Source organism: Microbacterium sp. SYP-A9085 (assembly GCF_009649635.1).
Lineage (GTDB): Bacteria > Actinomycetota > Actinomycetes > Actinomycetales > Microbacteriaceae > Microbacterium.
The window spans coordinates 1-219,902 of sequence record NZ_WJII01000006.1; the positions used below are offsets into that span (position 1 = coordinate 1).

At 70.9% G+C, this 219,902-nt stretch carries 194 protein-coding genes, 1 tRNA gene and 6 pseudogenes; 108 read left to right on the top strand and 93 right to left on the bottom strand.

The features are described 5' to 3' along the window. Positions 1–462: 462 nt before the first annotated feature. The 14 genes from tuf to GH740_RS11695 form a co-directional block, all read right to left on the bottom strand. Positions 463–1,653 carry an elongation factor Tu gene (tuf, locus tag GH740_RS11630; protein ID WP_367641521.1) on the bottom strand — a complete coding sequence of 397 codons (1,191 nt, stop codon included), beginning with the start codon at positions 1,651–1,653 and terminating at the stop codon, positions 463–465. A gap of 165 nt (positions 1,654–1,818) precedes the next feature. Next, positions 1,819–3,933: an elongation factor G gene (gene fusA / locus GH740_RS11635; protein ID WP_367641522.1), complete on the bottom strand. Its 2,115-nt coding sequence runs from the start codon at positions 3,931–3,933 to the stop codon at positions 1,819–1,821. Between the two features lie 115 nt (positions 3,934–4,048). Then, entirely contained in the window at positions 4,049–4,519 is a 471-nt protein-coding gene (gene rpsG / locus GH740_RS11640; RefSeq protein ID WP_153746285.1) for a 30S ribosomal protein S7, read from the bottom strand. Between the two features lie 5 nt (positions 4,520–4,524). Then, on the bottom strand, positions 4,525–4,893 hold the full coding sequence (gene rpsL, locus GH740_RS11645; RefSeq protein ID WP_013584051.1) for a 30S ribosomal protein S12: 369 nt from the start codon (positions 4,891–4,893) through the stop codon (positions 4,525–4,527). Between the two features lie 292 nt (positions 4,894–5,185). After that, on the bottom strand, positions 5,186–6,001 hold the full coding sequence (locus tag GH740_RS11650) for a hypothetical protein (protein ID WP_153746287.1): 816 nt from the start codon (positions 5,999–6,001) through the stop codon (positions 5,186–5,188). Further along, complete coding sequence (locus GH740_RS11655) at positions 6,001–7,446, bottom strand: DUF5684 domain-containing protein (RefSeq protein ID WP_153746288.1); 1,446 nt, start codon at positions 7,444–7,446, stop codon at positions 6,001–6,003. The genes GH740_RS11650 and GH740_RS11655 overlap by 1 nt, the downstream gene beginning before the upstream one ends. Beyond that, on the bottom strand, positions 7,443–9,953 hold the full coding sequence (locus GH740_RS11660) for a transglutaminase domain-containing protein (protein WP_153746289.1): 2,511 nt from the start codon (positions 9,951–9,953) through the stop codon (positions 7,443–7,445). The genes GH740_RS11655 and GH740_RS11660 overlap by 4 nt, the downstream gene beginning before the upstream one ends. Continuing rightward, on the bottom strand, positions 9,950–11,374 hold the full coding sequence (locus GH740_RS11665) for a DUF58 domain-containing protein (protein WP_253941395.1): 1,425 nt from the start codon (positions 11,372–11,374) through the stop codon (positions 9,950–9,952). Before GH740_RS11665 ends, GH740_RS11660 begins: the two co-directional genes overlap by 4 nt. Next, positions 11,371–12,336, bottom strand: a complete 966-nt coding sequence (locus tag GH740_RS11670) for a MoxR family ATPase (RefSeq protein ID WP_153746290.1) — start codon at positions 12,334–12,336, stop codon at positions 11,371–11,373. The genes GH740_RS11665 and GH740_RS11670 overlap by 4 nt, the downstream gene beginning before the upstream one ends. Before the next feature lie 25 nt (positions 12,337–12,361). After that, on the bottom strand, positions 12,362–18,325 hold the full coding sequence (locus GH740_RS11675; protein WP_153746291.1) for an Ig-like domain-containing protein: 5,964 nt from the start codon (positions 18,323–18,325) through the stop codon (positions 12,362–12,364). A 1-nt stretch (position 18,326) separates the two neighbouring features. Further along, positions 18,327–19,460: a serine/threonine-protein kinase gene (locus GH740_RS11680; protein ID WP_153746292.1), complete on the bottom strand. Its 1,134-nt coding sequence runs from the start codon at positions 19,458–19,460 to the stop codon at positions 18,327–18,329. 182 nt (positions 19,461–19,642) lie between these two features. Continuing rightward, positions 19,643–20,287 (bottom strand): spermidine/putrescine ABC transporter substrate-binding protein, encoded by a 645-nt coding sequence (locus GH740_RS11685; RefSeq protein WP_367641523.1) that lies wholly within the window; start codon positions 20,285–20,287, stop codon positions 19,643–19,645. 54 nt (positions 20,288–20,341) lie between these two features. After that, positions 20,342–20,845: a hypothetical protein gene (locus tag GH740_RS11690; RefSeq protein ID WP_153746293.1), complete on the bottom strand. Its 504-nt coding sequence runs from the start codon at positions 20,843–20,845 to the stop codon at positions 20,342–20,344. Further along, positions 20,842–21,963 (bottom strand): ABC transporter, encoded by a 1,122-nt coding sequence (locus GH740_RS11695; RefSeq protein ID WP_153746294.1) that lies wholly within the window; start codon positions 21,961–21,963, stop codon positions 20,842–20,844. Before GH740_RS11695 ends, GH740_RS11690 begins: the two co-directional genes overlap by 4 nt. Positions 21,964–22,107: 144 nt before the next feature. Here GH740_RS11695 and GH740_RS11700 point away from each other — a divergent pair, with 144 nt between their 5' ends. Then, the gene (locus GH740_RS11700; protein ID WP_153746295.1) at positions 22,108–22,713 is read left to right on the top strand and encodes a hypothetical protein; all 606 of its coding nucleotides are present in this window, start codon (positions 22,108–22,110) and stop codon (positions 22,711–22,713) included. Positions 22,714–22,861: 148 nt separating this feature from the next. Here GH740_RS11700 and GH740_RS11705 read toward each other — a convergent pair whose 3' ends face one another. Next, positions 22,862–24,115 carry an amidohydrolase gene (locus tag GH740_RS11705; RefSeq protein WP_153746296.1) on the bottom strand — a complete coding sequence of 418 codons (1,254 nt, stop codon included), beginning with the start codon at positions 24,113–24,115 and terminating at the stop codon, positions 22,862–22,864. Positions 24,116–24,283: 168 nt separating this feature from the next. Here GH740_RS11705 and GH740_RS11710 point away from each other — a divergent pair, with 168 nt between their 5' ends. Then, positions 24,284–25,759 (top strand): glutamate-cysteine ligase family protein, encoded by a 1,476-nt coding sequence (locus GH740_RS11710; RefSeq protein WP_153746297.1) that lies wholly within the window; start codon positions 24,284–24,286, stop codon positions 25,757–25,759. 4 nt (positions 25,760–25,763) lie between these two features. Here GH740_RS11710 and GH740_RS11715 read toward each other — a convergent pair whose 3' ends face one another. The 3 genes from GH740_RS11715 to GH740_RS11725 form a co-directional block, all read right to left on the bottom strand. Continuing rightward, the gene (locus GH740_RS11715; protein WP_153746298.1) at positions 25,764–26,381 is read right to left on the bottom strand and encodes a hypothetical protein; all 618 of its coding nucleotides are present in this window, start codon (positions 26,379–26,381) and stop codon (positions 25,764–25,766) included. A 107-nt stretch (positions 26,382–26,488) separates the two neighbouring features. Continuing rightward, on the bottom strand, positions 26,489–30,364 hold the full coding sequence (rpoC, locus tag GH740_RS11720) for a DNA-directed RNA polymerase subunit beta' (RefSeq protein WP_367641524.1): 3,876 nt from the start codon (positions 30,362–30,364) through the stop codon (positions 26,489–26,491). A gap of 41 nt (positions 30,365–30,405) precedes the next feature. After that, complete coding sequence (locus GH740_RS11725; protein ID WP_153746300.1) at positions 30,406–33,900, bottom strand: DNA-directed RNA polymerase subunit beta; 3,495 nt, start codon at positions 33,898–33,900, stop codon at positions 30,406–30,408. Positions 33,901–34,234: 334 nt separating this feature from the next. Here GH740_RS11725 and GH740_RS11730 point away from each other — a divergent pair, with 334 nt between their 5' ends. Then, positions 34,235–36,853, top strand: a complete 2,619-nt coding sequence (locus GH740_RS11730) for a DUF4062 domain-containing protein (RefSeq protein ID WP_153746301.1) — start codon at positions 34,235–34,237, stop codon at positions 36,851–36,853. 21 nt (positions 36,854–36,874) lie between these two features. Here the strand turns inward: GH740_RS11730 and GH740_RS11735 are convergent, their stop codons facing one another. Together GH740_RS11735 and pxpA are read right to left on the bottom strand one after the other, a co-directional pair. Next, positions 36,875–38,485 (bottom strand): 5-oxoprolinase/urea amidolyase family protein, encoded by a 1,611-nt coding sequence (locus GH740_RS11735; RefSeq protein WP_367641525.1) that lies wholly within the window; start codon positions 38,483–38,485, stop codon positions 36,875–36,877. A gap of 9 nt (positions 38,486–38,494) precedes the next feature. Further along, positions 38,495–39,250 carry a 5-oxoprolinase subunit PxpA gene (pxpA, locus tag GH740_RS11740; RefSeq protein ID WP_153746302.1) on the bottom strand — a complete coding sequence of 252 codons (756 nt, stop codon included), beginning with the start codon at positions 39,248–39,250 and terminating at the stop codon, positions 38,495–38,497. Between the two features lie 71 nt (positions 39,251–39,321). Here pxpA and GH740_RS11745 point away from each other — a divergent pair, with 71 nt between their 5' ends. The 3 genes from GH740_RS11745 (at position 39,322) to GH740_RS11755 (ending at position 41,363) form a co-directional block, all read left to right on the top strand. Next, the gene (locus GH740_RS11745; RefSeq protein WP_367641526.1) at positions 39,322–40,188 is read left to right on the top strand and encodes a spermidine synthase; all 867 of its coding nucleotides are present in this window, start codon (positions 39,322–39,324) and stop codon (positions 40,186–40,188) included. A 125-nt stretch (positions 40,189–40,313) separates the two neighbouring features. Beyond that, a complete protein-coding gene (locus tag GH740_RS11750; RefSeq protein WP_367641527.1) occupies positions 40,314–40,841 on the top strand; it encodes a hypothetical protein in 528 nt (175 codons plus the stop codon). A 33-nt stretch (positions 40,842–40,874) separates the two neighbouring features. Beyond that, on the top strand, positions 40,875–41,363 hold the full coding sequence (locus GH740_RS11755) for a SprT-like domain-containing protein (protein ID WP_153746303.1): 489 nt from the start codon (positions 40,875–40,877) through the stop codon (positions 41,361–41,363). Between the two features lie 9 nt (positions 41,364–41,372). On the opposite strand, the gene GH740_RS11760 is transcribed toward GH740_RS11755, so the two are convergent. Then, complete coding sequence (locus GH740_RS11760) at positions 41,373–41,987, bottom strand: 2-phosphosulfolactate phosphatase (protein WP_367641528.1); 615 nt, start codon at positions 41,985–41,987, stop codon at positions 41,373–41,375. Positions 41,988–42,016: 29 nt separating this feature from the next. On the opposite strand from GH740_RS11760, the gene GH740_RS11765 reads away from it, so the two are divergent. Beyond that, positions 42,017–42,517, top strand: a complete 501-nt coding sequence (locus tag GH740_RS11765; protein ID WP_153746304.1) for a hypothetical protein — start codon at positions 42,017–42,019, stop codon at positions 42,515–42,517. Between the two features lie 44 nt (positions 42,518–42,561). Here GH740_RS11765 and GH740_RS11770 read toward each other — a convergent pair whose 3' ends face one another. The 3 genes from GH740_RS11770 to GH740_RS11780 form a co-directional block, all read right to left on the bottom strand. Further along, positions 42,562–43,155 (bottom strand): NADPH-dependent FMN reductase, encoded by a 594-nt coding sequence (locus GH740_RS11770; RefSeq protein ID WP_153746305.1) that lies wholly within the window; start codon positions 43,153–43,155, stop codon positions 42,562–42,564. A gap of 91 nt (positions 43,156–43,246) precedes the next feature. Continuing rightward, entirely contained in the window at positions 43,247–44,722 is a 1,476-nt protein-coding gene (locus tag GH740_RS11775; protein ID WP_367641529.1) for an FtsX-like permease family protein, read from the bottom strand. Then, entirely contained in the window at positions 44,719–45,486 is a 768-nt protein-coding gene (locus tag GH740_RS11780; RefSeq protein ID WP_153746306.1) for an ABC transporter ATP-binding protein, read from the bottom strand. Before GH740_RS11780 ends, GH740_RS11775 begins: the two co-directional genes overlap by 4 nt. 198 nt (positions 45,487–45,684) lie before the next feature. On the opposite strand from GH740_RS11780, the gene GH740_RS11785 reads away from it, so the two are divergent. Genes GH740_RS11785 through GH740_RS11805 form a run of 5 tightly spaced genes read left to right on the top strand, consistent with a single transcriptional unit; the run spans position 45,685 to position 50,337 of the window. After that, positions 45,685–46,131 carry a CBS domain-containing protein gene (locus GH740_RS11785; RefSeq protein WP_216644939.1) on the top strand — a complete coding sequence of 149 codons (447 nt, stop codon included), beginning with the start codon at positions 45,685–45,687 and terminating at the stop codon, positions 46,129–46,131. 48 nt (positions 46,132–46,179) lie between these two features. Further along, entirely contained in the window at positions 46,180–47,472 is a 1,293-nt protein-coding gene (locus GH740_RS11790) for a thiamine pyrophosphate-dependent enzyme (RefSeq protein WP_153746308.1), read from the top strand. Next, positions 47,469–48,485, top strand: coding sequence for an alpha-ketoacid dehydrogenase subunit beta (locus tag GH740_RS11795; protein WP_253941396.1), 1,017 nt, complete (start codon positions 47,469–47,471; stop codon positions 48,483–48,485). Before GH740_RS11790 ends, GH740_RS11795 begins: the two co-directional genes overlap by 4 nt. An 11-nt stretch (positions 48,486–48,496) precedes the next feature. Then, positions 48,497–49,864 carry a dihydrolipoamide acetyltransferase family protein gene (locus GH740_RS11800; protein ID WP_172978364.1) on the top strand — a complete coding sequence of 456 codons (1,368 nt, stop codon included), beginning with the start codon at positions 48,497–48,499 and terminating at the stop codon, positions 49,862–49,864. Further along, positions 49,861–50,337, top strand: a complete 477-nt coding sequence (locus GH740_RS11805; RefSeq protein WP_153746309.1) for a hypothetical protein — start codon at positions 49,861–49,863, stop codon at positions 50,335–50,337. Before GH740_RS11800 ends, GH740_RS11805 begins: the two co-directional genes overlap by 4 nt. Before the next feature lie 6 nt (positions 50,338–50,343). On the opposite strand, the gene GH740_RS11810 is transcribed toward GH740_RS11805, so the two are convergent. From GH740_RS11810 to GH740_RS11825, 4 genes are all read right to left on the bottom strand, one after another. After that, entirely contained in the window at positions 50,344–51,003 is a 660-nt protein-coding gene (locus GH740_RS11810; protein WP_153746310.1) for a response regulator transcription factor, read from the bottom strand. Beyond that, positions 51,000–52,214, bottom strand: a complete 1,215-nt coding sequence (locus GH740_RS11815) for a sensor histidine kinase (RefSeq protein WP_367641530.1) — start codon at positions 52,212–52,214, stop codon at positions 51,000–51,002. Before GH740_RS11815 ends, GH740_RS11810 begins: the two co-directional genes overlap by 4 nt. 65 nt (positions 52,215–52,279) lie before the next feature. Further along, entirely contained in the window at positions 52,280–55,090 is a 2,811-nt protein-coding gene (locus tag GH740_RS11820) for an aconitate hydratase (RefSeq protein ID WP_153746312.1), read from the bottom strand. A gap of 153 nt (positions 55,091–55,243) precedes the next feature. Further along, on the bottom strand, positions 55,244–55,723 hold the full coding sequence (locus tag GH740_RS11825) for an Lrp/AsnC family transcriptional regulator (RefSeq protein ID WP_153746313.1): 480 nt from the start codon (positions 55,721–55,723) through the stop codon (positions 55,244–55,246). A gap of 72 nt (positions 55,724–55,795) precedes the next feature. Between GH740_RS11825 and GH740_RS11830 the strand changes: the two genes are divergently transcribed. The 3 genes from GH740_RS11830 to GH740_RS11840 all read left to right on the top strand — a co-directional run bounded on the left by GH740_RS11830 (position 55,796) and on the right by GH740_RS11840 (position 59,081). Next, the gene (locus GH740_RS11830) at positions 55,796–57,199 is read left to right on the top strand and encodes a DUF6421 family protein (protein ID WP_153746314.1); all 1,404 of its coding nucleotides are present in this window, start codon (positions 55,796–55,798) and stop codon (positions 57,197–57,199) included. A gap of 86 nt (positions 57,200–57,285) precedes the next feature. Next, positions 57,286–57,981 (top strand): SDR family NAD(P)-dependent oxidoreductase, encoded by a 696-nt coding sequence (locus tag GH740_RS11835; RefSeq protein ID WP_367641531.1) that lies wholly within the window; start codon positions 57,286–57,288, stop codon positions 57,979–57,981. 26 nt (positions 57,982–58,007) lie between these two features. Beyond that, the gene (locus GH740_RS11840; protein WP_153746315.1) at positions 58,008–59,081 is read left to right on the top strand and encodes a low specificity L-threonine aldolase; all 1,074 of its coding nucleotides are present in this window, start codon (positions 58,008–58,010) and stop codon (positions 59,079–59,081) included. Positions 59,082–59,458: 377 nt separating this feature from the next. Here GH740_RS11840 and GH740_RS11845 read toward each other — a convergent pair whose 3' ends face one another. Both GH740_RS11845 and GH740_RS11850 read right to left on the bottom strand, forming a co-directional pair. After that, a complete protein-coding gene (locus tag GH740_RS11845; protein WP_153746316.1) occupies positions 59,459–60,838 on the bottom strand; it encodes a hypothetical protein in 1,380 nt (459 codons plus the stop codon). 238 nt (positions 60,839–61,076) lie between these two features. Further along, entirely contained in the window at positions 61,077–61,709 is a 633-nt protein-coding gene (locus GH740_RS11850) for an NUDIX hydrolase family protein (protein ID WP_153746317.1), read from the bottom strand. Positions 61,710–61,826: 117 nt separating this feature from the next. Here GH740_RS11850 and GH740_RS11855 point away from each other — a divergent pair, with 117 nt between their 5' ends. Further along, the gene (locus tag GH740_RS11855) at positions 61,827–62,504 is read left to right on the top strand and encodes an alpha/beta hydrolase (RefSeq protein ID WP_153746318.1); all 678 of its coding nucleotides are present in this window, start codon (positions 61,827–61,829) and stop codon (positions 62,502–62,504) included. A gap of 187 nt (positions 62,505–62,691) precedes the next feature. On the opposite strand, the gene GH740_RS14230 is transcribed toward GH740_RS11855, so the two are convergent. Next, on the bottom strand, positions 62,692–63,096 hold the full coding sequence (locus GH740_RS14230) for a GreA/GreB family elongation factor (RefSeq protein ID WP_216644940.1): 405 nt from the start codon (positions 63,094–63,096) through the stop codon (positions 62,692–62,694). Positions 63,097–63,190: 94 nt separating this feature from the next. On the opposite strand from GH740_RS14230, the gene GH740_RS11865 reads away from it, so the two are divergent. The 9 genes from GH740_RS11865 to GH740_RS11905 all read left to right on the top strand — a co-directional run bounded on the left by GH740_RS11865 (position 63,191) and on the right by GH740_RS11905 (position 76,563). After that, positions 63,191–67,909, top strand: coding sequence for a DEAD/DEAH box helicase (locus GH740_RS11865; RefSeq protein WP_153746452.1), 4,719 nt, complete (start codon positions 63,191–63,193; stop codon positions 67,907–67,909). Beyond that, positions 67,902–68,675, top strand: a complete 774-nt coding sequence (locus GH740_RS11870; RefSeq protein WP_367641532.1) for a DNA-formamidopyrimidine glycosylase family protein — start codon at positions 67,902–67,904, stop codon at positions 68,673–68,675. Before GH740_RS11865 ends, GH740_RS11870 begins: the two co-directional genes overlap by 8 nt. Before the next feature lie 181 nt (positions 68,676–68,856). Further along, a complete protein-coding gene (locus tag GH740_RS11875) occupies positions 68,857–70,038 on the top strand; it encodes an ABC transporter ATP-binding protein (RefSeq protein ID WP_367641533.1) in 1,182 nt (393 codons plus the stop codon). A gap of 26 nt (positions 70,039–70,064) precedes the next feature. After that, the gene (locus tag GH740_RS11880) at positions 70,065–71,252 is read left to right on the top strand and encodes a spermidine/putrescine ABC transporter substrate-binding protein (RefSeq protein WP_153746319.1); all 1,188 of its coding nucleotides are present in this window, start codon (positions 70,065–70,067) and stop codon (positions 71,250–71,252) included. Beyond that, positions 71,245–72,135 (top strand): ABC transporter permease, encoded by an 891-nt coding sequence (locus GH740_RS11885; protein WP_367641534.1) that lies wholly within the window; start codon positions 71,245–71,247, stop codon positions 72,133–72,135. The genes GH740_RS11880 and GH740_RS11885 overlap by 8 nt, the downstream gene beginning before the upstream one ends. Continuing rightward, positions 72,132–73,085, top strand: a complete 954-nt coding sequence (locus tag GH740_RS11890) for an ABC transporter permease (protein ID WP_367641535.1) — start codon at positions 72,132–72,134, stop codon at positions 73,083–73,085. The genes GH740_RS11885 and GH740_RS11890 overlap by 4 nt, the downstream gene beginning before the upstream one ends. A 39-nt stretch (positions 73,086–73,124) precedes the next feature. Then, positions 73,125–74,777: an amidohydrolase gene (locus tag GH740_RS11895; RefSeq protein ID WP_153746320.1), complete on the top strand. Its 1,653-nt coding sequence runs from the start codon at positions 73,125–73,127 to the stop codon at positions 74,775–74,777. 5 nt (positions 74,778–74,782) lie between these two features. After that, a complete protein-coding gene (locus tag GH740_RS11900; RefSeq protein WP_367641536.1) occupies positions 74,783–76,216 on the top strand; it encodes an NAD(P)/FAD-dependent oxidoreductase in 1,434 nt (477 codons plus the stop codon). Further along, positions 76,213–76,563 (top strand): cupin domain-containing protein, encoded by a 351-nt coding sequence (locus tag GH740_RS11905; protein WP_367641537.1) that lies wholly within the window; start codon positions 76,213–76,215, stop codon positions 76,561–76,563. Before GH740_RS11900 ends, GH740_RS11905 begins: the two co-directional genes overlap by 4 nt. A gap of 12 nt (positions 76,564–76,575) precedes the next feature. Here GH740_RS11905 and GH740_RS11910 read toward each other — a convergent pair whose 3' ends face one another. Further along, on the bottom strand, positions 76,576–78,252 hold the full coding sequence (locus GH740_RS11910; protein WP_253941397.1) for a PucR family transcriptional regulator: 1,677 nt from the start codon (positions 78,250–78,252) through the stop codon (positions 76,576–76,578). A 150-nt stretch (positions 78,253–78,402) separates the two neighbouring features. On the opposite strand from GH740_RS11910, the gene GH740_RS11915 reads away from it, so the two are divergent. Further along, positions 78,403–79,770, top strand: coding sequence for an aspartate aminotransferase family protein (locus GH740_RS11915; RefSeq protein WP_216644941.1), 1,368 nt, complete (start codon positions 78,403–78,405; stop codon positions 79,768–79,770). Next, positions 79,739–81,199: a gamma-aminobutyraldehyde dehydrogenase gene (locus tag GH740_RS11920; RefSeq protein WP_153746322.1), complete on the top strand. Its 1,461-nt coding sequence runs from the start codon at positions 79,739–79,741 to the stop codon at positions 81,197–81,199. Before GH740_RS11915 ends, GH740_RS11920 begins: the two co-directional genes overlap by 32 nt. A 34-nt stretch (positions 81,200–81,233) precedes the next feature. Here GH740_RS11920 and GH740_RS11925 read toward each other — a convergent pair whose 3' ends face one another. After that, positions 81,234–82,589 carry an NAD(P)/FAD-dependent oxidoreductase gene (locus tag GH740_RS11925; RefSeq protein ID WP_367641538.1) on the bottom strand — a complete coding sequence of 452 codons (1,356 nt, stop codon included), beginning with the start codon at positions 82,587–82,589 and terminating at the stop codon, positions 81,234–81,236. 270 nt (positions 82,590–82,859) lie between these two features. On the opposite strand from GH740_RS11925, the gene GH740_RS11930 reads away from it, so the two are divergent. The 4 genes from GH740_RS11930 to GH740_RS11945 all read left to right on the top strand — a co-directional run bounded on the left by GH740_RS11930 (position 82,860) and on the right by GH740_RS11945 (position 85,412). Then, on the top strand, positions 82,860–83,210 hold the full coding sequence (locus GH740_RS11930; RefSeq protein ID WP_153746323.1) for an SPW repeat protein: 351 nt from the start codon (positions 82,860–82,862) through the stop codon (positions 83,208–83,210). 56 nt (positions 83,211–83,266) lie between these two features. Next, positions 83,267–83,854: a TetR/AcrR family transcriptional regulator gene (locus GH740_RS11935; protein ID WP_153746324.1), complete on the top strand. Its 588-nt coding sequence runs from the start codon at positions 83,267–83,269 to the stop codon at positions 83,852–83,854. Positions 83,855–84,007: 153 nt separating this feature from the next. Continuing rightward, positions 84,008–84,415, top strand: coding sequence for a transferase (locus GH740_RS11940; protein WP_367641539.1), 408 nt, complete (start codon positions 84,008–84,010; stop codon positions 84,413–84,415). Positions 84,416–84,872: 457 nt separating this feature from the next. Further along, complete coding sequence (locus GH740_RS11945) at positions 84,873–85,412, top strand: LysR substrate-binding domain-containing protein (protein ID WP_367641554.1); 540 nt, start codon at positions 84,873–84,875, stop codon at positions 85,410–85,412. A gap of 92 nt (positions 85,413–85,504) precedes the next feature. Here the strand turns inward: GH740_RS11945 and GH740_RS11950 are convergent, their stop codons facing one another. From GH740_RS11950 to GH740_RS11980, 7 genes are all read right to left on the bottom strand, one after another. Further along, positions 85,505–87,079, bottom strand: coding sequence for a S8/S53 family peptidase (locus tag GH740_RS11950; RefSeq protein WP_153746326.1), 1,575 nt, complete (start codon positions 87,077–87,079; stop codon positions 85,505–85,507). 244 nt (positions 87,080–87,323) lie between these two features. Continuing rightward, complete coding sequence (locus GH740_RS11955) at positions 87,324–89,792, bottom strand: CHAT domain-containing protein (protein ID WP_367641540.1); 2,469 nt, start codon at positions 89,790–89,792, stop codon at positions 87,324–87,326. Positions 89,793–90,083: 291 nt separating this feature from the next. Further along, positions 90,084–90,551: a hypothetical protein gene (locus GH740_RS11960; protein WP_153746327.1), complete on the bottom strand. Its 468-nt coding sequence runs from the start codon at positions 90,549–90,551 to the stop codon at positions 90,084–90,086. Further along, positions 90,541–91,155 (bottom strand): RNA polymerase sigma factor, encoded by a 615-nt coding sequence (locus tag GH740_RS11965; protein WP_153746328.1) that lies wholly within the window; start codon positions 91,153–91,155, stop codon positions 90,541–90,543. Before GH740_RS11965 ends, GH740_RS11960 begins: the two co-directional genes overlap by 11 nt. A gap of 82 nt (positions 91,156–91,237) precedes the next feature. Further along, positions 91,238–93,406, bottom strand: a complete 2,169-nt coding sequence (gene glgX / locus GH740_RS11970; RefSeq protein ID WP_367641555.1) for a glycogen debranching protein GlgX — start codon at positions 93,404–93,406, stop codon at positions 91,238–91,240. An 88-nt stretch (positions 93,407–93,494) separates the two neighbouring features. After that, positions 93,495–93,983, bottom strand: a complete 489-nt coding sequence (locus tag GH740_RS11975) for a glutaminase (RefSeq protein ID WP_367641541.1) — start codon at positions 93,981–93,983, stop codon at positions 93,495–93,497. 93 nt (positions 93,984–94,076) lie between these two features. Beyond that, positions 94,077–94,775 carry a GTP pyrophosphokinase family protein gene (locus GH740_RS11980; RefSeq protein ID WP_153746331.1) on the bottom strand — a complete coding sequence of 233 codons (699 nt, stop codon included), beginning with the start codon at positions 94,773–94,775 and terminating at the stop codon, positions 94,077–94,079. Between the two features lie 116 nt (positions 94,776–94,891). Between GH740_RS11980 and GH740_RS11985 the strand changes: the two genes are divergently transcribed. Continuing rightward, positions 94,892–95,506 (top strand): FMN-binding negative transcriptional regulator, encoded by a 615-nt coding sequence (locus tag GH740_RS11985; RefSeq protein ID WP_153746332.1) that lies wholly within the window; start codon positions 94,892–94,894, stop codon positions 95,504–95,506. A gap of 181 nt (positions 95,507–95,687) precedes the next feature. Here GH740_RS11985 and GH740_RS11990 read toward each other — a convergent pair whose 3' ends face one another. Continuing rightward, positions 95,688–96,416 carry an NRDE family protein gene (locus tag GH740_RS11990; RefSeq protein ID WP_153746333.1) on the bottom strand — a complete coding sequence of 243 codons (729 nt, stop codon included), beginning with the start codon at positions 96,414–96,416 and terminating at the stop codon, positions 95,688–95,690. 14 nt (positions 96,417–96,430) lie between these two features. On the opposite strand from GH740_RS11990, the gene coaBC reads away from it, so the two are divergent. Both coaBC and GH740_RS12000 read left to right on the top strand, forming a co-directional pair. After that, complete coding sequence (gene coaBC, locus GH740_RS11995; protein WP_153746334.1) at positions 96,431–97,627, top strand: bifunctional phosphopantothenoylcysteine decarboxylase/phosphopantothenate--cysteine ligase CoaBC; 1,197 nt, start codon at positions 96,431–96,433, stop codon at positions 97,625–97,627. Positions 97,628–97,796: 169 nt separating this feature from the next. Beyond that, a complete protein-coding gene (locus GH740_RS12000; protein WP_153746335.1) occupies positions 97,797–99,047 on the top strand; it encodes a DUF2235 domain-containing protein in 1,251 nt (416 codons plus the stop codon). On the opposite strand, the gene GH740_RS12005 is transcribed toward GH740_RS12000, so the two are convergent. After that, positions 98,992–100,215 (bottom strand): FAD-dependent oxidoreductase, encoded by a 1,224-nt coding sequence (locus GH740_RS12005; protein ID WP_367641542.1) that lies wholly within the window; start codon positions 100,213–100,215, stop codon positions 98,992–98,994. The two genes, GH740_RS12000 and GH740_RS12005, sit on opposite strands and share 56 nt — an antisense overlap. 124 nt (positions 100,216–100,339) lie before the next feature. Continuing rightward, positions 100,340–101,488, bottom strand: a complete 1,149-nt coding sequence (gene manA / locus GH740_RS12010; RefSeq protein WP_153746336.1) for a mannose-6-phosphate isomerase, class I — start codon at positions 101,486–101,488, stop codon at positions 100,340–100,342. A 145-nt stretch (positions 101,489–101,633) separates the two neighbouring features. On the opposite strand from manA, the gene GH740_RS12015 reads away from it, so the two are divergent. Next, positions 101,634–101,834, top strand: a complete 201-nt coding sequence (locus tag GH740_RS12015; RefSeq protein WP_153746337.1) for a hypothetical protein — start codon at positions 101,634–101,636, stop codon at positions 101,832–101,834. A gap of 380 nt (positions 101,835–102,214) precedes the next feature. Here GH740_RS12015 and GH740_RS12020 read toward each other — a convergent pair whose 3' ends face one another. The 3 genes from GH740_RS12020 to GH740_RS12030 are packed head-to-tail and all read right to left on the bottom strand — an operon-like array spanning position 102,215 to position 104,866. Further along, positions 102,215–102,949, bottom strand: coding sequence for a DUF72 domain-containing protein (locus GH740_RS12020; protein WP_367641543.1), 735 nt, complete (start codon positions 102,947–102,949; stop codon positions 102,215–102,217). After that, on the bottom strand, positions 102,946–104,199 hold the full coding sequence (locus GH740_RS12025) for an amidohydrolase (protein WP_153746338.1): 1,254 nt from the start codon (positions 104,197–104,199) through the stop codon (positions 102,946–102,948). The genes GH740_RS12020 and GH740_RS12025 overlap by 4 nt, the downstream gene beginning before the upstream one ends. A 40-nt stretch (positions 104,200–104,239) precedes the next feature. Beyond that, complete coding sequence (locus tag GH740_RS12030; RefSeq protein WP_367641544.1) at positions 104,240–104,866, bottom strand: trimeric intracellular cation channel family protein; 627 nt, start codon at positions 104,864–104,866, stop codon at positions 104,240–104,242. 167 nt (positions 104,867–105,033) lie between these two features. Here GH740_RS12030 and GH740_RS12035 point away from each other — a divergent pair, with 167 nt between their 5' ends. Both GH740_RS12035 and GH740_RS12040 read left to right on the top strand, forming a co-directional pair. Beyond that, positions 105,034–105,567 carry a DUF2231 domain-containing protein gene (locus tag GH740_RS12035; protein ID WP_153746340.1) on the top strand — a complete coding sequence of 178 codons (534 nt, stop codon included), beginning with the start codon at positions 105,034–105,036 and terminating at the stop codon, positions 105,565–105,567. 195 nt (positions 105,568–105,762) lie between these two features. Continuing rightward, positions 105,763–106,110 carry a hypothetical protein gene (locus GH740_RS12040; protein ID WP_367641545.1) on the top strand — a complete coding sequence of 116 codons (348 nt, stop codon included), beginning with the start codon at positions 105,763–105,765 and terminating at the stop codon, positions 106,108–106,110. Between the two features lie 50 nt (positions 106,111–106,160). Here GH740_RS12040 and GH740_RS12045 read toward each other — a convergent pair whose 3' ends face one another. Beyond that, entirely contained in the window at positions 106,161–106,562 is a 402-nt protein-coding gene (locus tag GH740_RS12045) for a hypothetical protein (RefSeq protein WP_153746341.1), read from the bottom strand. A gap of 243 nt (positions 106,563–106,805) precedes the next feature. Here GH740_RS12045 and GH740_RS12050 point away from each other — a divergent pair, with 243 nt between their 5' ends. Next, a complete protein-coding gene (locus tag GH740_RS12050) occupies positions 106,806–107,249 on the top strand; it encodes an SRPBCC family protein (protein ID WP_153746342.1) in 444 nt (147 codons plus the stop codon). A 262-nt stretch (positions 107,250–107,511) separates the two neighbouring features. Here the strand turns inward: GH740_RS12050 and fliW are convergent, their stop codons facing one another. The 4 genes from fliW to flgN are packed head-to-tail and all read right to left on the bottom strand — an operon-like array spanning position 107,512 to position 110,677. Further along, on the bottom strand, positions 107,512–107,883 hold the full coding sequence (gene fliW / locus GH740_RS12055; RefSeq protein ID WP_367641546.1) for a flagellar assembly protein FliW: 372 nt from the start codon (positions 107,881–107,883) through the stop codon (positions 107,512–107,514). After that, positions 107,880–108,764, bottom strand: a complete 885-nt coding sequence (flgL, locus tag GH740_RS12060; protein ID WP_153746343.1) for a flagellar hook-associated protein FlgL — start codon at positions 108,762–108,764, stop codon at positions 107,880–107,882. The genes fliW and flgL overlap by 4 nt, the downstream gene beginning before the upstream one ends. A gap of 13 nt (positions 108,765–108,777) precedes the next feature. Then, positions 108,778–110,184 (bottom strand): flagellar hook-associated protein FlgK, encoded by a 1,407-nt coding sequence (gene flgK, locus GH740_RS12065; RefSeq protein WP_153746344.1) that lies wholly within the window; start codon positions 110,182–110,184, stop codon positions 108,778–108,780. A gap of 10 nt (positions 110,185–110,194) precedes the next feature. Continuing rightward, complete coding sequence (gene flgN / locus GH740_RS12070; RefSeq protein ID WP_153746345.1) at positions 110,195–110,677, bottom strand: flagellar export chaperone FlgN; 483 nt, start codon at positions 110,675–110,677, stop codon at positions 110,195–110,197. 248 nt (positions 110,678–110,925) lie between these two features. Between flgN and GH740_RS12075 the strand changes: the two genes are divergently transcribed. The 16 genes from GH740_RS12075 (at position 110,926) to GH740_RS12150 (ending at position 124,472) form a co-directional block, all read left to right on the top strand. Then, complete coding sequence (locus tag GH740_RS12075) at positions 110,926–111,732, top strand: sigma-70 family RNA polymerase sigma factor (RefSeq protein WP_153746346.1); 807 nt, start codon at positions 110,926–110,928, stop codon at positions 111,730–111,732. A gap of 102 nt (positions 111,733–111,834) precedes the next feature. Beyond that, positions 111,835–112,989 carry a flagellin gene (locus GH740_RS12080; RefSeq protein WP_153746347.1) on the top strand — a complete coding sequence of 385 codons (1,155 nt, stop codon included), beginning with the start codon at positions 111,835–111,837 and terminating at the stop codon, positions 112,987–112,989. 63 nt (positions 112,990–113,052) lie between these two features. After that, the gene (gene fliD / locus GH740_RS12085) at positions 113,053–114,441 is read left to right on the top strand and encodes a flagellar filament capping protein FliD (RefSeq protein ID WP_153746348.1); all 1,389 of its coding nucleotides are present in this window, start codon (positions 113,053–113,055) and stop codon (positions 114,439–114,441) included. Continuing rightward, positions 114,438–114,824 (top strand): flagellar export chaperone FliS, encoded by a 387-nt coding sequence (gene fliS, locus GH740_RS12090; RefSeq protein ID WP_367641547.1) that lies wholly within the window; start codon positions 114,438–114,440, stop codon positions 114,822–114,824. The genes fliD and fliS overlap by 4 nt, the downstream gene beginning before the upstream one ends. Continuing rightward, positions 114,821–115,084, top strand: a complete 264-nt coding sequence (locus tag GH740_RS12095) for a hypothetical protein (RefSeq protein WP_153746349.1) — start codon at positions 114,821–114,823, stop codon at positions 115,082–115,084. Before fliS ends, GH740_RS12095 begins: the two co-directional genes overlap by 4 nt. A gap of 196 nt (positions 115,085–115,280) precedes the next feature. Continuing rightward, positions 115,281–115,625 (top strand): flagellar basal body protein, encoded by a 345-nt coding sequence (locus GH740_RS12100; RefSeq protein WP_153746350.1) that lies wholly within the window; start codon positions 115,281–115,283, stop codon positions 115,623–115,625. After that, entirely contained in the window at positions 115,622–116,017 is a 396-nt protein-coding gene (locus tag GH740_RS12105; protein ID WP_153746351.1) for a flagellar basal body rod protein FlgC, read from the top strand. Before GH740_RS12100 ends, GH740_RS12105 begins: the two co-directional genes overlap by 4 nt. Continuing rightward, positions 116,014–116,313 carry a flagellar hook-basal body complex protein FliE gene (gene fliE, locus GH740_RS12110; protein ID WP_153746352.1) on the top strand — a complete coding sequence of 100 codons (300 nt, stop codon included), beginning with the start codon at positions 116,014–116,016 and terminating at the stop codon, positions 116,311–116,313. Before GH740_RS12105 ends, fliE begins: the two co-directional genes overlap by 4 nt. Next, positions 116,313–117,929, top strand: a complete 1,617-nt coding sequence (fliF, locus tag GH740_RS12115) for a flagellar basal-body MS-ring/collar protein FliF (RefSeq protein ID WP_153746353.1) — start codon at positions 116,313–116,315, stop codon at positions 117,927–117,929. Before fliE ends, fliF begins: the two co-directional genes overlap by 1 nt. Beyond that, positions 117,926–118,930, top strand: coding sequence for a flagellar motor switch protein FliG (fliG, locus tag GH740_RS12120; protein ID WP_153746354.1), 1,005 nt, complete (start codon positions 117,926–117,928; stop codon positions 118,928–118,930). The genes fliF and fliG overlap by 4 nt, the downstream gene beginning before the upstream one ends. Then, positions 118,920–119,525 carry a FliH/SctL family protein gene (locus tag GH740_RS12125; RefSeq protein ID WP_153746355.1) on the top strand — a complete coding sequence of 202 codons (606 nt, stop codon included), beginning with the start codon at positions 118,920–118,922 and terminating at the stop codon, positions 119,523–119,525. Before fliG ends, GH740_RS12125 begins: the two co-directional genes overlap by 11 nt. Next, on the top strand, positions 119,522–120,817 hold the full coding sequence (locus GH740_RS12130) for a FliI/YscN family ATPase (protein ID WP_367641548.1): 1,296 nt from the start codon (positions 119,522–119,524) through the stop codon (positions 120,815–120,817). The genes GH740_RS12125 and GH740_RS12130 overlap by 4 nt, the downstream gene beginning before the upstream one ends. Beyond that, complete coding sequence (locus GH740_RS12135) at positions 120,814–121,236, top strand: hypothetical protein (RefSeq protein WP_153746356.1); 423 nt, start codon at positions 120,814–120,816, stop codon at positions 121,234–121,236. Before GH740_RS12130 ends, GH740_RS12135 begins: the two co-directional genes overlap by 4 nt. A 298-nt stretch (positions 121,237–121,534) precedes the next feature. Then, the gene (locus tag GH740_RS12140; RefSeq protein ID WP_153746357.1) at positions 121,535–122,857 is read left to right on the top strand and encodes a flagellar hook-length control protein FliK; all 1,323 of its coding nucleotides are present in this window, start codon (positions 121,535–121,537) and stop codon (positions 122,855–122,857) included. Positions 122,858–122,871: 14 nt separating this feature from the next. Continuing rightward, positions 122,872–123,291, top strand: coding sequence for a flagellar hook capping FlgD N-terminal domain-containing protein (locus GH740_RS12145; protein ID WP_153746358.1), 420 nt, complete (start codon positions 122,872–122,874; stop codon positions 123,289–123,291). Between the two features lie 20 nt (positions 123,292–123,311). After that, the gene (locus GH740_RS12150) at positions 123,312–124,472 is read left to right on the top strand and encodes a flagellar hook protein FlgE (protein WP_153746359.1); all 1,161 of its coding nucleotides are present in this window, start codon (positions 123,312–123,314) and stop codon (positions 124,470–124,472) included. 99 nt (positions 124,473–124,571) lie between these two features. Here GH740_RS12150 and GH740_RS12155 read toward each other — a convergent pair whose 3' ends face one another. Beyond that, complete coding sequence (locus GH740_RS12155; protein WP_153746360.1) at positions 124,572–125,540, bottom strand: hypothetical protein; 969 nt, start codon at positions 125,538–125,540, stop codon at positions 124,572–124,574. Between the two features lie 123 nt (positions 125,541–125,663). Between GH740_RS12155 and GH740_RS12160 the strand changes: the two genes are divergently transcribed. The 17 genes and pseudogenes from GH740_RS12160 to GH740_RS12235 all read left to right on the top strand — a co-directional run bounded on the left by GH740_RS12160 (position 125,664) and on the right by GH740_RS12235 (position 139,047). Continuing rightward, positions 125,664–125,891: a flagellar FlbD family protein gene (locus GH740_RS12160; protein WP_153746361.1), complete on the top strand. Its 228-nt coding sequence runs from the start codon at positions 125,664–125,666 to the stop codon at positions 125,889–125,891. Further along, entirely contained in the window at positions 125,891–126,718 is an 828-nt protein-coding gene (locus GH740_RS12165; protein WP_153746362.1) for a motility protein A, read from the top strand. Before GH740_RS12160 ends, GH740_RS12165 begins: the two co-directional genes overlap by 1 nt. After that, entirely contained in the window at positions 126,715–127,524 is an 810-nt protein-coding gene (locus tag GH740_RS12170) for a flagellar motor protein MotB (RefSeq protein WP_153746363.1), read from the top strand. The genes GH740_RS12165 and GH740_RS12170 overlap by 4 nt, the downstream gene beginning before the upstream one ends. Positions 127,525–127,584: 60 nt before the next feature. Further along, positions 127,585–128,499 carry a flagellar motor switch protein FliM gene (locus GH740_RS12175; RefSeq protein WP_153746364.1) on the top strand — a complete coding sequence of 305 codons (915 nt, stop codon included), beginning with the start codon at positions 127,585–127,587 and terminating at the stop codon, positions 128,497–128,499. Further along, on the top strand, positions 128,496–129,164 hold the full coding sequence (fliN, locus tag GH740_RS12180; RefSeq protein ID WP_367641549.1) for a flagellar motor switch protein FliN: 669 nt from the start codon (positions 128,496–128,498) through the stop codon (positions 129,162–129,164). The genes GH740_RS12175 and fliN overlap by 4 nt, the downstream gene beginning before the upstream one ends. Beyond that, a pseudogene (gene fliO / locus GH740_RS13895) lies at positions 129,073–129,453 on the top strand (flagellar biosynthetic protein FliO); the annotation flags it as partial. The gene fliN and the pseudogene fliO, both read left to right, overlap by 92 nt. Before the next feature lie 255 nt (positions 129,454–129,708). Beyond that, a complete protein-coding gene (fliP, locus tag GH740_RS13900) occupies positions 129,709–130,494 on the top strand; it encodes a flagellar type III secretion system pore protein FliP (protein ID WP_172978373.1) in 786 nt (261 codons plus the stop codon). After that, positions 130,491–130,766: a flagellar biosynthesis protein FliQ gene (gene fliQ / locus GH740_RS12190; protein ID WP_153746366.1), complete on the top strand. Its 276-nt coding sequence runs from the start codon at positions 130,491–130,493 to the stop codon at positions 130,764–130,766. The genes fliP and fliQ overlap by 4 nt, the downstream gene beginning before the upstream one ends. A gap of 1 nt (position 130,767) precedes the next feature. Then, positions 130,768–131,529 carry a flagellar biosynthetic protein FliR gene (locus tag GH740_RS12195; RefSeq protein ID WP_153746367.1) on the top strand — a complete coding sequence of 254 codons (762 nt, stop codon included), beginning with the start codon at positions 130,768–130,770 and terminating at the stop codon, positions 131,527–131,529. Beyond that, positions 131,526–132,617, top strand: a complete 1,092-nt coding sequence (locus GH740_RS12200) for a flagellar biosynthesis protein FlhB (RefSeq protein ID WP_153746368.1) — start codon at positions 131,526–131,528, stop codon at positions 132,615–132,617. The genes GH740_RS12195 and GH740_RS12200 overlap by 4 nt, the downstream gene beginning before the upstream one ends. Next, the gene (locus GH740_RS12205; protein WP_153746369.1) at positions 132,614–134,665 is read left to right on the top strand and encodes a flagellar biosynthesis protein FlhA; all 2,052 of its coding nucleotides are present in this window, start codon (positions 132,614–132,616) and stop codon (positions 134,663–134,665) included. Before GH740_RS12200 ends, GH740_RS12205 begins: the two co-directional genes overlap by 4 nt. Positions 134,666–134,716: 51 nt before the next feature. After that, entirely contained in the window at positions 134,717–134,962 is a 246-nt protein-coding gene (gene csrA, locus GH740_RS12210; protein ID WP_153746370.1) for a carbon storage regulator CsrA, read from the top strand. A 386-nt stretch (positions 134,963–135,348) separates the two neighbouring features. Next, on the top strand, positions 135,349–136,110 hold the full coding sequence (locus GH740_RS12215) for a DUF2520 domain-containing protein (RefSeq protein ID WP_153746371.1): 762 nt from the start codon (positions 135,349–135,351) through the stop codon (positions 136,108–136,110). Next, positions 136,111–136,956 (top strand): pantoate--beta-alanine ligase, encoded by an 846-nt coding sequence (panC, locus tag GH740_RS12220; protein ID WP_153746372.1) that lies wholly within the window; start codon positions 136,111–136,113, stop codon positions 136,954–136,956. After that, positions 136,956–137,348 carry an aspartate 1-decarboxylase gene (gene panD / locus GH740_RS12225; protein ID WP_153746373.1) on the top strand — a complete coding sequence of 131 codons (393 nt, stop codon included), beginning with the start codon at positions 136,956–136,958 and terminating at the stop codon, positions 137,346–137,348. Before panC ends, panD begins: the two co-directional genes overlap by 1 nt. Then, positions 137,345–138,214 (top strand): 3-methyl-2-oxobutanoate hydroxymethyltransferase, encoded by an 870-nt coding sequence (gene panB, locus GH740_RS12230; protein ID WP_153746374.1) that lies wholly within the window; start codon positions 137,345–137,347, stop codon positions 138,212–138,214. Before panD ends, panB begins: the two co-directional genes overlap by 4 nt. Positions 138,215–138,270: 56 nt before the next feature. After that, positions 138,271–139,047 carry a thioesterase family protein gene (locus GH740_RS12235; RefSeq protein ID WP_367641550.1) on the top strand — a complete coding sequence of 259 codons (777 nt, stop codon included), beginning with the start codon at positions 138,271–138,273 and terminating at the stop codon, positions 139,045–139,047. Positions 139,048–139,064: 17 nt separating this feature from the next. Here the strand turns inward: GH740_RS12235 and GH740_RS14340 are convergent, their stop codons facing one another. From GH740_RS14340 to GH740_RS12290, 11 genes are all read right to left on the bottom strand, one after another. Then, the gene (locus GH740_RS14340; RefSeq protein WP_153746375.1) at positions 139,065–140,792 is read right to left on the bottom strand and encodes a LamG-like jellyroll fold domain-containing protein; all 1,728 of its coding nucleotides are present in this window, start codon (positions 140,790–140,792) and stop codon (positions 139,065–139,067) included. Positions 140,793–140,799: 7 nt separating this feature from the next. Next, the gene (locus GH740_RS12245) at positions 140,800–141,456 is read right to left on the bottom strand and encodes a hypothetical protein (protein WP_153746376.1); all 657 of its coding nucleotides are present in this window, start codon (positions 141,454–141,456) and stop codon (positions 140,800–140,802) included. Between the two features lie 421 nt (positions 141,457–141,877). Next, positions 141,878–142,732, bottom strand: coding sequence for an aldo/keto reductase (locus GH740_RS12250; RefSeq protein WP_216644948.1), 855 nt, complete (start codon positions 142,730–142,732; stop codon positions 141,878–141,880). 63 nt (positions 142,733–142,795) lie between these two features. Next, complete coding sequence (locus tag GH740_RS12255; RefSeq protein ID WP_153746377.1) at positions 142,796–143,179, bottom strand: DUF2255 family protein; 384 nt, start codon at positions 143,177–143,179, stop codon at positions 142,796–142,798. Positions 143,180–143,231: 52 nt separating this feature from the next. After that, entirely contained in the window at positions 143,232–144,857 is a 1,626-nt protein-coding gene (locus GH740_RS12260) for a hypothetical protein (RefSeq protein ID WP_153746378.1), read from the bottom strand. Further along, positions 144,854–145,588: a dihydrofolate reductase family protein gene (locus GH740_RS12265; RefSeq protein WP_153746379.1), complete on the bottom strand. Its 735-nt coding sequence runs from the start codon at positions 145,586–145,588 to the stop codon at positions 144,854–144,856. The genes GH740_RS12260 and GH740_RS12265 overlap by 4 nt, the downstream gene beginning before the upstream one ends. Next, complete coding sequence (locus GH740_RS12270) at positions 145,585–146,529, bottom strand: lysylphosphatidylglycerol synthase transmembrane domain-containing protein (protein ID WP_153746380.1); 945 nt, start codon at positions 146,527–146,529, stop codon at positions 145,585–145,587. The genes GH740_RS12265 and GH740_RS12270 overlap by 4 nt, the downstream gene beginning before the upstream one ends. Then, a complete protein-coding gene (locus tag GH740_RS12275) occupies positions 146,517–147,329 on the bottom strand; it encodes an SAM-dependent methyltransferase (protein ID WP_153746381.1) in 813 nt (270 codons plus the stop codon). The genes GH740_RS12270 and GH740_RS12275 overlap by 13 nt, the downstream gene beginning before the upstream one ends. Beyond that, positions 147,326–148,339, bottom strand: a complete 1,014-nt coding sequence (locus tag GH740_RS12280) for a glycosyltransferase family 4 protein (protein ID WP_216644942.1) — start codon at positions 148,337–148,339, stop codon at positions 147,326–147,328. Before GH740_RS12280 ends, GH740_RS12275 begins: the two co-directional genes overlap by 4 nt. Further along, positions 148,336–148,731, bottom strand: coding sequence for a 6-carboxytetrahydropterin synthase (locus tag GH740_RS12285; RefSeq protein ID WP_153746383.1), 396 nt, complete (start codon positions 148,729–148,731; stop codon positions 148,336–148,338). The genes GH740_RS12280 and GH740_RS12285 overlap by 4 nt, the downstream gene beginning before the upstream one ends. Beyond that, on the bottom strand, positions 148,728–149,693 hold the full coding sequence (locus tag GH740_RS12290) for a zinc-binding alcohol dehydrogenase (RefSeq protein WP_153746384.1): 966 nt from the start codon (positions 149,691–149,693) through the stop codon (positions 148,728–148,730). The genes GH740_RS12285 and GH740_RS12290 overlap by 4 nt, the downstream gene beginning before the upstream one ends. Before the next feature lie 86 nt (positions 149,694–149,779). On the opposite strand from GH740_RS12290, the gene GH740_RS12295 reads away from it, so the two are divergent. Continuing rightward, on the top strand, positions 149,780–150,538 hold the full coding sequence (locus GH740_RS12295; protein ID WP_153746385.1) for a CDP-alcohol phosphatidyltransferase family protein: 759 nt from the start codon (positions 149,780–149,782) through the stop codon (positions 150,536–150,538). Further along, on the top strand, positions 150,535–150,960 hold the full coding sequence (locus GH740_RS12300) for a hypothetical protein (RefSeq protein WP_153746386.1): 426 nt from the start codon (positions 150,535–150,537) through the stop codon (positions 150,958–150,960). Before GH740_RS12295 ends, GH740_RS12300 begins: the two co-directional genes overlap by 4 nt. Positions 150,961–150,966: 6 nt before the next feature. Here GH740_RS12300 and GH740_RS12305 read toward each other — a convergent pair whose 3' ends face one another. Both GH740_RS12305 and GH740_RS12310 read right to left on the bottom strand, forming a co-directional pair. Next, positions 150,967–151,383 (bottom strand): nuclear transport factor 2 family protein, encoded by a 417-nt coding sequence (locus GH740_RS12305; protein WP_153746387.1) that lies wholly within the window; start codon positions 151,381–151,383, stop codon positions 150,967–150,969. 44 nt (positions 151,384–151,427) lie between these two features. Beyond that, the gene (locus GH740_RS12310) at positions 151,428–152,405 is read right to left on the bottom strand and encodes a DMT family transporter (protein WP_153746388.1); all 978 of its coding nucleotides are present in this window, start codon (positions 152,403–152,405) and stop codon (positions 151,428–151,430) included. Positions 152,406–152,444: 39 nt separating this feature from the next. On the opposite strand from GH740_RS12310, the gene GH740_RS12315 reads away from it, so the two are divergent. Next, positions 152,445–152,981 (top strand): CGNR zinc finger domain-containing protein, encoded by a 537-nt coding sequence (locus GH740_RS12315; protein ID WP_153746389.1) that lies wholly within the window; start codon positions 152,445–152,447, stop codon positions 152,979–152,981. A 7-nt stretch (positions 152,982–152,988) separates the two neighbouring features. Here the strand turns inward: GH740_RS12315 and GH740_RS12320 are convergent, their stop codons facing one another. From GH740_RS12320 to GH740_RS12350, 7 genes are read right to left on the bottom strand one after another with little or no spacing between them, the layout of a single operon-like run. Further along, the gene (locus tag GH740_RS12320; RefSeq protein WP_153746390.1) at positions 152,989–153,936 is read right to left on the bottom strand and encodes a sugar kinase; all 948 of its coding nucleotides are present in this window, start codon (positions 153,934–153,936) and stop codon (positions 152,989–152,991) included. Beyond that, on the bottom strand, positions 153,933–154,571 hold the full coding sequence (locus GH740_RS12325; RefSeq protein ID WP_216644943.1) for a bifunctional 4-hydroxy-2-oxoglutarate aldolase/2-dehydro-3-deoxy-phosphogluconate aldolase: 639 nt from the start codon (positions 154,569–154,571) through the stop codon (positions 153,933–153,935). Before GH740_RS12325 ends, GH740_RS12320 begins: the two co-directional genes overlap by 4 nt. Positions 154,572–154,573: 2 nt before the next feature. Then, positions 154,574–155,824 (bottom strand): CaiB/BaiF CoA-transferase family protein, encoded by a 1,251-nt coding sequence (locus GH740_RS12330; protein ID WP_216644944.1) that lies wholly within the window; start codon positions 155,822–155,824, stop codon positions 154,574–154,576. Further along, positions 155,821–156,633, bottom strand: a complete 813-nt coding sequence (locus tag GH740_RS12335; RefSeq protein WP_153746391.1) for an enoyl-CoA hydratase/isomerase family protein — start codon at positions 156,631–156,633, stop codon at positions 155,821–155,823. Before GH740_RS12335 ends, GH740_RS12330 begins: the two co-directional genes overlap by 4 nt. A 26-nt stretch (positions 156,634–156,659) precedes the next feature. Next, positions 156,660–158,153 carry an aldehyde dehydrogenase family protein gene (locus GH740_RS12340; RefSeq protein WP_153746392.1) on the bottom strand — a complete coding sequence of 498 codons (1,494 nt, stop codon included), beginning with the start codon at positions 158,151–158,153 and terminating at the stop codon, positions 156,660–156,662. A gap of 38 nt (positions 158,154–158,191) precedes the next feature. Next, positions 158,192–159,328: an iron-containing alcohol dehydrogenase gene (locus GH740_RS12345; protein ID WP_153746393.1), complete on the bottom strand. Its 1,137-nt coding sequence runs from the start codon at positions 159,326–159,328 to the stop codon at positions 158,192–158,194. Further along, positions 159,325–160,491: a glycoside hydrolase family 88 protein gene (locus GH740_RS12350; protein ID WP_153746394.1), complete on the bottom strand. Its 1,167-nt coding sequence runs from the start codon at positions 160,489–160,491 to the stop codon at positions 159,325–159,327. Before GH740_RS12350 ends, GH740_RS12345 begins: the two co-directional genes overlap by 4 nt. Before the next feature lie 134 nt (positions 160,492–160,625). Here GH740_RS12350 and GH740_RS12355 point away from each other — a divergent pair, with 134 nt between their 5' ends. From GH740_RS12355 to GH740_RS12380, 6 genes are all read left to right on the top strand, one after another. Further along, a complete protein-coding gene (locus GH740_RS12355) occupies positions 160,626–161,447 on the top strand; it encodes an IclR family transcriptional regulator (RefSeq protein WP_153746395.1) in 822 nt (273 codons plus the stop codon). Between the two features lie 115 nt (positions 161,448–161,562). Continuing rightward, entirely contained in the window at positions 161,563–162,669 is a 1,107-nt protein-coding gene (locus tag GH740_RS12360; protein WP_153746396.1) for a substrate-binding domain-containing protein, read from the top strand. 75 nt (positions 162,670–162,744) lie between these two features. Beyond that, on the top strand, positions 162,745–163,569 hold the full coding sequence (locus GH740_RS12365) for an ATP-binding cassette domain-containing protein (RefSeq protein ID WP_367641556.1): 825 nt from the start codon (positions 162,745–162,747) through the stop codon (positions 163,567–163,569). Next, on the top strand, positions 163,566–164,825 hold the full coding sequence (locus GH740_RS12370; RefSeq protein WP_153746397.1) for a sugar ABC transporter permease: 1,260 nt from the start codon (positions 163,566–163,568) through the stop codon (positions 164,823–164,825). Before GH740_RS12365 ends, GH740_RS12370 begins: the two co-directional genes overlap by 4 nt. Positions 164,826–164,876: 51 nt before the next feature. Then, on the top strand, positions 164,877–165,686 hold the full coding sequence (locus GH740_RS12375) for an IclR family transcriptional regulator (RefSeq protein WP_153746398.1): 810 nt from the start codon (positions 164,877–164,879) through the stop codon (positions 165,684–165,686). A gap of 46 nt (positions 165,687–165,732) precedes the next feature. Then, positions 165,733–166,110 carry a VOC family protein gene (locus GH740_RS12380; RefSeq protein ID WP_153746399.1) on the top strand — a complete coding sequence of 126 codons (378 nt, stop codon included), beginning with the start codon at positions 165,733–165,735 and terminating at the stop codon, positions 166,108–166,110. 21 nt (positions 166,111–166,131) lie between these two features. Here GH740_RS12380 and GH740_RS12385 read toward each other — a convergent pair whose 3' ends face one another. The 4 genes from GH740_RS12385 to GH740_RS12400 form a co-directional block, all read right to left on the bottom strand. Further along, entirely contained in the window at positions 166,132–167,067 is a 936-nt protein-coding gene (locus GH740_RS12385) for a S1C family serine protease (RefSeq protein WP_367641551.1), read from the bottom strand. A 78-nt stretch (positions 167,068–167,145) separates the two neighbouring features. Next, complete coding sequence (locus tag GH740_RS12390; protein WP_253941398.1) at positions 167,146–168,018, bottom strand: NADP-dependent oxidoreductase; 873 nt, start codon at positions 168,016–168,018, stop codon at positions 167,146–167,148. A gap of 114 nt (positions 168,019–168,132) precedes the next feature. After that, the gene (locus GH740_RS12395) at positions 168,133–169,359 is read right to left on the bottom strand and encodes an MFS transporter (RefSeq protein ID WP_153746401.1); all 1,227 of its coding nucleotides are present in this window, start codon (positions 169,357–169,359) and stop codon (positions 168,133–168,135) included. A gap of 49 nt (positions 169,360–169,408) precedes the next feature. Beyond that, on the bottom strand, positions 169,409–173,587 hold the full coding sequence (locus GH740_RS12400; RefSeq protein WP_172978365.1) for a BTAD domain-containing putative transcriptional regulator: 4,179 nt from the start codon (positions 173,585–173,587) through the stop codon (positions 169,409–169,411). A 104-nt stretch (positions 173,588–173,691) separates the two neighbouring features. On the opposite strand from GH740_RS12400, the gene GH740_RS12405 reads away from it, so the two are divergent. Beyond that, positions 173,692–173,979: a hypothetical protein gene (locus GH740_RS12405; RefSeq protein ID WP_153746403.1), complete on the top strand. Its 288-nt coding sequence runs from the start codon at positions 173,692–173,694 to the stop codon at positions 173,977–173,979. Positions 173,980–174,117: 138 nt separating this feature from the next. Here the strand turns inward: GH740_RS12405 and GH740_RS12410 are convergent, their stop codons facing one another. Next, a complete protein-coding gene (locus GH740_RS12410) occupies positions 174,118–175,047 on the bottom strand; it encodes a LysR family transcriptional regulator (protein WP_153746473.1) in 930 nt (309 codons plus the stop codon). Positions 175,048–175,135: 88 nt separating this feature from the next. Here GH740_RS12410 and GH740_RS12415 point away from each other — a divergent pair, with 88 nt between their 5' ends. From GH740_RS12415 to GH740_RS12430, 4 genes are all read left to right on the top strand, one after another. After that, positions 175,136–176,029, top strand: a complete 894-nt coding sequence (locus GH740_RS12415; RefSeq protein ID WP_153746404.1) for a DMT family transporter — start codon at positions 175,136–175,138, stop codon at positions 176,027–176,029. Between the two features lie 148 nt (positions 176,030–176,177). After that, positions 176,178–176,612, top strand: coding sequence for a hypothetical protein (locus tag GH740_RS12420; RefSeq protein ID WP_153746405.1), 435 nt, complete (start codon positions 176,178–176,180; stop codon positions 176,610–176,612). After that, complete coding sequence (locus GH740_RS12425; RefSeq protein WP_153746406.1) at positions 176,612–176,827, top strand: helix-turn-helix transcriptional regulator; 216 nt, start codon at positions 176,612–176,614, stop codon at positions 176,825–176,827. Before GH740_RS12420 ends, GH740_RS12425 begins: the two co-directional genes overlap by 1 nt. A gap of 10 nt (positions 176,828–176,837) precedes the next feature. Next, positions 176,838–177,869: an NAD(P)-dependent alcohol dehydrogenase gene (locus GH740_RS12430; RefSeq protein ID WP_153746407.1), complete on the top strand. Its 1,032-nt coding sequence runs from the start codon at positions 176,838–176,840 to the stop codon at positions 177,867–177,869. Here the strand turns inward: GH740_RS12430 and GH740_RS12435 are convergent. From GH740_RS12435 to GH740_RS12455, 5 genes are all read right to left on the bottom strand, one after another. Further along, entirely contained in the window at positions 177,844–179,208 is a 1,365-nt protein-coding gene (locus GH740_RS12435) for an MmgE/PrpD family protein (RefSeq protein WP_172978366.1), read from the bottom strand. The genes GH740_RS12430 and GH740_RS12435 overlap by 26 nt on opposite strands. 14 nt (positions 179,209–179,222) lie before the next feature. After that, entirely contained in the window at positions 179,223–180,347 is a 1,125-nt protein-coding gene (locus GH740_RS12440; protein WP_153746409.1) for an ABC transporter ATP-binding protein, read from the bottom strand. Further along, positions 180,334–181,254: an ABC transporter ATP-binding protein gene (locus GH740_RS12445; RefSeq protein WP_153746410.1), complete on the bottom strand. Its 921-nt coding sequence runs from the start codon at positions 181,252–181,254 to the stop codon at positions 180,334–180,336. The genes GH740_RS12440 and GH740_RS12445 overlap by 14 nt, the downstream gene beginning before the upstream one ends. After that, the gene (locus GH740_RS14155) at positions 181,254–182,039 is read right to left on the bottom strand and encodes an ABC transporter permease (protein ID WP_153746411.1); all 786 of its coding nucleotides are present in this window, start codon (positions 182,037–182,039) and stop codon (positions 181,254–181,256) included. The genes GH740_RS12445 and GH740_RS14155 overlap by 1 nt, the downstream gene beginning before the upstream one ends. 137 nt (positions 182,040–182,176) lie before the next feature. Further along, entirely contained in the window at positions 182,177–183,136 is a 960-nt protein-coding gene (locus GH740_RS12455) for an ABC transporter permease (protein WP_153746412.1), read from the bottom strand. Positions 183,137–183,520: 384 nt separating this feature from the next. Here GH740_RS12455 and GH740_RS12460 point away from each other — a divergent pair, with 384 nt between their 5' ends. From GH740_RS12460 to GH740_RS12480, 5 genes are all read left to right on the top strand, one after another. After that, on the top strand, positions 183,521–185,095 hold the full coding sequence (locus tag GH740_RS12460; RefSeq protein WP_153746413.1) for an ABC transporter substrate-binding protein: 1,575 nt from the start codon (positions 183,521–183,523) through the stop codon (positions 185,093–185,095). A gap of 125 nt (positions 185,096–185,220) precedes the next feature. Beyond that, positions 185,221–186,348: a thiolase family protein gene (locus GH740_RS12465; protein ID WP_153746414.1), complete on the top strand. Its 1,128-nt coding sequence runs from the start codon at positions 185,221–185,223 to the stop codon at positions 186,346–186,348. Beyond that, entirely contained in the window at positions 186,348–186,773 is a 426-nt protein-coding gene (locus GH740_RS12470) for a Zn-ribbon domain-containing OB-fold protein (protein WP_153746415.1), read from the top strand. The genes GH740_RS12465 and GH740_RS12470 overlap by 1 nt, the downstream gene beginning before the upstream one ends. Positions 186,774–186,839: 66 nt before the next feature. Further along, a complete protein-coding gene (locus GH740_RS12475) occupies positions 186,840–187,643 on the top strand; it encodes an SDR family NAD(P)-dependent oxidoreductase (protein ID WP_153746416.1) in 804 nt (267 codons plus the stop codon). 32 nt (positions 187,644–187,675) lie between these two features. Further along, the gene (locus tag GH740_RS12480; protein ID WP_172978368.1) at positions 187,676–189,076 is read left to right on the top strand and encodes a CapA family protein; all 1,401 of its coding nucleotides are present in this window, start codon (positions 187,676–187,678) and stop codon (positions 189,074–189,076) included. A gap of 31 nt (positions 189,077–189,107) precedes the next feature. On the opposite strand, the gene GH740_RS12485 is transcribed toward GH740_RS12480, so the two are convergent. The 3 genes from GH740_RS12485 to GH740_RS12495 are packed head-to-tail and all read right to left on the bottom strand — an operon-like array spanning position 189,108 to position 192,895. Next, positions 189,108–189,491, bottom strand: a complete 384-nt coding sequence (locus GH740_RS12485; protein WP_172978369.1) for a co-chaperone YbbN — start codon at positions 189,489–189,491, stop codon at positions 189,108–189,110. Further along, positions 189,484–190,242 (bottom strand): hypothetical protein, encoded by a 759-nt coding sequence (locus tag GH740_RS12490; protein WP_153746419.1) that lies wholly within the window; start codon positions 190,240–190,242, stop codon positions 189,484–189,486. The genes GH740_RS12485 and GH740_RS12490 overlap by 8 nt, the downstream gene beginning before the upstream one ends. 25 nt (positions 190,243–190,267) lie before the next feature. Next, entirely contained in the window at positions 190,268–192,895 is a 2,628-nt protein-coding gene (locus GH740_RS12495) for a CoA transferase (protein ID WP_216644945.1), read from the bottom strand. 278 nt (positions 192,896–193,173) lie between these two features. On the opposite strand from GH740_RS12495, the gene GH740_RS12500 reads away from it, so the two are divergent. The 4 genes and pseudogenes from GH740_RS12500 to GH740_RS12515 all read left to right on the top strand — a co-directional run. Next, positions 193,174–194,187, top strand: a complete 1,014-nt coding sequence (locus GH740_RS12500) for an aldo/keto reductase family protein (protein ID WP_367641557.1) — start codon at positions 193,174–193,176, stop codon at positions 194,185–194,187. A gap of 111 nt (positions 194,188–194,298) precedes the next feature. Beyond that, a complete protein-coding gene (locus GH740_RS12505; protein WP_153746421.1) occupies positions 194,299–194,943 on the top strand; it encodes a MarR family winged helix-turn-helix transcriptional regulator in 645 nt (214 codons plus the stop codon). Between the two features lie 284 nt (positions 194,944–195,227). Further along, a pseudogene (locus GH740_RS14345) lies at positions 195,228–195,745 on the top strand (2-keto-4-pentenoate hydratase); the annotation flags it as partial. Between the two features lie 12 nt (positions 195,746–195,757). Further along, a pseudogene (locus tag GH740_RS12515) lies at positions 195,758–196,384 on the top strand (aldolase/citrate lyase family protein); the annotation flags it as partial. Positions 196,385–196,406: 22 nt separating this feature from the next. On the opposite strand, the gene GH740_RS12520 reads toward GH740_RS12515, so the two are convergent. After that, positions 196,407–197,327, bottom strand: a complete 921-nt coding sequence (locus tag GH740_RS12520; protein WP_153746422.1) for a LysR family transcriptional regulator — start codon at positions 197,325–197,327, stop codon at positions 196,407–196,409. Positions 197,328–197,427: 100 nt separating this feature from the next. On the opposite strand from GH740_RS12520, the gene GH740_RS12525 reads away from it, so the two are divergent. The 3 genes and pseudogenes from GH740_RS12525 (at position 197,428) to GH740_RS13905 (ending at position 199,813) form a co-directional block, all read left to right on the top strand. Beyond that, positions 197,428–198,813, top strand: a complete 1,386-nt coding sequence (locus tag GH740_RS12525) for an aminomethyltransferase family protein (RefSeq protein WP_153746423.1) — start codon at positions 197,428–197,430, stop codon at positions 198,811–198,813. Between the two features lie 570 nt (positions 198,814–199,383). After that, positions 199,384–199,722 (top strand): annotated as a pseudogene (locus GH740_RS12530) (helix-turn-helix domain-containing protein); the annotation flags it as partial. Further along, positions 199,652–199,813 carry a hypothetical protein gene (locus tag GH740_RS13905; RefSeq protein WP_172978363.1) on the top strand — a complete coding sequence of 54 codons (162 nt, stop codon included), beginning with the start codon at positions 199,652–199,654 and terminating at the stop codon, positions 199,811–199,813. The pseudogene GH740_RS12530 and the gene GH740_RS13905, both read left to right, overlap by 71 nt. 93 nt (positions 199,814–199,906) lie before the next feature. On the opposite strand, the pseudogene GH740_RS14350 reads toward GH740_RS13905, so the two are convergent. Continuing rightward, positions 199,907–200,092: pseudogene (locus GH740_RS14350) on the bottom strand (histone-like nucleoid-structuring protein Lsr2); the annotation flags it as partial. A 366-nt stretch (positions 200,093–200,458) separates the two neighbouring features. Between GH740_RS14350 and GH740_RS12540 the strand changes: the two are divergent. The 4 genes from GH740_RS12540 (at position 200,459) to nhaA (ending at position 206,989) form a co-directional block, all read left to right on the top strand. Further along, complete coding sequence (locus tag GH740_RS12540; RefSeq protein ID WP_153746425.1) at positions 200,459–200,806, top strand: hypothetical protein; 348 nt, start codon at positions 200,459–200,461, stop codon at positions 200,804–200,806. Positions 200,807–201,505: 699 nt separating this feature from the next. After that, a complete protein-coding gene (locus tag GH740_RS12550) occupies positions 201,506–202,765 on the top strand; it encodes an amidohydrolase (protein WP_153746427.1) in 1,260 nt (419 codons plus the stop codon). A 15-nt stretch (positions 202,766–202,780) separates the two neighbouring features. Then, a complete protein-coding gene (locus GH740_RS12555) occupies positions 202,781–204,313 on the top strand; it encodes an MFS transporter (RefSeq protein WP_153746428.1) in 1,533 nt (510 codons plus the stop codon). A 795-nt stretch (positions 204,314–205,108) separates the two neighbouring features. Continuing rightward, complete coding sequence (gene nhaA / locus GH740_RS12560; protein ID WP_367641552.1) at positions 205,109–206,989, top strand: Na+/H+ antiporter NhaA; 1,881 nt, start codon at positions 205,109–205,111, stop codon at positions 206,987–206,989. A 117-nt stretch (positions 206,990–207,106) separates the two neighbouring features. Here nhaA and GH740_RS14355 read toward each other — a convergent pair. Continuing rightward, a pseudogene (locus GH740_RS14355) lies at positions 207,107–207,301 on the bottom strand (hypothetical protein); the annotation flags it as partial. A 17-nt stretch (positions 207,302–207,318) separates the two neighbouring features. Here GH740_RS14355 and GH740_RS12570 point away from each other — a divergent pair. From GH740_RS12570 to GH740_RS12595, 6 genes are all read left to right on the top strand, one after another. After that, positions 207,319–207,483: a zinc transporter permease gene (locus GH740_RS12570; protein WP_153746430.1), complete on the top strand. Its 165-nt coding sequence runs from the start codon at positions 207,319–207,321 to the stop codon at positions 207,481–207,483. Between the two features lie 129 nt (positions 207,484–207,612). Continuing rightward, a complete protein-coding gene (locus GH740_RS12575; protein ID WP_153746431.1) occupies positions 207,613–208,197 on the top strand; it encodes a YceI family protein in 585 nt (194 codons plus the stop codon). Between the two features lie 54 nt (positions 208,198–208,251). Continuing rightward, positions 208,252–208,599, top strand: a complete 348-nt coding sequence (locus GH740_RS12580) for a hypothetical protein (RefSeq protein ID WP_153746432.1) — start codon at positions 208,252–208,254, stop codon at positions 208,597–208,599. A 33-nt stretch (positions 208,600–208,632) separates the two neighbouring features. Next, positions 208,633–209,850, top strand: a complete 1,218-nt coding sequence (locus GH740_RS12585) for an amidohydrolase family protein (RefSeq protein WP_216644946.1) — start codon at positions 208,633–208,635, stop codon at positions 209,848–209,850. 675 nt (positions 209,851–210,525) lie between these two features. Further along, the gene (locus tag GH740_RS12590) at positions 210,526–211,740 is read left to right on the top strand and encodes a Fic family protein (RefSeq protein ID WP_153746433.1); all 1,215 of its coding nucleotides are present in this window, start codon (positions 210,526–210,528) and stop codon (positions 211,738–211,740) included. After that, complete coding sequence (locus tag GH740_RS12595) at positions 211,740–212,255, top strand: DUF1643 domain-containing protein (RefSeq protein ID WP_153746434.1); 516 nt, start codon at positions 211,740–211,742, stop codon at positions 212,253–212,255. The genes GH740_RS12590 and GH740_RS12595 overlap by 1 nt, the downstream gene beginning before the upstream one ends. A 1,230-nt stretch (positions 212,256–213,485) precedes the next feature. Here GH740_RS12595 and GH740_RS12600 read toward each other — a convergent pair. Then, positions 213,486–213,576: transfer RNA gene (locus GH740_RS12600), tRNA-Ser, on the bottom strand. A gap of 195 nt (positions 213,577–213,771) precedes the next feature. On the opposite strand from GH740_RS12600, the gene radA reads away from it, so the two are divergent. Further along, positions 213,772–215,142, top strand: a complete 1,371-nt coding sequence (gene radA, locus GH740_RS12605) for a DNA repair protein RadA (protein WP_153746435.1) — start codon at positions 213,772–213,774, stop codon at positions 215,140–215,142. Positions 215,143–215,144: 2 nt separating this feature from the next. Here the strand turns inward: radA and GH740_RS12610 are convergent, their stop codons facing one another. The 4 genes from GH740_RS12610 to GH740_RS12625 form a co-directional block, all read right to left on the bottom strand. Continuing rightward, on the bottom strand, positions 215,145–215,549 hold the full coding sequence (locus GH740_RS12610) for a dehydrogenase (protein ID WP_153746436.1): 405 nt from the start codon (positions 215,547–215,549) through the stop codon (positions 215,145–215,147). Positions 215,550–215,792: 243 nt separating this feature from the next. Beyond that, positions 215,793–216,425: a hypothetical protein gene (locus GH740_RS12615; RefSeq protein WP_253941399.1), complete on the bottom strand. Its 633-nt coding sequence runs from the start codon at positions 216,423–216,425 to the stop codon at positions 215,793–215,795. Positions 216,426–216,545: 120 nt separating this feature from the next. Continuing rightward, complete coding sequence (locus GH740_RS12620) at positions 216,546–217,046, bottom strand: amino-acid N-acetyltransferase (RefSeq protein ID WP_367641553.1); 501 nt, start codon at positions 217,044–217,046, stop codon at positions 216,546–216,548. A gap of 63 nt (positions 217,047–217,109) precedes the next feature. Beyond that, entirely contained in the window at positions 217,110–219,629 is a 2,520-nt protein-coding gene (locus GH740_RS12625; RefSeq protein ID WP_153746438.1) for an ATP-dependent Clp protease ATP-binding subunit, read from the bottom strand. Positions 219,630–219,902: the final 273 nt, after the last annotated feature.

Below are 219,902 nucleotides of genomic sequence, written 5' to 3' on the forward strand. Positions count from 1 at the left end.
AACAGTCAGGACGAGGATAATTTGGCATTTGACAAGTGCACGCTGTTGAGTTCTCAAGGATCGGACGCACCCACGACCAGGCCAAAACCATCACGCAGGGCAACTTCACAATCATACCCGACCCGCATCCAGAGTCAAACCCGACGGCGGCAGCCGAGGCCGCTCCCGTCGATCCTCTGAAAGGATAGGGATCCCCCGGAACGTCGCGCCGAAGCGCTGATTCTCGGGGTGGTCCGCTGCTTGAGGGGGCGGGGCCTTCCGGCCTCTCCGCACGACCCTTTGGGGCGAACAAGAGATACTTTACGCGATCCGCGGGCGCGCGCCAAATCGCCTGTGACGCCCGGGCGCGTCGCGCTCACGCACCCCCGGGACGCGCCTACGCGCCGCCGAAACGCACGCCGCCCGCGGACGACACAGGGGCCGGATCCCGAAGGATCCGGCCCCTGTGGAGGTCCGAAAGGACTACTTGATGATCTTCGTCACCGTGCCGGCGCCGACAGTGCGGCCACCCTCACGGATAGCGAAGCCCAGGCCCTCCTCCATGGCGATCGGCTGGATCAGCTCGACCGCCATGTCGGTGGTGTCGCCGGGCATGACCATCTCGGTGCCCTCGGGCAGCGAGATGACGCCGGTGACGTCGGTGGTGCGGAAGTAGAACTGCGGGCGGTAGTTCGTGTAGAAGGGGTTGTGACGGCCACCCTCCTCCTTGGACAGGATGTACGCCGTGCCCTCGAAGTTGGTGTGCGGGGTCACCGAGCCGGGCTTGACGACGACCTGGCCGCGCTCCACCTCGTCGCGCTTGGTGCCACGCAGGAGCAGACCACAGTTCTCGCCGGCCCACGCCTCGTCGAGCTGCTTGTGGAACATCTCGATACCGGTGACGGTCGTCTTCTGCGTCGCGCGCAGACCGACGATCTCGACCTCGGAGTTGATCGCGAGCGTGCCGCGCTCGGCGCGACCGGTCACGACCGTGCCACGGCCGGTGATCGTGAAGACATCCTCGATCGGCATCAGGAATGGCTTGTCGCGGTCGCGCACCGGGTCCGGCACGTTGTCGTCGACGGCCTGCATCAGGTCGAGGATCGACTGCGTCCACTTCTCGTCGCCCTCGAGCGCCTTCAGCGCCGACACGCGCACGACCGGGGCGTCCTCGGCGAAGCCCTGGCTGGCCAGAAGCTCGCGGACCTCGAGCTCGACGAGCTCCAGGATCTCCTCGTCGTCGACCGCGTCGGACTTGTTCAGCGCGACCAGCAGGTACGGCACGCCGACCTGCTTGGCCAGCAGCACGTGCTCGCGCGTCTGCGCCATCGGGCCGTCGGTGGCGGCGACCACGAGGATCGCACCGTCCATCTGCGCGGCACCGGTGATCATGTTCTTGACGTAGTCGGCGTGACCCGGGGCGTCCACGTGGGCGTAGTGACGCTTGGGGGTCTCGTACTCGATGTGCGAGATGTTGATGGTGATGCCGCGCTGACGCTCCTCGGGAGCCGAGTCGATCGACGAGAAGTCGCGCACGACGTTGACAGCCGACGGGTACTTGTCGGCAAGCACCTTGGAGATCGCGGCAGACAGCGTGGTCTTGCCGTGGTCAACGTGACCGATCGTTCCGATGTTCACGTGCGGCTTGGTCCGCTCGAACTTGGCCTTAGCCACTGGGTCCTCCTCAGGACGGTCGTGTAGGGATCCCGGGCACTGGATTGCGACCGGCTCGCTACGGGGATGTCTCTCAGTGTAATAGAGAGGGTGTGGTGGATTTGTGTGAAGTTGTGAGAGGGGCGGATGCCACGGCCGTGTCGTACCGCCGTGGCATCCGGGCGATCACTCGCCCTTGGTCTTCTGGATGATCTCCTCGGCCACGGCCTTGGGAACCTCGGCGTAGCTGTCGAACTCCATCGAGTAGACGGCGCGACCGGAGGTCTTCGACCGGAGGTCGCCGATGTAGCCGAACATCTCCGACAGCGGGACGAGCGCGCGGACGACCTTCACGCCCTGCGCGTCCTCCATCGCCTGGATCTGCCCGCGGCGGCTGTTCAGGTCGCCGATCACGTCGCCCATGTACTCCTCGGGCGTACGCACCTCGACGGCCATGATCGGCTCGAGGATGACCGGGTTCGCCTTGCGGACGGCCTCCTTGAAGCCCATCGAGCCGGCGATCTTGAACGCCATCTCGGACGAGTCGACGTCGTGCGACGCGCCGTCCAGGAGGATCGCCTTCACGCCGACCATCGGGTAGCCGGCCAGCACGCCGACCTGCATGGCGTCCTGGAAGCCCTGGTTGGTGGGCTCGATGTACTCGCGCGGGATGCGGCCACCGGTGACCTTGTTCTCGAACTCGTACGTCTTCTCGGCCGTGATCTCCAGCGGCTCCAGCGCGAACTGCACCTTCGCGAACTGACCCGATCCACCGGTCTGCTTCTTGTGCGTGTAGTCGTGCCGCTCGACGGTCTTGCGGATCGTCTCGCGGTACGCGACCTGCGGCTTGCCGACGTTGGCCTCGACCTTGAACTCGCGCTTCATGCGGTCCACGATGATGTCCAGGTGCAGCTCGCCCATGCCCTTGATGACGGTCTGGCCGGTCTCCGAGTTCTGCTCGACGCGGAACGTCGGGTCCTCTTCGGCGAGCTTCTGGATGGCGACACCCAGCTTCTCCTGGTCGGCCTTGGTCTTGGGCTCGATGGCAACCTCGAGGACGGGCTCCGGGAATGTCATCGACTCCAGCACCACGGGGGCGGCCATGTCGGCGAGGGTGTCACCGGTGGTGGTGTCCTTCAGGCCGATGACGGCGTAGATGTGACCGGCGGTGACGGCGTCGACCGGGTTCTCCTTGTTGGCGTGCATCTGGAAGATCTTCCCGATGCGCTCCTTCTTGCCCTTGGTCGCGTTCATCACCTGCGCGCCCGAGTCGATGTGACCCGAGTACACGCGGATGTACGTGAGCCGGCCGAAGAACGGGTGCACCGCGATCTTGAACGCGAGCGCCGCGAACGGCTCGTCGCGCCGCGGGTGCCGCTCGATGATCTTCTCCTCGTCCTTCGGGTCGCGCGCCTCGATGGCGGGCACGTCCTCGGGCGAGGGCAGGTAGTCCACGACCGCGTCCAGCATCGGCTGCACGCCGCGGTTCTTGAACGCGGATCCGCACAGCACCGGGTACAGCTCGCCGCTGACGGTGAGCTTGCGGATGGCGCCCTTGATCTCGGCGACCGTGAGCTCCTCGCCGCCGAAGTACTTCTCGAGCAGGTGGTCGTCGGACTCGGCCACAGTCTCGAGCAGCTTCTCGCGGTACTCGGCGACCTTGTCGGCGAGGTTCGCGGGGATCTCCTCGACCTCGTAGTGGGCGCCCATCGTCACGTCGCCCTTGGCGTCGCCGGGCCAGACCAGGGCGCGCATCTCGACCAGGTCGACGATGCCGACGAAGTCGTTCTCGGCGCCGATCGGCAGCTGCAGCACGAGCGGCTTGGCCTTGAGCCGGTTCACGATCGTGGAGACCGTGAAGTAGAAGTCGGCGCCGAGCTTGTCCATCTTGTTGACGAAGCAGATGCGGGGCACGTCGTACTTGTCGGCCTGGCGCCACACGGTCTCGGACTGGGGCTCCACGCCCTCCTTGCCGTCGAACACCGCGACGGCACCGTCCAGGACTCGCAGCGACCGCTCGACCTCGACCGTGAAGTCGACGTGGCCGGGCGTGTCGATGATGTTGATCTGGGTGCCGTTCCAGAAGCAGGTCACCGCGGCGGAGGTGATGGTGATGCCGCGCTCCTGCTCCTGCTCCATCCAGTCCGTGGTGGCCGCGCCGTCGTGCGTCTCACCGATCTTGTGGTTGACGCCCGTGTAGAAGAGGATGCGCTCGGTCGTCGTCGTCTTGCCGGCATCGATGTGCGCCATGATGCCGATGTTGCGGACCTTCTTGAGGTCGGTGAGCACGTCTTGTGCCACGGGATGTCTTCCTTACGTGTTGAAAGTTGTCCGGACCGGTGACCGGCCCTTCGTCCCGCCGCGCGCGCCCAGGGGGCCTGGGATCAGGCCCCCGAGCGAGCGGACGAGGATGCTGCTACCAGCGGTAGTGCGCGAACGCGCGGTTGGACTCGGCCATCTTGTGCGTGTCCTCGCGGCGCTTGACCGCGGCGCCCAGGCCGTTGGAGGCATCCAGGATCTCGTTCTGGAGGCGCTCGGTCATCGTCTTCTCACGACGACCCTTGGCGTAGCTGACCAGCCAGCGCAGCGCGAGCGTGTTCGCGCGGTGCGGCTTGACCTCGACCGGCACCTGGTAGGTCGACCCGCCGACGCGGCGGCTCTTGACCTCGAGGGTGGGGCGGACGTTGTCCAGCGCCTTCTTCAGGGTGGCGACGGCGTCCTGGCCGTTCTTCGCCTCGACGCCCTTCAGGGCGCCGTAGACGATCGACTCGGCCAGCGACTTCTTGCCGTCGACGAGGATCTTGTTGACCAGCTGCGACACGACGGGCGCGCCGTAGACGGGGTCGTTGACAACGGGGCGCTTCGGGGCGGGACCCTTACGAGGCATCTGTCTCAACCCTTCTTCGCGCCGTAGCGGCTGCGAGCCTGCTTACGGTTCTTCACGGCCTGGGTGTCCAGGGCGCCACGGACGATCTTGTACCGCACACCCGGGAGGTCCTTGACACGACCGCCGCGGACGAGCACCAGCGAGTGCTCCTGCAGGTTGTGGCCCTCGCCGGGGATGTACGCGGTGACCTCGGTGCCGTTGCGGAGCTTGACACGGGCGACCTTGCGCATCGCCGAGTTCGGCTTCTTGGGCGTGGTCGTGTACACGCGGGTGCAGACACCCGCCTGCTGCGGGTTCGACTTCAGGGCGGGAGCCTTGGTCTTGGAGACCTTCGGCGAGCGCCCCTTGCGAACCAACTGCTGAATGGTTGGCACGTTCTTCCTTCTCTGTTGTGCTGCACGGTGACAGCATTCGTGTCTCCCCCGTGACATCCCGGGCCTGTCGGTCCGGAAGCCCACGGGCTCACATGGATCCACCGGCACGATGCGAGAGCGCCGGGCGTTGTCTGGTGGATATGCCGTGGGGGTGGCCTGTTCGCAGGCCGTTCCCTGAGAGGTGCGGTCCAGCGTTCCCCTCGCCGCACCCGCATGCGGGCACAACTCGAGGGCGCATGAGCGCACACTGACCCAATGATACGCGCCCGGACAGGACCCGGTCAAACGCGGGTCAGGGGGCGGGGATGCCGAGCAGTGCCGCCAGCGCGACGGCGGCCGCCGCCACCGCCGCCAGCAGAACGCCTCCCGCCACGAGCGCCGCGCGGCTGCGGCGCCGGGCCGGCCGGGCCGGCGTCCCCGACTGCCGTGCCGGGGTCCGCGGCGGCGCGGGCGCGCGATCGATGCGCACCGGCTCGGCGGGACGCGGTCGGTAGATGGCGCGCTCGGGCTGGCCGGCCGACGCCGTCCGGACGGTCGGCGGCGACGCCTCCGCGGGGCGCGGCGCCGCGTGCGCAATCGCCCGCGGCGGTTCGACGGGCGCGTCGGCGTCGACGGGCGGGGCCGGGCTGCGGCGCACGCCGCCGGTGCGCTGCCGGGTGACGATCGTCTCCTCGGATGCCGCGCCCAGGCGCAGCGCCTGGTCGATGTCGTCGAAGCCGGAGACATCCGGCACGGGCGCGATCCGGCCCGGCACACGGCCGGAGACCACGGTGCGGTCGAGGTCGTCGGGGAGCACCGTGGACCGGAGCGCCCGCGACCGGTCGCCGGCATCCGCGTCGGCCGGCGCACGGTGTGCGGCCGCCTCGGCCTCGAGGGCCGTGCGGCGCCGGCGGGACACCACGGTGTCCTCGATGTCGTCGTCCGGCAGCCGGGCGGGCGACGACCGGCCCGAGACGACGGTCTCATCCAGGTGCTCCGGGGGGACGTACGTGCCGCGCCGGGGGCCGGTCACCCCGCCCGGCGGGTCGTCGGGCGCCATCCGCCGCGGTCGGGGCCGCACCCGGATGGTGTCCTCCGGGATGTCGTACAGGGGCCGCGGGTCGGTCATCACGTGTTGTCGCGGGCGAGGGCGAGCTCGGCGTCGCCGAGCAGGAACCGCTCCACTATCGGCATCGGCCGGCCCGGCGCCACCTCGATCTCGGTGCCGTCCAGGTCGATCAGCACGACGCCGTTGGTCGAGTCCAGATCGGTGATGACCCACGTGCCGTCCCGCAGCTCGAGGCGCGCGTGCGTCTTGGACATCGTGCGGGTCTCGTCGGCGATCGGGACGAGCTGCGCGGCGGGAAACGCGGGGTCGAAACTCGGCCGGCGGCCGAGGATGAGCACGTCCTGCGTTATGGCGATGGGCGCGCCCAGCGGCGGCACCAGCATCCACGCCGTCCGTCTGCGGGCGGCGAGGATCGTCTCGTCGAACGCCGACTCCGCGTCGGGCAGCTCGGGCTGTCCGCGCAGGGCCGACACCGAGGAGCGTGCGGCCATCGGCGCGCCGAGCACGGGGGCGCCGGCGACCGCCGAGACCTCCCCGGACGTGTCGGAGAAGCCGTACGGCTCGGAGCCGAACGGCGCGCGCGTCGCCGGGGGCGGCGCCCAGGGATCGGTCGCCGGTGCCGGCGGAGCGGCCGCGGCACTCACGGGGTCCGCGGGGACGTCGTCGCCAGCCGGGGACGCACGTCGATCGACGGCCGGCGCGGGCTCTTCGGTGGCGACGGCGGGGCGCGGCGCGGCGGGCACGTCGTCCGCCGGCGTCACGACGGGGGTGGTGCCGGTGAACGGCGCGTGATGACGGGCGCGCAGGTCGTCGAAGCCGTCCGACTCCTCGGGGACGTCGCCGTACGCGGGTGTGTCCAGCAGCGGCTCGCGATCGGCGAGGGAGGTCATCGGCGCGGCGCCCGACGGCGCGGATCCGGCCGGGACATACGAGAGTGGGCCGGATGCCGCCGGCACCGGGCCCGTGGCGGGGGACATCCGGTCCCCTGCGGTCGTGGTGCGCGCGGCCGCGGCGGATGCGGCGGGCGCGCCGGTGTGCCACGCGAGCGCCTGCGGCCGTGGCGCGTCCATCGCTTGCGCGGGAGCGGGCGCCCCGGTGCGCACCGGCCCGACGCGGTGGCCGGAGCCGGGGGATGCACCCACCCAGCGGTTGCTGGACCAGCCCACGACGCTCGCCCACACGGGGAACAGCAGCGCCGCCAGGACCGTCATCCCGGCGCCGTAGCCGAATCCGACGTTCAGCCGGTGGCACGCGACGATCATCAGCACGTACAGCACGACGGCCGCGGGCGGGATGATCAGCAGCAGCATCCACCATCCGCTGAAGCCGCCCAGCTGCAGCAGCGTGACGCCGTTGAGGATCGGCACCCACGCCTTCCATCCCTGCTCGCCGGTCTTGCGGAACACGGCCTGCAGGGCCAGCGCCGTCCACACGTAGGCGACCAGGCCCAGAAGCACGGACACGAGGACGGATGCCGTGCCTGCGGCGATGACGCTGTCGTTCATGATTCGGCGGGCGTCGCGTGCTGAGCGCGCCCCCTCCCCTCCGTGCTGGTCCCCGGTGCCGTGGAACGTGTGGCCGGGCGGCGTCGGTCGCGGTGCGGTGCGGTGCGGGGCAGGCCCCGCAGGAACGATCTCAACGATACGGCCGCCAGCACCCGGCGCCATAGCGGCACGGCCGCCGTCATCCGTCTGCGCTCGTCGTCGACGATCGACCAGAACCGTGCGGCGTCGTCGTCGCGGGGGTCCTGATCCGAGAACACGGCCCGGTCCGCCGTCACCGCCAGCGTCGCGGCGTGCGGCGTCGCGTACGCCGTCGCGAGCTCGGTCCGGGTCTGCGCGTGCGGGGCGGGCAGGCCGTGGTCGACGGCGGCGTCCACGTACTCCTCCCAGCCTCCTTCGATCCGGGCGCGGGGGGCCGGCGCGCCGCGGCGGCCGCGGCGGCGGACGAGCTTCGCCGTCAGCACCGCGCCGAACGGGCCGATGACCACGAGCAGACCCAGCAGCGAGATGCCGGCGATCCGCAGCCCCGCCCACAGGCCGTCGAGGTTCGCGGCCTCGTCGGGGGTCCGGCCGGTGTCGGCGGACTCCTGCCGGGTGGGGTCGGGCGGGTCGACCACCTGCGCGGACTGGGGCCGCACGTCGGTGGGGTTCTCCGGGTCGCGCTGACGCGTCACGGTGTTCTGCGCGCTCTCGGTGTGCTGCGGGGTCACCTCGACGGGTACCCAGTCTCCCGCGGAGGAGCGCACCTCGGTCCACACCGCCAGGTCGCCGCCCGTGCACACCCCGCCTTGGCAGGCGGCGATGCCGGGGGCGGCGCGCAGGTGGGCGCCCACGACGACGCGGGACGGGAATCCCAGCTGCTGGGCGATCAGGGCCACCGCGACCGCGAACTGCTCGTCGTCGCCGGGAGCCGCGACGAGGGACCCGCCATCGGCGCTGGCCTCACGGTCCAGCAACCGCCGGAACATCGCGTCGATGCGGGCGAGGGAGTGGCCGGAGGTGCTGGGCTGGAACGCGTAGCCGGGGCCGAGGGCGCGCACCCAGTCGGCGCCGGCGGTGGCCGTCAGCGCGTGGCTGAGGTATCCGCGCTCCCGTAGCAGCTGCACAAGACGTGCAAGTCCCGCGCCGTCGGTCCCGGCATCCTGCGTCTGGATCCACGTCTTGACGCTCTCGGGGACGACGACCTGCGGCTCGTCGCCCGGCGCTCGCAGCGATCCGAGCGCGGGGACGGCGGGACGGGATGCCGTGATCTCATACGTCTCGCCGGCGTGCAGGCCGTCGGCCTGCACGCCCGCGCCGGAGCCGGCGTCGTAGTAGAAGGCGTCGGCGTGGGACGGCGCGTCCGCCCCGGCGAAGCGCAGGCTCTGCAGCGACCCGAACGTCGGCAGCCAGATGCCGCGCAGCCCCTCCACGCCGATGCGGACCGTGGACACCGGTCCCGCTGCGGCGCTGCGCACGGCGGGGACGCGCAGGAACCGGGCGTCCACCTCGTCCTGGGGTGCCACCGCGTAGGCGGCGCCGTCGTACCAGGACAGGGTCGCGAGCCGGATGCTGTCGGGCAGCGGGCCGTCGACGGCGGTCACGGTGAAAAGGGGCGCGGTGAACGTGGCCTGCGTGAAGTTCGTGCGGTACGCGGTCAGCGGGGTCACCGCGCGGCTGATGGCCTGCGCGGGGCCGGTGCCGCTGCGCAGCACCTCGCGCGTGCGTCCCTCGGCCACGGCGGGCGCTATCAGCGCCCCCACGGCGACGGCGACCACGACCATGCCGGCGGCGAGGGCCGCGCGGCGCGCGTCGGACCCGGTCCGGCGCCGCGCCAGGCGCACGCCGCTGGCGTCGGCGGCGCGGCGCAGCGCGTCGCGGCGCCACGCGGCCGACCGCCACGACAGCCAGAACACCGACAGCACGAGCGCGAGCGCCCCGCACGCGAGCTCGCGGAACGCCGGGATCGTGACCGGACCAATCGCAAGGGGGCCGCTGACGACGGTGCGGCCGAACAGCAGCCCGAACGCGGTCATCGCCATCGCGACGGCGGAGGCGGCCGTGCCGTACCGCTGCGGGCGCCAGGCGAGCCGGAGCACTGCGAGCGTGCCGCACAGGAACACGACCAGGGCGGGCATCATCAGGTTGCGGTACGTGCCCACCGGCACCTGCACCGTGACCAGGTCCTTCCAGCCGGTGACCACGCCGGTGGCCACCTGTCGCACGGACGCGCCGATCCCCCCGGTGTCGGCGGGCGGCGCGGCGATCCCGAAGCCGAGCAGGCCCAGGCCGATCACGGCGACGAGCGTCGTCTGCCAGCCGGGCCAGGACCATACCGTGGCGGCGCACGAGATCACGACCCCGGCCAGCACCGCGGTGGCCGCCAGCAGCAGGAACCGCGGGTCGGCGTACACGGGCCAGGCGGCCCACGCCGCGACGGCGGCCATCGCGAGCGCGTACGCGGTCCCGGCGAGCACGAACCGGGTGCGCAGCGCCGCGATATCCGGCCGCCCCACCACCCGGCGGCTCATGCCGTCGCCTCCGTGCCCATGGTGGACTGCGCGCCGCGCAGCAGCAGGCCCGGCAGGTCGCTGAGCAGCCCCACCGTCATCACCGTGAGATCGCCGAGGGCCCGCGTGCGGGGCGCGGCCTTCTCGTCGGCCACGACGGCGACGACCGCTGTCGACGCCGCGAACGCCAGCGCCGCCTGCCGCAGCCGCAGCGGCGTCGTCCGCGAGCCGCACACGACGAAAGCGAGCGACAGCACCTCGGATGCCTCCACGGCCAGACGGCACACCTCCGGCAGCGGCATGGTGTCGTCATGCGCGTCGAGCCGGGAGAACCCGTCCAGGAGCCCCCGCGGCGTGCCCGCCTGCAGCACCTCGATCGACTGCATCCTCCCCCGCACGACACGGGGGATCTCGGCGCCGGTCACCACGTCGAGGTCGCGTCCGTCGCGCACCGCCTGGACGGCGAGGGATGCCGCGACGCCGACGCCGAGCTCGAACTCGTCGTCGGTCTCGTACTCGCCGCGGGCGAGGCTGAGGATCACGGCCAGCCGGGACCGGCGGGTCTCCTCGAACTGACGGACCATGAGCCGGCCGGTCTTCGCGGTGGACTTCCAGTGGATCTGCCGCCGCGCGTCCCCGGGCACGTACTCGCGGATGGCGTGGAACGACATGTCCGCGTCCACGAGCCGGCGGCTCGACCGGCCCTCCAGGTCGCGGATGAGGCCGCCGCTCGTGGCCGGCACCGCAACGGTACGCGGGTGCACGTAGATCTCGTGCCGCTCGTCCCACTCGTGCTCACGGCGGACAAGGCCCACCGGGTCGCTGCGCACCGCGGTGGGCGGACCGACCGTGATCACGCCGCGCCGGAGCGCCGGGATCGTCACCGGCTGGGACACCTCGTGGCCACGGCGCAGCAGCGGCACCCCGAGCTCCACGAGCCCATCGCCGACGGGCAGGTCCAGTCGCCCGGGCAGGGCGGTGCGGCCGCCGACGTTGCGGATGGTGATGGTGCCGTCGAGCTGGTCGCCGGCCACGACCCGCTCATGGTTCAGGTGCACGGACACGTCGTAGCCGCGCGCGCCGAACAGGAACGGCAGGCTCATCGCGAGCAGGGCCAGCGACGCGAATCCCGCCACGAGCGCCTCGATCCAGCCGAACGCCCAGCCGAGGGCGAGGATCACGGTGCCGAGTGTCAGGACGAGCCATCCGGCCGGGTTGACGGTCTCCCGCAGCCAGCGCCCGGCCACGCCCGCGGCGTCCCGTATCCGCCGCCCGTCGCGCAGCACCGTCATCACGGCGTCGACGAGCCATCCGCGGCGCAGACCGGCCAGGCGGGTGCGCACGGTGGTCGACCCATCGGGCGCGGTCAACGTGCTCGAGAGGGTGGCCCCCTCGGGCAGGCTGCCGCCGGTGCGGACGCGCGGACGGGTCGATCCGGTCATACTGTCTCGCGGTGACTGGGCGGGGCGACATCCAGCAGCACCCGGCCTATCACGGCCTCGGCGGTGACGCCGTCGAACTCGGCTTCGGGGTGCAGGATGAGCCGGTGCGAGAGCACCGGGACGGCGAGCGCCTTCACGTCGTCGGGCGTCGCGTACGTGCGCCCCTGCGACGCCGCCCGGGTCCGGGTGGCACGGGTCAGGGCGAGGGCGCCGCGGATGCTGACGCCGAGCCGGACCTGTTCCGCGGCACGGGTCGCGTCCACGAGGCGGGCTATGTAGTCCAGGACGAGTGCGTTCGTGTACACGCCGCGCGCGAGGTCGGCCATCGCCACGAGCGTCTGCGGCGTCACCATCGGCTCGAGTTGCGCGGTGGGGACGGCGGCGCCGTCGAGGATCCGCACCGTGGCGGCGTGGTCCGGGTAGCCGAGCGAGGTCTTCATCAGGAACCGGTCCAGCTGCGCCTCCGGCAGCCGGTACGTGCCCGCCTGCTCGACGGGGTTCTGCGTGGCGATGACCAGGAACGGGACGCCCACGGGGCGGGTGACGGCGTCGATCGTGACACGCCCCTCCTCCATCACCTCCAGGAGCGCGGACTGCGTCTTGGGACTGGCCCGGTTGATCTCGTCGGCGAGCACAATGTTCGCGAACACCGGGCCGGCGTGGAACTCGAACGCCCCCGTCTTCTGGTCGTACACGGTAATCCCGGTGATGTCGCCGGGCAGCAGGTCAGGCGTGAACTGGATGCGGGTGTTCGTGCCCCGCACGGACTGCGCCAGGGCGCGGGCCAGCGACGTCTTCCCGGTCCCGGGGACGTCCTCCAGCAGGACATGGCCGTCGCTGAGCATCGCCGTCAGCACCAGGTCGATCACGTGGCGCTTGCCGAGCACGGCCTGTTCCACGTTGTCGGCGAGGGCGCGGAACGTGTCGGCGAACCACGTGGCCTGTTCCTGGGGGATCGTCATGCAGGGCTCCTGGTGATGCGGGATGTCACTTGCCGCTGTCGGCAGGCGAGGAGGTCGGGGACGGGGTCGACGGGTCGTTCGGGGTGCAGCTCGCGCCGAAGGACGAGGTGGCGTCGTTCAGCCCCCACTTCCCCCAGCTGACGGTGACGCCGATGCCGGACACCGACGCGGCCCCCACCGGCACGGTGCCGTCGGCGGGCGTCGGCAGCGTCGTGCCGTCGGCGTCACGGTACACCGCGCCGGCGGCGGCGAACGCGAACGCCGCCCCTGCGGAGGACCGGGTCGTAAAGCTGAGCGGGTCGCCGCCGTTGCAGACTGCAACGCCCCACTGCGCCTGCACCTGGGTGGGCGCGGTGCCCGCGGCGGGGACCACCGCCACCGGGTCGCCCTGGTAGGGCCCCCACTGGTACCAGACCCGGATGCCGGGGTCGGCGTCGAACACCGAGGACGGCCAGCCGCTCATCTGCACGTCCGCCCAGCCGGGCGCCGTGTCCGTGCTGCTGGAGGGCTTCGTCTTGATCGTCCATTCCGCGCGGTTGCCCGACACGTCGGGCTGTGCGGCGACCGTGAATGTGTAGCCCCGCGGCGTGGGCGACCCGGCGGTGGGCTTGACGATCACCTGCTGGGTGGTCTCCACGCGCCCGAACGAGTCGCCGCCGTACCAGGAGGCCGCGCACAGCCGGTACGTGGGCGCCTGCCCGATCCGGGCGGTGAACGTCGCCTGGACCGCGGTGTCGGCGCCGATGTCGGCGGGCCGGCACAGCTGCCCGTCCTCGACGATGGCCAGGCGCACCGTGGATCCGTCCCCGTTGCGGAGCACGGACCCGCGCATCGTGATCGTGGCGGTGCCGTCGCCGTTCACGGTCTGGCTCGCCACCGCCAGCGCGGGGCTCTTCGGCGCGCCGACGCCGTTGGCGAAGATCGAGCGGGACTGTCCGGTCGTCGAGCCGTCGAAGCCGGGAGGCAGCGAGAACCGCGAGTACGGGGTGACCGTGAGCCGGGATGCGGTGTTCGTGCCGATCCGGTAGCTCGGCACGAACACGGAGCTCGCGCCATCGCCCACCGGCACGTCGACGGTGTCGCCGGCGTCGCTGGTCAGCCGCACACCGGCCGTCTGCGACGGGTCGATGCCGTCCACCGTCACCGACACCATGCCGCCGTCGCCGGAGGTCACGATCGGCTGGGCGGTGACCTTGGACGGGGTGGCGGGTGCGTCGTACGCCCACGCCGTCGTGGCGACCGGGTCGGACTCGCCGACCGCGTTCACGGCGGTCGCCGTGTACCGGCGCTGCTCGCCGTTCGGCGCGGTGATCACGGGACACGTGCCGTCGGCGGCGCACGTGGCGACGACGTTCCCCTGGTAGCGAAGGAGGAACCCGCTCAGCGCCGGGTAGGCGAGGCGGCTGGGCCCGGCATCCACCCGCAGCGTCACCTGCCCGCTGGCGTACCCGGACTGGACGAGTGCGGCGGGCGCCTTCGGGTAGCCCTGCAGGTCGAACAGGATGCGGCCGTCGCGGTCGCCGGCGGTCTCGCGGCCCTGCGCGTCACGCACCGAGAATGAGGCCGTGCACGTCTGCCCGGGGGTGTCCTTCGTCCACGACGCGCGCACGTGCGCGGCGTCGGTGACAGTGAACGCGACGCCCGTGCACTCCCCCGCCGGGCGCACGGCGACCACCGTCAGCGGCGTGCGCGGCAGCGGGTTCACCTCGCCGGTGCCGCCGATGACCCCGACGGTGCAGGAGGACCCGCTCGCCTGCGAGCAGTGCTGCGCCACGGTGCCGGCCTGCGGCAGCGTCGAGGGCACCGCGCCCACGCGCAGGATGATCCGGGCCGGGGCGACGCCGGGGTGGCTGGTGACCTCGACGACGGCGACCTCTTCCGCGCCCGGGCGTGCGTCGTCGGCGCCGGTGACGGTGAGGGTCGCGCCCTTCTGCGCCACGGTGAAGCCGTCGCCGCGGTGCGAGACACGGTAGGCGATCCGGTCCCAGTCGGTGCGGCCCTGCCAGGTGGTCAGCGTGCGCAGGTCGTACGTCACGGTCGAGCCCGGGCTGACCGTGAGGGATGCCGGGGCCAGCACCGGCACGGGGGCCAGTGCCGCCACCGCGACGGGCACCGACAGCAGGGTCCACTCCGCCTGGCCGACCAGGCGCACCGGGACCACGCACGCGTCGGCCCAGGGGGCGCCGGTGCCGGCGTCGTAGCGCACCCGGGTTCCCGACGCGCGGACGCAGGCGGCGGCGTCACGCGCATGGGACACCGTCACATCGGATCCCACCTCCAGTGCCGCGCCGGTGGGGATGCTGACGAGCCGGGCCATGTCCCACGTGACGGATTCGCCCTCGGTGACCTTCTGCGGCTTCAGGTCCGGGCGCAGCGCCAGGGTGAGGTCGTCCTCCCCCGGGATGCGCAGGAACGCGTACGAGGTGACCTCGACGCCGGCGGCCGTCCGCCCGGTCAGCGAGAACGGGACGATGCGGGAGTGCTGGGGGAGGGGGCCTGCGATCCGGTGGCCCTGCACGCGGAGCCCGGCCGGGTCGCCCCACAGCCGCAGCGTCAGGCTGGACACGTCGCCGCCGGTCCAGGCGACCTTGCCGGAGACGACGTCGATCCCGCCGGGCAGCCGCTCGCGAGTGGCGGCGGTGAGGGCGGTGTCTGCGATCACCGGGTAGTCCGGGACGGCGTCGCGCACGACGCGGACCACGATCAGGCCCCGCCCGGTGTTGCCGGCGCTGCTGGTCACGTCGTACAGGAACGACATGGTGCCGGCGTCCAGGCCCGCGCGGATCTCGACCTCGTCGTCGCGCACGCCGGCCAGCAGGGCCTCCAGCCGCGCGTACTCGGGGTTCGGGCTGCCGTCCAGCAGCGTCGGGACGGCGTCGGGACGGACGTCGGTGAGGGTCAGGGTGCCGCCGGTGGGGTCCACGTCGTTGGCGAGCGGGCTCACCCGCACCGTGTTGTCGGCGCCCAGCTGCAGCTGGACGTAGTCGGTGAACGTCACCGGGCTGGGGTTGGCCTGCTCGTCGAGCACGCCGACCTGGGCGGTCGCGGTCCCGGTGGCGCCGAAAGCGTCGGCGACGCGGTATGTGAACGACACCTGGCCGTGGAATCCGGGGACGCTCGTGTAGACGATGGACTCGCCGTCCGGGGAGATCGTCGCCGATCCGCTCGCGGGCTGGGTGAGGATCCGGTCCAGCGACACGCCGTCGCCGTCGGGGTCGACCCCGAACGGGCGGAACGGGATCGTCGTGCTCTGCCCGGTCAGCACGCGCCCCACGAGGGTGCGCGGGCGGGGCGGGCGGTTCGCGTCGTCGGAGATGACCTTCACGTGTACCGCGGCGGTGTCCGACAGCGTCGGCGACCCCGCCGTGTACACGGTGTACTCGATGCGGTCCTCGCCGGGCCGCGACGGCGCCAGGTAGCGCAGCATCCGCCCGGATGCGAACGCCAGTGCCCCCGCGGCCGCGGAGCGCACGGAGCTGGGGTCGAGGATCATGGTGCCGCCCGAGGCGGCGACGTCGTTGTCGAGCACGGGGATGTCCACCTGCGCGCCGGCGCGCACCACTATCGCGTCGTCGACGGCGATCGGGGCGAGTTCGTCGCTGGTCGGGAGCAGGTACACGGTGGCCTCGCCGGTGATCCGCGAGCCCGCGTCGTCGGTGCCGTCGGAGACCGTGTAGTGGACGGTGCCGAGCTGCCCGGGCCTGCCGTCGGCCGTGGTGCCGGAGATCCGCAGATAGTTCTGGCCGACGACGTCCACGGACATCGTGGCGCCGTCGGCGACGACGGGCCGGACGTCGCTGAGCAGCAGCACGCGGCGGGTGGGGTTGCTCACGGCGCCGAACACGTCGAGCGTGACATCCTGCTGCGGCCGCACGAAAGCGACCACGGGCGCCGTCGACAACTGCGCGGGGGCGTTCTTCGCCAGCAACGTGATCCGCGCGGTCGCGGACGCCTCGCTCTGCCCGTCCGTGACGGTGTACGACACGCGGTACACGCCGGGTGTGTCCGCGGTGAAGTCGAACGCCGTGCCGCCCGAGGGCGCGACCGCCTCGGCCCCGGCCTCGTCGAGCACCCGGACCGCGGACAGCGACAGGCGGCCCTGCGTGCCCGACACGTGGTCGCCGACGTCGACGGTCAGGCCGTTGCCCTGCGCCTCGACCACCGTGAACGACTCGGCGGACAGCTTCGGCTTCGGCGTGATCCGCACGGTCAGCGTGCGGGTGGCGGTCGCGCCGCGCACGTCGCCGACGGTGACCCGCAGCTGCGCTATCTGCGGTTCGCCGACCGAGGCGTCGGTGTGCTGGTAGACGATGTCGCCGGCGGGGGTGGATGCCACCGAGCCGACGCCGTCGTCGTCGGTGACCGACAGCAGCATGAGCGGGTCGCCGTCGGGGTCGACCCAGCCGTTCAGCACCGGGATGGTGACGGTGCCGCCGGGGGCCACCTGCGGGGACGGCCAGCGTGCCAGGCACCCGTCGACGCCGCACCACCGGGGCGCCCGGTTCGCGGCGGCCGCGACCGCCGTGAGCGTCACGGTCGTGGGAGCGGAGTACAGGCCGTCGGCATCCGTCCCGTCCGTCACCCGGTAGCGGAACGTCGCCGTGCCCGTCGCGTCGGGGGCGACCTGGACCGCGAGCCGCTGCCCGTTGTCGGTGATCGACACGGTCCCGAAGCCGGGGTCCAGCCCCGTCACGCTGCGGGGGTCGATGCTCAGCACGTCCTCGTTCGGATCGTGGTCGTTCAGCAGCACCGGCACCGCGGCGAGCGCGCCGGGCCGCACGCCGAACGCGTCCGGCTCGGCCACCGGGGGCTTCGGGTCGATCACGACGGGCGCCTGCGCGTCGCTCGTGGAGGTCTGCGGGGCGGTGCGCTCGTCGAGCGTCCAGTCCTGGCTGGAGGGCAGCAGGGCGCCCGTGCGCGCGTTCCAGACCCAGCCGCTGCGGGTCTCGTTGAGGATGAGGCCGGCCCCCGCGCCGGCGAACACGGGTCGCCGATCGTCGTCCAGCGCCCGCCCGGCATAGCCGAGATCGTGCCGGCCGCCGGTCGAGCTCCAGATCGTCCCGCCGCCGGTGCCGAGCCACGCCGCGTACACGGTGTCGCCGTCGACGACCGGCCGGGCCGGCGCGCCGAGGTCGGCGGAGGTGCCGCCGACCACCCGCTGCGGCGCCGAGCCGTCCACCGGAAGGCGTACGAGTCCGGTGTCGTCGGCGACCCACGCCGCGTCGCCGGCGGCGCGGGCCTTGCCGTACGCGACATCGCCGACCAGGCGCAGTGTGCGGGCGGCCCCGCCGCCCCGGCGCCACACGCGACCGTTGTCGGCGTCGATGAGGAACCACGTCCCGCCGGCGGCGGTGAGGCCCACGGTCGCGCCGTCGGGCGGCCCGGTGACGGCATCCTCCCCCAGCAGCCTGCCGTCGGTGATGCGGTAGCGCACCACGGCGCCGGCGTCCTTCGCGAACCCGTAGACGACGCCGGCGTCGTCGACGGCGATGGCGCCGATCCCGAGCGGGGCGGTGCTCCCGGTGGGGCCGGGGACCGTGATCTGGGTGGCGTCGCCCGACGACAGCCGGCCTGCGTACACGGCGCCGCCGTCGGTGCGGTAGGCGACGAAGTCGCCGGAGACCGCCACTTCGACGGTGCCGGCGGGGGTGGACGGCGACTCGCGCAGCGTCGCGTCGTCCAGATCCGTGGGCTCGGCCTCGTCGATGCGGGTGAGCTTTCCGTACGACTCGGAGAAGAGGAACGCGCCGTCCCCGGTCTGCGCCACGGCGGACGGGTTCGCGACGCTGCGCACCGTGTCCAGCTCCCCGATCGCGGTGTTCACGCGGGCGTAGCGGCGTCCCTGCGCGGTCTGCAGCGCCCACACCGCGGTCTCCTCGGACGGCGTGGAGCGCGCGTCCAGGCCCGGCCAGACCACGCTCACGGTGATGACCATGGTGGCGGCGGCGACGCCGGAGACGACGGCCGCGATCAGCGAACGGCGCCGCACGTCAGCCCCCGCCCGCCAGCAGCGCCCAGATCACGAGGACCACGGCGGCCCCCGCGACGGCGGCCGCGACGATCCACGGCCACATCCGCGCGCGGGCCGCGGCGGTCGGGCCGGAAATGTCGGCGTCCTCGTCGCGGGCGCGGGTGGCGAGGGGGGCGGGCTGTGTCGTGCGTCGCGGCGAGTCGTGCGGCACGGAGCTGATCGCGGGGCCGCGCAGCGCGGCATCCCGCACATCCACTGTCTCGTCGCCGGGGACCCACTCGTCCACGGCGACCTCGAGCGGCGTGGGCGGGAAGCCCATGTCGCGCTGCGCGTCGCGCAGCGCCTGCGCGAACGCCAGCGCGCTCGGATAGCGTTCCTGCGGATCCCGCGCCATAGCGACGGCCAGCACATCCTCCACCCCGGCGGGCACGTCCGCGCGGGACATCGGCGGGAAGACCGCGCGCAGGATCCGGCGGCGCATCCGCTCACGGGTGTTCTGGCCGGGCTCGGGCCGTTCGAACGGGCTGTGCCCGGCCAGCAGCGAGTACACGGTGGCGCCCAGGCCCCACACTTCGCTGGCGACGGTTCCGGAGGTCTGCTCGGCGATCACCTCGGGGGCGCTCCAGGGCACGCTCATAGCGAGCACTTCGTCACCGCCGCGGGAGGCGAGCGTGGAGGAGATCCCGAAGTCCGCGAGCACGGGGGTCCCGAACGTCGTGATCAGGATGTTGCTGGGCTTGACATCCCGGTGCACGAGACCCGCGCGGTGCGCGGACTCCAGGGCGCTGGCCATCTTCACGCCGATCGTCAGCGCCTCGTCGACGGGCAGCCGCTCGTGGCGGTAGCGCTGCGCGAGCGAGCCCGGGCAGTACTCCATGACGATGTAGGGGCGCCCGTCGGCGGAGATCCCGGCCTGGTACACCGTGACGATCGAGGGATGCGCGGACAGGTGCGCGAGCACGTCGGCCTCGGCGTTGAACATCCGCAGCATCTCGGGGTCGCGCACGCCGGCGGGCAGCACCTTCACCGCCACATGGCGGCGGGGCATGTCCTGCGCGTACAGGAACACGTCGGCGAAGCCGCCCGATCCGAGAGGGCGGACGAACGCGAGTCCGGGCAGGACGGGGGGCGTCGAAGGCAGACGCGTCGGCATCGCGGACCCCCATCCGGAGCGCGCCCCTCATCTGCCGTCCCGCGACGCGCGCAGACAGCGGGCAGGCCCGGCAATCGTAGCAAACCGGGATGCCGCGACCCCGTGCGGCTGGCGGGCGGGGCGGGATGCCGGAACCGGCGGGTGCGGGCGGGGCGGGATGCGTGTCCGGTGCGGCGCGAGGGTCAGTCGGTGGGGTCGAACGGGGAGTCGAGCGAGCGGGTGAGCTCCTCGAGGAGGGCGGCCACCTGCGGCTCGACGTACCGGGTGACGGCGGCCTGGATGCGCAGCCGGTGGCTGAGCAGGACCGAGCACACCTCCCGCCCGATCATGTTCGCGTATTCGTCGGCCAGGCCGACCTCCTGGCGGAGGGCGGCCTTCGCGTCGTCGCTGAGCGGCGGCAGCGCGGGAACGTCGGCGTCGGCTTCGGCGGCCATCCCGGACAGGGTGAAGAGGAACGGCGCGCCCGGCTGCGGGTCGGGGTCCAGCGGCATCCCTTCGAACTCGGGGTCCAGCCCCTCGCCGGGCCGGTAGCTGCGCGCGCGGTTGCGGTCGGCCTGCTGGTCGAGCTCGTCCTGCAGCATCGGGAGGTTCCGCGCCGTGTACTCGGCGACGGCGCGGTCGACGATCGCCTTGACGCGGGTGGACAGGCCGTGCTGCACCGCGTGCGGCACGTCCGAGCCGAGCCCGGCGGCGGAGAGCACTGGCGAGCCCAGGCAGCGCCGGCATACGGCCACCCGTCCGCGGTGCGTCGCCGGCTCCCACCGGGGAAGCCAGCGCAGCCAGGCGTCGACGGCCTGGCTCACCTGCGTCTCGAGCGAACGCTCCACGTCTCCCACCGTAACCGGACAGGCCCGTCCGGGCGCGTCATTTCGCGCCGTTCATCAGGGCGATTCGTCGTCTTCCCAGGGCCAGCGGGGGCGCCGGCTCCGGGTCCGGACGAGAGCCACCCCCGCCCAGCCGGCGACGAGGCCGGCGGCGAGGACGACGAACGCGAAGCCGGATGTCACGAGCCGGCCGGCCGCGGCCGCGGCCAGGACGATGTCGGCGGTGGCCAGCGCGCCGACGATCCAGACGGCGGCGAGGTAGGCGAGGAACGCCGCTATCGCCGCCCACACGGCGCCCCAGAACGAGGGGTGCGGGCGCCGCACCGCGGCCCACAGGGCGCCGGCGAACACGGCCACCGCCGCGGCGGTGCCGATGGCGCCGGGGGCCTGCCCGAACCCGGGCGCGGAGATGACATCCTCCTCGAGAAGGAGGCTGGCGACGCCGAGTCCGCCGATCGTGAGCGCGGCGAAGCCGATCGTCGCGAAGGCGAGAGCGACCACCGGGCGGACCGAGCCGGGCGCCGGAGCGCCCGGGCGCGGTCCGCCCGGTGCGTCGTTCATCGGTCGGCCAGCTGCGGCCCCGCCTCGAGAGTGCGCTGGTACTCGCGACGGGCCTCGAGGTTCAACTCCGTCATCCGGCGGCCGCGGGCGGCCACCCAGGCGCTGAACCACACCGTGAGCTCACGGCCGATGACGAACGCGGCGACGGCCAGGGGCGCGAACAGCTGGTCGGCCGCGACCTTCGCGCCCTCGTCGACGGAGATCATCCAGAACGGCGCCTCGAACAGCTGGCCGAGGATGTGCCCGCCGTAGGCGGCGAGGCCGACGAGCACCCCGAGGACCACCCAGAGGCCCCAGCGTCCGCGGTCGAGGATGGCGCCGAGGAGCCAGAACGCGAGGAAGAAGACGACGGTCGGCACCCACAGTCCCCATGTCGTCACTTCGCCGGCGAGCCACGTGCCGATCGAGGAGACGGTGACGCTGCCGGTGACCAGGCCGATCACCGCGCCGGCGGCCAGGTACAGCACCGCGAAGCAGACGGCGGCGACCAGGCCGATGGCGCCGGCGGCGCCGCGGTTGCCGCGGGGGCGCGGCTCCTCGGGCGCCTGCACGAAGATCGGCTGCGGCGCGGCGGCGGCGGGCGCCGCATAGGCGGGCTGATCCCAGGCGGGAGCGGCCGGCTCGGCGCGCTCCCTGTCGGCGACGCGCGCGTCGTCGTACGCGTCGGCCCCGTGATAGGGGGCGTACGTGTCGGCGGCGCGGCCATCGGCGGCCGCGGCGGCGTCCGCTCGGCCGCGGTCGTCGGCGGGGGCGCGGTCGTCGCGCGACGCGGCGGCATCTGCGTCGCGCGCGCGGACGTCGGCGGGTGCGGCGTACGCGGCATTGGCACGGTCGTCGGCGAGTGCGGCATCGGCTCGGTCATCTGACGAAGCGGCGGCGGCGCGGTCGTCGGGCGAAGCGGCTGCGGCGCGGTCATCGCGCGAAGCGGCAGCTGCGCGGTCTTCGGCAGCGGCATCCGTGTCGCTGGCGTGGGCCGTCGGTGCGGCGGCGGACTCGTCGACGCGGTCACGCCGAGCGGCCTCGGCCTCGGCCAGCCCTTCGTGGGCCCGACCGACCACGTCGTCGACGGGCGTCGGCTCGTCGACGGGCTCGCCCACGGGTTCCCGGGGATCACTCATCGCAGGACTCCTCACATGGGGACGGTCCCCTACCCCGTGAGGCTACCCGCGCGACACGCCGCCCGACAGGAGGCATGCCGACGTGTCGGCGACCCGGGCGCGTCGAGGCGCGCCGGCCGACGCGAACTCCCCTACAGTGTGGCCATGCACCGGCCCCCGCTCGCCGCCCTCGCCGTCGGCATCCTGCTCGCAGGCGCCCTCGCCGCCTGCGCCCCGACCCCGGCGCCCACCGGCGCGGCCCCATCGCCGTCGACGTCGACGGTGACGGATCCGCCGACCGGGACGACATCCCCTTCTCCCACGGCGATGCCGAGCCCCAGCTCCACGGAGGAGACGGTGGCGGCGCTGCCGACGGACTGCCGGGCGATCCTGTCGGCGGACGTGCTCTCCCAGCTGAAGGATGTTCCGCTGAACGACCCGGCCTTCGCCCCCACGGGCGTGCGGGCCGACGGCTCGCTCATGTGCGTGTGGCGCCACCCCGGGGCCGACACGACGGGGATCACGACGACGATCGCGCGCGTCGCGCGCGGCCCCGCGTTGGCGCAGCTCAACGAGCTGCGCGACGCCGGCGCCACGTGCTACACACCGTCCCGGGGTACGCGCTGTGAGCGCACGTGGCCGGATGAGCAGTACCCGGTCATGGACGGGCGCACGATGTTCTGGCGCGCGGGGGTCATGATCGACACGGTGTGGTCGAACCTCGCCCCGGTCGGCTACACCGCCAGCATCATCGCCCACGTCTTCCCCTGAGCCGGGCCCCGCGTGGCCGAGTCCCCTGCCGGAATCGCCGTCCCGAGCTGGCGCTTCGCGCTCCTGATGCGGCACCAAGGGACGGCAACTCGCGGCGGACGGCGAGGGGTCCCGCGACACGTCCCGCGACGTGTCCTCCAACGCGGTGTCAGAGGCCGCGCGGCGCGGCGGTGGCCGCCAGCACCGTGTGCACGAGCGTGCGCACGCCCACCGGGATCGCGCGCTCGTCGACGCGGAACTCCGGCGAATGCAGGTCGACCCGCGGCTCGAGCCCGTCCCAGACGCCGAGCCGCGCCAGCGCCCCGGGGGCGTGCTCGAGGAGCACCGCGAAATCCTCCGCGCCGGTGGACTGCTCGGCCGCCGCGACGGCATCCCGGCCCAGTCCCTCCTCGACACCGCGCCGGAGGAGATCCACCGAGACGGCGTCGTTGACCACCGGCGGGACGCCGCGGATGTAGTCCAGCCGATACCCGGCCCCCGTCGGCGCCAGCAGCTGCTCCACCAGCTCGGTGACCACCGGCTCGGCCAGCTCCCAGGCGGTGCGGTCACGGACGCGCAGCGTCCCGCGCAGCGATCCCTGCCGCGGGATCACGTTCGCGGCCTCCCCCGCGTGCACCGCGCCCCACACCAGCAGCGCCCCGGACCGCGGGTCCAGCCGCTCGTCGACGAGCGCGGGCAGCCGCGCCGCGACGGCGGCGAGCGCGCCCACGACATCCACCGTCAGCTGCGGGCGCGACGTGTGGCCGCCGGGGCCGTGCACGTCGAGCTCGATCATGTCGCACGCCGACGTGATCGGGCCCACCCGCAGCCCCACCTGACCGGACGGCAGCCGTGGGTCGCAGTGCAGCGCGTACACCCGGTCGACGCCCTGCAGCGCGCCGGCCGCGACGAGCTGGTGGGATCCGCCGGGCATGACCTCCTCGGCGGGCTGGAACAGCAGCCGCACCCGCCCCGCGAGTGCCGGCGCCGCCCGCAGCGCGAGCGCGGCGCCGGTGAGCACGGCCGTGTGCACGTCGTGTCCGCACGCGTGCGCGGCGCCGGGCACCGTCGAGGCGAACGGCAGCCCGCTGGCCTCCGTCAGCGGCAGCGCGTCGATGTCGGCGCGCAGCCCGATCACGGGCCCGTCCGCGCTCCCGGCGATCTCGGCCACCAGGCCGGTGCCGCCCGGGAGCACCTGGGACGGGATGCCGGCGGCGTTCAGCGCATCCTGGATCGTCGCGGTGGTCTCGGTCTCGCGCCGCGACAGCTCCGGGTGCGCGTGGATGCGTCGGCGCAGCGCGACGATCCCCGGCAGGTGCTCGGCGAGGACGGCGTCCAGCCACTCCGGTCCCCGCCCGGCGCCGGGGTCGACGGGGCCCGCAGCCGCCGACGTCCTCGTCCCGACCGGGTCGTGCACCGTCATCCGCTCACCTCCGTGGGGTCCGTGCGCCCGCCACCAGGGTAGACGGGATGCCCCGCCCGGCAGAACACCGGCCAGAACACGCTGTCCGCGCGCGGGCGGGATGTGCTTGACTCGGGGACCACACCGCCGTGCACAGCACCGCGTCCGGTCGCCCGGGAGGAGGTCTCGATGGGGGATGAGATCGGCACCACCGTGTTCAGCCGCGAGCAGCGCAAGCGCTACCGCGCGAAGGTGCAGCGCTGCCTCGACGTGTTCGAGCGGATGCTGCAGGGGCACGCGTTCGAGTTCGAGCGGCCGCTGACGGGCCTGGAGATCGAACTGAACCTCGTCGACGACGCGTGGCAGCCGGCGATGGCCAACGCCGAGGTGCTGGCGGCGATCGCCGACCCCGCGTTCCAGACCGAGCTCGGCCGCTACAACATCGAGCTGAACGTCCCGCCGCGTCCGCTGCCGGGCGCGTCCGCCCTCGAACTGGAGGGACTGCTGCGCTCGTCCATGAACCACGCCGAGGAGCGTGCCCGCGCCGCCGGCGCCGGCATCGTGATGATCGGCATCCTCCCCACGCTGCGCCCGGAGCACCTCAACGGCGAGTGGATGAGTGCGAACGCGCGCTATCGGGCCCTGGACGAGGCCGTGTTCTCGGCGCGCCGCGAGGACCTGGAGCTGAACATCGCGGGCGTGGAGAAGCTGCGCATGTACTCCCCCACGATCGCCCCCGAGTCGGCGTGCACCTCCGTGCAGCTGCATCTGCAGGTCGCCCCGAACGAGTTCGCAGCGAACTGGAACGCCGCCCAGGTGCTCGCCGGTCCGCAGCTCGCACTCGGGGCGAACTCGCCGTTCCTGTTCGGCAAGCAGTTGTGGGCGGAGACCCGCACGGAGCTGTTCCTGCAGGCCACCGACACCCGCTCGCCCGAGCTGCGCAACCAGGGAGTGCGCCCGCCGGTGTTCTTCGGCGACCGCTGGGTGACCTCGATCTTCGACCTTTTCGAGGAGAACGTGCGGTATTTCCCGGCGCTGCTGCCGGAGACCACCGACGAGGACCCGGAGGCGGAGCTCGCGGCCGGGCGTGCCCCGCGGCTGCAGGAGCTGCGGCTGCACAACGGCACGGTGTACCGGTGGAACCGCCCGGTGTACGACGTCGTGGACGGGCGGCCGCACCTGCGCGTGGAGAACCGGGTGCTGCCGGCGGGGCCGACGGTCGTGGATGTCCTGGCCAACGCCGCGTTCTACTACGGCGTCGTCCGGATGCTCGCCGCCGAAGACCGGCCTATCTGGACGAAGATGAGCTTCGACGCGGCCCGCGCGAACTTCACCGAGGGTGCCCGCCGCGGCGCGGATGCCGTGTTCTACTGGCCGGGCCTGGGCAGCGTGCCGTGGGACGAGCTGATCCTGAGGCGCCTGCTGCCGCTGGCCGAGGAGGGGCTGACGCTGTGGGGGGTGTCGCAGGCGGTGCGCGCCCGCTACCTGTCGATCGTCGAGGAGCGCTGCAAGCGCCGCGTGAACGGGGCGTCGTGGCAGGTCGCGGCGGTGCGCAGGTTCGAGGAGCGCGGCATGGACCGCTGGCAGGCGCTGGCGGCGATGCTGAAGCTGTACGCGCAGGGGATGCATGCGAACGAGCCGGTGCACACGTGGGAGCTGCCGTAGCCGCCTACGGCCACAGCCGCCCGACCAGCGCGTCGACGTAGCCGGACGGATGCCACCCGGTCTCGGTCGTGGACAGCCACATCCCGTCGCGAACGATGTTCGTCTCCACGACGGTCCCGGTTGTCCTCGTGCACCGGATGCCGCTGCCGGCGCCGGTGCAGGCGAACCCCTGGCTGGACAGGCCGGCCGCGGCGATGGCGCCGTCGGCGGCATCGACCTTCGCGAGCGTGGTCACCACGTGCCCGCCGCCGGCGTCGCGCCACGCGCATGTCATCAGCACGGCCGGCCGCAGCGCGTCGCGCACGGCCGTCGCGGTGGTCGCCGGCGGGTCCTGCGACTGGTCGAGCACGCTGTGCGCCCGCCACGTCAGCTGCGCCCACAGCCCGTCCGGGTACAGCGAGCGGCAGTCGTCGGTCAGCGCCGTGCCGATGCTCTGGATCGGCCGCGGCGTCGCCTGCCCGGCGGTGCTGGAGGCACCCGAGCGCAGCAGGTCGCCGAGCATCTGCACGGCACCGGGGACCCCGGGCGCGGCCAGCCACGCCAGGCCCGCGACGACCCCGGCGCACACGATGCCGACCGGCCACGCTATCCAGCCGCTGCGTCCCCCGATCATGCCGTGCACCTCCCCTGCCTCAACGGTAAGCGCGGACGGTGGGAAAACGAGGAAGGCCCCCGGCGCGTGCCGAGGGCCTTCCGCAGCGGGATGCCGGGGGCCGGCATCCCTGTCTGTCAGTTGTACTGACCGGGCGTGAAGTCGTCCGTCGAGAAGCTGTCGAAGTCGACGTAACCGAGGTCGGCGTCGCTGTACGCGCCGTCCGAGGCGAAGATGCGGTTGGGGTACCGCTCGCTCTTGGCCTCCTCGGTCGCCTCGACCACCACGTTGCGGTACTTGGCAAGGCCGGTACCGGCGGGGATCAGCTTTCCGATGATCACGTTCTCCTTCAGGCCCACCAGCGGGTCGCTCTTGCCCTCCATCGCGGCCTGCGTCAGCACGCGCGTCGTCTCCTGGAACGACGCGGCCGACAGCCACGACTCGGTCGCCAGCGACGCCTTCGTGATGCCCATCAGCTCCGGGCGACCCGACGCCGGGCGCTTGCCCTCGGCGACGGACGCACGGTTGATGTCGATGAAGCGGCGCGAGTCCACGAGCTCACCGGGCAGCAGCGTCGTGTCGCCGTGGTCGACCACGGTGACCTTGCGCAGCATCTGGCGCACGATGACCTCGATGTGCTTGTCGTGGATCGGCACGCCCTGCGAGCGGTAGACCCCCTGGACGCCGTCCACGAGGTACTTCTGCACCGTGCGGGCGCCCTGCACGCGCATGATCTCCTTCGGATCCAGCGTGCCGACCTGCAGCGGCTGGCCGACCTCGACGTGCTGGCCGTCCTCGACCAGCAGCGTCGCGCGCTTGAGCACCGGGTAGACGTGCGGCTCGTCGCCGTTGTCGGGCGTGAGGATGACCTTGCGGCTCTTCTCGGTCTCGTCGATCGTGATTCGGCCGTCGGACTCGGCGATCGGCGAGGCCCCCTTCGGGGTGCGCGCCTCGAACAGCTCCTGCACGCGGGGCAGACCCTGCGTGATGTCGTCCGCGGACGCCGAACCACCGGTGTGGAACGTGCGCATCGTCAGCTGGGTGCCGGGCTCGCCGATCGACTGGGCGGCGATGATGCCGACCGCCTCGCCGATGTCGACGACCTTGCCGGTCGCGAGGGACCGTCCGTAGCACTTCGCGCAGACGCCGACCGCCGAGTCGCAGGTGAGGACCGAGCGCACCTTGATGGTCTCCACCCCCGCCTCCACGAGCCGGTTGATCAGCACGTCGCCGACGTCCTGACCGGCCTCGGCGAGCACCTCGCCCGCGTCGGTGACCACGTCGGTGGCCAGGGTCCGCGCGAACACCGAGTTCTCCACGTTCGTGTCCCGCACCAGGGCGCCGTCGGCACCCGGGGCCGCGATCGTGAACTCGAGGCCCTTGCTGGTGCCGCAGTCGTCCTCACGGATGATGACATCCTGCGAGACGTCCACCAGACGCCGGGTCAGGTAGCCCGAGTCGGCGGTGCGCAGAGCGGTGTCGGCGAGACCCTTGCGGGCACCGTGCGACGCGATGAAGTACTCCGCCACGGAAAGCCCCTCGCGGTACGAGGAGATGATCGGGCGCGGGATGATCTCGCCCTTCGGGTTGTTCACCAGGCCTCGCATGCCCGCGATGTTGCGGATCTGCAGCCAGTTGCCACGAGCACCCGAGGACACCATCCGGTTGATGGTGTTGTCCTCCGGGAAGTTCTCGCGCATAGCCTTCTGGATCTCGTCGGTCGCCTCGGTCCAGATCTTGATGAGCTCCTGACGACGCTCCGCGTCGGTGGTGAGGCCCTTCTCGTACTGGCCCTGCACCTTCGCGGCCTGCTTCTCGTACTTCGCGACGATCTCGCCCTTGTTCGGCGGTGTGATGACGTCGCTGAGCGCGACGGTCACACCGGACCGGGTCGCCCAGTAGAAGCCGGCGTCCTTGATCGCGTCCAGCGCCGTGGCGACGGTGACCTTCGGGTACTCCTCCGCCAGCTTGTTCACTATCTGGCTGAGCTTGCCCTTGTCAGCCTGGCCGCGCACGAACGGGAAGCCCTTGGGCAGGGTGTCGTTGAAGATCACCTGGCCGAGCGAGGCATCCACGAGCCCGTGACGCTCGTAGTCCTCCGGCGCCTCGCCCTCCAGGAACGTGAGCTCCGGGATGCGGATGCGGACCTTGGCCTGCAGGTCCAGCGTGCCCTCGTCGCGGGCCATGATCGCCTCGGAGACCGAGCCGAACACGCGGCCCTCGCCGCTGGCGCCCGCCTTGACCGTGGTCAGGTGGTGCAGACCGATGATCATGTCCTGCGAAGGCAGGGTCACCGGGCGGCCGTCGGACGGCTTGAGGATGTTGTTCGACGCCAGCATCAGGATGCGGGCCTCGGCCTGCGCCTCCACCGACAGCGGCAGGTGCACGGCCATCTGGTCGCCGTCGAAGTCCGCGTTGAACGCCGCGCACACGAGCGGGTGCAGCTGGATGGCCTTGCCCTCCACGAGCTGCGGCTCGAATGCCTGGATGCCCAGGCGGTGCAGGGTGGGGGCGCGGTTCAGCAGCACCGGCCGCTCGCGGATGATCTCCTCGAGCACGTCCCACACCTCGGGGCGGGTGCGCTCGACGGCGCGCTTGGCGGCCTTGATGTTCTGGGAGTGGCCCAGGTCGATGAGGCGCTTGATCACGAACGGCTTGAACAGCTCCAGGGCCATCTGCTTGGGCAGACCGCACTGGTGCAGCTTCAGGGTCGGGCCGACGATGATGACCGACCGTCCCGAGTAGTCCACGCGCTTGCCGAGCAGGTTCTGGCGGAACCGGCCCTGCTTGCCCTTGAGCATGTCGGACAGCGACTTCAGCGCCCGGTTGCCGGTGCCGGTGACCGGACGCCCGCGGCGGCCGTTGTCGAACAGCGCGTCGACGGCCTCCTGCAGCATCCGCTTCTCGTTGTTCACGATGATCTCCGGCGCGCCCAGGTCGATGAGGCGGCGCAGGCGGTTGTTCCGGTTGATCACGCGACGGTACAGGTCGTTGAGGTCGGATGTCGCGAAGCGGCCGCCGTCCAGCTGCACCATCGGGCGCAGCTCCGGCGGAATCACCGGGACGACGTCCAGCACCATCGACGCCGGGCTCATGCCCGTGGTCAGGAACGAGTTGACGACCTTGAGGCGCTTGATCGCGCGGATCTTGCGCTGGCCCTTGCCCTCGGCGATCTGAAGGTGCAGGTTCTCCGACTCGGCGGCCAGGTCGAACGCCTGCAGCCGGCGCTGGATCGACTCGGCGCCCATGTAGGCCTGGAAGTACTGTCCGAACCGGTCCTGCAGCTCGTGGAACACGTCGTCCTCGGGCTTGAGGGCTCCGACCTCCAGCGTGCGGAAGTCGTCCCAGACCCGCTCCAGACGCGCGATCTGCTCGTCCGCGGTCTTGCGGATCGAGGACATCTCCTTCTCGGCGGCGTCCTTCGTCTTCTTCTTCTGGTCGGCCTTGGCCCCCTCCGCCTCCAGGGCGGCGAGGTCCTCCTCGAGCTTCTGCAGGCGCTCGGCGACGCGGGCGTCGCGGCGGTCCGCGATCGTCTTCATCTCCAGGCGCAGGTTGTTCTCGTGGGTGGGCAGGTCGCGGTGACGCGCGTCCTCGTCGACCGAGATGACCATGTACGCGGCGAAGTAGATGACCTTCTCGAGGTCCTTCGGCGCCATGTCCAGCAGGTAGCCCAGGCGCGACGGGACGCCCTTGAAGTACCAGATGTGGGTGACCGGGGCGGCCAGCTCGATGTGGCCCATCCGCTCGCGGCGGACGGAGGACTTGGTGACCTCCACGCCGCAGCGCTCGCAGACGATGCCCTTGAAGCGGACGCGCTTGTACTTGCCGCACGCGCACTCCCAGTCGCGGGAGGGCCCGAAGATCTGCTCACCGAACAGACCGTCCTTCTCCGGCTTGAGCGTGCGGTAGTTGATCGTCTCGGGCTTCTTGACCTCGCCGTAGGACCAGCGACGGATGTCGTCGGCAGTGGCCAGGCCGATGCGAAGCTCATCGAAAGTTGTTGCGTCGAGCACTAGTTCTCCTGTGTCGGAATCTTGCGTTTGCCTGGCCGGGTTCAGATCTCGTCGATGGACGAGGACTCGAACCGGCTGGAGATGTTGATGCCGAGCTCTTCCGCCGCGCGGAACGCCTCGTCATCGGTGTCGCGGAGGTTCACGGCGGTGCCGTCGGCCGAGAGGACCTCGACGTTCAGGCACAGCGACTGCATCTCCTTCATGAGCACCTTGAACGACTCCGGGGTGCCCGGCTCGGGGATGTTCTCCCCCTTCACGATGGCCTCGTACACCTTCACGCGGCCCAGGATGTCGTCCGACTTGACGGTCAGCAGCTCCTGCAGCGCGTACGCGGCGCCGTACGCCTCGAGCGCCCACACCTCCATCTCGCCGAAGCGCTGGCCGCCGAACTGCGCCTTCCCACCCAGCGGCTGCTGCGTGATCATCGAGTACGGGCCGGTGGAGCGGGCGTGAATCTTGTCGTCCACGAGGTGGTGCAGCTTCAGGATGTACATGTAGCCCACCGAGATCGGCGCGGGGAACGGCTCGCCGGAGCGGCCGTCGTACAGCGTCGTCTTGCCGGTGCCGTCGATAAGGCGCTGGCCGTCGCGGGTCGGGAGCGTCGAGTCCAGCAGACCCGCTATCTCGTCCTCGTGCGCGCCGTCGAACACGGGCGTGGCGACCTTCGTGCCCGGGGCCGCCTCGCGCGCCGCCTCCGGCAGCTCCTTCGACCACTCCGGGTTGCCCTCGACCTTCCAGCCGGTCTGTGCGATCCACCCGAGGTGGGTCTCCAGCACCTGGCCGAAGTTCATCCGGCCCGGGATGCCGAGCGGGTTCAGGATGACGTCCACCGGCGTCCCGTCGGCGAGGAACGGCATGTCCTCGACGGGCAGGATGCGGCTGATGACGCCCTTGTTGCCGTGGCGGCCGGCGAGCTTGTCACCGGCGGTGATCTTGCGCTTCTGGGCGATGTAGACCACGACCCGGCGGTTCACGCCGTTGCCGAGCTCGTCGTCGCCCTCCTCGGCGTTGAACTCCTTGACCGCGATGATCGTGCCCTCTTCACCGTGGGGCACCTTCAGCGACGTGTCGCGGACCTCGCGGCTCTTCTCGTTGAAGATCGCGCGCAGCAGGCGCTCCTCGGCCGACAGCTCGGTCTCGCCCTTCGGGGTGACCTTGCCGACGAGGATGTCGCCGGGGCGCACCTCGGCGCCGATGCGCACGATGCCGCGCTCGTCCAGATCCTTCAGCAGGTCCGGGCTCACGTTCGGCAGGTCGCGGGTGATCTCCTCCTTGCCCAGCTTCGTGTCGCGGGCGTCGACCTCGTACTCCTCGATATGAATCGAGGAGAGCGTGTCGTCCTTCACCAGGTTCTGGCTGAGGATGATCGCGTCCTCGTAGTTGTAGCCCTCCCACGTCATGAACGCCACGAGCAGGTTCTTGCCGAGGGCAAGCTCCCCGTTCTCGGTGGCCGGGCCGTCGGCGATGACCTCGCCGACCTCGATGCGCTCCCCGGCCGAGACCACGACGCGCTGGTTGTAGCAGGTGCCCTGGTTCGAGCGGTCGAACTTGCGCAGGTAGTACTCCTGGGTGCCGCCGGCATCCAGCTGCACCGTCACCTTGTCGGCGGAGACCTCGGCGACCACGCCTGCGCCGGACGCGGTGATCACGTCACCGGCGTCGATGGCGGTGTAGCCCTCCATGCCGGTGCCGACCACGGGCGACTCGCTGCGCAGCAGCGGCACCGCCTGACGCTGCATGTTGGCGCCCATCAGCGCGCGGTTCGCGTCGTCGTGCTCGAGGAACGGGATGAGGGATGTCGCCACCGACACCATCTGGCGGGGCGAGACATCCATGTACCCGATGTCCGCGACGGGGAACAGGTCGACCTCGCCGCCCTGGCCGCGGCGGGCCAGCACGCGCTCGTCGACGAACGCGCCGTCGGCCTTCAGCGTGGCGCCGGCCTGCGCGACGATGTAGTCGTTCTCCTCGCTCGCGGTGAGGTAGTCGATCTGGTCGGTGACCCGGGCGTCCACGACACGGCGGTACGGCGTCTCGATGAAGCCGAACGCGTTGATCCGGGCGAACGACGCGAGCGAGCCGATCAGGCCGATGTTCGGGCCTTCCGGCGTCTCGATCGGGCACATCCGGCCGTAGTGCGACGGGTGCACGTCGCGGACCTCGACGCCGGCGCGCTCGCGGGACAGGCCGCCGGGGCCCAGCGCCGACAGGCGGCGCTTGTGGGTCAGGCCCGCGAGCGGGTTGTTCTGGTCCATGAACTGCGACAGCTGCGACGTGCCGAAGAACTCCTTGATCGCGGCCACGACCGGGCGCACGTTGATCAGGGTCTGCGGGGTGATCGCCTCGATGTCCTGCGTGGTCATCCGCTCGCGGACCACGCGCTCCATGCGGGACAGGCCCGTGCGCACCTGGTTCTGGATCAGCTCGCCCACCGCGCGGATGCGGCGGTTGCCGAAGTTGTCGATGTCGTCGATATCCAGGCGGATCTCGACGTCCTTGCCGCCGCGGCGTCCCTCGAACGTGACATCGCCGCGGTGCAGGCGGACCAGGTACTTGATCGTCGCGACGATGTCCGCGACGGTCAGCACCGACTCGGACAGCGGCGACTCCAGGCCCAGCTTCTGGTTGATCTTGAACCGGCCGACCTTCGCGAGGTCGTAGCGCTTCGGGTTGAAGTAGAAGTTGTCCAGCAGCGCGCGGGCCGCCTCGGCGGCCACCTGCTCGCCCGGGCGGAGCTTGCGGTAGATGTCGCGGAGGGCATCCTCCTTGGTGAGGATCGTGTCCTTGGACAGCGTGTCCTCGATCGACTCGAAGCCGGCGAACTCGTTCAGGATGTCTTCGCTGGTAAGGCCCAGCGCCTTCAGGAACACGGTCACCGACTGCTTGCGCTTGCGGTCGATGCGCACGCCCACCTGGTCGCGCTTATCGACCTCGAACTCGAGCCAGGCGCCGCGGCTGGGGATCACGCGCGCCGAGACGATGTCCTTGTCACTGGTCTTGTCCGGGGTCTTGTCGAAGTACACGCCGGGGCTGCGCACCAGCTGCGAGACGACCACGCGCTCGGTGCCGTTGATGATGAACGTGCCCTTGCCGGTCTGCAGCGGGAAGTCGCCCATGAAGACCGTCTGGGTCTTGATCTCACCGGTGGAGTGGTTCATGAACTCGGCCTCGACGTACAGCGGGGCGGCGTACGTCTTGCCGCGCTCCTTGCACTCCTCGATCGAGTACTTCTCCGGCTCCAGGTACGGGTTCGTGAAGCTCAGCTGCATCGTCTCGCTGAGATCCTCGATCGGGGAGATCTCCTCGAAGATCTCCTCCAGGCCGCTGAACTCGGGCACGTCGTGACGACCCGCGGCGGCGGCCTCGGCGACGCGCGCCTTCCACGCATCATTGCCGATGAGCCAGTCGAACGACTCGGTCTGCAGGGCGAGCAGGTCCGGGACCGTCAGCGTGTCGGAGATCTTGGCGAACGAGAGGCGGGAAGCTCCGCGGCCGTTCTTGGGGGTGGTGGTGGATGCGTTGGGCGCAGCAGCCAAGGGGATAACCTCCATGGGCCCGGTCGGGCCTCGGTTCCTTGTCGACAGATGGCGTGCTCGGATCCCCGAAAACCTGTGCGCCTCGCGTCGCCGCCCATCGGACTGGGTCCCTCGGACTGGCGGGGGCGCGCAGGCACAGCCGACCACCATATGAAGGCAGGGGGAACCAGAGCGCAACTACCAACTATAGGACGCGGAGCCCGCCGTGTCCAGCCGGAATCTTGACGAGTCCTGGTTCCTGCGGTATAACCTGCCCGGCGGGCACCGGCCGGGCCCGGAATCGCCCGGCGCGCGGGCGTAGCGGGCGTGCGGGCCGGCACGTCATAATATCCGGATGACCGGGGCATCACCCGTGATCCGCACGCCCGATCGGCGGATCCGCGTGTTCGTCAGTTCGACCCTGCGGGAACTCGCCGACGAGCGCCGGGCGGCCCGTGCGGCCATCGAGCGGATGCGGCTGGCGCCGGTGATGTTCGAACTGGGCGCGCGCCCGCATCCGCCGCGGTCCCTGTACCGGGCGTACCTGGATCAGAGCGACGTGTTCGTGGGGATCTACGCCGACAGCTACGGCTGGGTGGCCCCCGGCGAGGAGATCTCCGGCCTGGAGGACGAGTACGACCTCGTGCCGGACGGGATGCCCAAGCTCATCTATGTGCGCCGCAGCGAGCGGCGCGAGGACCGGCTGGTCCGCCTTATAGCGCGCATCCAGAGCGACGACACCGCCGCGTACCTGCCGTTCGACGACGCGTCGCAGCTGGAGGAGCAGATCGCCGCGGACCTCGCGGCGCTGCTGGCCGAACGGTTCGAGCAGTCGATGCAGGCTGCCGACGCGGAGCCGGCCGCGACGAGCCCGCTGCTGTCGCGCGTGCCGGTCCCCTACACGACGACGATCGGCCGGGACGAGGACATCGCCGCGGTGCGCGCGCACCTCGCGGCCACCGGCAACCGCACCGTGAGCCTGATCGGGCCCGGCGGGGTGGGCAAGAGCCGCCTCGCCATCGAGGTGGCGCGCAGCGCGCACGACCTCTTCACGGACGGCGTCTACTTCGTCCCGCTGGAGGGTGTGCTCGAGGCCGAGCTGCTGCTGCCCACGATCGCGTACGCCCTCGGCGTGCGCGACAACGGCGAGGCGTCGCTGGAGGAGCGGATCTCCCGCGCGCTCGCCGACCGGCACGTGCTGATCGTCCTGGACAACTTCGAGCAGATAGTGGATGCCGCACCGGTCCTCGTGCGCCTGTACACGGTCGCGCCCACCGCCGTGTTCCTGGTCACGAGCCGGATAGTGCTGCGCATCCGCGGGGAGCAGGTGTACGAGGTGCGGGCGCTGCCGGTGCCCTCCGAGGAGAGCGGGACGCTGGAGCGCGCCCGCCGCTCGCCGGCGTGCGCGCTGTTCGTGGACCGTGCCCGCGCCGCCGACCCCGATTTCGCGCTCACCGAGGACAACGCCGCCGACGTGGCGAGGATCTGCCGGACGCTGGAGGGACTGCCGCTGGCGATCGAGCTGGCGGCCGCGAAGGCGCGCATGCTCACGCCGCAGGGGATAGCGCAGCGGCTCGGGCAGAGCCTGCCGCTGCTGACGGCGGCCGTGCGCGACCTTCCCGAGCGGCACCGCACCATGCGCGCGACGATCGAGTGGAGCGTGAGCCTGCTCTCGGATGCGGACCGCGACCTGCTGGAGACGCTGGGCGTGTTCGCCCGGCGGTTCACGCTCGACGCCGTGGAGGCCCTCGGTGCGGGGCGGCCCTGGGAGGGTCGCGCCATCGAGGGGATCGCCGCGCTCGTGGACGGGTCGCTCGTCGCGCAGACGGACGTGGCGGGGCGGTCCGTGTATTCGCTGCTGGCGATAGTGCGCGAGTACGCGGTGGGCCGTCTCAGGGAGCGCGGCGTCGTCGACGCGATGCGGATGGCGTACGCCGACCACTACACGGCGCTCGTGCATCGCGTCGCGCCGGGGCTGCGCGGATCGGCGCAGGCGGAGGCGGTCGCCGAGCTCGGCCTGGAGCTGCCGAACCTGCGCGGCGCCATCCGGCACCTCGTGTACACCGACCGCCTGGACGACGCGGCGGATTTCGCGTGGAGCCTTCTCATCTATTGGTGGATCGTGGGCTTCCTCGCCGAGGTGCGGGTGTGGATGCTGGAGCTGCTGGAGAAGCAGAAGCCGATCACGCCGCACACGCGGGCCGTCGCCTGGTTCTTCGCGCTGTGGGGGCAGATGTGGCAGAACCCGTCGCAGGAGGCGGTCGCCGGGCTCGCCGAGTGCGTGCGGCTGTTCACCGAGAGCGGCGACGAGGAGGCCGCCGCGATGGCGGAGGCCGCGCGGGCGACCGCGCGGGTGCAGCTGCCCGATCCCGACCTCGAGGCCGCCGAGAGCGAGCTGCGCAGCGCCTACGAGCGGTTGCACGGCCTCGGCAACGGCTGGGCCCAGGCCATCACGCAGGTCTCGCTGGGTCGCCTCGCGTGGCTGCGCGGCGCGCTCGACGACGCACGCGCGCACTTCGACCGCGCCATCGAGCTTGCCGCGGCCGGCGGCGACCTTTTCACGCTGTCCGTCGCCGGCAATCAGACCGGGCGGCTGCTGCTGCTGGGCGGGGACGCGGATGCCGCGCACGCGGTGTTCTGCAGGACGCTCCTGGACTCGGTGCGGCTGCACTTCGACGAGGGCATCGCCTACGGCCTGGAGGGGCTGAGCGGGGTCGCGGCGCTGCGCGACGACCCCGCGCAGGCCGGCGCGCTCGCGGCGGCGGCGGCGACCATCCGCCACCGCATCGGCATGTTCGACGCCGACGCCTTCACGGTGCACTTCGCACTCCTGGACCGGATGCGGGCGCAGCATCCGGACGAGCTCGCCGCCGCCGAACAGCGCGGCGCCGAGCTGACCCTGGCCGAGGCTGTCGCGCTGGCTCTGCCGGAGGCCGACCACGAGGTCGCCGCCGCCGCGCTCGGCCGCTGGTAGGGCGGCGCCGCGGGCGGCGTGTCACGCCGGTCGCGCGTGCCGGAACCGGATGCGGGTGCCGGGGCGGGCCTGCGCGAGCAGGTCGAGCGCGGCATCCGTCACGACCGCGGCGACGGGGTAGCCACCGGTGACCGGCCCGTCGGCCATCAGGATCACGGGGCGGCCCTCCGGCGGCACCTGCACGGCGCCGGGGGTCATCGGCTCGCTGGGCAACTCGTCGTCGCGGGCGCGGTCGAGGACCGGGCCGTCGAGCCGGATGCCGACGCGGTCGGCGTGATCGGTCACGGTCCACACCGCGTCGAACAGAGCGGCGCGCGCGGTTGCCGTGAACCAGTCGCCGCGGGGACCGGCGGCGAGCGGGATCTCCAGGTCCTCCGGCGGCGGGATCGCCATCACCGGCTCCGCCGGCGGAATCGGCGCGACCGCGGCATCCCCCACCGCGACGACGTCGCCGGCTCGCAGCGGCGCGGGTCCGAGCCCGGCCAACGTATCGGTGGCGCGGGAGCCCGCGACAGCCCGCGCGTCGACCCCGCCGCGGACGGCGAGGTAGGCCCGGGCGCCGCGGTCGAGCCAGTCGACCTCGAGCAGCGCGCCGGCGGGCCAGGGCATCGCCTGCCAGGGGCCGACGTCGCGCCCGGCGATCCGCACCGGGCCCCATCCCCCGGTCACCGCTATCCACAGGCCGCGGCGGGCGACCGCGCGCAGGCCGCCCATCGTGATCTCCAGGCCCGCGGCATCCTCGGCATTGCCGACCAGCCGGTTCCCGGCGCGCAGCGCTGCCCGATCCAGCGCCCCGGACACGGCGATGCCCTCGGCCGCCCGGCCCGGGCGCCCGAGGTCCTGCACTGTCGTCCGCAGCCCCGGCTCGAGCACCTCGAACCCACCGCCTTCTCCGCGAGGGTGCAGCGGGTCGCCGAGGGGACGGGTCCTACCCCCGTCCACCCGCTGTACCCTCGCGGGTTCGACGGGGACGGGGCGGGCGGGCGCCTCGAGGAAGCGGACCGTCGCGCCGGGGGCGAGCAGGGCCGGGTCCGCGGCATCCGGATCGAACAGCACGGCGTCGGTCGTGCCGATCAGCCGCCACCCGCCGGGTGTGGCGCGCGGGTATACGCCGGTGAACCCGCCGGCCAGGGCCACCGCGCCGGCGGGGACCGACGTGCGCGGGGCCGCCAGGCGGGGCACGTCGAACGGCCAGTCGTCCCCCACGAGGTAGCCGAAACCCGGCGCGAATCCGGTGAACGCGACGGTCCAGGATGTCGCGGTGTGCCGACGCACGAGCGCGGCCGCGTCGACGCCCAGCAGCGCCGCGGTCGCGGCGAGGTCGGGGCCGTCGTACACGACCGGCAGCTGCACCTCGCGGGGAGCACGGGATGCCGCCCCCGGCCCGGTCGCGGATGCCTGCGCCGCCACCCACGCGCGGGCCGCCGACAGGGGCAGCACGGCGGGGTCGACGCGGACGAGGACCGTGCGCGCGGCCGGCACCAGGTCCACGACGCCGTCGGGGCGGGATGCCGCGAGCCGACGGCGCAGCGCGAGGACCGCGTCCAGAGCGGCGGCCCCGCCACCACGTGGGCCAGGGGCGGCATCCACCTCCACGAGCAGGGCCCGGTCGCCGAACGGCAGGATCCGCACGCCGTCACCTCACCAGGGCGCCGTCACGGCGATGCCGGCGGCCTCCAGCGCCGCGCGCACCGCCCGTGCCAGCTGCACCGCCGCGGGCGTGTCGCCGTGCAGACACAGCGACGCCGCCACCACCGGCACCACGGTGCCGTCCACCGCCTCGACGCCTTCGCCGCGGGCGAGGCGCACGGCCCGCGCGGCGACGACATCCGGCGCGTCCACGAGGGCGCCGGGCTCGCCGCGGGGCACCAGCGTGCCGTCCGGCAGGTAGGCGCGGTCCAGGAACGCCTCACGGAAGAACGGCAGGCCCGCGGTCGCCGCGGCCTCGGCGAGCGCGTCGCCCTGCGCGAGCAGCGCTATCGGGCGGCCTTCGCGGTCGCTCAGCTCGGCCACGGCCTGCACCACCGCTTCGGCCTGCAGCGGGTCGACGCCGGCGGCGTGGTACAGCGCCCCGTGCGGCTTGACGTAGCGGATCACGGCGCCGGCGCCGGAGAGCGCATCGAGCTGGTCGGCGAGGGTGGCGTGCAGCTGCGCGGGCGTGATGTCCACCGCGCGGCGGCCGAAGCCGGCCCGGTCGGGGTAGGAGGGGTGCGCGCCCACCGCGACGCCGGTGCGGGCGGCGCGCTCGGCGGCGGCGCGCATAGCGGCGGCATCCCCGGCGTGACCGCCGCAGGCGATGCTGGCGCTGGAGATCACCGCGAACATCGCCTCGTCGTCGGCGGTGGGGGCGCCGTCCACGGTCTCGCCGAGGTCGGCGTTCAGGTCGATCGCGTGCATGCGTCCACGGTAGCCACCCGTGCGCGCGGGGCACAGACCGATCCGGGCCGCGTGACCGGTACCGTGGGCGCGTGGGCAGGAACCGGTCGCGGGACGACGAGGCGCCGCGGGTGCGGCTGTCCGACGGGACCGCCGCCGCTGTCGTGCGCAGCCCGTTCACGTCGGGCTACGAGCTGATGGTCGGTGACACGCCGCAGTCGCACGTCGACCTGGAGGATCCCACACACCTGCACTTCGAGTACGTGGCGCGGATGGGGGCCGTCATCGATCAGCTGCGGCTGCCCGGCCAGCCGATCACCGCCGTGCACCTGGGTGCCGGCGCCCTCACCATCCCCCGCTACATCGCGCACACGAGGCCCGGGTCGCGCCAGCAGGTGATCGAGCTCGAGCCGGCGCTGTGGGACCTCGTGCGCGAGCGGCTGCCGCTGCCGCGGGGCGCGGCGATCCGGGTGCGCATCGGCGACGCCCGCGCGGGGCTCACCCGCCTTCCCCCGGCGCTGACCGGCCAGGTCGACCTGCTGGTGTCGGATGTCTACGCCGGTGCGCAGACGCCCGCGCACCTGACGACGGTGGAGTTCTACCGCGAGGCCGCGGCGCTGCTCGCGCCGGACGGGGTGCTGCTGGCGAACATCGCCGACGGCGCGGGGCTCGCGTATGCGCGCCGGCAGGTCGCGACGGTGCGGACGGTGCTCGCCCACGTCGTCGTGCTGGCCGAGGTGCAGACGCTGAAGGGCCGCCGGTTCGGAAACCTCGTGATAGCGGCATCCGCGGCGCCGCTGCCGACAGGCTGGCTGCCGCGGCTGATGGCGGCGGGGCCGCACCCGGCGAAGGTCATGCAGGGCCGCGAGATCGACGAGTTCGCGGGCACGCTGGTGCCGGTGACGGATGCCACGGCCCGTCCGTCGCCGAAGCCGAGCGCGTCACTGTTCGAGCACTGAGGGCGGGGTTCCCGGGGCGTTGGCGGCCTGGATGTCGGCCTTCGCGCGGCATCCTCGGCGCGTCCCCGGGCGGGGCGTCGAGGCGTCAGGCACACTGGATCCACCGCGAAGGAAGGGAGTCGACGGTGAGCTTCATCAAGGGCCACGATCCCGAAACTCTGCGCGAGATCGTCGACCCGCGACAGTGCGAGAAGCGGCTCGACGAGATCGCCGGTCAACGCAGCCTGCCGGACCTGCTCGAGCGGGTCTGGCTGCTGAAGGTGCTCGGTCGGCTCGACGAGGCGCTGGATGTCGCCGAGCACGCCGTGCGACAGGCGCGGATGGCCGGCACGCGACGCGATCTGCTGCGGGCGCGGATCCTCCACGCGACAGTCCTGCAGTTCCGCGGGGCCCACGCGGCCGCCATCGCCGAGATGACGACCTGCGGTGAGGAGGCCGAAGGGCAGGGCTGGGTCGGCATCGCCGCGTTCGCCTACCAGCACCGCGGCAAGACGCACTATGACGCCGGTGACTACGTGTCCGCCCGGGGGGACTTCAAGCGCACGCTGTTCCTGCGGCAGGAGGCCGGCGCCGACGACGACCAGCTGCAGTCGACGCTGCTGGCGATCGACGCCGCCGAGCGGCGCCGCGCCGAGGCATCCGTCGCCGTCTGAGGCAGTGTCGTAGAGATGTTCTAGTCTTCGCGTATGTCGGATCTGCAGCGGGTGCGCCACTGGGCTGAGGCGCTGATAGCCCTCCACCTGGACTCGTCCTGGTCGTTCGCGTTCGACAACGCGAAACGGAGGGCGGGCGCGTGCAGCTTCACGGCCAAGCGCGTGAGCGTCTCGCGCTACCTGGCCGCCCGGTACGACGACGACACGAACCACCAGACGCTGCTGCACGAGGTCGCGCACGCCCTGGCCGGCCCCGCCGCCGGCCACGGGCCGGCATGGAAGCGTGTCGCGCGCGAGCTCGGCTATGTGGGCGGGACGACTCACGACGGGGAGACGGCGACCGAGCTCGCCCCGTGGGTGGGGACGTGCCCGGCGGGGCATGTCGCGTATCGGCACCGTCGCCCGACACGGCCGACGTCGTGCGTGAAGTGCGCGCCGCGGTTCGACGAGCGGCATCTGTTCGAGTGGACGCGACGGGACATCACGCCGGCCACGCGCCTGGCCGCGATGACACCGCGGTAGGCGGATGCCCTACGCCGCCACGAACGCGCCGTCGCGCAGGATCGGCACGACGTCGGCGACATCCAGTTCCGCGGCGTGGAGGACGTCGTCGCGCAGGCCGCGCTCGACGAGTTCGCATCCCGATCCGCCGGCGAGCAGCAGGTGCCGCACGGCGCCGCGGAGGCCGCGGAACGATTCGCACGCGACGGCGGCCTCGGGCGAGGAGTGATCCAGTCCGAGCACGGCGAGCGCGTCGATGATGGCGCCGGCGCCGAGCTGGTCCTCGATGGCGAACCGGACGGACTCTCCGTCGCGGCCCATCTCGCCCGCCGGCAGCACCGCGATGCTCAGCCGGCCGCCGCGACGATGCTGCTCGGCGAGGACGGCCTTGGCGATCGCGGTCGCGTTGCGCAGGCTTCCCGCCAGGACGAGGGCGCCGGATGCCGCGGCCGCGACGGGTGCGCCGTTGACCGAGCCGCTGCCGTCCAGCGTGAACGGCTCGCCGCGATCGGCCGCATCGGTCGCCGCCGTCGTGAATCGGAGGATGTCGACGACCACGACGACGTCGGCGGGCGCCAGGCGGGCGAGGCCCTCACGGCCCCAGTCGAGACGCACCTGGTAGAAGGACTGATCACATGCGGGCACGCGGCAAGCCTACGGTGCGACACTGGGGCATGCGGATCATGCTGAAGCTGGTGATCGACTGCGACGCGGACGCGGCGTGGCGCGCGCTGCACTCTCCGCGGGCGGTCGCCGAGTTGTACGGACCGTTGCTGCGGCTGGAGCCGCTCGCCCCGCTGCCGACCTCGTGGAGCGCGGGCGAGGATGCCGCGGTCGCCCTGTCGCTCGGCGGTGTGGTGCCGCTGGGGTCGCAGCTCATCGACGTGAGCGATTTCGAGCGGGTCGTGGGCGGCCAGCGCGTGCGGATCCTGCGCGACAGCGGCATCCCGCTGTCCGGACCGCTGGCCGCGCTGGACGTATGGGACCACCAGATGGCGGTCAGCCCCGCACCGGGCCGGCCAGGACGGACGCTGTGGCGGGACCGGCTCGTGATCGGCGGCGCCGCAGCTCCGCTGCTGTGGCCGGTGCTGTGGGCGACCTGGCAGTGGCGGGCGGCGCGCATCCGCGCCCTCGCCCCGTCGTGGGCGCACGACCCGGAGCCGGCGCACGCCTGATCCGCTGCAGCGGCGACACCGCCGTGCCGTGCCGACGTGTCCGGTCAGGGTCGCGGGATCACCGTCAGCACGCGCCCGGTGAACTCGAGGAACTCGGTGAGGAATGCCCGCAGGAACTCCTCGGTGCTCGGCACCGTCACGTGGCCCGCGTCGTCCACGAGTCCGTCGGTGAAGTGGATGTACGCCTCGGGTGCCGTCATCTGCCGCGCGTTCAGGAAGCTCAGCGACGCGCGCAGGCTCTGCTGCGCGACGGCGGTGCCGATCTGACCGACCGAGGCGCCGATCACGGCGACCGGCTTCTGCGCCCAGACGTTCTGGCCCCATGGCCGGCTGCCCCAATCGATGGCGTTCTTCAGCGCGCCGGGGATCGAGCGGTTGTACTCCGGGGTGACGAACAGAAGCGCGTCGACCGCGGCGACGGTGGCCTTGAAATCCAGCGCCGACTGCGGGTAGTCCGCATCGAAATCGCGGTTGTAGACGGGCAGTTGATCGTACGAGATCTCCTCGACGTGGAATTCGGACGGTGCGAGCCGGGTCAGCGCGAGGGCGAGCCGCCGGTTGATGGACTCGCGCGAAAGGCTTCCCACGATGACGCCGAGCCGGTAGGGCGGCTCGTGTTCGATGATGTCGATCTGCATGGCTCCTCCTCGGATCCGATCCGTGCGGAATGCCGCTCTGAATCCAGGGTGCACCCTCGTCGGGCGCCGCGAAAGGGGACTCCGCGCGCGGCTATCCGGCCAGTGCTGCCACCGGTGGCACTCGGGTTGCGAGCCGCGTGGGCGCCCCCGCCGCCACGAGCGTGAGCAGCGCCGTAACGCCCACGATCCCGACCACGATCGGCACGGGGATCGCCGGCCACACCAGGCCCGCCTTGCCGTGGTTCGGATCGGCGGCGACCGCGCCGAGCACCGACTGCGCCCCCGCCCACCCGTATCCGATGCCGAGGACGACGCCGACGGCGACCGCCGTCACGGTGATGTGCGCGGCCTCCAGGAGCACGAGGCCGCGGACCTGTCGCGTCGCCAGTCCGAGTGCGCGCAGCAGCCCCAGTTCACAGCGGCGCTGGACGACGCCGAGCGTGAGCAGGTTCACCAGCCCCACCGCGGCGATCACCGCCGAGACCCCCATCAGGCCCATCATGACACCGGCGACCGTGTCCAGCACGGCCGTCAGCTCGTCCGGCAGACGACCGCCCGCGGCGGCCGTCATCACCGCCTTCGTCGACTCCATCGCGACCGCGAGCATCGTCACCAGCGTCACGCCGATCACGACGCCGATCGCCATCCGGCTGGACCGCTCCGGATAGCGCAGCGCGTTCTCGGCGGCCAGCCGTGCCACCGTACCGCGACCGAACGCCCGGCCCACCAGGCGCAGCGCCGGCGGCATCACGAGCGTCGCGCCGAGCACGACCCCGGTGAACGACAGGATGCCGCCGAAGAACGCCACGGCGACGCCCATCGGCGAGATGAGCCCGATCACGATCCCCCCGGCCAGCAGCACGGCGCCGGCGACGCCCAGCGCCACGGCGGTGGCGGTGCGGCCGCTCCGCCGCGGCGACCGCTCGCCGCCCGCCTCCACCGAGGCGCCCAGCGCCTGCAGCGGCGTGACACCGAGCACCCGCCGCGACCCCGCCCACGCCGCCGCCCACGTCGTCAGCGTGACGACGACCGCCGGCACGAGCAGCACCGGCCGGACCACCGCGACATCGACGTCCGGGACACCGAGCGCACGCCCCGCCACCTGGATGCCGAGCGCGGCCAGAGCGGTCCCCGTCACAAGGCCCGCGGTCGCCCCGACACCGCCGGCGACCAGGCCCTGCCGCGCGACGCGCGCGCGCTGCGCGCCCGCCGACGCCCCGATCAGCCGCATCAGCGCGATGTGTCGGGTACGCCCGGCCACAACGGTCGCGAACGTGTTCGCCGTCACTATCGCCGCGACGTAGACCGCCACGCCGACGAGCACGACCGTGAGCACCCCGAGGACCACAGCGAGCGTCCTGCTGTCGCCGAGATAGCGGTCCGCCCGCAGGATCGCGGCGATGTACCCGGTCGCCGTCAGCAGGATCACGCCGAACGCGGTCGAGATCCCGGCGACGAGGATGCTGGCACCGATCCCCCGCTCGCCGCTGGTCCCCTCCCCCCTTCTGGACCATCCGTGCTCGCGGAGCGCACGACGCTGTCCCCGGCTCGTCCGCGCCGCGCTCACGCGGACACCCCGAGCTCCGCGGCGAGCATGAAGGACGAGATCTCCTGGGCGCTCTGCCGCGGCGTGTCGGCGACGATCCTGCCGTCGCCGAGGAACAGGACGCGATCGGCGTGCGCGGCGGCGACCGGGTCGTGCGTCACCATCGCTATCGACTGCCCGTGCTCCGCGCTGGCCGCGCGCAGCAGTGCGAGGACCTCGCGGCCCGAGCGCGAGTCGAGGTTGCCGGTCGGCTCATCGGCGAACACGAGATCCGGGGCGGTGGCCAGCGCCCGCGCGATCGCCACGCGCTGCTGCTGTCCGCCGGAGAGCTCGTGCGGACGGTGCCGCAGCCGGGCGGTGAGGCCCAGGCCTTCGACGAGCCGCTCGATCCGGGCCCGCTCCAGCGCCGACGGCCGCCGCCCGTCGAGGTCGAACGGCAGCAGGATGTTGCCGATGGCATCCAGCGTGGGCACCAGGTTGAACGACTGGAAGACGAAGCCGACCCGGCGTCGCCGCAGGATCGTGAGCTCGCGGTCGGCCGCCCCGGTGATCTCGGTGTCGCCGATCCACACGCGTCCCGCGGTGGGGACGTCCAGGCCCGCCATGATGTGCATGAGCGTGGACTTGCCGGAACCGGACGGCCCCATGATCGCGGTGAACTCCCCGCGCCGGATGCCGACGGTGACGTCGTCCAGGGCCCGCACCTGCCCCACCCCGGCGCCGTACGTCTTGTGCAGCCGGTCCACGCGCGCGGCCAGCCCTGATTCGGTCGATGTGATCTGCATGCCAATGACGCTACGGAGGGCGCGTCCACGTCCACATCGGCCTGGAGTCGGCATCCGCCTACATCGCAGGGATGATCGTCGGCCGTTTCACCGCGGTCTCCGCGTGCCGCGCAGCCTGATAATCTGCGATGCAGGGACAGAGGTGATGTCATGGCTTCACGATCGGAGTCGGCTGCGGGTATCACAGCCGGTCAGGTGATGACCGTACCCGTGATCACGGTCGGCCCGGACGCCACGGTGGCTCACGTCGCCGAGACGCTGACATCCGCGCGCATCAGCGCGGTGCCGGTGGTGGATGCCTCCGGCACCGTGCTCGGTCTGGTCAGTGAGCTCGATCTGCTTGCGCGCACCGGCCGCACGGCGCGGGACGTGATGACCACGGCGGTGATCAGCGTCACGACCGACACCGACATCGAGCAGGTGCGACGGATCCTCGTGGGTTCGCAGATCCGCCGTGTCCCGGTGATCTCTTCCGGCCGGCTGGTCGGGATCCTCAGCCGGCACGACCTGGTCGGCCGGATGGTGGAATGGGCGTGCGGCGTCTGCGGCGAAACCGTCCGCGGCGCGCACCCGCCGCTGGTGTGCCCGAAATGCGGGGGAAGCGAGGACCGGTTCGCGCTGCAGGAGCAGCCACCCGGACCGTGACGAAGCACGCGGTCACAAGCCGCGTTGTTCGGTGAGAGGGATTCATACATGGCCGGACGAACGCAGGATCCGCAGGGCAACAAGGTCGCCACCGGCGGCAGCGTGCCCGCGGACGACGCGAAGACGTCGACACGAACGAAGAAGGCACCCGCACGATCTGCGGGTGCTCGGGCGAAGAAGGGCGACACGACGGCGACCGCACCCGCGGAGCGCCGATCGCGCGGCAGCGGGGCGAAGACCGCGCCCGCCGCGGCGAAGGGCGCGTCCTCGCAGCCGGACGCGCAGACCCGCATCGGGTACTACCGCGAGATGGTGCTGATCCGCGAGTTCGAGCAGCGCGCCGGGGAGATGTACACCCGTGCGAAGATCGGCGGGTACTGCCACCTCAACCTCGGCGAGGAGCCGACGGTCGTGGGACTGATGGCGGCGCTGCGCGAGAAGGACTACCTCTTCACGAACTACCGCGACCACGGGTACGCCCTGGCGCGGGGCCTGGGCACCGACCGGGTGATGGCGGAGCTGTTCGGTCGCGAAGGCGGCGTCTCGAAGGGCCTGGGCGGCTCGATGCACATGTTCGACGCCGAGAAGCGGATGCTGGGCGGCTACGGGATCGTCGGTGGCCAGCTGCCCCCCGCCACCGGCGCCGCGCTCGCCCTCACGTACCGCGGCAAGCCCGGACCCGATGCCGAAGCCGTGATGTGCCAGATGGGCGACGGGACGACGAACATCGGCGCGTTCCACGAGTCGCTGAACATCGCAGCGATCTGGAATCTGCCGATCGTGTACGTGATCATCAACAACGGTCTCGGCATGGCCACCACGGTGGAGAGTGCGTCCGGCGAGCCGGAGCTGTACAAGCGCGGATGTGCGTACCGGATCGAAGGCCGCCGCGTCGACGGCGACGACCCCGCGGTCGTCCGTCGGGCCGCCGAGGAGATGCTGGCCACCGCGCGCGAGCAGCGCCGCCCCGGCATCCTCGAGGTGATGTCGCACCGGCTGCGCGGCCACTCGGTCGTGGACCCGGCCCGCTACCGCAGCAAGGACGAGGTCGCCGAACTGAAGAGGCTCGATCCGCTGCCCGCCTACCGCGAGCAGCTGATCGCCGACGGCATCCTGGACCAGAAGCAGGCCGAGCAGATCGAGGCCGACGCGGTCACCGAGGTCGCGAACGCGATAGCGTTCGCCGACGCGAGCCCGGAGCCCGGCCCCGAGAAGCTGTTCGACTACACGTACGCGACCGACGTGCCCAACGCGCCGCGGCTGATGCCCGGCGATCCGGTGCTGCCGGCCGGCTGGGACAGCGCCGACGCAGACAATGCCTATGCAGGAAGTGAGGCATGACGGCGATGGCCGACAACGCCCAGAACGAGATCACGTATCGTCAGGCGCTGCACGACGCCCTCCGCGAGGAGATGACGCGCGATGAGAGCGTGATCCTCCTCGGTGAGGAGATCGGCATCTTCGAGGGGTCCTACAAGATCACCGCCGGCCTGCTCAAGGAGTTCGGACCCGAGCGCGTCCGCGACACGCCCATCGCGGAGGAGGGGTTCGTCGGCGCTGCGATCGGCGCCGCGATGCTCGGGATGCGTCCGGTGGTCGAGATCATGACGATCAACTTCTCCCTCATCGCGATCGACCAGATCGTCAATCACGCCGCGAAGATCTACGGCATGTTCGGCGGGCAGACGGCGGTGCCGATGGTGATCCGCACGCCCGGGGGCGGCGGCCAGCAGCTCGCGGCCACGCACTCGCAGAACCTCGAAGTCTGGTACGCGCACATCCCCGGTCTGAAGGTGCTCGCCCCGTCGACCCCCGCGGACGCGAAGGCGATGCTCACCGCCGCCATCCGCGACAACGACCCGGTGCTGCTGCTGGAGAACCTGTCGCTGTACAACACGAAGGGCCCGGTGCCCGCCGGCGAGCAGGTCGCGGAGTTCGGCCGTGCGAAGGTCACCGTCCCCGGCACCGATGTCACGGTGATCGGCTACTCGCGCTCGGCGGTGATAGCGAAGGACGTCGCCCAGCGGATGGCCGAGCAGGGCGTGTCGGTCGAGGTCGTGGACCTGTGCAGCCTGCGGCCGCTGGACCGCGAGACCATCTGCCGCTCGGCGCGCAAGACCGGCCGCGCGGTGGTGCTCGAGGACGACTGGCTCACCTACGGGGTCGGCGCGGAGATCGCCGCGACCATCCAGGAGGGCGCGTTCGACTACCTCGACGCTCCGGTGCGGCGGGTCGCCGCCGCCGAGGTGCCGCTGCCGTATGCGAAGTCGCTGGAGAAGATCGCCCTGCCCGATGCGGACGCACTCATCCGTGTCATCAACGAACAGCTGGATGCGACGCGCTTCGCGCGCTAGGAGGGAACGCGATGCCTGAAGTGTTCATGCCGCGACTGTCCGACACGATGACCGAGGGCGCCATCGCCCAGTGGCTCAAGGCCGAGGGGGACACGGTCGCGCGCGGCGACGTGCTCGCCGAGATCGAGACCGACAAGGCGGTGATGGACCTCGAGGCGTACGAGAGCGGTGTGCTCGAGAAGATCCTCGTGCAGCCGGGCGAGAACGTCGCGATCGGGGCGGCCATCGCCGTGATCGGCGCCGGGTCCGGGTCGTCGGGCGGGTCGGATGCCGGGGATGCCGCGGCCGCGCCGGAGACCGCCGGCGGCGCATCGCAGGCCGACACCGGCCAGGAGCCGCCGGCCGCGCGTGCCGACGCGTCGGCGGAGGACGCCGAACCGGCCGCCGCGCCGAAGGGCGAGGATGCGCCGAAGGCCGAGGCGGAGACACCGGCCGACGCGTCCCAGGCGCCCGCGTCGTCCGGGTCGAAGGTCAAGGCGACCCCGCTCGTGCGCTCGCTCGCGCGCAGCCACGGCATCGATCTCGGCACCGTGCATGGCACGGGCCCGGGCGGCCGGATCATCCGCGCCGACCTCGAGCAGCTCCTCACCGCGGGAAAGCCGGCCGCGCAGCCGGCGGCCGCGGCATCCGTCCCCACCGCACCGGAGCCGCAGTCGGCCCCGGGCGCGGCGGCGCCGGTCGGCGCGCCGCAGGAGGACGACGAGCGCGTGCCGCTGTCGCAGATCCGCAAGGTCACCGCACGTCGGCTCACCGAGGCGGCACTCGTGCCGGTGTTCCAGCTCACGACCGTGCTGGATGCCTCGCGGCTGACCGAGGTGCGCCGGAACATCAACACGAGCCTCGCCGACTCCGGCGTGAAGGTCAGCGTGAACGACCTCGTCGTGCGCGCGGTGGCCGTCGCCCTGGCCGCCCACCCGGAGGTGAACGCCTCGTTCGGCGGCGACGCCATCCTGCGCCACAAGCACGTGAACGTGGGAGTCGCGGTCGCGCTGGAAGACGGCCTCGTGGTCCCGGTGATCAAGGACGCCGACCGCAAGTCGATCACGGCGATCGGCGCCGAGGTGAAGGACCTGGCCGCCCGCGCCCGTGCCGGGCGGCTCAAGCTCGACGAGATGACCGGCGGCACGTTCTCGGTGTCGAACCTGGGCATGTTCGGCATCGACGCTTTCACCGCGGTGATAAACCCGCCCGAGGCCGCGATCCTCGCGGTGGGGGCGACCGTGGACGAGCCGGTGGTCGTGGACGGGCAGGTGCAGGTGCGTCCCCGCACGCGGCTGACGCTGACGGTGGACCACCGCGTGCTGGACGGCGCTGCCGCGGCCGCGTTCCTGCGCGATCTCACGAACCTGCTGACCGAGCCGCTGCGGATCCTGGTGTGATCACCGTGAGTGCGGGAGCGTCCGGCGTCGTCCGCCGGGCGCTCCCGTTCTTCGTCGCCGCGCTCGTGTGCGTGGTCGCCGGCGGGCTGCTGGCCGCCGCGACCGCCTACGTCACGACGCAGAAGACAGCGTGGGCGACCGCGTACCTCGTGCTCGTGGGCGGCATCGCGCAGGCCGGACTCGGCGCCGCGCTGAGCGGGCTCGCCCAGCGCCCGAGCGTCCGGCTCGCGTGGGTGGTGTTCGTGCTGTTCAACGCCGGCAACGTCGGCGTGCTCACCGGACAGCTGACCGGGCTCGTCGCGATGACCCTCGTCGGCGGGGCGGTGCTGGTGGCCGCGCTCGTCGTGGTCATCGTCGCGACGCGGCGCGGTGTGCCCGCGCACCCGGTGCTGGTGTGGGGATTCCGGGTGCTCGTGGTGGTGCTGGCCGTCAGCATCCCGACCGGGCTCCTGCTGGCGCTGTTCGGCCGCTGACGCCGGCTACCGCCGCCGGCCGGACCCGGACTCCAGCCCGTGCTCGAACGCGAACACCACCAGCTGCACGCGGTCCCGCAGCGCGAGCTTGGCAAGGATCCGGCTGATGTGTGTCTTCACGGTTGCCTCGGACAGGAATTCGCGCGCGGCTATCTCCGCGTTCGACAGTCCGCGGGCCGCGAGGGCGAAGATCTCCCGTTCCCGGTCGGTGAGCCGGCGGTAGGCGTCCGGGACCGCAGCGGGGGCGGCATCCGTCGCCTGCGTGAAGAGGTCACGCGTCGCGGATGCCGCGATCACCGCCGACCCGGCGTGCACCGTGCGGATAGCGGCGAGCAGGAACTCCGGGTCCGCGTCCTTCAGCAGGAATCCACTCGCGCCCTGCCGGATGGCGCGCGCGGCCGCCTCGTCCAGGTCGAACGTCGTCAGCATCACTATCCGCGGCGCGTCGGGGACCTGCAGCAGCTGGGCGGTGGCGGCGAGCCCGTCCATCACCGGCATCCGGATGTCCATCAGCACGACGTCCGGCGCGCTGCGCTGCACCACCTCGACGGCCTCGCGCCCGTCGGCGGCCTCCCCCACGACCTGCATGTCCGCCTGCGAGTCGATCACCATGCGGATGCCCGCACGGAACAGCGCCTGATCGTCGGCCAGCACGACCCGGATCATGCCGGCCCCGAGATGGGAATGCGCGCGCGCACGATGAACGACGCGCCTTGGGCGCCGGCATCCAGGGTCCCCCCGGTCAGGAGCGCGCGCTCGCGCATCCCGATCAGGCCGTGACCGCGCGGCGCACCCCCGGGTTCGGTCGTCACGAAATGCGGGTTTTCCGGCTCGGAAGTCGCATTTTGCGACGACCGAACGGTGGCGCGGGCGGGCAGCGCGTTGCGCACGGAGAGCTCGACGCGGTCCGGATGCCACGCCAGCCGCAGATCGACCGGCGCGCCGGCGCCATGGCGCAGCGCGTTCGTGAGCGCCTCCTGCAGGATCCGGTACACCGCCAGCTGCACCGATGTCGGCGCGGCGACGCGGGGCGCGGGGGCGATGTCCACGCGCAGCGCGAGCCCGGCCGCGCGCACCTGCGCGAACAGGGTCTCCAGATCGGCCGCGGTCGGCTGGGGGCCGTCCTCCTGCCGGTGGCGCAGCTGCGCCAGCAGCACGCGGACGTCCGCGAGGGCGGCGCGGGCGGTGGAGGCGATGGTGCCCAGCGCGGCATCCCGGGCCCGCGGATCGGCGCCGGCATAACGGGCACCGTCGGCCTGGGCGATCACGACGGCGAGCGAGTGCGCGACGACGTCGTGCATGTCGCGGGCGATGCGCGTGCGCTCCTGCTCTGCGGCGGCGTCCGTCCGGGCGCGCTCCCGGGCGAGACGGTCGGCCCGGGCCCGCGCCGCGGTGCGGACCAGCGCCCCGGCCGTCCACGCCAGCAGCAGCGCGAACGTCGCGGCGATCAGCGCGGCCAGCGCCGCCGGGAGGGTCTCGACGGTGAGGGGGCCGGTGCTGAGGACCAGGTACACGTAGACCGTGGCGACCGCCGCCCCCACGAGCGCGGAGGAGAACCCCAGCCAGAACACCCGCCGCGACCCGTACGCGGCGGCGGTGTACAGGACGGCGAACACGGCGAGGTCCACGGCGCCGGGCGGACGGCCGAACGCCATCTGCAGCGCGGCGCCCGCCCATGCCAGCGCGAGCGCGAGCGGGGGCGACAGCCGCCGCACCGCGAACGCGCCGCCGAACACTATCGACAGCAGGGCCGCGACGGGGACGTTGCCCGCGATGGCGACCCCGAGGGCGTGCTCGAGCGGCAGGGCGAGCAGGGCGAACGCGGCGGCGACGATCACATCGATGACGATCTGATACGTCGACAGGGGCCGGAACACGCCCTCCACGCTACGGGAGCCCGGCGCGCGCGGCATCCGCCGTCAGATGTACTCCGGACCCGTCCTCAGCGCTGCGCCGTGGACAGGCGCTGACGCAGCACGTACGGGAGGATGCCGCCGTGGCGGTAGTACTCCCGCTCGGTCGGGGTGTCGATGCGCACGGTCGCGGTGAACGTGCGCTCCTGCCCGTCGTCGGCCCGGACGTGCACGGTCACCTCGCGGGGAACGGCGTCGGCACCGGCGATGCCGGTGATCGCGTACGTCTCGGTGCCGTCCAGCCCGAGGGATGCCGCCGACTCCCCGTCGCGGAACTGCAGCGGCAGGACGCCCATCCCGATCAGGTTCGACCGGTGGATCCGCTCGAACGACTCGGCCAGCACCGCCTTCGCGCCCAGCAGCAGCGTGCCCTTGGCGGCCCAGTCGCGCGACGACCCGGATCCGTATTCCTTGCCGGCCAGCACTATCAGCGGTGTTCCGGAGGCGGCATACGCTTCGGATGCCGCGAAGATCGTGGTGGGTTCACCGCCGGGCAGCACCCGGGTGAACCCGCCTTCCACGCCCGGCACCAGCTCGTTGCGCAGCCGGATGTTTGCGAACGTGCCGCGGATCATCACCTCGTGGTTGCCGCGTCGCGACCCGTACGAGTTGAACTGGCGCGGCTCCACGTCGTGCGCGGTGAGGTACTCCCCCGCGGGCGAATCGCGTTTGATCGAGCCCGCCGGCGAGATGTGGTCGGTCGTCACCGAGTCGCCCAGCTTGGCCAGCACGCGGGCGCCGGTGATGTCCTGCAGCGGCTCGAGCTCGACCCCCATGCCGTCGAAGTACGGCGGGCGCCGCACGTACGTGGAGTCTTCCTGCCAGTCGAACCGGTCGCCCTCCGGCACCGGCAGCGCGTTCCAGTTCTCGTCGCCGGCGTAGACATCCGAGTACCCCTCGGTGAACATGCGGGCTTCCACGCACGCGTCGACGACCTCCTTGATGTCCTTCGCGCTGGGCCAGATGTCCTTCAGGAACACCGGAGCGCCGTCGCCGCCGGTGCCCAGCGGATCGCGGTTCAGATCCACGTGCATCGATCCGGCGAGCGCGTACGCGACAACCAGCGGCGGCGACGCGAGGAAGTTCATGCGCGTCTGGGAATGGATCCGGCCCTCGAAGTTGCGGTTGCCGCTGAGCACCGATGCGACCGTGAGATCGCCGGCGTCCACGGCGGCGCCGACCTCCTCGATGAGCGGGCCCGAGTTGCCGATGCACGTCGTGCATCCGTACCCGACGAGGTGGAAGCCGAGCTCGTCGAGGTACGGCGTGAGGCCCGCCCGCTCGAAGTAGTCGGTCACCACGCGAGACCCGGGGGCGAGGGATGTCTTCACCCACGGCTTGGACTTCAGACCCTTCTGCACGGCGTTGCGCGCCAGCAGCGCCGCCCCGATCATGACGGACGGGTTCGACGTGTTCGTGCACGAGGTGATCGCCGCTATCACGACGTCCCCATTGTCGAGGCTGAGCTGCTCGCCGCCCAGGGCGAGCGGCTGCGGGTGGGACGGCCAGTCGTCGGAGGCGTCGTCGTCGACGGGCGCAGCCACCGCGGCGTGCGGCTCGAACATCTCCGGCTCACCGAGGAACGGGTCGGATGCCGGGAACGTGTCGTCGATAGCGTCGTCCAGGGCCGTGAGCGTCTTCACGTCCGCCGCCGGGTCGGCCAGCAGCCGCTGGACGGTGCGCTGGGCGACCGCAAGCGGGATGCGGTCCTGCGGCCGCTTGGGGCCGGCGATCGACGGCTCGATCGAGGCGAGGTCGAGTTCGACCACGTGCGAGTACTCCGGCTCGCGGTCGGGGTCGTGCCACAGCCCCTGCGCCTTCGCGTACGCCTCGACCAGAGCCACCCGCTCCGGGCTGCGGCCGGTGAAGCGCAGGTAGTCCAGCGTCTCGTCGTCGATCGGGAAGATCGTCACAGTCGACCCGTACTCGGGGCTCATGTTCCCGATCGTGGCGCGGTTGGCCAGCGGGACGTTGGCGACGCCCGGCCCGAACAGCTCCACGAACTTTCCGACGACGCCGGTCTGACGCAGCAGCTCGGCGACGGTGAGCACCATGTCGGTGGCGGTCACGCCCTCGCGCAGCTCGCCGCGCAGCTTCAGTCCGATCACCTCGGGCAGCAGCATCGACACCGGCTGGCCGAGCATCGCGGCCTCGGCCTCGATGCCGCCCACGCCCCATCCCAGCACGCCGAGCCCGTTCACCATCGGGGTGTGCGAGTCCGTCCCCACGAGCGTGTCGGGGTACGCCTGCGGCATCGGGTCGCCCGCGGCATCCGCCCCGAACACCACGCGGGCCAGATACTCCAGGTTCACCTGGTGGCAGATGCCGGTGTCCGGCGGCACGACCACGAAGTCGTCGAACGCGTGCTGCGCCCAGCGCAGCAGCTGGTAGCGCTCGCGGTTGCGCTCGAACTCGAGGTCGGCGTTGATCTTCGCCGACTGGGGGCGCCCGAAGCTGTCGGCGATGACGGAGTGGTCGATCACGAGCTCGACCGGGATCAGCGGGTTCACCTGCTGCGGGTCGCCGCCGAGCTCGTCCATCGCGTCGCGCATCGCGACGAGGTCGACAACGCACGGCACGCCGGTGAAGTCCTGCAGCAGCACCCGCGCCGGAGTGAACTGGATCTCGGAATGACCGACGTCGGCCCCGTTCCAGGCCGCCAGCGCGCGCACCTGATCGGCGGTGACCGAGGCGCCGTCCTCGTTGCGCAGCAGGTTCTCCAGCAGGATCTTCATGCTGTACGGCAGCCTGTCCGAGTCCGGGATGCTGTCGATCCGGTAGATCTCGTACTGCTTGTCGCCGACGGTGAGCGTGTCCTTCGCCCCGAAGCTGTTCGTCATCGTTGATCGCCTCCCGGCAGGTCGCTGGCGGCGGGCTGGCGGCTCCCGCGACGCCTCTGCGGACATCCTGCCCCAGATCGCGCCGCGCGGGCAGGGGGCTTCGTGACCGGGGCGCGTCTCGGAGGCGGGACCCGGGATCGGGATGCCGCCGACTCAGCGAGCGGGAACGGGGACGAGCGTCCGGTTCTCGTAGAACGTCTGCAGCACGACCGTGGTGCGCGTGCGCACCGCCGCCGCCCGGCGGATCTCGCCGATCAGCCGCTCCAGGTCCCGGGGGGAGGCGACGCGCACGAACAGCATGTAGCTGGCGTCGCCGGCGATCGAGTGGCAGGCCTCGATCTCCGGCAGCGGCTCGAGCAGCTCGGGCGCGTTGTCGGGCTGGGCGGGATCCAGGGGTGAGATCTCGATGAACGCGGCCAGCGGCTTGCCGACGGCCTCGGCGTCCAGGATCGGCCGGTACCCGGTGATCACGCCGCGGGACTCGAGCCGGCGCAGCCGCGCCTGCACGGCCGAGACCGACAGGCCCACCGCCGCGGCGAGCGTCGCGAGCGTCGCGCGGGCGTCACGGGAGATCTCCGCGAGGATGCCGGTGTCGGCCGCATCCAACGGCGCCTCTGATGGCGATTCACTCATGCCCGTAATATTATCGGTGTATCGGCGATCAGACCGGAAGATTTACGCATCATATGCAGATCGGGGGTTCCCATGTCCACGAGTCAGATCCACACCGCACCCGCGCAGGAGGGCGCCGCGGCGGACGTCGAGACCTCCGCCGCCTGGCTCACGCTGAAGGATGCCGCAACCGCCCTGCAGGGTCTGCAGACGCAGGATGGATCCGTCCCGGACGAGACGGACACACCCCGCGCGGCAGAGCTGGTGGCGCGGATCACGGCGTCGATTGACGAGCTCGCCCCGCTGTTCCCCTACGACGAGGCCTACCTGACGGCATCCGTCCGCGACTTCGACCGCTGGGCCGCCGAGGGCTTCGGCGTGCCCGACTTCTACGACTCGCTCGTCGCGTTCCATCCCGAGCAGCACCGCGTCGACGGGCTGCGGCACCTTGTCGTGTTCCCGATGTACACGCAGAACGGGTCGAGCAACCGGTACGTCGAGGCGCTGATCGTCGAGGTCATCTGGCCGGAGTTCGTGGCGGCACTGGAGGCCGGCGACTACGGCAACAAGTTGTTCGTGTCGCTGCGCCTGGTCGACTTCACCGCCGGCTACGACACGAATTCGGCGGTGCTGTTCCCGGAGACCGTCGCGATGCGGGAGATCCCCACGTTCACGTGGGGGGCCATCTTCCAGGACCGCGAGGCGGCGCGCTACCGTCGGGTGGTGCGGGCGGCATCCGAGATCACGAAGCTCGACCTGCCGGCCGAGGCGGCGCGGATGCTCGACGACCAGAAGCTCGCCGAGGAGACGTTCGTGATGTGGGATATCATCCACGACCGCACCCACATGCGCGGCGATCTGCCGTTCGACCCGTTCATGATCAAGCAGCGGATGCCGTACTTCCTCTACTCTCTGGAGGAGATGCGCTGCGACATGACCGCGTTCCGGGAGTCCGTGGCGATCCAGCGGCGGCTCGAGGCGCAGGATCAGCGCAGCGAGGTCGAGGAGCAGATCCTCGCGCACGCGAAGCTCGTGCAGTACGCCGTGATCTTCGACCGCATCTTCCGGTTCGCGATCACCGGGACCCGGGTGCGCAACTACGACGCGGTCGGCGGTCAGCTGCTGTTCGCGTGGCTGCACCAGCGGGACGTGCTGCACTGGACCGACACCGCGCTCGCGTTCGACTGGGCCGATGTCCCGGCCGCCGTGGTGGCGTTGGGCGACGCCATCGACGACCTGTACTGGCGCTCGATCGACCGGCCGAAGACCGCGCACTGGCTCGCCGCGTACGAGCTCGTGCGCTCGGTGCTGACCCCGAACCCGGCGTCGGCGTGGGCACGCGGCCTGCCGGACGAAGTGCTCGGCGGTGCGCCGCGCGGATACACGGATGCCGTGAACGACGACGAGTTCCCGCTGTCGATGTTCTACGAGGCGCTGGAGAAGAAGATGCGCGACGTCATAGCGTCGACCTCCGGCATCCGCGCCGCCGACCGCTGATCCAACGCCGTGTCGGCGACGTCGTACTATTTCGTCGGCGGTAACGGCGCGCGGCATGGTGGCCGCACGACAGAGGGGAAGCGGCAGTGACGGATCTGACAGGGCGCACGGTGCTCGTCGCGGGTGCGACCAGCGACAGCGGCGCGGTGGCGGTGCAGGCGCTGCGGGATGCCGGGGCCTTCGTGGTCGCGGTGGGGCACGATCCCGCGAAGCTCGAGGCGCTTGCCGCGCGCGTGGACCCGGCCGGTGCCGGGACGGCGTGGGAGACCGCGTCGTGCGACCTCACCGACGAACAGGCGGTGTTCGGGCTCGCACAGCGCCTGCACGGTGACGGCATCCGCGTCGACGGGGTGCTGCACCTCGTCGGCGGATGGCGCGGCGGTGGGGGCCTGGCCGGACAGTCCGACGCCGACTTCCGCTTCCTGGAGCGGTCGCTCACGGCGCTGCGGCACGTGAGCCGCGCGTTCGACGACGACCTGAACGCATCGGATGGGGCGCGCCTGGCGATGATCTCGTCGACCACGGTCGCGCGACCGCTGGCCGGCGGCGCGAACTACGCGGCGATCAAGGCGGCCAGCGAGGCCTGGATGCACGCCGTCGCGCAGGGCTTCGCGAAGACTGCGCGGGACGCCGGCCGGCCGCTGGCGGCGGCATCCGTCGTCTTCCGGGTCAAGGCGCTCGCGGGCCTCGAGCAGGAGGTCGCCGACCGCTTCATCGCGCTGTGGGACGCCGACCCCGCGGAGGTCAACGGCGCCGTGGTCGACCTGACCGCCGCCTCCTGAGCCGCTTTCCCGCAGGACTAGATTGGATGTCTGTGACCCCTCTGCATGACCCGAACCTGCGCGGCTTCGCGTCCGACAACTACTCCGGCATCCACCCCGACGTCCTCGCCGCCATCGCGGCGGCCAATGAGGGGCACCAGATCTCGTACGGGGAGGACGTCTACACGACGCGCCTGCAGGAGGTCATGGTCGACCACTTCGGCGAGGGCGTCGAGGCGTTCCCGGTGTTCAACGGGACCGGAGCGAACGTGACCGCGCTGCAGTCGATGCTGCCGCGGTGGGGCGCGGTGATCACGGCCGCGACAGCGCACATCAACGTCGACGAGCAGGGTGCACCGGAGCGCGTGGGCAGCATGAAGCTCCTCACGGTGCCGACCGAGGACGGCAAGCTGACGCCCGCGCTCGTGGACCTGCAGGCGTGGGGGTGGGGGGACGAGCACCGCGCGCAGCCGCTCGTGGTGTCGGTCACGCAGTCCACCGAGCTCGGCACGCTGTACACGCCGGACGAGCTGAAGGCCCTGTGCGACCACGCGCACGGCCACGGCATGCGTGTGCACCTCGACGGAGCGCGCCTGGCCAACGCCGCAGCCGCCCTCGACGTGCCGCTGCGGGCGTTCGCCCGCGACGTCGGCGTCGACGTGCTGAGCTTCGGCGGGACGAAGAACGGGGCGATGGGCGCCGAGGCCATCGTGGTGCTCGACCCCGCGGCATCCACCGGCCTGACCTACCTGCGCAAGCTCAACATGCAGCTCGCGTCGAAGATGCGGTTCGTTTCGGCGCAGCTGGTCGCCCTACTAGAGGGCGACCTGTGGCTGCGCAACGCGCGGCACGCGAACGCCATGGCACAGCGGCTGCGCACGGGCGTCGAGAAGGGCCTGGCCAACGGGTCGATCCGCGGCGTCGCATTCGCCCAGCCGACGCAGTCCAACGGCGTGTTCGCGACCCTGCCGGACGGTGTGGCCGACCGGCTGCGCGAAGCGTTCCGGTTCTACGACTGGGATGCCTCGCGCAACGAGGTGCGCTGGATGTGCTCGTTCGACACCACCGAGGCGGACATCGACGCGTTCCTTGCCGCGATAGCGCGGGAGACCGCCGCCTGATCCGACGCGTGATCCGGTGTGCAGGCGGCGCGCAGGCGGCGCTCGATCCGGCGTGCGTCGTGGCGCCCGTGCGGGGTCGACATCCTCGGCCATGTCACACAACATGCGGGTGTTCGACCCCCGAAGCCGCCGTTTCTGAGACACGCTCGACTTCGCGTCCCAGTTCACACCGGCTGAGGGCTCGCGAACCCGCAGGTTCTGCGACGCGCGCGGCGCGGGTCGCAGAAGACGCGACATGCCGACGCGCGTGGCGCGAGTCTCAGAAGACGCGACGTGCGGGGCCGTGAGCCCGCACGTTGTGCGACTCGCACTCACGGCTCGGGAGGACCCGGATGCCGCGGCGCGGCGGGTCCGCGACGACCGGCGCCGGGCCCGGCTCAGCTCGCTGTTTCGAGTTCTTCCGACGCCGCTACGGCGTCATCGGCAGAGGAGCCGAGATCCGCGGCATCTGCCGGCGCCTGCGCCGCGGCATCCGCCACCGGCAGCGTGGAGGCGGGACGGATGAGCTCCTTCACCTCGGCGAGGAAGCTCGTGAGCTGGTGCTGCTGCCATCGCAGCTGGCGCGCGCGGTCTTCGGCGTCCGTGAGCACGTCCTGGGCATTGGCGGTGACGAGATCCATGATCTTCTGCGCCTTCACGCGGGCCTGCTCGAGGTGGGCGCCGGCACGCACCTGAGCGTCGGCCTCGATCTGCCGCGCCTGCGCACGCGCGAGCTTCTCGTAGTCGTCGGCCTTCTCGGTGACCCGCTTGGCGTGATCGGCCGCCGCAGTGACCTGGTCGTTCGCGTCCTTCGTGATCCGCTCGGCGTGCGCGACGGCCTGGTTGTGCAGTGCGAGGAACTCCTGGTGCGCGTCATCCTGCCGGCGGGTGAGCGACTCCTCGAACTCGAGCGTGCGCACACGCAGCTCGCGCACCGCCTCCTCGGCCTCGCTGCGGTCGCGTGAGGTCTCGCGCGCCACCATCGCGCGCAGGGCGGCCGCGCCCTTCTCCGCCTCCGATCGGATCGCCGCAGCCTCCCGCTGTGCCTGCTCGACCTTCTCGGCGGAGTGCGCGGCTTCCCGCTCCAGCTGCGCCTGGTGGGCGGTCACCTCGGTCTCGATCCGCAGCCGGGCCTGCTGTGCCTCGTGCTGGGCCTCGGCGATGATGGCCTCGGCATCGGCCTGCGCCTGTGCGCGCCGGTTGTCGACCTCTTCGCGCGCGGCCTCCAGCAGCCGGTCGCCCTGCACGCTCGCGTTGCGGATCAGGGTGGATGCCTGCTCCTCGGCGACGCGCAGGATCTCCTCGAAGTGCTTCTTGTTCGGCGACGACTCCGACGTGCCGCTGAGCTCCTCGGTGAGGGCCTGCACCTGCTTCTGCGCCTGCGCCGTCTGGGCGTGCGCCGCGGCCAGATCGGCCTTCGCCTGGGCGAGCGACTCGGTGAGGCGGCCCCGCTCGGCGGCGTCCTCCGCGCGGACCCGCTCGACCTCGTCGCTGCGGCCGGCCGCCGCATCCTGCGCCGCGTCCTCGAGCTCGGCGATCCGCTCGCGCACGCTCTCCAGGTCGGCGTTCGCACGATGCCGCTCGTCCTTGAGCGCGGCGATCTCGTCGCCGGCGGCGCGGATGCGCGACTTCAGGTCGCCGATCGCGGTGTCCACCTCGTCCTTGTCATAGCCGCGGAACGCCGTCGTGAAGCCGGTGTCGACCGCCGCCTGGGCCAGGATGCTGTCGAACGATGCGTCGTCCGGGGCGATGTCGGAAGGGCTGGTCTGGTCGTGCATGGGGGCGACTCCGGTCTCGGATGGCGGCCGTCGCCAGCAGAAGCGGACCCGGCGGCCGCGTGCAACGGACCGGGATCCGCGAACTCTGCCACGACACACCGGGGGTTGTGTCGCAGATGACCTGCGGACGGCCCTTGCACGATAGCCGGTCTGGCTGAGAGTTCGGGGTGCCCGCGGCGCGCCGCCGAGGGATTCCGTCGAAGGGGACGATGGGTGTCAGCGCGCGCGTCGACGGCGTTCAGCGCAGGGCGCCGACGCTGGCCAGCGCCATCCGCAGCAGCGTCCCCCGACCGCCCTCCATGTCGGCGGCGACGGCGTCGGATGCCGCTTCCTGCGGCGTGAGCCAGGTGAGCTCGAGCGCGTCCTGGCGAGGGTCGCACGTTCCGGTGACCGGCACCACGAACGCGAGCGAGACGGCGTGCTGCCGGTCGTCGTGGAACGCGGTCAGTCCCGGCAGCGGGAAGTACTCCGCCACAGTGAACGGCGCCGGCTGGGCCGGGAGCAGGGGGAACGCCATCGGTCCCAGATCGTTCTCGACGTGGCGGAACAGCGCGTCGCGGATCGTCTCCCCGTACCGCACCCGGCCGGAGACGATAGTGCGGGTCATCTCGCCGAGCGGCGTGGCCCGCAGCAGCAGGCCCACCTCGGTGACCACACCCATCCCGTCCACGCGCACCGGCACGGCCTCGACGTACAGCATCGGCAGCCGGCGCCGCGCCTCGGCCAGCTCGAGGTCGCTGAGCCATCCCGGGTTCACGCTGCCCGCTCCGCCGGCGCTGAAGCCGCCGAGGGATCCGGAGACGAACGGCTCGCCGCCGGCCGGCCGCGACTCCTCCGGCTCCGGGTCGGGGTCGGGCGTGCGTACGGGCATGCCTCTTGTATACCTCACGGCGCTCGGCGGCGCCGGTGCGTCTGCGCGCGCCGCGCGAGGCCCGGCGCCCGCCACGGAACGGGCCGCGTGTCGCCGCCGTGCGGCAGGATGGTGGCCATGGAACCCGCCTCCACCGTGCGCATCGATGCCGACGCCGCCCTGTGGTCGACCGGGCACGAGGAGCGCCAGGACCGGCCGCTGCTCGTGCTGCTGCACGGCTACGGCGCCGACGAGAACGACCTGTTCGGGCTCGTCCCGTTCCTGCCGGACGCGTTCACTATCGCGGCGCCGCGTGCGCCGCTCGCTCCGCCGTGGCCGGCGCCGGGCTTCTCGTGGTATCCGATCGAAGATGTCGTGGACGTCGACCTCGCCGGCCGCGACCCCGCGCGCGTGACGTCGGCGGCCGCGGCGGTGCTGGAGTGGCTGGATGCCGCGGCACCCGACGTGACGCGGGTGGGCCTGGTCGGATTCTCACAGGGGGCGTCGGTCGCGCTGCAGGCCCTGCGGCTGGCGCCGACGAGATTCGCTTTCGCGGTCAACCTGTCGGGGTACGCGGCGCCCGGCGCGCTCGCGGGCGACGAGGAGCTGGCCGCGCGCAGCATCCCGGTGTTCTGGGGACGCGGGGACCGCGACGACGTCATCCCGCCGGCGCTCGTCGCGCACACGACGCAGTGGCTGCCGGCGCACAGCGCCCTGTCCGGGCGCGTGTACCCCGGTCTCACGCACAGTGTGTCCGACGAGGAGCTCGCCGACGTGCGGGTGTTCCTCGACAAGCAGCTCGTCGCCGCGGACTGACCCGGCGCACGCCGTCGCACCCGGCTGGTCGCGTGGTCCGTTCAAAACTCATCCGATGTCGCCGCGCCGGGTGCGAATCGGCGCGAATTCCGGCCGCCGACGCCGGATGTGCGGAGTTCTGCGCACGTGTCCGTGCGCAGGCCACGGATGCCGCGCCCCGCAGGGGCGTCTCAGCCGGCCGCGAGGGCTACGCGAACGGCGTCGCCGCGACGATGGTGACGGTCAGCTGTGCGCCGTTGGGCGCGGTGAAGCTCACCTCGTCGCCGACGCGGTGGCCGTTGATCGCGGCACCCAGGGGCGAGGTCGGCGAGTACACCTCGACATCGCCGTCGGTCTGCACGAGGTCGCGGCTTCCGAGCAGGAACGTCTCCGTGGAGCCGTCGCCCTGGAAGGTCACGGTGATGCGCATGCCGGGTTCCACGACGCCATCGTCGGGCTTGGTGCCGACCTCGGCGCGGCGAATCAGCTCGCGCAGCTCGAGCACGCGCGCCTTGCCGCTCTCGTCGCCGGGCGCGGCCGTGAGCGCATCGAGCTCGGCCTGCAGGGCCGCCAGGGCGGCCGGGGTCATCCAGACGGTGTCCGTTCCGGTCACGTTCGACACGATCGGCTCCCTTCCGCGGAGATCGTGGGTGGCAAAGAACCTCTACCTTATCCCGGATGTCTGCGGCAGCGGCGAAGATAAGAGGATGGGCGACGTGCTGGACCGCTTCGGCGACGCGACGCGGGCGTGGTTCCGCAGCGCTTTCGCCGCTCCCACCGACGCCCAGCGCGGCGCGTGGGAGGCGATAGCGGCCGGAAAGCACGCGCTCGTGGTCGCCCCGACCGGCTCCGGCAAGACGTTGTCGGCATTCCTCTGGGCGATCGACAGCGTCTTCCATGCCCGGCAGGCGGAGCCTCCCGCGGCCGACCGGTCGACATCCCGGGGCGACCGACGCGCACAGGCGGCGCACCGCACGCGCGTCCTGTACGTCTCGCCGCTGAAGGCGCTGGGCGTGGATGTCGAGCGCAACCTGCGCTCCCCGCTGGTCGGCATCGCGCAGCAGGCGCGGCGGCTCGGGGTGAGCGTGCCCGAGGTCACCGTGGGCGTCCGCTCCGGAGACACGCCCGCCGCCGACCGCCGCCGGCTCGTCACCGCACCGCCCGACATCCTCATCACCACCCCGGAATCCCTCTACCTGATGCTCACGAGCCAGGCGTCGGAGACGCTGCGGGGCGTCGACACCGTGATCGTCGACGAGATCCACGCGGTGGCGGCCACCAAGCGGGGCGCGCACCTGGCCGTCAGCCTCGAACGGCTCGACGACCTCCTCGAGCGTCCCGCCCAGCGCATCGGCCTGTCCGCGACCGTGCGTCCCATCGACGAGGTGGCGCGGTTCCTCGGCGGCGCGGCGCCCGTCGAGATCGTCGCGCCGCGCGCCTCGAAGACGTTCGAGCTGCAGGTGGTCGTGCCCGTCGACGACATGCTCAATCCCCCGCCGCCGCCGGCGGCATCCGCCGAGCCCACCCATGAATCGCGAACCCACCAGCGTTCGCCGATGGGTTCGGCAGCAGAGGGTGGGGTCGGCGCGGTTGACGGCGACGGCGACGGGGGGAGCCCGTGGTACGGGAGCGAGAGCACGGAGATGACCGGCTCGATCTGGCCGCACGTCGAGGAGGCGATCGTCGACCGGGTCCTCACGCAGCGCTCGACGATAGTGTTCGCGAACTCGCGACGGCTCGCCGAACGCCTCACCGGCCGGCTGAACGAGATCTACGCGGAGCGCCTCGGCCTGGACATCCCCGACCAGACGGTGCCGGCCGCGATGATGGCGCAGGCGGGAGCGACGGCGGGGGTCGCCCCGGTGCTCGCGAAGGCGCACCACGGCTCCGTGTCGAAGGAGCAGCGGGCGCAGGTCGAGGACGAGCTCAAGAGCGGCGTGCTGCGCTGCGTCGTGGCGACCTCGAGCCTCGAACTCGGCATCGACATGGGCGCCGTGGACCTGGTGATCCAGGTGGAGGCGCCGCCGTCGGCGGCATCCGGGCTGCAGCGGATCGGACGCGCCGGGCACCAGGTGGGCGAGACGAGCCGCGCCGCGCTGTTCCCCAAACACCGCAGCGACGTGCTGCACACCGCGGTGGTCACCGAGCGGATGCTCGCGGGGCAGATCGAGTCGATAGCGGTGCCGCAGAACCCGCTCGACATCCTCGCCCAGCAGACCGTCGCCGCGTGCGCGGTCGGACCGGTCGACGTCGAAGGATGGTACGAGACGGTGCGGCGCAGCGCGCCGTTCCGGGCGCTGCCGCGCTCGGCGTACGAGGCGACGCTCGACCTGCTGGCGGGCCGGTTCCCGTCCGACGAGTTCGCGGAGCTGCGCCCGCGGGTGGTGTGGGACCGGGACCACGGCACCCTCACCGGACGTCCCGGTGCGCAGCGCATCGCCGTCACGAGCGGCGGCACGATCCCCGACCGTGGCCTGTTCGGTGTGTTCGTCGCCGGTGAGAAGGTGGGCGCCCGGGTCGGCGAGCTGGACGAGGAGATGGTGTACGAGTCGCGCGTGAACGACGTGTTCACGCTCGGCACCACGAGCTGGCGGATCGTCGAGATCACCCACGATCGCGTCAACGTCGTTCCCGCGTTCGGGCAGCCGGGCAAGGTCCCGTTCTGGCACGGGGACGGGATCGGCCGGCCCGCCGAGCTCGGCGAGGCGCTCGGCCGGTTCTCGCGCGAGGTGTCCGCCGCCGCCCCCGACAAGGCACGCACCCGGCTCGTGGAGTCGGGCATGGACGAGAACGCGATAACGAATCTGCTCGGGTACCTCGCCGAGCAGCGCGCGGCCACCGGAACGCTCCCGACCGACACGACGCTCACGGTCGAACGCGGCCGCGACGAGGTCGGCGACTGGCGGGTCATCCTGCATTCCCCGTACGGCATGCAGCTGCACGCACCGTGGGCGCTGGCCGTGAACGCCCGCATCCGGGAGCGCCTCGGCGTCGACGGATCGGCGGTCGCCGGCGACGACGGCATCATCGCGCGGATCCCGGATGCCACGGCCACCCCGCCCGGCGCGGACCTCTTCGTGTTCGAGCCCGACGAGATCGACCAGCTCGTCACCGACGAGGTGGGGGGCTCGTCGCTGTTCGCGTCGCGCTTCCGCGAGTGCGCCGCGCGGGCCCTGCTGATGCCGCGCCGCAACCCCGGCCGCCGCAGCCCGCTGTGGCAGCAGCGCCAGCGCGCCGCGCAGCTGCTCGAGGTCGCCCGGCGGCATCCGACGTTCCCGATCATCCTGGAGACGCTGCGCGAGGTGCTGCAGGACGTGTACGACCTGCCCGCCCTGCTGCGCCTCATGCGCGGGATCGGCGAGCGCCGCATCCGCCTGATCGAGGTCGAGACGCCGCAGCCGTCGCCGTACGCGCGCGACCTGCTGTTCGGATATGTCGGCGCGTTCATGTACGAGGGTGATTCGCCGCTCGCCGAGCGCCGCGCCGCCGCGCTGTCGGTCGACCCGGCACTGCTGTCCGAGCTGCTCGGCAAGGTCGAGATGCGCGAGCTGCTCGACCCGGAGATCATCGCGCAGTACGAGCGCGAGGTGCAGCGGCTCGACCCCGAGCGCCGCGTGCGGGGCGTGGAGGGCGTCGCGGACCTGCTCCGGATGCTGGGCCCGCTGGATGCCACGGAGGTCGCGGCCCGCCTCGAGGACTCCCCGCTCGCCGAGCCGGGCGGCGCGGAGCCCGACCCGGGCGCGTACCTGGACGCGCTGATCGCCGCCCGGCGCGCGATCCCGGTCACCGTCGGCGGCGCCTCCCGGGTCGCCGGCATCGAGGACGCGGGCCGGCTGCGGGACGCCCTGGGCACGGCGCTGCCGGTCGGCATCCCGACCGCGTTCCTGGAGCCGGTGCCCGATCCGCTGGGCGATCTCGTCGCCCGATACGCCCGCACGCACGGGCCGTTCCGCGCCGACGCCGTCGCCGACCGCCTCGGCGTGGGGGTGGCCGTTGCCCGGCTGACCCTGCAGCGGCTGGAGGCCGCGGGGCGCGTCACCAGCGGGTTCTTCCTGCCGGAGGCATCCGGGTCCGACGACACCGAGTGGTGCGACACCGAGGGACTGCGCCGTCTGCGGATGCGCAGCCTCGCCGCGATCCGCGGGAGTGTCGAGCCCGTCCCTCCGCAGGCGTTCGCCCGGTTCCTGCCGGCGTGGCAGCACCTCGCCCGGCCGCTGGAGGGCATCGACGGGGTGGCCGCCGTGGTCGAGCAGCTCGCGGGGGTGCCGATCCCCGCCAGCGCATGGGAGTCGCTGGTGCTTCCCGCTCGGGTCCGCGACTATGCCCCGGGGATGCTCGACGAACTCACGGCGACCGGCGAGGTCGTCTGGTCGGGGCACGGCGCGCTGCCCGGTCGCGACGGCTGGGTCGCCCTGCACCCCGCCGACGCCGCACCGGTGACGCTCGCTGACCCGGTCGGCGAGATCGTGCCGGGGTCGCTCGAGGAGCGCCTGCTCAACATCCTGGGCGCGGGCGGCGCGTACTTCGCGGGGCAGCTGCGGACGCTCGCGGATGCCGAAAACGAGCAGTCCGTGATCGAGACGCTGTGGGCGCTGACCTGGGCCGGACGGGTCACGAACGACACTTTCGCGCCGCTGCGGACGCTGTTGTCCGGCGGCACGCAGGCGCACAAGATCTCCCGGCGCACCCCGCGCGGCCGCCTCTACCGCGGAGCGTCCGCGACCCGGGTCTCGGCGCCGCCGCGCCCGCCCGCGATCGGCGGCCGCTGGTCGCTGCTGCCCGACCCCGAGGCCGACCCGGCCCTGAGGGCGACCGCCGCGGCGAGTCTGATGCTCGACCGCTACGGCGTCGTCACGCGAGGGTCCGTCCAGGCCGAGCAGATCCCCGGCGGATTCGCGCAGATGTACCGGATCCTCGCCGGGTTCGAGCAGGCCGGGCACTGCCGCCGTGGCTATGTGATCGAGAAGCTGGGAGCCGCGCAGTTCGCCACCTCCGCCACCATCGACAGGCTGCGCGAGTTCTCCGGCCTGGCCGATCCGCCGCCGCGCGCCGCCATCACGCTCGCCGCGGCCGACCCCGCCAATCCGTACGGCGCCGCGCTCGCCTGGCCGGCGCTGGAGGGCAGCGCGCACCGGCCCGGGCGCAAGGCCGGCGCGCTCGTGGTGCTCGTGGACGGCGCGCTGGTGCTGTATCTGGAGCGCGGCGGCAAGACCGCTCTCGCTTTCACCGACGACGACGAGGCGCTGGCGGCGGGATGCCGCAGCCTCGCCGACACCGCACGGGCGCGGCGCCTGGAAACCCTGACGGTCCAGCAGGTGAACGCGGAGGTCGTCTTCGGCAGCCCGGTCGGACGCGCCCTCCGCGCGGCGGGATTCGTCGAGTCGACGCGCGGGCTCACGCTGCGGAAGGCGCCCGGGCGTGCCTGAGGGCGACACCGTCTGGCAGACCGCCCGCCGCCTGCACGCGGCGCTGGCCGGGCACGAGCTGACGCGCTTCGACCTGCGGGTGCCGCAAACGGCCACCGTCGACCTCACCGGACAGGTGGTGCGCGAGGTCGTGCCGCGGGGCAAGCACATCCTGCATCGCATCGGCGAGTGGACGCTTCACTCCCACCTGAAGATGGAGGGCATCTGGGTCGTCCTCGCCCCCGGCGGCCACTGGCCCCGGCCGACCCACCAGGCCCGCGCGATCCTGTCCACCGCCTCGTGCGACACCGTCGGGTTCGACATCGCCGAGATCGCCGTTGTGCACACCCGCGACGAGCCCACGCTGATCGGCCACCTCGGCCCCGATCCGCTGGCACCGGACTGGGATGCCGCCGAGGCGGCACGACGCCTCGGCGTCGACCCGCGACCCGTGCACGTCGCCCTGCAGGACCAGCGCAACCTCGCCGGGCTCGGCAACGAGTACGTCAACGAGGCACTGTTCGTCCGCGGCATCCTGCCCACGACCCCGGCGACACAGGTCGACGCCGCCGCCCTTGTCGAGACGGCGGCCCGGATGCTGCAGGCCAACCGGGACCGCCCGGTCCGCACTTTCACCGGCGACAGCCGGCGCGGGCACAGCCGGTGGGTGTACGGACGCGAGGCGCGGCCGTGCCTGCGCTGCGGCACGCCGATCAGCGGCGGCCGCCTCGGCGCCGACCCGACGCGCCAGCGGGTGGTCTACTGGTGCCCGTCCTGCCAGCGCTGAGCGGCTCGCGCGGCGCGGAATCGACCCTTTCCCGGACAGACTGTATGAGCGCCTCCCGCGGACAGGCGAATCCGTCCGTTTCGCGCCCGCCCCTGCTTGCATCCGGGGGCCGGCCGGGATTGAATCTCGGGACAGGGCGACGCAGCCCGCCGGAGGGCGACGACGCCCGGAGGAGGTTCAGGTGGCCACGACCAGCCCGGCCCGCCCCGCCACGGACATCGACGTGGACGAGATGCCCGGCGCTGTGCGCCTGGACCGCCTGACGAAACGCTATGGCGACCAGACCGCCGTGGACGACCTGTCCCTGGACATCCGTCCCGGCGAGTTCCTGTCCCTGCTGGGCCCGTCGGGATGCGGCAAGACGACGACCCTGCGCATGATCGCCGGATTCGAGGAGCCGGACGCCGGCGACATCCTGATCTCCGGACGATCCGTCCTGGGGCACCCGCCGTACCGGCGGAACGTGAACACCGTATTCCAGGCGTACGCGCTGTTCCCGCACATGACGGTGGCCGAGAACGTGGCCTACGGCCTGCAGCAGAAGCGTGTGCCGAAGGCCGAGATCCGCGAACGGGTGACCTCCGCGCTCGGAATGGTGCAGATGCGCTCGTTCGCCGACCGACGGCCTGCGCAGCTCTCCGGCGGCCAGCAGCAGCGGGTCGCGCTGGCCCGCGCGCTTGTGAACCGCCCCGCCGTGCTGCTGCTGGACGAGCCGCTGGGGGCCCTGGACCGGCAGCTGCGCGAGGAGATGCAGCTCGAGCTCAAGCTCATCCAGGCGCAGCTGGGCATCACTTTCGTGTTCGTCACCCACGACCAGGGCGAGGCCCTGTCGATGAGCGACCGGGTCGCGGTGATGCGGTCCGGCCGCATCGAGCAGCTGGCCGATTCCGACACGATCTACAGCGCACCCGCGTCCGCATACGTCGCGGCGTTCGTCGGGCAGCAGAACTTCTTCGACGGGACCGTCACCGCCGACGGCGCGGCCGTCGAGTCCGCGCACGCCGTGCTGCGCCCCGCGCAGCGGATCACGGGCATCTCTCCCGGCCTGCAGGCGCGCGCCGCCGTGCGCCCCGAGTTCGTCGAGATAGTGACCTCCAGGCCGGCCTCCGCCGCCAACGTCGCCGAGGGACGCGTGATCGGTGTCTCGCATCTGGGCGAGACGATGCAGTACCTCGTGCAGTTCGGGCGGGAGATGTCGATCATCTCCCGCCGGCCCACCCCGGACGCCCCGCGCGTCGCGGTGGGCGCCACGGTGTGGTGCACATGGCGCCCCGAATCCGTGCAGGTCTTCCCCGTGGACGACTCCGCCGCCCACGGCGGCTTCGTCGAACCGCCCACCACCCGCAGCATCCGTACCCGCTGACACTCGACCCGGCGAGAGGAAATGCCATGACCGAACACAACCCCGTCCGCATCCTGGCCGACCACGGCACGGCGAACCGCATCGTGTCTGACATGAGCCGCCGCGGATTCTTCTCCCTCGTCGGTGTCGTCGGCGGCACGGCCCTGCTCGCGGCGTGCACGCCCGGCGGCGGCCCCGGCGGCAAGACGACGCCGCGGGCCAGCGGCGGGAAACTCGAGGGCTCGCTGTCGATGTACTCGTGGGGCGACTACGACGCCCCCGAGGTGCTCAGCGCGTTCACGAAGGAGCTCGGGCCGAAGCTGACAGTGGACTCGTTCGGCTCGAACGAGGAGCTGATCGCCAAGCTGGTGGCCGCCAAGGGCACCGGCGGCTACGACATCATCGTCCCCACCGGGGCCTTCATCCCGCAGATGGTCCAGAACAACCTGCTGATGAAGCTGAACAAGGACCTCATCCCGAACCTGTCTCACATGGACCCCGCGTTCCTCGGCCGCAGCTGGGACAAGGGCAACGACTACTCCATCTGCAAGGCGTGGGGCACCACCGGGTTCGTCTACGACACGACGAAGATCAGCCGCGAACTGAAGACGTGGGCGGACTTCCTGGACTGCGCGCAGAAGGAGGCCAGCGGCAAGACCAGCGTGCTGGACGACCCCGCCGAGATCACCGGCATGTACTACTGGTCGCACGGCATCGACTGGAACACGACCGACACCGCCGACATCGACAAGTGCGAGGACTTCATCGTGACCAAGCTCGCCCCGCACATCGCCGCGTTCGACTCGTACCCGGGCAGCGGCGCCATCCCGCAGAGCGCACACGCGCTCATCCAGGTGTGGAACGGCGACGCCCGGCAGGGCATCCTCGCGTCCGACAAGCCGGACAAGTGGCAGTGGGTGCTGGGTGCCCCCACCACGGAACTGTGGATGGACAACTGGGCCATCTCTTCGACGGCCCCGCACCCCGAGGCCGCGCACGCGTTCATCAACTTCGTGCTCACGCCCGAGAACCAGATAAAGAACGTCGACTACATCGGGTACCACACCGGCGCGAAGGACATCGAGGCCACCGCTAAGAGCGAAGGCCTGGAGATGCTCGACCTGGTGTTCTTCACCCAGGCTCAGCTGGCCACCATGAAGGACGGCGAGGTCAACTCGGCGCAGGAGCGCACCGTCGACATCTACAACAAGGCCAAGGCCGCCGCCGGTGCGTAGAGCGCGCCTCCCCGGCTTCATCCTCGCCGTCCCGGCGTGGCTGTGGCTGCTGGCGTTCTTCGTCGCCCCCGTGCTCGTGGTGTTCTGGTACAGCTTCGGGTACAAGCCGGGACTGTTCGGCACCCACGCCAACGACAAGCTGTCGCTGGACCGGTACGCCGAAGTGCTCACCCCGACGTTCTTCGACACGTTCTGGAACACGCTGTGGATCGGCATCGCCGGGACGCTGCTGTGCTTCCTGATCGGGGCGCCGGTGGCCTACTGGATGGCTCTGAAGGCCCCCGCGCACCGGAAGGGCCTGCTGCTGGCGCTGGTCCTGGTCCCGTTCTGGACGAACTTCCTCGTGCGCACGATCGGGTGGATGGTGGTGCTGTCGCCGGAGGGATGGATCTCGCACGCCATGCAGGCGATCGGGCTCGCACCGCTGGACATCCTGTACACGCGACCGGCGGTGCTGTTCGGGGTGGTCTACAACTATCTGCCGCTGATGATCCTGCCGCTGTTCGTCGCGTTCGACCGGGTCGAGCTCTCGGTGCGCGAGGCATCCAAGGACCTCGGCGCGAGCAAGTGGCGCACATTCACGCGCATCACGTTCCCGCTGGCCCGGCCCGGCATCGTCGTCGGGGCGCTGCTCGTGTACATCCCGCTGATGGGCGACTACATCACCGCGACCGTGCTCGGCGGCGCGAAGGGGAACATGGTCGGCCAGCTCGTGGCATCCCAGTTCCAGACCGCGCAGAACTGGGCGCTCGGCTCGGCCATGGCGGTCATGCTGATCCTCATCATCCTCGCCTCGGTGGCCCTGATCGCGGGCCTGCTGTGGCTGGCCGCACTCCCGTTCCGCCTGCACAACCGGATCATCGTCGAGGAGCTCGCGTCATGACATCCGTCGAACCCGGGATGGGGACCCTACCGGCGGCGGCGGTCGACCTCGAGCGCGGCGTCGACCTCGCGCACGCCGGGGCTGACCGTGCAGCGCCGAACCCGCACGGGCGGCGCCGGGCGATGACCGACCGGCTGCTGACGGCGTGGAGCGTGCTCGTGTACGTGTTCCTGTTCACGCCGATCCTCGTGATCGTCATCTACTCGTTCAACAACGGCCGGCTCCTGGTCGCGTTCGACAGCTTCGGCGTCGACGGATACCTCGCCCTGTTCCGCAAGCCCGTGATCGCCGACGCCGTCATGGTGTCGCTGCGCACCGGCGCGATCGCCGCGGTGCTCGCGTCGCTGCTGGGCACGCTCGCGGGCATCGCGCTGGCCCGGCGCCCCGGGAAGTGGACGTTCTGGTTCATCGGGATGCTGCTGCTGGTGGCGGTCACCCCGGAGATCGTCGACGCCGTGTCGCTGCTGCCGTGGCTCGTGTTCCTCGGTCAGGACGTCGGGATGTCGTTCTTCAACGACGGCACGTTCCGCCTCGTGATCGGCCACTCGCTGTTCTCGGTCGCCGTCGTCACCTACATCGTGCGGGCACGGCTCGTCGGTCTGCCGGCGAACCTGGAGGAGGCCTCGGCGGACCTGTACGCGCCGCCGCTGCGCACGTTCCTGCGCGTGACGCTGCCCCTGGCGATGCCCGCGGTGCTGGCCGGACTCCTGCTCTCGTTCACGTTCAGCCTCGACAACACCGTCGTCTCCGCGTTCGTGCAGGTCTCCGGCTCGACACCGTGGCCCGTGTACGTCCTCAGCTCGCTGCGCAGCGGCCTGCGGCCCGAGATCGCCGGCGTCTCCACGATCATGCTCGTGGTCACCCTGCTCGCGCTGTCCGTCGTCGCCGTCGTCCTGCGCCGCGCCGGAGATTCCGCCGCCGACATCGCCCGCACGATGGCCGGCGGGTGATCCCCCCGCTGTGCAGATCCACCCCGTGAAGGAGTCATGATGCCGTACGCCGATCTCGTGTTCACCGGCGGGCCCGTCTTCACCGCGAATACCGTGCGCTCCCGCGCCGGCGCGGTCGCCGTCTCCCGCGGGCGCATCGTCGCCGTCGGGCACGACCTCGACGAGCTCGTCGGCCCGAGCACCGAGGTCGTCGACCTGGCCGGGCGGATGCTGGTGCCCGGCTTCCAGGACGCGCACGTGCACGCGGTCTGGGGCGGGCTGGACCGGCTGCGGTGCGACCTGTCCCCGTACGCGTCGCAGCCCGAGTACCTCCAGGCGCTGGCGGCGTTCGCGGCCGCCCGCCCCGACGACCCGTGGATCCTCGGCGGCGGCTGGTCGATGTCGGCGTTCCCGGGCGGCACGCCCACAGCATCCGCCCTGGACACCGTCATCCCGGACCGGCCCGCGTTCCTGCCCAACCGCGACGGTCACGGCGCGTGGGTGAACAGCGCCGCGCTGCGGCGGGCCGGCATCGACCGCGACACCCCGGACCCCGCCGACGGGCGCATCGAGCGCGACGCCGACGGGAACCCCACCGGCACGCTGCACGAGGGCGCCATGAGCCTCGTCAACCGTCTGCTGCCGGCCGAGCCGCCCGAGCGCATGGTCGAGGCGCTGCTGGAGGGTCAGCGGTACCTGCACTCGTTCGGGATCACCGCGTGGCAGGACGCGATCATCGGCTCCTATGGGGACGCCGGCGATCCGGGTCCCGCGTACGTCACCGCCGGCGCCGACGGGCGACTCACCGGCAGGGTCGTGGGCGCGCTGTGGTGGGACCGCACCGCGGGGCTGGAGCAGATCCCGTCGCTCGTCGAGCGTCGCGAGCGCTATCGTGCGGGTCGGTTCGCCGCCACCAGCGTCAAGGTGATGCAGGACGGCGTCGCGGAGAACTTCACGGCGTCGATGCTGGAGCCGTACGGCGACGGGCACGGACATCCCACCGACAACTCGGGCATCTCGTTCGTCGCGCCGGAGGTGCTGAACGAGGCGGTGCCGGAGCTGGACGCGCTCGGGTTCCAGGTGCATTTCCATGCGATCGGGGATCGTGCGGTGCGCCAGTGCCTGGATGCCGTCGCCCACGCGCTGGACCGCAACGGCCCGGGCGACAACCGGCACCACATAGCGCATCTGCAGATCGTGCACCCCGACGACGTGCGGCGGTTCCGCGACCTCGGGGTCGCCGCGAACATGCAGTCGCTGTGGGCGACGCTCGAACCGCAGATGGTGGAGCTGACCCTGCCGTTCCTCGGCGAGCCGCGCAGCGGCTGGCAGTATCCGTTCGGGGATCTGCAGCGCTCGGGCGCGGTCCTGGCGGCCGGCAGCGACTGGTCCGTGTCCAGCCCCAATCCGCTCGCGGCGATCCACACGGCCGTGAACCGCAAGGCCGCGCCGGGCTTCGAGGAGGGCGAGTACGACGCGTTCCTGCCCGAGCAGTCCATCGACCTCGCGACGTCGCTGACCGCCTACACGGCCGGCTCGGCGTGGGTGAACCACCTGGACGAGGCCACCGGGACGATCGAGGTCGGCAAGTACGCGGATCTCGCGCTGCTGGACCGGGACCCGTTCGCCGGCCCCGCCGACGAGATCGGCGCGACCCGCGTGCTGCAGACGTTCGTGGAGGGCGAGCGGGTGTTCGCCGCCGATCGGAGCTGATATCCGTGGGAACCACCGTCTTCGAACGGAACCGTCCGGCGGCATCCGTCATCGCCCACTCCCTCTCCGGCACCGCGCCCTCCGTGTTCTGGCGCGACGACCTCCCGGCCGCGCTGACCCCGGACCGCCCGCCGCTGGCGGGCACCATCGACGCGGACCTCGCGGTGGTCGGCGGCGGCTACACCGGACTGTGGACGGCGCTGCTGGCGGCGGAGCGGATGCCGGGCGCGCGGATCGTCGTGCTCGAGGCGCAGCGGGTGGGCTGGGCGGCGTCGGGGCGCAACGGCGGGTTCTGCGAGACGAGCCTCACGCACGGCCGGGAGAACGGGATGTCGCGCTGGCCGGCCGAGATGCCGACGCTGGAACGGCTCGGCATGGAGAACCTCGACGAGATCGAGGGCGCCGAGGCCCGGTACGGCATGGATTTCCACTTCGAGCGCACCGGGGAGTTGTCCCCCGCCGTCGAGCCGCACCAGGTGCAGTGGCTGCGCGAATGGGCGGACGACGCCGGCGACGACGTCGTCTACCTCGACCAGGATGCCGCGCGCGCCGAGGTCGCCTCGCCCACGTACCTCGCCGCCGTGTGGGAGAAGCGCACGTGCGGGATGCTGCATCCCGCCCGCCTGGCCGCCGAGCTCGCCCGCGTCGCCGAGGAGCGCGGGGTCGAGATCTTCGAGCGCACGCGCGTCCGCCGGCTGCAGACATCCCGCACCGGCGGCGTCACCCTCGCCTGCGTGGACGGAGGGGTGCGTGCGACGCAGGCGGTGCTCGCCACGAACGTGTTCCCGTCGCTGCTGGCCCGCAATCGGCTGATGACGGTGCCGGTCTACGACTACGTCCTGATGACCGAGCCGCTGACCGCGCAGCAGCGCGCGTCGATCGGCTGGCAGCACCGGCAGGGCATCGGCGACCTGGCGAACCAGTTCCACTACTACCGGCTCACTCGCGACGACCGCATCCTGTTCGGCGGATACGACGCCGTGTACCACTTCGGTCGCAAGGTGCGCGCCCACCACGAGGACCGGCCGCAGTCGTTCGAGACGCTCGCGAGTCACTTCTTCACGACGTTCCCGCAGCTGGAGGGCCTGCGCTTCAGCCACCGCTGGGCCGGCGCGATCGACACCAGCACGCAGTTCACCGCGTTCTTCGGCACTGCCCGCAGCCGCCGCGTCGCCTATGCGGCGGGGTTCACCGGGCTCGGCGTCGGCTCGACCCGGTTCGCCGCGGAGGTGATGCTCGACCTGCTGGCGGGCGTGGAGAACGAGCGGACGGCGCTGCGGATGGTGCGCACGAGGCCGCTGCCGTTCCCGCCGGAGCCCGCCGCGGCCATCGGCATCAACGCCACCCGCTGGGCGCTCGATCGCGCCGACCACCGCGAGGGGCGACGCAACCTGCTGCTGAAGACGCTGGACGCCGTCGGACTGGGGTTCGACTCGTGACGAGGCTGGACGCGGGATCCCCCCGGGTCGCGGCATCCCTGTCCCTCACCGACGATCCGGTCCCCGCCGACAAGGTGCGCGCGGGCGCGCCGCGCACCGGCTGGCTCGCGCTCGACGAGACCGAGGCCCGCACGATCGGCGTGTGGGAGCACACGCCCGGGGTGTCGACGGATGTCGAGGACGACGAGGTGTTCGTCGTGGTGGCGGGCGCCGGCACCCTCGAGTTCACCGACCCGCCGCTGCCGGCGGTCGAGCTGCTGCCGGGCACCATCGTGCGACTGACGGCGGGGATGCGGACGGTGTGGACGGTCCGCGAGACGCTGCGCAAGGTGTCCATAGCGCCCTGACCTCGCACCTGCTCAGCGGCGCGGGGGGGCGCTGCGCCGCACGAGCAGGGCCAGGTGCAGCGCGGTCTGGGTCTCCCCGTCGTCGAGGTCCATGTCCAGCAGCTGCTCGATGAGCGCTATCCGCTGGTAGAACACGGACCGGGACAGATGGGATGCCGCGGCGGCGGCGGTCCGGTTCGCGGGATGTGCGAGCACAGCCGCCAGGACGTCCAGCAGGTCTCCGCCGCGGCTGAGGTCGTGGTCGATCAGCGGCGCCAGCATCCGCTCGCCGTGCTCGAGCAGCCGCCGGTCGTCGCGAAGATTCGTGACCAGGCGCACGAGCGGACGCGTGTCCGCACGGAGCACGTGCAGCCCGCCGTGCTCGCCACGGGGACCGCCCTGCGCGAGGTCGATAGCCTCCTGCAGCGACACGAGCGCTTCGTCCAGGCCCTGCGCCGGGGAGCCCACCGACACCACGGCGCGGTCCGCCGCGCCGCCGGCCACCTCGGTCACGAACGACCGCACGGCGGCGTCGTCGAACGCGGTATCGGCGGGCAGCGAGACGAGCACCGTGGCCGCGGGGGTGCCGGCACCGGCCGGGCCCGGCCCGAGAAGGGCGCGGCCGCCGAGCGTGCGGGCGACGGCGTCCGCGCGCCCGGGCACCGGTGCGACGCGGGCGATCACGAGGCCGTACAGGCGGCGGCCCTGCACCGGCAGCCCGGAGGCGCCCAGACGCGCGGAGGCCCCGCCGGTCGTGGAGAACCGGCCCGTCAGCAGCCGGTCCAGGAGCCGGCGCCGCGCCTGCCGCTCCCACTCGTCGACGGGGCCGTCGGCCAGCCGGCCCAGGGCGAGCGCTATGGCACCTTGCTGCAGAACGCCCAGCCGCCCCGCCGGATGCTCCGGGCCGGGCAGCGCCACAAGGAACCCCCAGCGCGCGCCCCGCGCCTCCACGGGAACCACGAGCCAGTCGGCTGCCGCGTCGCTGCGCGCGGCCGGCGGCCGGTGCGCCTCGCGCGACCGGCGCTCCCACTGCGCGAACAGCTCCTCCTCGCGCGCGGGCGGCACCTCGGCGGCCACCACCTCGTGCGCGAGGTTCTCCAGGACCACGGGCGCCCCCAGCGTGACCGCGAGCTGCTGCACGACGTAGTCGGCCGGTGAGCCGCGCAGCGTGAGCGCGGTGAAGCGGTCGCGCACCTCGTCCCGCGCCCGCAGCGCCGCGGTCTGCCGTTCGATGATCAGGCGGTGCACGACCTCGGTGACAGTGACGTATTTGACCTCGCGGTGCAGCACCACCAGGACCAGGTCGTGCGCGCGGGCCGCGTCGACGATGACCGCCGGCGTCCACCGGTAGTGCGAGCCGAGCTCGAGCACGAGCCCGGCGATGCCGACCTCGACGAGGCCGGCGATGAAAGCGCGCAGCGCGGCCGGATCCTGCGGCCAGCCGGACCCGGTGGACAGCAGCAGCTCGCCGCCGTTCAGGAGCCGGGCGACGCCGGCGCTGTCGGACGCGTGCACCCACCGCACACGCCCGTCCAGCGCGGCGGCGCCGCTGACCACCTCGGGCATCCCGTCCGCGAGCGCATCCAAGCGCAGCACTTCGCGCACCGTGGGCAGCGCGCGGTGCATCTCGGACCGCGGGAGATCCGCGTCACCGGCGGCAGCGCTGCGCATCGGCATCCCCTCTCCCCCGTCGGAGCGATGCTCCAGCATAGCCCGGACAGTGCGTCCGGAACGCCGAGAAGTTCACGACGGATAGGCCCTCTGCTACCCGCGATGCCCCTGCGACACTGGGAACCAGCGAACCGGGCGCGGCCGGTCGATCTGTCCGACCAGGCTTCCCGCAGAACGAATGAGATGCAGATGACCGACATCCTCGCCCCCACCGCCGTGGACCTCGCCGCCGACGCCGCCGTGCGCGCGGACGATCGCGGGCACGTGTTCCACTCGTGGAGCGCCCAGGCGCTCATCGACCCGCTGCCGGTGGCCGGCGGCGCCGGATCGACGTTCTGGGACTACGCCGGCAACAGCTACCTGGACTTCGCCAGTCAGCTCGTGAACCTCAATCTCGGGCACCGGCATCCCGATCTCGTCGAGGCGATCCGACGGCAGGCCGGACGGCTCGCGACGATCCAGCCGTCGCTGGCCAATGACGTGCGCGGCGAGCTGGCGCGCCGGATCAGCGAGGTGGCGCCGGACGGATTCGAGAAGGTGTTCTTCACGAACGGCGGCGCGGACGCGAACGAGAACGCGGTGCGGATGGCGCGCGCGTACACGGGGCGCCGCAAGGTGCTGGCGATGTACCGCAGCTACCACGGCAACACGTCAACGGCGATAGCGCTCACCGGCGACCCGCGGCGCTGGGCGAACGAGCCCGCCGACGGATCGGTCGCGCACTTCTTCGGGCCGTATCCGTACCGCTCTCCGTTCCACGCCACCACGCCCGAGGAGGAGACAGCACGGGCACTGGAGCACCTCGAGCAGACGATCATCCTGGAGGGCGCGTCCACGATCGCCGCGATGATCATCGAGACGATCGTCGGCACGAACGGCGTGCTCGTGCCGCCGCCCGGGTACCTGGCCGGCGTCCGCGCGCTGTGCGACCGGTACGGGATCGTGTACATCGCGGACGAGGTCATGGTGGGGTTCGGCCGTGTCGGGGAGTGGTTCGCGGTCGACGCGTTCGACGTGGTGCCGGACCTGATCACGTTCGCGAAGGGCGTCAATTCCGGCTACGTGCCGTTGGGCGGTGTGGTCCTCTCGGACCGGATCGCCGCGCACTTCGACACGGTGCCGTTCCCCGGCGGGCTTACCTACTCGGGGCATCCGCTGGCCTGCGCCGCGGGCGTCGCGACGTTCGAGGTGTTCGAGCGCGACGGGATCCTGCCGCGCGTGCGCGACCTGGGCGCCCGCGTCGTGGGGCCGCGGCTGCGCGAGATGGCGCGGCGACACCCGAGCGTCGGAGACGTGCGCGGGATGGGGCTGTTCTGGGCGATCGAACTGGTCCGCGACCGGAAGACGCGCGAGCCGCTGGTCCCGTTCAATGCCTCCGGGGCGGATGCCGCGCCCGTCGCCGCGGTCGCCGCGGCGTGCAAGAAGGCCGGCGTGTGGCCGTTCACGCATTTCAACCGCGTGCACATAGCGCCGCCCCTCGTGATCGCTGAGGACGAGCTGGTGCGGGGCCTGGACGCCGTCGACAATGCGCTGCACGCAGCGGACGAATACGTGTGATGCCGTGGCCGACATCCTCCCCAACATCATCGACGGGGTCGCCGTGCCCTCGACCGGCGCTCTGATCGACCTCGTCGATCCGGCCACGGAGCAGGTGTACGGGCGGGCACCGATCTCGACCGGCGCCGACGTGGACGCGGCGTTCGCCGCGGCATCCCGTGCCTTCCCGGGGTGGCGCGACACCACCCCGGCCGCCCGGCAGCTGGCCCTGTTCCGCCTCGCCGATGCGCTGGCCGCGCACGCCGACGAGTTCGCCGACCTGGAATCGCGCGACACCGGCAAGCCGAGGGCGAGCCTGGTCGCCGACGAGATCGACCAGTCGATCGACCAGCTGCGGTTCTTCGCCGGCGCGGCGCGCGAACTGAACGGCCGCGCGGCCGCGGAGTACGCGGAGGGGTTCACGTCGTACGTGCGGCGCGAGGCGATCGGCGTGGTCGCGCAGGTGACGCCGTGGAACTACCCGCTGAACATGGCGATCTGGAAGATCGCACCCGCCCTCGCGGCCGGGAACACGGTCGTGCTGAAGCCGAGCGAGACCACGCCGTCCACGACCGTGCGCCTCGCGGAGCTCGCCGCCGAGATCCTGCCGCCCGGCGTGCTGAACGTCGTGCTCGGCGACCGGACGACGGGTGCGCTGCTGACCGAGCATCCCGTCCCGCAGCTCGTGGCGATCACCGGTTCGGTACGCGCGGGGATGGCGGTGGCGCGGTCGGCGTCGACGCAGCTCAAGCGCGTGCACCTTGAGCTCGGCGGCAAGGCGCCCGCGGTCGTGTTCGCGGACGCCGACCTGGTCCGCGCGGCCGAGGGGATCGCGCAGGCCGCGTTCTTCAACGCGGGGCAGGACTGCACGGCGGCGACCCGGGTGATCGTGCACTCCTCGGTGCACGACGAGTTCGTGCGCGCCCTGGTGTCGTATGTGAAGGCCGACATCCGCACCGGCGCTCCCGACTCCGGCGCGTTCTTCGGCCCCGTCAACAACCCGGCGCAGCTCGAGCGGGTCACCGGCTTCATCGCGCGACTGCCCGCGCACGCGCGCATCGAGACCGGCGGGCGCCGGCAGGGCGGGGCCGGATACTACGTCGAGCCCACGGTGGTCACCGGCGTGCAGCAGGACGACGAGATAGTGCAGTCCGAGGTGTTCGGCCCGGTCCTGACGGTGCAGCCGTTCGAGACGGAGCGGGATGCCGTCGCCCTGGCCAACGGCGTCCCCTACGCCCTCGCCGCCTCGACGTGGACCCGCGACCACGCCACCGCGATGCGGATGAGCCGGGCGCTGGACTTCGGCTGCGTGTGGATCAACGCGCACATCCCGTTCGTGTCGGATATGCCGCACGGCGGGTTCAAGCAGTCCGGCTACGGCAAGGATCTCTCCATCTACGGCTTCGAGGACTACACCCGGCTCAAGCACGTGATGTCGAGCCTGGAGTAGCCCGGCGCGTTGCGCCGGATCGTGACGTCCCGGCTCAGTGGCCCGAGATCAGATCGGCGAGCTTCGCGATCGGGGATGTCGCGGGCCGGCCGCGCGCTTCGTGCCGGTCGGCGGCGTGATACGCCGCGTAGATGGCGTTCACGGCGAGCCAGCGCAGCGGCTCGGGCTCCCACCGCTTCGCCCGGTGGCCGACCCACGGCAGGTGCACGAGGTCGGTGTCGCGGCCGAGCACCAGATCGGCGAGCGTCCGCCCCGCGAGATTCGTGGTCGTCACCCCCGTGCCGACGTATCCGCCAGCCCAGCCGAGGCCGGTTGCGGTGTCGTGGCCGACCGACGCGGCCCAGTCCCGCGGCACGCCCAGCACGCCCGACCACGCATGCGCTATCGGCACGTCCGCGGCATCCGGGAACGCGCGGTGCAGCAGCGCCGTCAGGCCCGCGACGGCCCGCTCCTGCGTGCGCCCGTCCGTGTCGACCCGGGATCCGTACCGGTACGGCACGCCTCGCCCGCCGAACGCTATCCGCCTGTCCGCCGTGCGCTGCGCGTATGTGTACACGTGCGCGAGGTCGCCGAGCGTGTCGGCGTGCGCCCAGCCGATCCGGTCCCACGCCTCCGCCGGCAGCGGATCGGTGACGATCAGCGACGAGTTCATCGGCAGCCATGTGCGGTGCTCGCCGCGCAGGTTCGCGGTGAAACCCTCCGTGGCCCGCAGGACGTGCGCGGCGCGCACGGTGCCGCGCGGCGTCTCGACCCGCCCGGGCGATATGGCAGGCGCCGGCGTGTCCTCGTAGATCACGGCACCAGCGCGCTCCACCGCCTCGGCGAGCCCCCGCACGAGCTTCGCGGGGTGCACCCGCGCGCAGTGCGGGTGCCACACCGCGCCCAGCGGCCGGGCGACCCCGACCCGGTCGCGGGTCTCCGCGGGTGAGAGCTCGACCACATCCGCTCCCGGCCATTTCGCCTCGGCGGCAGCGAAAGCGCGCAGGCGCGCCAGCTGCGCCGGCGTGTACGCGACGTTCAGCTCGCCGCCGGCGAGGATGTCGGCGTCGATGCCCTCGCCATCCGCGACCCGGATCACCTCGTCGACTGCCGCGTTCAGCGCGGCCTGCTGACGGATGCCGTCGTCGCGGCCGTAGCGCTCGCGTCCCCCGGTGACGGAGTTCGTGAGCCAGCCGCCGTTGCGCCCCGAGGCTCCGAATCCGGCGAACCGCGCCTCGATCACCACCACCCGCACGGACGGGTCCAGCCGGCGCAGGTAGTACGCCGTCCAGAGCCCCGTGAACCCCGCGCCGACGACGCACACGTCCACGTCGAGGTCGCCGGGCAGCGCCGGGCGCGGCGCGGGCAGGCCGATCTGCCGCCACCAGAACGACACGTCACCATTGCGCACGTCGACCGCCTTTGCTCGGGGTGCGAACGCTTACCGCGATCCTAGGATGCCGGCGTCCGACATCCCGGGCACCGGATGCCGCGACCGGCGAGCCCCGCGTCGGAGAACGTCGCGACATGCCGGGCGCGACATCCCGGATCGCGGCGTGGCGGCGGCGATCTCCTACGGAGCGCACGCCTCCAGAATTCTTGACCGGTCGGTCAATCAGGAGCGTATGATGGCGTCGACCCCCGATTCGGGAGCCATCTGACCAAGAGGAGGATGAGTTCGATGAAGAGGTGGACACGCTGGCAGGACTGGGCGGCCGTCGCCGCCGGACTGTACGCGGCCCTGGCGAGCATCTGGACGACCCCGCGCACCGGCGCGTCGATGTGGCTGATGATCGTTCTGGGCATCCTGTTGATCGCCGCCGGGGTATGGAGCCTGGCAGCGCCGGAACTCGTGTCGATGGAATGGATCGTCGCGGCGATCGGCGCGCTGCTGTTCATCTCCCCGTGGGTCGGCGCCTACGCCGGCAACGCCGGCCCCGCCTGGTCCTCGTGGATCTGCGGAGCCGTCGGGGTGATCGCGGGGCTGTGGGGGCTCGCCCCCGCCGAGAAGATGCACCACGCGCACGCGTGATGCCCGCACCCGGGGCGACGGTACGCCGCCGTCCCGGCATTCTGTGAAGGGGCACGATGCGGGATGGCGCCGGTGTGCACGCGCGCGCACGGATCCTGGATGCCGCGGCCACGCTGTTCGCCGCGCACGGCTTCGACGGGACATCCACCGCCCGTATCGCGCGCGCCGCCGAGGTCCCGAAGGGGCTCCTCTTCTACTATTTCCCGGCCAAGCCGGAGATCCTCTCGGCGCTGCTCGAGGAGCGCCTGGGCGCGGACGCCTGGGACCCGGCGGCGATGACGGTGCCCGGCGACCCCACCCAGACGCTCGTGAACGTGGGCGACCGGGTGCTGCGCGACCATGCGGCATCGGATGTGCTGCGCGAGATCATCTGGCACGAGTCGCACACGCGGCCCGAAGTGCGGGCGGCGCTGACGCGCTACCGCCATGCCCTCCACAACACGATCACCCGCGCGCTGGCGGCCAGCCTGCCCGCGCCCGTCGACGCTGACGCGGTGCGGGCAGCCGCGGCCGCCTGGGCCGCCACGATCACCGCGCGGCCCCTCGAGGCATCCGACGACGCCGGCCGGCTGCACGACGAGACGGGTCTGCGCGCCATAGCGCGGCTGCTGGTGGCCGGGCTGCAGGCCGCGCTGCCCGCGTGAGGCGGACGGCGTGAGACGCCGCGGGCGCCGGCCGGTAGCGCGCGCGAATCCACTCAATGACATCCCGGTTTCCCTTCCCGGCGAGGGAATGAGATGATTTCTTCCAGAGTTATTCCTATAAGCGGCACCCCTGTGATGCCGCAGGAGGACATCGTGGGTAAGAACTACGTCGACATCGAGACCGACCAGGGCGACACGCTGCGCTACCGCAAGCACGCGAACGGGCGCGGCCTGATCGCCCATGGAGCGAAGGTGCACCCCAGCGCCATCGTCGAAGCGGGTGCGTATGTCGAACCCGGGGCTCAGATTGCCGCGGGCGTGCACATCGGCCGCGGCGCGTGGGTGGAGGCGGATGCCGTGATCGGCCAGGGTGCCGAGATAGCCCCGCAGGCGCACATCGGCCCGCACGCCTCGATCGGCGCGCGCGCGAAGATCGGCATCCGCGCCCACGTCGGCGATCGCGCATCGGTCGCCATCGGCTCGCTCATCGGCGACGACGAGACCGTCGCGGACGGTGAGCGCATCGCCACCGACCGGCGGGGGCTCCGGCTGGCCGCCTGACGCGAGCCTCGGCGCCCCGGCGCGAATTTGCCGGCCGCTGTTGCCGCCCCAGCGCCGCGATGCGGCACGACGGGACGGTGAGTTCCGTTGTGTCGCGAATCGCCGTCCCCAGGTGTCGCCCGCGCCGCGATGCGGCACGACGGGACGGTGAGTTCCGTTGTGTCGCGAATCTCCGTCCCCAGGTGCCGCCCCGGGCGCCGCGATGCGGCACGACGGGACGGTGATCCGACACCGCGCACCGGATAGGTTGGACGCCATGGCGAAAGGCACGCCCGGGGCACGGCCGGGCCGAGGGAGTGCAGGCGCGCGCGGGCGACGACCGCCGCGTCCGACGGCGCCGGGCCGGGCTCCCCGCACCCCGCGCCCGACGCCGTCGCCATCCCCGCAACCGGCTCCGACACCGCCGGCCGGGCCGTTCCGGCTCGGCGCGGTCGAGGGCGCGACGCCGGGCCGGTGGATCCGCACCTGGGAGGAGCGGATGCCGCGCACGGCACTCGAGCTCATCCCGCTCACCGTCGCGACCCAGCGCGACGCTATCGTGGCCGGCGCCGTCGACATCGCGCTCGTGCGCCAGCCCATCGACCGCGAGGGCCTGCAGCTCATCCCGCTGTACGACGAGGTGCCGGTCGTCGTGATGGCGGCGGACTCGACGCTGTCCGCGGCGGACGAGCTCGACGCCGCCGACCTCGCCGGCGAGGTACTGATCGCCTCGCGCGACGACGTGCTGGGCTACACCGCGCCCGGAACGACGACCCCCGCGTTCGAAGCGCTCGAGACGACCGCGGATGCCGTCGCCACGGTGGCCGCGGGCGTCGGCATCGCGGTGATGCCGATGTCGCTCGCGCGCCTGCATCACCGCAAGGACGTCACCTACCGCGTGCTGCGCGACGGTCCGGTCTCGTCGATCGCGCTGGCATGGGATGCCGACCGCGCCACGCCGCTCGTCGACGCGTTCGTGGGCATCGTGCGCGGGCGCACCGCGAACTCGTCGCGCTGATCCGGCATCCACCCGCCGTCTGCGTCGCTCGATGAGGGACCGCATCGGCGACACCGTTCGCCTCGGCCGCCCCCTGGCCCACGGACGCGCGGCTACAGCTCCTCCGCGCGGAGGCCCTCGACGACGCTGAGCGCCCGCGCGATGCGGGCCGCGGCATCCCCCTCCCCGCCGCCGAGGTCGTCGAGCCGCGCGGCTATCGTGCCGGCGACGAGCGGGGCGGCGAACGAGGTGCCGCTCCACACCGCGAATCCGCCGGTGAAGTCGTCCGGATCCAACGACTCGCGGCGCTGCCCGTGCGCGTCGTGGCGGGTGACCGCCTGCGCCCCGCCGTCGAAGGCCGGGAACGTCGAGAGCACCGACACGCCGCGCGCATACAGGTCGACCCACGGCGCCGTGTTGCTGAACAGCGCGACCGTCTTGCGGTTCGGGTTCTTCGCGCCGACGGCGATCAGCGGCGCGCAGCCGCCCTCGCCCGGGAACGCCGCCGGAAACATCGGCCGATCGGTGGCATCGTTGCCGGCGCTGCACACAATCGTGGTGCCGGCGGCGGCGATCTCCAGGAGCACCAGCCGCAGGCCCGCGCTGTAGAGCACGTCGGCCGGCGTCTCGTGGTAGTACCCGAGCGACAGATTGAGCACGTCGATGCGCTGGCCGCCGGCCTCGCCCGCGGCATCCCGGGTCACGAGCTCGGCGATCTTGTCCATCGCGTCGATGAGGTCGGACTCGACGACGCGGCCCAGGCTGTCGGCGATGCGGAGGGCGAGGATGTCGGCATCCGGGCACGCCTGATGCACGATGCCCGCCAGGAACGTGCCATGCCCCGACACCGGGTCGATCTGACCGTCGAGCGGTCCGACCAGGTCAGGGTTCAGCTCGGGATCCCGACCGTCGTCGTCGCGGCCGATCGGAACGCCGTCCAGCTCGACCCGGGTGCGCACGACGCCGGGCGTGAACCACGGATGCGGGGCGCAGCCGGTGTCGACGATCATCACGACCGGGCGATGCGTGCGGTCGGCGGCCCGCGTCGGCGCCGCGCCGACCCACGTGACGGCCTGGCGTCCCCCGAAACCGGGCAGTGCGTAGGCGCCCAGGCCCGCGGACGCGGGGTTCGTGGAGCCGAACGGGTTCGTGGACGTGAACGGGTTGGTCGAGGTGAACGGGTTCGTCGACGTGAACGGGTTCGTCGAGCCGAACGGGTTCGTCGACGTGAACGGGTTCATGCCGATCGGCGCGACGGTGAGCAGGTGGTCGAGGCTCACGCCGTCGAGGTTCACACCCTGCCGCGCGGCCGACTGCAGCACGGCCCACGCGTCCGGCGCGGAGCCGGCGGCGGCACCCTCGGCGAGCACCTGGAGGCGGGTGACGGCGGCCGCCCGCCCGCGCCGGGCGCCCCGCCGGTCGATCGCCACGACGGGGTGCGGCCGGAACCGCCAGCCCGCGCTGCGGAATGCGTCGTCGAGGTCGCGCATGACCTCGTCCACGTTCCGGGTGGGCGCCACAAGCAGCCGGTCCGGGATGTACACGGTCGGGAACACGGCGTTCTCGTCCGGCATCGCGGGCGGCTGCAGGACCACCCCGAGCGGTTTGATGGCGCGCTCGCGCTCCTCCCAGCTCGCTCCCCCACCGCTGCCCGCGGCCTGCCCGCCCGTGCGCTTGTCATCGTCCATGCTGGTCTCCCCCACCCCACGATGCCCCGTGATCCGGAACTCTAGCCCTCCTGCGCCGCGCAGACGAGGAGGACGCCGACCCCGTCGACGCCCTCCCCCAGTGGGCTCGATGACGACGCCCCCAGTACGCCACCCTCGTCCGACAGTGCTCCCGTGTGGCCGGACTCCCCAGTCCCGCGGCCCGGTCGCACCGCGAACGTCCCACTGTGTAGAGCGGCGACATCCGCGTCTGATACACGGATGCTCAGAAACCTGCGCCGTGCGCCTGGAACGGGGTGACCAGTCCGGTACGGGTGGATGCCGCGGCCAGCGCCTCGGCGGGCGGGAGGCCCCTGGCGAGCCCGGTGTGCATGGTCCCGAGCAGCTCGCATGCCGCGTCGTCATCGACGACGACCGGGGTGGCGATCACGCAGCGCGCCCCCGCGGACAGCCAGATCCGGGCCATGCCGATGGCCTCCTCACCCCAGCGCACCGAGGAGCGCCCGCTCTCGCACGCGGAGAGGATCACGGTCGGGGGCACCCGCGGGACGCGGTCGATGTCGTAGCCGAACAGCGTGCCATCGGCGAGCTCGAGCCCCGAGAACAGCGGGTTGTCGGCGGCATGCTGCCCGTGCGCAGCCACGTGGAGCACGCCGACGTCGGGGGCGAGGCCGGTGAGCGCATCGACGGTGGCGGCGGCGCCCGTGAGAAGGGCGGGGTCCCTCCAGGCCGCCCCTGCCGCGCGGATCTCCTCTTCGCCGCGCGCGACGCCCGGTCCCGCGACGAAGCCGGCGGCGAATGGCGCAGTGCGCTGCGGGGTGGTGCGGTCCGGGATGCTGCGGTCGCCCACCCACTGCGACGCCGATGACGCGAGGGTGAACGGGCGGCCCCGCATCGCCGGGAGCATCGCCCACGGGATGCCGGAGAGCAGCCCGGGCGCGGTGATCACGAGCCGCCGGTCACCGGCGATGGCGAGCGGCTCATCGAGGAGGAGGGCCGAGAGCGCGGCGATGCGGTCTCGCAGCGACCGCTGCACGACATCCACCATCGGGCCGGTGCGGATGATGGCGGCCATGTCGAGGTCGGCGCGCAGCCCGGGCGTGAGCGCGCGGATCCCGTCGACGCCGGGGAGTGCGACGAGGCGGCGGCGATCGGCCGTGACGACCAGCGCGGTGAGCGCGGAGCCCGAGAAGACGTACGAGATGAGCGCGGCCGAGGCATCCAGCGCGCCGGCGAGCTCGTCGAGGTCGGCGCGGCGGTATGCGCCGTCGGCGCCGGTCTGGGCCCACTGCCGGGTGCGGGCGCGGTCGCGCAGCGCGACACCGCGCGGGCTCGTGGCCCATGCGGGGTCGTCGGCGCGGAGCATCCGCAGCTCCGCGAGGTCCGCGGCGAGCTCGGGGTCGGGCGGCGGGCGCAGCGGGACGACCTGCTGCGTGAGCTGGCGGGCCCGCTCCGACCATTCGAAGACGACGTCCGGGCGGCGCGATCGGACCGCGGAGTCGAGGCCGATCAGCGCGAGCGCGTTGCCGTGCATGGCGACGGATGTCTGCAGGTCGAGGCTGCCGAATGCCTGCCGCCACGCGGCCAGCGCGTCCAGGCCGGCGGCCGCATGCCGGCGGGACGCGGCATCCCGTCCTCGCGCGCGAGCGCGGGTGGCGCGCGCCTCGTGAGCGAGCAGGTGCACCTGTACGGGCGCGGACGCCGGCACTCTGATCGGCGCCGCCGTCGGCTCGCCGTGGCGGGATCGCCGAATGGCGAGAGTCAGGCTCAGCGCGACGGCCTCGCCGGGGAATCCGGCGCGGCGGAGCCGGTCGGCGAGCGCGGCGACGTCGCCGGGTGCGGGGAGCCGGCGGGATACGTCGCCAGTGAGCGCCGCGCGCACCCGGATCGCGTCGGCGCGAGCCTCCCATGCCGCGTTGCCGAGCGCGGCGAAGCGGCGTACAGCCGCGGCGGCGATGCGGCGAGCCCGGGCCGGGTCGTGCAGGAGCTGCGAGCAGGCGAGCTGGAACTCCGCTTCCGCGCGCAGCTGCGGCATCCGCTGTGCTCCGAAGACGGCCGCGCTGGTCTCGAAGAGGCGCTCGGCGTCGCGGGTGAGGCCGGCGTCGCGGAGGACCTCGGCGCGGTCGGCGTCGCAGATGCCTGCGGCGACGGGGGATGCCGCGGCCCGCGGCCGCGCCGCCTGCATGCCGTTCAGCGCCGCGATCAGGTCGCCCTGCAGCAGCGCGACATACGCGCGGTTGTGCTGCGCCTGGCCGGCGTCGACCGGCAGATCGGCGTCGGTGAAAGTGCGTTCGGCGTGCTCGAGGTCGTCGGCGGCGCCGTCGAGGTCGCGCAGCTGCAGCCGCGTGACGCTGCGGTTCATGCGCACGCGCGCCTGCGCGACCGGGTCGGCGGCCAGCCCGTCGATAGCGTCGGAGAGCTCGCGCAGCGCCTCGCGCAGGCGTCCGCCCATGAGTGCCAGCGCGCCCAGCTGGCCGAGGAGCACCGCGCGGGTGTCCTCGCGGAGCCCGGGCAGCGCTATGGCCTGACGGCAGAGGCGCTCGGCCTCCGCCGGCATCCCGGTGCGCTGTCGTACGACCGCGCGCGTGCCCATGATGCGGGCGCGCAGGTCGACGTCCCGTCCCGACGCGGCCAGGGCGGCAGCATCCCGGAGCGTGCGTTCGGCCTGCACGAACCGGCCGCGGATGCTCTCGTCCACGGCGCGGCGATGCAGTTCCTCGGCGCTGCCGCTCACGTTCTCATTCTTCTCCCGCCGCCCCGCCCGCGCGCCCCCCCCCCGTCCGCGCCCCGCGAGGCATCCCCCAAATCCGCGAGGCAGCCCCCAACTCCCCGAGGCAGCCCCTAACTTCACGAGCCTGCCCTGGACGCGAGGCAGCCCCGAAATGCGCGAGGCAGCCCCCAACTCCCCGAGGCAGCCCCGAACGCAAGGGATGCCTCGCGAAGTTAAGGGATGCCTCGCGAAGTTGAGGGATGCCTCGCGAACTTGGGGGATGCCTCGCGCGGCGGGCGCGCGGAGCGCGGCGGGTCAGACCTCGAACTGCGGGGTCTGGAACTCGCGGGCATCACCGGCGCCGTCGCGCACGGACAGGCGGATCCGGGTCAGGCCAGGGCGCACCCCGTCGAACGCGAACCGGCCGTGCTCCCCCGGCGCGGCGCTGCGCTCGTCGCCCGCCTGCACCAGGCGCACGGCGACCGCCGCGGAATCCACCCACCCGTCGATGCGGCGCTCTCCGCCTTCCGCGACCGTCACGTGCAGCAGCACGCTGGTCCTACCGTCGCTGAACTGCAGCGTCGCCTCATCGCCCTCGCCGCGCACCGCAGCGTACTCGCCCTCGACCAGGGTCAGCAGAGCGTATTCGCGAGACAGGTCCGCAACCGCGACGGCAGCCACCATCCTGTCGACAAGCCCCGCCGGCACCGGGTCGCGCTTCTGCCATTCGGCGCGCAGCCGCGCGAACAGCGCGGCGTCGGCGGCGACATCCTCATTCTCCATATGCCGACACCCCCTCTTCGCCGAGCAGGGTGCGCAGCTTGGCGAGGCACCGCTGCCGCGTCGGGCCGATCGAGCCGATCGGGATCGCGAGGTCCTTCGCCATCCGGGCGTAGTCGGGCCGGTCGTCGAACGCTATGACGCGCAGCAGCCGCCGGCACCGTTCGGTGAGCTGGGCGACGGCATCCCACAGCCGGTTCGCTTCCGCGGACCGGGATGCCGACGCCTCGGCCGACTCGTGGGTGGGCAGGTGCGGCTCAAGAGACTCCGTCTCGGTGACGTCGGTGCGCCGCCCGGCACGGCCCACACGCCACGCCTCGCGGCGCGCGCAGGTGGTCAGCCACCCGGACACCGCGCGCGGGTCCGCGATCGTCTCGTGCCGGCGGACGAGGGTCAGCCAGGTCGTCTGCACGACGTCCTCGGCGAGCGCCGCGTCCAGCCCGTACGCCCGCACGACGTGCCACAGCGTCGGCGTCATCAACCGCACGAGCTGGTCCATTGCCCGCGTCTCACCCTCGCGCCATGCCGCGAAGAGGGCGCCCGCCTGCTCCCACCGGCTCGGCTGGGCGGTGTCACCCGTGGCCGGCGGCGGGTCGAGGGAGGTCATGTCGACAATTGTGTCCACATCAGGACAGAGGACGGTAGACCCCGCCCTGATACCACGGGGTTCCGCTCCCCGCCCGCCCCCCTCACCGCCCCGGCATCGCCGCGGCCACCGAGGCCTCCACGGAGTGGTCGGGATCGACCGCGTCGTCGCTGTGCGCGCCGAGCACCGCGAGCGTCCGCGGCTGCAGCGTCACCGTTCCCCCCGGCGGCACGGGACCGTCACCGTCACTGTGCGCACCGGTCTCGACGAGGATGTCCCACCGCGGCGAGCGCTGCCCGACGGGGATGCGGAACTCGATCGGCTCGTCGCTCGCGTTGAACAGGATCAGGAAATGCCGGTCCGTGATCGGCCGCCCTCGCGCATCCCGCTCGCGGATGCCGTCGCCGTTCAGGAACACGCCGATCGCGCGCCCGAAGCCCGAGTCCCAGTCCTCCGGCCGCATCGGCGTCCCATCCGGGCGCAGCCACGAGATGTCGGGCAGCGGCGCGCCGGCCGCCCGCACGACCGGGTGCCCGTCGAAGAAGCGCCGCCGCCGGAAGGTCGGATGCTCCCTCCGCAGCGCCGCAAGCATGGCGGTGAACTCGATGAGCGGCTGGTCCGCGGCATCCCAATCGACCCAGGTCAGCTCGCTGTCCTGGTTATACGCGTTGTTGTTGCCGAGCTGAGTGCGTCCGAGCTCGTCGCCGTGCGAGAGCATCGGCACGCCCTGGCTCAGCAGCAGCGTCGCGATGAAGTTGCGCTGCTGCCGGGCGCGCAGGGCCAGGATGTCGGGATCGTCGGTGGGTCCCTCCACGCCGCCGTTCCACGAGCGATTGTCGTCGGTGCCGTCGCGGCCCTGCTCGCCGTTCGCGTCGTTGTGTTTCTCGTTGTACGAGACGAGGTCGCGCAGCGTGAAGCCGTCGTGCGCGGTCACGAAGTTGATGGATGCCACCGGCCGGCGCCCTGAATTCGCGTACAGGTCGCTGGATCCGGTCAGGCGCGACGCGAACTCGCCGAGCGCCTGCGGCTCGCCGCGCCAGAAGTCGCGGACGGTGTCGCGGTACTGCCCGTTCCACTCCGTCCACAGCGGCGGGAAGTTGCCCACCTGGTACCCGCCGGGTCCGACATCCCACGGCTCGGCGATGAGCTTTACCTGCGAGATCACCGGGTCCTGCTGCACGATGTCGAAGAACGCGCTCAGCCGGTCGACCTCGTAGAACTCCCGCGCCAGCGTGGATGCCAGGTCGAACCGGAACCCGTCGACGTGCATCTCGAGCACCCAGTATCGCAGCGAGTCCATGATCAGCTGCAGCGTGTGCGGGTGGCTGACGTTCAGGCTGTTCCCGGTGCCGGTGTAGTCGGTGTACGTGGCGGGGTCGTTCTCGTCGAGCTTGTAGTAGGCGGCGTTGTCGATGCCGCGCATGCTCAGCGTCGGCCCGAACTCGTTGCCCTCGGCGGTGTGGTTGTAGACGACGTCGAGGATCACTTCGATCCCGGCGACGTGCAGCGCCCGCACCATCGCCTTGAACTCCTGCACCTGCTGGCCGCGGTCGCCGCCGGACGCGTACCCGTTGTGCGGGGCGAGGAACGCAATCGTGTTGTAGCCCCAGTAGTTGCCTCGCTCCTGCTCGGCGACGGCCGCGGCATCCACGAACTGATGCACGGGCATCAGCTCGATCGCCGTGACGCCGATCCGGTGCAGGTGCGCGATGATCGCGGGGTGGGCGATCGCGGTGTAGGTGCCGCGGATGGCCTCCGGGATGTCGGGATGCCGCGCGGTCAGGCCCTTCACGTGCGCCTCGTAGATCACGGTCCGCGCGTACGGGGTATTCGGCGGACGATCGCCGCGCCAGTCGAAGTACGGGTTTATCACGACGCAGGTCATCGCCGCCGCGGCGGAGTCGTCGTCGTTGCGGAGGTCGGGGTCGTCGAGGTCGTAGCCGAACAGCGCCTGCCCCGGTGTCACGGCGCCCTCGACGGCCTTCGCGTACGGGTCGATCAGGAGCTTGGCCGGGTTGAACCGCTTGCCGGTCGCGGGGTCGTACTCCCCGTGCACGCGGTAGCCGTAGCGCTGCCCGGGGGCGACGTGCGGCAGGTACACGTGCCAGACATAGCCGTCGACGTCCCCGAGCTCGACGCGCGTCTCCGTCCCGTCCTCGGCGAACAGGCACAGCTCGATGCGCTCGGCCTGCTCGCTGAACAGGCTGAAGTTCGTCCCGTTGCCGTCGTACGTCGCCCCGAGTGGATAGGGCGTTCCGGGCCAGGTCTCCACCGGCATCCCTCCGCTTCGACCCGCCCCACACTACCTGCCGGTTCCTCCGCGTAGCGTCAAGGGGCAGGGGCAGGGTCGCCGGCCGGGGTCACGTCGCGCCGGCGGGCGGGTCGCGCAGCAGCGCCACGTGCTCGTCGAGGTACCCCCGCAGCGGCGTGAACCCGCCGGTGCGGCTCCAGCGGACGCTCGGCACTCCGTCGACGAGCGCGAGGGGCCCGGATGCCGCGCCCTGCGCGACCGCGTCGACGTCGATCGGCGTCCACCCGACGTGCACGGTCTCGCCCTCCGCGAAGCCGCCGCGGCGGGCGGCCCCCGCGAGCGCCGCCCGCTCACGCTGCGACTGCGCTGTGAAGCCGCGCCGCACCTCCTCGCGGGCGCGCACGATGTCGCCGGTGGCCAGCAGCGCGTCCGCGGCCAGCAGCAGGACGCCGAGGTGCCACGCCTCGCCGACCGGAACGACCCGTGCGGCCCGGGGGATGCCGAGAATCCGGCGCACCGGGACGTACTCGCCGAGCCGCTCGCGCGGTGCGTCCGCGAGACGCCGGCGCGCGGCATCCAGCATCTCGGCGATCTCCACCCGGCCAGGGTACCCACCGGTGTGCGGCGGATTCATGCAGCTCGGCCGGCACAATCCCGCCCCGAACGCAGGAATCCGCCCCAGACGAAGGCGTCACACCGCGAACACGCGCGGGTCGGCCTCGAGCTGCCGCATGCCGCCGTGCAGCTCACGGTGGAGGCGCTCCATGCGCGCATCCAGGTGCGCGGCCGAGTCGGCGGCATCCTTCAGCTCCGCGAGCAACTCTCCCGGCACCTGCTGGCGGTACTTGTAGTAGATCTTGTGCTCCAGACTCGCCCAGAAGTCCATCGCTATCGTGCGGAACTGCACCTCGACGGGCACCTCCACCGGCCCAGTGGACAGGAACACGGGCACCCCGATGATCGCGTGCAGGCTCTTGTAGCCGTTCGGCTTGGGCGCGGCGATGTAGTCCTTCACGCGCCGCACGGTGATGTCGGACTGCGTGGTGAGCAGGTCGAAACGACGGTACGCGTCGGCGGTGAAGCTCGTCGTGATCCGGATGCCGGCGATGTCGGTGATGCGGGCGCGGATGCTGTCGAAATCGGCATCGATGCCCTTGCGGGCTATCTTCTCGACGAGGCTGTCGGCGCTTTTGACCCTGCTGGAGACGTGCTCGATCGGGTTGTAGTCGTGCAGGTACTGGAACTCGTCGCGGAGGATGTCGATCGTCGTGGACACCTCCGCCAACCCGAAGCGGTACGGCAGGAGGAACCGCTGGAGCTCGTCGCGCACTGTGCGCAGCTGCGCGGGCGACATCTCGACGGGGACATCCAGGTCGGGGTGATCGAGCATGGTCACACGCTAGGGGCGGTCTCTGACAGTGGGGTTTGCATCCGGCGCCCAACTGAGCAATCCGCTGGGAAGGGGGTCTCGCGTGGCCCTGGCGTCGCGCGGCGTAGTGTCGACACATGTACGTCCCGCATTTCAACCGCATCGACGACCTCGACGCCGCCCGGGCCTTCGTCCGGGAGGCGGCCGTCGGCACGCTGATCACAGCCGGTGCCGACGGGGTGCCGGATGCCACGCTCCTGCCGATCCTGTGGGATGGCGACCGTGTCGTCGCGCACTTCGCGCGCGCGAACGAGCACTGGAAGCGCATCGCGGACGGCGCGGACGGGCTGTTCGTCGTGTACGGACCGGACGCGTACGTGACCCCCTCCTGGTACGCCGCGAAGGCCGAGCACGGCAGGGTGGTACCGACCTGGAACTACTCCGCGGTGCACCTGCGCGGACCGGTGACCGTGCACGAGGATCCGGCATGGCTGGAGACGGCAGTGACGATGCTGACCGAGCGGCACGAGGGCACCCGGGACGAGCCGTGGGCGGTGACGGATGCGCCGGACGCATACGTGGCCGGGCAGCTGCGCGCGATAGTCGGGCTGGAGATGCGGGTCGAGGATGTCGACGCGAAGGCGAAGTGGAGCCAGAACCGCTCCGACGCCGACCGCGCCGGCGTGGTCGCCGGGTACGAGGCGGAGGATCGGCCGATCGCCGCCGAGCACGTCCGCACCGGGCGGCTCTGAGCCGCGCCGCGCGCCATCCGCGCGCCGTCCGCGCCATCCGCGACATCCGCGCGCCGCTCGACCGGAGGGCATTCCGCCGAGGCGAGGGCATTCCGTCGCCGAGAGTCCTCCGCTCGCGCGAATCCCCTCCGCTCGGCGGAAGGCACATTTCTCTGCGAGGCGGGTCGCGCGGCGAAACGCGTCACACCGGCGGGACGAGCTCGACCTCGTTCCACATCCCCGGCGTCGTCAGCTCGCCGTACCGCACGTCGACGGATGTCCCGACCGAGGCCGTGCACAGCAGGAGCGACTGCGTGGGGTAGCCGTGCACGCGGTTGTCGCGGATGATGGCGCGGTCGTCGTCGGGGCCCAGGCGCGCCGACCGGGCGAGCACGTCCAGCCACGCACGCTCCCAGTCCGGGCCGGACGCGGCATCCGCGAACGCGTCGTGCCACGCCGTGATCCGCGATGTCCGGGGGTCGTCGAGGTCGTCGTGCGCGATCATGTGCACGCCGGGCGGGACCGGCGTCTCGCGCAGCGCATGCCCGTCCCACGTGAGCACCCGCACCCCGTCCGCCGAGACGTCCACGAGATTGAAGCCGAGCACCGCGGCGGTGGGATGCTGCGGCCGGCCGGCCACGGCATCCAGCACTATCCCGCCCCGCGACACCTGCACCATCCCGTCGGGCACCGGCCCGCTCGCGCGGTTCAGGAGCACCGCGAGACGCCCAGCCGACGCGTCGGCGGCCAGCCACGCCCCGCCCGCGCGGGCGTCGCGCACGCCGACCACGCCCGGCCGGTCCGGCCACCATGCGCCCAGCGGCTGCCAGGCGCGCGCGGGGTCCTCGTCGCGGACCGCGAGCACGCGCACCGGCTGGTCGGACGCGGCGGGCACCGAGAGGATCACCGTGCACACGGTGCACCGCCGCATGGGAGGATCGAGCCATGTTCGTGGTCGTGGGCGTGACCGGCGGCATCGCCGCGTACAAGACCGTGCACCTCGTGCGGCTGCTGGTGAAGGCCGGTCACGAGGTCCACGTCATCCCCACCGCGGATGCGCTGCGGTTCGTCGGCCTGCCGACGTGGGAGTCGATCAGCCGCCACCCGGTCACCACGAGCGTGCACGACGACGTGCCGCAGGTGCGCCACGTCGCCCTCGGCCGATCGGCCGACCTCGTGATCGTCGCTCCCGCCACCGCTGACTCCCTCGCGAAGATGGCCGCGGGCCTGGCCGGCGACCTGCTGGGGACTACGTTACTGGCCACCACCGCGCCGGTGGTCGTCGCTCCCGCCATGCACACCGAGATGTGGCGGCATCCCGCGACACAGGCCAACATCGCGACGCTCGCCGCCCGCGGTGTGCACATCGTCGGGCCCGCCGAGGGCGAACTCACCGGCGGCGACACCGGCCCCGGACGCATGGTCGAGCCCGAGCAGATCCTGGAGGTCGCGCTCGCGCTGCGGCGTCCGCAGGACCTCGCCGGCGTGCGCGTGGCGGTCTCGACGGGCGGCACGCGCGAGCCCATCGATCCGGTGCGGTACATCGGCAACCGCTCGAGCGGACGGCAGGGCGCGGCCCTCGCCCGCGCCGCGGCCGACCGCGGCGCGACCGTGACGCTGGTCGCGGCGCACACCGGGGACGGCGTGCTCGCCGACACCGCGGGCATGACCGTGGTCCGGGTCGGGACGGCCGCGGAGCTCCGCGACGCGATGCGGGATGCCGCGGCCGCGGCGGATGCGGTCGTGATGGCCGCCGCGGTGGCCGACTACCGGCCCGCGGCGGCATCCGACGCGAAGCTCACGAAGGAGTCCGCCGACGGCCCGCAGCGCACCATCGAGCTGGTGGAGACCGTCGACGTGCTCGCCGAGCTTGTCGGCCAGCGGCGTCCCGGCCAGCTCGTCGTGGGCTTCGCCGCCGAGACCGCGCACGGCGACGAACTGCTGGAGCGGGGCCGCCGCAAGCTCGCTCGCAAGGGGTGCGACCTGCTCGTCGTGAACGAGGTCGGCTGGAGCACCGGGTTCGACGCCGCGACCAACGACGTGCTCGTCCTCGGTGCCGACGGCACAGTGCTGGCCGCGGCATCCGGATCCAAGCGCGCGGTCGCGGACGCCGTCTGGGACGCCGTGCTCGCCGCGCGCTGACGCCACGCTGGCCCGCGAGGGTACCCCGGCGAAAACGCCGAGAGTGCATCTGACCGCCGAGGGAGCGGTAAGTTCCCGCTCCCTCGTCCGCCAGTTGCACTCTCGCGGTGGCGCGGCGTGTATCAGGGGCGGGGCGGGCGAGGTCTTCTCTGTGAGCAGGGAGGTTGCCATGAGCGGTGCGGACGGGCCCAAGAACATCGTGGTGTGCCTGGACGGCACGAGCAACGAGCTCGACCACCATCCGACGAACGCCGCGAAGGTGTTCATGATGCTCGACCTCGACGATTCCGCGAAGCAGATCGCGTACTACGACCCCGGCGTCGGCACCCTTCCGTCGGCCACGGCCCACGGCGCGCTCGAGCGGTGGATGTCGCAGGTGTGCGGACTCGCGTTCGGGTTCGGCATGCGCGCGAAGGTGAGCCGCGCCTACGGCTGGCTCGTCGAGCACTATCGCCCCGGCGACCGGGTCTACATCTTCGGGTTCAGCCGCGGCGCCTATACCGCGCGAGCCCTCGCGGCCCTGCTGGCCCGGCCGGGCCTCTTGCGCACAGGGTCCGAGCACCTCGTCGACTACGCGGTCGCGCAGTATGTGAAGCCCGCCGGGAGCCGGAAGGCCGTCGCGCGGCGCGCCCGCGAGGCGAAGGCGTTCGCCGACGCGCTGTGCTGGGGCACCACCGGACGGCCGGTCTCCGCCGCCACCGGCGGGTTCGCGGCATCCGTCCCCGACGAGTTGCTGCGGGATGTCCACGCGATCCCCGTCGAGTACCTGGGCGTGTGGGACACCGTCGAGGCGTGGTTCGCGGGCCTGGGCAGCCTGGACTGGCCCGACACGTGCTCGCTGTGGAACGTGAAGCGGCTGCGGCACGCGGTGTCGATCGACGAGGCGCGCCGGCCGTTCCGCTACCTGCCGGTGGATCGCCGCGACGGTTTCGAGGAGGTCTGGTTCCCCGGCGTGCACTGCGACGTGGGCGGCACGTTCGCCGACCACGAGCTGGCCACCATCGCGCTGAAGTGGGTGTTCGACGGCGTGAGCGATCGGCTGCTGCTGCGCGACCGCAACCATGCCGCGGTCTACCGGCGCTACTGCGCCGTCGAGCGGGAGTTCGCCATGCGGGCCCCGCTGCACGCCAATTCGTGGGCGTGGAACCTCCTGATCCCGCGGCGGCGCAGCATCCCCGATGACGCGGTCCTGCACGCGTCGGTGCGCGACCGCCGCGAGGCCGTGCCGTCCTACCTGCCGCGCCTTGTCCGCGCCGAGGACGCCGACCGCTGGACGGACGCCGACTGGTGGATGCCGCGGGTCACGGCGTCCGGATCGCCCGCGACCGCCGTGCACCGGCCCGCACCCGTCATCCGACCCGCGATCACAGTCGCTCCGGTCGGAACCCGTACCCCACCACGCGTGCCAGCACCGGTCTGAGCAGCGGCAGGGCGACGCGCAGCACGGCGCGCTGTGTCCGGGTGGGCGGATTGTCGAGCAGGCGCGCCACCTGCCCGGTGCCGAGGAACCGGTGCGCGGCGCGCTGGACGCGCTGCATCGTCGCCGTGGCCCACGCCCGCCGCCGCTGCACCGCCGCGCACGCAGCGTCGACGGCATCCGCGGTCGTCCGCGCCGGGGATGATGCGCCGGGTCGCAGCGCGGGGATCAGCACGCGGGCGGCGGCGACGGCATCCTGGACGGCGTAATTGATGCCGACGCCGAACACCGGCGACATGGCGTGCGCGGCGTCGCCGATGCACAGCGCGCCCGGCCGCCACCACCGCGGCAGCCGGTCGATCTGGACGTTCAGGTGCTTGACGTCGTCGAACGAGCCGATGGCGCCGACCACGTCGGCCAGCCGTGGCACGACTCGACCGACGCGCTCCCGGAACGCGCCGATGCCGGCCTCGCGCAGCGCGTCGAGGGAGCCCTTCGGCACGAGCAGCGCGCACTGCAGGTAGTCGGGCCGCGGGATCGTGATCGCCAGGCCCGCCCGGTTCGCCCAGGCGAGGGTGTCCGGCACGGGACGCGCCGGGCGGGGCACCCGGAACCAGAGCACGTCGGTGTCGACGGGGATCTCCCGCGGCACGAGCCCCAGTGCGCGGCGCACCGTCGACGTGCGGCCATCGGCGGCCACGACGAGGCGGGCCGTGATCTCGTCGCCGTCCCGGGTCCGGATGCCGGTGACGCGGCCGTCGCGCTCGATCACGCCGGTGACCTCGGCATCCATGCGCAGATGGAACGAGGGATGCTGCGCCCCCGCGTCGGCCAGCAGGTCCAGCAGGTCCCACTGCGGCATCAGCGTGACCGACCGGTTCGGGGCCGGCAGCGACGCGAAGTCGACAGCGTGGATCCGGATGCCGTTCAGGACGACATCCAGTCGCTCCAGCGGCGTGTGCGCAATGGCGTCGAAGCGGGCGCGTAGCCCGAGCGCGTCGATGAGATTGAGCGTCGACGGATGCACGGTGTCGCCGCGGAAATCGCGGAAGAAGTCGGGGTGCTTTTCGAGGACCACGACGTCGACGCCCGCGCGGGCCAGCAGCAGGCCGAGCATGACTCCGGCCGGTCCCCCGCCGGCGATGCACACGTCGGTGCTCTGCGTGGCCACGCTCGCAGACTACGCCGAGGCGGCCGGGGATGCAGCAGCATCCGGTTCGGGGCGGAAACCTGCATTCGGGGCGCATCTGTGCAGGGTCATCTGCAGGAATGCGCCCCAATATGGGCTCGCGCGCTCAGAGGCCGGTCGCGACGAACAGGCGACCGGCGCCGGTGACCGCCAGTTCGCCGGGGGCGTCGGCGAACAGGATGTCGCCGCGGGCGACCGCTGCGGTCGAGCCGTCGACGGCGAGCGTGAACGTTCCCTCGACGGTGAGCGCTATCGCGGCGGAGCCCGTGCGGACCGTCGCGTCGCCGGTGATCAGCAGCAGCTCGAAGCCGACGTCCGCGCCGGATGCGACCGACGCCGGCCGGTACGCGACGACGTGGCGGGTGACCGCGACCGGCTTCAGGCGCGAGACCGGCCCCGGCGTGACGTCGAGCACGCTGCGCAGCTCGTCGCGATCGACGTGCTTCGGGGTGAGCCCGCCGCGCAGGACGTTGTCGCTCGGGCCCATCAGCTCGACCCCGGTGCCGCGCAGGTACGCGTGGATGTTGCCGGCCGGCAGCCACAGCGCCTCGCCGGCGGCGAGCGTGACGTGGTGCAGCATCTGCGCCACGAGGATGCCGGGATCGCCCGGGTACGCGCGCGCGAGCCGGTCGACGAGCTCGAATCGGCGCGGGTGCACCTGCGCTGTCGCCGACGCCACGGCGACCGCGCGGTCGACCTCGGGGGCGCCGGACAGCAGCCACGCGAAACCCTCGCGGACGCCGGCGGCAACGGCATCCCGCCACCCGGCGAGCGCCTCCGGCGCCTCGGATGCGTCGGCCAGTCCGTCGATGAGAGCGACGGTCTCATCGACCGGCCGGAACCCGCATAGCGCCTCGAACCCGGCGTCGACAGCGACGATGAGCTCGGGCTTCGCGTTCGGGTCCTTGTAGTTGCGCTCGCGCGCCGTCAGCGGAATGCCGGCGGCCTCCTCGCGCGCGAAGCCCGCGGCGGCCTGCGCGGCCGTCGGGTGGGCCTGCAGCGAGAGGGGGGATGCCGCGGCCAGCAGCTTCAGCAGATACGGCAGGCGCGCGCCGGTCGCCGCCTCCCACCCGGCCAGGTCGTCCCAGGCCGCGTCACCTCCGGCGCGCGCGGCCGGCGAGAGCGGATGCGCGCCCAGCCACAGCTCGGCCTCCGGGCCGCCGGACGGCGCCCAGCCGAGGGCCCGGGCGACGCCGTCGATCGCACCCCACGCATAGTCGCGGGGGGTATTCGTCAGCGGGATGAGAGCGGTCATCGTGTCCTTCCGGCCGAGGCGGCGCCTTCCAGCGTAGGCCGCGGCACGCGCGCCGGCCGATGATAGCCGCCGCGCCGCGCGGCGTCATCCCCTTCCCCGCGAGACGGCAGACGCGCTCGAATGAGGACGACCTCAGGAGGGCCCCATGAACGACGCCAGCTTCTTCCGATCCCGCGACGAAAACGTGCACAAGCGTCCCGACGACATCGAAGGCGACCCGGAGCCGGCGAGCGAGAGCCTGCCGGACGGACAGTTCCAGGATGACGACATGCCGACGACCGACGGCGAACCGGCCGACGAGGACAACCCGTCCACCGGCCCGTCCGCGGTCAACGACCGTCCCTGATCCGAAATCACGCGCCTCGACCGTGAAAAGCGCTGTGCCCCGTCGCTGGGGGCAACGGGGCACAGCAGACCAGGCTCTGCGAGAACTCAGCAGGCTGGCGGCCGGGCATCGCGAAGAACTGGGAGCGACGCCAACGGGTCTTTGAAGACGAGTGACTTCACGCAGTGCGCTATTTCGCCGCACACTCGGCCGTCACGGACGAGCCGGATGGCGTGAAGCATGGTCAAGACTACTCCTTCTGCAGACGACATCGGTCACGATGCGGTTCCGCGTCGTGAGTGCGGAACATTTCTATCGCGTCAGGCACCGACGCGCCGGTATTCACCGGCGTGTCGCGACGTGCGTCGCCCGTTCACGCACGCCCTTCCGCCTCGCGCCGCTCACGTCACGAGGGCGCGCAGCCGCTGCGCGTCACGCACCGCGGCACCCCCGATGTCGTTGTTGAAGTACGCCACCACGCCGAGCCCGGCCGCGCGCCAGCCGGCGATGCGCGCCGCCCACCGCTGCAGCTCGGCCTCGGGGTAGGACCCGACGTACAGGTGCTGCCCGTCCGGCCCATGGAACCGCAGATACACGTCCTCCGTCGTCGCGCGCGGCACGCACGGCATGCCGGCCCCGCTCGCGACGCAGTAGGTGGCGCCGTGGCGCTCCAGCAGTGCGAACACCGCGTCGTCGTTCCAGGAGGGATGCCGCAGCTCCACCGCGGCCCGGATCCCAGCGGGGACGCAGCCCAGCAGCGCGTCGAGACGCTCGTCGTCGCGCTCGAGCGTGGCGGGCAGCTGGAACAGCAGGAACCCGGCCCGGTCGCCGAGCGCCACCATGCCCTCGGCCAGCCGTGGCATCCATTCGCCGGGATCGCGGAGCCGTCGTGCGTGGGTGAGCCCCCGCGGCGCCTTCACCGCGAACAGGAACCCGGCCGGAACCCGGCCGCGCCAGCCGGCGAACGTGGCCGCCCGCGGCCAGTGGTAGAAGCTGGCGTTCAGCTCGACCGTGTCGAACTGCGCGGCATATGCCTCCAGTCGCCGCGCCGACGGTGTGCCCGGCGGATAGAGGATGCCCCGCCAATGGTCATAACTCCAGCCCGAGGTGCCGATCCGCACGGCGCCGGTGCTCACGCTGCGAGCCAGGCTCCGGCCGCCACCAGGAGCGCTTCGGTACCCGTGCGCAGCGTCGGCTGAATCACCGGCAGGAACAGCGGCGAATGATTGGCGGGCACTGTCGCAGCCACCGTTCCGGCCTGCTCCGCGGCATCCCACTGCGCCGGGTCGGTCCCGCCGATGCCCCAGTAGGTGTAGGGCGCGTCCAGCGCGCGGGGGATGTCGCTGAAGTCCTCGCTCGCCGTCTGCAGCGCGAGGTCACCCGCGCGCTCGCCGAAATGAGAGGCGAATGCGGTGGCCACCCGCTGCGTCGCCGCAGCGTCGTTCACCGTGAGCGGGAAGCTGTCGTACACCTCGATGTCGGGTTCGCGAGTCGTCCCGCTGGCGGCGCACTCCGCGTGCACGATGCGGACCATGGCATCCCGCACCCGTCGGCGGGTCTGCTCCGTGTAGGTGCGGATGTTGAGTTCGAGCACCGCCTCGTCGGGAATGATATTGCTCTTGGAACCGGCGCGGATCGATCCGACCGTGAGCACGGCCGGCTCGATGGGTGCGACCTCGCGGGCCACCACGGTCTGCAGACGAACGACGATCATCGCCGCGAGGACAACGGGGTCGATGGTGTTCTGCGGCATCGACCCGTGCCCGCCGCGACCGTACACGGTCACGCGCATGCTGTCGGCGGCCGACAGCACCGGGCCCACGCGTGTCGCCACATGGCCGGAGCGGCCGGGCAGGACATGCTGGCCCATGCACACATCGGGAGCCGGGATGCGTGTGGCCAGTCCATCGTCGACCATGCCACGGGCCCCGTCCCCGGTTTCCTCGGCGGGCTGGAACAGTGCGACCACTGTTCCGCGCCACGTCTGCGAGTGCGCCGCGAGCAACCGCACCGCACCGAGCAGGCACGCCACATGCACGTCGTGCCCGCAAGCGTGCATCACCGGAACGCGGTGCCCGGCGGCATCCGTCGCCTCGACCGTGCTCGCATATGCTGCCCCCGTCTGCTCGTACACCGGCAAGGCGTCCATGTCGGCGCGCATCAGGACGGTCGGCCCGTCGCCGTTGGAGAGCACCCCGACCACGCCCGTTCCGCCGAGGTGCTGTTCGACGCGGCATCCCCACGCGGTCAGGCGCTGCGCGACCTTCCCAGCGGTCCGCGTCTCCTGGTGGGAGAGCTCGGGATGGCGATGCAGGTCGCGGTAGGTCTGCTCCTGGTCGGCGCGGATGGTTTCATACCGTTCGGGGAGCTGTTCGAATGCAGACATGGATGCCCCTCCTGGAGTCGGACGTGGCGTCACGATACGCCTAGGTCCTGTGGCGCGGCCAGGGCCCTCGTGCGTGCGGGATGCGCCAGCCGAAGTGCAGCGACAGCACGCGGAACGCGAAGACCGCCACCGTCACGGCCACGAGGGTCACCGGGCCGTACCAGCCCACGATCCAGAGCGTCCCGATCAGCGCTGCACCGACAAACGCGGGTACCGCGTACAGGTCGTTCGGGTTGAACAGCTGCGGGTCGCGGTTGGCCACGACGTCGCGCAACAACCCCCCGCCGACCCCCGTCGTCACGCCGAGCAGGACCGCGGCGACCGGGTTCATCCCGGCGCTGAGCGCGGTGACGGTTCCGGTCGTGCAGAAGACGGCCAGCCCACCTGCATCGAACACCAGCAGTGCCCGCGAGTAGCGCTGCACGGTCCCGCTGAGGAAGAACACCAGGGTCGCGGCGGCGACGGGCGGGATCACGTGCACGGGCTGCGCGAACGCGGCCGGCGGCGTCCCGATGACGAGATCGCGGATGACACCCCCGCCCAGCCCCGTCAGCGATGCGAGCAGGAGCGAGGCGACGATGTCGAAGCCGCGCTGCGCGGCCAGCAGGCTCCCCGAGATCGCGAAGAAGAAAGTGCCCAGCAGGTCGAACACGATCCCCCACGTCACAGGCACCCCCGGTTCCGGGGTCAGTGTAGCGACTCACCTGGGCGGGATGTCGGAGATCTTCGCGCGCTTCCCGGTGACACTCGCGGACGCCCCACGCGTGCTGTCAACCCCCTGGGCGTGCAGACGGGAGCGCCGCTACCTTTCGGGTGCACACCGACGGAGGACACATGGACGACCTCACACCGCAGACGGAGCCCACACCGCAGATGAGGGCAAAGCGCCCCGCCAACCCGCTCGCCGGGCCGTATGGCCATCCGATCCATCCCCTGCTGGTCACAGTCCCGATCGGTGCGTGGGTGGCGTCGTTCGTGTTCGACATCATCGGATTCGTCGCCGACGACCCGACCCCGTACGCCGTCGCATCCCGGGTCCTGATCCTGATCGGACTGATCGGGGCCGCACTGGCGGCGGTGTTCGGACTCATCGACGCGTCCCACATCACCCATGGCACTCGGGCGCGCCGCACCGTCATGATCCATCTGTCCGTGAACCTCGCGGTCACCGCGCTGTTCCTCGTGAATCTGCTGATCCGGTGGCTCACGGAGCCCGAACGCATCAGTGTGATCGGCTTCATCCTCACCATCGTGGGCCTGGTCGCGCTGTCGTTCTCGGGATGGCTGGGCGGCAAGATGGTCTACCGCTATGGCGTCCGCGTGGCGGACGAGGCGACCCAGCGTGAAGGGTTCGTGCCCGACCGGTAAGGCGGTCGGGGCACGGCGAGGGCGACGGCGGAGTCCGCTCGGGGGGCCGGGCTTCTCCGTCGCCGTGCTCGCCGCCGGCGTCGCTTCCGCCATTCGACATCCACCCGCGGATGCGTGTTTCCTCACGTGACGACGCATTTCACGCAGCGTCGCGGCACTCCTACCCTCGAAGGATCCGAGAAGAAGGAGACCGCTGTGACCACGCCGCTGACCCGCCTGACGCCCCTCGAGGTGCCGGAGCGTGTCGCATGCATGTGCGATCACGGCGACGTGTGCTCCTCGTTCGCGCCCGGTCATGCCCTGCACTTGATTCAGGCGCGGCTGGCGTCGGCCACCCCGGCGGAGTGGGTCGATGGCCTGGTGGCCGCCGTGGATGCCGCGTCCGGCGTCATCGCCATCGCGACGCTGGACGGCGCGTCGCACACGGTGTGGAACGCGGGTGGCGCGGCGCTCGAGGTCGCCCCGGGCACGCCGGTCGCCCTGCACCCGCGGTACGGGGTGCTGGCCGTGGGCCGCATCCAGTACAACGTCGCGGCCGCGTAGCCTCGACGCCGGATGCCGCCGAGCGCGGCATCCGGGACCTCAGTGCAGTGTCACGCCGTCGCGGGCATGGCGTCGCGCATCTTGCTGCACGCATCCATGCACGCCTTGCACGACTGCGCGCACATGCGGCAGACCTCGCTGTGTTCGGCGTGACGCATGCAGGCGTCCATGCACGCGTGACACATCGCGATGCAGGCGTCCAGCATCGCCATCATGGCCGGCGGCGTCATCCCCTGCATGCGCAGCATCGCGCGCATCGTGGTGCTGCACATGTCGGCACAGTTCATGCACGCCGGCGCGCAGTCCATCAGCTGCATCGAGCACACCGTGCACGCCTGCTCGCAGGCCGAGCAGGCGTCCATACACTCCTGCATCATGCTCATGTCCATCGCGGCCATGCCGGGCATCGACATCATGTCGTCGGTCATGGCGCCCATCATCATCGCGTCCATCCGGTACCCGCCTTCTCGTTTCCGGGACGGGCAGGATCACCCGCCTGAGGTCAGGCTAGACCTGTTCCGGCAACCGGTCGAGAGTGGGGATCCGGGCGTCGATGCACCGCATCGGATGACGGCCATTGCCTGTGCACGCGGGTGCCGGATGGGCATTGTCAACCCGGTTCCCGGGAGCCGCCTGCGACGGGTTCACTGCGGTGACATGCGGTCGACCGCGATCGCCGGGCCACGAGGAGCACCATGTCCGTCAACGAGCGAACGCTGCGGTGCAGCCCCGACGACGTCTTTCGTGTGCTGGCCGACGGATGGCTCTACCCTGCCTGGGTCGTCGCCGCGGCCCGAATGCGGAACGTGGATGCCGGCTGGCCGTCGCCGGGCACCCGCCTTCATCACTCGGTCGGCACGTGGCCGGTGCTCATCAACGGCACGACGACCAGCCTGGAGTGGCGACCTCCGCACCGCTTCGCCGTGGAGGCGCGCGGGGGCCTGATCGGAACGGCGCGCGTGGTCATCGACGTCACGCCCTCTGCTCGGGGATCGCTCGTGCGGATGACCGAGACCGCCGTGAGCGGGCCCGCCCGCCTGGTCCCGGTCCTGCCGGACCTTCTGCTGTGGTGGCGCAACACCGAGGCACTGCGGCGCCTGGGATTCCTTTGCGAGGGAATGGCGGGCGGCGTGCGGTGAGGCGGAGCTGATTGCGGCCCCGTTGGTGTCGCACAAGATGCTGGTTGCGCGGCATCCCACCCTCAGCTTCTGCGACCACACCACGAACGTGTCTCAGAAAACGCGACCTGCGCGGCGCCCCACCCGCATCTTCTGCGACCGGGTCGGCGCCGCAAGGATTCGACGCGTCAATCCCCAGCAATGGATGTCACTCGACAACGCGTCTCAGAAAGCGCGACCTGCGCGGCATCCCGCCCGCATCTTCTGCGACACGGCCGCGCCGTCAGCCCAGGGGCGCCCGCAACGGGTAGCCCTGGTCCTCGAGGATGACCTGCGCCGCGGCGCCGGTGACGCGGTTCACCACGACGGGCGCCATGAGGTTCACCGTCACGCCCTCGCCGCCGGGGCGCGCCACGACCAGCAGCATCACGTCATCCGGTGTCCCCAGAGCCAGCTCGGTCACGTGGTCGTCACTCAGCGTCGGAGCGTACCCCTCGATCACCGTCTGCGGATCGACGAGGTAGACGCGCAGGTCCTCCTGCCCGTCGGCGTTCATCACGAACAGCCCGTCCGCACCGTCGACGGGGGCGAGAGTGAAGGCCGTGTGCGGGTCGAATCCGGGCGGCGGGGCGACGAAGGAGAGGGTGACGCTCACCGCAGGAAGTCCATCAGCGACGGCTGGAGAACCCGTCCGGTCACGGCGAGCGCGGAGCGGTACACGAGCTCCTGCGCCTGCAGCCGGACCAGAACCTCGACCGAGTCGACGTCCTCCACGGCGGCCCGGCGCGCCTCCAGCGAGACGGAGTTGTCCACAGCGGCCTCCTTGGCACGCTCGATCTGCGATTGTCGGGCGCCCACCGCGCCCTGCGCCCCGAGCATAGCGGTCATGCGCTGGTCGATCGCGGTCAGGTGACTGCCCACGTTCGTCCCGGATCGGAGGTCGGCGACCACCGAGTCCAGCAGCGCGAACACCGAGCCGGCGCCGGTGCCGAACACCGCCGAACCGTCGGCATCCACCCGGACGGTCACCCCGTCGGAGACGCGACGCACGACCTGTGAACCCGGCGCCCCCGTGTACCCGAACGCCGCATCGAAGGCGACGCCGGCGTCGGAGGTTCCGGCGAACACCGAACGGCCGAGCAGGCTGGTGTTGGCCTGCGCGAGCAGCTCGTCCCGGATGCCTTCCAGTTCGACCGCGATCGACTCCTTCGCGGTCGAATCCAGGGCGCCGTCGTTCGCACCCTGCACCGTCAGGTCGCGGGCGCGGCGCAGCAGCGACGTCGACGACGAGATGGCGCTGTCGACGGTGGTCACCCACGCCATCCCGTCGTCGATGTTGCGCGCGTACTGGTCGTTGCGCTGCTGCTGCGCGTGCACCTGCAGCGCGGTGGCGGCGGCAGCGGGGTCGTCGGACGGGTTCGTGAACGCGCGCTGGGATGTCGCCTGCTCCTGCAGGCGGGACAGCTGGGTGAGGTTCGCCTGCAGGTGGCGCATCGCCGACTGCGTCATGGCGGATGCCGTCACACGCGAAATCATGGTGCTCCTTCGTTCATCGTCCGACGATGCCGGTCTTGTTGATCAGCACGTCGAGGGCTTCGTCGATGGCGCTGAGCACCCGCGCCGAAGCCTGGTAGGCGGCCTGATAGGTCACAAGGGATACCGTCTCCTCGTCGCCGTCGACGGCAGCCACCGACTGCTGCGCCGACGCCGCCGCGACAGCCGCGGACTCGGACAGCCGCGCCCGCTGCACATCGGCGCCCGTGGACACCCCGAACCGCAGGACCTGGTCGGCCCATACGGCATCCGGCGAGCCGGGGCCGATGCCCAACTGCGAGAGGGCGTCGGCGTTCGTCGCGTCGAACGCGCCAGCGCCTGGCGCCGCAAGGGCGAGATCCGCCGCCGAGGTCGGGACGACGCCCAGCCCGAGCGCCGCCGGGCCGGTCGCGGCGATCGAGAAGAAGTCCGCGCCGGGCGCACCGGATGTCGTCGCCCCCGCCCGGTGCTGCGTGTTCACCCTTGCAGCCAGCGTCGCGGCCACCCCGTTGTAGGCCTCCGCGAGCTGGGCGAGCGGGCCCCCGTCCGCAGCGGGTGCCAGCACGGCCAGAGTCCCCCCGAGCTCCCCGTCGGCGACGGCCACCGGGAAGCCGGCATCCTGCCACGCGACCGACACGCGGCCGGCGCTGTCCACGGAGGTCGGGCCGCTTGCGACGAGGTGCCGCGCGTCCACGCCGGAGACCAGGGCGTTGCCGTCGATCCGCACGGTCAACGTCCCGTCAGCCTCCACGGTGGCCCTTCCCCCGGCCATCCGCGCGACGCTCTGCGCCAGCAGACCCCGCTGGTCGACGAGTTCGTTGGCTGTACGGCCGGAGGCCACGGCATCCCGGATCTGCCGGTTCAGGTCGGCGATCTGATCGGCGGCCGTGTTGATCTGGCTGACCGTGCGGTCGACGGTGGCGCGCGCCTGGCTCCACTGTGCGGCCACCTTTCGGTATCCGTCGGCGAGCCGCACCGTCAGCTCCTGCGCGGAATCCAGGACAACGGCAGCGGCGGCGCCTGAGTCCGGCGTGTTCGCGAGATCCTGCCAGCCCGCCCAGAACGCCGACAGCCGCGCGGCCAGTCCATCGGAGGTCGGCTCGGCGAGCGCGGTCTCCGCCGTCGTGGTCGCCACCGCCCGTGTCGACCAGAATCCGGATGCCGCCAGGGTGTCCCGGACCCGCGCGTCGCGCAGCGCATCGCCGAGCCGGGCGATGCCGTCCACCGCGACGCCCTGCCCCGGCACCGCTCCCGTGGAGAAGCGTCCGGCCTGCGCTATCGCGGCGACAGCGTGCGTGGTCACGCGCTGCCGGGTGTACCCCTCGGTGGTCTGGTTGGCGATGTTCTGGCCGACGACATCCATCCCCCGACGGGCGGCGGCGAGGCCGGAGGCGGCCGCGGTCAATCCGCTGAAGGTCGACATACTGCTCCGATCACATCTCGGTGTCGACGATGCGGGCGGCATCGTCGCGGGCGCGGGCGCCGCCGGTGGTGTACTCGCCACTGTCAGTGCCGAGCCCGGTGAGGGTCTCCTGGGTGGCGCGCATCACGGTGTTCAGCTGCTGCACGTTCGTGTCGCGCAGCTGCCCTATCTCGGCGACCAGCTGGGTGAGCACGCGCAGGTGGTCGGCGAACACGTCGCGCCAGGCCGCATTGGGGGCATGCTCGACGAGTTCGCGCAGCGTCGCCGACTCGGAGGCTCCCCACTCCTCGGCGACCGCGGACGCGTCCACCACGCGCGCGATGCCCGTGGTGCGCAACCGGTCCAGCACCTGCTCGATCTCACGCGTCGCCAGGTGCATCCAGCGGCCGTTCCCCGATGCCAGCAGCAGTTGCTGCACCTCAAGCTTGAACAACAGCATCTCCAGCAGCTCCCGCTCATGCCACAGGCGCATGGACAGCTCGTTGGTTGCCATCGGTTCCTTCTTTCCCCAGCAAAAGCCCACCCGGTTCGGCGGTGCATCAACTCCCCAAGAGCGACCGCCCCGTGCGGCGGTTCTTGTTTGTCCTATCGACCGGCTTTCCTCTATGGTTATCGAGCAAGATGAGGATCTTCTCATTTTCCACGGAAACGGGAGAATCTCATTCTGCGGCTCCCCACGGAGCCGCGGCGATCTGGGGACATCCAGCTGTGTGAGGGGACAGCCGAGAAGTTGGAGTCCGGATGCAGACGCGAGCCGAGCGCAACCGCCTCATCGAAGACAATCTGCCCCTCGTCGGCTACCTCGCCGCCGAAACGCACGCCCGCGCGACGCACGTCCCGCGCGAAGAGCTGGCCAGTGTCGGCGCGTTGGCGCTGGTGACGGCCGCCGACGCGTTCGACCCGACCCTCGGCGTACCCTTCGGCGCGTATGCCCGGCGCCGCATCCTCGGCGCTTTCGCGGATGAGATGCGGGCGATGGACTGGGCGTCCCGCGGCATCCGCAAGCGCATCAAGGAGACCGTCGCCGTCCGCGACACGCTGACCGCGGCCCTGGGCCGCGTCGCCACCGTCGACGAAGTGGCGACGGCGATGAGCGTCCCCCGGGGCGAGGTGTCCGAGGCGCTGGCCGACGCCGCTCGGATCGTGACCACTCTGGACGACCCCGCCGCCCGCGACCTGGCGGGCACGGTGCCGCTGCCCGAGGAATCCGCGCTGCTGGCCGAACGCCGGCACGTGCTCGAGTGCGCGGTGCTCGCGCTGCCCGAGCGGATGCGCGAGATAGTGCAGGCCGTGTACATCGACGAGCGCCCGGTCAAGGAGATCGCCGGAGCCCTGGGCGTCTCGCACTCCGCTGTGTCGCAGCAGCGGTCCGAGGCCGTCCGGCTGCTGCGCGACGCGCTCGAGCAGTACTTCGCCGACGGGGCCGCACCCGCGCCCGTCTCCCGGGTGTCGGCGCCGGTGCGGGAGGCGTTCTTCGCACGGATGGTCGAGATCGGCGGCGACAGCATCGGCGGCGCGCTGCGCCCGCGCATCTCGATCGCGGTCTGATCGCCCCGCCCCGCGGCTAACGGGGATGGATGCTGCGCCGATAGGTGTCTCTGGAAGCCCACGGATGGGCTTTCGAGTACCCCATCACGGAGGAGCAACACCATGGGTATGCAGATCAACACGAACGTGTCGGCGCTGAACGCCTACCGCAACCTCGCCAGCACGCAGAACGACCTGTCCAAGTCACTCGAGAAGCTCTCGAGCGGTCTGCGCATCAACCGGGCAGCGGATGACGCGGCCGGCCTCGCCATCTCCGAGGGCCTGCGCTCGCAGGTCAACGGCCTGAACGTCGCCGCCCGCAACGCCCAGGACGGCATCTCGGTCATCCAGACCGCAGAAGGCTCCCTGACCGAGGTCCACTCGATCCTGCAGCGTCTGCGGGATCTGTCGGTGCAGGCAGGCAACGACTCGAACAACGCGAAGTCCCGTGAAGCGATCACGAGTGAGGCCACCCAGCTGGTGTCCGAACTCGGCCGCATCGGCGACGCGACCAACTTCAACGGCATCAAGCTGCTGGACGGGTCGGCGAACCTGACGTTCCAGGTCGGTGCCAACGGCGACGCGGCAAGCCAGATCGGCGTCAACCTGTCCAGCGCGAACGTCAAGGGCATCGCGGCGTCGCTGTCGGTGGGTTCGGGCGGCGCGCAGTTCGACGTCCTGACGCCGACCACCGTCACCGGCGCGCAGGCGTTCTCCATCACGAACGCCGACGGCAGCACCAGCACCGTCAACGTCACGCTGGGTGCCGCCGGCACCTACAAGACGGTGCAGGACGTCGCGGATGCGCTGAACAGCAGCGGCAGCTTCAACGGCAGCCTGAACGCGCGGGTCAACGACAGCAACCAGCTGGTGGTGTCCTCGCTCACCGGCGCGTCGGTGGTCGGTGGCGGCACCGCCGGAACGGATGCCACGTCCGGAACCGGATTCAGCGCGAGCACCCAGATCGCGGCGGGAAGCCTGGACTTCAGCTCCGCCACCGGTGCCGCGGCGGCGATCACCCTGATCGACACGCAGATCACCTCGATCTCCGGCGCCCGCGCAGACCTGGGTGCCATCCAGAACCGGTTCGAGTCGACCATCAACAGCCTCAACGTGTCCGCGGAGAACCTCTCGGCCGCCGAGAGCCGCATCCGCGACACCGACATGGCGTCGGAGATGGTCAAGTTCACGGCGAAGAACATCCTGTCGCAGGCCGGCACCGCGATGCTCGCCCAGGCCAACCAGGCCAACCAGGGCGTGCTGCAGCTGCTGCGCTGAGACACCAGGCGGCTCCGGGGCAGACCCGGAGCCGCCCATCCCATCTGACGCGGAAGGATGCCCATGGGACTCTCGATCGACGGCCTCGTCTCGGGCCTCGACACGACGGCCCTCATCAAGTCGCTGATGGACGTGGAGGCCATTCCCCGCAATCTGCTGTCGTCGAAGAAGAACGACACGAACGGCATCATCACACAGCTGCAGTCCCTCAACTCCGCGGTGCAGACCCTGGCCGATCAGTCGAAGACGGCATCCGGGGCCACCGCGCTCACGTTCTTCACCGCCACCGCGTCCTCGTCCGCCGTCACGGTGACCGCCGGTGCCGGCGCCGCGCCCACCGCAGCCGACATCGTCGTCGACCGCGTCGCGCGGGCGCACACGGTGGTGACCGCGGCATCCGCCGCCTGGCCCGACGATCCGCCCGTGCTCACGCTCGAGAACGCCGCCGGCGACCGGGTCGAGGTGACCGCGGCATCCACGTCGATGCAGGATGTCGCGCGCGCCATCACCGCCGCCGGCACCGGCATCACCGCGACCGTCGTCCGCGCCGGCACGGATGTCGACGGGAACACCACGTACCGGCTGCAGCTGACCGCGGACCAGACCGGCCAGGCCGGCGCCTTCCGCGTCTACCGGGGCGACGCCGCCGCCGTCGCCGCCGGCACCGCCACCGACGTGGCCACCGCCCCGGGGGGCGCGGTGGTCACCGTCGGCGCGGACGCGCAGCTGCGGCTGTGGGCGGGGACAGCGGCCGAGCAGATAGTGACGTCGTCCGGGAACACTGTCACCGGCCTGTTCCCGGGCGTCGACGTGACCGTCTCCGCCGCCTCACCCGACCCGGTGTCGATCCAGGTGGCCGTCGACCAGAACGCCCGCAGCAAGGCCGCCGGCGACTTCGTGAACGGCGTCGCCTCGATCCTCACCCGAATCGACAAGGGATCCACCGCGACGGTGCCCGACGCGCCCGGCGGCACCACGACGCTGGGCGTGTTCACCGGCGACAGCACCGTGCGCGCGCTGCGCCAGGCGCTGGCCGACGCGGTCCAGCGCCCCGTGAACGGCATCTCCCCGTCCACGATCGGGATCTCCATCGACCGCCACGGCGTGCTCTCGTTCGACAGGGACGCGTTCGCCGCGGCAGCGGCGGCCGACCCGGAGGCGACGCAGGCGCTGTTCGCTGGCATCGCGGCACGGGTGCAGGATGTCTCGACGCAGTACTCCGACAAGTACGACGGCATGCTGACGGCCCGCATCGTCGGCCAGCAGAACGAGGTCACGGCGCTCGGCGACCAGATAGCGCGGTGGGACGTCCGGCTCGAGCAGCGCCAGGCGACGCTGCAGCGCACGTACGCGCACCTGGAGACGATGCTCTCGCAGATGCAGTCGCAGTCCTCGTACCTCACCTCACAGCTGGCGAGCCTGCCCACCGCGCAGAAGGGGTCCGGCTCGTGAACGCCGCGGCGAAGGCGCAGCAGCGGTACCGCGACGACGCCGTCCTCTCCGCCACGCCCGAACGCCTGGTCACGATGCTCTACGATCGGCTGCTGCTGGACATCCAGCGCGGCGAGGCCGCGCAGCGCGGCGAGGACTGGGCCACCGCGAACGCGAACCTGCAGCACGCGCAGGCGATCATCGCGGAGCTCTCGGCCTCGCTCACCGACGTGTGGGACGGCAGCGCCGGGCTGCGCGCGCTGTACACGTTCCTGACCCGCACGCTCATCGGCGCCAACGTCGCCCGCGACGCCGACCGCACCCGCGCGTGCGGCGAGATCGTGGCACCGCTGCGCGACGCCTGGCATGCGGCGGCCGCCACCACGGCCGGCCGGGCTTCATGACCCACGCCGGGTGGGAAGCGCTGCTGGACCGCTTCGAGCACGACCTCGCCGACGCCGCCGCACCGCGGACGTGGACGCCGCCGGACACGGCCCTGCCACCCGAGTTCGCCGACCGTGCGCGGGCGCTGCTGGCGCGCCAGGACGAGCGGATGCAGCAGCTGCGGGACGTGCTGGACGAGCTGCACGGCCAGATAGCCGCCCTGCGCCGGGTGCCGAGGATGCGCGGCGACATCCCGATCCTGCTCGACGTCGACCTGTGAGGCGCCCCGCGGGGCTTCCCGGTGCCGACTCGCACTCCGGGGCGGCCGTGCAACGGGGAGGGGGCGGGATGCCGCGGGCATCCATGAGAATCCTCTAACGCATCGTCCCGGCCGGCCGATAGAGCACGCCGAGCAGGGAACGCTCGAAACCCGGCCAGGGAGCGGCCGCCACCGATCGACATCGGGAGGACGGGCCTTGCTCGATTCTGTGACCATCTCAGCGCTCACGAGCGCCCTGGACGGCCTCTCGCAGCGCCAGCGGGCGATCGCGGACAACATCGCGAACATCAACACGCCCGACTACCACGCGAAGCGCGTGCGGTTCGAGGAGGCGCTGGCCGCGTCCGTGACGGCGGGCGACGGGCGCGCGACGGCGACGGTCGGGCAGTCGCTGGAGCCCACCCGGCTCGACGGCAACAACGTGAACCTCGACACCGAGACCCTCTCCAGCATCGACACCATGCTGCGCTTCCAGTTCGCCTCGCAGGCCGTGGACGGCTCGTTCGCTGCGGTGCGCACAGCGCTCCGGACCACATCATGACGTTCGACGCGATCGGCATCGCCGGCACCGGCCTGACCGTGCACCGGAAGTGGCTGGATGCCGTCAGCGACAACATCGCCAACATCAACACCGCCGTCTCACCCGCCGAGGCCGCGTTCCGCGAACGCTACGTCCTGGTCTCCACAAGTGACATGTCGCCGGGGGCATACGTCGCGGGAACCGCGCTCGGCGACGCCGAGGGGCGTCTGGTGCAGGAGCCGGGGAACCCACTCGCGGACGCCCGCGGCTACGTCCGCTACCCCGACATCGACCTGGGCGACCAGATGGCGCAGCTGATCCTCGCGCAACGCGGCTACGAGGCCAACGCCGGCGTCGTGGACCGCGCCCGGAACACGTACGAGGCCGCGCTGCAGATAGGACGCGGCCGATGAATCCCGTCTCCGCCGTCACCGGCATCCCCTCCGTCCTGCCCACGCCCCAGCCCACGCCGGCGCCGGCCGCCGACGGATCCGGTTTCGCATCGAGCCTGGCCGGCGCCGTCGACGACCTGCGCGGCCTGCAGTCGACGGCCTCGCAGCTGAACGTCGCCGCCGTCACCGGCAACCTCGATGACATCCACTCCGCGATGATCGCGTCCACCCGCGCCGCGGTGACCCTCGAGCTCGTGGCCGCCGTGCGCAACAAGGGCGTGGACGCGTTCAACGAGATCATGCGGATGCAGGCCTGATGCCGCAGCCGGTGGCGACAGCGCTCAAGCGCGTCCAGAGCATCATCGCGGGGTTCACGCTCGCGCAGCGCACCATCGCGGTGATCGGCCTCGCGGTGCTCGTGCTCGGCATCGTCGCCCTGGTCAGCTGGCTCAGCCGCCCGGCCTACACGCCCCTGTTCTCGGGACTCAGCGCCGCCGACGCGAACGCCGTGGTCGAGCAGCTGCGCTCGTCTTCGGTCCCGTATCAGCTGACCGACGGCGGGTCGACGGTGCTGGTCCCGGAACAGGATGTCTACGACCAGCGCCTCGCCGCGGCATCCGCGGGTCTTCCCACCGCGAGCTCGGGCGGATACACCCTGCTGGACAAGATGGGGGTGACGGCATCCGAGTTCCAGCAGTCCGTCACCTACAAGCGGGCGATCGAAGGGGAGCTCGCCGCGACGATCTCGTCGATGGACGGCGTGGGCGCGGCATCCGTGAAACTCGCGATTCCCGAGGAGAGCGTATTCGTCTCCGAGACGAAGGATCCGACGGCATCCGTGTTCGTCGAGCTGCGCGACCGCTCGACACTGTCCCCTCAGAAGGTGCAGGCCATCGTGCACCTCACCTCCGCGGCGGTCACCGGGCTGAAGCCGGAGAACGTCGCCGTCGTGGACCAGACCGGCAGGACGCTGTCCGCGGTCGGGGTCGGCGCCACAGGCGGCATCGACGAGCAGGCCGGGGACTACGAGGGGCGCGTCGCCGCGAGCGTCCAGAAGATGCTCGACACCGTCGTGGGCGTCGGCAACGCCACCGTCACTGTCGCCGCCGACATCGACCGGTCCTCGAACCAGAGGCAGGACGAGACGTACTCGCCCGCGGAAGGCGCACCGCCGGCCAGTGAGCAGACGAAGACGCAGACCTCGAAGGACGGCTCGACCGGCGCCGGCGTGCTCGGTCCGGACAACATCGCCGTGCCCTCCGGCGGCAGCGGCGGCGAGAGCCAGTCCACCGAGGTGACCCGCAACAACGTCGTGAACAAGTCCGTGCAGACCACGACGACCCCCGCCGGGGCGCTGCGCCGCCAGTCCGTCTCGGTCGCCGTGGACGCCGCGGCCGCCGGCACCGTGGATGCCGCGCAGCTGCAGAACCTTGTGGCGACCGCCGCCGGCATCGACGCCACCCGCGGCGACGCCGTCACCGTGGCGTTCGTGAACTTCAGCCAAACCGAGGCGAAGGCCGCGCAGGACGCGCTGAAGGCCGCGCGGGATGCCGCGGACGCCGAGCGCGCGGCGGCGCTGCGCAACACGATCATCGTGGCCGCCGCAATAGCGGTGCCGGTGCTCGTCGCGCTCATCCTGTTCGTCGTGCGTCGCCGGCGCACCCACGAGGACCCCGTCGAGGATCCGGAGTACGTGCCGCTGCTGGACGGCCGCCCCCGCCCGCTCACGGGGCCCGCCGCCGCCGAACCGGCACCCGTTGCCCGGCTCGAGTTCACCGAGACACCGGAAGCACCGCCGCGTCAACCCGAGTTGGATCCCCTGCAGGTAGACCTGGAGCACCACCGGCGCGACCTGGAGTCCTTCGCACGACGCGACCCGCGGCGGACGGCCGAGCTCTTGCGTGCCCTGCTCTACGACGGGCAGGACGCATGAGCGCCTTGACCGGACGCCAGACCGCGGCCATCGTCGTGATGAACCTGGACCGCGTGCAGGCGATCGAGGTGATGAAGCACCTGTCCGAACAGGAAGCGGAGTCCATCGCCGCCGAGATCATGGCGATCGACCGACCCGATGCCGCGACCACCGGGCGTGCGCTTGCCGCGTTCCACCACCTCGCGGCCGGAGCCGTGAGCCCGGCCCGTGGCGGCCGCGACATCGCCGCAGGTCTGCTCGAGGCATCGTTCGGCGCAGAGCGCGCGGCCCGCGTGCTCGAGCGTGTCGCCGCGACGAAGGCCAATTCCTCGTTCGACTTCCTCAACGGGGCGATACCCGCCCAGTTGGCGAATCTGCTCGACGGCGAGCTCCCCCAGACCGTGGCGCTCGTGGTCGCCCACCTGCCCGCGGAGCAGGCGGCCGCAGTGCTCAGCGCCCTGCCCGACCCGGCGCGTACGGACGTGGCACAGGCGATTGCGACCATGGGCACAGGCACGCAGGAGGCCATCTCCGTCATCAGCGACGCCCTGCGGGCACGGACCGGCGTGCTCAGGACGCGGGGCACGCCGGAGGCCGTCGGCGGGGTGGGTCCGCTCGTGGAGATCATCAACCGCTCCGACGCGACGACGGAGAAGGCCCTGCTGGCGAACATCGAGGCCCGCGATCCCGCTCTCGCAGACGACATCCGCTCGCGGATGTTCACCTTCGCGGACCTGGTCAAGCTGGAGGAGCGGGACGCTCAGCGGGTGCTGCGCGGAATCGACGTCAGGTCCCTCGCGCTGGCCATCAAGGGAGCGAACAAGGCGATCTCGGATGTCATCCTCAGCAACGTCTCCGAGCGGATGCGCGAAGTACTCGGAGAGGAATCCCGCAGCCTCGGGCCAGTGCGGATGTCGCAGGTCGAGGAGGCTCGTGCCGGGATCGTGCGCGCGATCCGCGCCCTGGAGGCCGAGGGCGAGATCACGGTGCGCCGCGCAGACGAGGAGGAGTATGTCAGCTGACGTCTTCGCCCCGGCGGTCTTCCCGCGGCTGCGGGACACCGCGCTGGACGACGAGCGCGACCGCGCTCGTCGCCGCGGGTACGCCGACGGCCATGCCGAGGGGTTCCGCGCGGCCGCCGAGGCGGCATCCGCAACCGCGGCCGAGGCGGAGGCGCGCCGCGCCGCCCGTGAGGCCGAGCTGCGCGGCGCGGTCGCACAGGCGGTGGCGACCCTGCAAACGGCGGCGGCGGCCCTCACCGTGCGGGCGTGCGAGCTGGCGGCCACCGCGCAGGACCGGGTGCACGCGCATGCCGTCGAGCTGGCGGCCGTGATCCTCGCGGGCGAGCTGGCCGTCGGCGAGACAGCCGCCACCTCGGCCGTGCGCCGAGCGCTCGCGGCCGCCGACGACGCGGACGTGCGCGAAGTGCGGCTGAACGCCGACGATCTCGCGGTCCTCGAGCGCCTGGGCGTGCAGCCCGAGGGGGTGGCCCTCGTCGCCGACGACGAGCTGTCCCGGGGGGATGCCGTGGCCATCCTGGACGACGGGTTCGTCGACGCGCGGATCGGCGCGGCCGTCGAGCGGGCGCGCCAGGCCGTCGCGGAGGCGACACCGTGACCGGGTGGGCGACGGTGCTGCGGGCGGCGCGCCCCGAGCGGGTCGGCCGGGTTTCGCAGGTGCGCGGGCTGAGCGTGGCGGTGCAGGGCCTGGACTGCGCGGTCGGCGACCTCGTGGCGCTCGGCGACGGGCGGCGCGCCGAGGTGGTCGCCACCGGCGACGACGGGCTGCGCTGCATGCCCCTCGCATCCGCGGTGGGCCTCACGGTGGGTGCGCCGGCGCGGCGCCTCGGCGGGCCGCTCCGCGTCCCGGTCGGACCGGAGCTGCTCGGACGCGTGATCGACGGCCTGGGCCGGCCGATCGACGGCCGCGGACCCCTGCGTGCGCGCCGTGTGAGCCTGGACCACGAGCCGCCGTCGGTCATGGGACGGGACCGCATAGCGGCGCCGCTGACCCTCGGCGTGCGCGCCATCGACACACTGACCACCGTCGGTCAGGGGCAGCGCGTGGGGCTGTTCGCCGGCTCGGGGGTCGGCAAGTCGTCGCTGCTGTCGATGATCGCGCGGGGGACGACGGCGGATGCCGCGGTGATAGCGCTCGTCGGCGAGCGCGGCCGCGAGGTGCGCGAGTTCATCGAGGACGACCTCGGCCCCGAGGGCCTGGCGCGCGCGGTGGTCGTGGTCTCGACATCCGATGAGCCGGCGATGACCCGGATGCGGGCGGCGTTCACGGCGACCCGGATCGCGGAGGCGTTCCGCGACACCGGCGCCCACGCCGTCCTGATGATGGACTCGCTCACGCGGGTCGCGATGGCCCAGCGCGAGATCGGGCTGTCGGCCGGCGAGCCGCCCGCCACCCGCGGGTATCCGCCATCGACGTTCGCACTGCTGGCGCGGCTCCTGGAGCGGGCGGGCACGGACCGGTCCGGGTCGGTCACCGGCATCTACACGGTGCTCGTGGACGGCGACGACCACAACGAGCCGATCGCCGACGCGGTGCGCTCGATCCTCGACGGGCACATAGTGCTCGACCGTGCGCTCGCGCTGAGCGGTCATCATCCCTCCATCGACGTGCTCGGCTCGGTGTCGCGCGTGGCGGGCAAGGTCACGACGGCCGAGCAGCGCGGCCTGGTCGCAGCGCTGCGCGCGGTGCTGGCGGCGCGGCGCGGCGCGAACGACCTCATCGATATCGGCGCGTATCAGTCCGGCGCCAACCCGCGCGTGGATGCCGCCATCGCGAACGAGCGCGCGATCGTCGACTTCCTCACCCAGCCGCTGGACCAGACGAGTCCGGCGGATGAGTCGTGGCGCCGGCTCGCGGCGCTCGTGGCGAGCTTCGGAGGTGTCGTATGAGCCGTGCTTTTTCCCTTGCGGGGCTGCTGCGGGTGCGGAGCGTGCAGGAGCGCGAGGCCGCGCAGCGGCTGTCGCGGGCGGCCGTGGAGGCCAGCCAGACGCAGGCGCGCGACCGGCACCTGCGGGCGGCGCTCGGCGATGCCGGATCGGGCCCGCAGGACGGCCGCACGCTGGCCGCCCTCGCGGCATCCCGTGCCGCGGGGCGTGCACTGCTGACGGAACTGCGGGTTGTCGCGCAGCTGCAGGAGCAGACCCTCAGCGACGCGCGCGCCGTGCACGACACGCGCCGGCGCGAGGTGCGGGGGCTGGAGAAGCTCGCGCACGCGCACCTGCTCGAGGTGCGCGCGGAAGCGCTGCGGGCCGAGCAGAAGGAGCTTGACGAGATAGCATCCCGCACCCACCCCGGGGAGGACGCATGACGTCTCGTGGCGCGGCCCTCGGCCCGGCCGAGGGGATCGGCCGAGGCGAGGACGTAAAGGGCGGGTTCGGCCCTCGGCTCGGCCATTCTCCTCGGCTCGGGCGAGGGGATGACGCCATGAGCATCGCGAACCTGCTGGCATCGGCATCCGGCGCCAGGAACCCCGCGGCCCGCGGTGGCGGGCCACGCGGCTCCGGGCCCTCGGCCCGGGCGAGGATTTCGGCCGAGGCGAGGGCGCAAAGGGCGGATTCGGCCCTCGGCTCGGCCATTCTCCTCGGCTCGGGCGAGGGGATGACGCCATGAGCATCGCGAACCTGCTGGCAACCCCGCCCAGCGGCGGGAAGAACACGAGCCCCGCGGGTTCGGCCGCGAAGCCCGACCACGCCACCGCGTTCGCGGACGCACTGCAGGGCATCCTCGGCATCGAGAACACCGCGCCCGAGGGCACGGTCGCGGACGGAACCGATGCCAACCCGGGGCAGTCGGGGGATGCCGCGCCCGGCACTGTCGCAGCTGCGCTGCTTGCGCTCGGGGTGCCGGCCGACGGCACGGGGCCGGCGGCCTCCGCACAGGCGGCATCCGCCACCGAGGCTGCCACAGACGGCACCGCGGCCTTGCCCACAGCGGCTGCCGCTGTCACTGCAGCCGGCACCTCGACAGCCACCGCCATCCTGGCTGCCGCACCGGCTGTCGCCGCGGCCCACAGCGACGGCGCGACGACTCCATCCACGTCCGGGGCGTCCATACTGTTGACGACGGATGCCGCCGCATCGGGCGCAGTTTCGGGATCCGCCGCGGCATCGGGATCCGCTGGGGCATCCACCGCGGTTGCCGGACTCGCCACGGCAGCAGCATCCCCCTCCCCCGCCACCGGGACCGACACGGGCACAGCACCAGCCCCCGCCGTCCCCGCACCCAGCAGCCCAGCCGCCGCGGCGATCGGCACCCCCGCGGTAACCGCGCACGCGGCCGCGACGACCTCGTCGTCTCCCGCGGCATCCCCGCATCCCCCAACCGACTCGGCGGCATCCGCGCACCCGGCACCAGCCACCCCAACCCCCTTCACCAACCCGCGGATCGCGTCCGACGCAGCCCCGGCCGCCGCACCCATTCCGGCCGCCGGAGCGACTGCGCCCCCCGCCGCCCCCGCCCCGGCTGCCGCGTCCGCCGCCGCACGGCCCGCGCTCGCGCCGCAGCTGTCCGCGCCGATCGTCTCGCTCGCGCAGGCGCCGGACGGCGACCACCGCATCACGCTCACCGTGTCTCCCGAGAACCTCGGCCCGGTCACGCTGCGTGCGCACGTCGCCGACGGCACCATCCGCGTCGAGCTGCACGCTCCCACCGACGTCGGCCGCGACGCGCTGCGCGCGATTCTCACCGACCTGCGCCGCGACCTGGCGGCCGCCGCTCCCCAGGCATCCCTCACCGTCTCCACGGGCGACGCGGGCGGGGCTCCGACGGGCCACCACGGCGCCAGCCTCGCCGGCCAGCACGGCGGCGGCCCGGGCGGGCAGCACGCCGGCCGACCCGGCGGACCCGGACCCCACCGCGACCCGCCCCGCGCGGAGCCGCCGCCGCATCCCGCCGGTGACCGCGTATCCGGAATCGACATCTTCGCCTGACGCGAGAGGACACCATGACCACGATCAGCCCCGTCGGCCCCTCCGGTATCTACACCGGGGGCACCGTCCCGACCACCGAGCGCAAGCAGACCCTCGACGCCGAGGTATTCCTCAAGCTGCTCGTCACGCAGCTGGCCAACCAGGACCCGAGCTCGCCGATGAACACCAACGAGATGATCTCGCAGACCACCCAGCTGGCCTCCATGGAGCAGCTCACGGCACTGTCCACCACGACGACCGAGAGCTTCGCACTCGGCATGCGCCAGGCCGCCACCGCCCTGATCGGGCAGGAGGCGCGGTACCTCGACGGCGCCGGTGTCGAACAGTCCGGCACCGTCACCGCCATCTCGTTCGCCGGCACCGTGCCGCAGGTCACGATCGGCGACGCCACCATCCCGCTCGACGCCGTGTCGGGCCTGTCCCTCCGTTCCTGACCGCCGCAGAAAGGCACACCATGCTCCGCTCCCTCTACTCGGGCATCTCGGGTCTGCGTTCGCACCAGACCATGCTGGATGTCACCGGCAACAACATCGCCAACGTCAACACCGCCGGGTTCAAGGCCTCCGCGGTCCAGTTCCAGGACTCGCTGTCGCAGCTCGTGCGCAACTCGACCCTGCCGCAGCAGGCGAACGGCGGGTCCAACCCCGCGCAGGTGGGTCTGGGCGTGCAGGTGGCCGGGATCAACACGAACTTCGCGCAGGGTGCCGCCCAGTCCTCCGGCGTGCCGACCGACCTCATGATCGCCGGCGACGGATTCTTCATGGTGCGATCCGGTGTCGAGAACCGGTACACCCGCAACGGCGGGTTCTCGTTCGACGCGAGCGCCCGGCTCGTCACCGCCGACGGCGCACTCGTGCAGGGATGGACGGCGCAGAACGGCGTCATCCTGCCCGGCCAGGGCGTGGGTGACATCATGCTGCCGGTGGGTGCGACCCTTCCCGCCACCGCGACGACGGCGGCCGCGGTGACCGGCAACCTGCCGGCCGAGACCCCGGTGGGCGACCAGCTCGTCCGCGACATCCGCGTGTACGACGCACAGGGTGGCAGTGCGATGCTGCGGCTCACGTTCACCCGCACCGGGACGGGGTGGGATGTCGCGGACGGCGCCGGCGCGACCGACACGCTCACGTTCACGAACGGCCAGCTCACCGGCGGCGGCACGCTGGTGTCCGGCGGTATCACCGTCGACCTGTCCAAGGTCACCGGCTACGCCGACATCGACACCGCCGCGTTCGACAGCCAGGACGGCGAGCCCGCCGGCACGCTGCTGTCGTACGCCCTGTCTGACGACGGGAGCCTGGTCGGCACGTTCAGCAACGGCAAGACGCAGGTGCTCGCCCGCGTCGCCCTCGCGACGTTCGTCAACCCCGGGGGGCTGGAGAAAACCGGGTCCTCGCAGTACATGCCGAGCGTCAACTCCGGCCAGCCGACGATCGGCACCGCGGGTGCCGACGGCATGGGCACGATCGTCAGCGGGGCGCTGGAGATGTCCAACGTGGACCTGTCGCAGGAGTTCACGAACCTCATCGTCGCGCAACGCGGATTCCAGGCGAACGCGCGCATCATCACGACCAGCGATGAGGTGCTGCAGGAGCTGACGAACCTCAAGCGCTGACGACTCGACCCCGGTGTGCCCGACGGAGGTCGTCCCGCCGTGTCGGGCCGCCCTGGGCCGGGCGGCGCGGAGCGGCATGCGCCAGCGCCCGCCGGCCCTTCAGCGCGGTATCGTCGCGCGCGCGAGAACCGCGCCGCGCACCCGCAGGGCCGCCGTGGCCGCCCACACGACCAGGGTCTCCGCCGCGGCCACCGCCGCGAGGGGGGCGACCGGCAGCGAGGGGAACAGGATGCCGACCTGGGCGGTTCCCAGCGCGTACACCCCGCTGGAAAACGCGGGTGGCCACGCCGGACGGCCGCGCAGACTGCGCACCCCTGCCAGGAACACCACGCTGCCGACGGTCACGGGGACGAGGACGACTGTGGCGATCGCCCAGCAGGCGACGGCCGTGAAGGCCAGCGTCCCCTCCGACAACGTGCCTGCCAGACTGCCCAGCACGTCCGCGGCCAGGCCCCCGCATCCCACCACGATCCACCAGGCGACTCGCGGTGCGCCGTGAAGTCCATGGCGCTGGATCCGCACCGCGCCCACAATCAACAGCGCGGCGTACCCCGCTGTGCCGGCCCACACGCACGCCCGCGCCATGACATCCAGCGCCGCAGCCCACTCCGGCCCGCACAGCGGGCGTAGCGTCCCCGCACCCGCAGCATCGGCCAGCAGCGCCGCCGGCGCTATGTACCATGCCCCGTTCACGGCACGCAGCCCCGGCCGGTCCGCGGCGACGGGGCCGACGACGACGACAAGCAGCAGCGCCGTCGTCGCCCATGTGAGCCAGACCGCGATGACGACGGTGACGCCGGGCGCGTCACCGGCCGTCAGCCCCAGGGCGATCACCGCGAGCCCCACCGGCACCGTGAAGTGCCCGAACCCGAACCGGGGCCGGAGACCGCGCACGCGCGCCAGTCCGGCGATCCCCTTCCCGGTGACCCCCAGGGCGATGACGATCGCTGTCGCCAGCAGGGGCGATCGCAGCGCGGGCAATGCGACCAGCCCCGTCAGCGCGGAAGCGGCTCCCGTCGCCATCACGGCGCCGAACGGCAGTCCGGAAGGAGTGGGCGGAAGGGGCATTTGCCACCATTCTGCTCCCGTCCGGCTAACGCCCTGCGCAGATCGACCGACAGTGACCCACGACAGCCCAGGAGGGGCCGTCAGGTCCTCGCTCGCGAGGCCGGAGTTTCCAGGATGGAGCCCATGATCGTCGTCACGCGCTTGAACCGTACCCGGTTCGCGGTGAACCCCGACCTGGTCGAGCGCATCCAGGCCGCCCCGGACACCACGATCACCATGATCGACGGTGCCACGTTCATCGTCACCGAAACCATGGACCAGGTGATCGAGCAGATCACGCGCTTCCGCGCCCGCGTGCTCGCCGCCGCCGTCGCGTGGCCCCTGCCGGCCCTGCCCGAAGAGGACGGCTGATGGATCCCGCACTGCTGATCGGGCTGGTCCTCGCGTTCGGGGCGCTCCTGGCGATGGTCGGCATCGAGGGCGCGTCGGTCACCGCGCTGCTGCTGCCCGCCCCGATGGTCCTCGTGTTCGGGGCGACGATCGCCGTCGGCATCGCCAGCGGCACGCTGCGCGATGCGGTGTTCGCGATCAAGTCGTTGCCGCGCGCGTTCCGCGGCGACAGGCGCACCGCGCATGACATGATCGCCACGGTCGTCGGGTACGCGGAGAACGCCCGCACGTCAGGGCTCCTCGCGTTGGAGCAGTCGGTCGCCGATGAAAAAGACCCGTTCCTCAAGCAGGCCCTGCAGAGCATCGCCGACGGCACGGACGCCGACGAGTTGCGCACGGTGCTCGAGGACGAGATCGTCTCCGCCGCCGCACGAAACCGGTCGGCATCCAGGTTCTACATGACGCTCGGCGGCTTCGCCCCCACCATCGGCATCATCGGCACCGTCGTCTCACTCACCCATGTGCTGGAGAACCTCGACAGCCCCGAGACACTGGGACCGATGATCGCCACCGCGTTCGTCGCGACCCTGTGGGGCCTGCTGTCGGCGAACTTCATCTGGCTGCCGATCGGCGGACGTCTGCAGCGCCTGGGCGAGCTGGAGCTGGAGCGGATGACGCTGCTCATGGAGGGGATGCTGGCGGTCCAGGCCGGCTCGCCACCGCACTTCGTCGGCGAACGGCTGCGTGCGATGGCCTCCCAGCGCCCGGCCGAAAAGGCGCCGAAGAAAGAGAAGTCCAGGCGGCGCCCCGACGCCGAACCCACCCGAGACCCGGTGGCTTCCACATGAGCATCCGGCGGTGGCGTCGCTCGGCGCACGAGGAGCCGGACGAGCCGGATGAGCGGTGGATGGCCTCGTACCTGGACATGGTCACGGTGCTCATGTGCATGTTCATCGTGCTGTTCGCGATGTCCACCGTCGACAAGGACAAGTTCGAGGCGCTCAGCAACTCCCTGGCCACCGGCTTCGGTCAGAAGTCGTCGGTGACGGTGGATGCCGCGAAGGGGGTCGTGGTGCCGGCCGACCTCCTGGACGAGGACGCGGAGGGCTTCGCCGACGTCCCGCTGGTGGACGCCCGCGCCGAGTTCGACGAGCTGTCCGCGCTGCGCGACCGGCTGCGCAAGGCGCTGAGGACGAAGGGGCTGGAGAGCACGGCCACGCTGACGATCGACGATCGCGGGCTCACGATCGGCCTGGTCAGCGCCGACACCTACTTCGCCACCAACAGCACCGTGCTCACCAAGAAGGCCGTCACGGTGCTCGACGCGATCGGCGGCGTCCTCGTGGACGTGCCGAACCAGATCTCGGTGGAGGGCCATGCCGACCATCGCACAGCGGCCGCCCCCTTCGCCACGAACTGGGAGCTCTCCACAGGCCGGTCCACGCAGGTGCTGCGCTACCTCGTGGAAGACCAGGGGCTGAAGCCCACCCACGTGAAATCCGTCGGCTTCGGGGACGCGCACCCGGTGGCCCCCGGGACGAGCTCGGCGGCCCTCGCGCAGAACCGCCGCGTGGACATCGTCGTGCTCTCCGACGCGCCGGAGGAGGTGCGCCGGCTGCTGCCGAGGTTGCAGGCAGCGCAGCACCCGAACTGACCCCGGATCCCCCTTACGCGCGTCGCGCACCACCCGATAGTCGCAGTCGTGGTGGTCCCGATGAGCGCGCCCTCCGTCGCCCCCGCGGGCGCCGGAGTCGCCGTCGACGTCTACGACTTCGACCGACCCGCGGCGCTGAGCCGCGAGCACGCCCGACTGCTCGAGGTCGCCGCCGAGACGTTCTCGCGCCAGTGGGCCTCGCAGCTGTCGGCGAAGATCGGGGTGCGCGCGCATGTCGCGGTCGAGCTGGTCACGATGCAGACGTACGACGACTACGCCGACTCGCTGCCGGCCACCACGACGATGGTGGTGTGCGCCCTGCCGGACTCGGACGCGCGCGTGGTCATCCAGTTCCCGCTGTCGGCGGGGATCGCGTGGATCGTGCAGATGGTGGGCGGCCGGCCGGCGAAGGAGCCGGAGGAGCGCCCGTTCACCCCGATCGAGCAGGCCCTCATCCGCGCGCTCATGGCCGACGCGGCCGAGAACCTCACGAACGCCCTCGGCGGCCTCCTGCCCGCGGACCTCGCCATCGTCGGCATCCAGTACAGCTCCCAGTTCGCGCAGGTCGCCGCGGCAAGCGACCTCGTCATCGTGGTGCGCTTCTCGATGCGGCTCGGGGACCGCACGATCCCCGCGAGCGTGATGCTGCCGGCGTCCGTGGTCCTGGAGAGCCTCACCACACAGGAGGCGGAGAAGACGGATGCCGCCGTCCCCGGCCTTGTGCGCCGCCAGGTCGAGGCCACCCCGGTCGAGCTCGCGCTGCGGCTGAAGCCGCGCACCCTGCTCCCGCACGAAGTGCTGGCCCTGTCCGTCGGCGACATCCTCCCCTTCCCGCATGCCGCCGACCGGGCGCTGGACCTCGTCGCCGGGGACCACCTCGTCGCCGCGGCCGCCGTCGGCACCAGCGGCGCCCGCCTTGCCTGCGTGATCACCGCGACCGCGCCCGACCCCGATCCCGCCGAGGAGTCCCTGTGACGAGCACCACCGCCCACGAATCCGCCGTCGCCGCCGCGCTCGCCGCGAGGCTGCCGACGGCGGCCCCGGTGACCGCCCGCGCCGCGCAGGCATCGGGCGACACCGGCGAGGCCGTCGTCGTCGGCTACATCGGGCAGACCAGCGCCCAGATCGCGGTGCAGATCCTCGACACCGCCGTGCTGGTGGACGGCATGGGCGACGCCCCGCTTCCCGATCGGCTGCACGCGGCGATGGATGCCGCCGCCGGCGCGCTCGGACCCGGAACCCTCGGCGACGCGACCGTGCAGGACGCGTCGGGGATCTTCGCGCATCCGCTCGCACAGGTGTTCGACCTGCAGGGCGAGACCGGCCGCACGATAGGCAGGCTCGCGGTGCGGATCACGCACACCACCGGCGACGCCGACCCGCTGGGCTCCCCGTCACGGCGGCTGCACCGCATCGCCGGCGTCGAGATGGACCTCACCGTGGAGATCGGCCGCACCCGGATGGCGGTGCGCGACGTGCTCGATCTGGAGCCCGGCCGCATCGTGGAGCTCGACCGGTCCGCCGGCGCCCCTGCGGACGTGAAGCTGAATGGCCGTATCATCGCGCACGGCGAGATCGTCGTGGTCGACCAGGACTACGCGGTGCGAATCACCCGCATCCTGGAGAACGCCGAGGTCTGAGCTGGACGACCTGCTGCTGGCGCTGCGCGTCGCCGTATCGCTGGCGGCGGTGCTCGGCGTTCTCTGGTATCTGCAGCGCCGGCTCTCCCGCCGGACGGCGGGCCGGCAGGAGCAGCAGACGATCACGGTCCTCGGGCGCCAGGGGCTGGGCGCGAAGGCGCAGCTGGTCATCGTGCAGACCGACGACGCCCGCTACGTCCTCGGAGTGACCGAACACGGCGTGAACGTCGTCGACAAGCTGCCGGTGGGGCCGGCCGCCGCGGATCCCGCGGCCCCGTTCGACAGCATCCTGACCGCCGCGCAGGGGACGGATGCGGAGCCGGCGCCGCGCACCAGCGACGCCGCCCCAGCCCCGGCCCTGCGCGCCGACCCCGCCGCGGCCCTCCGCGCGCACCGCCGCACCGCCCGGGCCACCGCGTTCCCGCCGCCCGCGGCAAACCCGTTCGCATCCCTGACCACGCTCGGCGGCCTCTGGCCGCGCGGCATCGGCTCCCCGCGGAGAGCGACGCGTCCGGCATCCCGGGGCCGCCGCACCGGCCGCTGGATGCTGCTGATCGCCGGCGTGATCGTCGTGAGCGGCGTGCTCGCGATGACGATCGGCACGCCCGCGCACGCTGCCACGATAGGCCCCACCCCGCCGACACCGCCCGCCGTCGCGCCCGGCATCACGATCGACATCAACGGGATCGACGGGTCGCCGTCGGCGTCGATCCTGACCCTGCTGGGCATCACGCTGCTGTCAGTGGCGCCGGCGCTGCTGCTGATGATGTCGGCGTTCACGAAGATCTTCGTGGTGCTCGCGATGACCCGCAATGCGCTGTCGCTGCCGACGATCCCGCCGAACCAGGTGCTCGCGGGGCTGGCCCTGTTCCTGTCGCTGTTCATCATGTGGCCGGTGCTCACCGACATCAACCACCTCGCCGTGCAGCCCTACGTGAACGGCGACATGACGTTCGCGCACGCCATCGACGTGGGGCAGGGACCACTCCGGGACTGGATGCTGTCGTTCACGAGACAGGAGGATCTGGCGCTGATGGCACGGGTGGCGGGGCAGGCGAACCCGGCCGACCCGGCGAGCGTGCCGATGCAGATGCTCATCCCGGCATTCATGATCTCCGAGCTGCGCGCCGCGTTCGTGATCGGCCTGGTCATCTTCGTGCCGTTCCTGGTCATCGACCTCGTCGTCGCCGCCGCGCTCATGTCGATGGGCATGATGATGCTGCCGCCGGTGATGATCTCGCTCCCGTTCAAGATCCTGTTGTTCGTCCTCGTGGACGGCTGGGGTCTGATCGTGAAATCCCTCCTGGAGAGCTACGGGGGCGCCGGATGAGCCCCGAAGCCGCCCTGGACATCGGCGCGCAGGCCCTCGTGATCGCCGCGAAGCTGGCCGCCCCGATCCTCGTCACGGCGCTCGTGGTGGGTCTGGCGATATCGCTGCTGCAGTCGATCACGCAGGTCCAGGAGGTCACGCTCTCGTTTGTGCCGAAGGCCATCGCCGTCGCCGTCGCGCTGCTGGTGGCCGGCAACTGGATGATCACCGAGATGATCGCGTTCACGAACGAGATGTTCACCCGCATCCCGTCCCTGCTGTCGGGGGGATGAGATGCACATCCCGGTCGACGTCGTGTGGCTCGAGGCGACGATGCTGGCGGCGGTGCGGATCACCGCGTTCCTGTTCATCGCGCCGCCGTTCTCGCACGGCGCCATCCCCGCCCGGATCAAGGCGATGCTCGGAGTGGGGCTCGCCCTCGCCGTCAGCGGCGGCGTCGCGCCGGGGCACCGGAGCATGGACGTCGCGCCGTTCCTCGGCGCGCTCGCGCTGCAGCTCGTGGTCGGCGCCCTGCTGGGGTTCCTCGTGATGATGTGCTTCTCCGCCATCCAGGCCGCCGGCGGACTCATCGACGTGTTCGGCGGCTTCCAGCTCGCGCAGGTCTTCGACCCGCAGTCGCAGGTCAACGGCGCCCAGTTCACGCGGCTTTTCCAGATGACGGCGCTGACCCTGCTGTTCGCCTCGGGGGGGTATCAGCTCATCATCGCCGGGCTCACCCGCAGCTTCGACGCGGTGCCCGTGGACGGGACGTTCGCCGTCGGCGCCCCGGCACAGCTGATCGTCGAGGGGGTGTCGCAGATGTTCGTGGCCGCGGTCCAGATCGCCGGGCCGCTCATCCTCGTGCTGTTCCTCGCGGATGTCGCGCTGGGCCTGGTCACGCGCGGCGCTCCGGCCCTGAACGCGTTCGCGCTGGGGCTGCCCGTCAAGCTGCTGCTGACGCTGGCCCTGGCCGGCACCGTGTTCCTCGTCCTGCCCGGCATCCTCGAGGCCCTCGGCACCGACGCCTTCCGAATCATGCGGAGCGTGGGGCGATGAGCGACAACGACAGCGGCGAGCGCAGCGAGAAGGCCACCGACCGGCGGCTGCGCGAAGCCCGGCAGAAGGGCAAGCTGTCCCGCAGCCAGGACCTCACCGCGTGGCTGGGCGTGGGGGCGGCCGCGATCTGCATGCCCGCGGCCGTGGCGGCCGGCGCGGGCGCCGGCACCGAGCAGATGATCCTGCTCGCCTCGGTCGTGCGCGACCCCACGCCCGCCGCGGCGGCGGCCGCGCTCGGCCGGGGACTGGGCTCCGTCCTGGCCACACTGGGACCGCTGCTGGCCACCGTCAGCATCGTCACGCTGCTCGGCGCGGCGGTGCAGGGCGGCGTGCACCTGCGCCGCCCGTCCGGACGGTTCGAGCAGTTCGACATCATCGGCGGCCTGCGCCGGCTGTTTGGCGGGCGCGCGCTATGGGAGGGCGCGAAGGCGCTGCTGAAGACCGCCGCCATCGCCACCGCGGTGTGGGTCGTGGTCGCCGGCCTGATGCCGGTGCTGTCCGCGAGCGGCGCACACTCGATCACGCTGCTGCTGGACACCGCCGCCGATGGGACGGCGGCGCTGCTGCAGGCCACCGTCGCGGTGGGCCTCGCGCTGGCGGCGATCGACGTGTTCGTGGTGATGCGCCGCAACTCCAAGCACACCCGGATGACCAAGCGCGAACTCAAGGACGAGAGCAAGCGCACCGAGGGCGACCCGCTGGTGCGGCAGCAGCGGCGCTCCCGGCAGCTGGCGATGAGCCGGAACCGGATGATCGCGGCGGTCGCGGACGCGGACGTCGTGGTGGTCAACCCGACGCACATCGCCGTCGCGCTGCGGTACGAGGCCGGCAAGTCCGCCCCGCGCGTGGTCGCCAAGGGCAGCGGCGTGGTCGCCGAGCGCATTCGCGACCGGGCCAAGGATGCCGGGGTGCCGCTGGTCCGCGACATCCCGCTGGCCCGCGCCCTGCACGCCGCGTGCGCGCTCGGCCAGGAGATCCCGCAGGACCTGTACACGGCCGTGGCGCATGTGCTCGTGTTCGTCGACGCCCTGCGTCGGCGCGGCGCCGCCCGCGGCATCCACTCCCTTCCCCCTCGGAGGACAGCATGAACGGCCTGTTGCGCAAGCTCGCGGTGCCGGTGGGCGTCGTCGGCATCCTGATGCTGCTGGTCGTGCCCGTCGCCCCGTTCCTTCTGGACACGCTGATCATCCTGAACATCATGTTCGCGCTGGTCATCCTGCTCACGACGATGTTCGTGCGCAAGCCGCTGGACTTCTCGGTGTTCCCGTCGCTGCTGCTGGTGGCGACGCTGTTCCGGCTCGGCCTGAACGTCGCATCCACCCGGCTCGTGCTGGGGGAGGCGTACGCCGGGCAGGTGATCGAGGCGTTCGGGCAGATCGCCGTGAACGGGTCGCTGATCATCGGGGCGGTCGTGTTCCTGATCCTCGTGGTGATCCAGTTCGTCGTGGTGACGAAGGGCTCCGAGCGCGTCGCGGAGGTCGGGGCGCGCTTCACGCTGGATGCCATGCCCGGCAAGCAGATGGCGATCGACGCGGACCTGAACGCGGGGCTCATCACCGACGTCGAGGCCCGGGAGCGCCGCGCCGAGGTGGCCGCGGAGGCGGACTTCTACGGCGCCATGGACGGCGCGTCGAAGTTCGTCAAGGGCGACGCCATCGCCGGGCTCGTGATCATCATCATCAACATCGTCGGCGGCATCGCGATCGGGATGGTGCAGCGGGGCCTGGAGATCGACGAGGCCGTGAACACGTACACGCTGCTCACGATCGGCGACGGGCTGGTCACCCAGATCCCCGCCCTGCTGATGGCGGTCTCAACCGGCATGATCGTGACCCGGTCGAACGCCGAGACCGAGATCGGCCAGGCCGCGTCCGCACAGCTGGGTCAGTCGCGGCACGCGCTGGCGATAGCGGGCGGGGCGGCGATAGCGCTCGCCCTGGTGCCGGGGATGCCGGTGCTCGCGTTCGCGACGATCGGGGCGCTGCTGCTGCTGGCGTCGCAGCGGATCACGGCGAGCACGAAGCGCCGGCAGGCCGAGGCCGCGCCCGCCGACGCCCCCGCGTCGGAGAGCACCGAGGACCTCATCGAGAAGATGCGCGTTCATCCGCTGGAGATCCTGCTGGCCCCGAACGTCGTGGATCTCGTGATGGGCGGACCGGACGACCTACTGGCCCGCGTGAAGGCGCTGCGGCGGCGGATAGCGCTGGACCTCGGGCTGGTGGTGCCTCCCGTCCGCACGCGCGACAGCGTCGAGCTCGGACCGTCCAGCTACGTCATCCGCGTCGCGGGGGTCGAAGCGGGGCGCGGCGAGGCCCCGCCAGGATCGGTGCTCGCCCTCGGCCAGGGTCTGGAGACGCTGCCGGGCACGGCCGTGCACGACCCGGTGTTCGGCCTGGAGGGCAAGTGGATCCCCGCGGAGATGCGGCACAGCGCGGAGTTCGCCGGCGCCACCGTGATCGACCGGGCCAGCGTGATCGTCACGCACCTGTCCAGCGTCATCCACTCATCCGCCCCGCGGCTGCTGAGCCGCGAGGACGTGCGGCAGATGACGGATGCGCTCAAGCAGGTCTCGCCCGCGGCCGTGGAGGAGCTGACGCCGTCGCTGCTGTCGCTGGCGGAGGTCCAGCGGGTTCTGCAGGGGCTGCTGGCCGAGCGCGTCCCGATCGGGGATCTCGCCCGGATCTACGAGGCGCTGGCGCTGCGCGCCCGGGTCTCGACCGAGCCGGAGGGGCTGATCGAGGCGGCGCGGGCGACGCTGGGCCCCGCTGTGGCGGCGCGGTTCACGGAGGCGGGAGTGCTGCGGGTCATCATGCTCGCGCCGCTGCTCGAGCAGGCGATGCTCGAGGGGATGCGCACCGGCGAGGACGGCACGCACATAGTGCTCGAGCCGGACCGGCTCGAGGGCGTCATAGCGTCCGTCAAGGCCGCTGTGGCCGCGGCGGGCGACGGCGGCGAGACGGTGCTCGTATGCGCGCCGACGCTGCGCGCGGCGGTGCGGCGGCTGGTCTCGGCGCAGAACGACGGGCTGCCGGTGCTGTCCTACACGGAGGCCAGCGCGGGTGGGCTGCCGATCGAGACGGTCGGCGTGGTGCGGGGGTCGGAGGCGCCCGCGGTGACCGCCGAACCGGGTCACTGAGCGCCTCGGTCGCTGCGGAGGCCGCCGGGCCGCGGCCACTAGGCTGTGGGGATGCTGGTGTTGACGAGGCGGGTCGGCGAGAGCGTGCTGATCGGCGGCGAGATCACGGTCACCGTGCTCGACATCAAGGGCGACAGCATCCGGCTCGGCATCGACGCGCCCCGCGAGACGCGTATCCAGCGCGCGGAGATCGTCGCCGCCGTCGGCGCCGAGAACGTCTCCGCCGCGGACGCCGCCGCGGACGCGCAGAGCGCGATCGTCGCGGCCCTCGCGCGGCGCCACCCGTCCGAACCGTAGTCCGCTTGGCGTCGCACTACATGCGGGATGCCGGTTGCGGACGCCGCAACCTCTGCGACGCCCCGCGCACCGCGTCTCACAAGATGCGGGATGTCGGTGTCCGAAGCCGCATCTTCTGCGACACATCGCCACGCCACACCAGACGCCGCATGTTCTGCGACGCACCGCGCACCGCGTCCCACACGATGCGGGATGCGGGCCCCTGATGCCGCATGTTCTGTGACGCACCGCGAACCGCGTCTCACAAAATGCGGGATGTCGGCGATGGATGCCGCAACTTCTGCGACACATGACCTCGCCGCCACCCTCGTGACGGCCCCGAATCGGCGGACGCCGGTGGACTCACTATGCTCGGATCACCCTTCCCTTTCCGCGAAGACGCACCTATGCCCGATCCGTCGCAGTATCAGCACCCGCCCGGCGCGCATCGCACGATCGCCGATGTCGGCATCGTCGGTGGTGGCCGCGTCGGGACGGTCCTGGCCCGCGCCCTGTCCACGGTGGGCTACCGGGTGCTCGGCCCGTCGGGCCGCGGCGAGATGCCGCCGGCCGCTGACATCATCCTCCTCTGCGTACCCGATCGCGAGATCCCGGGTGCCGCGGCCGCCGCAGCCGGCCGCGCGCGCCTTGTCGGCCACACTTCGGGCGCCACTCCCCTGGACCACGTGGACTTCGGCACCCACCCGCTGCAGACGATCCGCGCCGACGACGAACCGGCCGTGCTCGCCGGCGTGGGCTGCGCCGTCGCGGGGCGAACCCCGGATGCCGTCGCCGTCGCGTACGAGCTCACCGAGGCGCTGCGCATGCGGCCGTTCCCCATCGCCGACGAACACCGCGCGGCGTACCACGCCGCCGCCGCGTTCGCGTCGAACTTCCTCGTGACGCTGGAGGCGGCCGCCGAGCGGATGCTGTCGGTCGCCGTCCCGGACGCCGACGCCCGCGCTCTGCTGGCCCCCCTCGTGCGCCGGACGGTGGAGAACTGGGCCGCCGACGGACCGGAGGCGGCGCTGACCGGCCCCATCGCCCGCGGCGACGAGCAGACCGTGGCTTGGCAGCGCGCCGCCGTCGCCGCAGAGGCCGCCGAGCTGATCCCGCTGTTCGACGTGCTCGCCGACAGCACGCGGGCCCTCGCCCGAAGGAGCCGGTGAATGAGGGTCCTCCGCACCGCAGCCGAGGTCCGCGCCGCCGTGGCCGGCGCCCGCGCCCGCAACGCCAGGGTCGGCCTCGTGCCGACGATGGGCGCATTCCACGACGGGCATATCTCGCTCATGCGCGCGGCGCGCGACGCGCACGACCTCGTCGTCGTCTCGCTGTTCGTCAACCCCACTCAGTTCGGACCGGCCGAGGACCTGGCCGCCTACCCGCGGGACGAACAGCGCGACGCCCGGATCGCCGAGCAGGCCGGTGTCGACATCCTGTTCGCGCCCTCCGTCGCCGAGATGTACCCGCACGGCTTCTCGACGACGATCCACGTGTCCGGCCTCACCGACGTGATGGACGGGGCGGCCCGGCCCGGTCACTTCGACGGGGTTGCGACGGTGGTCGCGAAGCTGTTCGCGATCGTGGGGCCGGATGCCGCGTACTTCGGGCAGAAGGATGCGCAGCAGGTGCTCGTGGTCAGGCGCGTCGCGCGGGATCTGAACCTGCCGGTCCGGGTCGTCGGGTGCCCCATCGTCCGCGAGCCCGACGGCCTCGCGATGAGCTCGCGCAACGTGTACCTGGATGCCGCCGACCGTGCCCGCGCGACGGCGCTGCATCGCGCCCTCGTCGCCGCCGAGGACGTCGTCGCCCGCAGCAGCACCAGCGCCGACGTGATCCTGGATGCCGCCCGCGCCGAGCTTCGTGCCGCCGGCATCCAGCCCGAGTACCTCGACCTCCGCTCCCCGGACGACCTCACCGAGGTCGACGAGGTCGCCCCGACCGCCCTGCTCGCCGTCGCCGCGCGCGTGGGCGCGGCGCGACTCATCGACAACACGATCCTGGAGACCCGCTGATGCGCCGCACGATGCTGAAGTCCAAGATCCACCGCGGCCGGGTCACCGGCAGCGACCTGCATTACGTCGGCTCGATCACGATCGATCCCGACTTGCTCGAGGCCGCCGACATCCGCGAGAACGAGCAGGTGCACGTCGTCGACGTCGACAACGGCGCCCGGCTGGTGACGTACGCGATCTCCGGCGAACGCGGTTCGGGCGACCTGCAGCTGAACGGCGCCGCCGCGCGGCTCGTGCATCCCGGGGACACCGTGATCGTCATCTCGTACGCGGAGGTGGAGGATGCCGAACTGGACGGGTACGTCCCGGTGGTCGTCCACGTCGACGATCACAATGCGATCGTGGCCGTCGACCACGAATCCGCCGCGCTGCACACGGCGGTGACGGCATGACCGGGGCGGCCGCGGCATCCCGCCCCCGCGTCACGCTGGACACGCTCGCCCGCCTCAAGGCGGCCGGCGAGCCGATCGTCATGGTGACCGCGTACGATCATCCCGGCGCCCGGGCCGCGGATGCGGCGGGGGTGGATGTCGTGCTGGTGGGCGATTCGGCGGCGATGACGGTGCTCGGCTACGACAGCACCGTGCCGGTCTCGGTCGAGGAGATGCTGATGCTGACCGCCGCCGTCCGTCGCGGCCTCACGGTCCCTCTCCTCGTGGCCGACCTGCCGTTCGGGTCGTATGAGGCGTCCGACGAGCAGGCCGTGCGCACCGCGCAGCGCTTCGTGAAGGAGGCCGGAGCCGACGCGGTCAAGATGGAACGCGGCGGCAGCACCGTCGACCGGGTCCGCGCCGTCGTCGCTGCCGGCATCCCGGTGATGGGGCACGTCGGCCTGACCCCGCAGAGCATCGGCGCCCTGAGCGGGTATCGGTCCCAGGGCCGCACCGCAGAGGCCGCGCTCGGCGTGCGCGAGGCCGCGCTCGCGCTGCAGGAGGCGGGATGCTTCGCCCTCGTGTTCGAGGCGATTCCGGCCGAGGCGACGGCGGCGATCATGCCCGGGATGTCCGTGCCGGTCATCGGCATCGGCGCCGGCGCGCAGACCGATGGACAGGTGCTCGTATTCCATGACCTGCTGGGCATCGAAGAGGGCCAGCATGCCCGGTTCGTGAAGCGCTACGCCGACGTGGGCGCGGCGACCGTCGCCGGGATCTCCGCGTACGCCGACGAGGTGCGCGCCGGCGTCTACCCGGCGCCCGAGCACGCCTATCCGATGGCCGAGGGCGAGGCCGACCGCCTGCACGCGATGCTCGGCCGCTGACCGCACAGCCACGGCGACCGCCGGTGCCGCCCGCCTCGTCCCCTACGATTCGGAATGTGAGTGCCTACTTCGAACGGCTGAGTCCGACGCGCTTCCGCGCCACCGAGCAGACGCGAGGAGCGTGGGACCCGACGCAGATGCACGTGGCGCCCGTGATCGGCCAGCTCACCCATGCGATCGAGGCCGATCGCGACTCGCGCCGCGACGACGGCCATGCCCTGACCCGCCTGTCCGTCGACATCCTCGGGACGATGCCGGTCGGCGAGCTGGACGTCGACGTGCGGGTGCTGCGCGCCGGACGCACGATCGAGCTCGTCGAGGCGACGCTCACCCACGCCGGCCGGGCGGCCCTCGTCGCGCGCGCCTGGCTGCAGCAGACATACGACACCGCCGCCGTGCAGTGGACCGGGATAGCACCGATCCCCGGCCCGGACGAGCTCGAGCCGTTCGAGCCCGCCACCGGCTGGGCCGGCACGTTCGCCCGCACGATCGAAGGACGGCGCCGGCTGATCGAGCCCGGCCGCGGCCAGGTGTGGCTGAAGCTCCGGCTGCCGCTGCTGGAAGGCGAGCCGGTCAGCACGACAGCGCAGGTGCTGGGCGTGGCCGACATCGCGAACGGGATGACGCCGCGGCTGGCACCGGACGCCGCCAGCTACCCGAATCTGGACCTGACCGTCCACCTGTTCCGGGCGCCCGCCACGCCGTGGGTCGGGTTCGACATCGCGGTGTCCATCGGGGCCGACGGGGTCGGCCTCACCCGCGCCGCGATGCACGACGTCCACGGCCCGATCGGCACCAGCGCCCAGGTCCTCACCGTCCGGATGCACGCCTAGCGCGACCGGTGGGGCGCTCACCGCCCGGCCAGGTAGTGCGTGCGCACGTCGGCGGCAGTCAGCGCGGTCGAGTAGATCGCAGCGAACTCCAGCTGCCCGGTGAAGTGCGACGGCGGGTTCGGGTACGCCGCCCCGGCGCCGTCCGGCCAACCGGTGATGGTGCCGCAGCCGATCTTCCAGTAGCCGTTCTGCGCCCGCGCCGAGGTGACGGACGGGTTGCTCGCAGAGAGCGTGCCGTCGACGTACAAGGCCATGCCCGCCGAGGACAGCGTGGCCACGACGTGGTGCCAGGTGTCGTCGGCGAACCTCGCCGTCGTCGCGACCGTGGTGGTGGTACCACCGGGGGCGACGCCGAACACGATCCGGCCGGCCGGGTCGAGGTACACCATCCGGTCCGCCGCGGTGTCGACGGCGGAGGCCTTCGCGTCGCCGAAGCCGATGATCCTGCCATTCCCCTTCGTGGCGGTGCGGAACCAGGCCTCGATGCTGAAGGTGGTGGGGTTGTTGACGTTGACCGGCGCGAACAGGCACTGCTGCGCGCCGTCGAATGTCACGGATGCGGCCGGCTGATCCCGCGCGCAGCCGGCGGTCGCGGCGATGGTGGTGGGAACCGCCCACTGCCCCTTCGGGCCCTTGCCGCCGTCGACGAGGTTCGTCTCGTTCCTGCTGTTGCCGCTGACCGTGTTCATCGCGAACCCCGCCACGAGTGACCCCGCGGTCGCGCCGGCGGTCGGCAGGTTGACGGCATCCGCGCACGAGAACGCGGCATTGCTGCCCACCGACCCCGTGTTCGAGATGCCCGCGGCGAACGCGGCACCGGAGCCCGACACGGTGATCGCCACCACGAGCAGGATCGTGACGATCACGCTGAGCGCGACGACCCCGCCCCGCATGCCCCGGCGCACCGTGGCGATCGCGGCGGGCCGCGCGGCGTCCGCGAACAGGGCCGGCTGCTGACGCCGCATCAGCGCGATGAACAGCGGGACCAGGCAGGCCAGCAGGATCGCGAGCCGCATGCCGAGGCTGAGCTCGGCCGTGGGCGTGACGTAGTAGGCACCGGACGCGAGCCGCTGCGTCGTGTGGACGACGGCATCCTGCCCGGCGTGCAGCACCGTGCCCTCGGCGCGGAACGGGTACAGGCCGGTGTTCACGAGGTGCATGAGCACGCCGGTGCGGGCGTCGTCGGCACGGAAGTCCAGCAGCTGCACGCCGACCCAGGGGCGCAGCACATAGGAGACCAGCGCGATGGATGCCGACCAGCCGAGGAGCCGGAGGTTCCACGCCCAGTCGCGGCGTGCACGCCCGGCCAGGATGACGACCTCGGTCAGGCAGATGCCGGCCAGCAGCCACGGCAGTGCCCGCAGGATCCAGCCCGCCCCGGGGACGAGCGCGACGGCCTTCCCGACGACGTCGGAGGCGGTCAGCTGCCACCCGTCCGGCGATCCGTTCAGGTCGCCCTTCGTCGTGATCACGCCCCCGGTCTCGGCGTGGATGCGGTGGGTGACGACCCGCCCGTCCACCGTGAACGTGATGACGTCACCGACGTGGTACGCGGACTGGGGCTGCGCGACCACCAGTGTCCCCACGGGGGCCGCGGTGGCCATGCTCGGGGTCGTGACGATGAACAGTCGCGACCCGCTGAGCAGGAACACCGCGGCGACCAGCGCGGCGAGGATCGCTGCTGCCGCCAGAGCGGTGAGAGCGGCGACGGTCCGGCGCGAGGTCGCCGCGGTGTTCTCGGTCACCGGCGGCTCAGGAGTTGAACGTCCAGGTCAGCGGCTGGGAGGCCTGCAGACCCGCGTAGGTGTTGTCGGCGGTGCCGTCGAGCGTCACGGTGAACGTGAACGAGACGGAGGTGCCGGCGGCGATCGGACCCGTGCTGAGTTTCTGCCGGATGTTCACCGATTGACCGGTGAACGCGGTGAGCGAGCCGTTGTAGACCAGGTCACCGCCGGAGACGATCTTCACCGTGATCTTGTCGCACAGGTCTTTCGCGCCGCCGTTCACGAGGCCGTTGTCACCCTGGGTGCAGGCTCCTGCATCGAGCGAGAACGTCCTGGCCGGCACGGTGCCGGTGTTTTTGATCGTCACGTCGGTGCTCACGGACGTGCCGGGAACGAGCGCGAGGCTGCCGCCGTACGCATTGATGGTGGAGCACGTGGCGCTGTTCGTGCCGATGCCTCCGCCGTCGGTGCTGGTGCAGGTGGCGGCACTGCTGCCGGAGCCGCTCGTCTCCTGCATGATCAGCGTGCCGGAGCCGGCGGTGTTGGTGTCGTTGGCGATCGACGCGGTGAACGCGGCGACCGTGGGCGACATGCTCAGGGCGAGCAGCAGGGATGCGGCGCCGCCGCCGATGACGGCGGGCAGGACGAAGCGGCGCTTCGGGTGCTGGGACGTGGACTTCGACATGATGTCTTCCTCGGATGTTGCGGTCTCGGACCGGGTTGATGGGATCGGTGCACGCGTCAGACTGCGTGCGGGCACAACTGAGGAGACGAGCCGATGCCTCCCCTTCGCATCGACTCCTGATCCCCGTGCTCCTCGCTCCCCCACAGAGCTCGAGCGATGGCGATGTCGTCGCCTCCGTTGTCCCCCGTTTGGGGGACATGAGAGGACTCTAATGCACGCCTGTCCCCCAAATGGGGGACATAAAGGGCAAACTGAGCCAATCTTGAGCTTCGCTCGACGCATACCGACAGCAGCTCCCGCTCTCGAGGAGCAATCCGCCCACTCCGTGCGGCTGCGAGAGCCGTACGTCCGCCCTCACCTGCCGCGTCTGCAGGCTCCTGCACCCCTGTGCGGGGGCGGCGGCACGGGAAAGGAGACTGGCTCAGGCCTCGTCGACGACGCGGTCGAACAGCTCGTCGCGGGGCAGGTCGGGGTCGGGACCGCTGCGCACCCCGGTGTCGAGGGCGTCGATACGGGTGAGCTCCTCGCCGTCGAGCGCGAAGTCGAAGACGTCGAGGTTCTCGGCGATGCGTCCGGGGTTCACCGACTTGGGGATCGCAGAGCGTCCCTCCTGCAGGTGCCAACGCAGCATGATCTGGGCCGGTGACCTGCCGTGGGCGGCCGCGAGGTCGGCGAGCGTCGGGTCCTGCATCACGCTGCGCCGCTCATCGCCCCACGGGCCGGGATAGAACGTGATGCCGCCGATCGGGGACCACGCCTGGGTGAGGATGCCGTGCGCGGCGTTCGCGCGCTGCACCTCGGGCTGCGCGAAGTACGGGTGCAGCTCGACCTGGTTGACGGCGGGGATCACGGCGGTGGCGTCCAGCAGCCGATCGAGGTGGTGCGGCATGAAGTTGCTGATCCCGATCGCGCGCACCTTCCCGTCCGCCAGCAGCGTCTCCAGCCCCTTGTAGGCGGCGATCGTCGCGTCGAACCGTGACGGGGCGGGCTGGTGCAGGATCAGCAGGTCGAGGGTGTCCACGCCGAGCTTGCCGATCGCCTTCTCGAACGCGTGCTGGGTCTTGTCGTATCCGTAGTCGGAGACCCACACCTTCGTCTCGATGAAGATGTCGCCGCGGTCCACGCCGGAGCGGCGGATGCCCTCGCCGACCTCGCGTTCATTCCCGTACGCGGCGGCCGTGTCGATGTGCCGGTAGCCCAGGCGCAGCGCGGTGTCGACGGCGGCGGCGGTCTGCTCCGGCGGGGACTGAAACACCCCGAGGCCGAGGGCGGGCATCATGACGTCGTTATTGAGCGTGAGATGGAACACGGGATGCTTCTTCCTGTCAACAGCGGCGCGTCAGCGCGGGTCCAGCCGAAGCGTCGCGCCCTGCGCGGTGGCGCCGACCACCGTGGCGACGAGCCGCTGCCCATATCGGTCGTACTTGGCGTGGTAGGCGGCGTCGATCGCCTCCTGCACGGCCGCGTCGTCGGGCGCTATCCGAGTGAACGTCACGGCGTGCTCAGCGCCTCCGGCGCGGATGCGTCCGGTACCCGCGCGCAGCGCGCGCCGGTACCAGGGGTTTTGCGCCGTGTAGGCGGAGCGCACGTACAGCGCGTCGCCGGCGCGCACCACCCAGATCGTCACGAATGGCCGGTCGGTGCCGTCGCCGCGGACCGACGAGACCTCCAGCTCGTCGGCGCTGCCGACGCGGTCGAGCTCGTCGGCGGTCCACGTCCTCATGCCTCCACAGTAGGCACGAGCGCCTCCCCGCGGGAGGGGTCCCGCGGCGGCCTCACCCGACCGGCGCGAACGCGGTCAGGAACCGGTCGCGGAAGGCATCCATCCGCCATACCGGGGAGGCATCGGTCGGCCGCATCCCCGGCGTCCAGTGCCAGCCCTCGACGGCGCGCATCACGGCCGGGTCGCGGGCGATGATGCTGATCGGCACGTCGTGGCCGGCGTCCTCGCCGCTGACGATCGTCGCGGGCTGGTGGTCGCCGAGTGCTATCACCACGAGGTTCGGGTCGTCGACGTTCTCCAGGAACGAGAACATGGCCCCGAGGCTGTACTGGATCGACTGGCCGTAGAACCGCTGCACGGTCCGCGCGTCCTGCCACACTTTCGCGGCCGGCTCGCTCTGCGCCGGCTGCGGGTCGTAGACGGTGCTGTCGGTGGCCTGCGCCCACGGCACAAGCTGCGGCAGCGGTGCCCACGGCGCGTGCGAGGAGACGAGGTCGATCTCGGCCATCACCGGCGCGTGGGGCCCGGCGAGCACGGTGTCGGCGAAGTGCTTCCACGTGTACTGGTCGGGGATGCGCCCGTAGCCGAACACGGGGCCGCGGTAGCCGACGTCGTCGGCGCCCAGCAGCGTGTCGTAGTGGTAGAACGTCGTGCCCACCGGCCATGCCTTCACGTTCGACGGGACGTCGGCGATGGTGCTCCACCCCGCCCTCCGGAACGCGTCGCTGAGCGTGAAGCGCGTGCTCTCCACCACGGTGTCGTACACCGCCGGCGCGTCGATCCACACGCCGGTGTGCAGCGTCGCATGGGCGAGCCAGCTGCCGGCGCCGAACGTGGGCGAGGTGAGCCACGCGCTCTGCGCGGCGTACCCGTGGGCGGACAACGCCGCTTCGCCCTCGCGGAGCGTGGCGCGCACGCCGGCCGAGAAGCTCGTCCCCTCCACCGCGACCCGCCCGTAGCTCTCGACGAACGCGAACACGACATCCTTGCCCCGCAGAGCGGTGAGCAGCTCCGAGCCCGGCACGGCGGCGAAGGCGTCGCGGGCGAGGGTGTGTGCCATCGCCGCGCGGGCGTGCAGGGCGGCGGACGCGCGCGAGAACGCCGAACCGATGGTGTCGGTGGATGCCGCGGCCGTCACCGGCTCGGGAATGGCCAGCACCGATCCCACCAGGGCGATGGTCACCCATCCCGCCGTGACGGCGGTGAGGGCAGTCCGCGCGCGCCGCGCGCGGCGGATCACCGCGTCCACGTGCAGGGCGGCCCAGGCGAGTGCGACGCCGGCGGCCAGCGCCACGACCGCGAGCACGGCGACGAGCACCGCGACCGAAGCCGCGCCGATCGAGTCGGATGCCACGCCCAGCGCCGAACCGATCAGTGGCCAGTCCAGCGGGTCGAAGCGGTTGCCCAGCACGATCCTGAACCCGCGGTCGATGCCGGCCACCGCTATCGCGACGACGACGAACACGGCAAATGCCGACGCGAGGCCGATGCGCAGCCGCCGCCACGGCGTCACGGCGAGCAGCAGCAGGACCACGAGGGACTCCCCCGGGATCCGCGCCGCCGGCGACCCGGTCGCGACGATCCCGGGGACGACCGGCAGCGCGACCAGCAGCACGAGGGCGAGCGCGAGCCGCACCGGCCGCGGGCGGGCCGGGCGCTCCGGGACGCGGGCGGTCATGGCGCAGCGATCCCGGCCCGGCGCGCAGACCACGCGGAGCGCGGCATCCCGAACCGGTCCGACAGGGCGTAGCGCAGCAGCACGACGTCGCCGATCTGCCGCGTCTGCGCCAGGTGCGCCCGGCGGGACACCGTCCACGGGTACGCGCCCGGGTGCACCACGCGCGGGGCGCCGTCCTCCCCGACGAAGAACGGCGCGACGACGAGCTGAAGCTCATCGGCGAGGTCGGCGGCCAGGAACTGCGTCAGCACGGTGCCGCCGCCCTCCACCATGAGGGTGCGCACGCCGCGCGCACCGAGATCGTCCAGCAGCGCCGCCATCTCGACGCGCTCGCCCAGCCCGACGACTGTCGCGCGGTCGCCCACCCGGGCGTGCAGGTCCCGGGCGCTGGCGCGCGGGCAGTAGACGATCCGGTCCACCTCGCCGACGGTGAAGAACGCGGCGTGCGCGGGCAGGTCGCCGCTGGCGGTCACGGTGACCTTCACCGGGGACGGGGGCAAGCCCTGAGCGATGCGGCGCGCGCGGCGCGCGACATCCCGGACCAGGAGCCGCGGATCGTCCCTGCGCACCGTGGACGCCCCTACCATGATCGCGTCGCTGCCGGCGCGGACCTCGTCGACGCGGTCGAAGTCGGCGGCGTTGGACATCGCGAGCCGGCCCGGCTCGGCGCTGTCGAGGTAGCCGTCGATCGACATCGCGCAGCTCAGGGTGACGTACGGTCGCTCGATCATGCGGAGCTCCTCTGGGTGCGGGCGGTCAGCACGCGCGGGATGCCGGCCAGCAGCACCACAGCGCCCGGGGCCACCGCGATCATGGCGAGCACGCCGAACGTCGTCGACACCGCGACTCCCGTTCCCGCGCCGAGCCCGATGACGGCGAATGCCGAGCCCGCGACGGCCTCGCGGGGCCCCCAACCGCCGATGCTCAGCGGAATCGCCGACGCAGCCAGCACTATCAGCGCAACGACGGCGATCTCGTCTGAGTCAGCCGAGACGCCGACGGCGAGCGCGGCGACCACGAACGTCGCGGCATGGGCGGCGACGACGATGAGCGACGCGCCCACGACGACGAGGACCGTGCGGGGGCGGGAGAACAGCGGGCGCAGCAGCGCGAGCTCTCGGCGCAGCGCGCGACGACCGTGCGGCACGACGGCCGCCGCGCCCACGACGACGACGGCTGCCGCGGCGCCCACACCGGCCGCCCACACCGCGGGCGAGCGGGGCGACAGCAGGCCCAGCGGCACGAGCAGCGCCAGCGTCGCGAGCACCTGCACCACCTGGCCCGCTATCCGTTCCACCGCGACGGCGCGGGTGGCCTGGCCGATCCGAGCGTTCCGGCGGCCGTGCCCGTATGCCCGGTCGACGTCACCGAGGATGCCGCCGGGCAGCACGGTGTTGAGGAACTGCGAGCGGTAGTAGGCGGCGACCGCGGTTCCGCCGTGCAGGGGCAGCCCGAGCCGCCCGGCGACCGTCTGCCAGCGCCACGCGGCGGCGGCGGTCGCGATCGCCGTGAGCGCCACCGCCAGCAGGATCGCCGGGGGCGAGACCGCCGCGAGGCCGCGCAGGAAAGGGCCGACGCCGACCACGAGCGCGGTGCCGGCGACGATGGCCGCGCCGCCCGCGATCCGTGCCGCCACCCGCACGCTGCGGGGGATCCTCGTCACGCCGGACATGCCAGCAGATCCTCGTGCTGCACGACCGCGCGCAGTCGGCCGGCGGCCGCCAGCGCCTCCCAGCGCGCACGGTGGCGGTCCGCGACATCCGCAAGCTCGGGGCGCTGCTCGAGCGCCGCGCCGATCCAGCCGTCCAGCCACACCGTGAGCAGCCCACCGGCGCTCAGCCGCCAGGGCGTGGCGGCGGTGCGCACCCGCCAGCCCGCCGCGGTGAAAGCGGCCGCCACGACCGACACGGCGTCGGGCCCCAGCATCGTCCGCCCGTCGACGGTGCGACGCTGGTGGTCGTCGAACGCGGCCCCCAGGGCGCGGACATCGAACCGCGCAGGACCGGAGATCCGCACGGATCCCGTCACGGTCAGGCTGAACAGGGCCGGGGCGCCGGCGTGTACGCACGCCGCGACGATGCGCGCGGCCTCCTCCCGGGTGACGACGTCGAGCAGGGCAGAGGCGGTGACCGCGGTGGCGCCGTGGAACGCGTCCTCGGGCAGCGCCGCCAGCTCTCCGATCCGGACGTCGGCGGCCACCGGCCAGCCGTCGCGGTCGGCGACGCCGCGCAGGTCGAGGTGTGACAGGATCCCGGCATCCCCGTCGTGCAGCACCCACTGTTGCGGCCCGGGCAGCCGCGCGGCGAGCCACCGCGGCATGGCGCCGGTGCCGGCCCCGAGGTCGTGGACGACGACCGGTCCCGCGGGGATCGCCCGCGCCAGTGCGGCGGCAAGCACGTGGGACCGTGCGGCGGCGTCGGCGCCCGCACGCAGCGCAAGCCAGTCGGGGACGGTGGTGGAGATCGTCGTCATGTCTCCTCCAGGGCGTGGGCCAGCTGCGCGGCGGTGTCCTCCCACGTGGGCAGGCCGCTGCGCGCCCGCGCCGCCTCGGCGCGCAGTCGCGCGCGCAGCGAGGGGTCGGTCATCCAGGCGTGCAGGGCGTCGGCGAGCGCTGCCGCGTCGTCCGGGCGGACGAGGACGGCGCCGCCGGCGGCGACGGTGCCGGGAATCCCGCCGACCGCGGTCGCCAGGATCGGGATGCCGCGCGCCTGCGCGTCTGCGATCGCCATGCCGGCGCTCTCCACACGGGAGGGCGCGACCAGCAGCGCGGCGCGCCGATACGCGTCGGCGAGCGCGGCGCCGTGCAGGGCACCGGTGAGCGACACGCGAGGGCCGATCGCGGCCGCCCGGTGGGCGATGCCGGCGGCGAAATCCGGATGCCGGTCGGTGGGGCCGACGATCCTGCACGTCCACTCCGCCGCGCCCGTCCGGTCCAGCGCGTCGAGCAGGAGGTCCTGCCCCTTGTGCGGCGCGACCACCCCCACGCACAGCAGGTCGCCGTCCCGCCAGGGGCGGGCGGGTTCGGCGGGCGCCGCCCCCGGCGCGGCGACCGCGACCCGGTCCTCATCGACCAGGCCGCGGCGCACGAGCTCGTCCGCGGTCCAGCGGCTCGTCGCCACCACCCGGACGGCGGCGCCGAGCACTCGCCGCTCGGCCGCGACGGCGACGGGGCCCGCGTCGGGGAACGCCGCGACCACCATGTGCGCGAGCACGGCTATCCGCAGTCGGCGCGCCGCGGCGACGACCTCGTCCGCAGCCCATCCGGCGGCCAGCCCGTCCACGAGGACCAGCGCGCCGGCGGGCGCGGCGCGCAAGGCGGCGGCCGCGGCGTCGCGGTCGGCGACCTCGGACACCACCACCGTCCACCCGCGACGGCGCAGACCCTCCCGCACCCGGCGGTCGTAGACGTTGCCGCCGCTCACGCGCCGCGGGTCGTCGACGCCGGCGGGGACGAGGAGGCGGACGGAGGACGCGGCGGTCACAGCGCCACCTCGTACGACGCCCAGGCTATGTGCGACTCGTGCAGCGTGACGACGATCCCACTAAGCGCCGCCCCGCCCAGCGCGCCGGCCCGGGCGGCGTCGGCGAGCCGGTCGCCGACGATCTGGCACAGCCGCTCGGTCGTGGTGTTCACGCCGCGCAGCTCGGGCGCGTCGTCGAGGTTGCGGTACGTGAGCTCTCCGACGAGCCCGGCGAGCACGTCGCGCGCGCGGCCGATGTCGACGACGATCCCGTCCTCGTCCAGCGTCGCGGCGCGGAACGTCGCGTCCACGAGGTACGTGGCCCCGTGCAGCTGCTGCGCGGGGCCGAACACGGCGCCGCGCAGGCTGTGCGCGATCATGACGTGGTCGCGGACGGAGACGCTGAAGCTCATGCGCCGGTCCAATCGATCGTGTGGCACAGGGCTTCGGCGGTGCCGGCGGCGAGCGCGGCCGTCACCTCCGGCAGCCGCGTCCACGGCGAGGTGTCGCCCAGGAGCAGGTCGAAGTCCGAATCCGCGAGCATCCGCACCGCCAGGGCGAGGCGCTCCGTCGTGGTCCGGCGGAGTCTGCGGCTCGGCGCGACCGCGCCGACCTGGCTGGCGCGGATCGTCAGGCGCCGGGAGTGGAAGTCGGCGCCCAGCTCCAGCGGGACGGCGGCGCTGCCGAACCAGCTGGCGACGATCACCTCGCCGTCGGTCGCGGCGGTGCGCAGACCCAGCTGCAGGCCCGCGGCGCTGCCGCTGGCCTCGATCACGACGTCCGCGTCGCTTCCCGCCTCGTCGGGCCGGGCGAATCGCACGCCGAGCGCCGCGGCGAGAGCCGCCTTCGCGGCGTCGACGTCCACGAGCGTCACCTCGACGCCGGGGATGCCGCGCGCGAGGATCGCCACTGCGGCGCCGACCAGGCCGGCCCCGATCACGGTGACCCGGTCACCGAGTCGGGGCGCGGCATCCCACAGCACGTTGATCGCTGTCTCCACCGCGCCGGCGAGCACGGCCCGCCGGGCCGGGATGCCGTCCGGGACAGGGATGAGCGCCGTGGCCGGCGCGACGAACCGGGACTGGTGCGGGAACAGCGAGAACACGGTGCGACCGCGCAGCGGGTCCGGCCCGTCCTCGACCACACCGATGTTGAGGTAGCCGTACTTCACCGGGAACGGGAAATCGCCGGACTGGAACGGCGCCCGCATCCGGTCGTGCTCGGAGGCCGGCACGTCGCCGCGGGCGACGATCGTCTCGGTGCCGCGGCTCACCCCGGTCCACAGAGTGCGCACGAGCGCCTCGCCGTCTGCCGGCGGCCGCAGCGTCTCGGGGCGCAGCTCGCCCCGGCCAGGGCCCGTCGTCCACAGCGCCATAGCGTCGTCCCGCCGCGGTGATTGAACCGCATCGGGGTCGGATGTCGTGTCCCTGACGATGACCACGTGGAGAACACGGAGCCGACATGCGGAAAGTTCACCTCACGCCGTGGTGGTGGGCGGTCACGGGCGGCACCGCTCTCGTGGTCCTCGCGGCCGTTGACGCGCTCTCGCCGGTGGGCGCGGCGGCGGGCGGCGCCTATCTCGTCGTCGCGACCGTGCTGCTGTCGCGGAGCCTGCGCCGGGGCGCGGCCGCGCGGCTGGGGCCAGCGAACGCCGTGACGGCGACCCGGTCGACGCTCGTCGGGATAGCGACCGCGCTGGTCGCGGCATCCTTCACCACCGCGATCCCGGTGCCGCTGCTGGTGGCGACCGCGGTGGTCGCGCTGAGCCTGGACGCGCTGGACGGGCCCATCGCGCGCCGCACCGGCACCGCGACGGCGCTGGGTGCGCGGTTCGACATGGAGGTGGACGCCTTCCTCATCCTCGTGCTGGCGGTGTACGACGCGCGGACAGTGGGCTGGTGGGTGCTCGGCGCCGGGATGCTGCGGTATGCGTTCGTCGCGGCGGCCTGGTTCTGGCCGTGGATGCGCCGAACGCTGCCCGCCCGGTTCTGGCGGAAGGTCGTAGCGGCCGCGGCCGGGATCGTCCTCACCGTGATAGCGGCGGGGCTCCTGCCGCCGGTGGCGGCGACGCTGCTGGCGGCCGCCGCGCTCGCCCTGCTCGTGGAGTCGTTCGGCCGCGACGTGCTGTGGCTCGTCCGGATGAACCGCACTGCCGCGGGTCTCGTTTCCCCACCGAGGGCCCTGCGTCGGGCGGGCCGGGAAGAGAGCAGTCAGACATGACCGGAACGACTCCGCGCGCGCTCGGCGTGATGCGCATCCTCAGCGCCCTCGTGCTGCTGGCCGTTGGCGGCATCCACCTCTTCCTCGTCCTGGACGGGGTCGGCGGTGTCCTGGGCGTGCTGTTCGTGCTGAACGCGGTGGCCGCGCTCGTCCTGCTGATCGGGATGCTGATGCTGCGCGGGCGGATGCTGCAGCTGACCATCGTCCTGAGCCTGCTGTTCGTGATAGCCACCCTGGCCGCGCTCCTGCTGGCGCTCACGGTCGGCCTGTTCGGGATCACTGAGGTGTGGACGTTCGCGCTCGTGCCGCAGACGGTCGTGGTCGAGGCGATCGGGATCGTGGTGCTGGCGATCACCACCGTGGTGGCGTTCCGCCGGCCCGCGCGCTCGACGAGCACCCCGCTCGTGGCCGGCACCCGCTGACGCCGCTCAGGGGCCGCCGTCGACGAGCGTGCGCTGCTCGTCGCCGTGCCGGTGCACGACCTTCCACTCGCCGTCCTCGCGGCGGTACACCTGCGTCACGCGCAGCACGTAGTCGCGCGGCTGGCCGTTGACGCGCGTGGATGTGATCTCGCGGTGCACGGTGTACGCGAGGTCGCCGCTCACGTCCGCGGCGATGAGCTCGACGCGGCTGGCGGTGGGATGCGAGAAGCTGCGTGCGAGGCCGCGGAACACGTCGCGCACGCCGTCCGGACCGTTGGCGTCGATCCACGCGCCGAACAGCGTCACCGGAGGATGCTCGGACCAGGTCGCGAACCGCGGTCCGGCGTCCCCGTCGTGCAGCGCCCTCTCGGCGGCCTGCCACGTGGTCTGGAACCAGTCGAGGAAGTCCTCGCGATCGCCCATGGCGGTATTCAACTCCCGTGGGGCCCGCGTGGGAAGATGCGCGATCAGGCGGCGAGGTCGTGCTCGGTGACCGGTTCGACCAGCGCCGGGGCGGCCGGCTCGCCGAGCTTGACGACGACGACGCCGGCGAGCACCAGCACGCCGCCGACGGCCTGCAGCGCGTCCGGGAGCTGACCGAGCAGCATCCACCCGAACAGGAGGGCGGCGATGACCTCGGCGAGCGCGACGAACGACGCCAGGCGCGATCCGAGCATCCGGGTCGAGGTGATCCCGAGGACATACGCGAGGGCGGTGGCCAGCACGCCGATCGCGAGCACCGGCACGAACCACGGCACCGTGCCGAACCGGTAGGCGACGTCGTGCGTGCTCCAGGCCAGCGGCACCACGCCGACGGCGCCCGCGGCGGTCAGGCCCACGGCGCCCAGCAGCAGGCCGAGGCCGGCCAGCGCTATCGGCGGCAGGCCGGTGTCGGCGCGCGCGGACAGCACGAAGTAGGCGGCCGCGCCGATCATCGCCGCCAGGGCCCAGAGGATGCCGGCGGGATCCAGCCGCGCGCCGGTGACGATGTCGAGCATCAGGATGAGGCCGATGAACGCTATGCCGGCGCCGAGGATGCTGCGCCCGCCGGGCCGTTCGCCGCGGCGGATCCACAGCCAGAGGATCACCGCCACCGGCGCCGTGTACTCGATGAGCAGGGCGATGCCGACGTCCATCACGGCAACGGCCTGGAAGTAGCACAGCTGGGTCGCGGTGACGGCGAGCAGGCCGTACGCGACGATCATCCCGGCGTTGCGGCGGACCGCGCGCCACCGGCCGCGCAGCGCTATCAGGGTGGGCACCAGGAGGATCAGCGCCGCCACCCAGACGCGCGCCGTAACCGCCGCCCCGGGCGTCCAGCCGGCGTCGATCAGCCCGCGCGCCCACGCCCCCGACATCCCGAACGAGAAGGCCGCGCCCAGCGCGACCGCCAGCCCCACTCCCACCGTGGGACGACGCCGGATGTCATTGGTGACAGTGCTCATGATCTATGACGCTAGTCCTCGATCGTGTAAGATGTCAAAATGCTCTTCGCAGATGACACGGAAGAGGCGCTGCGCGCGGCCGTGCAGCTCGTGAACAGCGCCGAGGACCCGGACACGCTGACGAGCGTCGCGGAGCTCGACGCTTTCCTGCAGCAGCATCCGTACACCGGCCGCATCGACCGCGACGACGCCGAGCTCGAGGCGCTGCGCGCGCTGCGACCGCGGCTGCGCGGGATGCTGCTGGCGGGCCGCGACGATATGGCCGCACGGGTGAACACGGCCTTGGCCACGGTCACACTGACGCCCCGTCTGGCGCAGCACGACGGACTGGACTGGCACGTGCACGCCCTCGCCGACGACCGGCCGCTTCCCGAACGCGTCCTCGTGGAGACGGCGATGGCCTTGATCGACGTGATCCGCGCCCACGAGGGCAGCCGGATCACTGTGTGCGCGGACGCCGACTGCGAGGCGGTCGCCCTGGACCTCTCGCGCAACCGCTCCAAGCGCTATTGCTCGACCACGTGCGCGAACCGGAACGCGGTCGCCGCCTACCGGGCGCGCCGCGCAGCGGGGTAGCCGCGCGTCAGCGCTGCACCGGATCGCCCGTCTGGCCCAGCGCGTCGAGGTCCGCGCGCGTGGGGGCGCCCTCCCAGTCCCCGGGCATTTCGCACACGAGCGCGCCGGCGGCGGCCCCCGTGCGCAGTCGCCGCGGAACGGGACGCCCGGCGGTGAGCTCCGTGAGATAGCCGGCGACGAAAGCGTCCCCGGCGCCGACGGTGTCGGCCACCCGCACGTCGAACGCGGGCTGGCGCCATACCTCGCCCCCGCGGACCGCGAGGGCGCCGTCCGCGCCGAGCTTTATCACGACCTCGGATGGGCCGAGCGCGGCCAGCGCCCGCGCCTGATCGCCGTGGTCGATGGTGCCGGTCACGAGCGCCGCCTCGTCATCGCCCGCGAAGACGATGTCCGCCTTCGCTATCAGCGCCCGGTAGCTCTCGGCCGCGGTGTCCGCGGCATCCCAGAGCCGGGCGCGGTGATTGATGTCGACGGAGACGAGCACGCCGGCGTCGCGGGCGAGATCGACGGCGGCGTGCGTCGTCGCCGCGGAGGCGGCCGAAATGGCCAGGTTGATGCCGGTCACGTGCAGCACAGCCGCGCTCCGGATGACCTCCACCGGCAGATCGCGCGGCTCGATGCGACTGGCGGCGCTGCCGCGGCGGTAGTAGACGACGCGGCTGCGGTCGGGGCGCGGCCGGTCCTTGAGCATCATCCCCGTCGGCGCGCCGGCGTCCAGGACGACGTGCGTGCGGACGCCCTCCGCGCGCAGGCCGCGCAGGATCCGCCGGCCCAGGGCGTCGTCCCCGAGCCGGCCGATCCAGGCCGCCGGGGTGCCGAGCCGGGCGACGCCGATCGCGACATTGGACTCCGCTCCCCCGAATGTCACCTCGGCGGACGACTGCCGGTCGAACCCGCCGACGTCCCTGGCGACGACGAGACCGAGGCTCTCGCCCAGCGTGACGACGCCGCTCATGCCGCGTCGATCTCGCGAAGGATGCCACGGGCGGCCGCCGCGGCCCGGGCGACGGCGGCGGCGCCGGCCGTCAGCATCGCCGTGTTCGTCATCCACGACCCGCTGACCGCGAACACCGCGGGATGCGCGAGATGGGCCCGGAGCGTGTCCTGCGTGACGCCCCCGCTCGGCATGAACCGGACATCCCGGAACACCGCGCCGTAGGCATCCAGCGCCCGGGTGCCGCCGAGCAGCCCCGCCGGGAACAGCTTGAGCCGCCGCAGCCCCAGGCCGCGCGCAGCCTGGATCTCGGAGGGGGTCATCACGCCGGGGATGATCGGCACCCCGGCATCCACAGCCCAGCGGACCACGGCCTCGTCGAAGCCGGGCGTCACGAGGAAGGAGGCGCCATGGTCGACGGTCCGCTGGGCCTGGTCGACGCTCAGGACCGTGCCGGCGCCGACGGCGACATCCCCGCGCCGCGCGATCCGGGCGATCGCCGCCAGGGCGGGTTCGGCGCGCAGGGCTATCTCCACGACGGGGATCCCGCCCTGCAGCAGACCCTCGACGAGCGCATCGCACTGACGGTCGTCGGCGGGCGTGGCCAGCGGGATGATGCGCTGGTCCTCCAGCCCGACCTGCTGCCGGCCGGACACCGTCAGCGCTTCGCCGAGTAGGAGGATGCGGGTTCGGACAGCTTCCGGTCGAACCCGACGACGGCCCGGTCGGGGCCGATGGCGCCGTCCTCGCGCATCCGGGCTATCTCAGCATCGCTGTATCCGACCTCGCGCAGCACGTCGTCGGTGTGCTGGCCCACGGTAGGCGGGATGCGGCGCAGCGGGGGCGTCCGGCCGTCGTACTTGACGGGGTGGTTCACGACGCGGACGGTGCCGGCCTCGGGATGCTCGAACGTCAGCACCGTCTCGTTCGCCGCGAGCTGCGGCTCCTCCAGGAGGTCGGCGTATTCGTTCACGGGCGAGTTCCACACGCCGATCTCATCCAGGCGCGCGCGCCAGTGGGCGGTCGTCTGCGTGCGCATGTGCTCGCCGATGATCTCGTTGACCTGTTCGCGCTCGTCGAACTGGTCGTCACGCGTGAACGCGGCCAGCCGGGGATCGTCGAAAGCGTCGGCGAGGGTGGGCCCGTCGGCGAGGGACAGCGTGAGCCATCCGTCCGCGGTCTGGAACACCCCGTACGGCGCCTGGTGAAAGCGGGAGGAGATCCCAGAGGGGCTGCGGTCCCACAGCCGGCCGCCGTTGAGGTGCGCGTTCAGCGGCTCCAGCTGCAGGTCGAGCGCGGCCGACAGGAGGTTGCCGTCGATCTTCGCGCCCTCGCCGGTGCGCGCGCGCCGCACGAGTGCGGCCGCGATGCCCATCGCGCCGAGGGCCGCGGAGTGCTCGTCGACGATCGCCGATCCGACGAGGACCGGCGGGTCGCCGGCGCGGCCGTTCAGTGAGGCCAGGCCGCTGAACGACTGCATGAGCAGGTCCTGCCCGGGACGCGGGGCGAGCGGGCCGGTCGGCCCGAAGCCGGTGAGCGAGCAGTACACGATGCCCGGGTTGCGGGCCTTCACGGCCTCGTAGCCGAAGCCGCGGCGCTCCAGGACCCCGGGACGGAAGTTCTCCACAATCACGTCGGCGGCCTCGATCATACGCCACAGAGCCCGCTCCCCCTCCGGTGAGCGCAGGTTTATCTCGGCGCTGCGCTGGTTGCGCCCGGCGAGGAGGAAGAACACGCTCTGCTCGCCGACGAACACGCGGGCGCCCGACCAGAACCGCTCGTACGAGCCGCCGATCGGCTCGATCCGCACGACGTCGGCGCCCAGGTCGCCCAGCAGCTGCGAGCAGGACGGGCCCTGCAGGTAGTGGGTGAAGCTGACGACCTTGATCCCGTCCAGCATGCCGGTCATTCGGGTTCCTCCTGTGCCTGGATGTCTGCGTCGCGGCCGGCGGTGAACCGCGGCGATCGTTTGGCGGCGAACGCCGCGAGCCCCTCGTCGACGTCGGGGCCCCGGAACACGCGCGCGCTGTCGACCAGCGACGCGGCGACCGCCTCCTCGTCCGTCTGGGTGAGAGATGCGACGGCGCCCGATTTGATGAGCGACAGTGCCAGCGCGGGGCCGGCCGCCAGAGTCCGTGCGAGGGCGAGTGCGTCGTCCAGCGCGTTCCCGGCCGCCGCTGTCCGGGTGGCGAGGCCGATCGCCAAGGCCTCGTCGGCGGGCACGGTCCGTCCGGTGTACAGCAGGTCCAGCGCGCGTGGCAGTCCGACGATGTGCGGCAGCCGGATCACCCCGCCGGAGCCGGGGAAGACGCCGAGGTGCACCTCGGGGAAGCCGATGCCGGCCGTCTCGTCGATGACGCGCAGATCGCACGCGATGGCGAGCTCGGCGCCGCCGCCCAGGCAGACGCCGCCGATCGCCGCGATGGTGGGGATCGGCAGGGCGCGCACTGCCGACATCGCCTCGTTCTCCCGCGCGAGCTTCTTGCCGACGACGTCGCCCCGCACGTCGGCGAACTCCGAGACGTCCGCTCCCGCGCAGAACGCCCGGGTCCCCTCGCCGGTGATCACGAGAGCCCGGATGCCGGCGTCGGCGCGGACGCGGGCCACGGCGTCGATCAGCTGCGCGGTGAGCTCGAGGGTGATCAGGTTCAGCGGCGGGTTGCGCAGCGTCAGCAGCGCGACGCCGCCGTCGAGCGTCTCGCAGGTGAGGGCGGGCATGGCACCATCCTGTCCTGGGCGCACCGTCACCGGGCGACCGGGATGGGGAACGTGCCGGCGCGGCGGCCGGTGCGGATGTTCACGGACTTCAGCTCGGTGAACTCCTCGAAGCCGGCCTGGCCCATCTCGCGTCCGACGCCGCTCTGCTTGTATCCGCCGAACGGCATCTGCGGCGGCGCGTCGATCGTCGTGTTCGCATACACCGTGCCGCTCTTGAGCGCCTTGGCGACCTCGAGCACGGTGTCCACGTTTTTCGACCAGACGCTGTTGGCCAGACCATACGGCACGTCGTTGGCCAGTCGCACGGCCTCGTCGCGGGTCGCGAACCTGGTGACGGTCAGGACCGGGCCGAAGATCTCCTCCTGGAACGCCGGGGTGTCCGGGGCGACGCGGTCGATCACGGTCGGAGCGACGAACTGGCCGAGCGCGAGGTCCCCGTCGGTCAGGCGCGATCCGCCCACGAGGATCTCGCCGCTGTGCGCCACGGCGCCCTCGATGTACGAGGTCACCTTGGCGAGGTGTCCCGCGTGGATCAGAGCACCGACATCCGTGCTGCGGTCCATCGGCTGGCCCACCTTGAGGCGCTTCGTGAGCCGTGCGACCTCGGCGACGAAGTCATCGGCGACGCCCTGCTCCACCAGCAGCCGCGGCTGCGACACGCAGCACTCGCCGTTGTTGAAGTTCACACCGAACACCACCCCGGCGGCCGCATCGGCGAGGTCCGCGTCGCCGAACACGACGTTGGCGGCGTTCCCGCCGAGCTCCAGGGACAGCTTCTTGATCGAGCCGGCCGACGCCGCGACGACCTTGCGGCCGGTGACGGTGGAGCCGGTGAAGGAGACGAGGTCGATGCCGTCGGCGGCGGCGATGGCGCCGCCCGCGCGGCCGTCCCCCGCGACCATGGACACCACGCCGTCGGGGATGCCGGCCTCGGCCGTGAGCCGGACGATCTGAAGCGCCGTGGAGCTCGTCAGCTCCGACGGCTTGACGATGGCCGTGCAGCCGGCGGCGAGCGCGAACGGCAGCTTCTGGCTGAGGATCAGGGCCGGGAAGTTCCACGGCACGATGAGGCCGACCACGCCGATCGGCTCGCGCAGCACGAGCCCGGTGAAGTCGGGTCCGTTGTTCGTGTACGTCGCTCCGCTCATCGTGAGGGCGAGGGATGCCGCGTACCGCCAGAGTCCGGCGGCGCCGGCGATGTCGTTCTCGGCGAGCGTGATCGGCTTGCCGGTCTCCTCCGCGTCCAGCGCGGCCAGCGTGGCGGCGTCGCGGTCGATGAGATCGGCGACCCGGTTGATGCGCATCGAGCGCTCCATCCCCGTCATCCGCGGCCACGGCCCGTCGTCGAACGCCGCACGGGCGGCGCGCACGGCCTGCACCACTTCGCGTTCGCCGCCGGCCTGCACGACGCTGACGACGGCGCTGGTGGCCGGCGCGAGCCGGTTGATCGGCTCGGTGTCGCTGTCGATGATGTCGCCGGCGATGAAGTGCGCGACGGCGCGGGGGGCTGCGGTGGTCATTGCTGTCTCCTTCGTTGCGACGACGGCGCGTGCGGCCGTCAGATCGCCTTCTCGTACAGGGCGATGAGGTCCTCGAGCGACGCTTCGCGGGGGTTGCCGGGCAGATCCGCCTGGGTGAGGGCGTCGCGCGCGAGTTCTCCGATGGCGTCGGCCGGGACGTTCACGTCAGCCAGTCGTCGCGGCACACCGGTCTCGTCGGCGAGGCGGTGCACGGCCGCGGAGGCACGCAGCGCGGCCTGGGTGTCGTCCAGGCCCGCGACATCCTCGCCCAGCGCCGCCGCGATCCGGGCGAACCGTGCCGGGGCTGCCGGGATGTTGAAGTCGATCACGTACGGGAGGAACAGCGCATTGGCGGTGCCGTGGTGCACGCCGAAGTGCGCGCCCAGCGTGTTCGCCAGCGCGTGCACGGCGCCGAGCCCGGCGTCGTGGAACCCGATGCCGGCCATCGACGATGCCACGAGCATGTTGTACAGGGCGTCCGCGTCGCCGCGGGACGCGGCCACGAGGTTCTTGCCGATGATCTCGATAGCGCCGAGGTTCAGGGCGTCGGTGACGGGGTTCGCGCCCTTCGCGACGTACGCCTCGATCGCGTGCGTGAGGGCGTCCATCCCGGTCGTCGCGGCGATCCGGCCGGGCAGGCGCGCGACCACGCGCGGGTCGAGCACGGCGATCGTGGCGAACATGAGGTCCGACACGATGATCATCTTGACCTGCGTCTCCGGGTTCATGATGACCGCGCCCTTGGTCACCTCGGAGCCGGAGCCGACCGTGGTGGGCACCACGAGGACGGGAAGCGGCCGGTTCGTGAAACGGTCCACGCCCTCATAGTCGGCGATGTCGCCGCCGTTCGCGCCGAGCACCGCGACGGACTTCGCCACGTCGATGCTCGACCCGCCGCCGATGGCGACGATGACATCCGCGCCGCTGGCGCGTCGGGTTGCGTCGGCCCGGCGCACGGTGGCTATGTCGGGGTTGCCGACGACGTCGGCGAACGTCGTGGTGGGCAGCGCCGAGCCCAGCACGTGGGTGACGGTGGCGTGGATGCCGGCCGCCACGATGCCGGGATCGGTGACGACCAGGGCATGCGTGCCGAGGGTGGCGAGTTCGGCGGCGGCGGTCTCGAGGGCGTCGGCGCCCATGATCAGCCGGGGCGGGGACGAGAAGTGCTGGCTCATGACAGGGTCTCCTGGAGCGTGTCGGTGTCGGGATGGGTGGTGCCGGCGAGCCCGGCGAGGCTGCGCAGCTGCGGTGTGGATGCCAGGCGCCACAGCGCTTCGGTGAAGTAGTAGTCGCCCCACATCACGGACTCGTCGACGCCGATCCCGTGACCGGCGTGATACGTGGCGTGGCGGATGACGCCTTCCCAGTCGCCCGCCGGGTCGGCGAGGAATTCCGGACCGGCGAGGGCGCCGAGGATGCGGACCGCGTACTGCGCATACTCGGGTCCGCGAGTGCCGGCCTGCGCGGCCAGCTGCAGCAGGCCCGCCGCGGCGATGCTGGCCGCGGATGCCTCGTGTGCCAGCACGGGGTGCGGGTCGTCCCAGTCGTTCGGCGGGATCAGGCCATCGCCGGTGCGCTCCATGTAGGTGCGTGCGAGGGATTCCGCTGTGCTCAGGAAGCGGGGGTCGTCGGTGTGCGCGAAAGTGGTGCTGAATCCGTACAGTCCCCATGCGAGCCCCCGCGCCCAGCAGGAGTCCGCGCGGTACCCCTGATGCGTCGCGGCACGGAGGAACTCGCCGGACTCCGGGTCGAACCATCCCTCGTGCACGGTGCTCGCATCGCCGCGGACGAGGAAGCGCCGCGTCGTGAGAGCGTGCTGGATCGCCACCCGGGTGAGGTCGGCGTCGCCGCTGATCTCGGCCGCCCGGAAGATGATCTCGATGTTCATCATGATGTCGATGAACGTACTGCCGGCGGCGACCCAGGTGCTCAGGTACCGCCCGTTCGGGTTGAACCGGCCGGCCATCGTGCGGCCGGCCTGGACGAGCACCTCGGCCGTCCGCGCCGTCGGGTCGAGCTCATGCCACCGGCCCCAGCTCGGCGTGAAGATGAAGCCGATGTCGTGGGTGCCGGTATCGAGCTTGCGCTGCTCCAGCGCGAGGCTGTAGCGGCGTGCGGCGTCGTGCCAGCGCGCGTCGCCGGTGCGCTCGGCGAAGATCCACAACTGGCCGGTGAGGAAACCGGCCGTCCACACCGGCGCCCACGGGTCCTCGTCGAACACCCAGTGCCCCCGGGTCGTGTACACGGGCACCCGGCCCGGGTGCGCGGTGATCAGCCGGTCCACCTGCGCCTGGGCGACGTCCAATGCACTGTCGATGTCCAGGGGACGGTATGGCATCGGGCTCTCCTCGCATCGACGACGACTTCTGCGTCACACCGACGGTAGATCGGGGCTATCCGTGGATCAATAGCAGTGAGATAATGGTGTTCGCGAGGTGCTAACGCCGACGATGGAGTAGGGGTGAGCATGTCATGACCGACGTTCCCGATCCGGTCACCGCAAGCCATGTCCGCACCGTGGGATCGGTGCGGCATGCGATGACCCTGCTGCGATGCCTGGCGGCCGGCACGCCGTTGACCCTGAGTGCACTGGCGCGGCGGGTGGGGCTGAGCAAGCCCGCCACATACAACCTGCTGTCCACACTCGTGGGCGAACAGCTCGTGAGCCGGGACGAGAATCTGCGCTACGCCCTGTCCTGGCATCTGTTCGAGTACTCGCGCGCCGTGACGGAGGCCAAGCGGATGACGGGCGCCGCACGCCGGGCGCTGCACGACCTCGCCCGGGAGACCGGCGGTGCGGTCCTCGTCTCGGTGCTGGACCGCGACGGCGTGCTCTATGTCGATCGGGAGGATGCCGACATCCTGCGGATGCGCGCGGACACGGGTCTTCGCGCTCCCCTGCACACCACGGCGTCGGGGAAGGTGCTGCTGACCGCCCTGTCCACGCCGCACGTGGATCGGCTGATCGAGTCGGGCCTGGCCGCGAAGACGACGGCGACGATCACCGATCCGCGCGTACTGCGCCGCGAGTTGTTGGCGACCCGGGACCGCGGCTACGCGGTGTGCTGGGAGGAGCAGGAGCCACGGCTGTCCAGCGTCGCGGTCCCGGTGCTGCGCGCGGACCGGTCCGTGTGCGCGGCGGTCGCCGTCGCATTCCCCACGATGCGGCTGCGATCGATCTCCCCGGACCGCCTGCGGGGGCGGCTGCACGCCGCCGCGACGCGCATCGCCGGCGAGCTCGCGGCCCGGTCGCAGGGCATGTCGGGTGGCGCCGATTACGTTAGCGAGCAATGAACGCCGTTCGTCACTGACTAACACTTTCCGTTCGGGAGCCCTTGTCGCCCCCGGCACCCGATGCCACGCTTGCGTCGATCGTCGAGGACGACGACACCAAGGACGGAGGCTATCCATGAAGATCACAACAGGTGGCAGGCCGGCGGCGTTGCTCGGCGCCGTCCTGCTGTTCGCGGGGCTCGGGCTGGTCGCGTGTGCGCCGGAATCCGGGCCCGCTGAGCCGGGGCCCAGCGAAACCACACAGGCGGTGTCGCTTGAGACCGGGTTCAAGATCGGGCTGCTCCTGCCCGACGAGAGCTCGACACGGTACGAGACGCAGGACCGGCCCGGCTTCGAAGCTGCCGTGAAGGCGGCGTGCCCGAAGTGCGAGGTGCTGTACGCCAACGCGAACCAGGACGCCGCCAAGCAGCAGCAGCAGGCGAACTCGATGCTGACGCAGGGCGTGAAGGTGCTCGTGGTCGACCCCTGGGACGGCGTGGCCGCAGCGGCCATCGTCGATCAGGCCGTCGCACAGAAGGTCCCGGTGATCGCCTACGACCGGCTGATCAAGAGCCCGCAGCTGTCCTACATCATCTCGAACAACTACGAGAAGGTCGGCGAGCTGCAGGGGCAGGCACTGGTCGAGAAGCTGAAGGCCGACAACGTGCCGGCCGGCAGCGGAATCGTGATGCTCAACGGCGCCACGACCGACAACAACGCCGTGAACATCCGCAAGGGCGCGCTCAGCCAGATCGAGCCCGCCGGTTACAAGGTGCTCGCGCACATCGAGACGTGGGACGGCCCCACGGCCGAGAAGTTCGCCTCGTCCCAGATAGCGAAGTTCGGCACCAAGATCGCCGCGTTCTACTCGGCCAACGACGGAAACGCGCTGGCCGCCATCGCCGCGATGAACGCCGCGGGCATGAAGCTCGTGCCCACCACGGGTCTGGATGCCACGCTTGCCAGCGTGCAGTCGATCCTCGCCGGTCAGCAGTACATGACCGTGTACAACTCGTTCAAGGGCGAGGCCGAGCAGGCCGTGAAGGTCGCCCTCGACCTGGCGCAGGGCAAGACCCCGACCTCGACGGACACCGTCGACGGGATCCCGGCGTTCCTGCAGCAGCCGCAGGCGGTCACCGCCGACACCGTCGCCACGACGGTCGTGAAGGACGGCGTCTACAAGACGTCCGATATCTGCACGACCCAGTACGCGGCGGCGTGCACGGCTCACAACATCAAGTAGCAAGCATTCCGCGGCCGGCCGGAACCCGAACCGGCCGGCCGCGGAACCCATCGTCACCGGTGAAGGAGAACCGTGATCGACACCAAGCCCCCCGCGCTCGCCGACCAGCGACCGCTGCTGTCGCTGCGCGGCATCTCCAAGGCGTTCGGCGCAGTGAGCGCGCTGACCGATGTGGACCTCGACGTCCACGCCGGGGAGATCGTCGCCCTGGTCGGCGACAACGGCGCCGGCAAGTCCACGCTCGTGAAGATCCTCGCCGGCGCGCACGCCGCCGACGCCGGGTCGATTCAGTGGAACGGGGAGCCGGTGACGATCTCCTCCCCGCTGGAGGCACAGCAGCTCGGCATCGCGACGGTCTATCAGGACCTCGCGCTGTGCGACAACCTCGACGTCGTGCAGAACCTCTTCCTCGGCCGCGAGACCGGATCGGCGTTCGCGATGGACGAGGTCGACATGGAGAAACGGTCGTGGGGCCTCCTCGCGCAGCTCTCCGCGAAGATCCCGTCGGTACGGATCCCGGTGGCGAGCCTGTCCGGCGGCCAGCGGCAGACGGTGGCGATAGCGCGATCCCTGGTCGGCGAGCCCTCCGTCGTGATCCTCGACGAGCCGACCGCCGCCCTCGGCGTCGCGCAGACCGCCGAGGTCCTCAATCTCGTCGAGCGACTGCGCGACCACGGCCTCGGCGTCATCCTGATCAGCCACAACATGGCCAACGTGCAGAACGTGTCGGACCGGATCGTCGTGCTCCGGCTCGGCCGCAACAACGGCGCCTTCCGCACGAGGGACGTCAGCTACGAAGACATCGTCACCGCCATCACCGGCGCCGCGGACAACTCCGTGACCAAGCGGGCGGCGGCGCACTCCACGACCACCGGTGCTGCGAAGGAGCAGAGCAGATGAGCCTCAAGTCCCCGATCGCGTCGCCGGCAACCCAGACGCTCGACCGGCACGATGAGCGACTGCAGGCCGCCACCGGGTTCATCGACGAGCTGCGCATGACGGGCCGGCGCATCCGCCGCGGCGACATCGGCTCGCTTCCGGTGATCATCGGCCTCGTGATCATCGCGGCGGTGTTCCAGACGCTCAACCCGCTGTTCCTGTCGAGCATCAACCTCGTGAACCTCATGCTGGACAGCGCCGCCGTCGGCACCATCGCGGTCGGAGTGGTACTGGTGCTGCTGCTGGCGCAGATCGACCTGTCGATCGGCTCGGTCAGTGGATTCGCCGCCGCTATCCTCGCCGTCACGTTCGTGCAGCTGGGGTGGCCCCTGTGGGTGGCGCTGACGCTGCCGCTGGCGATGGGCGCCGCGGTCGGGGCCATCTACGCGCTGCTGTTCCTCCGCTTCGGTGTGCCGAGCTTCGTGTCCACACTGGGCGGCCTGCTCGCGATCCTCGGATTCCAGCTGTTCATCCTGGGCACCAACGGCTCGATCAACCTCCCGTTCGACTCGTTCATCGTGCGGTTCGCGCAGAAGATGTTCCTCGCCCCGGTCACCTCGTACGTCCTCGTCGTGGTGGTGGCGGTCGTGTACGTGGGGTTCGCGCTGACCTCAGCCGCGAAGCGGCGGCGCAACGGGCTGTCGGCGTCGTCCGTTCCGGGCATCTGGGTCCGCGGCATCCTGCTGCTGGTGGGTCTGGAGGCCGCCGTCTGGTATCTGAACCAGTCGCGGGGCGTGGCGGTCATGTTCCTCTTCTTCCTCGGGGTGATCGGCGTGGTGGCATGGGCGCTGCGACGCACCCGGTGGGGCCGGGCGATGTTCGCCATCGGCGGCAACGTCGAGGCGGCCCGCCGCGCCGGCATCCGGGTCGGCCGCATCTACCTCACGGCGTTCATCCTCTCCAGCGTGCTGGCGGCTGCGGGCGGTCTGATGGCGGCCGGCCGGCTCGCCGCCGCGACGCTGAGCAGCGGCACCGGCGACGTGAACCTGGACGCCATAGCGGCGGCCGTCATCGGCGGTACGAGCCTGTTCGGCGGGCGCGGCAGCGCGCAGTCGGCGCTGCTGGGCATCCTCGTGATCGAGGCGATAGCGAGCGGCCTGAACCTGCTGAACCTGGACTCGTCGATCCGCTTCATGATCACCGGCGGGGTCCTCGTGCTGGCTGTGGTCGTGGACTCGCTGTCGCGCCGGTCCCGCGCCGCACACGGCACGGCGTGACGACCGCCGAACCGGTTACGCTCGATGGTGGCGGATTGAGGGAATGAACGAATGAACGCTTCACAGACGCCGAGCGTCCCGGTCAAGGAAGGCTCTCGGACGGTGCGCTCGGTCGTCCACGCGGTCAAGCTGCTCAAGAGCCTCTCCCGCTCGAGCGGGCCCACGAGCCTCGGGGAGCTGGCCGCGGATGTCGGACTGAGCAAGCCCGCGACGTTCAACCTGCTGAAGACGCTCGAAATCGAGGGCCTCGTCGCGAAAGACGGCTCGGCGCAGTACCGACTGACCTGGGGAATGTACGAGTTGGGCAGCGCGGTCGTGCGATCGACCGATCTCACCCGGGTCGGCCGGTTCCACCTCGACTCGCTCGCGGACGCGACCGGCGAGGCGGTCCTCCTGGCGATCATGGACGAGGACTCCGTGCTCTATGTCGATCGCGGCCAGTCCGCCGACTCGTTCGCCATGGTGGCCAACGTGGGCAGGCGCTCCCCCCTGCACACGAACGCCTCGGGCAAGGTGCTGCTGGCGTGGCAGAGCAGGGAGTTCGTCGACGAGTTCCTGGCATCCGGTCCGCTGGAGCGCAAGACGCCGTACACGATCACCGACCCCGACGCGCTGCGCCGCGAGCTCGCCGCCGTCCGCCGTGATGGATATGCGATGTGCGCCCAGGAGCAGGAGGAGGGCCTGTCGAGCATCTCCGTCCCGGTGACCGGCCACACCGGCGAAATAGTGGCGGCCATGACGATAGCCGCCCCCACGCAGCGGATCGACCTGCGCTCGGCACCCGCGCTGCGCACGCAGCTGATGACCGAGGCGGCCGCGATGTCGAAGCATCTCGGGGCCGAGGCGTCGATCGGCGCGTAGGACGGCCGCCGTTGTGCGGGCGGTGGCCCGATGGGACACTCGTGCCATGAGCAATGACATCAGCATCGCGGTCGGGATGTTCACGGTCGCGGACCAGGACGCCGCAGTGGCCTTCTACACCGACACGCTCGGCTGGGAGGTCCGCACGGACGTCTCCTGGGGCGAGGGCGAGGGCGCCGGCCGATGGGTCGAGGTGGCACCCCGCGGATCGGCGGCGCGGCTGGCGCTGAACCCGCCGATGAGCGGTCAGCCCGGCGGTGGGTCGATCGGTGTGGAGACAGGCGACCTGAGCGCCGAGCGGGACCGCCTGGCGGGCCTCGGCATCGAGATCTCGAACGAGATGCCCGCCGGCGGACCCGTCCCCGCGATGTTCTCGATCAACGACCCCGACGGCAATTGGATCTGGGTGGTCGCCACCGACTGAAGGAGCGCGGCGCGGCGTCGGTCAGGGCACGCGGAGCTCGTCGGGCTGGACGACGACGTCCACGAGAGCGCCGTTTCGCCACACCGTCATCTCCATGCGGCGCCCGATGGCAGCCTCGACCATGGCGCGCTGCACCCCGGTGGCATCCAGGATTCGGACCCCGTCGAGCGAGAGGACGATGTCGCCGGGGTGCGCGCCGGCGACGGCCGCGGGGCTGCCGGCGACGACGGAGACCACCTGCATCCCCATCTGCGACCCGGCCTTCGCCGCGGCCGCGGGGCTGAGCGGCACCGTCGCCCCGGCGACGCCGAGCCACGCGCGACGCACCCGGCCGGCAGTGCGCAGCGCATCGATGATGGCCCGGGTCGTGGCGTTGATCGGCACGGCCAGTCCCAGTCCCACGCCGGCGACGGCCGTGTTCACGCCGATCATGCGCGCGGAGCTGTCGGCGAGCACGCCGCCGCTGTTCCCGGGGTTGAGCGCCGCGTCCGTCTGGATGACCTCGTCGATCACGCGGCCGGATCGCGTGGGCAGCGACCGGCCGAGCGCGGAGACGATGCCGGCGGTGACGCTCCCCGCGAGCCCGAGCGGATTGCCGAGGGCGACCACGAGCTGGCCGACCTGCAGGCCGGCGGCGTCGCCGAGCGTGACGGGCGGCGGGGTGGGCGCGTCGGCGCGGAGCACGGCGAGATCCGACAGGGGGTCCGCGCCGACGACGTGCGCGGCGCTCGTCGTACCGTCCGAGAACGCGAGACTCACCTCGACGGCGTCTGCCACCACGTGGGCGCTGGTGAGCAGATGACGATCCGCGGTGATCACCGACGCGCTGCCGGCGCCGCCGCCCTGGCGCGTGCGCACAGCGACCGCGGCGACCGACGGCAGGACCGTGCGCGTCACGCGCGTGACCGCCGCCGAGTAGGCATCCAGTGCGCCGGCATCGGGTGAGGGCTCGTTCACGCCTTCAGTCTGCGACGGTGGGCGTGCTCGGGACCCGAATTCGCTGACGGCGCACAGGGTGCTGCGCGCATGGCGGCCTCATGACCGAACGGCGATGATCGTCTTTCCCGTACGCCGCGCGGTCGGGTTGAGGGCGGCGACGGCGTCGTCGAGGTCCGCAATGTCGCCGATGTTGGTGCGGAGCCGACCGTCCCGCACGCGCTGGACGATCTCGCCGAGCTGGCGGCGGTCGGACTCGACGACGAAATCGATCGCCAGGCCGCCCCCGGGGCGAACCTCGGCGGGCCCCGTGATGGTCACCAGCGTTCCTCCGGCCCGGATCAGACGGGCGGACCGTGCTTGGATGTCGCCCCCGATGACGTCGAACACCAGGTCGATCCTGCCGACGTCCTCGAGCGCATCGTTCTCGAGGTCGACGAACTCGTGCGCGCCGAAGTCGAGCGCCTTCTGACGATCGGCGGCCCGTCCGGTCCCGATCACGTGCGCGCCGGCCTCACGGGCGAGCTGAGTGACCATCGTCCCGACCGCGCCGGCCGCACCGTGCGCGAGGACGGTCTGCCCCGCCTGGAGCCGGCCGTGCTGGAACAGGCCCTGCCAGGCGGTGAGGCCCGAAATCGGCAGGGACGCGCCCACCGCGAAGTCGATGTCGCCGGGCAGGGGTGCGAGGTTGCGCGCCTCCACCGCGACGTACTCCGCCAGGGTCCCGTCGCGATGCCAGTCCGAGATGCCGAAGACCCGCTGCCCGACGGACAGCCCGGTCGTGCCGTAGCCGAGAGCGCTGACCACACCCGCCACCTCGTGTCCGAGGATCGAGGGCGTCCGATCCCGGCCCGCCCGGTCCTTCCAGGTGGACGGCCACTCCACCTCCGTCGGCACGTATCCCGACGCGTGGATCTCCACGATGACTTCGTTGATCGCCGGCTGTGGTTCCGGCCGCTGCGTCACGGTCATTCCGGCCGCTCCCGGGCCCCTGTCCGTCACGACGATTGCTTTCATGTGCGTGCCCGCTGCTCTCTCGGAGATGTTCTTCCTGGCTCTTTCCTAGCACCCCCACCTCACGTGCAGTCACGCGTTCAGAGCTGCGGACTTCCGCCGGGAGCGGTTCCTGATGAGGAACGGGAGCAGGACGGCGAGGGCGAGCGCCTGAATGGCGGCGGTGGTCACGACGAACGCGACGAGCGAGGTGCTGTACAGCCATCCAGCGAGGGCGCCGCCGAGCGCCGCCGCGATGCCGAGCGCCGCGGCGAAGAGCCCGTATGCGGTCGCCCGGTGCGAGGGCGGGACGAGGTCGGCGATCGTGGCCCGCAGCGTGGACTCCTGGATGCCCAGGGCGGCACCCCACAGCACCGCCCCGATCAACACCGCGATAACCGCGCCCCCGAACGCGAGTGCCGGCAGAACGGCGCACACGGGCGGCAGCACCACCAGGGCCGCCGGCCCGATGCGGTCGTACAACCATCCGGTGGCCAGCGCGACGACCGCGTCGACGAGCATGACTCCGGCGTAGACGACCGGCACCCACGGGGCGGGCAAGATGCCCTGCTCGACGATATGGAACGAGATCAGTCCGAACGTCGCGAATCCCGTCATGGTGAGGGCGCCGAAGCCGGAGTACACCCAGAAGGCGCCCGGCAGCCGGAACCCGTCCGCGGGCTTCGGCTCGGACCCCTCCGGGCGTTCCGGATGCGCGTTGCCCTCGAACAGCTCGGGACGCGGCGCACGCGACCGCAACCACAGCAGAAGCACGATCGCCGCGACACCGGGCACCACGAGGATCCCGAGCGACGGCCGGTAGTCGTCGCCGGTGAGGGCGAGCACCGCCGCGACCAGCAGCGGGCCGACCACCGCGCCGATCTGGTCGAGCGCCTCGTGCACGGCGAACCCCTTGCCGCGCCCCGTGGCCGCGGTCGCGAACGAGAGCAGCGCATCCTTCGCGGGCGAGCGGATCGCCTTGCCCACCCGCTCCATGATGATGAGCACGGATGCCAGCAGCACCGTCTGGGCGAAGCCGAGCAGCGGCACCGAGATCACCGTGAGCACGTACCCCGCGATCGTCCACGCCCAGAACCGGCGCGTCCGGTCGGCGAGCGGTCCAGCGACCAGACGCAGCAGCAGCGCCGACGCCTCGCCGATGCCGGTGACGACGCCCACCACGACGGCGGAGGCGCCCAGCACCGCCAGGATGGGACCGGTCACAGACCGCGCGCCCTCGTACACGACGTCTGCGAGCAGACTCACGACGCCGAATGTCGCGACGAACCGCCACGCACTGATCCGCATCCTCGCCGTCATCGTGCCCCTCTCGCAGGTGAGGAGACCGGCGCCCTCAGGCGGTGGCCGCTCACCGTCGGCCCGCGGCGGTGAGTGCGGCGCACACCGGGGTCTGCGATTCGCCGGGGAAGTATGTCGCCCATTCGGCGGCGGTCAACTCGCGTCCGGCCATACGACACGCGGCGGCGGCCATGTCGGCGGGATCCAGGTCCCAGTCCAGCACGCCCCGACGAGTGTTGGTGATGAGGGTTCTTCCGTCGGGACTCAAGTGCGCCGACGTGAACTCGGGCGAGGATGTGGGCACGTCGAAGCCGAGTTTGCGGCCGCTTGCCACGTCGTACAGCGACGCCTTCTGTGCGACACCCGCGAGCAGAAGGATGCGCCCGTCGTCGCTGATCTCGAATTCGTCGGCTCCCGCCGTCGGCTTGGCGAGCGTCCGCAATGGCACCAGGTGGGTGGTGCTGCGACGCATCTCCGACGAGTTCGTGCTGATCACGTCACCTCCGGGCAGCGCGATCGAGGCGGTGTCGCCGGCCAGACCTTGAGCGATCTCCTTGCCGGTGGTCAGGTCGAACACGGCGGTGACCATGTCCGCCCTGTCCCGGTCCCACCACGAGATGACGGCACGATCGGTGCCGGGGATCTGGTGGATCTGGAGCCAGGTGCTCCAGAGATTCTTGCCGGTGAAGTCCAGCGGCACCCCTTTCTGCTTCCCCGTCTTCGCGTCGAACGCGACGATCGAATCGTCGGCGATGGCGAACGCGATCGCCCCCGGTCCGCCTGGCTGGATGTCGCGGTCGGGGGAGGTGTCGAGGAACTCCCAGGTGCGTGTCCCGTGCGCATCGCCGATCCGCGGCGACGAAGCCTCTGTCGCCCACCGCGCGACGATGCCCTTGCCCAGGGGGACGATGCGCGATGCGGGCTGACCCGCAGCCCGGCCGGTGCGCAGGTCCCACACCACCGAGGTCGGCTGGCCTTGCGCATCACGGGCGCCGCTGGTGACAGCGATCGACGACTGATCGATGAACCCTGCGCTGGCAGCGGCGCCCGGAACGGCGAGACGGGAGATGGGTCCGCCTCCGTCCATCGCGAAGCGGGTGATGAACGGGGTGGTGCGCTGGTTCACGACATAGAGGCTGCCGTCGCCCAGCATGCCCGCTCCGGTGATCCATTCCGAGGCGGTCGAGAACTCTCGTCCGGTCGGCTCCCCTGTCTCGGTGCTGTATTCGACCGCGGTGCCGCGCTGCTCGACGTACGTGCCGTCGTTCCCGACGGCGATCGACACGCAGGGGTACGGATCCGCGTCGGCCCGAGTCCAGCGCATGCGCGCGGTCGCCAAGTCGATGAGCGACGTGCCGTCCGGGCCGCAGCCGATGAGCTGATGATCCCCCGACTGCGCCAAGACACTCGAAGCCACGTCGGAAGCGAGGGCGAAGGACTTCACGAGCTGGTGTGTCCCGGAGTCGTAGATGTCGATCCGTTTCGGCAGCGCAACAGCGACCGTGCCGTCGCGCAACGGGACAATGCCTCCGGGGTCGGGATCAGCGCCGTTGCTGGCGACGAACGGCTTGTCCGTCTTGAGCGTGGCAGCGTCCACCCAGACCGGCGTCTGTCCGGAGTGATCCTCAAGGACCACCGTCCTGCCGTCCGGCGTGAAGCCGCCGCCGACCGCGATCCTCGCGTCGACGTCGCGCGAGGCGGTCCGCTTCCCCGTCGTGAGGTCGACCGCGACGACATGCTCGATGCAGCAGGGCTGTCCCGACGGGAACGGCGCGGGGATGACGACGACGGCGCGTTGCGCTCTGTTGTCGATGAAGACCTGGCCACGATAGGGCGTCGTGATGGAGGGGAGGCCGGCGTCGAGCCGCCGGACCAGCCTGCCCGTCGACAGATCCCAGAGCTCTGCCCGCGCATGCGCGGCGGACGGACCCACCGGGCCGGTCACGGCGAGCGCTTCCGTCGTTCCCGGCACCGCAGCGGCGAAAGTGCGTTCCGCGGCACCGAACGTGACGGTCGTCGTGGGCGCATCCGGCGCAGACAGGACCGTGAAGAGGGCAGAGGCCGCGCGTGCATCGCCCGGGCGCTGACGATACAAGGCCGCTGCGAGCAACGCTGCGCCGAATCTGTCCGACTCCCGTGTGGACTGTGCGGTCGCGGCGAGGGCTTCGAACTGCGCGTCGGACTGCGCCTGAGCGGCTTCCTGAGCCCTCACGGCTGCCAGCCCACCGAGCACGAGTGTCGTCGCGACAAGCATCCCCGCCCCGACGAGCGCAACCCGCAGCCGACGATTCTGCCGCCGGTCTCGCGCCGCGGCAGCTGCGACGGATCGCACCTCGTCCGCGTGCCGGGCATCGGAGGCATCGAGGAACGCGCGCTCCACATCGGTGAGGTCCGGTGAGGATGCATCCCGCCACTCCACCGCCGTCTGCAAACGCGCTCCGCGCCACAGGTCCTCGTCCAGGCGACCGGACGCGTTCCAGGCCTGGGCGACGGTGGATACTGCGCCCACCATGCGCGAGCCGACCTCATCCTCTTCGAGCCATCTGCGCAACCTCGGCCACGCCCGGGCGATCGCCTCGTGCTCGATCGTCAGAGTGCCCTCATCCACGCGCAGCAGGCGCGCGTTCACCAGCCGCTCGATCACGTGCCGCCGCTCGGGGTCCGCCAGCAACGGGGCGGTCGACACGGGCACGCGCACGACGGAGCCCTCGGGGCTGCGCTCGACGAGTCGAAGCAGCACCGCGCGGCAGGTCGCACGCTGCTCCGCAGACATCGCGAGATACGCGTCCTCGGCGGTCTGCGCCACCGCCCCGGCGATGCCACCCGTGCTCTGGTACCCGGCGACGGTCATCATCGATCCCTCGCGACGCGCCCAGGTCTGTGCCAGCGCGTGCGACACATGCGGGAGCGCGGCGTACCGGTCCCCGGCGTCACGGATGACGAGCTCCACCAGTCCGGGCTCCAACCGCAGCCCCGCCCGTTCGGCGGGGCGCTCGACGATCTCACGCAGCGCGCTCACGGGAACCGGGCCGAGCGCGGTGAGACCGTCCCGGACACGCTCGCCGAGCCCGGGGATCGCGATCAGCGCGTCGACGGCGTCCGACCGCGCCGTCATCACCACGGCGCCGCTGGCGTCAAGCACCCGGCCGAGCGTCGTGGCCGCCGCCTGCCGGTCTGGCTGCGGCATGCGCGTGAGCTCCTCCGCCTGATCGATGAGGACCGCGTCCGGGACCGCTTCCTCGCAGAGGGCGGCGAGGCGTTCGAATCCGTCGATGGACGGCCGAAGCGTCGCCAGAGACCACCCGCGGTCCACAAGCCGCGGTCCGATGCCCGCGAGCAGGACGGAGGACTTGCCGGCTCCAGAGGGGCCGAGGATGACCACCAGAGCGCCGGGGCGCACTCGGCTGACGAGCGCGTCGACGTCGGCATTCCGCCCGAAGAATTCTTCGGCATCGTCGGGTCCGTACGAGCGGAGTCCGCGGTAGGGGCATGTTGCGCTGACATCGGGGTGGGGCGCCTCGATGATGAGGTTCGGGTCCTGGCGAAGCATCATCTCCTCGAGGCTGCGCAGCCGATCGCCCGGCTCCACGCCGAGCTCGTCCCGCAGCCGGCGACGCGCTTCACGAAGCACAGACAGAGCGTCCGCCTGGCGGTCAGCGCGATAGGCGGCGAGTGCGAGCAGCGCCCATCGCCCCTCGCGCAGGGGGCGTTCGCGGACCAGGCGTTCGGCGTCCGCTATCACCGATCGGTGCTCACCCGTTGCAAGGCGCGCCTCCAGCAGTTCCTCCTCGGCCGTCTCCCGAATCTCCTGCAGCCGTGCGGCCTCGATGATCGCCGGCTCCCAGTCCGGCAGATCCGGGAAGGGAGCACCGCGCCAGAGCGCAAGCGCACGGCGATATGTGTCGGCCGCACGGTCGCCATCACCATCCAGAAGATGCCGGCGACCCATCGACACCAAGCGCTCGAACGCGACGACGTCCACAGCATCCGGGTCAAGTCCGAACGCGTAGCCTGCGCCGCGGGTGTCGACGGCATCCTTTCCCACTCGCGCGCGGATGCGACCGACGGACACCTTCACCTGGGCGGGCCATGTTGTCGGGCGCGGACCGTCGCCCCAATAGGCTTCCGCGAGCTCGTCAACCGACAATGGGTGCCCCGGCCGCAGCACGAGCGCGCTGAAGATCGATCGCTCCCGGGGCTGCAACGAGGCGACCCCGGTGTCCAGCGCGCCGAGCACCCGCACCGTCATGACAGCCAGTGTGAGCACTGTCCCCCATCGCGTCAATGAGGACGGATACCGGACGGATACCACCGGGCAGCGGATCGGATACCCCCGCGGCGGACCCTGGTCGCATGACCACATCACACAACGTCCGCCGACTGGCCGCCGCCACAGTCATCGTCGCGCTGGGCACATCACTGTCGGCGTGCACGACGCGCATCGCGGCGTCCCCGATGCCCGCATCGAGCCCGGTGCCGGCGGCCCGGCCGTTCTGGCGCACGGCACCGCACTGGTCGCAGCTGCATCTCTGCGCCGACGACCGGGTTCACACCGGCGCGTCGGACTCGTTCGCACACGCGTGGCGCGAGTGCGTCATCCTGATGTCCCTCGCTGAGCCGCCGGCATCCATCGTCCGATGAGCGGGATGTCGTCGTATCAGCTCCCGGTGAGTCGTATTGGGAACTGAAACCCAGGTGACGCGCGGCTGAACGAGTGCCGACCACTCCATGGGAACCGAGCGCGCATGTTCCCGACGATGGAGGTGAGCCGGGCGTGAGTCACCGCGAAACCCGAAGGTTGGAAAGGCGCGCGGTGGCGGTTGCGGCGATGATGTCGAGGAGGTTCCGGATTCCTGGGTCGCCGAGCCCGGGCTCGCGGACCGCAAGCAGGAGCTTCCTCTCGATCGGATCGGTGAGGCGGACGAGTTCGACGCCGTCCGGCACGGTGTCGACGGTGAGTGCGGGGACGAGGGCGACTCCGACGCCGGCTGCGACGAGGGCGACCTGGACGGAGAAGTCCATCGTCTCGGCGACGACACGTGGCCGGAACCCGGCAAGGCCGCAGGCGCGTTCGACCATCGTGTGACAGGTCACCCCGGGTGTCGGGATGATCCAGGGACGATCGCTGAAGTCGGCAAGCCGCTCGGGCGCTCCGCCGGCCGAGATCCTGTCATCGCTGCGCAGCGCGAGCCAGACGGGTTCGCTGCCGATCGTGTTCGCGACGATACCGTTGGGCACGTCGCGTGCGACGTTGCTGTAGGAGTGGATGGCTGCGAGGTCGACGGCGCCGTTCGCGAGGGCCGCGAGGGCGTTCTCCGGTTCCAATGTGCTCAGAGTCAGTTCGAGGCCGGAATCGTTGTCGAACAGGATGCGCTGGAAGGCGTCCGCAACGAACGTGCGAGCCGCCGAGGGAAAGGCCGTCACCGAGTAGCGCCCGACGGTGCCGGCCCGGAGGGCATCGAGTTCCAGCTCGGCCAGTGAGAGTCGGTCGAGGATGTCGTGCCCATGGGCGGCCAACAACGCCCCGGCGGCCGTCAGGGCGAGGCGGCGACCGGCGCGGCGGGTGAGCGTGACCCCCAACTCCCGTTCGAATGCCGCAAGCTGCATCGAGACACCCGGGGCGGTCAGATGCATCTCATCGGCGACGGCGGCGATGGTGCCGAGGCGCTGGAGGTCTGCCAGCATGCGGAGTTTGCGGACGTCGATCATGCCCCTCAATCTACCTTCAGCCAGGCTTGGGTTTCCAGTAATCATTATTAAGTTGTGGTGAGCTGTCCGGGTGAGCCATCTTCGAAGCATGAAGCGTCACCGCGCCCTCCTCGCCGGCTTGGCTGTCGTCATCCTCTGGGCCAGTGCGTTCCCAGCGATCCAGGTCGCTGCGCCCGCGATGGGACCCATCGGGCTGTCCTTCGCAAGGCTTTTCATCGCGACGGTCGCGCTTCTCATCGTCGGGCTCGTCAAGCGGATCCGAGTGCCGCGGCCACGTGATCTCGGCTGGATCATCGCCTGCGGGTTCTTCGGCATGACGTCGTATCAGCTCCTGCTCAACTGGGGTGAGCTGTATGTGCCGGCCGGGACGGCGAGCATCATCGTCGCGGCGGCGCCCCTCGTGTCGGTGGCGGTCGCGCGCATCCTGTTCGCGGAACGGATCTCCCGGATCACCATCGTCGGCAGCGCCATCGCCCTGGGCGGCGTCGTGATCGTGTGCCTGGCCCGCAGCGGAGTGGCCCTCTCGGCGGCGGTGTGGATCGTCGTCGCCGCGATGGTGGTCCAGGGCGCCTACCACCCTCTGCAGCGCCCGCTGCTGAGACGCTATTCGGGGCTCGAGGTCGCCTGTTACGGGATGGTCGCGGGGACGCTCATGACGGTCCCGGTGGCCCCCTTCGCTGTTGATGGCCTGCTCGGTGCCGGGGCGGCCGCGTGGCTGGCGGCCGTGTGGCTGGGGCTGATGCCGTCGGCATTGGGGTTCGTCTTGTGGGGTTATGCCGTCGGGCGGATGTCCGTCGCCGCGTCGACGTCGATGCTCTACCTGGTCCCGCCCGCTGCCGTTCTCATCGCCTGGGCCTGGCTCGGAGAGCTTCCGATCGTCGCCGAGCTCATCGGTGGCGTCATCGTGCTTCTCGGTGTGATCACGATCTCCCAGCTGCCGCGAATCCTCGCGTCCCGTCGGACACGATCGGCCCTGGTGTGAAAAGGACACGGCCGGTGGGAGGCACAGTTCCACCCGCCCCGCCCAGAGCCGCGTCACGTCAATCTCTTGCGATGTAAAAGATAGTTGACATATCTCGGCGAACCGCGTTACTCTCAATGTCAAGAATTACTGACATGAGGAGCCTGAGATGGTCTACCAAGAGCGCAACACCTGGATGCAGCTGATCGTGAGTGCGATCGGCATGGGCGTGTACGTCATCGTCATCCTCGCGCTCGCTGAAGGCGGCCGGCTCACCGACGTCGCGTGGTGGCCGGTCATGCTGTGGACCGTCGGCGCCAGCATTGTGGCGTCGATAGTGCTGAGCATCCTGTGGGGCATCGTCGCGGGCGCGAGGGATCCGGACGGGGTGGGCAGGTCCGATATCCGCGATCGGGACATCGCGCACATGAGCGCCCGGGTCGGGCAGTCCTTCCTCGTGATCGCCGGCCTCGGCGTGCTCGTGCTGTGCGCACTCGAGGCCGACTGGTTCTGGATCGCCAACACGATGTACTTCGGATTCGCCGTCTCGGCTTTCGTCGGCGGCGTCGCGGGAGTCATCGCCTACCGCCGAGGACTGGCGTGATGGTCAGGCCCACCAAGGTCACGAACACCATCCGCGCGCACCGCGAGGCTGCAGGATTCACGCAGGCCGAACTCGCCGGGCGCGTCGGCGTCACGCGCCAGACCCTCATCGCGATCGAGCAGGGCAAGTACTCGCCGACGCTGGAACTCGCCTTCCAGATCTCGCGCATCTTCGGCGTCGGCATCGACGACGTCTTCCAGCACCCCGACCACTGACAGGAACCCCATGAGCACCGAAACAAAGCACCGCATCGACAGCCGGACCATGACCGCGTGGCAGCAGACCCACTACGGCGGCCCCGACACGCTGCGAGCGACCGAGGTGGCCGTGCCCGAGGCGGGCAAGGGCGAGGTGCTGCTGAAGATCCACGCGACGGCGCTCAACGCCGGCGACATCCGCATCCTGCGCGGCGACCCCGGCCTGGTGCGGCTCGCGTTCGGACTGACCCGCCCGCGCACAGCCACCCGCGGCATGGACGTGGCCGGCACCATCGTCGCGGTCGGCCCCGGAGTGGACACGGTCGCCGTCGGCGACGAGGTCATCTGCGAGCTCCCCGGAGGCGGTGGACTCGCGCCGTACGCCACGGCACCGGCATCCCGTCTCGTTGCGCGCCCCGAAACCCTCGATCCCGTTGCCGCCGCGACGCTGCCGATCGCCGGCGGCACCGCCGTGCAGGCGCTCGATGGGGCGGGCGTCTCCCGTGGCAGCCGCGTGCTCGTCATCGGCGCCTCCGGCGGCGTCGGCACGTTCGCCGTGCAGCTTGCCGCGCTGCGCGGCGCCGAGGTGCACGCGGTGTGCGGCGCGCGCAATCGCACACTCGTCAAGGGACTGGGCGCGCAGCGGACGTTCGACTACACCACGACGGATGCCGCGTCCTTGCCCGCCGCGTCCTACGACGCGATCATCGACATCGCCGGCGCGTGGACCCTGCGCGATCTGAAGCGGCTTGTGCGGCCGGGCGGTGCCACGGTGCTGGTGTCGGGACAGGGCGGCCGCGTGCTCGGGCCGATGGGGCGGATACTGGGCGCGATGGTCCGCTCGATCGGGTCGAAACGGCCGTTCAGGATGCTCGCCGCGACCTGGCAGCAACACGTCGTCGCGCAGCTGGCGAAACTGGCAGCCGACGGCCGAATCACGCCGGTCATCGAGCGCACGTTCACGTTCGAGGAAGGGCGCGAGGCGGTTGCGCACGTGGACGCCGGACACACCGTGGGAAAGGTGGTCGTCGCGGTCACTCGACGGTCAGAAGCCCGTTGAGTTCGTCACACGACGCCACATTCTCGAAGTCCCGTGCGACCGCAACCACGCGAGCCGCACGATCCGCACCGATCAAGGGGTCGGCGAGGTCGGCGAACTTCAGCGACATCGCTTCCAGATGCGCGTCGAGGTCGGGGTCTTCGACGGCGGAGATGGCATTGACATTCGTGTCGATCCGCGTGCCGTCAACGAGCGCGACGCTCACGCGAGTCTCCCCGAAGCTCATGCCCTCCGCGACCTGCACGCTGACCTTGTCGCGCAAGGCCACCAAGCGCGGATCCCGTGTCTTCTCGTCTGTGAAGCCCTCGCTCGTCGTGGGTTCGCCGGCGAGCGCGAGAGCGGACACGTATCGAAGGCTGAACTTGCCCTCCAGCCCGGTCACCGGTGCGGGGATGTCGCAGGTGCCGCGGACAATCGGCCGGGCGGTGAGGACGACGGAGACGATCTCGTCGTCGGCGAAGTCTCGCAGAGCCTTCGCCGCCCTGATCGACTCCACGGCGGAGTGCGTGCCATGGCAGCAGGCGTGCCGCTTGGCGACGACGCCTGAGATGCCGGATCGTCCGGCCAGCTCCCGGTCCACCCGGTCGACATCCAGCCGGTCGCTGTGGGTCCACTGGTACCCACGGGGCGCCTCGATCCCATCATCGGGCGCGCTGAACCCCTCCTTCGCAGCGAAAGCCGCGAATACCCCGTTCGCGGCGGCGCGCCCGGCGTTGAGGTGTTTGCCCATGGTGCCGAAGACTGCCTTGAGGCCCGAGGCCTGGGTCGCGGCGAGGCTGAGCGCGCGGCGCATAGCGTCGTCGTCGAGCCGTGCCAACACTCCAGCGGCAACCGCCGACCCGAAGACGCCAACGGTCCCCGTGTTGTGGAAGCCTCTCGCGTACGACTCTGCGCCGGTGGCGAGGCCGACCACGGACATCGCGTGGACACCTGCCGAGTACGCGACGAGGATGTCTTGACCCGTGCTGCCGAGCGCTTCACCGACCGCGAGCGCCGCAGGCATGATCACGGAGGTCGCGTGGCCCCCGACGAAGATGCTGGTGTCATCAAGATCGAGAGCGTGCGCGGCGATCGAGTTCACGAGCGACGCCTGCGACATCGAGGTCTTCGTCGCGGTGCCGATCAGCGTCGAGCGCGGATGCCCGCCTTCGGCCTCGACGAATCCCCGGGCGATCCTTGCCGACTCCTCCGAAGTGCCCGCGAGTGCCACACCCAGGTAGTCGATGAGTGCGGCCTTGGTGCGTGTGAGATCCGCCTCGGACAGACCGGCGCGCGCGATGGCCTGCACGTCGTCGACCAGCCGGTTCGTGAACGAACCTTCGATGTGGGTGGCTGTCATGCCGTCCTTCCTTCTCATTCGGTCCCGGCATCCGGAACAGGGGGCTCGGCTGGAGACCGACGCGAGCCGGCCGACACCAGCGGGCCGGATGCCGATTCGCCCGACGTCCGAAATGGCGCGGGCGCGTCCGGGGCCGGCCTTCCGGTCTCATCCAGAGGGAAGTGGCACGCGACCAGATGGTCCGGGCGGATCTCGCGCTTGACCGGCTCGATCTGCGCGCAGACCTCCTGCGCGAACGCGCACCGCGCGCGGAAGCGGCATCCGCTCGGAGGATCCATCGGCGACGGCGGTTCTCCGAGAAGCCGCAGGCGCGGGCGCTCGTCCGGGGTGAACGAGGGGATGGCGGACAGGAGTGCGGCGGTGTACGGGTGCGCCGGCGCCCGGAAGAGCTGACTGACGGACGCCTCCTCGCAGATCTTTCCGAGGTACATCGTCGCGACGCGATCCGCCAACTGCTGTACCACTGCGAGATCGTGCGCGATGAGCAGATACGTCAGATGGAACTCGCGCTTCAGCTCGGCGAGCAGCTCGACGACCTGTGCCTGGGTGGCTGCGTCGAGCGCCGTCACGGGTTCGTCGCAGATGACGAGTGCGGGGCGGCAGACCAGGGCTCTTGCGATGGCGACACGCTGCTGCTGGCCGCCGGAGAGTTCCGACGGCCGACGCTTGCCGTGGATGCTGGGATCGAGGCCGACTTGGCGTAGACACTCCGCGACGGCGTCCTGTCGCTGCTTGCGCGTCATGTTCGATCTGCGCAGCGGCTCTGCCACCGTGCGCTCGACGCTCCACGTGGGATCGAGCGCGGACGACGGGTCCTGGAAGATCATCTGGACAAGCTGGTGCCGCGCGTGTCTCGCTTTTCTGCTCCGAGAGCTCACATTCTGCCCGGCGATGTCGATGCGGCCTCCGCGCGCGTGAGGCGCGCCGATGATCGTTCGGGCGAGGCTGGTCTTCCCAGAGCCGGTTTCGCCGACGATCGCGAGGGTCTCACCGCGCGCGACTTCGAAGCTGACGCCGGCAACCGCCGACACCTTGGCGCTGCGCAGCGAGCCCGAACGCGCGACCGTGAACTCCTGTACCACTTGCTCGGCGAGGAGAGCGGGAGACCTGCCGTCCGAAGAAGTGTCACTCGCCACCATGCTCATCTCCATTCCGCACTTCCGCTTGGGGGTCGATCGTGCGTTGCGCCGTGCGCGGCGGATCGGCGGTCGGCACCTCCGGGTCGGCGGGAAGGCTGACGCCCGGAACGCGCGCGATCAGTTCCCGCGTGTAGGGCATGGTCGCCCGATCGAACAGGTCCGCGGCCGGCAGCTGCTCCACGAGTCGCCCCGATCGCAGGACCAGCACATCGTCGGCCCGGGATGCTGCAAGCACCAGGTCATGCGTGATGAAGAGGACACCGATGCCGAGTCGGTCGCGCAACTCGTCGATGAGGTCCATGATCAGGGCCTGCGTCGTGACGTCGAGCGCCGAGGTGGGCTCGTCGCACAGGAGCACCCCGGGGTTCATGGACAGGGCGATCGCGATGACGGCCCGCTGTTTCATTCCGCCGGACATCTGATGCGGATAGGCGTAATACCGCTCCTTCGGTGCCGCGATCCCGACCTGTTTCATCAGGTCGAGCGCCCGCTCCTCGGCGGCCGCAGCCGAGAGTCGTTCACCGACTCGCGAGAAGCGCATGCTCTCCGCGATCTGCGGTCCGACCCGGGTTGTGGGATTCAGTGCTCGTGTGGGGTTCTGGAAGACCAGCGCGGCTTTGCTCGATGTGTAGCGTCGGCGCGCGCGCGCCTTCATGTCGCTGACATCCCTCCCGCCTACCTCGATCCGACCGCTGACGCGGAAGATGCGTTCATCGAGCACTCCGAGGATGGCCTTCGTCGTCATCGACTTCCCGGCCCCGGACTCGCCGACCAGGGCGGTCATCCTTCCCGGTTCGACCGAGAACGAGAGCGAGTCGAGGATGGGTGCGTTCTCCCTGCCCACCACGGCGACCGTGAGATCTTCGACCCGCACGAGGGCGTTCTGCACTGTCACGGACGTGCTCATCAGGACGCTCGCTTTTCCTGCAGGGCATCCGACAGCAAGTTGACGGACGCGATCGTGGCGAACAACATGATCGCGGGCATCACGATGAGCTGGGGTGCGACGGTCATATAGCTCTGGTTCTGCCCGATGATGCTGCCCCAGCTCGGGGTGGGTGCAGGGACACCCAATCCGAGGAAGCTGAGCGCGGCCTCGGCCATCATCGCGCCGGCGATCGCGACGAGCCCATAAGCGAAGACACGACCCGCAACGTTCGGCCAGACATGGGTCGTCAGGATCTGCAGCATCGGGACGCCGCTCGTCCGCGCCGCCACGACGTAGTCCATGTGCACCACCCGAAGGGTCTGTGCCCGAGTGATCCGACCGAAGCCCGCGATGCTGAAGAATCCGATGGCGATGATCGCGTTGAACATGCTCGGGCCGAGGTAGGAGGCGATCGCGATGGCCAGCACGATGTCGGGGAACGCGAAGATCACGTCAAGGCACCGCATCAACACCGGCCCGAGCACCCTCTGGTAAAAGGCTGCCAGCATGCCGATCAGTGACCCCACGATCATGCCGATCGCGATCGCGCCGAAGGCGACGGTGAGGGTCACCCGGCCTCCGACGAGCAGCTGGGCGAGCATGTCGTTGCCAAGCGCGTTCGTGCCGAGCGGATGACCGGGGCTTCCGATCGGCAACAAGCCCTCGGAGAGATCCCCCGTGGTCGCGTCGGGAAGCGAGAAGACGGTCGGGCCGAAGAAGCACGCCAGCACGATCAGGACGAGGATCGAGGCGGGGACGACCACCCCCGCGTCGCGATATCTCTTCGTACGCGTGAAGAACGTGGGCGGGGTTCCCGTCGCGGTCGCCGGGCCGGGGCTCGCCGAGGGGGTGCTGTCCAGCGGCAGCTCGGGCAGGTGCGGGGGCGACGTTTCAACCTGTGTCACCGTGTTGCCTCCCTTACACGTGGATCGAGAATGGCGTAGAGCATGTCGATGGCGAAGTTGGCCACGACGACGAAGATCGCCACGATCGTCACGCTCGCCAGCGCAGCGGGCGTGTCGTGCTGGGTGACCGACAACCGGATGAGCGTGCCCATCCCGGGGATGCCGAAGATCTGCTCGATGATGACCGTGCCCGCGATGAGCCTTGCGATATCGATTCCGACCACCGTCAGGAGACCGAAGGACGAGTTGCGCACAGCATGCCTGAAGACGAGTCGGCTGGCGCTGATGCCCTTCAACCGCGCGAGCGTGATGTAGTCCTCGTCATCAAGCTGAGTGACGAGCTCGGATCGGAAGACGCGCATCAAGAGCGGGAACAGGAACAGGCCCAGCACGATGCTCGGGAAGAGGATGTGGATCAGATTCGGTCCCCAGCCATCGCTGAACGGATTGACCCATCCGCGTGGTGAAACGATCCGGTACCGCACCGCGAGCAGATTCAGCAGCAGCAGGCCCAGTACGAACCCGGGAACCGAGGAGCACACCAGCGCAACGCCCTGGATGATGCGGTCAACCGCCCTGCTCCGGCTGGCGACCGAGATGACCGCGAGGGTCACACCGAGCAGGATGGAGAACAGCAGACCAAGGACGAGCATCTCGATCGTCGGCAGCAGCGCGCGGCTGATCATGTCCGACACCGGCTGTCTCGGCGGCACCAGCGACGTGCCGAAGTCGCCCGTGAAGAAGTTGCCGAGCCAGGTCAGATACCGCACGAAGAAAGGCTGATCGAGATTGAGTTCCGCCCGAAGTGCGGCCTTCGCCTCGGGCGAGTAGTCCTCGCCAAGGATCGACGTGACAACGTCACCAGGGAGGATGAACATGATCGAGAACGCGAGGAACCCGGTCCCCAGCACGACGATCACCATCTGAGGGACTCGGCTGGCCAGCACGCGAAGCATCAGCACCCCCTCGGCGTCGAGCGTTCCCCGGTCATCAGGTTCTTCCTCAGTTTCGGCATTCGTGCTCGCCGTGGCCGGGCGGCGACGGCGTCACACCGTGAACCTGGGGGGATTTTCATGCGTACCGGTCCTTTCCGGGCGCTCAAGTCGGTGGGACGACCGACTCTCCCTCGCGCCGGCACTGCACTGAGCCGACCCGAATGAAGAATCAATATATACATAAACTTGGCGCGAAATCACGCGTTGCAGAACAACGCGTGCACGCCTAGCATGAAGCGACATCGTAGCGGTTGATCTTTAAACTTCACGTGATTCGTGGATAGACTACGCGAAGTTTGATTATTAAACTCACTGCTACCCCGCTCTGTTCGAAGGAGATCAGACATGCCGCTCGCCCGCTCGAAGGCACTGGCCACACTCGTGGGTCTAACACTCGCGTCGTTTCTGGTGGCGGGATGCGCGCCGCCACAAACGGGGGCGCCGGTGACCGACTCGGCGACATCCAAACCGGTCGACGGAGGCGTCATCCTGGTCGGCGGCCTCGCCACCAAAGCGCTCGATCCCGGTCAGGTCGGATTCGGAACCCAGTCCTTGCCCTGGACCCATCCGATCTACGGAAGCCTCTTCGAACCGCCGAACGACCCCGGCGGCGACATCAAGCCGGGGCTTGCCACCGGCTACGAGTACAGCGATGACAACCTTCAGCTCACCATCACTCTCCGAGAAGGCCTGAAGTTCCAGGACGAAACGCCGCTCGACGCGGACGCTGTGGTCTGGAACTTCAACCGCCACATCAAGAACGTGACGCGAGAAGCGCAGTTCTTCGTCGACGTCGCGTCGGTGAAGGCGGCCAGCCCCGTGAAGGTCGTCGTCACCTTCAGCCGACCGCAGCAGATCCTGCTGGACGCTCTCGCCTATGCACCCTCGGGGTTCATCGCGTCACCCGCCTCCTTTGAGCGGATGGGGGCCGATGCGTTCAACATCTCGCCAGTCGGTGCCGGCCCCTTCAAAATCACCCGAGTGGATCCGGGGCAGGAGCTGGTGCTGGAGAAGGCCGACACGTTCTGGGACGCGGACAACGTGCACCTGGACGGGATCACCTTCATCAACACCGGACCTGACCCGCAGGCGGCCCTGGTGCAGCTGCAATCGGATTCGATCCAGTCCATCACGTGGGCCGGGACCTACACGTCGGCGGCTGTCCTCTCGGCCGCACAGAAGGATTCTGCGCTAACCGTGATCGCCGGCCCGAGCACGCGCATGCTGATACTCCCGGTGAACGCATTCTCGCCACCGTTCAACGACCTGCGCGCTCGACAGGCCATCAACTACTGCATGGATCGTGAGGCGATCGCCACGCACATCTCGGACGGCTTCGCGCAACCTGCGTATGTGCTCTCGGGCGACAGCCTCGCCCTGAAGAAGTGGGAAGACGGCCGCGACCTGAACCCGCTGCGGCCTGACGTCGACAAGGGCAAGAAGCTTGTGGACGAGCTGGGCGGCCTCGCGTTCACGATCGTGACCCCGCTGAGCACTGAGATACTGCCGGCTCTCCAGCAGCAGTGGGCGAAGTGCGGTATCAACGCGCAGGTCCAGCGGACCGACGACTGGCTCTCCCTCGTACAGTCGGGGAAGTACCAGGCGACCATGGCGATCCTCGGCAACGACAGCTACAACCCGGCCTCCGGCTCGACAAGTTATGTGGATCCCGCTGCAGCCAACAACCGCTACGGCTTCCGTGACGAGAAGGTCTGGAACAACATCCTCAAGGCGAAGGGCACCCCCGACCAGGGCAAGGCGATCGCGCTCTGGCACGAGATCTGGTCCAGCCTCGCCGAGAACGGCTTCGTCAACCCGATCGTGAGCGGACCCCAGTACGTCGTGGTCTCCGCGGACCTCCAGGGCGTGACTCCGTCACGCGGGTACGGAGACTTCACCCACGCCTGGCTGAAGCAGTAAGCCGGCAGAACCGGGCTCGTCGGCCGGATGTCCTGATCTCGTTCAGGACATCCGGCGGCGATGAGCCGCGCGATGCGCCCGTAGGCAATCGACACGTTGGAGTCGAGAGATTTGGACAGGTAGGCATGGACAACGACATTCGAGGAAAAGTCGCCATCGTCGGCGTCGGTCACACCGATCAGGGTGAGCTGCCAGGCCAGTCGCCCGAACTCAGCTCCGTCCTCGCCATCAAGGCAGCGCTCGAGGACGCCGGCGTCGGTCGGGACAAGCTGGACGGACTGATCACCTGCAAGTCAGTGCAGGGCACCAACGTCGATGTCGGCGTCGGCCCTCTCCTCGGGATGAATCCGCGCTATGCGCAGACTCTCGATTACGGCACGTGCAATTTCTCCCTGCACCTGGCCGTCCAGGCGATCACCACGGGCATGGCCAACACGATCGCGCTGTGCTATGGCGCGAATGCCAGGTCGATCCGGTTCCCCTTCGGAGCGACGGGTGCGAATCTGGCGGGCGCGTCCGGCTTCATGCACATTGCAGGCTACGGCGCGATGATGCTGCAGCGTCACCGTGCGCTGTACGGCACGACCGAGGAGCAGTTCGGCCACATCGCAGTCTCGGAACGCGAATGGGCACAGAAGAACCCGATTGCCCTGTTCCGGGAACCGATGTCGATCGAGCAGTATCTGGACCTGCCGTATCTCGTCGAGCCGCTGCGACGACCGGACGTGACGATGCTCTCGGACGGCGGCGTGTCGCTCATCGTCACCCGCGCCGACATGGTCGACGAGTTCAAGCAGAAGCCGGTGTTCGTCCTCGGCATGTCGGAGCAGAGTCAGATCCGCGGCGAGTTCTCCCCGGACTACCTGGACCGGGAGTTCCTGGCGGACTCGGCCAAACAGATCTGGCAGAGGACCGGCCTCGGCCCGTCCGACATCGATGCCCTCTACATCCAGAATCCCACGGCGATGTGGGTGCTCCAGATGCTGGAGTATTACGGGTTCGTCCCCGTCGGCGAGGGCGGGCCGTGGCTGGCGGAGGGCCACACGCGGCCGGGAGGCGACCTACCCGTCAACACGAATGGCGGCCAGCTCTCGGAGAGCTACATGTGGGGCTGGCTGCACATCGTCGAGGCGGTTCGTCAGCTCAGAGGACAGGCCGGCGACCGACAGGTGACCGACGCGGAGATCGCGATGTACTGCTCAACTCAGGTCTGGTACAAGGGGGGAGCGTCGATCCTGTCGACGCACAGCTGATGGCCACTGACGAATATCTCAAGCCCGTTCCCAACGTCGAGGACCCCGACATGGGTCCGTTCTGGGCCGCCGCACGCGAGCATCGCCTGACCGCGCAACGGTGCCTCAACTGCGCGCAGCTGCGATTCCCGGCGCTGCCGATCTGTCCGAACTGCTGGAGTCTCGATTCCGAGTGGGTCGACGTCTCCACGAACGGCACGATCTGGAGTTTCGTGGTCTATCACCGCGCCTTCCATCCCGGCTTCGCCGACGAGATCCCCTATGTCGTCGCGATCGTCGAGACCGACGACGGGGTCCGTTACACCGGCCGTGTCGTGGGCAGCCGCGACGAGGTCGCCGTGGGACGGCGGGTCCGGGCGGTGTTCGCGGATGAAACCCCGGCCTTCACCCTCGTCAAGTGGGAGTTGGTGGACGGCGATGGATGACGCGAATAGGGCACCAGCGACACGACGTGAAACCGCACGATACACACGATATAGAGGAGCAAGTGCATGACTGTAGAGATCGACCTGACCGGCAAGACGGCTCTGGTGACCGGCGGGACACGCAACATCGGGCGTGCCATCGCTATCCTGCTCTCGCAGGCCGGCGCGACGGTGTCGGTGATCGGCTCAACGAGTCAGGAGCGTCTCGATGAGACCCTCGGCGCCATCGACGAGCAGGACGGCCACGCTGGTGTCGGGCTGCTTGCCGACTGCGGGGACGCTGGTGAACTGCGGGGAGCGCTTGGGGAGATCGTCGACAAGGCGGGACCGATTGACATCCTCGTGAACAACGTGGGCATCAGGCCGCGAACCGAGCTTGAGGATGTCACGATCGAGGAGTGGGATCGCGTGATCGCGGTCAACCTCCGGGCGGCGTTCATCTGCTCACAGTTCACGATCCCCGGAATGCGCGAGCGCGGCTGGGGTCGGATCATCAACATCTCCGGCCTCGACGCTCTCGCGGGCAGCGGCGGCCGGGGCCACGTGACGTCCTCCAAGGGTGGCCTGTACGGACTGACCGCCTCGCTCGCGCCGGATTGCGCCCGCTTCGGAGTCACCGTCAACACGCTCACTCCAGGAACCATCGATACGTTCCGGCACTCGCCGGACTGGTATCCCGAGACGGAGCGCCTCTTCGACAAACTGAAGCGCAAGGTGCCCATGCACCGACTCGGCCACGAAGGGGAGATCGCGTCCGTCGCGCTGTTCCTGGCCTCCGACTTGTCTTCGTACATGACGGGACAGAACTTCACCGTCGCCGGAGGGTTCCCGATGTGGCCGAGCATCAAGCAAGAGCTTGCCGATGGATGAGCGGCGATCTCTCCCCTCGGGATGCGTCGACGATGTATGACTCAGATGCGGGTGAGATCGAGATCGCACTGACAGGTGACTCGCTCATCACGAGGCCGTTACGCGTCTTCGGCGAGCCGGAGTTCCTGCGAGTCCGGGACGTGCTGCGCAGCGCAGACGTCGCGATCACCAACGCCGAGATGCTCTTCCACCGTCAAGAGGGGTCACCCGGGGTCACGCCGGGCGGCACATACATGCAGGCCGAGCCCTCGATGCTCGCGGAGCTGGCATGGATGGGCGTCGACATGATCGCGGCTGCCAACAACCACGGCTGGGACTATGGCGAGAACGGCATGCTCGCCCACATCGACAACCTCGCGAAGAGTGGAATACCCTTCGCGGGGGTCGGTGCGACGATGGCGGCCGCGCGCCGGCCGGCGTACGTCGACACGCGCGGGGGTCGCGTGGCACTTGTGTCGATGACCACTTCCGGTCCGCGGGCGATGTACGCCGGGCATCAGTGGCGCGAAGGTCCGGGCCGCCCGGGCGCGAACATGATCCGGTACACGGACCACTACACCGTGGACGCTGCGGCGTTCGAAGCGCTGCGGAGGATGCGGGACGCCCTTGGTCTGTTCGGGTCATCGAGACCGGAGGCACGGGATCGGCTCGCCTTCCGCGACCACTCACTCGGGCTCTCCGCGATCGCGGACACGGAGCACGAGTTCTACCTGGGCGACCTGCACAACCCGTGGCTCTACCCGAATCCCGAGGGCTACCACATCAGATCGGGCACGGGGTTCTCTTACGCGCCCCGCGCGGATGAGTCGGATGTCCAGGAGAATCTGCAGCGCATCTGGGAAGCGAAGCGAATGGCCGATCGCGTCGTCGTCTCGATTCACTGCCATGAGGCCGGGGCCGCCGCGGAGCAGCCGCCCGACATGCTGGTCGAGTTCGCGCGGGCCGCGATCGACGCCGGCGCGGATGTCATTCATGGACATGGCCCACACCGCTTCCGCGGCGTGGAGATCTACAAGGAACGACCGATCTTCTACAGCATCGGCCACTTCATCGTGCAGAACGACACCGTGGCGACGGTCGGCGGCGAGAATCTCGTCCGTCAGGGACTGGATCGGTGGGAATCGACGCCGGCCGACTTCTTCGATGCGCGTTCGGGCGCAGAGTGGCGCGGTCCGGTGAGCGGTCTGCCTGCGGACATCAATGCGTGGCGGGACGTGGTGGCGACAGTTCGATTCCGAAGAGACGGGCTCGAAGAAGTCCGTATCCTGCCCATCGAGCTGGGCTACGGCCGGCCGCGATCCCAACGCGGCCGGCCCGTCGTCGCGACCGGTCAGGCGGCCACCGAGATTCTGTCCAAGCTGGCCGCACTGTCGTCCGCGTTCGGCACCGAAGTCGAGATCGTGGACGACGAAGCGCGGATCTCGCTGGGCTGAACGCGCGAACGCGCGGCCCGGCCGGGAAGGATCAGGGCGCGCATCGGCTCATGACCGTCATGAGCCGAGTCGACTGCCTCTCCCCCATGCCGGATCGGGCCTCGTCGAGCACGTTGTTGAGCTGACGCCTGTTCTTGACGCCGAACAGCTTCTTGACCTCCACGCCATCGCGGAACACCAGGAGGGTCGGCAGGCTCGTGACGCGGAAGCGGTCCCCGAGACCTGGGAACTCGGAGACGTCGACCATCGCGACGGTGTCCGATCGCTCTTCGGCGAGTTCCTCCAGAACGGGTATCAGGGCGTGACAAGGCGCGCACCACGATGCCCAGAAGTCGACCAGCGCGACGCCCTCGGCGATGACGGAGTCGAACGTCGCGTCCGTGAGCTCTACGGGCAGACCCGCCGGGTCAGTCATGGATCCCGGAGGGAAGAGGAAGTCCTGTGAGGTTCGCCTCGCCCAACGGCTCATCGGGCTCGACGCCGAATTGCCGAAGGACGTACTGCAGCTGGCGCAGGTGCTGGGCGGTGTGCCAGACCTCGCGTTCGAGAATCTCGTGCAGCGTCGGGTATCCCCAGCTGGTCTGAACGACCCGGTCGAGCGGATCGTCGATGCCGTCCTCCTCCCACCACACCTCGAACCGGCGCTCGGTCTCTTCCAGCCGGTCGAGAAGATCCAACTGCGTCTGGATATCGGCGGGCTTGTTGTAGTACTGCACCGCGGCGTGTCTGTCGTCCGAATACGCCGTGAGGAAGGCCCGCATCACCGACGCGACCTGGTTGGCGACGTCGAACATCTCTCGATTGCGATGAGGCAACCTGTACGACAGCATCTCGGGGGTCATCTGTGCGATCGTCGCGCGCGCGACGTGCAGGATCGAGAGATACCGCGCGGCCAGCTGCTCACTCGGCAGGATCGTGGGTGGGTCGTATGGAACGTCGATGAGGTCGGCGACCGCGGCGAGGTCGATTCCGCTCACCCAGCGATCCCCGACGCGGGCGGCCGGGACCTTCATCCCGTTGCCGGCGAGGGCGGTCCGGGCTTCGAGCTGCTCGTCGACGTTGATGGCCACCCAATTCCTCCCCGACCGCGAGATGAACTCCTTCATCCGCAGACAGCTGCTGCAGCCGGGCATCCAGTATGCCTCCACGACTCGAGTCGTTGTCACGACCGCCTCCTCATCGACGTCCCGGTCAGATCACGCCTCGTTCACGAAGCCCGGCGATTTCCGTGGAACTCAGCCCGAGCAGGTCGCCGAACACCTGCTCGTTGTCCTGTCCATAGTTCGGTGCACCCCGGCCGAAGCGTCCGCCTGCGTGGGCTGGAGACCGGGAGAGTTTCACCGGAACCTCGTAGACGGGCCAGCGTCCGATCTTGCGTCCCTCGACTTCGGTAAGCCAGTCGAGCTCCGCCAGCTGTGGATCGTTGTCGACCCGGTCCGCGGCGGTCTGCGTCACGCCCGCCGCCACACCGGCCGCCTGCAGGCGCGCCATGCCGTCGTATCCGTCGATCGTCTCCGTCCAGGAGCTGATCGCGGCGTCCAACGCATCCTGGTTGCGCAGTCGATCCGACAGGGTGCGGAAGCGCTGGTCCTGAACCCACTCGGGATGACCGGCAACACGGGCGACTGCGTGCCACTCGTCCTCGGTGAAGGCGGCGATCGCAATCCAGCGGTCGACACCGAGCGTCCGATATGCTCCGTGCGGTGCCGCCGCCTTGTAGGGTGACCGGTTGCCGATCCGGGAGAAGGCGCGGTTGTTGATCTGCCAGTCCAGCAGCACCGGACCCATCGCAAAAAGACCGGTCTCCACCTGCGATGCGTCGATGTATTGCCCTTCGCCGGTGAGCTCTCGATGGTAGACACCCGAGAGGATCGCCTGCGCGAAGCTGTAGGCGCCGATCCAGTCGAGGTAGGAATAGCCCCAGCCTGCTGGCATGTATGGCTCGGGCAAGCCCGACATCTCGGACAGGCCGGAGAATGAGCCGGCAATCGGTCCGATCGTCCGGAAGCGACCGTAGCGACCTCGGCTGCCCATCCCCGACTGCTGGACGTAGATGATGTCCTCGTTCAGCTCCCGGAGCCTGTCGTATCCGAGTCCCCACTTCTCGAGGACCCCAGGGGAGAATCCTTCGGTGACGATATCGGAGATCCGCACGAGCTCGCGCGCGATCTCCAGGCCCTCCGGGTGGGTGACATTGAGTGATATGCCCAGCTTGCCCGTGTTCTTGTTGTTGAACTGTCCCCCCATGTCGGGGTCGGTGACGCCCTCAAGCGGGCCGGTCGCCGCCTCCCGCGCCGCTCTTCCGCCGACGGGTGCCATGGCTCCCAGCCGGGTGTCAGGGTGCGCGTGCCACTCGACCTTGATGGTCTCCGCGCCGAACATCGAAAGAAAGCGGGTTCCGCCGGCGGAGGCGAGGAACCAGCTGAAGTCCAGGATGCGCAGATCGCTGAGCGCGAACGGCTTTCCGTGTGGCGACTGCAGCAGCGGGCGTTCACGTACGGAGACCTGCGGCGCCCGGGCGGAGGATGTGAGTGCGTTGAGCACCTCGTCGGTATGTTCGCCGACGTGTGGCGCCCTGGTAGCCGTCTGCCAGGCGGTCGCCGTCGAGATCCACTTGCTCACGGGGTAAAGCAGATCCCTGCCCAGTTCGGGATGCGAGACGGGGCGGAACGTTCCACGCGCGAGCCAGTGCTCATCGAACGCATTCTCGTGAGGCTTGCGAAGCGGCACCCACATCATTCCCGCGGCCTGTGCTTCCCGCCAGGGAACGGACTCGTACAGGAATGAGCGGACGAGCCGGTGCGCCACTTCGGCGCTGCCGAGCTGACGTTTCGACGGCGTGCCGGCCCCCGGGATAGTGCGGGCACCGACCGGCTCCTCTGCATCTGCCGTGTCTGACGCCGAAGGCGCAGGCGATGTGAACTCCGGCGTCAGACCGTAGTCGCCCGCGAACTTCGCGAGGGTGTCGGCATCCTTCGCGCCCATGGTGAGCACCATCACCCAACGACCGTCCTTGGTGCTGGCGATCGTGGGACGGTAGTCCAGATGTTCCGCCGCGTGACGACACGTTTGCCTGTGGATCTCGACGCGTCGCATGACCCAGTTCATGACATCGGTCTCGGTGTTCTTGGCCACGGCCTCGTGTACGGCACAGCTGATCCGCTGGCCTCGACCGGTCTGCAGCCGGTGAAGCAGCGCCACCTGGATGCCGTAGAGCATCTGCTCGCTGGCGATGGTGTACGCGTGCCAGAGCTGCGGAGCGATGGGCGGCAGGTCGTATTCCTCCCCCGGTGGCGGATCGTACCCGCAGCACATCATGACGCCGCCCATGGCGAGATGGACCAGATCGGAGCCCTTGAAGCTCGACCATGGACCGGTCTCACCGAAGGGGGTCATCACCGCGTGGATGAGCGACGGGAAGCGGCTCTCGACCTCCTCCGGCGCCAGGCCCAGGAGGTCGGGATGTGCCGGCGACACGGACTGGAGCAGGATGTCGGCACTCTCGATCAGCTGCAGGACCCGCTCGCGACCCTCAGCCGTGTCCAACTCGAGCACTGCCGACTTCTTGCCTCGGTTGTAGTGCCAAAAGTGCAGGGAGTTCTCCGGGTCCGGCTCGTCGTCGACGAAGGGCCCGATGGCGCGGGTATCCGCACCGGTCGGGGGCTCGATCTTGATCACTTCGGCGCCGAGGCCGCGAAGCGAGAGCCCCACGAACTCCGCTGACTCGTCGGCGATCTCCACAACGCGCAGGCCCGCGAGGTTCCCCGTCTCGCCCAGCTTCTCGGGCAGCGCTTCCGCGATTCTTGCGTCGTCGCTCACGCCGTCACTCCGGAATCGGCCACCCTGCGATATCCCAGGCCGGCGTCCCCGTTACAGCCGATCGAATACACCACAATGCGCTCCCAACATTCCATCGCGGACCCGCCGCCAGCGTCGCCGGCGGGAACTCTCTCACGTGTTCGGGTTGCTGACTCAACCTCAGTTGCTAATTAAACTTGGCCGACGCGAGTCCGTCAAGGGCGGCCCATAGTTGCGGCGAGGAGCCGCACGAAGATACGGTGAGAGTAGCGGTTTATTGTTAAATTTTGGGAGACCATGTGGTGGAAGCTCGCTACCTCGGAGCATCGGGGCTGAAGGTCTCTGAAGTCATCTACGGCAACTGGATCACGCACGCCTCCCAACTGGACGATGATGACGCGCTTCGGACAGTTCGCGCCGCACTCGATCTGGGCATCACGACCTTCGATACCTCGGACAATTACGCGAACACCGCGGCCGAGAGCGTCCTGGGCAGAGCACTCAGAGGGCATCGCCGCGAATCGCTCGAGATCCTCACCAAGGTCTACTTCCCGACCGGGCCGATGGGGCCGAACGACACCGGCCTCAGCCGCAAGCACATCATGGAGTCGATCAACGGCTCCCTCAGGCGCCTCGGAACCGACTACGTCGACCTCTACCAAGCGCACCGGTACGACTTCGAGACTCCGCTGGAAGAAACCATGCAGGCGTTCGCCGACCTCGTGCGGCAGGGCAAGGTGCTCTACGTCGGCGTGTCGGAATGGACGGCCGACCAGCTTCGCGAAGGCCATGCGCTGGCGAAGCAGCTCGGGTTCCAGCTGATTTCCAGTCAGACGCAGTACTCGATGCTCTGGCGGGTGATCGAGGGAAGGATCATCCCGACGAGCGCCGACCTGGGCATTTCGCAGATCGTGTTCTCGCCGATGGCTCAGGGCGTCCTCACCGGCAAGTATCTGCCGGGCGAGCCGGTGCCGGCCGGGTCACGTGCGAGTGGCGATTTCGAAGGCGCGAAGTACATGCAGCGATATCTTCAGGAGGAGACGCTTCGCGCGGTCCAGGGCCTGAAGCCCATCGCCGAGGCGGCCGGCCTGTCGATGCCGCAAATGGCCATCGCCTGGGTGCTGCAGAACGAGAACGTCACGTCGGCGATCGTGGGTGCGTCACGACCCGAGCAGCTGGCAGAATCCGTGAAAGCATCCGGAGTGAAGCTGGACGCCGACACGCTGCAGGCGATCGATGCCGTCCTGGCGGGGGTCGTCTTCGACGATCCCGAGCTCACCGAAACCTTGGCCTTCCGGAAGAGGCTCGTGTGAACTCCGCCAATGCGGGGCAAGCCGCCGGAGAGTCGCGGAGGACATACTCCTTCGACCGCCGGCACCGGAACCTCGTGCAGAGGTCTCATTTCGCCCACGCTGTAGCCTGAGATGTCCACCAATTTCGAAATCGCAGGTAGGGCGATGACCGACCACGCACAGACTGCACCAGTAGCCGCCGACGCCATCATCCGTGACGTCCTCACCCCCAGGGTGACCCGCACATATACGCCTGCGGTGATCGCCGTACTCAATGGTCACCTCCTGTGGGGGGCATCGCGCATCTACCACCGCCGATTCGGAATCGGCGTCAATGAGTGGCGCATCGTCGCGCGACTGAGCAACCACCCTGGGAGCACCGCGATCGATACGAGTGCGGCACTCGTCATGAACAAATCCATCGTTTCGCGAAGCACCAGGCTTCTCGTCGAGATGGGCTACGTGAAGGTTGAGACGGAGGATCGCGTCCGTCGAATGTACTTGACGCGATCAGGGGCCGATCTCTACCAGGCGATCAGACCCATTGCCGAGCAGCGAGAGCAGATCCTGCTCGGAGGGCTGACGACAGACGAAGTCGATACGCTGCGTTCTCTGATGTTCAAGCTGCTCGAACAAGTCGGCGACTTGCACAGTTACGACGCTGAACAGGTCGGCGGTGCAGACGCCACCAACGAGACGGAGTTGGCGGTCATCCGCTCGGCGGACCGGCGAGCCCATCACGGGGATCCGATTCAGGATTTCGCACGCCTCGCGTAGTTCCGAAATCCCGGCTGGGGTGTTAAGAGTTGTTGACACGCATCGGCGAGCCGACCTGTTCTTGCGGCGCAGCGCGGCGCCGAGGTGGATGCCGTGTGCGGCGCGCGCAACCGCACACTCCTCGAGCAACTGGGCGCGAGGCGCACGTTCGACCCCGGGCGCTTGCCTGGTGTATCGTCCGAACTCATCGCAACTCCTCCACGCTGTCTCCAGTCGGCCCGGTTACCCAGGCCAGGTGCTCCTCGACGACTTCACGGAAGCCGACCGGGTTGTCGAGGTGGACCATATGGCCCCCTGAAGTACTCGCTTCGATCGCCGGCGAGCTGACCGAGGCGGATCGGACCAACGGCGTGATCCCCCGGATCACGGCACGCTATCCCAGTGCGACGATCGAGGACCCGTACGCCATCCAGGGATGTCTGGCGCGATCAGAACCTGACGGCGGGGCCACGTCTGGTCGGCCGGAAGATCGGTCTCACCTCGAAGGCCACGCGGCAGTCGACCGGCATCTCGGAGCCCGACTACGGTGTCATGTTCCTCGAGATGGAGCTTGCATTCGTGCTGGCGACTCCGTTGGAGGGCACGGACGCACCCTCGAGCACGCGCTCGCCGCGATCGACTACGCCGTTCCCGCCCTCGAGGTGCTCAACCCGCACATCGAGCTGGAGGGTCGCACCATCGTCGACACGATCGCGGACAACGCCGCGTACGGCGCCAGGGTGCTCGGGGACGTGCACCGGCGCCCTGACGAGATCGATCTGCGCTGGTGTCGAGGGAGCTCTCCCGCAACCGCGAGATCGAGATCGTCGCGAGGGTGCTGGCGCAGCTCCAGGAGATCGCCAAATATCCCCACGTGTCGCCGGTCGTACGGGTGCCCGTCGGTGAGCCCATCGTGCCGAAGCAAGTGCTGGACCTCGGTGCGCAGAACGTCCTGGTGCCGATGGTGTCCTCGCCGCGCATGCCCGAGAGCTCGTGGCCGCCGTGCGATATCCGCCGCGTGACGTGCGCGGTGTCGGCTCGGCGCTCGCCCGCTCGGCGCGCTGGAATCGCGTCGAGGGCTACCTCCCCGACGCGGATCGATACGGTTCGCTGTTCGTGCAGGTCGAGACGGTCGAAGGCGATGCGGCCGCCGGCGAGATCGCCGCCGTCGATGGCGTGGACGGAGTCTTCGTCGGTCCGAGCGATCTGGCGGCATCTCCTGGTCTGCTGGTCAGCAGGCCCACCCCGAGGTGCGGGCTGCGGTCGATCGCTCATTCGAAGCGATCGTGGCCGCGGGCGCGCCGGTCGGCGTCAACGCCTTCGACCCGGCGTGGCCGACGCCTACGTCGCGGTGGGGGCGAGGTTCCTCCTCGTCGCGCCGACGTCGCCCTCCTCGCGCGGCAGCGAGGCGCTCGCCGCACGCTGGGGAGCGGGTCCGGGATCGGCCCAATCAAGCTACTGAAACGGGCTCGGCGGTCGGTGGATCAACCCGACGGATGAGGCGCGGCCGTGGACGTTCGGAGGACGTCGCGCAGGGCACGGTAGCGAGCCGTCCGCGCGGCCCCGAGCGGTCGCGCAAGGCCGGCGACGGTGCCGGGGACATCGTCGGCGAGTTCGATCATCACCACCCGGTGGCCGTCGTATGTGACCCCGGATGCAGGCCTCTGGAAGAGGACTGCATAACCGAAACCCGCCCCCACGAGGCAACGCGCCACCTCGAAGCTCCGGGTGACATGCCCGACCGTCGGCCGCAGTCCGAGATGCTCAAAGATGTGTTCCGTGTTGCGTCGCGTGGGCTCCACGTCGAGCACGACGAGACGATCCGACATCAGCTCGCTCAGGTGCACGGTGCTGCGAGCCGAGAGCTGATGGTCGGCCGCCACGATCACATGCGGTCGGTATTCGTGGATGGGCTCGAAGGCGAGCTGGGGCGACACGTCGATCGCGTACAGCAGCGCGGTGTCGATGCGCCCTTGGAGGAGGAGATCGTGCAGCTCGGGAGCCGTGGCCTCTGTGACATCGATGGCGAGTTGAGGGTGCTCCCGGGCGAACACCCGCAGAACGGCGGGCAACAAGAAGGGCGTCAACGTGGAGAAGCACCCCACCCGGAGCGGACCGACCAGGGTGGTGGCTGCGTCCGTCGCGTCCGCGGTAAACGCCTCGGCGCCGGCGAGGAGCGCGCGGGCCGCGACCAGCAGCCGGGACCCCACCGGTGTGAGCGTGACCCCCTTGCCCTTGCGTCGGACGAGAAGCTGAAGCGAGAGTCGGCTCTCGAGCTCCTCGATCGCCAGCGCGAGTGCGGTCGGGGTGACGTGACAGCGCACGGCAGCGGCGGCGAGCGACCCTTCGCTGGCAACGGCGTCGAAGTACGACAGCTGCCGGAGCGTGAACGGGATAGATTCCAAAGTTCTCCTATGGTGACTCTCTGCTTAAACCTGTTTTACAGCATCCATGGGATTGCACAGACTGGTCCCGCCACTCTGGCCGTTTCAAGGAGGAATCAGCATGTCCCGCAACCTGGAAGAGAGCATCGCTGCCGCAGGCGGCCCCGTGAATCTCCTGTGGGAATCACAATCCCCGCCTGCCGTCGTGCCCCGCGTCGTCCCCGAGTTCACCAACTGGCGCGATGAGCAGCTCGCGTGGCGCCGTACGGCGGTCCTGTTCGACCAGTCCCACCACATGGCCGACCTCAATATCAAGGGGCCGGGCGCGCTCCGGCTCATCCGGGACACGGGCGTGAACAGCGTCGCCGACTTCCCGGTCGACATGGCCAAACAGTACGTCGCGCTCAACCACGACGGGTTCGTCATCGGCGACAACATCCTGTTCCACCTCGAGGAGGACGAGTACCAGGCCGTCGGCATCCCGCCGTCGATCAACTGGCTGCACTACCACGCTGAGACGGGCGGCTACGACGTCGAGGTATGGCGCGACGACAACTCCCTGTACCGTACGGGCGACCCGGTCGTCTACCGCTATCAGGTCCAGGGCCCGGGTGCGCTGGACCTGATCCGCGAGGCGACCGGCCAGGAGCCGCCGAAACTGAAGTTCTTCCACATGACGCGTTTCACGATCGGCGGCAAAGAGGTCAGAGCCGTCCGCCACGGGATGGCCGGCGAGCCCGGGTTCGAACTCTGGGGTCCATGGGCAGACAACGAGCCCGTGCACGCCGCGCTTCTGGAGGCCGGCGCGAAGTTCGGAATGGTCCAGGTCGGTGGTCGCGCCTACCACACCAACGCCCTCGAATCCGGCTGGCTACCGCGACCGCTCCCCGCCATCTACACGGGCGAGCAGACCGCGGACTTTCGGCGGTGGCTGAGCGAGAAGGCATACGAGACGACCTCGCCCCTCGGAGGCAGCTTCTACTCCGCGAACATCGAGGATTTCTATCTGACACCGCACGAGCTGGACTACGGCCGGATCGTGAAGTTCGATCACGACTTCATCGGCCGCGAGGCCGTGGAGAAGCGCATCGCAGACGGAACGGCGAACACTCGCCGCAAGGTCACTCTGGTGTGGAACGGCGACGACACCGCCGAAGCGGCCGGCTCCAAGTACAAGCCCGGCCCCGGCGCGAAGTACTTCAACGAGCCGATGGCGCTTTACGACACGTTCCACTACGACCGTGTCGACGTCGACGGCAAGACGGTCGGCCTCTCGACGTGGACCGGCTATTCCGCCAATGAGCGGTCGGTCCTGTCCCTCGCCGTGATCGACGCAGAGTATGCGGTGCCGGGCACCGAGGTCGTCGTGGTGTGGGGTGAGGAGACTCCCTCATCGAAGGCTCAGGTGGAAGACCACGTGCAGGTCAAGATCCGCGCCACGGTGCAGGCCGCCCCGCTCTACGAGGCTGCACGTACGGTGTACCGCTCGGACGCCGCCGTCGTCTGACGACCCGACGGCGGCCGGGCATCGACCGGTCCCGGCCGCCGTCCCTGACCGAAGGATGTGAAGTGGTAAGCAACACCCGCCTCCGTCGATCTCATCGATGGATATTCGTTGGAGATGACGGGGAAGGATGTTCCTGGTCTGGAGCAGGCTCGTCGTGCGATTCCCGCGGGGACGAAGATCAACGTCACGTTCCTCGGTAACGAGGATCTCGGGATGCGTGTGGCGGCGCGTCGAGGGCAGTAAGGGAGTCGAATTTCGTGCCCGTGCCGCACATCTCGGCTCGGCGTATCGGGTCGCAGGCGCAGTTGGAGGAGTTCCCCGCGGCGTTGCAGGAGTTCGCCGCAACCGAGCATGTCTTCGCGGTGGGTGGCGACCCCGCCACGCCGGAGGGCCCGTACCCCGACTCTCTGTCGGTGATCCGTTCCGGCGTGCTGGAGAAGTACGGGGTGAAGGAGGTCTCGATCGCCGGGTACCCGGAGGGTCACCCCGACATCCCGGACGACGTGCTGTGGCGCCACCTTGAGGACAAGTGGGCTGCGCTGAAGGAGCAGGGCCGCTCCTCGCGGGTCGGTGACGACGTTCTGTGCGGAACACGAGATCTCGCGGAAGACGTTCTACGCGATCCGCAAACGCGCCCTCGAAGAAAGACAGGCGGCGCTCGAACCTCGCTCGCGTCGCCCGAAGAGCAGCCCGACGCGGACCTCCGACGAGGTGAAGAAGCAGGCCGTCGGGGTGCGGGCGGCGTTGGAGTCGTCCGGCCTGGATCACGGTCCGATCAGTGTGCACGACAAGATGCGCACGCTCGGGATGACTCCGGTGCCGTCCGTCGATCGCGGCGTTGGCGCGGATCTCCGCCAGGCCGGCGTCGCCCGGGTGGAACCACGGAAGAAGCCGCGAGCCGCGTACCGCGGTCCAGCCCTACCAGGAAGCGGTCGCGCTCCTCGAGGACTACCAGAGCGTGGGCGACTCGTTCCGGATCACGAAGGTCAACTGCTACTGAGCCGACGGGTCTCGGCGCGAAGACCTCGTCGGCCGGCCCCAATAACGCAATGGACTCCCGGAACCCGGGCCGTGAGTTCACGGTTGTGGTCTTCCGGTTCGCCGTGCCGCCGACACAGGGTGCGCCGTCGATGTACGGGCGCAGGGCGGTCGCGTTCCGCCCGTTCAGGTAGATCTCGCAGGAACGGTTCTCGCACGGGAACCGGACCGTCTGATCAGTTGGCGAGCCGTCCAGATCATCGGTGAGAACGACGAGCGTCCGCGTGGCGATGCTCGCCAACGGGTACGGCGCCGGAGGACGGCGCCGACTCCCTAGGGATTGATTGACGGCTCACGGCCGGTCGGCAACACTCCCCATATGGCAAGGTCGCCTCGCAGGACCCGGATGTCACGGCTCAGGTCGGTCATGTCTATCGCAGGTCTTGCGGCGACACTGCTTACATCGCTAGTCGGCTGTACGCCCGCGCCAACGCCGACACGACACTCTGCGTCACCATCCGCGTCACCGACGACCTCACCGCGACCGCAGGCAGAGGCCACGGCGACCGCATCGTGTGGACATGCACGGCCGACCACCAGCGAGTTCCCCGCACCCGGCGACCTGCCCCTGGGCGCGCTGAGCTTCGCCGGGATGTCCGCAAACCCCTTGACCCCCGCCACTGGCCCGAACTGGCCGCCATACAACGCCTACTTCCACAAGGCCGGCGCACAGCTTGCCCCCGGTGCCACGGCCACGCTGTCGATCACGGGTGCTGCCGCCGCGTACGCGAGCATCGCGACCGAGACCGGTTCACCCGGCGGCGCCATGACGGTCACATACATCAGCTGCCCGAAACAGGCCAATGCCACCGGGTCCTGGTGGGTGGGCGGCATCATCCTGTGGGGCAGACCCTCAGCCTGCGTCCCCGTGACGTATACAACCAGCGCCGCCCCGAACAGGACACACCACGCCATCATCGCGCTGGGCGTCTCCACTTGCGCAGAAGCCCACTGACCGAGGGCGCCGCGCAGACGAGCTCCGTTCCCATCCGGCCACGTCCCCAGAACTTGCCGCCGAAACGAATCTCTGCACGGTGAATCGGCCCGGGCGCGCTTCATGCGAGCGGGCCGTCAGGCTCGTGTTCGATCATCTTTCCGAGTATCCTTCGAACGCGACGGCGATCGCGGCCGTCGCCCATCAGGGAGACGCGGCAGGACGTGCTGATCGAGAGCCCTACCGGATCGATGGTCCTGCTGGACTTCGACCGTGACGACATCGGTGCTCGAGGTGCAGATCCTGCAGGCGAGCCACCTGCTCGACCCGACGCTCATCGCCGACGCCGAACGAGCCAACCTGTAGAAGAGTGACCACCCCGATGCTGCACACGATGGGTGGATTATGGCTTGCCGTGCCCGATGGTCAACGTGGCCCGGAACTCCTTGGGGAGCGGTTAGGCATGAGCACATCCTTCCAGCGGTGACAAATCACCAGGGATCAGGAGTTACCCAAACCTTCGGCAGTCCCAGAGGATCAGGCCTTGCGTCTGCACTCCGACGGCCATGATGACCAACCCCGCCGATCCGGGGGTAGGTGCGAAGCCGGGAGATTGCAATGCCCTCGGGTGGTGGGGCTCGAGGCCTATCGAGGCGGGCGGCTCACACGTAGTGTGAGGACGACGTAGGCCCGATTCCGTGTGAGTTCGGAGGCCAGATGATGGACGCCGTCGAAACGGTCCTTGCCGGTCAGCCCCAGCTGAAGGAGTGGCAGGAGGAGTTCTACAGGCGCCTGCACCAGTATCCCGAGCTCGGTCATCAGGAGGTCACGACCGCGGCGACGGTCGCGGAGTTGCTGCGCGGGTACGGTCTCGACGTCCAGGAGGGGATCGGCGGGACGGGCGTCGTCGGGGTGATGAAGAACGGCGACGGGCCGGCGGTGCTGATGCGCGCGGACATGGATGCGCTCCCCGTCGCCGAGACGACCGGATTGCCGTACACGAGCAGGGAGCACGCGACGGATGGGAACGGTGACGATGGCCCCGTCATGCATGCCTGCGGACACGATGCGCACGTGGCCTGCCTGCTCGGCGCCGCCCGGCTGCTGTCCGAACGGAAAGATGCCTGGCAGGGCACGTACATCGCCCTGTTCCAGCCCGCGGAGGAGCTCGCCGACGGGGCGGAGATCATGCTCAAGGACGGGCTCGTAGACAAGGTCCCCGCACCCAATGTCGCGCTCGCACAGCACGTTCTGCCGTTCCCCGCGGGGAAGGTCGGGACTCGGCCGGGACCGTTCCTCTCCAGCGGAGACAGCATGCGGGTGACCGTCTGGGGTCGCGGCAGTCACGGGTCGATGCCGCAGCTGTCCGTCGACCCGGTCGTCCTCGCGTCTGCCATCGTCGTGCGCCTGCAGGGCATCGTCGCACGCGAGATAACCCCCGGCGAGTTCGCCGTGCTCACCGTCGGGCGCATTGTGGGCGGCACGAAAAGCAATATCGTCTCCGATCACGCCGTGTTGGAATTGAACGTCCGCACCTTCAGCACGCAGACGCGCACCAGGGTCGTCGACGCGATCCATCGGATCGTGGAGGGAGAGTGCGCGGCATCCGGATCTCCGCAGCCGCCCACGTTTGAGCTCTACGACCACTACCCCGTCACCGAGAACGACCCCACCGTCACCTCGATGGTTGCCGACGCGTTCCAGCGGCACTTCGGCGATCAGGCGTTCACCATCGACCGGCAGTCGGCGAGTGAGGACTTCAGCGAGATTCCCGATGCCCTCGGCGTCCCGTACACCTACTGGGGTGTGGGCTGCATCGACCCCGAGCTGTACGCGAAGGCCGAGGCTGCTGGCACCGTCGCCACCGACATCCCCGCCAACCACTCCCCCAAGTTCGCGCCGGTGATCCAGCCCACGCTCGAGGTCGGGACCGCCGCGGCCGTCGTCGCCGCGATTGCCTGGCTCGGCGCCTCGCACTAGCCGAGGGAGCGTCTCATGACCGATCGGTCACCGGTGGTCGCACCCGTCACCGCCTGGAAGCCCAACGACCGATGGCTGCTGGGAATCGTCCTCGCGGTGATCAACTTCTGGCTGTTCGCGCAGACCCTGCTCAACGTCATCCCGGGGATCCAGGACGAGCTCGGCATCACCCGCACCCTCGGAAACCTGGGCGTCGCGGCGACATCGCTGTTCTCCGGGATTTTCATCGTCGTCGCCGGTGGATTGGCGGACCGCGTCGGCCGCGTCCGCATCCTCAATGTGGGGATCGCCCTGAGCATCCTCGGCTCGTTGCTGATCGCCCTGACCCCGGCCGACGTCGGAGGTGTGACCGCCGCGATGCTGCTGACCGGCCGCGCGGTCCAGGGACTGTCCGCGGCCTGCGTGATGCCATCGAGCCTCGCCCTCGTGAAGACCTACTATGACGGCAAAGCCCGTCAACGTGCGCTGTCGTTCTGGTCGATCGGGTCGTGGGGCGGATCGGGCTTGTGCTCCCTGTTCGGCGGGCTGATGGCGACATCGGTGCTGGGGTGGCGGTCGATCTTCTGGATCTCGATCGCGCTGTCGATCCTGGCGCTGTTCCTCCTGCGTCGCACCCCGGAGTCCAAGGCGCCCGCGACCGGGAACGGAACGCACCATCGCTTCGACTGGTGGGGACTCATCTGCTTCGTCGTCGCCTTGGTCACCCTGAACGTCTACATCTCGCAAGGGCCGCGCATCGGTTGGTTGAGCGTGCCCGGTCTCCTCCTCGTCGTACTGTTCGTGATCTTCGGGGTCCTGTTCTTCCAGGTCGAGACCTCCCGGAGGTGGGCGTTCGTCGATCTCGGACTGTTCCGCAACCTGACCTTCACCGGCGCAACCCTGTCCAACTTCCTCCTCAACGGAGCAGCCGGCACCCTGATCGTGGTCCTGGGACTGATGCAGGTCGCAGCCGGATTCACATCGCTGCAGTCCGGGCTACTCACTCTCGGCTACCTGATCGCGATCATCGCAACGATCCGCGTGGGAGAAAGGCTGCTGCAACGGTTCGGGCCCCGTAGACCGATGATCTGGGGGTGCATCATCACCGGGTGCGGCATTCTGATGTGCTCGATGACCTTCGTCTTCGTCGCACAGTACATCCTGCTTGCTTTCACCGGGTTCACGCTGTTCGGCATCGGCCTCGGCATCTACGCGACGCCGTCGACGGACGCGGCGCTCTCCAACGTCCCCGAGAACAAGGTCGGCGCGGCGTCCGGCCTCTATAAGATGGCCTCCTCGCTCGGCAACGCGATCGGCGTCGCGATCTCGGCCGCCCTGTACGTCGCCGCACAGACCGTCGCCCCTGGCTTCATCCAAAGTCTCGGGCTGTTCGTCGGCAACCAGCACAACCTCGGGTTGAGATTCGGCGCCGCGATCGGGGTGCTGTTCAACGTCTTCATGGTCGCGATCGCGCTGATCAGCATCATCGTCACCGTTCCAAGGCATCGTCCCCAACACGAAGAGGACAGGCGACCCGAAGTACCCGCCCCGCCCGCCTTCGGCAACTGACGCCAGGGCCGTGACGTCGTGTCCGCGCGCAACTGCCTCCACGTGCAGGGCGGGCCCAGCCTTGCCGGTCGCGCCGACGACCCGGACCTTCATGCCGACACCGGCTCCCGATCGTCACGCGGATGCGTCAGGACTAGATGTACTCCTCGGCAATCGCCCCATCGACCCATTTGGCGACGGTGACCATGCGGCCGCCGCCCTCGAACTCGCCGATCACGCACGTCCAGTCGCCGGAGCCGAACTTGATGGGATGCGCGCCGTCACGCCGACCTCGTCCATCACGATCATGTGACCATCCTTCCGGGCTAGGGAATCACGGCTGAATCGAGTGGCCATGCGATACGAGCCCAGTCGTCTCGCTCACGGAGTCCCGCCGCATCCGATCGCTGCTGCAAGCGGCGCGGGGTCCGGGTCCGCTAATGCCCAAAGCGGCCTGCGGACAGCACCAGGACGCACAATTTCGCATCGGATCCGCCCGCAAACGCACCCCCGCCACGCTGGGAAGTGCGGCGCCGCCGCGGCGAGGACTGGTGGTCCGTTCATCGGCGCAACGACGAGTTCCCCCGTCAACGGCCAGTGGCGAAGCGTTGCCTACGCCACGGGTCGGCTGGCGTGCGCGGCATAGGGTGGCCGGCATGCGCGGTGACAGCGTCGAACGGCGGACAGATGCGGAGCTGGATGACGCCTCCCCGCCTCAGCCGTGCCCCACCTGCGCCCGGCCGCTCGACTCACAGATGCTGGACGGTGACCGGAACCCACGGGTGCGTTCCTCGCCGGTGGGCTTACCCTGAGATCGTGAGCCAGAACGGCCGCGACGGCGGCTCGACGGAGCCGCGCCGGGAGCTCGAAGGACAGCTCTCTGGCCCACTCCGGAAGTTCCTCGCGACGGAGTCCGGCAGTGCCGCGCTCCTGCTCGCGGCGACCGTGGTCGCGTTGGTGTGGGCGAACTCGCCGTGGTCCGCCGGCTACACCTGGCTCTGGGGCACCGAGGTTGGATTCCAGGTCGGGGATTTCCACGTCGTAACCGACCTGACCCACTGGATCAACGACGGCCTCATGGCGGTGTTCTTCTTCGTCATCGGCCTCGAGGTGCGACGGGACCTGGCTGTGGGCGAGCTGAGCGACCGGAGGCGCGTGGTGCTCCCCGTCCTGGGCGGAATCGGCGGGATGATCGTCCCCGCTCTGCTCTACCTCCTGATCGCTCCCGGCGGCGAGGCCACCCGGGGCTGGGGCATCGTGATCGGCACCGACACGGCGTTCCTGCTCGGCACTCTCGCCCTCGTCGGGCCGGCGATCTCCACGCAGCTCCGTGTCTTCCTGCTCGCGCTGACGGTCGTCGACGACATCGTCGCCGTGACCGTCATCGGCGTCGTCTACTCCGAATCGCTCAACTTCTGGGCACTGATCGGCGCGTGTGCCGGCGTCGCAGTCCTTGCACTCCTGGGCCGAGCGAGGGTGTGGCGGATGTGGCCGTACGTGCTGGTCGCCCTCGCCGTATGGGCGGCCACGGTTGCCTCCGGCGTGCACGCCTCGATCGCCGGGATGGTCGCCGGTCTCCTCGTTCCCGCGTTCACCCCGCGGCGCAGGGCGGTCGAGGGCGCAGTGAACCGGTTCCGCGCCTTCCGCCAGTCGCCGATGCCCAAGGTCGGCCGCTCGGCGAAGGTGGCGCTCGTGCGGTCGGTTTCGGTCAACGAGCGGATGCAGCTCGTCCTGCATCCCTGGGCGGGCTACGCGATCGTGCCGGCCTTCGCAGTGGCGAACGCCGGCGTGGACCTCCGCGGTGGCGTCCTGGCGTCGGCGCTGGCATCGCCCGTCACCTGGGCTGTGGCGATCGGCCTCGTGGTCGGCAAGTTCATCGGGATCGGCACGTTCACCCTGGGCGGCGCCAAGCTGGGGCTGGGCCATCTCCCCCAGGGCGTCGGCCCGGGCCAGATTCTCGGGGGCGCCGCCCTGTCCGGTATCGGATTCACCGTCGCACTGCTGATCCTCCACCTCGCCTTCACGTCTCGCGACCTCCGGGACAAGGCCACCGTCGGCGTCCTGATCGCGCTCGTTCTCGCCTCGGCACTGGGCTGGGTGGTGTTCCGGCTTGCAGCACTGCTGCTGGGTGAGACCACAGCCGGCCTGCCCACGGCCCTCGCCCGGCCGGTCGATCCGGAGCGGGACCACGTCCGCGGCCCCGTCTCCGCGCCGCTGACCCTCGTCGAGTACACCGACTTCGAATGTGCCTTCTGCGGGAGCGCCACCGGAGCGTCCACCCAAATCCGGGCACACTTCGGAGACGACCTGCGGTACGTCATGCGCCACCTGCCGCTCCCCGACGTGCACCCGCACGCGGAGGACGCCGCGTCAGCCGCGGAGGCCGCCGCCGCACAGGGACGGTTCTGGGAGATGCACGACATGCTGTTCGAGCACCAGGATCGACTCGAGCTGGAGGATCTGGTCGGGTACGCCGGGAGACTCGGCCTGGATCTCGAGGCCTTCCTCAGCGCTATGGACGGCGAGCGGGGGGCGGCTCACATCCGGGAGGACGTGGCCGACGCCCAAGCGAGCGGCGCGCGCGGGACCCCGACCTTCTTCATCGGCACGGAACGCCACCTGGGTCCCTGGGACGCCGGCAGTCTCATCCGGGCACTCGACGCCGCGAGAGGTCAGTCGACGCGTGCAGGCGCCTGAAGTGGGCCCCGACTGCGCGGACAGCAGGCTACGGATCAGTGTGACAGTCTCGTCTTTCCTGGACGGGTCGCTGGCCGCGGCGATCAGCGTAAGTGCGGAAAGCAGGTCGAGGAAGTAGACGAACAGCGCCGCGCCGGTGCGCTTGTTGCCGTCACCGAACGGGTGGTCTTTGACCACGGTGCGCAGCGACCGGTGAAGTTCGACCCCTCGACGCAGCTGGTCCGAACAGCCTCCCGATGTCGGCTGGCAGCCATTACAGCACCCCGGGCCGCAGACACGGCGTCTTCGCGGGCCTATGCTCGCAGCATCCATGAGGAAGAGAACACATCATGAGCGACCAGACTCAGCACGAAACACACCACACCGTCGCAGAGCATGAGCATGGTCCGGGTTGCGGCCACGACATGATTCAGCACGGTGATCACGTCGACTATGTGCACGACGGTCACCGGCATGCTTTGCACGGCGACCACTACGACGAACACGAGGGTTGACGCCCCACCGGGCCGCCGAGTGTGAGAGTCCTTGAAGACTCCTCCCCCGGCGCAGGCTCGCGCGTACAATCGGCGACAGGTCCTGCCGACCTGCGGAGCCGAGTCGACGCGTTCCCCGAGGAGCGACTCATGAGTGATCTTCCAGACAAGGATCACAGCCGCGTGGTCAATCACACCCTTGCTCCCCCTGTCGGTACGTTCCAACTCGACCGGGTGCATACGTTCGTCGCGTTCCGCGCCCAGCACTTGGCCGTCGGACGCGTTCGCGGCCGGTTCGAAGATGTGACGGGCACCATCGTGGTGGCTGAGGACCTCACCCAGTCGACCGTGGAGGTGGAAATCGCGACCGCGTCGGTCACCACGCTGAATTCCGACCGCGATGCCGACATCCGCTCCGAGCATTACCTCGATGTCGCCCGGTGTCCCACGATCACATTCCGCAGCACTCGGGCTGCAGAGTCGACCTCGGGCACGTGGCTTGTCACCGGCGACTTCACTCTGCACGGAGTGACGAACCCCGTGCAGCTTCCGGTGGCCTTCGGAGGCCCCACCGCCGACGCCTACGGCATCAATCGGGTCGCGTTCCACACGGAGCCTTCGATCACCCGAAAGGACTACGGGCTCACCTTCGAACTGCTCAAGGAGGCAGGGACCCCGCTGGCGGGCAGAGACACCGCGATCCAGATCGACCCCCAGGCGATCCGGTCTCAATAGATCTTCCCGACCGCCGGCCGGAAAGAACGAATCCTCCGACGAAAGAAGCAGATCATGTCTGACGAGAAGGTAGACGGCAACCTCCAAGGCATGGACGACCTCGACTTCCAAGGCTGGAACGGCGCCGACTGGAACGGCGTCTTCGCCGCCCATCACACCGACGACGTGCTCGTGGACTGGAAAGGCCAGCCACCCACCCACGGCATCCAGGAACACATCGACGCGATGAAGGCCTACGTCGAGTCGGCAGGCGGCACACCCCCGCAGATCATCGACCACCCCATCAAATTCGGCTCCGGGGACTGGACGTGCGTGATCGGCGAATTCGGAGGCGGAGGCCGCATGGTCACCGTCGCAAAGTGGGTCGACGGCGCGATCGCCGAGGAATACATCTGGTCCTGAGCGGCGATGTCGCCCATGACTGCATCGGTTCTGGTGTCAGGCGACGTGTTCGACGGGACGTCGGGATCTCTGGCGGAGGGAACCGATGTCCTCGTGAGGGACGGTGTCATCGCCGAGATGGGACCGTCGGTGAGCCGGCCGGAGGGCGCCGAGGTCGTGGACCTTCGCGGCCATACAGTCAGTCCCGGATTCATCGACACCCACGTACACCTCACCATGGACGCCGCTGGACTCGCCGCCCAGACGCTCGAGTCCATCGCGACCAAAGCGCTCACCGGCCTCGGACTCGCCCGAGAGTATCTCGATTACGGCTTCACGACTCTGCGGGACCTCGGCGCCATGGATCCCGAGTTCCCCACCGTAGACCTTCGCGACGCGCTCGCCGCCGGGATCGTCGAGGGGCCGCGACTCGTTGTGGCGGCGCACGTTCTCAGCTCAACGGCCGGTCACGGCGACCTGAGCGGCTTCTATCCCTCGCGCTGGGACCTGCCGGTGTCCGCCGTCGCCGACGGCGTCGCCAGGGTCCGGCAGCTCGTCCGGCGAGAGCACGCCTCGGGCACTGACTGGATCAAGACGGCCAATGCGGGCGGCTACTTCAGTACGGGTGATGATCCTGCCCGCGGCACCTGGTTCGACGACGAGATGCAGGCGGTCTGTGACACAGCCGCGTTGCTGGGCCTGCCCGTCGCCGTGCACACCGGCGGCGCCGACGCATGCAAGCAGGCCATTCGATCCGGCGCGAGGAGCCTCGAACACGCCTACCTGATCGACGGCGAGGGCCTCGACATGGCGACACGCGCGGGCGTCTACGTAGTGCCCACCATGCAGATGACCCTGGAGGACCTGGCTCAGCTCCACGCGGGCACCCTGCCCGATCAGGCAGTATGGAAGTTCCGTCGGGACAGCGAGCAGATCATCGAAACGCAGCGGCTCATCGCGCGGAGCGACGTCGAGATCGCGTTCGGCACAGATTGTGGGATGTTCCCGTTCAGCCATGGGGTGCGCGAATTCCAGGCGATGGTGGACGCCGGCATTTCTCCGTTGCGGGCGCTGCGCGCGGCCACCTCAGTCGCCGCGAAGCTCCTGGGGCGAGCCGACATCGGCGCGCTCCGACCTGGCGCCTGCGCCGACATCGTCGCGATGCCGGGAAACCCGCTCGATGACATCGCCACCACCGAGCGAGTGGACTTCGTCATGCGGGCGGGCAGGATCTTCCGCCGGCCGGGGGACGGCACCGGGCACCCGCACTGACCAGGGAGCACCGATCGGCGGTTCATTCCGGGAGTCAGCACGCGCCTCCTCCCGTTATGGCCTTGCGACCGGGGCATTCCAAATTGTGCCCCGAGCATACTTTCCGTCGGATGAAGAAGGCCCCGACATCCACGGAATCACGCGGGAGTCGGGACCTTCGAGGCTGGCAGTGACGGTGGGATTTGAACTCTTATCCCTGACGGCCGTTGGCGAAGACCTACCCGGTCTCGCCTTGATTTGCCGCGGTTCGCGCATGTTCCGGACGCTGCTCGCGGATGATGGATGTCATCCAGATCTTCTCAAGTTCCCCTCACAGATTCGGCGATCGTCGCGTAAATGCTCGGACGCAAGAACTCGAGCGCAGCGCGCTCGTCGGTCCAGCCGCGCGGTCTCAGGCGCGGAGGACTTCGGTCCCGCGGTCGAAGACTGCGTGAAGAAGTACATCTCACTGCGCGGGCATCTGCAGCACACCGCAACCCGTCACGACCGCATCTGGGTCGCCCGCGGATGGAAGTCGCCGCACGGTTCCTTGCCCGCCGACATAAGCGAGCCGCAAGGACAAGGACACCGGCACGGTCACCCTCCCCCGCATTTCCGGCGCGAAACCGGAGAAATACTCCACAAAATTTCCACTTAAATGTCCAAGTGGGAATTACAGAGGGTAAACTTGCAGTTATGACTGACGATCGCGTCTCCTCCTGGCCGCCCCACGGCGTCGAGACCCTGCCATGGCAGCAGCAGGTCCGCGGCGGCATCCGCGAGGACCGGATGATGCGCTCCGTCGACGCAACCATCCCGTCGTTCATCCGCGAGCTCGACTACATGCCGCCGCTTCCGGTGATGCTCGACACGGAGAAGGCGCTGCTCGCGGTCGCCCAGGCCGACACGGACGCCGAGGGTCACTCTGCCGCTCTGAGCCGCTTCATGGTCCGCTCCGAGTCCGCCGCATCGTCCAAGATCGAACGGATCAACGCGTCCGCCCGCGACTACGCCAAGGCCCTCGCGGGCAACAAGAGCAACACGTCGGCCACCAGCATGGTCGCCGCCTCCGCGGCCCTCCACGAGTTGATCACCACCGTCGGCGAGACCGGACACTTCGACCTCGACTCGCTCAAGAGCGCCCACCGTGCGCTCATGGCCGACGACCCGATGGAAGCGGACTACGCCGGACGGCCGCGCGACATGCAGAACTGGATCGGCGGCAGCGACCACTCCCCGCGCGGCGCCCTCCACGTCCCCCCTGCGCCCGAGCGAGTCGAAGAACTCATGGACGACCTGATCGCCTACCTGAACCGGGACGACGTTCCCGTGATGACGCAGGCTGCGATCGGTCACGCCCAGTTCGAGTCCATCCATGCCTTCACCGACGGCAATGGCCGCATCGGCCGCGCCCTCGTCGCCGCCGTACTGCGTCGCCGGGGCGTTACACGCAACGCCGTCATTCCCCTCGCCAGCGGCCTGCTCGCCAGGCGCGACGACTACTTCGCCGCGCTCGGCCTCTACCGCCAAGGCGATCCGGCCCCGCTCATCCGCCTGTTCGCCCAGTCCGCCCGCGCGGCCGCCGAATGCTCCCGCGACACCATCGCCCGCTTGAAGGCGATGCCCGAGGAATGGGCAGTCGAGCTGAAGCCGCGTGCAGGATCCGCTGCGGCCGCCCTCATCCAGGCGTTCTACGACCACCCCGTCATGCGAGCCGACGACATCGAAGTCGTCGCCGCCTCCACCACGGCCGGCTACCGTGCGATCGATCAGCTCGTCGACGCCGGCTTAATCGAGGAGATCACCGGCCGCAAGAAGGACCGCGTCTGGGCGGCATCCGAAGTGATGGCCGAGCTCGACGATCTCGACCGCCGAATCCAGGCGGCCATGGACGAAGGGAACCACAACTGATGCTCGTCGAGTGGATCTGGGAGAAGACGCCAGACGGCACCAGCCGATTCGTGCTGGGCACCGTGGGCGAGAACCCGCTGGTCTGCTTCGGCATCAACCCGTCGACGGCAGTCCCCGGTGACCTCGACCCCACGGTGACCCGCGTGAGCAAGCACGCCGCCCGCAAGGGTCACGACTCGTGGACCATGTTCAACGTCTACCCCCAGATCTCGACCGACCCAAAGGGGATGCACCTCGAGCTCGACCCCGGACTCAAGAAGCTGAACGAGAGGCACATCGCCGAGCACATCGACGGGCGGCCGCTGACGATCCTGGCCGCCTGGGGTACCCTCGTCGGCTCCCGCCCGTACCTGCGCAGGCTCGCGCGCGACATCGTCACCCTGCCTGAGCTCGCGAACTGCACCTGGGTCTCGTTGGGCGCGCTCACCAAGGACGGGCACCCGAGGCACCCGCTGTACGTGAATGGCGACACTCCCTTCGTTCCGTTCAACGTCGTCGCATACACCACCAACTGACGACTCCCCGAACTTCATCAAACCCCCGCAGCTCCGTCTGCGGGGGTTTGTTCTTTCCTCACCCTCTCCGCGCCTAGCGCACCAGCGCCCAATCGGTCACCGCGCGCGGTTCCGACGCGCGCCCGCCGCAGGGTGACAGGAGAGGCCCCCGAGGACGGCTGCCTCGATCGCGGCGGCACGCGCATAGGGGGCTCACGATGACCGAGACCAACCAGAACGAACCGAGTCCACCGGTCGCCGCCTGAAGGTCCTCCTCGAGAAGGCCATCGCCGCGTACCGAGTCGTGCACCCCTACCTCGGGCCGTGCGCTTCGCGTACCACCAGTGGAAGTACGCCGTCGAAGCGGGCCTGCTGTGACCGGCGGCGCAGAGGCGCCGAGGCCGCCGCCGCTGTGGTCGCGGCCGCCGCCGACGTCGCGCCCGCAGTGGTGGCCGACGTCGTCGCCGCGGTGGTGGCCGTCGTCGTCGCCGACGCCGTCGAGGTGGTCGCGGTCGAGTCACTCGACGTCGAGTGCGCGTCGGCGCGTCGTCGTCCCGGCGTACGTTCACCGGCGCGTGCTCCTCTTCATGGTCATCGCGCTGCTCACGATCGCGCTCGTGATCATGATGACGAGGCGGAGCCGTTCGTCGGAGCGATCAGCTCCGCGAAGTTGTTCAACGCCGCACGGACAACCGAAGCCGCCACCGCGAGCTCGCTCTCCCGAGTCACCCGTGCCGGGGATCGGTCACCCAGGTGCTGGTCGGGCGCCCAGAGTCGAGGCTCGCAAGCTGCAAGATCCTCCGACCTGGGCAGGTGCACTCGGGGTTCCCGCCGGTCAACGCCATCGACACTTCGACGAGCCAGATGCGGACCTGGGGTGGGTCAGTTACCCCCGGTAGGTACACGACGTAGGCCGCGGGATGGCCGTAAGTCCGCGCAATTCCGCGCCTCGAGGGCAACAGGTTCGGCGCGCAAGTGGCTACAAACAAGCCGACGTTCTTCTCAAATCTTGTCAAACGGCCTTCGCGCCAACGAGAAAACTCCTGCTCAGCAGGGGTTTTCATGGCGGTGATGGTGGTGTCCGGTTTCAGGACATCGTGAACGGGTGTCTCGGGCCATCGTGAACGGGGCGGTTGAGTCGGGCGGGGTGTCTCGGGACATGGTGAACGGTGGCCAAGTACGAGGTGCTGATCAAAGCCGTCGCCGTCCAGAAGCTGGGTTCAACCGTTCACGATGTCCCGAGACATCACATGGCGGTGACGGTGGGATTTGAACCCACGGTAGGGGGTTACCCTACACAACTTTTCGAGAGTTGCACCTTCGGCCGCTCGGACACGTCACCGCCGACAAGTTTACGGTACGGGCCGCGCCGCCGCGAATCACGCGAAGCAAGCGTCACGCCTGCGCGACCTCGAGGGTGCAACTGGCGGACGAGGGTATGGGAAAATCCCACATCCTCGGCGACCGGCTGTACCTTCGCAGTCAGGGCCCGGGCGCGGGGCCGGGGATGTCGCAGGGGCGGCATAGCCTGAGGAGCATGGCCACGAAGCGTCCCACCGCATCCCCCTACCGCTGCACGGAGTGCGGGTGGACGACGCTGAAGTGGGTCGGCCGCTGCGGCGAGTGCCAGCAGTGGGGCACCGTTGTGGAATCCACCGAATCCGCCGGGATCGCACCCCGCAGGGTCACCGCCATCGCGCCCGCCGTCGGCCGCAGCGCCCGCCCGATCACGATGATCGACACCACGTCGACCCCGCGGCGTACGAGTGGCATCGCCGAGTTCGACCGGGTCCTCGGCGGCGGCGTCGTCCCGGGCGCCGCGATCCTACTGTCCGGTGAGCCGGGCGTCGGCAAGTCCACGCTCCTGCTCGAAGTGGCCGCACAATCCGCCCGCGCCGGGCGCCGCGTTCTCTACGCGAGCGGCGAGGAGTCGGCGGCCCAGGTGCGCCTGCGCGCCGAGCGAACCGGCGCCCTGCACGACGAGCTGTTCCTCGCCAACGAGACCGACCTCGCGACGATCCTCGGCCACGTCGACGAGGTTGAGCCCGACCTGCTCATCGTCGACTCCGTGCAGACGGTGTCATCCAGCCTGTCCGACGGCCTCGCCGGGCACCCCAGCCAGGTCCGCGAGGTGGCCGCCACCCTCATCCGGGTCGCGAAGGAGCGCGCACTGCCCATCGTCTTCGTCGGCCACGTCACGAAGGACGGATCGATCGCCGGCCCGCGCATCCTCGAGCACCTCGTCGACGTCGTCTGCCACTTCGAGGGCGACCGGCAGACCTCGCTGCGCTTCCTGCGCACGCTGAAGAACCGCTTCGGACCGACCGACGAGGTGGGATGCTTCGATATGACCGGGGCAGGGATCGAAGAAGTCCCGGACCCGAGCCGGCTGTTCCTCGGCAGTGGGCGACCGGTCGCCGGCACCTGCATCACTATCGCCCTGGAGGGCCGGCGCGCGCTCCCGGTGGAGGTCCAGGCCCTCACGGTGCCCGCGTCCGGGCCGAACCCTCGGCGGGTCGTCAGCGGGGTGGACTCTCCGCGCGTGGCGATGATCATCGCGCTGCTGGAGAAGCGCGCACACGTCGACGTGTCCAAGGACGACGTCTACGTGTCCACGGTCGGCGGGGTACGGCTGGTCGAGCCCGGCGCCGACCTCGCCATCGCGATAGCGATCGCCACCGCCAAGAGCGAGCGCGCGGTCCGCCACGACGTCGCCGCGATCGGGGAGCTGAGCCTGTCGGGTGAGATCCGCCCCGTCACGCAGGCCGCACAGCGCCGGCACGAGGCATCCCGGCTCGGCTACAAGACCGTCATCGACGAGCGCACGTCATCGATCGGCAGCGCCCTCCAGCTCGTGAAGGCGACGGCGATGGCCCCGGCGGCGGAAGGCGACATCCCGGAGTTCTGAGGTCACGCGTCCAGTGCCGCCACGAGATCGGCCGGCGTGGCCTGTAGCGGATGCGGCCCGGCGATGTCGAAGAACACCGTCGTGATCTCGTCGGCATGCGCGGCCAGGAACGCCCGCAGCCACGCGGGCGAGTGCAGCCCCACGGCCGGCGGCAGCGTCGCCGGCTTGTTCACGGCATCGCTGAAAAGGAGGAGCGCGACATCCCCCGTGCCCGGGTCGCGGAACGTCCACACCTCGCCGCTGTCGCGGGGGTCGTCCCGTGCACCCGGACGCATCAGCGGCACCACGGTCGGCCCGTGGCGCAGCGCGAAAGCGACGGCGGCCATGTCCTGAGTCTGGAGGGCGTCGGCGAGCTGCGTGTTGCGGAACTCCAGCTGCTTGCGGGGACGCTTCTTGCCGGATGCCATCGCTCCAGCGTAACCGAGCGGCATCCCGCGGGCAGAAGAGGGCCCCCTCGAATCGCTCATTGGGGACTGGACGACTCGAGAGGGCCCGAAACGCCGTGCCTACGGTCCGAGACCCGCTGGGGACAGGTCACTCGCTGCTGGGGACAGCTTCACCGCTCGATGGCACAGCGTATGCCTCTCAGTGTAGGGGAATGGGTCCCGCACACGATGTCCCCCTTTCGGGGGACAGGGCCGTGGCTGCACTCAATACAGCTGGAACAGCGCGTCGTCTGTCGAGACGACGCCCCCGATCGAGACGCTCAGGTGATACGTCGCTCCCCCACCCGGAGCGTTCGGACGATTCTTCGCATCACACGTCGCCACCGACGACCGCGTGCGGTCCCATGTCAGCGGCTGCGCACTGGAGACCCGCTGCCCGGCGCTCAGCAGCACCACCATGTCGCTCGGCTGGGTCTGGCAGTCCGTGGAGGTCCACCATGTGTCGCTGCCGCTGGTGATCGTGAACACCTGCGCGCTCGTGCCCACGTTCAGCGTGCAGGCCGTCGATCCCGTGTTGGCGAGCTCGATCGACAGCTTCGGATCCTGGCCGGACGCATAGCTCGTCTTGTCGGTGACGGCCTTCACCTCGAGATCGTCCGTCGCGCACGGGGCGGCGGAGGTCGTCGCGCCGGGCGTCGGCGCCGCGGTGACGGTGGCACCCGGCGTCGGCGTGCCGGTGAGGCCGGGGGTCGGCGTCGACGAGCCGCCGGAGACCACCGGCAGCAGCGGTTCGGCCGCGTGCGCGGCGTCGCCGCCGGCGCCCGCGGCACGCGCATCCCCGTCCCACGGGCGCGCGAACAGCAACCACACCGCGGCCACGACGAGGACCAGCGTCATGAGGAGAGCGAGCCTACGACGCCGGTATACGGCCGGTGAATGACGTCGGGGAGTGCTCACACACAAAAGGCTACGGGCGCCGACGGGATGCCCCGGCGCGGCGCGCCCGTCACAGCCACGTCACAGGTGCTTGAGCATGCGCGTGTTGCCAAGCGTGTTCGGCTTCACGTGCGCGAGGTCCAGGAACTCCGCCACACCGGCGTCGGGACTGCGCAACAGCTGCGCGTACACGTCAGGGGCGACCACGTGCTCCCCGATCGGCGCGAACCCGTGCCGGGTGAAGAACGACACCTCGAACGTCAGGCAGAACAGGCGGCGCAGCTCCAGCTCCACGGCGCGCTGCTCGAGCACCTCGACGATGCGGCTGCCGATGCCCTCGTGCAGCCGATCCTCCCGCACCAGGAGGGTGCGCACCTCGCCGATGTCGTGCCACATCACGTGCAGGGCGCCGCAGCCGATCACCTCGCCGTCCTGCTCGGCGACGACGAACTCCTGCACGGCCTCGTAGAGCGACACGAGCTCCTTGCCCAGCAGGATGCGGCGGTCCACCAGCGGGTCCAGCAGCGCATGGATCCGCTGCACGTCGGTGGTCCGGGCGGGCCTGATGACGATGTCGCTCACACGATCCACATTACGACGCCGACGGCCCCGCACTCGGCGGGGCCGTCGGCATGTGGCCTGCGGTCAGCCGGCGATGATGTCCGGCGTCGCGCTGATCTGCTCGTGTCCGCCGACGCCCACTGCGACCTTTTCGCCGCGCGGCCCGTGCTCGAACACGAACTCGCCGTTCTCGGCATCCACCTTCACGTGGTCGCCGGTGTTCAGCTCGCCGTGCAGGATCCGCTCGCTGAGCTGGTCCTCGATCTCGCGCTGCATGGCGCGGCGCAGCGGACGCGCGCCCAGCGCCGGGTCGAATCCGATCTCGATGAGCTTGTCCTTGGCGGCGTCGGTGAGCTCCACCGTCATGTCGCGGTCGAGCAGCCGCTCGCCGAGGCGCTTGGTGAAAAGGCCCACGATCTGGCGCAACTCGTCCTTGTTCAGCTGCGGGAACACGATGATGTCGTCGACGCGGTTGAGGAACTCGGGCTTGAAGTGCCGCTTGAGCTCTTCGTCCACCTTGCCCTTCATGCGCTCGTACGACGTGGTCGTGTCACCCTCGACCTGGAAGCCGACCGGGCCGCCCGCGATCGCCGACGAGCCGAGGTTCGTCGTCATGATGATCACGGTGTTCTTGAAGTCGATGACGCGGCCCTGACCGTCGGTCAGGCGCCCCTCTTCGAGGATCTGCAGCAGCGAATTGAAGATGTCCGGGTGTGCCTTCTCGATCTCGTCGAACAGCACGACCGAGAACGGCTTGCGGCGCACCTTCTCGGTGAGCTGGCCGCCCTCCTCGAACCCGACGAATCCGGGAGGGGCGCCGAACAGCCGCGACACCGTGTGCTTCTCGCCGAACTCGCTCATGTCCAGCGCGATCAGCGCCCCCTCGTCGTCGAACAGGAACTCCGCGAGCGCCTTGGCCAACTCGGTCTTGCCGACGCCGGTGGGTCCGGCGAAGATGAACGACCCCGACGGGCGCTTCGGGTCCTTCAGCCCGGCGCGCTGGCGGCGGATCGTGCGCGAGAGCGCCGCGATCGCCTCCTCCTGGCCGATGACCCGCTGGTGCAGCGCCTTCTCCATGAAGACGAGCCGGCTGGACTCCTCCTCGGTGAGCTTGAAGACCGGGATGCCGGTGGCCTGCGCGAGCACCTCGGCGATCAGGCCCTCGTCCACGACCGCGGAGGTCGCGACATCCCCGCTGCGCCACTGCTTCTCCAGACGCAGGCGCTCGGCGAGCAGCGACTTCTCCTCGTCGCGCAGCGACGCGGCCTTCTCGAAGTCCTGCTCCTCGCTCGCGGCCTCCTTGCGGGTGCGGACGTCGGCGACCTTGTCGTCCAGCTCCCGCAGCTCGGGGGGACTGGACAGGATCGACAGACGCAGCCGGGCGCCGGCCTCGTCGATGAGGTCGATCGCCTTGTCGGGCAGGAAGCGGTCCGAGATGTAGCGGTCGGACAGGTTCGCCGCGGCGACGATGGCGCCGTCGGTGATCTGCACCTTGTGGTGCGCCTCGTACCGGTCGCGCAGCCCCTTCAGGATGTTGATGGCGTGGGGCAGGCTCGGCTCGGCGACCTGGATCGGCTGGAAGCGGCGCTCCAGCGCGGCATCCTTCTCGAAGTGCTTGCGGTACTCGTCGAGAGTGGTGGCGCCGATCGTCTGCAGTTCGCCGCGGGCCAGCAGCGGCTTGAGGATGCTCGCGGCGTCGATAGCGCCCTCGGCGGCGCCCGCGCCGACGAGCGTGTGGATCTCGTCGATGAAGACGATGATGTCGCCGCGGGTGCGGATCTCCTTCGTGACCTTCTTCAGCCGCTCTTCGAAGTCGCCGCGGTAGCGGGAGCCGGCGATCAGCGAGCCGAGGTCCAGCGAGTACAGCTGCTTGTCCTTCAGCGTCTCGGGGACGTCGCCCTTCACGATTGCCTGCGCGAGCCCCTCCACGACGGCGGTCTTGCCGACGCCGGGCTCGCCGATCAGCACGGGGTTGTTCTTGGAGCGGCGGGAGAGGATCTGCATGACCCGCTCGATCTCCTTCTCACGCCCGATCACGGGGTCGAGCTTGTTCTCGCGCGCGGCCTGGGTGAGGTTGCGCCCGAACTGGTCGAGCACCTGCGACCCGCCCTGCGCGCCGGCGGCGCTCTCGTGGGCGGCGCCGGACACGGCGGCGGGCTCCTTGCCCTGGTATCCGCTGAGCAGCTGGATGACCTGCTGACGCACCTTGTTCAGGTCGGCCCCGAGCTTGACGAGCACCTGCGCGGCGACGCCCTCGCCCTCGCGGATAAGGCCGAGCAGGATGTGCTCGGTGCCGATGTAGTTGTGGCCGAGCTGCAGCGCTTCGCGCAGGCTCAGCTCGAGCACCTTCTTCGCGCGGGGCGTGAACGGGATGTGCCCGGCCGGCTGCTGCTGGCCCTGGCCGATGATGTCCTGCACCTGTTCACGGACGGCATCCAAGGAGATGCCGAGGGACTCCAGCGCCTTCGCGGCCACGCCCTCCCCCTCGTGGATCAGCCCGAGGAGGATGTGCTCGGTACCGATGTAGTTGTGGTTGAGCATCTTCGCCTCTTCCTGGGCGAGGACGACCACACGACGGGCCCTGTCGGTGAATCTCTCGAACATCTCTGACTCCTCCGGGCGCACTGGTGGCGCCTGTAAAGAGCGTAACGAGCGGGAGGATGCTTCTTGCCGGTGTTCGCTGGGGGCATAGCGTGGGCGGGTGCTGGGGGCGTTCCGCTTCGGTCGTCACGAAGTGCGGGCCGCGGCATGGCGGTTTCAGGACGCCAGTGCAACACCTTGGGTGTGGAGGGTGTTGTGGCGAAACGGATCGCGTGGGAGACGCGCGCGGCGGGGTATACGGGGTTGCTGGCGGGGGGTTCGTCAGAGGATGTCGCC

Bases quoted from the DNA above. Each gene is read 5' to 3' on its own strand.
- GH740_RS11990 (WP_153746333.1), bottom strand. From the start codon at position 96,416: ATGCGGCGGTGCACCGTGTGCACGGTGATCCTCTCGGTGCCCGCCGCG.
- GH740_RS11830 (WP_153746314.1), top strand. From the start codon at position 55,796: ATGTCCACGAGTCAGATCCACACCGCACCCGCGCAGGAGGGCGCCGCG.
- GH740_RS12095 (WP_153746349.1), top strand. From the start codon at position 114,821: ATGACCCACGCCGGGTGGGAAGCGCTGCTGGACCGCTTCGAGCACGAC.
- GH740_RS12150 (WP_153746359.1), top strand. From the start codon at position 123,312: ATGCTCCGCTCCCTCTACTCGGGCATCTCGGGTCTGCGTTCGCACCAG.
- GH740_RS12025 (WP_153746338.1), bottom strand. From the start codon at position 104,199: ATGTCTGCATTCGAACAGCTCCCCGAACGGTATGAAACCATCCGCGCC.
- GH740_RS12400 (WP_172978365.1), bottom strand. From the start codon at position 173,587: ATGACGGTGCGGGTGCTCGGCGCGCTGGACACCGGGGTCGCCTCGTTG.
- GH740_RS12375 (WP_153746398.1), top strand. From the start codon at position 164,877: ATGAACGCTTCACAGACGCCGAGCGTCCCGGTCAAGGAAGGCTCTCGG.
- GH740_RS12595 (WP_153746434.1), top strand. From the start codon at position 211,740: ATGCTCGTCGAGTGGATCTGGGAGAAGACGCCAGACGGCACCAGCCGA.
- GH740_RS11785 (WP_216644939.1), top strand. From the start codon at position 45,685: ATGACCGTACCCGTGATCACGGTCGGCCCGGACGCCACGGTGGCTCAC.
- GH740_RS12140 (WP_153746357.1), top strand. From the start codon at position 121,535: ATGAGCATCGCGAACCTGCTGGCAACCCCGCCCAGCGGCGGGAAGAAC.
- GH740_RS12255 (WP_153746377.1), bottom strand. From the start codon at position 143,179: ATGAGGACGTGGACCGCCGACGAGCTCGACCGCGTCGGCAGCGCCGAC.
- GH740_RS11930 (WP_153746323.1), top strand. From the start codon at position 82,860: ATGAAGAGGTGGACACGCTGGCAGGACTGGGCGGCCGTCGCCGCCGGA.
- GH740_RS12305 (WP_153746387.1), bottom strand. From the start codon at position 151,383: ATGGGCGATCGCGAGGACTTCCTCGACTGGTTCCAGACCACGTGGCAG.
- GH740_RS12050 (WP_153746342.1), top strand. From the start codon at position 106,806: ATGTCCGTCAACGAGCGAACGCTGCGGTGCAGCCCCGACGACGTCTTT.
- GH740_RS12460 (WP_153746413.1), top strand. From the start codon at position 183,521: ATGCCGCTCGCCCGCTCGAAGGCACTGGCCACACTCGTGGGTCTAACA.
- GH740_RS11670 (WP_153746290.1), bottom strand. From the start codon at position 12,336: ATGACGATCCCCCAGGAACAGGCCACGTGGTTCGCCGACACGTTCCGC.
- GH740_RS11780 (WP_153746306.1), bottom strand. From the start codon at position 45,486: ATGCAGATCACATCGACCGAATCAGGGCTGGCCGCGCGCGTGGACCGG.
- GH740_RS12260 (WP_153746378.1), bottom strand. From the start codon at position 144,857: ATGACCGCCCGCGTCCCGGAGCGCCCGGCCCGCCCGCGGCCGGTGCGG.
- GH740_RS12505 (WP_153746421.1), top strand. From the start codon at position 194,299: ATGTCCACCAATTTCGAAATCGCAGGTAGGGCGATGACCGACCACGCA.
- GH740_RS12555 (WP_153746428.1), top strand. From the start codon at position 202,781: ATGACCGATCGGTCACCGGTGGTCGCACCCGTCACCGCCTGGAAGCCC.
- GH740_RS12300 (WP_153746386.1), top strand. From the start codon at position 150,535: ATGACCGGAACGACTCCGCGCGCGCTCGGCGTGATGCGCATCCTCAGC.
- GH740_RS12580 (WP_153746432.1), top strand. From the start codon at position 208,252: ATGTCTGACGAGAAGGTAGACGGCAACCTCCAAGGCATGGACGACCTC.
- GH740_RS12205 (WP_153746369.1), top strand. From the start codon at position 132,614: ATGAACGGCCTGTTGCGCAAGCTCGCGGTGCCGGTGGGCGTCGTCGGC.
- GH740_RS11660 (WP_153746289.1), bottom strand. From the start codon at position 9,953: ATGAGCCGCCGGGTGGTGGGGCGGCCGGATATCGCGGCGCTGCGCACC.
- GH740_RS11700 (WP_153746295.1), top strand. From the start codon at position 22,108: ATGCACCGGCCCCCGCTCGCCGCCCTCGCCGTCGGCATCCTGCTCGCA.
- manA (WP_153746336.1), bottom strand. From the start codon at position 101,488: ATGACCGCTCTCATCCCGCTGACGAATACCCCCCGCGACTATGCGTGG.
- GH740_RS12215 (WP_153746371.1), top strand. From the start codon at position 135,349: ATGCCCGATCCGTCGCAGTATCAGCACCCGCCCGGCGCGCATCGCACG.
- GH740_RS12330 (WP_216644944.1), bottom strand. From the start codon at position 155,824: ATGACCGGCATGCTGGACGGGATCAAGGTCGTCAGCTTCACCCACTAC.
- panB (WP_153746374.1), top strand. From the start codon at position 137,345: ATGACCGGGGCGGCCGCGGCATCCCGCCCCCGCGTCACGCTGGACACG.
- GH740_RS12570 (WP_153746430.1), top strand. From the start codon at position 207,319: ATGAGCGACCAGACTCAGCACGAAACACACCACACCGTCGCAGAGCAT.
- GH740_RS12200 (WP_153746368.1), top strand. From the start codon at position 131,526: ATGAGCGACAACGACAGCGGCGAGCGCAGCGAGAAGGCCACCGACCGG.
- fliQ (WP_153746366.1), top strand. From the start codon at position 130,491: ATGAGCCCCGAAGCCGCCCTGGACATCGGCGCGCAGGCCCTCGTGATC.
- fliE (WP_153746352.1), top strand. From the start codon at position 116,014: ATGAATCCCGTCTCCGCCGTCACCGGCATCCCCTCCGTCCTGCCCACG.
- GH740_RS12625 (WP_153746438.1), bottom strand. From the start codon at position 219,629: ATGTTCGAGAGATTCACCGACAGGGCCCGTCGTGTGGTCGTCCTCGCC.
- GH740_RS11935 (WP_153746324.1), top strand. From the start codon at position 83,267: ATGCGGGATGGCGCCGGTGTGCACGCGCGCGCACGGATCCTGGATGCC.
- GH740_RS11910 (WP_253941397.1), bottom strand. From the start codon at position 78,252: ATGCTGGAGCATCGCTCCGACGGGGGAGAGGGGATGCCGATGCGCAGC.
- GH740_RS12075 (WP_153746346.1), top strand. From the start codon at position 110,926: ATGCAGACGCGAGCCGAGCGCAACCGCCTCATCGAAGACAATCTGCCC.
- GH740_RS11790 (WP_153746308.1), top strand. From the start codon at position 46,180: ATGGCCGGACGAACGCAGGATCCGCAGGGCAACAAGGTCGCCACCGGC.
- GH740_RS12420 (WP_153746405.1), top strand. From the start codon at position 176,178: ATGGTCTACCAAGAGCGCAACACCTGGATGCAGCTGATCGTGAGTGCG.
- GH740_RS12380 (WP_153746399.1), top strand. From the start codon at position 165,733: ATGAGCAATGACATCAGCATCGCGGTCGGGATGTTCACGGTCGCGGAC.
- GH740_RS12470 (WP_153746415.1), top strand. From the start codon at position 186,348: ATGGCCACTGACGAATATCTCAAGCCCGTTCCCAACGTCGAGGACCCC.
- GH740_RS11770 (WP_153746305.1), bottom strand. From the start codon at position 43,155: ATGCAGATCGACATCATCGAACACGAGCCGCCCTACCGGCTCGGCGTC.
- fliP (WP_172978373.1), top strand. From the start codon at position 129,709: ATGCTGCTGATCGCCGGCGTGATCGTCGTGAGCGGCGTGCTCGCGATG.
- GH740_RS12610 (WP_153746436.1), bottom strand. From the start codon at position 215,549: ATGGCATCCGGCAAGAAGCGTCCCCGCAAGCAGCTGGAGTTCCGCAAC.
- GH740_RS12590 (WP_153746433.1), top strand. From the start codon at position 210,526: ATGACTGACGATCGCGTCTCCTCCTGGCCGCCCCACGGCGTCGAGACC.
- flgK (WP_153746344.1), bottom strand. From the start codon at position 110,184: ATGTCGACCTTCAGCGGATTGACCGCGGCCGCCTCCGGCCTCGCCGCC.
- GH740_RS12310 (WP_153746388.1), bottom strand. From the start codon at position 152,405: ATGAGCACTGTCACCAATGACATCCGGCGTCGTCCCACGGTGGGAGTG.
- GH740_RS11915 (WP_216644941.1), top strand. From the start codon at position 78,403: ATGACCGACATCCTCGCCCCCACCGCCGTGGACCTCGCCGCCGACGCC.
- GH740_RS12370 (WP_153746397.1), top strand. From the start codon at position 163,566: ATGAGCCTCAAGTCCCCGATCGCGTCGCCGGCAACCCAGACGCTCGAC.
- GH740_RS11710 (WP_153746297.1), top strand. From the start codon at position 24,284: ATGGGGGATGAGATCGGCACCACCGTGTTCAGCCGCGAGCAGCGCAAG.
- fliD (WP_153746348.1), top strand. From the start codon at position 113,053: ATGGGACTCTCGATCGACGGCCTCGTCTCGGGCCTCGACACGACGGCC.
- GH740_RS12080 (WP_153746347.1), top strand. From the start codon at position 111,835: ATGGGTATGCAGATCAACACGAACGTGTCGGCGCTGAACGCCTACCGC.
- GH740_RS11965 (WP_153746328.1), bottom strand. From the start codon at position 91,155: ATGACCTCCCTCGACCCGCCGCCGGCCACGGGTGACACCGCCCAGCCG.
- GH740_RS12615 (WP_253941399.1), bottom strand. From the start codon at position 216,425: ATGACGCTGGTCCTCGTCGTGGCCGCGGTGTGGTTGCTGTTCGCGCGC.
- GH740_RS11850 (WP_153746317.1), bottom strand. From the start codon at position 61,709: ATGCCCGTACGCACGCCCGACCCCGACCCGGAGCCGGAGGAGTCGCGG.
- GH740_RS11810 (WP_153746310.1), bottom strand. From the start codon at position 51,003: ATGATCCGGGTCGTGCTGGCCGACGATCAGGCGCTGTTCCGTGCGGGC.
- rpsG (WP_153746285.1), bottom strand. From the start codon at position 4,519: ATGCCTCGTAAGGGTCCCGCCCCGAAGCGCCCCGTTGTCAACGACCCC.
- GH740_RS11690 (WP_153746293.1), bottom strand. From the start codon at position 20,845: ATGAACGACGCACCGGGCGGACCGCGCCCGGGCGCTCCGGCGCCCGGC.
- GH740_RS12390 (WP_253941398.1), bottom strand. From the start codon at position 168,018: ATGACCGTGACGCAGCGGCCGGAACCACAGCCGGCGATCAACGAAGTC.
- GH740_RS12445 (WP_153746410.1), bottom strand. From the start codon at position 181,254: ATGAGCACGTCCGTGACAGTGCAGAACGCCCTCGTGCGGGTCGAAGAT.
- GH740_RS11840 (WP_153746315.1), top strand. From the start codon at position 58,008: ATGTCTGTGACCCCTCTGCATGACCCGAACCTGCGCGGCTTCGCGTCC.
- GH740_RS12430 (WP_153746407.1), top strand. From the start codon at position 176,838: ATGAGCACCGAAACAAAGCACCGCATCGACAGCCGGACCATGACCGCG.
- coaBC (WP_153746334.1), top strand. From the start codon at position 96,431: ATGTTCGTGGTCGTGGGCGTGACCGGCGGCATCGCCGCGTACAAGACC.
- GH740_RS11855 (WP_153746318.1), top strand. From the start codon at position 61,827: ATGGAACCCGCCTCCACCGTGCGCATCGATGCCGACGCCGCCCTGTGG.
- GH740_RS12285 (WP_153746383.1), bottom strand. From the start codon at position 148,731: ATGAGCTTCAGCGTCTCCGTCCGCGACCACGTCATGATCGCGCACAGC.
- panC (WP_153746372.1), top strand. From the start codon at position 136,111: ATGAGGGTCCTCCGCACCGCAGCCGAGGTCCGCGCCGCCGTGGCCGGC.
- GH740_RS12250 (WP_216644948.1), bottom strand. From the start codon at position 142,732: ATGCCCGCCCTCGGCCTCGGGGTGTTTCAGTCCCCGCCGGAGCAGACC.
- GH740_RS12000 (WP_153746335.1), top strand. From the start codon at position 97,797: ATGAGCGGTGCGGACGGGCCCAAGAACATCGTGGTGTGCCTGGACGGC.
- flgL (WP_153746343.1), bottom strand. From the start codon at position 108,764: ATGATTTCGCGTGTGACGGCATCCGCCATGACGCAGTCGGCGATGCGC.
- GH740_RS12335 (WP_153746391.1), bottom strand. From the start codon at position 156,633: ATGCCCGCCCTCACCTGCGAGACGCTCGACGGCGGCGTCGCGCTGCTG.
- radA (WP_153746435.1), top strand. From the start codon at position 213,772: ATGGCCACGAAGCGTCCCACCGCATCCCCCTACCGCTGCACGGAGTGC.
- GH740_RS12485 (WP_172978369.1), bottom strand. From the start codon at position 189,491: ATGACTGACCCGGCGGGTCTGCCCGTAGAGCTCACGGACGCGACGTTC.
- GH740_RS11980 (WP_153746331.1), bottom strand. From the start codon at position 94,775: ATGCTCGATCACCCCGACCTGGATGTCCCCGTCGAGATGTCGCCCGCG.
- GH740_RS12340 (WP_153746392.1), bottom strand. From the start codon at position 158,153: ATGACCACCGCAGCCCCCCGCGCCGTCGCGCACTTCATCGCCGGCGAC.
- GH740_RS11765 (WP_153746304.1), top strand. From the start codon at position 42,017: ATGCGGATCATGCTGAAGCTGGTGATCGACTGCGACGCGGACGCGGCG.
- GH740_RS12465 (WP_153746414.1), top strand. From the start codon at position 185,221: ATGGACAACGACATTCGAGGAAAAGTCGCCATCGTCGGCGTCGGTCAC.
- GH740_RS12015 (WP_153746337.1), top strand. From the start codon at position 101,634: ATGAACGACGCCAGCTTCTTCCGATCCCGCGACGAAAACGTGCACAAG.
- GH740_RS12550 (WP_153746427.1), top strand. From the start codon at position 201,506: ATGGACGCCGTCGAAACGGTCCTTGCCGGTCAGCCCCAGCTGAAGGAG.
- GH740_RS11920 (WP_153746322.1), top strand. From the start codon at position 79,739: ATGCGCTGCACGCAGCGGACGAATACGTGTGATGCCGTGGCCGACATC.
- GH740_RS12355 (WP_153746395.1), top strand. From the start codon at position 160,626: ATGACCGACGTTCCCGATCCGGTCACCGCAAGCCATGTCCGCACCGTG.
- GH740_RS12165 (WP_153746362.1), top strand. From the start codon at position 125,891: ATGGATCCCGCACTGCTGATCGGGCTGGTCCTCGCGTTCGGGGCGCTC.
- GH740_RS11795 (WP_253941396.1), top strand. From the start codon at position 47,469: ATGACGGCGATGGCCGACAACGCCCAGAACGAGATCACGTATCGTCAG.
- GH740_RS12360 (WP_153746396.1), top strand. From the start codon at position 161,563: ATGAAGATCACAACAGGTGGCAGGCCGGCGGCGTTGCTCGGCGCCGTC.
- GH740_RS12295 (WP_153746385.1), top strand. From the start codon at position 149,780: ATGCGGAAAGTTCACCTCACGCCGTGGTGGTGGGCGGTCACGGGCGGC.
- GH740_RS12525 (WP_153746423.1), top strand. From the start codon at position 197,428: ATGTCCCGCAACCTGGAAGAGAGCATCGCTGCCGCAGGCGGCCCCGTG.
- GH740_RS12455 (WP_153746412.1), bottom strand. From the start codon at position 183,136: ATGCTTCGCGTGCTGGCCAGCCGAGTCCCTCAGATGGTGATCGTCGTG.
- GH740_RS12035 (WP_153746340.1), top strand. From the start codon at position 105,034: ATGGACGACCTCACACCGCAGACGGAGCCCACACCGCAGATGAGGGCA.
- GH740_RS12135 (WP_153746356.1), top strand. From the start codon at position 120,814: ATGAGCCGTGCTTTTTCCCTTGCGGGGCTGCTGCGGGTGCGGAGCGTG.
- GH740_RS11845 (WP_153746316.1), bottom strand. From the start codon at position 60,838: ATGCACGACCAGACCAGCCCTTCCGACATCGCCCCGGACGACGCATCG.
- GH740_RS12480 (WP_172978368.1), top strand. From the start codon at position 187,676: ATGTATGACTCAGATGCGGGTGAGATCGAGATCGCACTGACAGGTGAC.
- GH740_RS12435 (WP_172978366.1), bottom strand. From the start codon at position 179,208: ATGACAGCCACCCACATCGAAGGTTCGTTCACGAACCGGCTGGTCGAC.
- GH740_RS12395 (WP_153746401.1), bottom strand. From the start codon at position 169,359: ATGACGGCGAGGATGCGGATCAGTGCGTGGCGGTTCGTCGCGACATTC.
- GH740_RS11650 (WP_153746287.1), bottom strand. From the start codon at position 6,001: ATGACCGACCCGCGGCCCCTGTACGACATCCCGGAGGACACCATCCGG.
- GH740_RS12290 (WP_153746384.1), bottom strand. From the start codon at position 149,693: ATGGCGCTGTGGACGACGGGCCCTGGCCGGGGCGAGCTGCGCCCCGAG.
- GH740_RS12405 (WP_153746403.1), top strand. From the start codon at position 173,692: ATGACCACATCACACAACGTCCGCCGACTGGCCGCCGCCACAGTCATC.
- flgN (WP_153746345.1), bottom strand. From the start codon at position 110,677: ATGGCAACCAACGAGCTGTCCATGCGCCTGTGGCATGAGCGGGAGCTG.
- GH740_RS12320 (WP_153746390.1), bottom strand. From the start codon at position 153,936: ATGAGCGGCGTCGTCACGCTGGGCGAGAGCCTCGGTCTCGTCGTCGCC.
- GH740_RS11820 (WP_153746312.1), bottom strand. From the start codon at position 55,090: ATGACGAACAGCTTCGGGGCGAAGGACACGCTCACCGTCGGCGACAAG.
- GH740_RS11960 (WP_153746327.1), bottom strand. From the start codon at position 90,551: ATGGAGAATGAGGATGTCGCCGCCGACGCCGCGCTGTTCGCGCGGCTG.
- GH740_RS12410 (WP_153746473.1), bottom strand. From the start codon at position 175,047: ATGATCGACGTCCGCAAACTCCGCATGCTGGCAGACCTCCAGCGCCTC.
- GH740_RS11695 (WP_153746294.1), bottom strand. From the start codon at position 21,963: ATGAGTGATCCCCGGGAACCCGTGGGCGAGCCCGTCGACGAGCCGACG.
- csrA (WP_153746370.1), top strand. From the start codon at position 134,717: ATGCTGGTGTTGACGAGGCGGGTCGGCGAGAGCGTGCTGATCGGCGGC.
- panD (WP_153746373.1), top strand. From the start codon at position 136,956: ATGCGCCGCACGATGCTGAAGTCCAAGATCCACCGCGGCCGGGTCACC.
- GH740_RS12265 (WP_153746379.1), bottom strand. From the start codon at position 145,588: ATGATCGAGCGACCGTACGTCACCCTGAGCTGCGCGATGTCGATCGAC.
- GH740_RS11665 (WP_253941395.1), bottom strand. From the start codon at position 11,374: ATGACCGGATCGACCCGTCCGCGCGTCCGCACCGGCGGCAGCCTGCCC.
- fliF (WP_153746353.1), top strand. From the start codon at position 116,313: ATGCCGCAGCCGGTGGCGACAGCGCTCAAGCGCGTCCAGAGCATCATC.
- GH740_RS11680 (WP_153746292.1), bottom strand. From the start codon at position 19,460: ATGCCGACGCGTCTGCCTTCGACGCCCCCCGTCCTGCCCGGACTCGCG.
- GH740_RS12475 (WP_153746416.1), top strand. From the start codon at position 186,840: ATGACTGTAGAGATCGACCTGACCGGCAAGACGGCTCTGGTGACCGGC.
- GH740_RS11985 (WP_153746332.1), top strand. From the start codon at position 94,892: ATGTACGTCCCGCATTTCAACCGCATCGACGACCTCGACGCCGCCCGG.
- GH740_RS12145 (WP_153746358.1), top strand. From the start codon at position 122,872: ATGACCACGATCAGCCCCGTCGGCCCCTCCGGTATCTACACCGGGGGC.
- GH740_RS12045 (WP_153746341.1), bottom strand. From the start codon at position 106,562: ATGGACGCGATGATGATGGGCGCCATGACCGACGACATGATGTCGATG.
- GH740_RS11880 (WP_153746319.1), top strand. From the start codon at position 70,065: ATGACCGAACACAACCCCGTCCGCATCCTGGCCGACCACGGCACGGCG.
- GH740_RS11895 (WP_153746320.1), top strand. From the start codon at position 73,125: ATGCCGTACGCCGATCTCGTGTTCACCGGCGGGCCCGTCTTCACCGCG.
- fliG (WP_153746354.1), top strand. From the start codon at position 117,926: ATGAGCGCCTTGACCGGACGCCAGACCGCGGCCATCGTCGTGATGAAC.
- GH740_RS11825 (WP_153746313.1), bottom strand. From the start codon at position 55,723: ATGAGTGAATCGCCATCAGAGGCGCCGTTGGATGCGGCCGACACCGGC.
- GH740_RS12245 (WP_153746376.1), bottom strand. From the start codon at position 141,456: ATGTCGAAGTCCACGTCCCAGCACCCGAAGCGCCGCTTCGTCCTGCCC.
- GH740_RS12275 (WP_153746381.1), bottom strand. From the start codon at position 147,329: ATGACGACGATCTCCACCACCGTCCCCGACTGGCTTGCGCTGCGTGCG.
- GH740_RS12415 (WP_153746404.1), top strand. From the start codon at position 175,136: ATGAAGCGTCACCGCGCCCTCCTCGCCGGCTTGGCTGTCGTCATCCTC.
- GH740_RS12345 (WP_153746393.1), bottom strand. From the start codon at position 159,328: ATGAGCCAGCACTTCTCGTCCCCGCCCCGGCTGATCATGGGCGCCGAC.
- GH740_RS12170 (WP_153746363.1), top strand. From the start codon at position 126,715: ATGAGCATCCGGCGGTGGCGTCGCTCGGCGCACGAGGAGCCGGACGAG.
- GH740_RS12125 (WP_153746355.1), top strand. From the start codon at position 118,920: ATGTCAGCTGACGTCTTCGCCCCGGCGGTCTTCCCGCGGCTGCGGGAC.
- GH740_RS12350 (WP_153746394.1), bottom strand. From the start codon at position 160,491: ATGCCATACCGTCCCCTGGACATCGACAGTGCATTGGACGTCGCCCAG.
- GH740_RS12575 (WP_153746431.1), top strand. From the start codon at position 207,613: ATGAGTGATCTTCCAGACAAGGATCACAGCCGCGTGGTCAATCACACC.
- GH740_RS12105 (WP_153746351.1), top strand. From the start codon at position 115,622: ATGACGTTCGACGCGATCGGCATCGCCGGCACCGGCCTGACCGTGCAC.
- GH740_RS12155 (WP_153746360.1), bottom strand. From the start codon at position 125,540: ATGCCCCTTCCGCCCACTCCTTCCGGACTGCCGTTCGGCGCCGTGATG.
- GH740_RS12160 (WP_153746361.1), top strand. From the start codon at position 125,664: ATGATCGTCGTCACGCGCTTGAACCGTACCCGGTTCGCGGTGAACCCC.
- GH740_RS11800 (WP_172978364.1), top strand. From the start codon at position 48,497: ATGCCTGAAGTGTTCATGCCGCGACTGTCCGACACGATGACCGAGGGC.
- GH740_RS12175 (WP_153746364.1), top strand. From the start codon at position 127,585: ATGAGCGCGCCCTCCGTCGCCCCCGCGGGCGCCGGAGTCGCCGTCGAC.
- GH740_RS12315 (WP_153746389.1), top strand. From the start codon at position 152,445: ATGCTCTTCGCAGATGACACGGAAGAGGCGCTGCGCGCGGCCGTGCAG.
- GH740_RS11755 (WP_153746303.1), top strand. From the start codon at position 40,875: ATGTCGGATCTGCAGCGGGTGCGCCACTGGGCTGAGGCGCTGATAGCC.
- pxpA (WP_153746302.1), bottom strand. From the start codon at position 39,250: ATGCACGCGATCGACCTGAACGCCGACCTCGGCGAGACCGTGGACGGC.
- GH740_RS11865 (WP_153746452.1), top strand. From the start codon at position 63,191: ATGGGCGACGTGCTGGACCGCTTCGGCGACGCGACGCGGGCGTGGTTC.
- GH740_RS11705 (WP_153746296.1), bottom strand. From the start codon at position 24,115: ATGACGGTGCACGACCCGGTCGGGACGAGGACGTCGGCGGCTGCGGGC.
- GH740_RS11890 (WP_367641535.1), top strand. From the start codon at position 72,132: ATGACATCCGTCGAACCCGGGATGGGGACCCTACCGGCGGCGGCGGTC.
- GH740_RS12425 (WP_153746406.1), top strand. From the start codon at position 176,612: ATGGTCAGGCCCACCAAGGTCACGAACACCATCCGCGCGCACCGCGAG.
- GH740_RS12440 (WP_153746409.1), bottom strand. From the start codon at position 180,347: ATGGTGGCGAGTGACACTTCTTCGGACGGCAGGTCTCCCGCTCTCCTC.
- GH740_RS11950 (WP_153746326.1), bottom strand. From the start codon at position 87,079: ATGGACGATGACAAGCGCACGGGCGGGCAGGCCGCGGGCAGCGGTGGG.
- GH740_RS11730 (WP_153746301.1), top strand. From the start codon at position 34,235: ATGACCGGGGCATCACCCGTGATCCGCACGCCCGATCGGCGGATCCGC.
- GH740_RS12270 (WP_153746380.1), bottom strand. From the start codon at position 146,529: ATGTCCGGCGTGACGAGGATCCCCCGCAGCGTGCGGGTGGCGGCACGG.
- GH740_RS11655 (WP_153746288.1), bottom strand. From the start codon at position 7,446: ATGAACGACAGCGTCATCGCCGCAGGCACGGCATCCGTCCTCGTGTCC.
- GH740_RS12195 (WP_153746367.1), top strand. From the start codon at position 130,768: ATGCACATCCCGGTCGACGTCGTGTGGCTCGAGGCGACGATGCTGGCG.